This is a genomic window from Sphingomonas trueperi, assembly GCF_011927635.1.
Classification (GTDB): Bacteria; Pseudomonadota; Alphaproteobacteria; order Sphingomonadales; family Sphingomonadaceae; genus Sphingomonas; species Sphingomonas trueperi.
In genome coordinates this window covers 283,434-508,124 of sequence record NZ_JAATJB010000001.1, presented here as the reverse complement: position 1 = coordinate 508,124, position 224,691 = coordinate 283,434, and the positions used below count along the sequence as shown (strand labels likewise).

At 68.2% G+C, this 224,691-nt stretch carries 210 protein-coding genes and 2 tRNA genes (2 of these 212 running past the window's edge); 114 read left to right on the top strand and 98 right to left on the bottom strand.

Annotated features, from left to right (window positions below; translation table 11 throughout):
• Positions 1-309 carry the start of a hypothetical protein gene (locus GGR89_RS02345; RefSeq protein WP_125973146.1) on the bottom strand. It extends 876 nt beyond the left edge of the window, so the window shows 309 of its 1,185 coding nt (coding positions 1-309); it begins with the start codon at positions 307-309; its stop codon lies off the left edge, out of view.
• Positions 310-553: 244 nt separating this feature from the next.
• Between GGR89_RS02345 and GGR89_RS02340 the strand changes: the two genes are divergently transcribed.
• Together GGR89_RS02340 and GGR89_RS02335 are read left to right on the top strand one after the other, a co-directional pair.
• A complete protein-coding gene (locus tag GGR89_RS02340; protein WP_125973144.1) occupies positions 554-2,956 on the top strand; it encodes a membrane-bound PQQ-dependent dehydrogenase, glucose/quinate/shikimate family in 2,403 nt (800 codons plus the stop codon).
• 139 nt (positions 2,957-3,095) lie between these two features.
• Positions 3,096-5,006, top strand: coding sequence for a hybrid sensor histidine kinase/response regulator (locus GGR89_RS02335; RefSeq protein ID WP_245201530.1), 1,911 nt, complete (start codon positions 3,096-3,098; stop codon positions 5,004-5,006).
• Positions 5,007-5,010: 4 nt separating this feature from the next.
• On the opposite strand, the gene GGR89_RS02330 is transcribed toward GGR89_RS02335, so the two are convergent.
• The 8 genes from GGR89_RS02330 to GGR89_RS02295 form a co-directional block, all read right to left on the bottom strand.
• Entirely contained in the window at positions 5,011-5,748 is a 738-nt protein-coding gene (locus GGR89_RS02330; RefSeq protein WP_241213167.1) for a Crp/Fnr family transcriptional regulator, read from the bottom strand.
• 199 nt (positions 5,749-5,947) lie between these two features.
• On the bottom strand, positions 5,948-8,137 hold the full coding sequence (locus GGR89_RS02325) for a xanthine dehydrogenase family protein molybdopterin-binding subunit (protein WP_125973297.1): 2,190 nt from the start codon (positions 8,135-8,137) through the stop codon (positions 5,948-5,950).
• A gap of 14 nt (positions 8,138-8,151) precedes the next feature.
• Positions 8,152-9,135, bottom strand: coding sequence for an FAD binding domain-containing protein (locus tag GGR89_RS02320; protein WP_125973140.1), 984 nt, complete (start codon positions 9,133-9,135; stop codon positions 8,152-8,154).
• Positions 9,132-9,632 (bottom strand): 2Fe-2S iron-sulfur cluster-binding protein, encoded by a 501-nt coding sequence (locus GGR89_RS02315; RefSeq protein WP_125973138.1) that lies wholly within the window; start codon positions 9,630-9,632, stop codon positions 9,132-9,134. Before GGR89_RS02315 ends, GGR89_RS02320 begins: the two co-directional genes overlap by 4 nt.
• 80 nt (positions 9,633-9,712) lie before the next feature.
• Positions 9,713-10,651: a DUF808 domain-containing protein gene (locus GGR89_RS02310; protein WP_125973136.1), complete on the bottom strand. Its 939-nt coding sequence runs from the start codon at positions 10,649-10,651 to the stop codon at positions 9,713-9,715.
• A 244-nt stretch (positions 10,652-10,895) separates the two neighbouring features.
• The gene (locus tag GGR89_RS02305; RefSeq protein ID WP_125973134.1) at positions 10,896-13,541 is read right to left on the bottom strand and encodes a glycoside hydrolase family 3 C-terminal domain-containing protein; all 2,646 of its coding nucleotides are present in this window, start codon (positions 13,539-13,541) and stop codon (positions 10,896-10,898) included.
• A gap of 22 nt (positions 13,542-13,563) precedes the next feature.
• Positions 13,564-15,153, bottom strand: a complete 1,590-nt coding sequence (locus GGR89_RS02300; RefSeq protein ID WP_209092081.1) for a tryptophan halogenase family protein — start codon at positions 15,151-15,153, stop codon at positions 13,564-13,566.
• 21 nt (positions 15,154-15,174) lie between these two features.
• Positions 15,175-18,009: a TonB-dependent receptor gene (locus GGR89_RS02295; RefSeq protein ID WP_245201529.1), complete on the bottom strand. Its 2,835-nt coding sequence runs from the start codon at positions 18,007-18,009 to the stop codon at positions 15,175-15,177.
• 382 nt (positions 18,010-18,391) lie between these two features.
• Between GGR89_RS02295 and GGR89_RS02290 the strand changes: the two genes are divergently transcribed.
• Both GGR89_RS02290 and GGR89_RS02285 read left to right on the top strand, forming a co-directional pair.
• Positions 18,392-19,069, top strand: coding sequence for a SapC family protein (locus tag GGR89_RS02290; protein WP_125973132.1), 678 nt, complete (start codon positions 18,392-18,394; stop codon positions 19,067-19,069).
• Positions 19,070-19,071: 2 nt separating this feature from the next.
• Positions 19,072-20,064 (top strand): cupin-like domain-containing protein, encoded by a 993-nt coding sequence (locus tag GGR89_RS02285; protein WP_125973130.1) that lies wholly within the window; start codon positions 19,072-19,074, stop codon positions 20,062-20,064.
• A gap of 3 nt (positions 20,065-20,067) precedes the next feature.
• On the opposite strand, the gene upp is transcribed toward GGR89_RS02285, so the two are convergent.
• Together upp and GGR89_RS02275 are read right to left on the bottom strand one after the other, a co-directional pair.
• Complete coding sequence (gene upp, locus GGR89_RS02280; RefSeq protein ID WP_125973128.1) at positions 20,068-20,718, bottom strand: uracil phosphoribosyltransferase; 651 nt, start codon at positions 20,716-20,718, stop codon at positions 20,068-20,070.
• Positions 20,719-20,770: 52 nt separating this feature from the next.
• On the bottom strand, positions 20,771-22,834 hold the full coding sequence (locus tag GGR89_RS02275) for an alpha-L-arabinofuranosidase C-terminal domain-containing protein (protein WP_206434261.1): 2,064 nt from the start codon (positions 22,832-22,834) through the stop codon (positions 20,771-20,773).
• A gap of 172 nt (positions 22,835-23,006) precedes the next feature.
• On the opposite strand from GGR89_RS02275, the gene GGR89_RS02270 reads away from it, so the two are divergent.
• Positions 23,007-24,077, top strand: a complete 1,071-nt coding sequence (locus GGR89_RS02270; RefSeq protein WP_125973126.1) for an alpha/beta hydrolase — start codon at positions 23,007-23,009, stop codon at positions 24,075-24,077.
• Between the two features lie 201 nt (positions 24,078-24,278).
• On the opposite strand, the gene GGR89_RS02265 is transcribed toward GGR89_RS02270, so the two are convergent.
• The 7 genes from GGR89_RS02265 to GGR89_RS02235 form a co-directional block, all read right to left on the bottom strand.
• Positions 24,279-25,427: an FAD-binding domain-containing protein gene (locus tag GGR89_RS02265; protein WP_241217823.1), complete on the bottom strand. Its 1,149-nt coding sequence runs from the start codon at positions 25,425-25,427 to the stop codon at positions 24,279-24,281.
• A 113-nt stretch (positions 25,428-25,540) separates the two neighbouring features.
• Positions 25,541-26,437, bottom strand: a complete 897-nt coding sequence (locus GGR89_RS02260; protein ID WP_125973122.1) for a ParB/RepB/Spo0J family partition protein — start codon at positions 26,435-26,437, stop codon at positions 25,541-25,543.
• A complete protein-coding gene (locus tag GGR89_RS02255) occupies positions 26,434-27,216 on the bottom strand; it encodes a ParA family protein (protein ID WP_093296292.1) in 783 nt (260 codons plus the stop codon). Before GGR89_RS02255 ends, GGR89_RS02260 begins: the two co-directional genes overlap by 4 nt.
• On the bottom strand, positions 27,213-27,836 hold the full coding sequence (gene rsmG, locus GGR89_RS02250) for a 16S rRNA (guanine(527)-N(7))-methyltransferase RsmG (protein ID WP_125973120.1): 624 nt from the start codon (positions 27,834-27,836) through the stop codon (positions 27,213-27,215). The genes GGR89_RS02255 and rsmG overlap by 4 nt, the downstream gene beginning before the upstream one ends.
• Positions 27,833-29,668: a tRNA uridine-5-carboxymethylaminomethyl(34) synthesis enzyme MnmG gene (gene mnmG / locus GGR89_RS02245; RefSeq protein ID WP_125973118.1), complete on the bottom strand. Its 1,836-nt coding sequence runs from the start codon at positions 29,666-29,668 to the stop codon at positions 27,833-27,835. Before mnmG ends, rsmG begins: the two co-directional genes overlap by 4 nt.
• Positions 29,669-29,748: 80 nt before the next feature.
• Entirely contained in the window at positions 29,749-31,032 is a 1,284-nt protein-coding gene (mnmE, locus tag GGR89_RS02240; RefSeq protein ID WP_125973116.1) for a tRNA uridine-5-carboxymethylaminomethyl(34) synthesis GTPase MnmE, read from the bottom strand.
• A gap of 11 nt (positions 31,033-31,043) precedes the next feature.
• Positions 31,044-31,280, bottom strand: coding sequence for a DUF6489 family protein (locus tag GGR89_RS02235; RefSeq protein WP_010542707.1), 237 nt, complete (start codon positions 31,278-31,280; stop codon positions 31,044-31,046).
• Positions 31,281-31,332: 52 nt separating this feature from the next.
• Here GGR89_RS02235 and GGR89_RS02230 point away from each other — a divergent pair, with 52 nt between their 5' ends.
• Both GGR89_RS02230 and GGR89_RS02225 read left to right on the top strand, forming a co-directional pair.
• Positions 31,333-31,812: a methylated-DNA--[protein]-cysteine S-methyltransferase gene (locus GGR89_RS02230; protein ID WP_125973289.1), complete on the top strand. Its 480-nt coding sequence runs from the start codon at positions 31,333-31,335 to the stop codon at positions 31,810-31,812.
• Positions 31,809-32,504: a dienelactone hydrolase family protein gene (locus GGR89_RS02225; protein WP_125973114.1), complete on the top strand. Its 696-nt coding sequence runs from the start codon at positions 31,809-31,811 to the stop codon at positions 32,502-32,504. The genes GGR89_RS02230 and GGR89_RS02225 overlap by 4 nt, the downstream gene beginning before the upstream one ends.
• 45 nt (positions 32,505-32,549) lie before the next feature.
• Here the strand turns inward: GGR89_RS02225 and GGR89_RS02220 are convergent, their stop codons facing one another.
• The 4 genes from GGR89_RS02220 to hemE all read right to left on the bottom strand — a co-directional run bounded on the left by GGR89_RS02220 (position 32,550) and on the right by hemE (position 36,318).
• Positions 32,550-33,269 carry a TerC family protein gene (locus tag GGR89_RS02220; RefSeq protein WP_125973112.1) on the bottom strand — a complete coding sequence of 240 codons (720 nt, stop codon included), beginning with the start codon at positions 33,267-33,269 and terminating at the stop codon, positions 32,550-32,552.
• 136 nt (positions 33,270-33,405) lie between these two features.
• Entirely contained in the window at positions 33,406-34,662 is a 1,257-nt protein-coding gene (rho, locus tag GGR89_RS02215) for a transcription termination factor Rho (RefSeq protein WP_064313625.1), read from the bottom strand.
• 175 nt (positions 34,663-34,837) lie between these two features.
• Positions 34,838-35,290, bottom strand: a complete 453-nt coding sequence (locus GGR89_RS02210) for a CopD family protein (protein ID WP_125973110.1) — start codon at positions 35,288-35,290, stop codon at positions 34,838-34,840.
• Positions 35,287-36,318 carry a uroporphyrinogen decarboxylase gene (gene hemE, locus GGR89_RS02205; protein ID WP_125973287.1) on the bottom strand — a complete coding sequence of 344 codons (1,032 nt, stop codon included), beginning with the start codon at positions 36,316-36,318 and terminating at the stop codon, positions 35,287-35,289. The genes GGR89_RS02210 and hemE overlap by 4 nt, the downstream gene beginning before the upstream one ends.
• A 302-nt stretch (positions 36,319-36,620) precedes the next feature.
• Here hemE and GGR89_RS02200 point away from each other — a divergent pair, with 302 nt between their 5' ends.
• From GGR89_RS02200 to GGR89_RS02150, 11 genes are all read left to right on the top strand, one after another.
• Positions 36,621-37,436 carry a pyruvate, water dikinase regulatory protein gene (locus GGR89_RS02200; RefSeq protein ID WP_183049464.1) on the top strand — a complete coding sequence of 272 codons (816 nt, stop codon included), beginning with the start codon at positions 36,621-36,623 and terminating at the stop codon, positions 37,434-37,436.
• Positions 37,436-38,035, top strand: coding sequence for a Maf family protein (locus tag GGR89_RS02195; RefSeq protein ID WP_125973108.1), 600 nt, complete (start codon positions 37,436-37,438; stop codon positions 38,033-38,035). The genes GGR89_RS02200 and GGR89_RS02195 overlap by 1 nt, the downstream gene beginning before the upstream one ends.
• On the top strand, positions 38,032-38,841 hold the full coding sequence (gene aroE, locus GGR89_RS02190) for a shikimate dehydrogenase (RefSeq protein WP_125973106.1): 810 nt from the start codon (positions 38,032-38,034) through the stop codon (positions 38,839-38,841). Before GGR89_RS02195 ends, aroE begins: the two co-directional genes overlap by 4 nt.
• Positions 38,838-39,443 carry a dephospho-CoA kinase gene (gene coaE, locus GGR89_RS02185; protein ID WP_125973104.1) on the top strand — a complete coding sequence of 202 codons (606 nt, stop codon included), beginning with the start codon at positions 38,838-38,840 and terminating at the stop codon, positions 39,441-39,443. Before aroE ends, coaE begins: the two co-directional genes overlap by 4 nt.
• 7 nt (positions 39,444-39,450) lie before the next feature.
• Positions 39,451-40,161 carry a DNA polymerase III subunit epsilon gene (gene dnaQ, locus GGR89_RS02180; protein ID WP_125973102.1) on the top strand — a complete coding sequence of 237 codons (711 nt, stop codon included), beginning with the start codon at positions 39,451-39,453 and terminating at the stop codon, positions 40,159-40,161.
• Between the two features lie 35 nt (positions 40,162-40,196).
• Positions 40,197-40,796: a ribosome hibernation-promoting factor, HPF/YfiA family gene (gene hpf / locus GGR89_RS02175; RefSeq protein WP_125973099.1), complete on the top strand. Its 600-nt coding sequence runs from the start codon at positions 40,197-40,199 to the stop codon at positions 40,794-40,796.
• 45 nt (positions 40,797-40,841) lie between these two features.
• Positions 40,842-41,309, top strand: a complete 468-nt coding sequence (locus GGR89_RS02170; RefSeq protein WP_125973097.1) for a PTS sugar transporter subunit IIA — start codon at positions 40,842-40,844, stop codon at positions 41,307-41,309.
• Positions 41,296-41,763: a PaaI family thioesterase gene (locus GGR89_RS02165; protein ID WP_125973095.1), complete on the top strand. Its 468-nt coding sequence runs from the start codon at positions 41,296-41,298 to the stop codon at positions 41,761-41,763. Before GGR89_RS02170 ends, GGR89_RS02165 begins: the two co-directional genes overlap by 14 nt.
• Complete coding sequence (locus tag GGR89_RS02160; protein WP_125973093.1) at positions 41,760-42,101, top strand: DUF1491 family protein; 342 nt, start codon at positions 41,760-41,762, stop codon at positions 42,099-42,101. Before GGR89_RS02165 ends, GGR89_RS02160 begins: the two co-directional genes overlap by 4 nt.
• A gap of 197 nt (positions 42,102-42,298) precedes the next feature.
• A complete protein-coding gene (locus GGR89_RS02155; protein ID WP_241217822.1) occupies positions 42,299-42,916 on the top strand; it encodes a cell wall hydrolase in 618 nt (205 codons plus the stop codon).
• Positions 42,917-42,999: 83 nt separating this feature from the next.
• Positions 43,000-43,497, top strand: a complete 498-nt coding sequence (locus tag GGR89_RS02150; protein WP_125973285.1) for an MmcB family DNA repair protein — start codon at positions 43,000-43,002, stop codon at positions 43,495-43,497.
• A gap of 7 nt (positions 43,498-43,504) precedes the next feature.
• On the opposite strand, the gene GGR89_RS02145 is transcribed toward GGR89_RS02150, so the two are convergent.
• A complete protein-coding gene (locus tag GGR89_RS02145) occupies positions 43,505-44,122 on the bottom strand; it encodes an ankyrin repeat domain-containing protein (RefSeq protein WP_125973089.1) in 618 nt (205 codons plus the stop codon).
• Positions 44,123-44,193: 71 nt separating this feature from the next.
• On the opposite strand from GGR89_RS02145, the gene GGR89_RS02140 reads away from it, so the two are divergent.
• Genes GGR89_RS02140 through GGR89_RS02130 form a run of 3 tightly spaced genes read left to right on the top strand, consistent with a single transcriptional unit; the run spans position 44,194 to position 45,874 of the window.
• Positions 44,194-44,775 (top strand): SCO family protein, encoded by a 582-nt coding sequence (locus GGR89_RS02140; RefSeq protein WP_125973087.1) that lies wholly within the window; start codon positions 44,194-44,196, stop codon positions 44,773-44,775.
• Positions 44,763-45,206: a YcgN family cysteine cluster protein gene (locus GGR89_RS02135; RefSeq protein ID WP_125973085.1), complete on the top strand. Its 444-nt coding sequence runs from the start codon at positions 44,763-44,765 to the stop codon at positions 45,204-45,206. Before GGR89_RS02140 ends, GGR89_RS02135 begins: the two co-directional genes overlap by 13 nt.
• On the top strand, positions 45,203-45,874 hold the full coding sequence (locus GGR89_RS02130; RefSeq protein WP_125973082.1) for a M48 family metallopeptidase: 672 nt from the start codon (positions 45,203-45,205) through the stop codon (positions 45,872-45,874). Before GGR89_RS02135 ends, GGR89_RS02130 begins: the two co-directional genes overlap by 4 nt.
• Positions 45,875-45,936: 62 nt before the next feature.
• Here GGR89_RS02130 and GGR89_RS02125 read toward each other — a convergent pair whose 3' ends face one another.
• From GGR89_RS02125 to GGR89_RS02110, 4 genes are read right to left on the bottom strand one after another with little or no spacing between them, the layout of a single operon-like run.
• Positions 45,937-48,087, bottom strand: a complete 2,151-nt coding sequence (locus tag GGR89_RS02125) for a transglycosylase domain-containing protein (RefSeq protein WP_125973080.1) — start codon at positions 48,085-48,087, stop codon at positions 45,937-45,939.
• 44 nt (positions 48,088-48,131) lie between these two features.
• On the bottom strand, positions 48,132-48,545 hold the full coding sequence (gene msrB / locus GGR89_RS02120) for a peptide-methionine (R)-S-oxide reductase MsrB (protein WP_125973078.1): 414 nt from the start codon (positions 48,543-48,545) through the stop codon (positions 48,132-48,134).
• Between the two features lie 50 nt (positions 48,546-48,595).
• Positions 48,596-49,096 (bottom strand): sterol desaturase family protein, encoded by a 501-nt coding sequence (locus GGR89_RS02115; protein ID WP_125973076.1) that lies wholly within the window; start codon positions 49,094-49,096, stop codon positions 48,596-48,598.
• A 59-nt stretch (positions 49,097-49,155) separates the two neighbouring features.
• Entirely contained in the window at positions 49,156-50,061 is a 906-nt protein-coding gene (locus GGR89_RS02110; protein WP_125973074.1) for a LysR substrate-binding domain-containing protein, read from the bottom strand.
• 292 nt (positions 50,062-50,353) lie between these two features.
• Here GGR89_RS02110 and GGR89_RS02105 point away from each other — a divergent pair, with 292 nt between their 5' ends.
• Positions 50,354-52,639: a CDC48 family AAA ATPase gene (locus GGR89_RS02105; protein ID WP_125973072.1), complete on the top strand. Its 2,286-nt coding sequence runs from the start codon at positions 50,354-50,356 to the stop codon at positions 52,637-52,639.
• Between the two features lie 68 nt (positions 52,640-52,707).
• A complete protein-coding gene (locus tag GGR89_RS02100) occupies positions 52,708-53,397 on the top strand; it encodes a phosphatase PAP2 family protein (protein ID WP_125973070.1) in 690 nt (229 codons plus the stop codon).
• A gap of 3 nt (positions 53,398-53,400) precedes the next feature.
• On the opposite strand, the gene GGR89_RS02095 is transcribed toward GGR89_RS02100, so the two are convergent.
• Positions 53,401-54,852: an ATP-binding protein gene (locus GGR89_RS02095; RefSeq protein ID WP_125973068.1), complete on the bottom strand. Its 1,452-nt coding sequence runs from the start codon at positions 54,850-54,852 to the stop codon at positions 53,401-53,403.
• 75 nt (positions 54,853-54,927) lie between these two features.
• Positions 54,928-55,440: a GAF domain-containing protein gene (locus GGR89_RS02090; RefSeq protein WP_125973066.1), complete on the bottom strand. Its 513-nt coding sequence runs from the start codon at positions 55,438-55,440 to the stop codon at positions 54,928-54,930.
• Positions 55,441-55,549: 109 nt separating this feature from the next.
• On the opposite strand from GGR89_RS02090, the gene recQ reads away from it, so the two are divergent.
• Positions 55,550-57,319, top strand: a complete 1,770-nt coding sequence (gene recQ, locus GGR89_RS02085; protein WP_125973283.1) for a DNA helicase RecQ — start codon at positions 55,550-55,552, stop codon at positions 57,317-57,319.
• A 63-nt stretch (positions 57,320-57,382) separates the two neighbouring features.
• Positions 57,383-57,808, top strand: a complete 426-nt coding sequence (locus GGR89_RS02080; RefSeq protein WP_125973064.1) for a protein tyrosine phosphatase family protein — start codon at positions 57,383-57,385, stop codon at positions 57,806-57,808.
• Positions 57,809-57,982: 174 nt separating this feature from the next.
• Here the strand turns inward: GGR89_RS02080 and GGR89_RS02075 are convergent, their stop codons facing one another.
• The 4 genes from GGR89_RS02075 to GGR89_RS02060 form a co-directional block, all read right to left on the bottom strand.
• A complete protein-coding gene (locus GGR89_RS02075; RefSeq protein ID WP_125973062.1) occupies positions 57,983-59,407 on the bottom strand; it encodes an ammonium transporter in 1,425 nt (474 codons plus the stop codon).
• A gap of 14 nt (positions 59,408-59,421) precedes the next feature.
• On the bottom strand, positions 59,422-59,760 hold the full coding sequence (locus GGR89_RS02070) for a P-II family nitrogen regulator (protein WP_010542740.1): 339 nt from the start codon (positions 59,758-59,760) through the stop codon (positions 59,422-59,424).
• 145 nt (positions 59,761-59,905) lie between these two features.
• The gene (locus GGR89_RS02065) at positions 59,906-60,514 is read right to left on the bottom strand and encodes an LON peptidase substrate-binding domain-containing protein (RefSeq protein ID WP_125973060.1); all 609 of its coding nucleotides are present in this window, start codon (positions 60,512-60,514) and stop codon (positions 59,906-59,908) included.
• Positions 60,511-61,407 (bottom strand): tetratricopeptide repeat protein, encoded by an 897-nt coding sequence (locus GGR89_RS02060; RefSeq protein ID WP_125973281.1) that lies wholly within the window; start codon positions 61,405-61,407, stop codon positions 60,511-60,513. Before GGR89_RS02060 ends, GGR89_RS02065 begins: the two co-directional genes overlap by 4 nt.
• Before the next feature lie 219 nt (positions 61,408-61,626).
• Here GGR89_RS02060 and GGR89_RS02055 point away from each other — a divergent pair.
• Together GGR89_RS02055 and GGR89_RS02050 are read left to right on the top strand one after the other, a co-directional pair.
• A tRNA-Gly gene (locus GGR89_RS02055) sits at positions 61,627-61,701 on the top strand.
• A gap of 112 nt (positions 61,702-61,813) precedes the next feature.
• Complete coding sequence (locus GGR89_RS02050; protein ID WP_241213148.1) at positions 61,814-62,212, top strand: DUF2147 domain-containing protein; 399 nt, start codon at positions 61,814-61,816, stop codon at positions 62,210-62,212.
• Positions 62,213-62,217: 5 nt separating this feature from the next.
• Here the strand turns inward: GGR89_RS02050 and GGR89_RS02045 are convergent, their stop codons facing one another.
• Positions 62,218-62,910: a FadR/GntR family transcriptional regulator gene (locus GGR89_RS02045; protein WP_125973058.1), complete on the bottom strand. Its 693-nt coding sequence runs from the start codon at positions 62,908-62,910 to the stop codon at positions 62,218-62,220.
• Between the two features lie 63 nt (positions 62,911-62,973).
• Between GGR89_RS02045 and GGR89_RS02040 the strand changes: the two genes are divergently transcribed.
• The 5 genes from GGR89_RS02040 (at position 62,974) to nhaA (ending at position 69,157) form a co-directional block, all read left to right on the top strand.
• Positions 62,974-63,777, top strand: a complete 804-nt coding sequence (locus GGR89_RS02040; protein ID WP_125973056.1) for a DUF72 domain-containing protein — start codon at positions 62,974-62,976, stop codon at positions 63,775-63,777.
• Positions 63,778-64,063: 286 nt separating this feature from the next.
• Positions 64,064-64,342 carry a FeoA family protein gene (locus GGR89_RS02035; RefSeq protein ID WP_125973054.1) on the top strand — a complete coding sequence of 93 codons (279 nt, stop codon included), beginning with the start codon at positions 64,064-64,066 and terminating at the stop codon, positions 64,340-64,342.
• Positions 64,339-66,195, top strand: a complete 1,857-nt coding sequence (gene feoB / locus GGR89_RS02030) for a ferrous iron transporter B (protein ID WP_125973052.1) — start codon at positions 64,339-64,341, stop codon at positions 66,193-66,195. The genes GGR89_RS02035 and feoB overlap by 4 nt, the downstream gene beginning before the upstream one ends.
• Positions 66,196-66,236: 41 nt before the next feature.
• Positions 66,237-67,832, top strand: a complete 1,596-nt coding sequence (locus tag GGR89_RS02025; protein WP_125973050.1) for a lysine--tRNA ligase — start codon at positions 66,237-66,239, stop codon at positions 67,830-67,832.
• Between the two features lie 62 nt (positions 67,833-67,894).
• On the top strand, positions 67,895-69,157 hold the full coding sequence (gene nhaA / locus GGR89_RS02020) for a Na+/H+ antiporter NhaA (protein WP_125973048.1): 1,263 nt from the start codon (positions 67,895-67,897) through the stop codon (positions 69,155-69,157).
• On the opposite strand, the gene GGR89_RS02015 is transcribed toward nhaA, so the two are convergent.
• Positions 69,058-70,176 (bottom strand): MFS transporter, encoded by a 1,119-nt coding sequence (locus GGR89_RS02015; RefSeq protein ID WP_125973277.1) that lies wholly within the window; start codon positions 70,174-70,176, stop codon positions 69,058-69,060. The genes nhaA and GGR89_RS02015 overlap by 100 nt on opposite strands.
• Positions 70,177-70,311: 135 nt before the next feature.
• Positions 70,312-71,682, bottom strand: coding sequence for an APC family permease (locus tag GGR89_RS02010; protein WP_125973046.1), 1,371 nt, complete (start codon positions 71,680-71,682; stop codon positions 70,312-70,314).
• A 94-nt stretch (positions 71,683-71,776) separates the two neighbouring features.
• Here GGR89_RS02010 and GGR89_RS02005 point away from each other — a divergent pair, with 94 nt between their 5' ends.
• The 3 genes from GGR89_RS02005 to GGR89_RS01995 all read left to right on the top strand — a co-directional run bounded on the left by GGR89_RS02005 (position 71,777) and on the right by GGR89_RS01995 (position 73,689).
• A complete protein-coding gene (locus tag GGR89_RS02005) occupies positions 71,777-72,352 on the top strand; it encodes a sigma-70 family RNA polymerase sigma factor (RefSeq protein ID WP_125973044.1) in 576 nt (191 codons plus the stop codon).
• Positions 72,345-73,040, top strand: a complete 696-nt coding sequence (locus tag GGR89_RS02000) for an anti-sigma factor (RefSeq protein ID WP_125973042.1) — start codon at positions 72,345-72,347, stop codon at positions 73,038-73,040. The genes GGR89_RS02005 and GGR89_RS02000 overlap by 8 nt, the downstream gene beginning before the upstream one ends.
• An 85-nt stretch (positions 73,041-73,125) precedes the next feature.
• On the top strand, positions 73,126-73,689 hold the full coding sequence (locus tag GGR89_RS01995) for a fasciclin domain-containing protein (RefSeq protein WP_125973040.1): 564 nt from the start codon (positions 73,126-73,128) through the stop codon (positions 73,687-73,689).
• 82 nt (positions 73,690-73,771) lie between these two features.
• Here the strand turns inward: GGR89_RS01995 and GGR89_RS01990 are convergent, their stop codons facing one another.
• From GGR89_RS01990 to GGR89_RS01965, 6 genes are all read right to left on the bottom strand, one after another.
• A complete protein-coding gene (locus tag GGR89_RS01990; protein WP_125973038.1) occupies positions 73,772-74,434 on the bottom strand; it encodes a phytanoyl-CoA dioxygenase family protein in 663 nt (220 codons plus the stop codon).
• 5 nt (positions 74,435-74,439) lie between these two features.
• Complete coding sequence (locus GGR89_RS01985; protein WP_125973036.1) at positions 74,440-75,369, bottom strand: electron transfer flavoprotein subunit alpha/FixB family protein; 930 nt, start codon at positions 75,367-75,369, stop codon at positions 74,440-74,442.
• Positions 75,369-76,118 (bottom strand): electron transfer flavoprotein subunit beta/FixA family protein, encoded by a 750-nt coding sequence (locus GGR89_RS01980; RefSeq protein ID WP_125973034.1) that lies wholly within the window; start codon positions 76,116-76,118, stop codon positions 75,369-75,371. Before GGR89_RS01980 ends, GGR89_RS01985 begins: the two co-directional genes overlap by 1 nt.
• Positions 76,119-76,178: 60 nt before the next feature.
• Positions 76,179-76,652 carry a GFA family protein gene (locus GGR89_RS01975; RefSeq protein WP_125973032.1) on the bottom strand — a complete coding sequence of 158 codons (474 nt, stop codon included), beginning with the start codon at positions 76,650-76,652 and terminating at the stop codon, positions 76,179-76,181.
• A complete protein-coding gene (sucC, locus tag GGR89_RS01970; protein WP_084584214.1) occupies positions 76,649-77,848 on the bottom strand; it encodes an ADP-forming succinate--CoA ligase subunit beta in 1,200 nt (399 codons plus the stop codon). Before sucC ends, GGR89_RS01975 begins: the two co-directional genes overlap by 4 nt.
• Positions 77,849-78,250: 402 nt before the next feature.
• Positions 78,251-78,706 carry a peptidylprolyl isomerase gene (locus GGR89_RS01965; RefSeq protein ID WP_121072686.1) on the bottom strand — a complete coding sequence of 152 codons (456 nt, stop codon included), beginning with the start codon at positions 78,704-78,706 and terminating at the stop codon, positions 78,251-78,253.
• 117 nt (positions 78,707-78,823) lie between these two features.
• Between GGR89_RS01965 and mgtE the strand changes: the two genes are divergently transcribed.
• Together mgtE and GGR89_RS01955 are read left to right on the top strand one after the other, a co-directional pair.
• Entirely contained in the window at positions 78,824-80,227 is a 1,404-nt protein-coding gene (mgtE, locus tag GGR89_RS01960) for a magnesium transporter (RefSeq protein ID WP_125973030.1), read from the top strand.
• A 36-nt stretch (positions 80,228-80,263) separates the two neighbouring features.
• Positions 80,264-80,665, top strand: a complete 402-nt coding sequence (locus GGR89_RS01955; RefSeq protein WP_125973028.1) for a DUF1489 family protein — start codon at positions 80,264-80,266, stop codon at positions 80,663-80,665.
• A 22-nt stretch (positions 80,666-80,687) separates the two neighbouring features.
• Here GGR89_RS01955 and GGR89_RS01950 read toward each other — a convergent pair whose 3' ends face one another.
• Positions 80,688-81,665, bottom strand: coding sequence for an NAD(P)H-dependent glycerol-3-phosphate dehydrogenase (locus tag GGR89_RS01950; protein WP_125973026.1), 978 nt, complete (start codon positions 81,663-81,665; stop codon positions 80,688-80,690).
• Complete coding sequence (gene tsaD, locus GGR89_RS01945) at positions 81,662-82,687, bottom strand: tRNA (adenosine(37)-N6)-threonylcarbamoyltransferase complex transferase subunit TsaD (RefSeq protein ID WP_125973024.1); 1,026 nt, start codon at positions 82,685-82,687, stop codon at positions 81,662-81,664. Before tsaD ends, GGR89_RS01950 begins: the two co-directional genes overlap by 4 nt.
• A gap of 105 nt (positions 82,688-82,792) precedes the next feature.
• On the opposite strand from tsaD, the gene hemC reads away from it, so the two are divergent.
• Genes hemC through GGR89_RS01915 form a run of 6 tightly spaced genes read left to right on the top strand, consistent with a single transcriptional unit; the run spans position 82,793 to position 88,107 of the window.
• Positions 82,793-83,698, top strand: coding sequence for a hydroxymethylbilane synthase (gene hemC, locus GGR89_RS01940; protein ID WP_125973022.1), 906 nt, complete (start codon positions 82,793-82,795; stop codon positions 83,696-83,698).
• Positions 83,695-84,357 (top strand): uroporphyrinogen-III synthase, encoded by a 663-nt coding sequence (locus GGR89_RS01935; RefSeq protein WP_125973020.1) that lies wholly within the window; start codon positions 83,695-83,697, stop codon positions 84,355-84,357. The genes hemC and GGR89_RS01935 overlap by 4 nt, the downstream gene beginning before the upstream one ends.
• Positions 84,358-84,406: 49 nt before the next feature.
• A complete protein-coding gene (locus GGR89_RS01930; RefSeq protein ID WP_125973018.1) occupies positions 84,407-85,300 on the top strand; it encodes a hypothetical protein in 894 nt (297 codons plus the stop codon).
• A gap of 1 nt (position 85,301) precedes the next feature.
• Entirely contained in the window at positions 85,302-86,486 is a 1,185-nt protein-coding gene (locus GGR89_RS01925) for an acyl-CoA dehydrogenase (RefSeq protein ID WP_125973016.1), read from the top strand.
• A complete protein-coding gene (locus GGR89_RS01920; protein ID WP_125973014.1) occupies positions 86,486-87,004 on the top strand; it encodes a GNAT family N-acetyltransferase in 519 nt (172 codons plus the stop codon). The genes GGR89_RS01925 and GGR89_RS01920 overlap by 1 nt, the downstream gene beginning before the upstream one ends.
• Positions 87,001-88,107 (top strand): CaiB/BaiF CoA transferase family protein, encoded by a 1,107-nt coding sequence (locus tag GGR89_RS01915; protein ID WP_125973012.1) that lies wholly within the window; start codon positions 87,001-87,003, stop codon positions 88,105-88,107. Before GGR89_RS01920 ends, GGR89_RS01915 begins: the two co-directional genes overlap by 4 nt.
• Before the next feature lie 125 nt (positions 88,108-88,232).
• Here GGR89_RS01915 and GGR89_RS01910 read toward each other — a convergent pair whose 3' ends face one another.
• A complete protein-coding gene (locus GGR89_RS01910) occupies positions 88,233-88,889 on the bottom strand; it encodes a COQ9 family protein (RefSeq protein ID WP_125973010.1) in 657 nt (218 codons plus the stop codon).
• A 40-nt stretch (positions 88,890-88,929) separates the two neighbouring features.
• On the bottom strand, positions 88,930-89,835 hold the full coding sequence (locus GGR89_RS01905; protein ID WP_125973008.1) for a DMT family transporter: 906 nt from the start codon (positions 89,833-89,835) through the stop codon (positions 88,930-88,932).
• Positions 89,836-89,889: 54 nt separating this feature from the next.
• On the opposite strand from GGR89_RS01905, the gene GGR89_RS01900 reads away from it, so the two are divergent.
• Positions 89,890-91,005 carry an alkene reductase gene (locus tag GGR89_RS01900; RefSeq protein ID WP_125973006.1) on the top strand — a complete coding sequence of 372 codons (1,116 nt, stop codon included), beginning with the start codon at positions 89,890-89,892 and terminating at the stop codon, positions 91,003-91,005.
• Here GGR89_RS01900 and GGR89_RS01895 read toward each other — a convergent pair.
• From GGR89_RS01895 to GGR89_RS01865, 7 genes are all read right to left on the bottom strand, one after another.
• Positions 90,993-91,487 carry a hypothetical protein gene (locus GGR89_RS01895; protein ID WP_245201528.1) on the bottom strand — a complete coding sequence of 165 codons (495 nt, stop codon included), beginning with the start codon at positions 91,485-91,487 and terminating at the stop codon, positions 90,993-90,995. The two genes, GGR89_RS01900 and GGR89_RS01895, sit on opposite strands and share 13 nt — an antisense overlap.
• Before the next feature lie 10 nt (positions 91,488-91,497).
• Positions 91,498-91,917, bottom strand: a complete 420-nt coding sequence (ribH, locus tag GGR89_RS01890) for a 6,7-dimethyl-8-ribityllumazine synthase (protein ID WP_019369069.1) — start codon at positions 91,915-91,917, stop codon at positions 91,498-91,500.
• Positions 91,917-93,053, bottom strand: a complete 1,137-nt coding sequence (ribB, locus tag GGR89_RS01885) for a 3,4-dihydroxy-2-butanone-4-phosphate synthase (RefSeq protein WP_125973004.1) — start codon at positions 93,051-93,053, stop codon at positions 91,917-91,919. The genes ribH and ribB overlap by 1 nt, the downstream gene beginning before the upstream one ends.
• Positions 93,040-93,648: a riboflavin synthase gene (locus GGR89_RS01880; protein ID WP_125973002.1), complete on the bottom strand. Its 609-nt coding sequence runs from the start codon at positions 93,646-93,648 to the stop codon at positions 93,040-93,042. The genes ribB and GGR89_RS01880 overlap by 14 nt, the downstream gene beginning before the upstream one ends.
• Positions 93,648-94,595: a bifunctional diaminohydroxyphosphoribosylaminopyrimidine deaminase/5-amino-6-(5-phosphoribosylamino)uracil reductase RibD gene (gene ribD, locus GGR89_RS01875; RefSeq protein ID WP_125973273.1), complete on the bottom strand. Its 948-nt coding sequence runs from the start codon at positions 94,593-94,595 to the stop codon at positions 93,648-93,650. The genes GGR89_RS01880 and ribD overlap by 1 nt, the downstream gene beginning before the upstream one ends.
• Positions 94,596-94,609: 14 nt before the next feature.
• The gene (locus GGR89_RS01870; RefSeq protein WP_125973000.1) at positions 94,610-94,957 is read right to left on the bottom strand and encodes a hypothetical protein; all 348 of its coding nucleotides are present in this window, start codon (positions 94,955-94,957) and stop codon (positions 94,610-94,612) included.
• Positions 94,958-95,030: 73 nt separating this feature from the next.
• On the bottom strand, positions 95,031-95,702 hold the full coding sequence (locus tag GGR89_RS01865; RefSeq protein ID WP_125972998.1) for an energy transducer TonB: 672 nt from the start codon (positions 95,700-95,702) through the stop codon (positions 95,031-95,033).
• 200 nt (positions 95,703-95,902) lie between these two features.
• Between GGR89_RS01865 and GGR89_RS01860 the strand changes: the two genes are divergently transcribed.
• Positions 95,903-96,838, top strand: coding sequence for a ribose-phosphate pyrophosphokinase (locus GGR89_RS01860; protein WP_125972996.1), 936 nt, complete (start codon positions 95,903-95,905; stop codon positions 96,836-96,838).
• 118 nt (positions 96,839-96,956) lie between these two features.
• On the opposite strand, the gene GGR89_RS01855 is transcribed toward GGR89_RS01860, so the two are convergent.
• Entirely contained in the window at positions 96,957-97,718 is a 762-nt protein-coding gene (locus GGR89_RS01855) for a sulfite exporter TauE/SafE family protein (RefSeq protein ID WP_125976967.1), read from the bottom strand.
• A gap of 63 nt (positions 97,719-97,781) precedes the next feature.
• Between GGR89_RS01855 and GGR89_RS01850 the strand changes: the two genes are divergently transcribed.
• A complete protein-coding gene (locus tag GGR89_RS01850) occupies positions 97,782-98,105 on the top strand; it encodes an antibiotic biosynthesis monooxygenase family protein (protein WP_125976966.1) in 324 nt (107 codons plus the stop codon).
• Complete coding sequence (locus tag GGR89_RS01845; RefSeq protein WP_125976965.1) at positions 98,102-99,391, top strand: MFS transporter; 1,290 nt, start codon at positions 98,102-98,104, stop codon at positions 99,389-99,391. The genes GGR89_RS01850 and GGR89_RS01845 overlap by 4 nt, the downstream gene beginning before the upstream one ends.
• 79 nt (positions 99,392-99,470) lie before the next feature.
• Here GGR89_RS01845 and GGR89_RS01840 read toward each other — a convergent pair.
• Positions 99,471-99,544, bottom strand: a tRNA-Gln gene (locus tag GGR89_RS01840).
• A gap of 178 nt (positions 99,545-99,722) precedes the next feature.
• On the opposite strand from GGR89_RS01840, the gene GGR89_RS01835 reads away from it, so the two are divergent.
• The 3 genes from GGR89_RS01835 to GGR89_RS01825 all read left to right on the top strand — a co-directional run bounded on the left by GGR89_RS01835 (position 99,723) and on the right by GGR89_RS01825 (position 102,233).
• A complete protein-coding gene (locus tag GGR89_RS01835; protein WP_125976964.1) occupies positions 99,723-100,760 on the top strand; it encodes a Ppx/GppA phosphatase family protein in 1,038 nt (345 codons plus the stop codon).
• An 18-nt stretch (positions 100,761-100,778) separates the two neighbouring features.
• Positions 100,779-101,477 (top strand): RlmE family RNA methyltransferase, encoded by a 699-nt coding sequence (locus GGR89_RS01830; protein WP_125976963.1) that lies wholly within the window; start codon positions 100,779-100,781, stop codon positions 101,475-101,477.
• A 228-nt stretch (positions 101,478-101,705) separates the two neighbouring features.
• The gene (locus GGR89_RS01825) at positions 101,706-102,233 is read left to right on the top strand and encodes a DUF4269 domain-containing protein (protein ID WP_125976962.1); all 528 of its coding nucleotides are present in this window, start codon (positions 101,706-101,708) and stop codon (positions 102,231-102,233) included.
• Positions 102,234-102,291: 58 nt separating this feature from the next.
• Here the strand turns inward: GGR89_RS01825 and rpoZ are convergent, their stop codons facing one another.
• Entirely contained in the window at positions 102,292-102,636 is a 345-nt protein-coding gene (gene rpoZ / locus GGR89_RS01820; RefSeq protein ID WP_125976961.1) for a DNA-directed RNA polymerase subunit omega, read from the bottom strand.
• A gap of 210 nt (positions 102,637-102,846) precedes the next feature.
• On the opposite strand from rpoZ, the gene GGR89_RS01815 reads away from it, so the two are divergent.
• Positions 102,847-104,019, top strand: coding sequence for a phospholipase D-like domain-containing protein (locus GGR89_RS01815; protein ID WP_164542691.1), 1,173 nt, complete (start codon positions 102,847-102,849; stop codon positions 104,017-104,019).
• Positions 104,020-104,035: 16 nt separating this feature from the next.
• Here GGR89_RS01815 and GGR89_RS01810 read toward each other — a convergent pair whose 3' ends face one another.
• From GGR89_RS01810 to ku, 8 genes are all read right to left on the bottom strand, one after another.
• Positions 104,036-104,926, bottom strand: a complete 891-nt coding sequence (locus tag GGR89_RS01810) for a transglutaminase family protein (RefSeq protein WP_125976971.1) — start codon at positions 104,924-104,926, stop codon at positions 104,036-104,038.
• Positions 104,926-107,406 carry a circularly permuted type 2 ATP-grasp protein gene (locus tag GGR89_RS01805; protein WP_125976959.1) on the bottom strand — a complete coding sequence of 827 codons (2,481 nt, stop codon included), beginning with the start codon at positions 107,404-107,406 and terminating at the stop codon, positions 104,926-104,928. Before GGR89_RS01805 ends, GGR89_RS01810 begins: the two co-directional genes overlap by 1 nt.
• Before the next feature lie 76 nt (positions 107,407-107,482).
• The gene (locus GGR89_RS01800; protein WP_125976958.1) at positions 107,483-108,691 is read right to left on the bottom strand and encodes a histidine-type phosphatase; all 1,209 of its coding nucleotides are present in this window, start codon (positions 108,689-108,691) and stop codon (positions 107,483-107,485) included.
• Positions 108,692-108,705: 14 nt separating this feature from the next.
• The gene (locus tag GGR89_RS01795; protein ID WP_125976957.1) at positions 108,706-111,480 is read right to left on the bottom strand and encodes a TonB-dependent receptor; all 2,775 of its coding nucleotides are present in this window, start codon (positions 111,478-111,480) and stop codon (positions 108,706-108,708) included.
• Between the two features lie 67 nt (positions 111,481-111,547).
• Positions 111,548-112,513: a FecR family protein gene (locus GGR89_RS01790; protein WP_241218029.1), complete on the bottom strand. Its 966-nt coding sequence runs from the start codon at positions 112,511-112,513 to the stop codon at positions 111,548-111,550.
• On the bottom strand, positions 112,479-113,054 hold the full coding sequence (locus GGR89_RS01785; protein ID WP_241213143.1) for an RNA polymerase sigma factor: 576 nt from the start codon (positions 113,052-113,054) through the stop codon (positions 112,479-112,481). Before GGR89_RS01785 ends, GGR89_RS01790 begins: the two co-directional genes overlap by 35 nt.
• 60 nt (positions 113,055-113,114) lie before the next feature.
• Entirely contained in the window at positions 113,115-115,667 is a 2,553-nt protein-coding gene (gene ligD / locus GGR89_RS01780; protein ID WP_125976955.1) for a DNA ligase D, read from the bottom strand.
• Positions 115,660-116,526 carry a non-homologous end joining protein Ku gene (ku, locus tag GGR89_RS01775; protein ID WP_125976954.1) on the bottom strand — a complete coding sequence of 289 codons (867 nt, stop codon included), beginning with the start codon at positions 116,524-116,526 and terminating at the stop codon, positions 115,660-115,662. The genes ligD and ku overlap by 8 nt, the downstream gene beginning before the upstream one ends.
• Before the next feature lie 97 nt (positions 116,527-116,623).
• On the opposite strand from ku, the gene pdxH reads away from it, so the two are divergent.
• Genes pdxH through cyoD form a run of 9 tightly spaced genes read left to right on the top strand, consistent with a single transcriptional unit; the run spans position 116,624 to position 124,157 of the window.
• On the top strand, positions 116,624-117,202 hold the full coding sequence (gene pdxH / locus GGR89_RS01770) for a pyridoxamine 5'-phosphate oxidase (protein WP_125976953.1): 579 nt from the start codon (positions 116,624-116,626) through the stop codon (positions 117,200-117,202).
• A complete protein-coding gene (locus GGR89_RS01765) occupies positions 117,199-118,131 on the top strand; it encodes a cation diffusion facilitator family transporter (RefSeq protein WP_125976952.1) in 933 nt (310 codons plus the stop codon). Before pdxH ends, GGR89_RS01765 begins: the two co-directional genes overlap by 4 nt.
• A gap of 55 nt (positions 118,132-118,186) precedes the next feature.
• A complete protein-coding gene (locus tag GGR89_RS01760; RefSeq protein WP_125976951.1) occupies positions 118,187-119,356 on the top strand; it encodes an MFS transporter in 1,170 nt (389 codons plus the stop codon).
• 57 nt (positions 119,357-119,413) lie between these two features.
• Positions 119,414-119,599 (top strand): hypothetical protein, encoded by a 186-nt coding sequence (locus GGR89_RS01755; RefSeq protein ID WP_125962534.1) that lies wholly within the window; start codon positions 119,414-119,416, stop codon positions 119,597-119,599.
• A gap of 21 nt (positions 119,600-119,620) precedes the next feature.
• Entirely contained in the window at positions 119,621-120,232 is a 612-nt protein-coding gene (locus GGR89_RS01750; RefSeq protein ID WP_125976950.1) for a cysteine hydrolase family protein, read from the top strand.
• Entirely contained in the window at positions 120,225-121,115 is an 891-nt protein-coding gene (gene cyoA, locus GGR89_RS01745) for a ubiquinol oxidase subunit II (RefSeq protein ID WP_125976949.1), read from the top strand. Before GGR89_RS01750 ends, cyoA begins: the two co-directional genes overlap by 8 nt.
• 2 nt (positions 121,116-121,117) lie before the next feature.
• Entirely contained in the window at positions 121,118-123,127 is a 2,010-nt protein-coding gene (locus GGR89_RS01740; RefSeq protein ID WP_167712746.1) for a cbb3-type cytochrome c oxidase subunit I, read from the top strand.
• Entirely contained in the window at positions 123,124-123,771 is a 648-nt protein-coding gene (gene cyoC, locus GGR89_RS01735; protein ID WP_125976948.1) for a cytochrome o ubiquinol oxidase subunit III, read from the top strand. The genes GGR89_RS01740 and cyoC overlap by 4 nt, the downstream gene beginning before the upstream one ends.
• The gene (gene cyoD, locus GGR89_RS01730; protein WP_125976947.1) at positions 123,768-124,157 is read left to right on the top strand and encodes a cytochrome o ubiquinol oxidase subunit IV; all 390 of its coding nucleotides are present in this window, start codon (positions 123,768-123,770) and stop codon (positions 124,155-124,157) included. Before cyoC ends, cyoD begins: the two co-directional genes overlap by 4 nt.
• Positions 124,158-124,163: 6 nt before the next feature.
• On the opposite strand, the gene GGR89_RS01725 is transcribed toward cyoD, so the two are convergent.
• A complete protein-coding gene (locus GGR89_RS01725; RefSeq protein WP_125976946.1) occupies positions 124,164-125,237 on the bottom strand; it encodes a DUF3667 domain-containing protein in 1,074 nt (357 codons plus the stop codon).
• A gap of 48 nt (positions 125,238-125,285) precedes the next feature.
• Between GGR89_RS01725 and GGR89_RS01720 the strand changes: the two genes are divergently transcribed.
• From GGR89_RS01720 to GGR89_RS01670, 11 genes are all read left to right on the top strand, one after another.
• Positions 125,286-126,554, top strand: coding sequence for a glutamate-5-semialdehyde dehydrogenase (locus GGR89_RS01720; protein WP_125976945.1), 1,269 nt, complete (start codon positions 125,286-125,288; stop codon positions 126,552-126,554).
• Positions 126,551-126,916 (top strand): hypothetical protein, encoded by a 366-nt coding sequence (locus tag GGR89_RS01715; RefSeq protein ID WP_241218028.1) that lies wholly within the window; start codon positions 126,551-126,553, stop codon positions 126,914-126,916. Before GGR89_RS01720 ends, GGR89_RS01715 begins: the two co-directional genes overlap by 4 nt.
• Before the next feature lie 39 nt (positions 126,917-126,955).
• Entirely contained in the window at positions 126,956-127,138 is a 183-nt protein-coding gene (locus GGR89_RS01710) for a hypothetical protein (protein ID WP_125976943.1), read from the top strand.
• 28 nt (positions 127,139-127,166) lie between these two features.
• Entirely contained in the window at positions 127,167-127,826 is a 660-nt protein-coding gene (locus GGR89_RS01705) for a nicotinate-nucleotide adenylyltransferase (RefSeq protein ID WP_125976942.1), read from the top strand.
• A 26-nt stretch (positions 127,827-127,852) separates the two neighbouring features.
• Positions 127,853-128,206, top strand: coding sequence for a ribosome silencing factor (gene rsfS, locus GGR89_RS01700; RefSeq protein WP_093296138.1), 354 nt, complete (start codon positions 127,853-127,855; stop codon positions 128,204-128,206).
• 24 nt (positions 128,207-128,230) lie between these two features.
• Positions 128,231-128,653 carry a 23S rRNA (pseudouridine(1915)-N(3))-methyltransferase RlmH gene (locus GGR89_RS01695; protein ID WP_125976941.1) on the top strand — a complete coding sequence of 141 codons (423 nt, stop codon included), beginning with the start codon at positions 128,231-128,233 and terminating at the stop codon, positions 128,651-128,653.
• Positions 128,653-129,813 (top strand): murein hydrolase activator EnvC family protein, encoded by a 1,161-nt coding sequence (locus GGR89_RS01690; RefSeq protein ID WP_125976940.1) that lies wholly within the window; start codon positions 128,653-128,655, stop codon positions 129,811-129,813. Before GGR89_RS01695 ends, GGR89_RS01690 begins: the two co-directional genes overlap by 1 nt.
• A gap of 65 nt (positions 129,814-129,878) precedes the next feature.
• Positions 129,879-131,207, top strand: a complete 1,329-nt coding sequence (locus GGR89_RS01685; protein WP_125976939.1) for a S41 family peptidase — start codon at positions 129,879-129,881, stop codon at positions 131,205-131,207.
• Between the two features lie 17 nt (positions 131,208-131,224).
• Entirely contained in the window at positions 131,225-131,710 is a 486-nt protein-coding gene (locus tag GGR89_RS01680; protein ID WP_125976968.1) for a disulfide bond formation protein B, read from the top strand.
• Entirely contained in the window at positions 131,707-132,240 is a 534-nt protein-coding gene (locus GGR89_RS01675; protein ID WP_125976938.1) for a demethoxyubiquinone hydroxylase family protein, read from the top strand. The genes GGR89_RS01680 and GGR89_RS01675 overlap by 4 nt, the downstream gene beginning before the upstream one ends.
• Positions 132,241-132,296: 56 nt before the next feature.
• Positions 132,297-132,707 (top strand): hypothetical protein, encoded by a 411-nt coding sequence (locus GGR89_RS01670; protein ID WP_125976937.1) that lies wholly within the window; start codon positions 132,297-132,299, stop codon positions 132,705-132,707.
• Positions 132,708-132,713: 6 nt separating this feature from the next.
• On the opposite strand, the gene GGR89_RS01665 is transcribed toward GGR89_RS01670, so the two are convergent.
• Positions 132,714-133,919, bottom strand: a complete 1,206-nt coding sequence (locus tag GGR89_RS01665; RefSeq protein WP_125976936.1) for a DUF2029 domain-containing protein — start codon at positions 133,917-133,919, stop codon at positions 132,714-132,716.
• Positions 133,920-134,008: 89 nt separating this feature from the next.
• Between GGR89_RS01665 and GGR89_RS01660 the strand changes: the two genes are divergently transcribed.
• From GGR89_RS01660 to fabI, 6 genes are all read left to right on the top strand, one after another.
• Positions 134,009-135,256, top strand: a complete 1,248-nt coding sequence (locus GGR89_RS01660; protein WP_125976935.1) for a putative DNA modification/repair radical SAM protein — start codon at positions 134,009-134,011, stop codon at positions 135,254-135,256.
• Between the two features lie 80 nt (positions 135,257-135,336).
• Positions 135,337-135,822: a hemerythrin domain-containing protein gene (locus GGR89_RS01655; protein WP_125976934.1), complete on the top strand. Its 486-nt coding sequence runs from the start codon at positions 135,337-135,339 to the stop codon at positions 135,820-135,822.
• A 3-nt stretch (positions 135,823-135,825) separates the two neighbouring features.
• Positions 135,826-137,301 (top strand): UdgX family uracil-DNA binding protein, encoded by a 1,476-nt coding sequence (locus GGR89_RS01650; protein ID WP_125976933.1) that lies wholly within the window; start codon positions 135,826-135,828, stop codon positions 137,299-137,301.
• A 100-nt stretch (positions 137,302-137,401) separates the two neighbouring features.
• The gene (locus tag GGR89_RS01645) at positions 137,402-138,340 is read left to right on the top strand and encodes a DnaJ C-terminal domain-containing protein (RefSeq protein ID WP_125976932.1); all 939 of its coding nucleotides are present in this window, start codon (positions 137,402-137,404) and stop codon (positions 138,338-138,340) included.
• 5 nt (positions 138,341-138,345) lie between these two features.
• Entirely contained in the window at positions 138,346-139,311 is a 966-nt protein-coding gene (locus GGR89_RS01640) for a YihY/virulence factor BrkB family protein (RefSeq protein ID WP_206434317.1), read from the top strand.
• A complete protein-coding gene (gene fabI, locus GGR89_RS01635) occupies positions 139,308-140,111 on the top strand; it encodes an enoyl-ACP reductase FabI (protein WP_125976930.1) in 804 nt (267 codons plus the stop codon). Before GGR89_RS01640 ends, fabI begins: the two co-directional genes overlap by 4 nt.
• Positions 140,112-140,142: 31 nt before the next feature.
• On the opposite strand, the gene GGR89_RS01630 is transcribed toward fabI, so the two are convergent.
• The 3 genes from GGR89_RS01630 to sppA all read right to left on the bottom strand — a co-directional run bounded on the left by GGR89_RS01630 (position 140,143) and on the right by sppA (position 143,073).
• Complete coding sequence (locus GGR89_RS01630; RefSeq protein WP_125976929.1) at positions 140,143-140,541, bottom strand: hypothetical protein; 399 nt, start codon at positions 140,539-140,541, stop codon at positions 140,143-140,145.
• 70 nt (positions 140,542-140,611) lie between these two features.
• Complete coding sequence (locus GGR89_RS01625) at positions 140,612-141,175, bottom strand: GNAT family N-acetyltransferase (RefSeq protein WP_125976928.1); 564 nt, start codon at positions 141,173-141,175, stop codon at positions 140,612-140,614.
• Positions 141,172-143,073, bottom strand: a complete 1,902-nt coding sequence (gene sppA / locus GGR89_RS01620) for a signal peptide peptidase SppA (protein ID WP_125976927.1) — start codon at positions 143,071-143,073, stop codon at positions 141,172-141,174. The genes GGR89_RS01625 and sppA overlap by 4 nt, the downstream gene beginning before the upstream one ends.
• Before the next feature lie 205 nt (positions 143,074-143,278).
• Between sppA and groES the strand changes: the two genes are divergently transcribed.
• Entirely contained in the window at positions 143,279-143,566 is a 288-nt protein-coding gene (gene groES / locus GGR89_RS01615; protein ID WP_125976926.1) for a co-chaperone GroES, read from the top strand.
• Between the two features lie 58 nt (positions 143,567-143,624).
• A complete protein-coding gene (groL, locus tag GGR89_RS01610; protein ID WP_125976925.1) occupies positions 143,625-145,268 on the top strand; it encodes a chaperonin GroEL in 1,644 nt (547 codons plus the stop codon).
• Between the two features lie 141 nt (positions 145,269-145,409).
• Here groL and GGR89_RS01605 read toward each other — a convergent pair whose 3' ends face one another.
• Positions 145,410-145,952 (bottom strand): hypothetical protein, encoded by a 543-nt coding sequence (locus tag GGR89_RS01605; protein WP_125976924.1) that lies wholly within the window; start codon positions 145,950-145,952, stop codon positions 145,410-145,412.
• A 166-nt stretch (positions 145,953-146,118) separates the two neighbouring features.
• Here GGR89_RS01605 and GGR89_RS01600 point away from each other — a divergent pair, with 166 nt between their 5' ends.
• The 4 genes from GGR89_RS01600 (at position 146,119) to GGR89_RS01585 (ending at position 150,502) form a co-directional block, all read left to right on the top strand.
• Entirely contained in the window at positions 146,119-147,276 is a 1,158-nt protein-coding gene (locus tag GGR89_RS01600) for a phosphoserine transaminase (protein ID WP_125976923.1), read from the top strand.
• A gap of 104 nt (positions 147,277-147,380) precedes the next feature.
• Entirely contained in the window at positions 147,381-148,958 is a 1,578-nt protein-coding gene (gene serA / locus GGR89_RS01595; RefSeq protein ID WP_125976922.1) for a phosphoglycerate dehydrogenase, read from the top strand.
• 60 nt (positions 148,959-149,018) lie between these two features.
• Complete coding sequence (locus tag GGR89_RS01590) at positions 149,019-149,408, top strand: endonuclease domain-containing protein (protein WP_125976921.1); 390 nt, start codon at positions 149,019-149,021, stop codon at positions 149,406-149,408.
• Entirely contained in the window at positions 149,405-150,502 is a 1,098-nt protein-coding gene (locus GGR89_RS01585) for an ATP phosphoribosyltransferase regulatory subunit (protein ID WP_125976920.1), read from the top strand. Before GGR89_RS01590 ends, GGR89_RS01585 begins: the two co-directional genes overlap by 4 nt.
• 41 nt (positions 150,503-150,543) lie before the next feature.
• Here the strand turns inward: GGR89_RS01585 and GGR89_RS01580 are convergent, their stop codons facing one another.
• The 3 genes from GGR89_RS01580 to queF form a co-directional block, all read right to left on the bottom strand.
• Positions 150,544-151,830 carry a glycoside hydrolase family 130 protein gene (locus GGR89_RS01580; protein ID WP_125976919.1) on the bottom strand — a complete coding sequence of 429 codons (1,287 nt, stop codon included), beginning with the start codon at positions 151,828-151,830 and terminating at the stop codon, positions 150,544-150,546.
• Between the two features lie 50 nt (positions 151,831-151,880).
• A complete protein-coding gene (locus GGR89_RS01575; RefSeq protein WP_125976918.1) occupies positions 151,881-154,151 on the bottom strand; it encodes a glycosyltransferase family 4 protein in 2,271 nt (756 codons plus the stop codon).
• Between the two features lie 141 nt (positions 154,152-154,292).
• Positions 154,293-154,739 carry a preQ(1) synthase gene (gene queF / locus GGR89_RS01570; RefSeq protein ID WP_064310690.1) on the bottom strand — a complete coding sequence of 149 codons (447 nt, stop codon included), beginning with the start codon at positions 154,737-154,739 and terminating at the stop codon, positions 154,293-154,295.
• A 54-nt stretch (positions 154,740-154,793) separates the two neighbouring features.
• Between queF and GGR89_RS01565 the strand changes: the two genes are divergently transcribed.
• Genes GGR89_RS01565 through GGR89_RS01555 form a run of 3 tightly spaced genes read left to right on the top strand, consistent with a single transcriptional unit; the run spans position 154,794 to position 158,100 of the window.
• Positions 154,794-155,624 carry a sulfurtransferase gene (locus GGR89_RS01565; RefSeq protein WP_125974946.1) on the top strand — a complete coding sequence of 277 codons (831 nt, stop codon included), beginning with the start codon at positions 154,794-154,796 and terminating at the stop codon, positions 155,622-155,624.
• Entirely contained in the window at positions 155,621-156,820 is a 1,200-nt protein-coding gene (metC, locus tag GGR89_RS01560; RefSeq protein WP_125974948.1) for a cystathionine beta-lyase, read from the top strand. Before GGR89_RS01565 ends, metC begins: the two co-directional genes overlap by 4 nt.
• Positions 156,817-158,100 (top strand): mechanosensitive ion channel family protein, encoded by a 1,284-nt coding sequence (locus tag GGR89_RS01555; RefSeq protein WP_125974950.1) that lies wholly within the window; start codon positions 156,817-156,819, stop codon positions 158,098-158,100. Before metC ends, GGR89_RS01555 begins: the two co-directional genes overlap by 4 nt.
• Before the next feature lie 4 nt (positions 158,101-158,104).
• Here GGR89_RS01555 and GGR89_RS01550 read toward each other — a convergent pair whose 3' ends face one another.
• Positions 158,105-159,193 carry a Ca2+-dependent phosphoinositide-specific phospholipase C gene (locus GGR89_RS01550; RefSeq protein WP_125974952.1) on the bottom strand — a complete coding sequence of 363 codons (1,089 nt, stop codon included), beginning with the start codon at positions 159,191-159,193 and terminating at the stop codon, positions 158,105-158,107.
• Positions 159,194-159,327: 134 nt separating this feature from the next.
• On the bottom strand, positions 159,328-159,789 hold the full coding sequence (locus tag GGR89_RS01545) for a DUF4168 domain-containing protein (protein ID WP_125974954.1): 462 nt from the start codon (positions 159,787-159,789) through the stop codon (positions 159,328-159,330).
• Between the two features lie 212 nt (positions 159,790-160,001).
• On the opposite strand from GGR89_RS01545, the gene rlmN reads away from it, so the two are divergent.
• Positions 160,002-161,186, top strand: a complete 1,185-nt coding sequence (gene rlmN, locus GGR89_RS01540; protein WP_241213141.1) for a dual-specificity RNA methyltransferase RlmN — start codon at positions 160,002-160,004, stop codon at positions 161,184-161,186.
• Positions 161,187-161,218: 32 nt separating this feature from the next.
• A complete protein-coding gene (locus GGR89_RS01535; RefSeq protein WP_125974958.1) occupies positions 161,219-161,629 on the top strand; it encodes a lysozyme inhibitor LprI family protein in 411 nt (136 codons plus the stop codon).
• Here GGR89_RS01535 and GGR89_RS01530 read toward each other — a convergent pair.
• Entirely contained in the window at positions 161,607-162,227 is a 621-nt protein-coding gene (locus GGR89_RS01530) for a flavin reductase family protein (RefSeq protein ID WP_125974960.1), read from the bottom strand. The two genes, GGR89_RS01535 and GGR89_RS01530, sit on opposite strands and share 23 nt — an antisense overlap.
• A 92-nt stretch (positions 162,228-162,319) precedes the next feature.
• Between GGR89_RS01530 and GGR89_RS01525 the strand changes: the two genes are divergently transcribed.
• The 3 genes from GGR89_RS01525 to GGR89_RS01515 all read left to right on the top strand — a co-directional run bounded on the left by GGR89_RS01525 (position 162,320) and on the right by GGR89_RS01515 (position 165,098).
• Positions 162,320-163,042: a cytochrome b/b6 domain-containing protein gene (locus tag GGR89_RS01525; protein ID WP_125974962.1), complete on the top strand. Its 723-nt coding sequence runs from the start codon at positions 162,320-162,322 to the stop codon at positions 163,040-163,042.
• Positions 163,039-163,770 carry a molybdopterin-dependent oxidoreductase gene (locus GGR89_RS01520; RefSeq protein WP_125974964.1) on the top strand — a complete coding sequence of 244 codons (732 nt, stop codon included), beginning with the start codon at positions 163,039-163,041 and terminating at the stop codon, positions 163,768-163,770. The genes GGR89_RS01525 and GGR89_RS01520 overlap by 4 nt, the downstream gene beginning before the upstream one ends.
• A 95-nt stretch (positions 163,771-163,865) precedes the next feature.
• Entirely contained in the window at positions 163,866-165,098 is a 1,233-nt protein-coding gene (locus GGR89_RS01515) for an SAM-dependent methyltransferase (protein WP_125974966.1), read from the top strand.
• A 22-nt stretch (positions 165,099-165,120) separates the two neighbouring features.
• On the opposite strand, the gene GGR89_RS01510 is transcribed toward GGR89_RS01515, so the two are convergent.
• Positions 165,121-168,201: a TonB-dependent receptor gene (locus GGR89_RS01510; protein WP_125974968.1), complete on the bottom strand. Its 3,081-nt coding sequence runs from the start codon at positions 168,199-168,201 to the stop codon at positions 165,121-165,123.
• A gap of 309 nt (positions 168,202-168,510) precedes the next feature.
• Here GGR89_RS01510 and GGR89_RS01505 point away from each other — a divergent pair, with 309 nt between their 5' ends.
• Positions 168,511-169,728 carry an argininosuccinate synthase gene (locus tag GGR89_RS01505; protein ID WP_125974970.1) on the top strand — a complete coding sequence of 406 codons (1,218 nt, stop codon included), beginning with the start codon at positions 168,511-168,513 and terminating at the stop codon, positions 169,726-169,728.
• A gap of 34 nt (positions 169,729-169,762) precedes the next feature.
• Here GGR89_RS01505 and rarD read toward each other — a convergent pair whose 3' ends face one another.
• Genes rarD through GGR89_RS01480 form a run of 5 tightly spaced genes read right to left on the bottom strand, consistent with a single transcriptional unit; the run spans position 169,763 to position 174,618 of the window.
• Entirely contained in the window at positions 169,763-170,656 is an 894-nt protein-coding gene (gene rarD / locus GGR89_RS01500) for an EamA family transporter RarD (RefSeq protein ID WP_125974972.1), read from the bottom strand.
• 47 nt (positions 170,657-170,703) lie between these two features.
• Positions 170,704-170,976, bottom strand: coding sequence for a YciI family protein (locus GGR89_RS01495; RefSeq protein WP_125974974.1), 273 nt, complete (start codon positions 170,974-170,976; stop codon positions 170,704-170,706).
• A 29-nt stretch (positions 170,977-171,005) separates the two neighbouring features.
• The gene (locus GGR89_RS01490; protein ID WP_125974976.1) at positions 171,006-172,325 is read right to left on the bottom strand and encodes a dihydrolipoamide acetyltransferase family protein; all 1,320 of its coding nucleotides are present in this window, start codon (positions 172,323-172,325) and stop codon (positions 171,006-171,008) included.
• 5 nt (positions 172,326-172,330) lie between these two features.
• On the bottom strand, positions 172,331-173,335 hold the full coding sequence (locus GGR89_RS01485) for an alpha-ketoacid dehydrogenase subunit beta (protein WP_125975104.1): 1,005 nt from the start codon (positions 173,333-173,335) through the stop codon (positions 172,331-172,333).
• Between the two features lie 11 nt (positions 173,336-173,346).
• Positions 173,347-174,618, bottom strand: a complete 1,272-nt coding sequence (locus tag GGR89_RS01480; protein WP_125974982.1) for a 3-methyl-2-oxobutanoate dehydrogenase (2-methylpropanoyl-transferring) subunit alpha — start codon at positions 174,616-174,618, stop codon at positions 173,347-173,349.
• Positions 174,619-174,864: 246 nt separating this feature from the next.
• Between GGR89_RS01480 and GGR89_RS01475 the strand changes: the two genes are divergently transcribed.
• From GGR89_RS01475 to GGR89_RS01465, 3 genes are all read left to right on the top strand, one after another.
• A complete protein-coding gene (locus GGR89_RS01475) occupies positions 174,865-175,578 on the top strand; it encodes an ImuA family protein (RefSeq protein ID WP_125975107.1) in 714 nt (237 codons plus the stop codon).
• Between the two features lie 412 nt (positions 175,579-175,990).
• The gene (locus GGR89_RS01470; RefSeq protein ID WP_425338736.1) at positions 175,991-177,700 is read left to right on the top strand and encodes a Y-family DNA polymerase; all 1,710 of its coding nucleotides are present in this window, start codon (positions 175,991-175,993) and stop codon (positions 177,698-177,700) included.
• 8 nt (positions 177,701-177,708) lie between these two features.
• Positions 177,709-181,167, top strand: a complete 3,459-nt coding sequence (locus GGR89_RS01465; protein ID WP_125975112.1) for an error-prone DNA polymerase — start codon at positions 177,709-177,711, stop codon at positions 181,165-181,167.
• Between the two features lie 42 nt (positions 181,168-181,209).
• Here GGR89_RS01465 and GGR89_RS01460 read toward each other — a convergent pair whose 3' ends face one another.
• Complete coding sequence (locus tag GGR89_RS01460) at positions 181,210-182,217, bottom strand: fumarylacetoacetate hydrolase family protein (protein ID WP_125974984.1); 1,008 nt, start codon at positions 182,215-182,217, stop codon at positions 181,210-181,212.
• 124 nt (positions 182,218-182,341) lie between these two features.
• Between GGR89_RS01460 and GGR89_RS01455 the strand changes: the two genes are divergently transcribed.
• Together GGR89_RS01455 and GGR89_RS01450 are read left to right on the top strand one after the other, a co-directional pair.
• Positions 182,342-185,704, top strand: a complete 3,363-nt coding sequence (locus GGR89_RS01455) for a PAS domain-containing protein (protein ID WP_241213370.1) — start codon at positions 182,342-182,344, stop codon at positions 185,702-185,704.
• 142 nt (positions 185,705-185,846) lie between these two features.
• Entirely contained in the window at positions 185,847-187,136 is a 1,290-nt protein-coding gene (locus GGR89_RS01450) for an adenylosuccinate synthase (RefSeq protein WP_125974988.1), read from the top strand.
• A gap of 97 nt (positions 187,137-187,233) precedes the next feature.
• Here the strand turns inward: GGR89_RS01450 and GGR89_RS01445 are convergent, their stop codons facing one another.
• From GGR89_RS01445 to GGR89_RS01435, 3 genes are all read right to left on the bottom strand, one after another.
• On the bottom strand, positions 187,234-187,563 hold the full coding sequence (locus tag GGR89_RS01445) for a hypothetical protein (protein WP_125974990.1): 330 nt from the start codon (positions 187,561-187,563) through the stop codon (positions 187,234-187,236).
• Between the two features lie 124 nt (positions 187,564-187,687).
• Positions 187,688-188,758 (bottom strand): chorismate synthase, encoded by a 1,071-nt coding sequence (gene aroC, locus GGR89_RS01440; protein ID WP_125974992.1) that lies wholly within the window; start codon positions 188,756-188,758, stop codon positions 187,688-187,690.
• A gap of 123 nt (positions 188,759-188,881) precedes the next feature.
• Complete coding sequence (locus GGR89_RS01435; protein ID WP_125974994.1) at positions 188,882-189,658, bottom strand: crotonase/enoyl-CoA hydratase family protein; 777 nt, start codon at positions 189,656-189,658, stop codon at positions 188,882-188,884.
• A 79-nt stretch (positions 189,659-189,737) separates the two neighbouring features.
• On the opposite strand from GGR89_RS01435, the gene GGR89_RS01430 reads away from it, so the two are divergent.
• Together GGR89_RS01430 and GGR89_RS01425 are read left to right on the top strand one after the other, a co-directional pair.
• Entirely contained in the window at positions 189,738-190,190 is a 453-nt protein-coding gene (locus tag GGR89_RS01430) for a PaaI family thioesterase (protein WP_125974996.1), read from the top strand.
• Positions 190,187-190,564: a PaaI family thioesterase gene (locus GGR89_RS01425; protein ID WP_125974998.1), complete on the top strand. Its 378-nt coding sequence runs from the start codon at positions 190,187-190,189 to the stop codon at positions 190,562-190,564. The genes GGR89_RS01430 and GGR89_RS01425 overlap by 4 nt, the downstream gene beginning before the upstream one ends.
• A gap of 186 nt (positions 190,565-190,750) precedes the next feature.
• Here GGR89_RS01425 and GGR89_RS01420 read toward each other — a convergent pair whose 3' ends face one another.
• Positions 190,751-192,031, bottom strand: a complete 1,281-nt coding sequence (locus tag GGR89_RS01420) for a PQQ-dependent sugar dehydrogenase (RefSeq protein ID WP_125975000.1) — start codon at positions 192,029-192,031, stop codon at positions 190,751-190,753.
• Between the two features lie 251 nt (positions 192,032-192,282).
• Between GGR89_RS01420 and rimP the strand changes: the two genes are divergently transcribed.
• The 6 genes from rimP (at position 192,283) to GGR89_RS01390 (ending at position 199,500) form a co-directional block, all read left to right on the top strand.
• Entirely contained in the window at positions 192,283-192,804 is a 522-nt protein-coding gene (gene rimP, locus GGR89_RS01415; protein WP_209092099.1) for a ribosome maturation protein RimP, read from the top strand.
• Positions 192,805-192,810: 6 nt separating this feature from the next.
• Complete coding sequence (gene nusA, locus GGR89_RS01410; RefSeq protein WP_125975004.1) at positions 192,811-194,430, top strand: transcription termination factor NusA; 1,620 nt, start codon at positions 192,811-192,813, stop codon at positions 194,428-194,430.
• Between the two features lie 57 nt (positions 194,431-194,487).
• Positions 194,488-195,192 carry a DUF448 domain-containing protein gene (locus GGR89_RS01405; RefSeq protein ID WP_125975006.1) on the top strand — a complete coding sequence of 235 codons (705 nt, stop codon included), beginning with the start codon at positions 194,488-194,490 and terminating at the stop codon, positions 195,190-195,192.
• A gap of 4 nt (positions 195,193-195,196) precedes the next feature.
• The gene (gene infB, locus GGR89_RS01400; RefSeq protein ID WP_125975008.1) at positions 195,197-198,103 is read left to right on the top strand and encodes a translation initiation factor IF-2; all 2,907 of its coding nucleotides are present in this window, start codon (positions 195,197-195,199) and stop codon (positions 198,101-198,103) included.
• A gap of 350 nt (positions 198,104-198,453) precedes the next feature.
• Positions 198,454-198,855 carry a 30S ribosome-binding factor RbfA gene (gene rbfA / locus GGR89_RS01395; RefSeq protein ID WP_125975010.1) on the top strand — a complete coding sequence of 134 codons (402 nt, stop codon included), beginning with the start codon at positions 198,454-198,456 and terminating at the stop codon, positions 198,853-198,855.
• A 60-nt stretch (positions 198,856-198,915) separates the two neighbouring features.
• On the top strand, positions 198,916-199,500 hold the full coding sequence (locus GGR89_RS01390) for a thymidine kinase (protein ID WP_125975012.1): 585 nt from the start codon (positions 198,916-198,918) through the stop codon (positions 199,498-199,500).
• Positions 199,501-199,583: 83 nt separating this feature from the next.
• Here the strand turns inward: GGR89_RS01390 and GGR89_RS01385 are convergent, their stop codons facing one another.
• Entirely contained in the window at positions 199,584-201,854 is a 2,271-nt protein-coding gene (locus GGR89_RS01385) for a TonB-dependent receptor (protein WP_125975014.1), read from the bottom strand.
• Positions 201,855-202,063: 209 nt separating this feature from the next.
• Between GGR89_RS01385 and truB the strand changes: the two genes are divergently transcribed.
• From truB to GGR89_RS01365, 4 genes are all read left to right on the top strand, one after another.
• Entirely contained in the window at positions 202,064-203,074 is a 1,011-nt protein-coding gene (gene truB / locus GGR89_RS01380) for a tRNA pseudouridine(55) synthase TruB (protein ID WP_125975016.1), read from the top strand.
• 23 nt (positions 203,075-203,097) lie between these two features.
• Positions 203,098-203,367, top strand: coding sequence for a 30S ribosomal protein S15 (rpsO, locus tag GGR89_RS01375; RefSeq protein WP_010544825.1), 270 nt, complete (start codon positions 203,098-203,100; stop codon positions 203,365-203,367).
• A 181-nt stretch (positions 203,368-203,548) separates the two neighbouring features.
• A complete protein-coding gene (gene pnp / locus GGR89_RS01370) occupies positions 203,549-205,891 on the top strand; it encodes a polyribonucleotide nucleotidyltransferase (protein WP_125975018.1) in 2,343 nt (780 codons plus the stop codon).
• 156 nt (positions 205,892-206,047) lie between these two features.
• Positions 206,048-206,485, top strand: coding sequence for a hemerythrin domain-containing protein (locus GGR89_RS01365; protein WP_125975020.1), 438 nt, complete (start codon positions 206,048-206,050; stop codon positions 206,483-206,485).
• Between the two features lie 540 nt (positions 206,486-207,025).
• Here the strand turns inward: GGR89_RS01365 and smc are convergent.
• From smc to GGR89_RS01345, 4 genes are read right to left on the bottom strand one after another with little or no spacing between them, the layout of a single operon-like run.
• The gene (smc, locus tag GGR89_RS01360; RefSeq protein ID WP_125975022.1) at positions 207,026-210,433 is read right to left on the bottom strand and encodes a chromosome segregation protein SMC; all 3,408 of its coding nucleotides are present in this window, start codon (positions 210,431-210,433) and stop codon (positions 207,026-207,028) included.
• A 13-nt stretch (positions 210,434-210,446) separates the two neighbouring features.
• The gene (locus tag GGR89_RS01355; protein WP_167712697.1) at positions 210,447-211,208 is read right to left on the bottom strand and encodes a thioredoxin domain-containing protein; all 762 of its coding nucleotides are present in this window, start codon (positions 211,206-211,208) and stop codon (positions 210,447-210,449) included.
• 24 nt (positions 211,209-211,232) lie between these two features.
• The gene (locus tag GGR89_RS01350) at positions 211,233-211,928 is read right to left on the bottom strand and encodes a DsbA family protein (RefSeq protein ID WP_125975026.1); all 696 of its coding nucleotides are present in this window, start codon (positions 211,926-211,928) and stop codon (positions 211,233-211,235) included.
• Position 211,929: 1 nt separating this feature from the next.
• Positions 211,930-212,466 (bottom strand): DUF721 domain-containing protein, encoded by a 537-nt coding sequence (locus tag GGR89_RS01345; RefSeq protein WP_125975028.1) that lies wholly within the window; start codon positions 212,464-212,466, stop codon positions 211,930-211,932.
• 28 nt (positions 212,467-212,494) lie between these two features.
• Between GGR89_RS01345 and GGR89_RS01340 the strand changes: the two genes are divergently transcribed.
• The 3 genes from GGR89_RS01340 to nudC are packed head-to-tail and all read left to right on the top strand — an operon-like array spanning position 212,495 to position 215,672.
• Positions 212,495-213,538 (top strand): A/G-specific adenine glycosylase, encoded by a 1,044-nt coding sequence (locus GGR89_RS01340; protein WP_125975030.1) that lies wholly within the window; start codon positions 212,495-212,497, stop codon positions 213,536-213,538.
• Positions 213,535-214,806 carry a serine hydrolase domain-containing protein gene (locus GGR89_RS01335; protein WP_125975032.1) on the top strand — a complete coding sequence of 424 codons (1,272 nt, stop codon included), beginning with the start codon at positions 213,535-213,537 and terminating at the stop codon, positions 214,804-214,806. The genes GGR89_RS01340 and GGR89_RS01335 overlap by 4 nt, the downstream gene beginning before the upstream one ends.
• Entirely contained in the window at positions 214,803-215,672 is an 870-nt protein-coding gene (gene nudC / locus GGR89_RS01330; protein WP_125975034.1) for an NAD(+) diphosphatase, read from the top strand. The genes GGR89_RS01335 and nudC overlap by 4 nt, the downstream gene beginning before the upstream one ends.
• Before the next feature lie 52 nt (positions 215,673-215,724).
• Here the strand turns inward: nudC and GGR89_RS01325 are convergent, their stop codons facing one another.
• Entirely contained in the window at positions 215,725-216,615 is an 891-nt protein-coding gene (locus tag GGR89_RS01325) for a prephenate dehydratase (RefSeq protein WP_125975036.1), read from the bottom strand.
• Between the two features lie 102 nt (positions 216,616-216,717).
• Between GGR89_RS01325 and GGR89_RS01320 the strand changes: the two genes are divergently transcribed.
• Complete coding sequence (locus GGR89_RS01320; RefSeq protein WP_125975038.1) at positions 216,718-217,395, top strand: c-type cytochrome; 678 nt, start codon at positions 216,718-216,720, stop codon at positions 217,393-217,395.
• Positions 217,396-217,454: 59 nt separating this feature from the next.
• Here the strand turns inward: GGR89_RS01320 and prsR are convergent, their stop codons facing one another.
• From prsR to GGR89_RS01305, 3 genes are read right to left on the bottom strand one after another with little or no spacing between them, the layout of a single operon-like run.
• Positions 217,455-218,807, bottom strand: coding sequence for a PEP-CTERM-box response regulator transcription factor (prsR, locus tag GGR89_RS01315; protein WP_125975040.1), 1,353 nt, complete (start codon positions 218,805-218,807; stop codon positions 217,455-217,457).
• On the bottom strand, positions 218,804-220,846 hold the full coding sequence (prsK, locus tag GGR89_RS01310; protein WP_125975042.1) for an XrtA/PEP-CTERM system histidine kinase PrsK: 2,043 nt from the start codon (positions 220,844-220,846) through the stop codon (positions 218,804-218,806). Before prsK ends, prsR begins: the two co-directional genes overlap by 4 nt.
• Positions 220,846-222,234: a TIGR03013 family XrtA/PEP-CTERM system glycosyltransferase gene (locus tag GGR89_RS01305; protein ID WP_125975115.1), complete on the bottom strand. Its 1,389-nt coding sequence runs from the start codon at positions 222,232-222,234 to the stop codon at positions 220,846-220,848. Before GGR89_RS01305 ends, prsK begins: the two co-directional genes overlap by 1 nt.
• Positions 222,235-222,393: 159 nt before the next feature.
• Here GGR89_RS01305 and GGR89_RS01300 point away from each other — a divergent pair, with 159 nt between their 5' ends.
• Complete coding sequence (locus GGR89_RS01300; RefSeq protein ID WP_206431128.1) at positions 222,394-223,452, top strand: mannose-1-phosphate guanylyltransferase/mannose-6-phosphate isomerase; 1,059 nt, start codon at positions 222,394-222,396, stop codon at positions 223,450-223,452.
• A 98-nt stretch (positions 223,453-223,550) separates the two neighbouring features.
• On the opposite strand, the gene GGR89_RS01295 is transcribed toward GGR89_RS01300, so the two are convergent.
• Both GGR89_RS01295 and GGR89_RS01290 read right to left on the bottom strand, forming a co-directional pair.
• Complete coding sequence (locus GGR89_RS01295) at positions 223,551-224,054, bottom strand: PEPxxWA-CTERM sorting domain-containing protein (RefSeq protein ID WP_125975044.1); 504 nt, start codon at positions 224,052-224,054, stop codon at positions 223,551-223,553.
• Positions 224,055-224,210: 156 nt separating this feature from the next.
• Positions 224,211-224,691: the 3' portion of a trimeric intracellular cation channel family protein gene (locus GGR89_RS01290; RefSeq protein ID WP_125975046.1), read on the bottom strand. 155 nt of this gene lie beyond the right edge of the window; 481 of the gene's 636 nt are visible here — the last part of the coding sequence; its start codon lies off the right edge, out of view; it ends in the stop codon at positions 224,211-224,213.

The following is a 224,691-nucleotide window of genomic DNA, read 5'->3' as shown; positions in this document are numbered from 1 at the left end:
CGTCTCGAAATCGGCGCTGCGGCACAGCGTAAGGTCGGGCGCGAGGCCGCGGACATAGTCGATCAGCCCCTGCGGGTCGCTCGGTACCGTGCGCAGGCTGGGATGCCCGGCATCGTCGACGATCGCCCAGCGGACGTTCGCCAGATCGGCGACACGCTCGAGCTCCGGGGCACCGAGCCCGGTGTTGCACCAGGGGGCGGGCGCGAGCACGTGCACCTCGGCCACATCGGCAACGCGGCGGATCAGGGGCTCGATCACCTGCTCGAACCACCAGGGCGTCACCACCGGAAGGTAGAAGAGGACCCTCATGCCGCACTGCCTTGGCGGCGCGTCGCCGGCTGCGCTGCGCGTCGAGGATGGATGATGCCCGCCAATGCCTGCTCCGTCACGAACCGGGGGCCAACCGCCCCTTTGTGTCTCTTATAGAAACAGCCGTACCCCGGCCGGGCGCGACGCTAGGAAAAACTTGCCTAGTGCGCGACGGCGCCGGAACCGCGGTGCCGCGCACCGGTTGGGCGGACATCTCCCCTCGATCCGATTTCGGAGCGCGCCCATGGCCGACCAGCAACGATCCTCGCGCTCGCTCACCATCCTTGCCGTGATCGTGGCGCTGATCGGGCTGGCGATCGGCGGCGGCGGGCTATGGCTCGCGCTGCTCGGGGGATCGATCTACTATCTGCTCGCCGGGCTGGCGCTGCTCGCCACCGCCTGGCTGCTGCACCGGCGGCGCGCGGCGGCGCTGACGCTCTATGCAGCGCTGCTGGTCGCGACGATGGTGTGGGCGGTGGCCGAGGCCGGGTGGGACTTCTGGGCGCTCGCCCCGCGCGGCGACATCCTGGTGCCGCTCGGCATCGTGCTGGCGTTGCCCTTCGTGACGCGACGCCTGGGCTCGCCGCGCTGGCCGGGCCGCGCCTGGCCCTTGGTCGGCAGCCTCGGCATCGCAGCCCTCGTGCTGCTCGCCACCGCCTTCACCAACCCGCACGACCTTTCCGGCGCACTGCCCGGTGCCCGTGGCATCGCGCCCGCCAGCGTGCTGGGCGGTACGCCCAAGGAGGACTGGAACGCCTATGGCCGCTCGTGGCGCGGCGATCGCTGGTCGCCGATCGACCAGATCACCCCCGGAAACGTCGCCAGGCTGGAGAAGGCCTGGGAATTCCACACCGGCGATCTCAAGACCGGCGCCGATCCGGACGAATTCACCTATGAGGTAACGCCGATCAAGGTCGGCAACCTCGTCTATCTCTGTTCGCCGCACAACATCGTCTTCGCGCTCGATGCGGAGAGCGGCAAGCAGGTGTGGCGCTACGATCCACAGATCCGCGCCTCGCAGGAGATGCAGCACCTCACCTGCCGCGGCGTGTCGTACCACAGCAACGGCGCCGCGCCCGGAACCGGCGGCATATGCGATAACCGGCTGATCATGGGCACCAACGACGCTCGGCTGATCGCGCTCGACGCGGCGAGCGGCCGCCCCTGCCCCGGCTTCGGCACGGGTGGCCAGGTCGATGTCTGGCCCGGCCTGCCCGGCCAGCAGCGCGGCTGGTGGCAGATCACCTCGCCGCCGGTGATCATCGGCAACCTCGCGGTGTTCGGCGGCGCGGTCTACGACAACAAGACGACCTTCATGCCCTCGGGCGTGGTGCGCGCGTACGACGTGAACACCGGCCGTGCGGTATGGGCGTTCGATCCGGCCAACCCGAACGACACCGCGCCAAAGGCACCGGGCACCGGCCGCTACCTCCCCTCCAGCCCGAACAGCTGGACGATCGCCGCCGCCGATCCGGCGCTGGGCCTGGTCTACATCCCCACCGGCATGGCCGCGATCGACCAATGGGGCGGCCGCCGCACGCCGGAGACCGAGCGCTTCGCCACCTCGGTGATCGCGCTCGAGGCGGCGACCGGCAAGGTGCGCTGGACCTTCCAGACCGTCCACCACGACCTGTGGGACATGGACGTGCCCGCCCAGCCCGCGCTGGTCGACCTCAACCTGCCGGGCCGCGGCCGGGTGCCCGCGCTGATCCAGTCGACCAAGACCGGCAACATCTTCGTGCTCGACCGCCGCACCGGCCAGCCGGTGGTGCCGGTGCGCGAGATCCCGGTGCCGCAGAGCGCCGCGCCCGGCGACCGTACCGCCCCCACTCAGCCCGAATCCGCGCTCAGCCTGATGTCGAAGAAGCGCGTCACCGATGCGGATATGTGGGGCGCGACGATGTTCGACCAGCTCGCCTGCCGCATCAAGTTCAAGCAACTGCGCTACGAGGGGCCCTACACCCCGCCCTCGCAGCAGGGCACGCTGGTCTTCCCCGGCAATTTCGGCGTGATGGACTGGGGCGGCATGGCGATCGATCCCGTCCGCATGGTCGCCTTCGCGCACCCGAACTACATGGCGTTCGTCGACCGGCTGGTCCCGCGCAAGGAATCGGACGCGGCGCCGCGCGGGCAGCGCGGACCCGCCGGCGGCTCGGACTTCAGCGGCTCCGACATCAAGGGGTTCAATCCCAATACCGGCGCGCCGTTCGCAGTGGCGCTCAACCCGTTCCTCTCCGCGCTCGGCCTGCCCTGCCAGGCGCCGCCCTGGGGCTATGTCGCCGGCATCGATCTGGTGAGCGGCAAGACCGTGTGGCAGCACCGCAACGGCACCTCGCGCGACCAGACCCCGGTCCCGCTGCCGTTCAAGCTGGGCGTGCCCTCGCTGGGCGGGCCGATGCTGACCGCGGGCGGCGTGGCGTTCATGGGCTCGGCGCTCGATTATTATCTGCGCGCCTATGACGTGACGACCGGCAAGGTGCTGTGGCGCGGCCGGCTGCCGGCCGGCGGCCAGGCGACGCCGATGAGCTATTGGTCTGCGAAGAGCGGCCGCCAGTTCGTTGTCATCGCAGCCGGCGGCCATGGTTCGCTGGGCACCAAGCGGGGCGATTCGATCGTCGCCTATGCCCTGCCCAAGGGGGCGCAATAAGGATCCCGGATCGTTGCTCGTTATATGTTGATCCAGGATATAGGTTTGACTTTCCCCTTGAAATACATGCCTGATCCGAAACGGGCATGATCGGCCCGGAGAACGGGGACGGGTCACTTTGCGACGCTCGCTGATCCTGATGGGTCTTACCGGTCTGCTGCCGATCGTCGTCCTCGGCTCGGCCTATGGCGCAGTCACCCTGCGCGAGCAGCGCGCCGCGCTCGATCGCCAGGCGGCGCTCGCCAGCCGATCGACCGCGCGGCTCGTCGGCCGCGAGATCGCCGCGACGGTGGACGCGGTGAAGATGATCAGCCGCTCGCCGACGCTCGACGGCGGCATCGATCGCCCCCGCTTCGCCGAGCTCGCGCGCCGGCTGCTGACGGACCATCCTGGTTGGGCGACGCTGAGCGTTGCCGATTCCGAGGGCAACCGCCTGCTCGACCTGCCCGCGCCGATCGGCGGCAAGCTGGGCAAGGTGATCGATCCGGTCAGCCTCGCCCGCGCGGTGCGCACCCGCCAGCCGCAGGTCGGCCATGTCATCCGGGGTCCCCGCCTGACTGCGTTCGCGGTGCGCGCCCCCGTGCTGAACCATGGCGCGGCGCCCTATGTCGTCTCCGCCATCGTGCCGATCACCGCCATGCAGCACCTGCTGTTCGCCGAGGAGATTTCCCCCGGCTGGCGGCTGCGGATCTTCGACAAGCGCGGCGCGGTGATCGCCCAGTCCGGCGCGAGCGGAACGGAAGCGATGCAGTCCGCCGTGGCGCCGGTGCCCGAATCCGGCTGGCAGGTGGAAGTGGCGGTGCCGCGGGGCAGCTTCGCCGCGCTCACTCGCCAGGCGCGGATCGTGCTGATCGGCGGGAGCATCGTCGCGCTGGCGCTGTTCGCGGCACTGGCCTTCGCCCTCACGCGCGAACTCCGCCGCTTCCGCCAGCGCCAGGCCGCGACGCTGCAGGCGCAGCGGCTGGAAGCGCTTGGGCGGCTGACCGGCGGCGTCGCGCATGATCTCAACAACCTGCTGACCCCCATCCTGGGCGGGCTGGACCTGCTGCGCGCGCGGATCGGCGAGGATGCCAAGGCACGCCGCTATATCGACAGCGCGACGAGCAGCGCCGAGCGTGCCCGCGCCCTGGTCGCGCGGCTGCTCGCCTATGCCAAGCGCCAGGCGCTGACGCCCGAGGCGATCGACGTCGTCGCGCTGCTCGCCGACCTGCACGAGCTGCTCCAGCGCTCGGTGGGGCCGACGATCATCTGCACGATCCGCAGCGCGCCCGACCTTCCCCCCGTCCGCGCCGATCGCAACCAGCTGGAGCTGGCGGTGCTCAACCTGGTGATCAACGCGCGCGATGCGATCAAGACCGATGGCCGCGTCAGCGGCACGATCATCGTCGAGACCCGCCTGCCCCGCCGCGACGAGGTACGCGGCCTCGCCCGCGGCGACTATCTGGCGCTGGTCGTGCACGATGACGGCTGCGGCATGGACGCGGCCACGCTGCGCCGCGCGCTGGAGCCCTTCTTCACCACCAAGGCAGGCGACCGTGGCACCGGGCTGGGTCTGTCGATGGTCCATGGCTTTGCCGAGCAATCGGCCGGGCGACTGCTGCTGGAAAGCGCGCCGGGCCAGGGCACCAGCGCAACCCTGATCCTGCCCGCGACCGACTCCCCCGCCCCCGCGCTCGACACGCTGCGCGAGCGGCCGACTCGCACCGCCGAGATCCTGCTGGTCGACGACGATCCCGCCGTCCGCGAAGCGGCGGCCGAAGTGCTCCGCGCGCACGGCCACGTTGTTGCCGAGGCGGAATCGCTGAGCCAGGGCATGGCGGCCCTTTCCGGCGCGCCCCAGACCGCGCTGGTCATCACCGACTACATGATGCCGGGCGGCACCGGCGGCGAGTTCATCACCCGTGCCCGCGACGCCGGGCTGCCCCAGCCCTTCCTGCTGCTGACCGGCTATACCGACGCGGCGGAGGATCTGCCGGGCGACGTGCCCCAGCTGCGCAAGCCCTTCCGCGAGCGCGAGCTGCTCGACGCGGTGGACGCGCTGCTCGGCTGAGCGGTCACATCGCGCCGGGGGCGGGCAGCCAGGCGGGATCGAAGCGGATTCGCCGCGGCGGCACCGGCGACAGTTTCCGCAGCGCCTCGATATTGCCGAGCACGACCCTCTGGCCATGCCGGGCGATCAAGCCTTCGCGCTCAAGCAGCCGCATCGTCCGGTTGACGTGCACGGCGGTGAGCCCCAGCACGTCGCCCAGCAATTCCTGGGTCAACGGCATGTCGAAGCGGCCTTCCTCCGCCGCGCCGATCTTCGCCAGCCGGTCGTGCAGGTCGAGCAGCAGCCGCACCATCCGCTCGCGCGCCGACGACTTACCCATCGCCGCGACGCTATCCATCAGCGCCAGCCGTTCGACCTGGACCGACATCAACAGCAGCGGACCCAGTCGCGGAGAGGCGATCAACACGTCGCGGAGTCGTTCCAGCGGTACCGCCGCGACCCGACATTCGGTCACCGCCGCCAGCGTGTCGGCGGCGGTGTCCAGCACCATGCTGGGCGTGCCCATCATGTCGCCGGTGATGTGGATCTTGACGATCTGCCGCTGGCCGGCCGGCAGCCGGATCGCCGCGGTGGCCCAGCCTTCGAGCAGCAGGTAGATCGCCTGCACCGGATCGCGTTCGCGGCGGATCGTGCCGCCCCGACGCACGACGATCTCCGGATCGCCCATCCCGCGCAGGGCTTCGGCTTCCGCTTGCGTGAGCGACGCCTGTTCGTGAAATCGCGTCAACGGGTAGTTCGGCACCCCGGATGCTCCCCTGTCCTGGATGTGTCCCCTGCCGGCAGAACGACGGCGAATGGAGGGGCGGCCCGCTGTCCGGGGCCGCGCCGCTCGCGAAACAATGCCTAGCGGGCGGGGGTCCCACTGACAATTCCATCCTGGGTAGTATTCGCCTTAACCTGTTATAAGGTTTGACCTTTCATCCGTGAAGCCTTTGCTTGGCTCACACCTCCGGCAGCTGCTCGAGCAGCTTGTCCGGGGTGATCGGGAAACTCCGCACGCGCACCCCGCAGGCATGGTGGATCGCATTGGCGATCGCCCCCGCCGCGCCGCAGATTCCGAGCTCGCCGACGCCCTTGGCCTGGAGCGGGCTGCCGGCGGAATCGCGCTCGTCGACCAGCACGACGTCGAGCGCGGGCACGTCGGCATTCACCGGCACATGATATTCGGCGAGGTCGTGGTTGACGAGGTGGCCGTCGCGCGGATCGAACACGAGCTCCTCGGTCAGCGCGCTGCCGATCCCCCACACCATGCCGCCCAGGCACTGCGAGGTCGCGGTCTTCGCGTTGAGCGCGCGGCCCAGCCCGAACGCGCCGGTCATCCGCCGCACCCGCGTCTCGCCGGTATAGGCGTTGACGCCGACCTCGACGAAGAAGGCGCCGTACATCGCGATGGCGAATTTCTCGTCGATCCCGCCATTCTTGAAATGGCCCGTCTCGGCAAGGTCGGTCTTGAGCAGCTCGGTAAAGGGGATGCGGCGGTTGCCGGCGATCGCCTCGCCGTCCTTGAGCGTGAGATCGGATTCCTCGACGCCGAGCTGCTGGGCGAGTTGTTCTCGGATCGCCTCGCAGGCGACCATCACCGCCGAACCGGTCGATGCCGCCCCCCAGCTGCCGCCCGACCCCGAGCCCGGCGGGAAGCGGGTGTCGCCGAGCTGCACGAGGATCTTCTCCGGCGGCAGGCCGAGCATCTCGCCGGCGATCTGGCCGAGAATGGCATAGGTGCCGGTGCCGATATCGGTCATGTCGCTTTCGACCACGGCCGTGCCGTCGGTCGACAGCGTTACCCTGGCCTGGGCTTCGTTGAGATTGTGGACGCGGCTGGCGCTGGCCATGCCGGTGCCGATCCACCATTCGCTCTCGCGGCGCTGGAGCGGACGGCGATCGCTGCCGTCCCAGCCGAAGCGCTCGGCGCCGACCTTGAGGCATTCCGCCAGCCGCCGCGAGCTGTAGGGCAGCCCTTCGCTCGGATGCTGCTCGGGGATGTTGCGCAGCCGCAGCTCGACGGGATCGATGCCGCTGGCGAGCGCCAGCTCGTCCATCGCCGCTTCGAGGCACTGCATGCCCACCGCCTCGCCCGGCGCACGGACCGAGCCGGCGGTCATCCGGTGAATGCGGGCGAGGTCGATGCGCAGCGTGCGGTGCGCGCCGCGATAGAGGAACTCGCTCGCCTGCGTCACCGGCTCGGCGAACTTCTCGCCCGGCAGGTTGGAAACCCAGGCCTCGTGCCCGAAGCCGTCCAGCCGCCCCTCGGCATCTGCGGCGAGGCGGATGCGCTGGCGCGTCTCGGAGCGGCGCATCACGCACTGGAACACTTGCTGGCGGCTCATCACCACCCGCACCGGCCGCCCGAGCTCGATTGCCGCCACCGCCGCCGCGGTCAGCTCCGCGCTGATGCCAAGCTTGGAGCCGAAGCCGCCGCCGACATAGGGGGAGATCAGCCGCACCTGCTCGGGCTGGAGGCCCAGCGCGTCAGCCAGTTCCTTCTGGTTGTATTTGAGCATCTGCAGGCTCGAATGGGCGGTGAGCGTGTTGCCGTCCCATTCGGCGATGCTGGCATGCGGCTCCATCGCGGCGCTCGCATGGCCCTCGGTGGTGTAGGTGACGTCGACTGCGTGGGCGGCATCGCGCATCGCCGCGTCGAGATTGCCCTGCTGCACCGGCTCGCCGAACGATTCGTGGGAAGCGTGGCTATCCTCGGAATCGAGCGGCACCTTGGCGGGATCATCGGTGCGATAGGCGATCCGCAGCCGCGTGGCGGCATCGCGCGCCTGCTCGAAGGTCTCGGCGACGACAAGGGCTACCGGCTGGCCGTAATAGTCGACCTTGTGGATCTCGCGCACCGGCGACTTGCCCGCGCCGCCCTGCGCCGAGCGGGTGATCATCCGCGGATCGGCGATCACCGCCAGCACGCCGGGCATGGCGAGCACGGGGCCGGACTCGATCTCGACCACCTCGCCGCGGCTGATCGTCGCGAGGACGAGCACGCCCTCCGCGCACTCGGGAATCACATATTCCGCCGCATAGGGCGCGACGCCCGCCGTCTTGGCGCTGCCATCGGGCCTGTCGAGCGGGCGACCGATGATGCCCTGCGCCATCGCATCGAGCCGGTTGCGCTCATCCGGCTTGTCCATAGTGTACAGGCGAGTCACAGCGTACCTCCCGTCGCTTCGCGCAGCACGGCCTTGAGCGTGCGGCGGGTGAGCGGAATCTTGAAATCGTTGCTGCCCTGCTCGCGGGCCTCGTCGAGCAGCAGCGCGGCCGCCTGGTCGAACAGCGCGTCGGAGGGCGCCTCGCCTTCGAGCAGCGCCTCGACGCGCGGGTCATGCCACGGCTTGTGCGCCAGGCCGCCAAAGGCGAGCCGCGCCTTGGCGATCACGCCGTCCTCGACCTGGAGCACCGCCGCCACCGAGACGAGCGCGAAGGCATAGGAGGCGCGGTCACGGACCTTTCGGTACAGTTGAGTCCCGCCCGAGGGTGCCGGCAGCACCACGCCGGTGATCACGTCGCCGGCTTCAAGGACATTGTCGCGCTCGGGCGTGTCGCCGGGCAGGCGATGGAACTCGCGCACGGGCACCATGCGCTTCTCGCCCTTCGCGTCGTGGATCTCGACCGTGGCGTCCAGCGCGGAGAGCGCCACCGCCATGTCGCCCGGATAGGTGGCGATGCAGGCGTCGCTCGCGCCGAGGATGGCGTGGATCCGGTTGAACCCGCCGATCGCAGCGCAGCCGGTGCCGGGTTCGCGCTTGTTGCACGCCTGGCTGAGGTCGTAGAAATAATAGCAGCGCGTCCGCTGGCAGAGATTGCCGCCGGTGGTCGCCTTGTTGCGCAGCTGGAAGGTGGCCCCTGCCAGAATCGCGCGCGCCAGCACCGGATACTGGCCACGGATGCGCGGATCGGCCGCGCAGGCGCTGTTCGACACCAGCGCGCCGATATGTAGCCCCTCGCCATGCTCCACGATCCCGCCGAGCGGCAGGCGGTTGACGTCGACCAGCGCGCTGGGTGTTTCCACCTCCAGCTTCATCAGGTCGAGCAGATTGGTTCCGCCGGCGATCGGCTTGCCACCGTCGGCGACGAGCAGCTGGTGCGCCTCGCCCAGGCCATGGGCCTGCTGATATTCGAACGGTTTCATGCCTGCGCCTCCGCCACTTCCGCAATCGCCGCGACGATGTTGGAGTACGCGCCACAGCGGCAGAGATTGCCGCTCATCCGCTCGCGGATCTCCTCCTCGGAAAGCTTGGGGCTCCCGGCGACATCGTCGCTGACATAGCTGGTCCAGCCCGCCGCGATCTCGTCGAGCATCGCCTTGGCCGAGCAGATCTGGCCCGGCGTGCAGTATCCGCACTGATAGCCGTCGTGCCGCACGAACGCCGCCTGGAGCGGGTGCGGCGCATCGGGCGTGCCGAGCCCCTCGATCGTGGTGACGCTGTCGCCGTCATGCATCACCGCGAGGGTTAGGCAGCTGTTGATCCGCTGGCCGTTGAGCAGCACCGTGCACGCGCCGCATTGGCCGTGATCGCACCCCTTCTTGGTGCCGGTGAGGCCCGCGTCACCGCGGAGAAAATCGAGCAGACTGGTACGGGGGTCGACGTCGAGTTCGTGATCGACGCCGTTGATGGTGATGGGCATGCACGGCCTCCCTGGTCTGGGGGGCGAACGCGCAGGCATCGGGATCGGTCCCGATCAGGGTTAACAAGAATGGGAGCCGATCAATGCCCCTTGCGGGGGAGCAGGTGGAGCAGCCCGGCGATCGCGCCGCCCACGATCAGGCCGGCCACCGCCGATCCGAGCGCATAGACCAGCCATTCGACCACGCTGCCCAGTGCACCGGTCGCAGCACCGGCCACCTCGGAACCATGGTGCAGCGCGTGCGGGATCGCGCCCAGCCCAAACTCCTCCAGCCCGTGGAGCAGGATGCCGCCGCCGACCCAGGCCATCGCCGCCACGCCGATATGCGACAGCGCGGTGAGCAGCACCGGCATCGCCGTCACCAGCCCGCGCCCGAAGCCCGCCACCGCGCCGGTGGCCCCGCCGCGGCTGAGGTGCAGGCCGATATCGTCCATCTTCACGATCAGCGCCACGACGCCGTAGACGCCGATGGTGATCGCGAACGCCACCAGCACCAGCGCGCCCGCGCGGGTCACGAACGACATGTCGGCGGGGAGCTGCGACAGCGCGATCACCATGATCTCGGCCGAGAGGATCAGGTCGGTTCGGATCGCACCGAGCACCTGGCGCTTCTCCAGCGCCTTGGCATCGGTGATCGCCGCCACCTCGTCGGCGTGATGCTCGCCGAGCAGCGCCTCGAGGATCTTTTCCGCCGCCTCGAAGCAGAGATAGGCGCCGCCCAGCATCAGGATCGGCGTCAGCGCCCAGGGCGCGAAGGCGCTGAGCAGCAAAGCGAGCGGCAGGATCACGACCAGCTTGTTGGCGATCGAGCCGAGCGCGATCTTGCCGATGATCGGCAGCTCGCGATCGGGCGTGAGGCCGACGACATAGCGCGGCGTCACCGCGGTATCGTCGATCACCACGCCCGCGGCCTTCACCCCCGCGCGGCCGGCCGCAGCCCCCACGTCGTCGATCGACGCCGCCGCCAGTTTCGCCAGCGCCGCGATATCGTCCAGCAATGCGACCAGGCCACCCGCCATCAAATCCCCCTCATGTTTCGCTCGGGCTAGCCGAGATGAAGCGGAAATGCACGCGGATGGCCAAAGCTCCCGGCGGTGCGCTGCGCAGGCGCCACAAAACAGCCGTCATCCCCGCGCAGGCGGGGATCCATTGGCGCTGAAGCCGAGGTTCTTTCCCCCAGCGGCACGGAGAATGGATTCCCGCTTTCGCGGGAATGACGAAGGGTGGTTTGGGCAGGGTTCCAGCCCTCCTCGCATCGCCCGTTCAGTTCGGCAGGTCGATGGCCTTCTCGATCTTGAACTGCACCGACGCCCCCGCCGCGCCGCTGCCCGGCTGCCCGCCGCCGACGGTGGCGCGATAGGTACCGGCGAGCACCCGGTGCTGCCCTTCCACCGTCACCGTGCTGAGGTCGCGCGGCGACAGCGTGAACGTGACCTTCTGCACCTCGCCCGGCTTGAGCGACACGCGCTGGAAGCCACGCAACGCAAGCCTGGGCGCGCCGGGATCCTCGGGGAAGTTGAGGTAGAGCTGCGCCACCTCGTCGCCTGCCCGCGCCCCGGTGTTGCGCAGCTCGGCGGTGACGGTCAGCCCCGCCCCTTCGGCCTTTTCCACCACCGGCGCGGCGTAGGCGAAGCTGGTATAGCTAAGGCCATACCCGAACGGATAGACCGGCGTGCCGGTGAAGTAGCGATAGGTCCGCCCCTTCATGCTGTAGTCGCCGAAGGGCGGCAGGTCGTCGACGCTGCGGTAGAAGGTCAGCGGCAGGCGGCCCGAAGGGCTGGTCTTGCCCGAGAGGATATTGGCGATCGCGGTGCCGCCCACCTCGCCCGGATACCAGGCCTCGAGGATCGCCGCGGCATGGTCCTTGGCCCAGCTGAGGTTGATCGGGCTGCCGTTCATCGCGACGACGACCAGCGGCTTGCCGGTCGCCTTGGCGGCGTCGAGCAGCGCCTGCTGGTCGGGGAGCAGATCGAGGCTGGTCTTGTCGCCGCCCTTGAAGCCGGGGATCTGCACCGGCGATTCCTCGGCCTCCAAGTCCGAGGTGATCCCCACCACCGCGACCAGCACATCGGCCTTGGCGGCAGCCGCCTGCATCGCCGCCACCGGATCGGTGCTGATCCGCTTCCAGACGAGATCGATGCCCGAAAGCACATGCTCGTCGGTGCGCACCTCGATCGGGTAGCGCTTGCCCTTGACCAGCTGCACCTCCCGCAGCGTCGGCAGGCTGCCCCAGCCGGACTTGGTCAAGTCCACGAACGGCTTGCCGTCGAACATCATCGCCCCGCCAAAGCCGGTCAGGCCCAGCCGGTAGGTGCCGGACTCCGGGGGCACGAGGAAGCCGGTCCAGATCGTGCGGTGATGCTCGGAGACGGTCGGCAAACCGAGGCTGCGCGCCGAGACATCGGCCTCGACGCGGGTCACCACCGGCGTGTCGGCGAACTGCATCTTGGCGACCGCGTCGCGGAAGGTGCCGGGGGCGTACTCGGTGGGCGCCGGGGTCACCGGATTGAAGTAGCGCGCCAGCAGCCCCGGCTTGCCGCTGGGGGTGCGCAGCGCCGATCCCGGCACCCGGTCGCCATCGGTCACCGAGGCGCCGAAGGGGGCATAGCTGACGTTCGCGCGCGGGAAGGCACGGCGCAGGCCCTCGACCACCGAGATCGGCGGTCCCGAGAGCGACGAGGAGTAATTGCCGCGCAGCACCCGCGTTGCGTCGCCGAGCGGGCCGATCACGGCGATGCGGCTACCGCGCTTCAAGGGCAACAGACCATCGTTCTTGAGCAGTACCAGGCTCTTCTCGGCCGCATCGAGCGCCAGCGCGCGGTGCGCCGGGGCGCCGACATCGCTGGGCTTGCCCGTGGTGGTACGGATGCCCGGCAGGTCACCGTTGCGGAGCCGGGCGGAGAACAGCCGCACCAGCGCGGCATCGATCTCGCCTTGCGTGATCAGCCCCTTGGCGAGCGCATCGCGATAGCGATCGCCCAGCCCCGCCGTGTCGGTCAGCGTTGCGCCGTTGCATTCATTGTCGACGCCCGCGCGGATCGCCGCCGCCACCGCGCTGGGGCCGTCGGGCGCATAATGATGGTTGTCGCCGATGTCCTTCACCGCATCGCAATCGGAGACGACATAGCCCTTGAAGCCCCACGCGCCGCGTAGATGCTCCTTGAGCAGTTCGTCGCTGGCGCAGGCGGGCTGGCCGTCGATGCGGTTATAGGCGCACATCACCGACCCCGCCTTGCCCTCGACGATCGCAGCGCGGAACGCGGGCAGATAGGTGTCCTCCAGGTCGTGGCGCGAGACGAACACATTGGCTTCGTGGCGGGTCGATTCCGGGCCGCTATGGACGGCGAAATGCTTGGGCGTGGCGACCACGTTCGGCAGGTCCGGGTTGGGCCCCTGCATGCCCTGGATGAAGGCGACGCCGATCTTCGCGGTGAGGTACGGATCCTCGCCATAGGTCTCCTGCCCCCGCCCCCAGCGCGGATCGCGGAAGATGTTGATGTTGGGCGACCAGGTATCGAGCCCGGTGCCGATCCGCCCCATCCGGCCGGTCTGGCGGGCGAGCGCATGGAGCCCCTGCACCTCGCTGCTGATCGCGGCGGCGACGTCGTACACCAGCGGCGCATCGAAGGTCGCGGCGAGGCCGACCGGCTCGGGGAAATTGGTGGTCGGCAGCGTGCCGAGCGCGCCATGGAGCGACTCGGTCCACCAATTGTAGCGCGGGATGTTCAGCCGCGGGATCGCCGGCGCGACGTTGAGCAGCTGGGCGAACTTTTCCTCGGGCGTGAGCTGCGCGACGATCGCCGCCGCCTTGGCATCCGCCTCGGCGCGCGGATCGGCGGCGGTCTGGGCGAGCGCGGGCAGCGGCAATAGCGCGGCGGCCAGCAGCGCGGCGCGGACGGTGCGGTTCATCTGGTTTCCCCTTTGCGGTCGGTCAGACCGGTTGCAGCCCGTGTTCGTGAATCTTGCGGATCAGGTCGCGGTGGCGCGGCAGCCCGGCGCAGAGCCGTTCGGTCTGCGCCGCATTCTCGCGCATCGCGCGCTCGGCGAGCCGCTGGTCGCCCGACAGCGCCTCGGGCTCGACTTCGCTGCGGAAGCCCATGCCGTAGAGGACATATTGGTAGCTGGCGGGCGGGAAGACCTCCTCCACCCGGTCGAACTCGTCATGGAACCAGGGCGGCTGGTAGCGCCACAAGGTGAGCAGCTCCTGGAGCCGCTCGGGGATGGTCTCGGGCAGCAGATTGTCGCGCCAGAATTCGGTGTCGGTGCGCTTGGTCAGGACATAATGGAGCTTGAGGAAGTCGATGATCCGGCCCCAGCGATAGAGGGTGGTGGCGTTGAAGCGCTTGGCGACCACGTCCATCACCTCGCGCACCGCCGGCATCTGCTCGGCGATCAGCTTGGCGGAAAGCTCGATCAGCACAATCGCCGAGGCTTCCAGCGGCTCGAGGAAGCCGGCGGCGAGGCCGACCGCGACGACATTGTTCTTCCAGAAGATCTCGCGATGCCCCGAGCGGATCGGGATGCGGCGGACGGCCATGTCGGCACCGGCGGGGCCGAGATAGGCGCGCAGCGTCGCCTCGGCCTGGTCGTCGCTGGTGTGGGCCGTGGAATAGACATAGCCGGTGCCGCGCCGGGTCGGCAGGCCGATGTCCCAGATCCAGCCCGCTCCTTGCGCCGTGGAGAGGGTATGCGTGGCGATCGGAGCGTTCTCTTCCGGATAGGGAATCTGCGCGGCGAGCGCCGCGTCGCAGAAGAGGATGTCGCCGCAATCCTTGAACCTGACGCCCATCGTCTCGCCGAGCAGCAGCGAACGGAAGCCGGTGCAGTCGACGAACAGATCGCCTTCGATCCGCCCGGCCTGTTCGGTATCGATCGCGACGATGTCGCCATTCTCGGCCCGCTCGACCGCGCGGACATCGGCGAGGACGTGGCGGACGCCCAGCCTGGTGGTGCAGTGGCGCGTCAGGAAGGGCGCGAACTTTCCCGCATCGAGGTGATAGGCATAGTTGGCCTGCCCGTCATATTCGGGGGTGGCGATGGTCTTGGGGGCGAGGCCCGCATCGCAGATCCGGCCCTGCGGGGTGACCGTGTCGCAGAAGCTGCGGCCATTGGCGTTGGCGATCCAGTGCGGCACCAGGCTCAGCTGGTGGAAGCCCTGGGGGAGCATCAGCGGGTGGTAATAGGCGTCGTCCTCGGCGCCGGTGGTCCAGCGGGCGAACAGCGCGCCCTGCTTGAAGGCGGCGTCGCACTCGCGGAAGAACTCGGTTTCGGAGACGCCGATCTTGGCGAGCGTCGTCCGTAGCGTGGGCCAGGTCCCCTCGCCCACCCCGATGATCGGGATATTGGGGGACTCCACCAGCGTGACGGTGAAGCCGCCAGGCATCCGGCTCTGGTGCCGCGCGGCGATCACCCCCGCAGTGAGCCAACCGGCGGTGCCGCCGCCGACGATGACGATGTTCTGGACCCGTTTCACCCGCGCCGACCCGTGGAAAAAGAAGGGGATGCCGGACGATACCGACATCCCCAGTCGTGGGAAGAGACTTCAGAAGCGATAGCGCACGCCCGCGGTGAAGCGCCGGCCATAGGCCCACACGTCGAGCAGCTGGTTGGCGAAGCGGCCATGGGTGCTCTGCACTTCGTCGGTGATGTTGAGCGCTTCGCCGAAGATGTTGATCCGCTCGTTGATCTGGTAGCTCGCGCTCAGATCGATCTGCAGGCTGGAGTTGACGAAGGTCGGCTCGGCGCCGAACGAGCCCGTGTTCTGCGCCTGGCCGAAGGCGAGCAGATATTTGTCGCGCCAGTTGGCCGCCGCGCGGAATTCCACGCCATTCTTGTCGTAGAAGCCGACGAAGTTGGCCGAATTGGCGAGGCCGGTCACCGCGAAGCCGCTCTGGCTGATGTCGGTTGGGTCATAGGGCCGGTTGGTGTCGACGAAGGTGGCGTTGGCGATGAAGCCGAAGCCGCTGTTGCCGAAGGTGTTCTGCCAGGCGAGCTCGACGCCCTTCACCGTCGCCTTGGGGCCGTTGACCCGCTGCGACACCGCGAACTGCGCCGTGGTGCCGGTCGACGGATCGACCACGCCGTTGATCGACTGGCGCTGCACGCCCTGGACGATGAAGTTGCGCACGTCCTTCAGGAAGAAATTCACAGCAGCGTACGAGTTGCGCTGGTAATACCATTCGAGCGCGGCGTCGAAATTGTCCGCGAGATAGGGCTGCAGCGTGGGGTTGCCGCCGTCCGCGGTCAGTGCGCCGATGCGCTGGCCGACGCCGATGTTCAGCGCCGGCGTCAGCAGGTTGAGCGTCGGCCGGGTCAGCGTGCGCGAGGCATCGAGGCGCAGGTGCAGCGCATCGGTGAGCTCGAGCTTCAGGTCCATCGACGGCAGCAGGTAGGAATAGTTCGACTTGGTGGTGATCGCCTGCTGGTCGCCGAAATTGACCGTCAGCAGCGTCGGGTCGGTGGTGCTCGGCGTGATCGAGGTCGGCAGGCGGCCGATGCCGGTGGAGGAGACATGGGTCACTTCCTCGCGCACGCCGGCGTTGAAGAAGAACGGCATGCCGGCGATTTCACTCTTGAAGTTCGCCGAGACGTAGAGCGCCCAGGTCTGCTCGCCGATGTCGCGGGTGCTGCCGACATCGTTCGCCACCGCGAACTGGCCGTTGAAACCGGTGCAGCAGCTGGTGTTGTAGCCCGGAATCGTCTGGGTCTGGGGATTGCCGAGACCGGTGAGATAGGCCTGATAATCGGCCGCCGTGAAGTTGAGCAGCACCGGCGGCAGCGCGCCGGTATAGCCCGGCAGGAAATTGGTCGTGCTCACCGTGCCCTTGAACAGGCTCGCCGGGATCGCGACGCCGCCATTGGTGCCCGAGGCGGGGCCATAGCCCGAATAGGCCTGCCAATAGTTGTTGGCGAAGGTATTGGCGCTGCGGAACCGGAACTTGTCGTCGAGATAGGAGCCGCCGAAGCGCAGCGTCAGGTCGTCCTGCTGCCACTTCAGCCCCAGCCGGGCCTGCTTGATCTCGTCGGTATTCTTGTTGGCGATGTTGACGGTGACGTGGCTGCCGATCGCCGCAAGGTCGGCCCAGCGGCTGCCCGTGCCGTTGACGCCGTAATCGTGGAGGACCGGGATCACGTCCTTGCTGTCGCCGTTGATCGAAATGCCCAGCGACGGGCCGATGCCGAAGCCGTAGCCGACGTCCGCCCCCTTGGAGCTGATCCGGCCATCGGGATTGAGCCAGCTCTTCGACCAGCTGCCATCGGCCTCGACCTGCAGATTGTCGGTCGCATCCCATTTGACGTTGAGGCCGGTCTGGTTGGTGCGGCGCAGGTTGCTGTCGGTGCCCGCGGTAAAGTCGGTCTGCGAGTTGGCCTGGGTGAAGTCGGTGGTCGTCCCGTTCGCGTCGAGCTTGACGTTGCGCAGGCTGCCCTGGTTGAACCAGATGCCGAAGCCGAAATTATCGGTGTTGACCCGCTGGTCCGAGAAATTGTTGTCGAGCGTCAGCAGCACGCCGTCCGCCGGCTTCCACTGCAGCGCGATCCGCCCGTCGATCCGCTCGTCGCGCGTATAGTTCTGCGTCGCGCCGAACTGCTGCTCGAACCAGCCGACCACGGTCTGGCGGTTGCTGGGCGTGGCATAGGCCGCCGAAGTGGTATCGCTGGTCGGGTTGCAGCTCGTCGCGGTGCTGCCCGCCAGCTGGCACGGCGCATAGCGGCCGCCCGGCCAGCCATGGACGAACACGTTGTTGGTCTGTGTGTCGTGCCGCGTGTAGATCGCGTTGGCGAGGATGCCGAAGGTGTCGTCGGCGAAGGTCTTGCTGATCAGCAGGCCGCCCGTGGGCACCACCTTCCCCGCATCGTCCTGGATCGACCCCGATACCGACGCGGCGAGATGGAATCCCGGCCGGTCGAACGGCTTGGGATAGGCGACGTTGATCGTCGCGCCGATCGAGCTCGATGACAGCGAGACGTCGGGCGTCTTGAGCACGGTCAGCCCGCCGACAAAGTCCGAGCCGACGGTGGAGAAGTCGATCGAACGGCCGCCGGTGGCGGTCGACAGGCGCCGCCCGTCGACCAGCGTCTCGTTGAAGTCGCCGCCGAAACCACGGACGGTGACGCCGTTGGGCTCGCCGCGCGGCCCGTCGCGCTGGATCGAGATGCCCGGCAGGCGCTGCAGCGAGGCCGCGACGTTCGAATCCGGAAACTTGCCGATATCCTCGGACGAGATCTGCTCGATCACCCCGGAGGCATTACGTTTCGCATCCAGATTGCGTTGCAACGAACCGCGAATACCGGTGACGATGATCTCTTCGTCCTGCGCCTGGCTGGTCGACGGTGCCGTCGTCTGCGCCTGTGCCGGCGTGATCAGGCTGAGCGCCATCACGCTCGTGGCCCCCGCCAGTACATGCCGCGCAAGACGCGCGCGCCGCTGCGAAGAACCCATTCCGACGATGTTCGGCATGTGCTTACCCCCTCCGTGTTATTGTTGGGATCGATACAGACCCGCACGCGCTACACCGCAGTGCAACGCAACATATGCTCGGAGATTAGGCGCAAGCCTTCGCATCCGCACAAATAGCGGCACAACATCCTCCCCGATTCATTCTTCTTCTGCGAATCTGTAATGAAGTGTAGCCGTTAGCGTTAGCGCTATCAACTGGTTTTTGTCGGGGTATTCTTGTCCTTTAGTCAGGCCATTGGCGTCGGCGGCGCGAGCCGATATGCAGACCGGGGCGCACCACGCGCGGATGGAGAGGACAGGAATGGCTGAAGGCGTGACGTTGCTCGATTCGGTGGAGCATCGCGATCTGCGGATCCGTCCCGCCACCGGGCCCCTGCCCTATTTCGTCCCGGTCGTGGCGTCCGAGTTCGCCGCCGCGGCCGCCGCCTGCCCGGTGCTGCTCACCAAGGACGCCGAGACCGGGCGCTTCTATGTCGGCGCGATGCTGGGCTTCCAGCCGGGGGAATCGCTGGTCGAGCTCCGCGCCGGCGAAGGCTTCTGGCCGCTCCATGTCGAGCGCCAGGGCTTCTTCATCGCCGGCGATTCGATCGCGATCGACCCCAAGGATAGCCGCTTCGGCGGAGAAGCGGGCGAGCCGCTGTTCGGCGACGACGGCGCCCCCGCCCCGGCCTTGCGCGGCATCCAGCAGACGCTGGCCCAGCTGCACCGCGGCGTGGACGAGACCCAGGCCTTTGTTGACGCGCTGCTCGCCCACAAGCTGCTCGAGCCGATCGACGTGACACTGCGCTTCGACGACGGCACGTCGCTCGACCTGACCGGGCTCTACACGGTGAGCCTGGATTCGCTCCACGCGCTGGACGACGGCGCGGTGCTCGCGCTGTTCCGCGCCGGGCATCTCCAGCTCGCCTATGCGCTTGCCGGGTCGCTGCGGCAGATTGCGGTGCTCGCGGCGCGGCGCAACCGCCGGCTCGCGGCCTGACGATGCTCCGCGAGATCGCCGCCGACATTCCTCCCGCCGACTTCGCCGAGGCACGCCGCGCCTGCCAGCCGATCATGCTGCGGGGCGCGGCGGCGGCCCTTCCCGTCACCCGGGCGGCGGCCAGTATCGAAGGCCTGTGCCGCTATCTGTGCCACTTCGACAGCGGGCGGACGGCGCAGGCGTTCGTCGGCGATCCGGCGATCGGCGGGCGCTATGCCTATGGCGAGCAGCCCGACGGCTTCAACTTTGCGCGCGAAACGCTCGGCCTCGCCGCGGCGCTGGACCGCATCGCCCGCGCCGCCGCCGCATCCGACCAGCCCAGCGTCTATTGCGGCTCGCTCCCCGCCGAGGATCATCTGCCTGGCTTCGCCGAGGCCAATCCCCTGCCGCTGGTGCCGCAAGGCGTGCTGCCGCGCCTGTGGATCGGCAACGCCTCGACGATCGCCTGCCATTATGACCGGTTCGACAATCTCGCCTGCGTGATCGCCGGCGAGCGCCGCTTCACGCTCTATCCACCCGATGCGATCGGCGATCTCTATATCGGCCCGATCGACCATACGATGGCGGGCCAGCCGGTGAGCCTCGCCGCCACCGCAGCCCCGCAGGATCCCCGTTACCCCCGCTTCGCCGCCGCCCAGGCGCGCGCGCTGACGGTGACGCTCCACCCCGGCGATGCGCTCTACCTACCCAAGCTCTGGTGGCACCAGGTCGAAGCGACCGCGCCGTTCAACCTGCTGATGAACTATTGGTGGGACGATTTCGCCAGCGGCCCCGATTCCCCCTATACCGCGCTGCTGCTGGCAATGACGACGCTTGCCGAACGCCCTCCGCCCGAGCGCGCGGCGTGGCGCGCCTTTTTCGACCACTACGCCTTCCGCCGCGACGGCCACCCGCTCGCCCATCTGCCGCCCGAGCGGCACGGCATCCTCGCCGACAGCCGCGAGAATCGCGGGCGGATCCGCGCCTTCGTGATGCAGCTGCTGCGCGGCGGCTGACGCTCAGCTGTGCTCGGTGCCGAAGGCGCGGTCGCCCGCGTCGCCGAGGCCCGGCACGATATAGCTGTGCGCGTTGAGCTCGGCATCGAGCCCCGCCGTCCAGATCGCGACATCGGGATGCGCCGCCCGCACCGCCGCCACGCCCGGGCGTGCGGCAAGCAGGCACACGAAGCGCAGGTCGCGCGCGCCCGCCGCCTTCAGCCGATCGAGCGCCGCCACCGCGCTGTTGCCGGTCGCCAGCATCGGATCGACCATCAGCACGGGTCGCGCCGCGATGTCCGCAGGCGCCTTGAAATAATATTCGATCGCCTCGAGCGTCTGCGGATCGCGATACAGGCCGAGATGCGCCACCGCCGCCTCGGGGAGCAGATCGAGCAGGCCCTCGGCCATGGCGAGTCCCGCGCGCAGTACCGGCACGACCACCGGCGGCGCGCAGCCCAGCACCGGCGATTCCATCGCCGCCACCGGCGTCTCGATCGCCAGCGGCGCCAGCGGCAGGTCGGCCAGCGCCGCTGCGCCGACCAGGGTCGCCACCGCGCGCAATTCGGCGCGGAAGCGCTCGGGCGGCGTGGTCCGGTCGCGCAGCCGGGTGAGGCGGTGCTGGACCAGCGGGTGGGCGACGATCGTCAGCCCGGCGATATCGGGTTCGGCCATGGCCGGGTGGTGCGCGATGCACCGCCGGCATGCAAGCCGGCGGTGCACGCGATCAGCGAACGACCGGGAACTCGTACACCGCGGTCGCGATCGCCGGCACGGTGAGAGAACGGCCGAGCGCCGGCACCCGCGCCTCGCCGATCGTCACGCCGGGTGCCGCGCCGACCTTGTTCTCCGCCGCGAGCGACGCGCCGGTGAGCAACCAGCGCCGCCCCGCCCCGCGCGTGCGCACGCCCTGCAGCGCGATGGCGACGGTCTGGGGCTTCACCGTCGCGTTGACGATGGCGATCTTGAGCGTCCGCCCGTCGGCGCTGAGCGCGGCGATCATGTCGAGCGGCCAGGTCGCGCTGCCCGCCTTCACCTGCGGGTGGCTGTAGCCGACGACATATTTGGGATCCGGCTGCGGCACGTTGCCGTCGAGCGCGATCGGCACCGTGCCCGCACCGAAATGCGCGCCGTACAGCTTGAACACCATGCCGGTGGCGTTGAGCGTCGAGGCAGTGGGCGTGATGTCCATCGTCGAGGCGCCGGTGGTGAAAGCGCTCATCGTCAGGAAATCGGTGTGGCGCAGCATTTCCTGCAGCACCATCGAATAGGCGAGCGCGTTCTTGAGCGTCGGCGGGCCGAAATAGGCGTACTCGTCCATCGACAGGAAGATCTTGTCGCGGCGCAGCGCCGGGAAGCGCTGCTCGTAGATCTTCCACTCCTCGGCCTTCATCCGCACCTGGTTGGAAGGCGAACGGACATATTCGAGCAGTTCGGCATCGGCGGGGGCATCGGGGCGCTGCTCGGCGCGGTCGTACCAATGCTCGCTCACCCCGGCGAAATTGCCCCAGGCCTTGGCGAACAGCCCGCCGGTCCAATCCTCGTCGGTGCCGAACTTGTGCTGGATACTGGCCAGCGTCGGGTTCTCCTTGGTGCCCTTGGGATGCATCTGGTCGGGCATCGCGCCCGATCCGATCAGCACGATGCCCGGATCCTTGGCGCGCATCGCCCGGGCGAACTCGTTGTGCTTGATCATGAAATAATCGAGCGTCGTGCGGCCGATCTGCCACCAGCCATAGGGCTCGTTGCCGATGTTCCAGAAGCGCACGCCGTACGGCGCCGGATGACCGTTGGCGGCGCGCTTGGCGCCCCATTCGCTGGTCGCCGGGCCGTTGAGATACTCGACCTCCTCGGCTGCGGAGTTGGCATCGCCCAGCCCGGCATTGACCGTGACATAGGGCTCGACGCCGACCAGTTTCGCCAGCGTCATCCACTCGTCCATGCCCTGGTCGTTGGTCTGCATTGCGCTCCAGGCGTGGTCGAACATCGGCGGACGCTTGTCGCGCGGGCCGATCGCCTCGTGCCAGTCCCAGTCGGAGAGGAAATTGCCGCCGGGGAGCCGCCAGAAGCCCGAGTTGAGCGTCCTGGCGAGCGCGGTGGTGTCCGCCCGCCAGCCGTCGATATTGTCCTCGGGCATCAGCGATACCGCCGCCACGCGGAAGCGGCCGCTGCCCGTGCCGGTGATCGCGAAGCGGGCATCCGTGCTGTCGGCCTGGGGGGTGAAGGCGAAGGTCACCCGCTGCCAGCCCGGCGCCGGGGCCGGCAGCGCCACGGTTTCGCCATCGCCGCGCCCCTGCCCCCAGGCGAGCCGCACCTGCACGCGCGCACCGGCATCGCCGTTCAGCCACAGCGAACCGACATAGCGCTTGCCCTTGGCGATGCCGATGCCGTCTTGCGAGAGGCCGCGCGGGGTCGTCGCATCAAGGGCGACGCTGGGGCTTTGCGTACCGACATAGGGGTCGTGCGTGTCCATGGTGACGGCGTCGTCGCCGCCGACCGGGCGCCATTTGCGATAGGCGACCCCGGGCCGCCCCTCGGCATTGGGCGGCGGCGGCACGTCGCGCGCGGCGGGTACCACCGGATAGTAGAATTTGCGGTCGTCGAGCATCTCGGCCCACAGCGTCCGCGCGACCAGGCCGCCGATCGGTTCGATGAACATGCCATATTCATATCGGGTGACGGGCGCCGAGGCGCGGCCCGCATCGATCGTCGCCTGCAGGGTCTGTGCACCTGCCGGCGAAATGGTGCACGCGAACAACAAGGCAGACATGCCGGTGCGCAACCGTGCCATATTCCTCTCCCTCTTTTTATTTACTCCGAGCTGTTGTATCCGAAGGGAGATGTTAACGCTACCGTATATCGGGGTGTTGACGGCTTACTTGACAAAAAGCGCAGACTGGCGGCGGCAGAACTGCGCCGACAAGAATAGAAGGCCGAGCCGGCCGTGCATGGGAGAGAGAGCGATGGGCAAACGGACTTGGGTGACGCGCGCAGCATTGCTGGCGAGCCTCTGCGGTGCACCGGTAATGGCGCAGGTGCAGACGCAGATCCCGCCGGTGGTGGCCGGCGCGAAGCCGGTCACGGTGCAGCGGATCAAGGTCCATTCGTCCGCGATTCAGGGCAATCTCGAGGGCGAGAGCGCCAATCGCGACGTGATCGTCGTGCTGCCGCCCGACTATGCGCGGGCACGCGCCAAGCGCTACCCCGTCGTCTATGCGCTCCACGGCTATTCGATCGGCGCCGAGCAGTGGATCAAGGAGATCCATGTCCCCCAGGTCGTCGAGGGTGCCTATGCGCTCGGCGCCAGGCCGGTGATCCTGGTGCTGCCGGACAGCAAGACGCTGCACAACGGATCGATGTATTCGAGCTCGCCGACCACGGGCGATTTCGAGCGCTTCGTCGCGCACGATCTCGTCGCCTATATCGATGCGCATTACCGCACCATCGCGACGCGCGAGAGCCGCGGCCTGGTCGGCCATTCGATGGGCGGCTATGGCGCCAGCCGCATCGGGATGAAGCATGCCGATGTGTTCGGCGCGGTCTATATGATGAGCCCCTGCTGCCTCTCGGCGCGCGACGCCAGCCTGCTCGATTCCAATGGGCTCGCCCAGATCGCCGCGATCAAGACCCGCGAGGACGCGACCAAGCTCTCCTGGGGGCTGCGCGCCACCCTGGCGGCGGCCGCGGCCTGGTCGCCCGATCCCAAGGCGCCGCCGCTCTATCTCGACCTGCCGATCGAGGACGGCAAGCAGCGGCCCGAGGTGCTGGCGAAATGGGCTGCCAACGCCCCGCTGGCGTTCGTCGACCAGTATATCGGGGAACTACGCCGCTACCGGGCAATCGCGATCGATGTCGGGGACAAGGACGGTCTACGCACCGATGCGCAGGCGCTGCACGAGACGCTGGACCGCTACGGCGTGCCCAACAGCTTCACCGTCTATTCCGGCGACCACACCAGCGCGGTGGCCGACCGATTCCAGAACTACGTCCTGCCCTTCTTCAGCAAGAATCTGGTTTTCCCGAACCAGCGCTGAGGCCGTTTCGGAGGCGACGCGAGCCGATGGCGAATCGCGTCGCGGACAGCGTCATGCCAGGTCGGACGCAGCGCCTCGGAGCCGAGACCCCGCCATTGGTCGTCGTGCAGCTGCTCGATCATGCCTCACCTTCGCCCTGCACCAACGCTGCACTGCAGCAGGGTGTTCATCATTTCCTTATCATGATCCAGCGCTCCCTGGTTACGCGGGTAATGGTGCCAGCGCCGCGGTTCCGAGCAGCGCCGGAATATGCTGGGCCAAGGCGAAATAGCCCTTGCGGCAATAGGGCCATGCCTGCTCGTCCCAGGCACGGCGATGTTCGGCGATGGGGATCGCTTCGCGGTGCGCTGCCAGCGAGTCCGCGACCTGCCCAACGGGGGCATAGCCCGTCACGATCTGCGCGACCCCGTCCTCCTGCGCGACAGCCACGGCAGCATCGACATCGTCGACCCAGCGCGCGGCCACGCCCCAGTGGCCGGTAGCACGCTGCAGCCCGTCCGCCACCGCGGCAATATCCGCCGCACCGCTGCAATGCCGACGACACGCTACGACACGCCGCACGTCCAAGCCCTGCAGGCGCACCTCCGTCTCCAGCGACAGGTCCTCGGGAGTCAGCAGCAATAGGGATGGTGCCTGCAGGTCCGGCACCGCCGGCTCGCGGATGCGGCAAAGATCCGGCACCGATGTTTCACGTGGAACATCCGCCGTCTTCGTGAGGCCCTGCGCGCGAAAGCGCCCGCCGGTCTGCACCTGAATGCGCTCCGCATTCGCGAGATACACTTTCCCGGGCGTGTGCAATCCCGCCACCCAGCGCCAGGACAGCGTATTGGAGGCAGGGTCCGCATCGACCAAATGTCGGAAGGTAAATGCCGCGCCGAGTGCCCAAGGAAGTCCAAGCGTGAAGATCCAGATCGACGCGAACTGCATCCGCGCCCAATTGTGCAGATAGCCCGTCTCGAACAATTCCCGTGCCCATGCGTCGAAGGCGTCGATCCCGGTCCGCCCTTCGACCGCCGCGGCATAGCCCTCCGGCAACCCCTGTTCAGTCAGCCGCGCACATTCGGCGCGCCAATCGTGCCAGACCGACGGATGCTGCTCCAGCCAGCCCTTCCAATAGGTCCGCCAATACAGCTCAGCGATGAACTTGGCGGCCGGCGCATAGCCATGCATGCCCAGAACCAGCTCGGCAATTTCCGCTTCGCTGATCAGCCGCCGCCGTACCGCTGCGGAGAGCCGAGACACCGCATGATGCTGCCCCTGCCCCCGGTCCTCATTGCGATGCTGGGTGTACGCCGCACCCGCATGCGGCAGAAAGGCGGCCAGGCGCGCCTGAGCCGCACTGCGCGACAAGGGGAAGTCGAACGACAGGATTGGCCCACGGCCCGGAGCAGAGAGCAACATGACGATAAGTTGCCATGCCACTCGTGAAGGTCAACCCTGCCAATAAGGACAGTGCCACCAAATCAGATACGTTCCCCGCTCAGTCGCTGACAGATCATGTCGAGCTGATCAAGCGTCGAATAGCCAACGGTCAGCGTACCGCCCTTATCGCCATGGGCAATGCGCACGTTGAGACCGAGCACGTCGCCCAAATGCCGCTCCAAGGCGGAAATATCGGGGTCCCCTTCGCTGCGGCTGTCGCTTGCCTTGCGCTTCGGCGCCGGCTTGGCGGTGCGCGCCAGCTTCTCGGTGTCGCGCACCGACAGCCCCTTGGCGACGACTTCGCGCGCCAGCTTCTCGGGATCGGGCGCGCCGATCAGCGCACGGGCATGGCCCATCTCCAGCGAGCGATCGACCACCATCTCGCGCACCGGCACCGGCAGGTCGAGCAGGCGCAGCAGATTGGCGATGTGGCTGCGCGACTTGTGGACGATCTTGCCCAGCGCTTCCTGGGTATGGCCGAACTCTCGGATCAGCCGGGCATAGCCCTCGGCTTCTTCGATCGCGTTGAGGTCTTGGCGCTGGATATTCTCGATCAGCGCAATCTCGAGCGTCTCGGCGTCGCTCAGCTCGCGGACAATCACCGGCACCTCGTGGAGCCGCGCCCGCTGTGCCGCCCGCCAGCGGCGCTCGCCGGCGACGATCTGGAAACTCTGTCCGTGTGGACGCACGAAGATCGGCTGGATCAGCCCGCGGGTGCGGATCGACTCGGCCAGCGTATCCAGCGCCTCCTCGTCGAAATGGCGACGCGGCTGGTTGGGATCGGCGACCAGCGAGCTGGTCGGCAGCATCCGCACGCCCGAGCTGCTCGTCGGATTGCCCTTGATCGGCTCTTCGGGGATGCTGTCCCCCAGCAACGCGGAAAGCCCGCGGCCGAGGCCAGGGCGGGGCTTGCGGGCGGCGGCGGGAGAATCGGTCATGCGGCTTTCTGCAATTTGGGAAGGCGGTCGATCACTTCGCGGGCGAGCGCGATATAGGCTTCGGAGCCGGCGCAGCGATGATCGTAGATCAGCGCGGGCACCCCGTGGCTCGGCGCTTCGGACAGGCGGACGTTGCGTGGGATGACGGTATCGAACACCACCCTGCCCAGCACCGCACGGACATCGTCCGAGACCTGGTCGGTCAGCCGGTTGCGGCGATCATACATGGTCAGCGCGACGCCGAGGATCGACAGGCCCGGGTTGAACCGGCTGCGGATCCGCTCGACGGTATTGAGCAGCTGGCTGAGCCCTTCCAGCGCGAAGAACTCGCATTGGAGCGGGACCAGCAACGCATGCGCCGCCACCATCGCATTGACCGTCAGCAGCCCCAGCGAGGGCGGGCAGTCGACCAGGATCACATCCCAGCGCTCGGCCCGATGGCGCTTGATCGCCGCGTCCAGCCGGTGGGTGCGCGCATCGAACTCGATCAGCTCGATCTCGGCGCCCGACAGGTCCTGCGTCGCCGGCACCACGTCGAGTCCGGGCACGGTGGTCGGCACCGCCACGTCTTCGAGATCGGCATCGGAAACGAGCAGGTCATAGCTCGAATGCTCACGATCCCCGCGGCCGATGCCGAGCCCGGTCGAGGCATTGCCCTGGGGATCGAAATCGATCAGAAGCACACGCTTGCCGGTGGCGGCGAGGGCAGTACCGACATTGATGGCGGTCGTGGTCTTGCCCACCCCGCCCTTCTGATTGGCGATCGTGATGGTGATCATCTGGCGCCTATCTGTGTTGCGACCACGATGCCCGAGTCCGGCTGCGTGATGCTGGGTTCCACGTGAAACCGACCTTGCCATTTCGCGCGCGCGGCATCCACCTCCGATTGCGCACTCCGCCCCTTGGGCAGCAACCAGACTGTGGACGAATCGGTGCAATGGACTGTGGATAACATCAGCGCGGACAATTCGGCGACGGCACGGGCGGACACCACGGCCACGGGCTGGTCCGGACGAAAGGATTCAACCTTGCTACCAATCACCGTCACGCGATCGCCGATGCCGAGCCGGTCGGCGGCGTCGCGGAGAAACTGGACGCGCTTGGTGCGCGGCTCGACCAGCACCACCGGGCGATCGGTAAGCAGCGCCACCACGATACCGGGCAGTCCCGCGCCGCTACCGACATCGAGCCATGCCCCCTCCCCGGCCTTTTCAGCAAGCGGCACCAGCTGGGCCGAATCGGTAAGGTGACGGCCCCAGAGGCTGTCCAGGGTCGAGCGAGCAATCAGGTTCTGATGCGCCGCTTCGGCGACGAGGATGTCGCCGAACTTGGCGACCAGTGTTTCACGTGAAACACCGAAGCGGTTCCGCATCCAGGCTTTGGCTTCGTCTTCGTTCATGCCACGGCCTTTCGCGCGTGCAACAAAATGGCGGAAAGGGCCGCGGGGGTGATGCCGCGAATACGCGCTGCCGCACCCAGCGTTTCGGGCGCAGCGACGGTCAGGCGCTCGACCATCTCGTTCGACAGGCCGGGGATGGCGGCATAGTCCATGTCGCCCCGTAGCCGCACCGCATCGTTGGCGCGCAGCTGGGCGACTTCGGCATCCTGCCGTTCGAGATAGGGTGCGTAGCGCGCGTCCTCGACATATTCGGCGAGCAGGGCAGCATCCGTTTCGGGGACCGAATCCAGCACATGCTCAAGCGCGACGCCGGGAAAGCGCAGCCACTCCCGCGCCGGCCGCTTCGCGCCGTCCTGCGCCACGGGCGCGCCGCGGGTGGCGAGCTGGTGCGCGGTACGCTCGACCGCGAAGATCGCGTCGAGCTTCTCTCTGCCTTCCCGGCTACGGTCGAGCCGCACCTGGCGTTCCGCACCGAGCAGCCCCAGCGCCTCGCCGATCGGACCCAGCCGTGTCTCGGCATTGTCGGCCCGCAGGCGAAGCCGGAACTCGGCGCGGGCGGTGAGCATGCGGTAGGGCTCGGTCACCCCCTGCAGCACCAGGTCGTCGATCATCACGCCGAGATAGGAGGTGGCACGATCGAGCACCAAGGGCGCAATGCCGAGCGCCAGTGCCGCCGCATTGGCGCCCGCGGCGAGCCCCTGCCCGCCTGCTTCCTCATAGCCGGTCGTGCCGTTGATCTGACCGGCGAAAAACAGGCCGGGGATCTGCGGCAGCGCCAGCGTGGATTCCAGCGCGCGCGGATCGATATAATCATATTCGACCGCATAGCCGGGCACGGTGATGACCGCCTGCTCCAGCCCCGGGATCGAGGCAATCATTGCTGCCTGCACATCAACCGGCAACGACGTCGAAAGCCCGTTGGGGTAGACCCAGTGATGGTCGAGCGCCTCGGGCTCGAGGAACACTTGGTGCCCGTCGCGATCGCCGAAGCGATGGACCTTGTCCTCGATCGACGGGCAGTAGCGCGGGCCCTGCGCCTCGATCGCGCCGGTGAACAGCGGCGAGCGATCGAGCCCGCTGCGGATGGCATCGTGCGTCGCTTGGGTAGTGCGGGTGACGGCGCAGTGGAGCTGCGGCAGCGGCCGCGTCGCATTCATGGGCGACATCGTCCACGGCTCGACATCGGAGGCCTGCTCTTCGGTGCGCGCCCAATCGATCGTCCGACCGTCGAGCCGCGGGGGCGTGCCGGTCTTGAGCCGCCCCATCGGCAGCGCCAGCTCGCGCAGCTGCGCCGCGAGGCGAAGCGCGGAGGCCTCCCCTACCCGCCCGCCTTCGAACCGCTCCTCGCCGCGGAACAGCCGGCCGCCGAGGAAGGTGCCGGTTGCGAGCACGACGGCTGGCGCGGCCAGGCGACTGCCATCGCGGAGCTGCACGCCAGCGACCTTGCTGCCTTCCAGGACCAGCGCTTCCGCCTCGCCCTCGACGAGCGTCAGATGGTCCTGCGCACGCAGCATCGCCTGGACCGCTGCGGCGTAACGCATGCGGTCCGCCTGTACCCTTGGTCCCTGCACGGCAGTGCCCTTGGAGCGGTTGAGCATACGGTAGTGAATGCCCGCCGCGTCCGCCGCGCGCGCCATCAGCCCGTCGAGCGCGTCGATCTCGCGGACGAGATGGCCCTTGCCGAGGCCGCCGATCGCCGGGTTGCACGACATCGCGCCGAGCTTTTCCAGATCGAAGCTGAGCAGCGCGGTACGGGCGCCGCGGCGCGCGGCCGCAGCCGCTGCCTCGGTACCGGCATGGCCGCCGCCGATCACGATCACGTCGAATTGCATGGCACCGCTAAACGCCTTCGGCGCGCGCTTGTCCAGAGGGGTGCGGCGGAACGCCTCATCCGTGTTCCACGTGGAACACATTATTTACCGATGCAGAACTTTCCGAATAGCGCATCGAGTACATCTTCGACGCCAGCGCGTCCGGTAATCGCATCGAGCGCACGGCGGGCGGCGCGGAGCTCCTCGGCGAACAGCAGCGGGTCGTCGAGCAGCGACGCTCGCGCCAGCGCATCGGCTGCCGCGTTGCACCAGCTGCGCTGGCGAGCATTGAGCGCGACGAGATCGGGCGGTGGCAGCAGCTCGGACGCGGCGTCCGCCATGCGTCGCCAGAGCGTGTCGAGGCCCCTGCCCTCGCGCACCGACACGACCAGCTGGTCGGCCTGCGCCGGCGCGCGACCTTCGACATCGGCACGGGCATGCACCCACAGGGCGCAGGGATGTAACGGCGGCGCATCGTCGCCCAGCCACAGCAACAGATCGGCTTCGGCCAGCGCATCGCGGGCGCGTGCCACACCGATGGCTTCGATCGGATCGTCGGTTTCCTCTGCGAGCCCTGCGGTGTCGATCAGCAGCCAGGCGATGCCTTCGCGGACCACGGGTATTTCGATGCGGTCGCGCGTCGTGCCGGCGATGGGCGACACGATCGCGGCGTCGCGCTCGGCCAGCGCGTTGAACAGGGTCGACTTGCCGGCATTGGGCGGGCCGCCCAGCGCGACGCATAACCCGTCCCGCAGCCGCTCCACCGGCGGCCGCGCTGCGACGGCGGCGATGTCGCTGCCCAGCGCGGCGGCGGCGGTCCGCAGCGCCGGCAGCGGGTCGGCACCGGCGACGTCATCCTCGTCGCCATGATCGAGTTCGGCTTCGATGCGGGCGGCGAGCCCGAGCAACCGGTTCGTCCAGTCCTCGGCATGCCGCCGCACCGCGCCGCCCGCACTGCGGATCGCCGCGCGGCGCTGCGCCTCGGTCTCGGCCATCAGCAGGTCGCCCAGCCCCTCGGCCTCGCTCAGGTCCAGCCGGCCGTGGAGCAGCGCCCGCCGCGTGAACTCCCCTGCCTCCGCTGCGCGAAGTTCGGGAAGTTCGGCGAGCGCCGCCTCCACCGCGCGCACCACGGCGCGGCCGCCATGCAGGTGCAACTCGGCAAGATCCTCACCGGTCGCCGATCGCGGCCCCGGGAAGCATAGCACCAATGCCTGGTCGAGCGGCTCGCCGGCCGCATCACGCAAGGTGCGCAGCACAGCATGCCGCGGTGCGGGGACGTTGCCCGCAAGCTGCTGCACCGCAGCAAAGGCTCGGGCGCCGCTGATGCGCAGCACTGCGATCGCCGCGGGCGGCGCGCCACTCGAGACCGCGAAGATCGTGTCCATACGGGCCGTGGTCAGCTCCCGGGCTTCTTGGTCGCGGCGTCAAACATGCCGCGCCAGAAGTTCATCCCCGCCTCGCCCATCGGCGCCCAGCTGCGCATCATCTGCTCGAAGCCTTCGGGGGTGCCGTGATTCTCGATCGCCTTCACCATTAGCTGCACATAGCGATCATGGACCGGGGTCAGGTCGGGCAGTCCCATGGCGCGGCGCGCTTCTTCCGGCGTGCACTCGACTTCGACGTTGATCTTCATGTGAACCCTTCCGCGCTTGAGCGCATCCCCGGCCGCCTGCTAGGCCATGGCCATGTATGCGCGCGACCATGCCCTGATCGCAACGCCCATCGGCCCGATCCGGATCGAAGGCAAGGAGGGGTATCTGGAGCGCATCACCATCGGCGTCGAAGGCCCCGCCAGCCACGGCAGTGCGGCAGCCGTGCGGGCGGCCGCGGAGCAGCTCGAACAATGGTTCGCCGGTGAACGGCGCGACTTCGACGTGGCGCTGGCGCCAGCGTCCACACCGCGCGGCGCGTTTCTGCGCGACGGCCTGATCGCTGTGCCGTTCGGAAAGGTTATCAGCTATGGCGAACTTTCACGCGCGCTGGGCTCAAGCGCCCGCGCAATCGGTCAGCTATGTGCCCGAAATCCCTTCCCGCTCGTTGTGCCCTGCCACCGCGTGGTGAATCAGGGCGGCGGGCTCGGCGCCTATTCGGCCGGGCAAGGACCGATCACCAAATCCTGGCTGCTCGAGCATGAGCGGCGCCTAACCGGAGACTATCTGCTATGAGCACTCTGACGATCGACGCCCTGGACGAGACCGGCAGCTTCTCCGCCTATGTCGCGCGTCCCGAGGGCACCCCACGCGCGGCGATCATCGTGATCCAGGAAATCTTCGGCGTGAACGACGGCATCCGCCAGAAGTGCGAGGACTTCGCGCAAGAGGGCTATCTGGCTATCGCGCCCGACCTGTTCTGGCGCCTCGAGCCCGGTATCGAGCTCGACGCCGATGTGCCGGAGCAATTCCAGCAGGCGCTGGACCTGTTCGGCAAGTTCGACCAGGACAAGGGCATCGCCGACATCGAATCGACCATCCAGGTCGCGCGTGCCGAACTCGGCGGCGGCAAGGTCGGTGCCGTCGGCTTTTGCCTTGGCGGCCGCCTCGCCTATATGACCGCGGCACGAACCGACATCGATGCGAGCGTCGCCTATTATGCGGTGGGGATCGACGGGCTGCTCGACGAGAAGCACGCCATCGCCAAGCCACTGATGCTACATATCCCGGTCGCCGACCATTTCGTTCCGCCTGAGGTACAAGCGAAGATGCACGAGGGTCTGGACGGTCACCCCAAGGTCACGCTGTTCGACTATCCGGGCGAGGACCATGGCTTCGCCGCCGAGCTCGGCAAACGCCGGTCGGAAGAGGCCGCGCAGCTCGCCGACAAGCGCACTGCGGAGTTCTTCGCCGCCAACCTGGGCTGAGGCCTTGCTCACCCCTCCCTGCCGAGCAGGGAGGGGTCCTGGGCATCAGAATAAGCTGGTGATGCCCGCGGTGCCAGGCGTGCCCACCCAGCCTTCGTAGATCATCTTGCACGCGACGAAGACGATCACCGCCAGGCCGAAATAGGCGATCCAGCGGTGGCGATCGATCAGCTTGGCGATCAGGTTCGCCGCGAGCCCCATCAGCGCCACCGACAGCAGCAGCCCGACCACCAGAATCCCCGGATGCTCGCGCGCGGCGCCCGCAACGGCCAAGACATTGTCGAGGCTCATCGAGACGTCCGCGACCGCAACCGCCCAGGCGGCCCCGGCAAAGCTGCGCGCCGAACGCACGCCCGAATGCTCGTCGCCTTCGATCTCCTCCGAGCCGGCGCTTTCACCGCCATGGCGGATCTCACGCCAGAACTTCCAGCTGACCCAGAGCAGCAGCAGCCCGCCCGCGAAGATCAGCCCGACGATGCCCATGAGCCAGCTGACGATCAGCGCGAAGGCGATGCGCAGCACCAGCGCCGCGCCGATGCCGATCAGGATCACCTTCTTGCGCTGGTCCGCCGGCAGCCCCGCCGCCAGCGCGCCGACGACAATGGCATTGTCGCCCGCCAGCACCAGGTCGATCATCAGAACCGAGCCAAAGGCGGCGAGTGCCGCCGGATCGCCGAGGTTGGAGAAATCGGCGACGATGTGCTGCCAGATGTCGAGCGGGGAGCCGATACCGCCCGCGGCGGCGCTGAGAAGAAGATCGATCATGCCAAAAACCCTAGCGCCCTGATCGGCGTACGCAACGCCTACGCATGCCCGAGCCGAGACGTTCCATTACCCCTAACGCAAAAAGGCCGGGCAGCACGGCCCGGCCCCTCCAAAATAGCGGTCGGAAACCCGTGCGTTACTGATTCATGCTGTCGAAGAAGTCCTCGTTGGTCTTCGAGTCCTTCATCTTGTCGAGCAGGAATTCCATCGCGTCGATGGTGCCCATCTGCATCAGGATGCGGCGCAGCACCCACATCTTGGTGAGCTTGGCCTTTTCGACCAGCAACTCTTCCTTGCGGGTGCCCGACTTGCCGACGTCGAGCGCCGGGAAGATGCGCTTGTCCGCCACCTTGCGGTCGAGGACGATTTCCGAGTTGCCGGTGCCCTTGAACTCTTCGAAGATCACTTCGTCCATGCGGCTGCCGGTATCGATCAGCGCGGTGGCGATGATCGAAAGCGAGCCGCCTTCCTCGATGTTGCGGGCAGCACCGAAGAAGCGCTTCGGACGCTGCAGTGCGTTGGCGTCGACACCGCCGGTCAGCACCTTGCCCGAGCTCGGCACCACGGTGTTGTAGGCGCGGCCGAGGCGGGTGATCGAGTCAAGCAGGATCACCACGTCCTTCTTGTGCTCGACCAGGCGCTTGGCCTTTTCGATCACCATTTCGGCGACCTGCACGTGGCGCGTGGCCGGCTCGTCGAAGGTCGAGCTGATCACTTCGCCCTTCACCGAACGCTGCATGTCGGTGACTTCTTCCGGGCGCTCGTCAATGAGCAGCACGATGAGGAAGACTTCGGGATGGTTGTCGGTGATCGCCTTGGCGATGTTCTGCAGCAGCACGGTCTTACCGACGCGCGGCGGCGCGACGATCAGCGCGCGCTGGCCCTTGCCCTGCGGTGCGACGATGTCGATCACGCGGGCCGACTTGTCCTTGACCGTGGGGTCGAGCGTGTCGAGGCGCAGCTTCTGCTCTGGATAGAGCGGGGTCAGGTTGTCGAAGTTGACGCGGTGGCGCACCGCATCGGGATCGTCGAAATTGACCTTCACCAGCTTGGTGAGCGCGAAATAGCGTTCGCCGTCCTTCGGCCCGCGGATCTCGCCTTCCACCGTGTCGCCGGTGCGCAGGCCGAACTTCCGGACCTGGTTGGGGCTGACATAGATGTCGTCGGGGCCGGCGAGATAGTTCGCTTCGGGCGAGCGGAGGAAACCGAAGCCGTCGGGCAGCACTTCGATCGTGCCTTCGCCCATGATCTGGTCACCCTGCTCGGCCTGGGCCTTGAGGATGGCGAAGAGCAGGTCCTGCTTGCGCAGCGTCGACGCGCTCTCGACGCCCAGTGCCTCGGCCATGGTGACCAGCTCGGCGGGGGCGGTTTTCTTGAGGTCCTTGAGATGCATGGAAGGTCCGGAAATTCTAAGGGGGGAGAGCGTCGATCGGCGATGTGTACGCGCAGGAGTCGATGCTTGAAGGAAGGATGCACCGGGCTCGGCACACGCCAACAAAATTAGGTAGCGGGTTGCCCCAAGTCAACTGCGATTCGGCGCAGATTACCTCGCCGAATCGCAGTACTTCTCAGAACGGCTTCACCTCGGCGAGGATGACGATGAAGACGAGCGCCAGCGCCGGTACTTCGTTGAGGAAACGCAGCGTGCGCGTCGCGATCGGCGCCTCCCCCCGGCCCAGCTTCCGCGCATAGCCCACCGCCCAGCCATGATAGCCGCTGAGCAGCACGACGAGCAGCAGCTTGGCATGGAGCCAGCCGATTCCCGCCTGGCCGTCGAACAGCCCGATATTGGCCGAGAGCGCCAGCCCGAGCACCCAGACGATCAGCATCGAAGGCGTGAGGATCATCCGCTTGAGCAGCGCCTCGCGCTTCGCCCAGGCCGCCGCCTCGGGCGTGCCGAGCGCCTCCTGGTGGTGGATCAGGTAGCGCGGGAACAGGAACAGCCCCGCCATCCAGAATATCACGAAGATGACGTGGAACGCCTTCACCCAGAGATAGGCACTGCCCAGCCAGCCGATCATGCTGCGGTTCCTCGTACGCGGCCCAGCAGCTGCTCGACATGCGCGATCGGCGTGTCGGGCAGGATACCGTGGCCCAGATTGAACACATGGGGCCGCTCCGGAAAGGCCGCGAGGATCCGATCGATCGCATGATCGAGCACCGTGCCGCCGGTGATCAGCGCCAGCGGATCGAGGTTGCCCTGTACCGGCAGTCCTTCCGGCAACACTGCGTTCGCCCATGCAGGGTCGACCGTCTCATCGAGTCCGATCGCATCGACTCCGGTTTCGCGAGCATAGGCGGCGAGCTTGCCCCCTGCCCCCTTCGGGAATCCAATCACGGGCACCAGATCCCGAACGGCGGCCACGATCCGCGCGTTGGGGGCGATCACCCAGCGTTCGAACTGGGCGGGGCTGAGACTGCCGGCCCAGCTGTCGAACAGCTGCACCGCCTCGACCCCGGCTTCGGCCTGGGCCCGCAGATAGGCGATGGTCTGGTCGGCGATGCGATCGACTAGCGCCTGCATCAGGCCCTCGTCGCGATAGGCAAGGCGGCGGGCCTCGGCCTGCTCGCGGCTGCCTTGGCCGGCAATCATGTACGTCGCCACGGTCCAGGGGGAGCCCGCAAAGCCCAGGAGGGTGGTCGAGGGGTCCAGGGAGGCCTTCACGCGTCGAATCGTGCCGTAGATGGGCTCCAGGACGCTGGAATCTGCATCGAAGCTGTCGAGCACGTCCCTCGCGGTCACCGTCGGGGCGAGTCTGGGGCCTTCGCCGGTCTCGAACCACAGCTTCTGGCCCAGCGCCATCGGCACCACGAGGATGTCGGAAAACAAGATCGCGCCGTCCATGCCGAAGCGGCGGATCGGCTGCAGCGTGATTTCGGCCGCCGCGTCGGAATCCATCGCGAGCGCGAGGAATCCCCCCTTCTCGGCACGGAGCGCACGATATTCGGGCAGGTATCGGCCGGCCTGGCGCATGAGCCAGACGGGCGGAATGGGCTGGCGAGTCCCTCGAAGGGTCGCGAGCAGCGGCTTGGATGCGCGAAGAGTCAGAGCCGGGATCCCACTACTAGAAGATTCGATTCTCAGGATGTTGGAGTCTGTTGGCCGGTGAAAGCCGGGGCTTATGGCGATGTGAGTCAGTTGCCAACAATTTGACTCCTGCTGCCATGCGGAATCGCACGGATTCGGAAAAACTGTCCACAAGACTCACAGGCTGTGCATGGAAAGCACAAGCTGGGGATGCGGCTGTGGACGAATCACCAGCTGAATCGCGGAATCGGGCGGGTTGGCCGGATGCCGCGGTTACGCTACCGCTTGTTCGCCATGTTATGCACAGATCGGTCCCCAGCCTGATGCGGCTGCACCTGCACCTGCTCTCGGACTCCACCGGCGAGACCCTGGAAAACATCGCCAAGGCGGCGCTGGCGCAGTTCGACGATGTCGAGCCGCTGCGCCATTTCTGGCCGATGGTGCGCAGCGAGGCGCATCTGGAACGCATCCTGCAGGAGATCGCGCAGAACCCCGGGCTGGTGATCTACACATTGGTCAATCGCGACATCCGCCGCATGCTCGAGACGCGCTGCCGCGCGCTGGGGCTCCCGGCGATCGCGCCGCTCGACCAGGTGAGCCATGCGCTGTCCAATCTCCTCGGCCAGGAAGCCAAGGCGCGGCCGGGCCGCCAGCACATGCTCGATGCCGCCTATTTCGCTCGCGTCGACGCGATCCAGTTCACCATCGCGCATGACGACGGCATCGGCTGGGAGGATTGGGAGGAAAGCGACATTTTGCTCGCCGGCGTGTCGCGTTCGTCGAAGACGCCGACCTCGATCTATCTCGCCAATCGCGGTTACAAGGTGTCGAACATCCCGATCGTGGTCGAGTCCCCGCCCCCGGCCAAGCTGTTCCAGCTCCAGCGGCCGCTGATCGTCGGGCTCACCACCAGCGCCGACCGGCTGGTGCAGATCCGCCGCAACCGGCTGCTCTCGCTCAACCAGGCGCCCGAGACCGACTATGTCGACCAGGAAGCGGTGCAGCGCGAGATCGCCTTTGCCCGCCGGATGTTCGCCGACAACGGCTGGCCGGTGATCGACGTCACCCGCCGCTCGATCGAGGAGACCGCGGCCGCGATCATCCAGCTGTGCAACGACCGTGAAATGGACCGCCGATAATGCCGACTCTAGTCCTTGCCTCCCAGAGCGCCTCGCGCCGGGCAATGCTCGATGCCGCAGGCGTGGCGCACGAGGCGCTGCCGGCGCTGGTCGATGAGGCCAGCGCGAAGCAATCGCTGCTCGCCGAGGGTACGTCCCCGCGCGACCTCGCCGATGCGCTCGCCGAGCTGAAGGCGCTCAAGGTTTCGCGCATGGCCCCGCAGGCCCTGGTGCTGGGGGGCGACTCGCTCGTCGCGCTCGACGATGGCAGCCTGCTCGACAAGCCCGAGACCCGCGAACAGGCGCGCGACCATCTCCAGCGCATGTCGGGCAAGACCCACGACATCTACAGCGCGGCGGTGATCGCCGAGGGCGGCCGACCGGTGTGGCGGCATGTCGATCGCGCCCGGCTCCACGTCCGCCCGCTGAGCGAGGCGTTCATCGAATCCTACCTCGATGTCGAATGGCCGGCGATCGCCGGTTGCGTCGGCTGCTTCCGGATCGAGGGGCCCGGCGTGCAGCTCTTCAGCCGGACCGACGGCAGCCATTTCACCATCCTCGGCATGCCGCTGCTGCCGATTCTCGACTATCTGCGCACCCGGGGAGTGATGCCCAAGTGACTCGCTATGCCGAGGTGATCGGCGATCCGATCTCCCATTCCAAATCGCCGATCATCCACAAGTTCTGGCTCGATGCGCTGGGGATCGAGGGCGATTATCGCCGCACCCATGTGCTGGGCGACGACCTCGCCGGCTATTTCGCCCGCGCCAGGGACGACGCCGACTGGCGCGGTTGCAACGTCACGATTCCGCACAAGCTGGCGGTGATGGACCTGGTCGGCGATCCCGGGGGCGTGCGCAGCACGATCGGCGCGATGAATACGGTGATTCGCGGTGAGGACGGCGCGCTGATCGGCACCAACACCGATGCCGGCGGCTTCTTCTCGCCGATCGCCGGGCTGGAACTCGAAGGCCGCCACGCGGTGGTGGTCGGCGCGGGCGGCGGCGCGCGTGCGGTGCTGTTCGCATTGTCTCGCGTTGGCATCGGCCGGGTGACGGTCCTCAACCGCAATGTCCTCAAGGCGGCGGCGCTGCTCTCCAGTTTCGGGGTGAAGGGCGACGCGCTTCCGATCGGCGCGCCCCTGCCCGCGGCCGATCTGCTGGTGAACGCCAGCCCGCTCGGTATGGGCGGCCAGCCGCCGCTCGACCTCGATCTCGATCCGCTGCCCGAACATGCCGTGGTCTACGACATCGTCTACGCCCCGCTCGAGACGCCGCTGCTCGCCCAGGCGCGCGACCGCGAGCTGGACACGGTGGACGGCCTCGAGATGCTGGTCGGCCAGGCCGCGCTCGCCTTCGAGCTCTTCTTCGGCGCCGAACCCCCGCGCGATCGCGACGAGGAACTGCGCGCGCTGCTCACTGCATGAGCAGGCGGCCGATCGTGCTCGGGCTCACCGGCTCGATCGGCATGGGCAAGTCGACCGTCGCGGCGATGTTCGCCGCCGACGGCGTGCCGGTGTTCGACGCCGATGCGACCGTCCACCACCTCCAGGGCCCGAGCGGCGCGGCGGTCGCGGCGATCGAAGCCGAGTTTCCGGACACGACCACAGAACTCGGGGTGAATCGCACGCTGCTGCGCGAGGCGGTGATGGCCGACCCCACCGCCTTCGCCCGACTCGAAGCGATCCTGCACCCCGCCGTCGCCGAGGCGCGCGAGTCGTTCCTGGCGGCCCACGCCGATGCGCCGCTGGTCGTTCTTGACGTACCATTGCTGTTCGAGGCCGGCGGCTGGCGGCATGTCGACAAGATCGCCGTCGTCTCCGCTCCGCCTGAGGTGCAGCGTAACCGCGTCCTCGCCCGCCCCGGCATGACCGCGGAACGCTTCGACGCCATCCTCGCGCGGCAAATGCCCGACGCCGAGAAACGCGCCCGCGCCGATTTCGTCATCCCCACCGGCGAAGGCCTGCAGGTTACGGAAGATTGCGTACGGAACGTCATCGCTTGCCTCGCGCCGCCTGCGGGTGGATAAGCGCTCCATGCGGGAAATCGTGTTTGACACCGAAACGACGGGACTCAGCTTCTCAGGCGGCGACCGCCTCGTCGAAATCGGCTGTGTCGAGCTGGTGAACCGGGTTGCCACCGGCAACCACTTCCACGCCTATATCAATCCGCAGCGCGCCATGCCGGTGGAGGCGTTCAACGTCCACGGCCTGTCCGAGCGATTTCTTTCCGACAAGCCGGTGTTCGAGGATGTCGTCGAGGATCTGCTGGCGTTTATCGGCGACTCGCCGATGGTCGCGCACAATGCAGGGTTCGACTTCAGCTTCCTCAACGGGGAACTCGGCCGCTGCAGCCGTCCGATCGTCGACCTCAGCCGCATGGTCGACACGCTGGTGCTCGCGCGCACCCGGCATCCCGGTGCCAAGCACACGCTCGACGCGCTGTGCAGCCGCTACGGCATCGATCTCAGCGCGCGTACCCTGCACGGCGCGCTGCTCGACGCGCAGCTGCTGGCCCAGGTCTATGTCGAGCTGACTGGCGGCCGCCAGATCACGCTGGGCCTGGCGGAAGAAGTCCCGGTGGTGCCCGAGACCGCCGCCGAGGCGCCGAGCAGGGTACATATCCGGCCGGCGCGACGGTTTACCGCGAGTGCGGTGGAACTTGAACGGCACGCAGCGTTTCTGAAGTCCCTGGACGAGCCGCTATGGGGTGTTCCCACAATCGACGCGGTTCCGGCGCAGCCCTAGGTCGCTCGTCCCTAATTGCGAAGTGGAGGTACATTATGGATATCCGGATCTCGGGGCATCAGGTCGATACGGGCGCAGCGCTCAAGACGCAGGTGACGGATCGGGTCCAGGGTATCGCCGACAAATATTTCTCCCGCGCCATCTCCTCGCAGATCACCTTCGGCAAGGGCCCGCACGACAACGGCTTCACCTGCGACATCGTGATGCACGTGACGCAAGGCCTGGTGCTCAAGGCGACCAACAGCGGCATGGAAGCGCATGGCGCGTTCGATGGCGCGGCCGACCGGATCGACAAGCAGCTGCGACGCTATGTCCGACGGCTCAAGGATCGACGTCCGACCGAAGTGATCGCGCTGGCCGAGGGCGGCGCCTATGACAATGGTTTCGACAATGCCGGCTATACCTTGTTCCAGGAACCGGCTGCCGAGGAAGAAGTCGCCGATGCACCGCTGGTGATCGCGGAGACGCGCGTCGACGTACCGGACGCCACGGTTTCGGACGCAGTGATGATGCTCGACTTGCGCAATACCAACGCATTGCTGTTCCGCAACAGCGGTACAGGCGCCTATAATATGGTCTATCGCCGCGGCGACGGAACGATTGGCTGGGTTGAGCCCAACCGCGCACCGGCGTAAGGCCGGCCTGCCCGATGGGCAGCACCGCTTCTTTGGAACGATTTCATGACTGATCTGAGCGATTTGCTCGTGCCGGAGGCGGTGCTCGCCGGCGTTACGGCGGGTAACAAGAAGGCGCTGTTCCAGCAGCTTGGTGCCAGTGCGACGGCGACCTACGGGGTCGACGCCAAGCTGGTGGCCGAGCGGCTGGCCGAGCGCGAGCGGCTGGGCTCGACCGGCTTCGGCGGCGGCATCGCGATCCCGCACGCCCGGCTCGACGACTTGCCGCACGTGTGCGGCGTGTTCGCCCGGCTGGAGCAGCCGCTCGATTTCGGCGCGGTCGACGAGCTGCCGGTGGATCTGGTGTTCATGCTGCTCTCGCCGACCAATGCCGGCACCGAGCATCTGAAGGCGCTCGCCTCGGTATCGCGGCGGCTGCGCGAGCGGCCCTTTGCCGAGAAGCTGCGCGGCGCGGGCTCGAAGGACGCGCTCTACGTGCTGCTCACCGGAGTCGAGGCGCGTGACGCCGCCTGAATCGGCGCCGACCGGGGCCGAGGCGCATTACCGGGCGCTCGAATCGCTCTACGCCGCCGCCCCGATCAACCAGCTGTTTCCCTCGGTGCTCGAGATTCCGGAGGCGGGAATCGCGCGGATCCGCTTCGACGTGGACTCGCGCTATTTCCACGCCGCCGGGGCGACGCACGGCACCAGCTACTTCAAGATGCTCGACGATGCCGCCTTCTATGCGGCGAACAGCCTGGTCACCGATCGCTTCCTGCTCACCACCGCCTTCAACCTGCTGCTGACCAGGCCGCTGCCCGAAGGGCCGGTGATCGCCGAGGGCCGCTGGGTGAGCGGCCAGCGGCGGGTGTTCGTCGCCGAGGCGCGGCTGATCGACGCGCAGGGCGAGGAAGCCGCGCGGGGCACGGGCACCTTCATGCGCTCGCGGATCGCGCTCGCCACCCTGCCCGGCTATCGCACCACATGACCCCGCGGCTGACCAGCGCGATGCTGGTGAGCGCGCTCGTGCGGCGGGCAGATGCCGCGGGCGGATCGGCGATGGTGCTGGCCAGGGGCGACGCGACGTCGGGTGCGATCCTGCTGCTGCTGCTCGAACGCGGCGCCAACCCGCGCTTTGTGGAGGGGGGGATCGGCCCCGACGGCGAGCGCGCGCTGCTCCCCTCCGGCCCCAAGGAACTGGCGGACGAGGCGGAGGCCGGCGCCTATTGGCGACGGCGGCGGGAGCGCGACGGCGATCTATGGGTCGTCGAACTGGATATCGCAGGCGGCGAACGGTTCGCCGCTGAAACGATGAACCTTTGTTGACAGTCCGGCCCTCGCCCGCGAAAGGGTTCACCACGTCAATTCGCGTTGTGCCGTTCGGGGTGTGAAGTCGATCGGTTACGCAGTCGGGGGGTAAGTCCGACGGTCCAGTCTCCTCGGGAGCAGCGGCCGATCGCACGCCAACCGCACAATACAGATATGAAATGAAGTTTCTGCCACGGGCTGCAACTTTCGCAGCTGTGACTTTTTGCGCTGGCGCACTTGCGAATGCCGCCACGCTCAACCTGAGCCCGCTCCCCCAGCAGGAAGCGAAGACTCAGGCGACGGTGCAGCTGGCACCGGCACAGATTCAGAACGTCCTTGCTTCCCAGCAGGTTCCCGCGCCCCAGGCTGCGGTCGAGCAGCACGGGACCGACGCCGAGGACGATGCCACCCCGGAATACGCCACCCTTTCCGACGCGGTCGCCGCGCAGGAAGACATCGCCGCGCTCGAAGAGGATCGCGAACTCCGCTGCCTCGCCACCGGCGTCTATTTCGAAGCGCGCAGCGAGCCGCTGTCGGGCCAGCTCGCGGTTGCCGACGTGATCCTCAACCGCAGCACCTCGGGCCGCTTCCCCGGTTCGGTCTGCTCGGTGGTGACCCAGAAGGGCCAGTTCTCGTTCGTCCGCGGCGGCAAGCTGCCGACGCCGCCGGCGAATGCGCATTGGCGCCGCGCGCTTGCCGTCGCCCAGGTCGCCCGCAAGAATCTGTGGGAAAGCCCCGCCGGCGACGCGCTCTATTTCCATGCGCGCTACGTCAACGGCGCGCAGGGCCGCGCCACCGTCGCGACCGTGGGGAACCACATCTTCTATCGCTGATCGGACCTCGTCCATTCGCTTGAAAAGCCGCCGAAGCGATTCGGCGGCTTTTCTGTGTTCGCTGAATGTTCTATGTTCTGGCGATGAATGCGCACACCCCCCTGCCCGCTAGCCTCACCCCCGAAGCCGAGGCGCTGGTCGCTGCGGACGTGGTCCGCGGCGTGTGCAGGATGCTGCTGCGCCACGATTGCGTGGCGATCAGCGAGGTGCCGCTGGAGGGCGGCCGGCGGGTCGACCTGATGGCGCTGGATGCGCGCGGCAACATCGTCATCGTCGAGATCAAGGTGTCGCGCGCCGACCTGCTCGGCGATGCGAAATGGCCGGAATATCTAGGCCATTGCGACCGTTTCTTCTGGGCGGTGCCGCAGGGATTCGACCTGCGTCCGCTCGACCAGCCCCATTTCCTGCCCGAACGCACCGGGCTGATCGTCGCCGATCGCTATGACGCGGCGGTGGCGCGCGAGGCGGCAACGGTGCCGCTGGCCGCGCCCGCCCGCCGCAAGGCCACGCTCGCCTTCGCCCGCCGGGCGGGACGAAGGCTGCTGGGGATGCTCGATCCCGACGTCGCCGACGGGTTCTGATCCTAGGTTAGAGCTTGGGGCCCGCCGCCGTCGCAGCACGACCGACCTTGGGCGCATCGGCGAGCAGCTTGGCGATCGACGGATAGCGGGTCTCGCGCTTGGCATATTCGCGGGCCGAGAGGCCGCCGCCGAAATCGCTGCGATCGGGGTCCGCCCCGGCATCGAGCAGCTTCTTGACCACCTCGGCGTCGTGCGAAAGCACCGCGCGGATCAGCGGGGTGACGCCGCCATTGTTCGCCAGGTTGACGTTGGCCTTCTTGGCGAGCAGCGCATCGACCCCCGGTGCCCAGCCGAGACCGGCAGCGAAGATCAGCGGCGTGTTGCCGTCGCGATCCTGGATGTTCACGTTGATGCCGGGCTGGTTGATCAGCACGGTCAGGTAGGTCGGATCCTGGCGCTTGACGACGATGTGCAGCGCGGCTTCCCCGGTGCCATAGGGATCCTTGACGTTGATCATCGAGGCTGCCTTGTCGCGCAGGAACTCGTTGACCTTGTTCCCATCCGCCTTACGGATCGCGTCGAGGAACTGGATGCTCTCGCGCGGCTGGCCCATGCCCTGGGCGAGCGCCGGAAGCGGCAGGAGGAGAAGCGCCGCGGCGGCGGCAGAGGCGAGACGGAACGTCATTGCTGGATCGGTACCTTCGATACTGGCGACGGATGCAGCGGCGTTCCTAGCAAAGACTGGCGGTGGATACCATGAACTGGATGTTTCGCGCATTGATAGCTTCCGCAATATTGGCGCTGGCGGCCTGCGGAGGCGGCAGCCCCGGCGAACCCCCGCTGGCCGGGGCGCGGATCGGCGGGCCGTTCACCCTCACCGACCAGAACGGCAAGACCGTCACCGATGCCGATTTCGCGGGCAAATACCGCATCGTCTATTTCGGCTACACCTATTGTCCCGATGTTTGCCCGACCGACCTGACCAAGATCGGCGCAGCGTTGCGTGTGCTCGACAAGCAGGCGCCGCGCACCGCGCAGAAGATCGTACCGCTGTTCATCACGGTCGACCCAGAGCGCGATACGCCGGCGCAGCTCAAGCAATATGTCGCGAACTTTCATCCGCGCCTCGTCGGCCTCACCGGATCGCCGCAAGCGATCGCGCAGGTGGCGAAGGCATATGCGGTCGCCTATATGAAGCAGCCGACGCCGTCGGGCTATCTGATGGGCCACACCCAAGTGGCCTATCTGATGGGGCCGGACAGCAAGCCGATCACCAGCCTGCCGCTGGAGAAGGATCCCCCGGCGATCGTCGCCGAGCTTGAGCATTGGGTGCGTTGACCATCAAATTCTGGGAAGATCTGCCGCTGGAGGCCCTGGACCGCGCGCAATGGGAAGCCCTGTGCGACGGCTGCGGCAAGTGCTGCCTGCACAAGCTCGAGGACGAGGAGACCGGTGAGCTGTTCGCGACCAACGTCGCCTGCAAGCTGCTCGATCGGCGGATGGGACTGTGCAAGGATTACAAGCACCGCCGCGCCTATGTGCCCGAATGCGTGCGGCTGACGACGCGCAACGTGGCCGACATCGAATGGCTGCCCACCACCTGCGCCTATCGCCTGCGCGCCAATGGCGAGAAGCTGCCCGACTGGCACTATCTCGTCTCGGGCGACCGCGAGGCGGTGCACCAGGCCGGCGAATCGACCCGGGGCTGGACCATCTCCGAGGAGGATGCCGGCGATCTCGAACACCACATGACGGACCGCCGCCTTTGATCGAGGGGCTCGAAGTGATCCGCCATCCCCGCGCGCGGCGGATGCGGCTCGCGATCGATCCCCGCGACGGCAAAATTCGGCTGACCATCCCGCCGCGCGCGAGTCTCGCCAAGGCGATGCAATGGGTGGGCGAGCAGCAGGGCTGGATCGACGCGCAGCGTGAGCGGCTGCCGGGTGGCCGCCCGTTCGTGCCGGGAGCGCGTGTGCCGTTTGGCGACGGCGAACTGGCGATCGTCTGGCCGGTCGCCGGTGTCCGCGGCGTACGGCGCGAGGGGGACCAGCTGCTCTGCGGCGGGACGGCGGAAGGCCTCGGCCGCCGCGTCGAGCGCTGGCTGCAAGCCGAGGCGCTGCGGGTGCTGAGCGAGGAGACTGCGCACTATGCAGCGCTTGCCGGGGTGCGGGTCACCAAGGTGGCGATCGGCGATGCGCGCAGCCGCTGGGGAAGCTGCGCCTCGACGGGGGTGATCCGCTACAGCTGGCGGCTGATCCTGGCGCCCAGCGAGGTCCGCCGGGCGACGGTGGCGCATGAAGTCGCGCACCGGGTCCATATGAACCACGGCCCCGATTTCCACGCGTTGGTCGAGCAGCTCTACGGCGCCGACCCTTCGCCGCATCGGCACTGGCTGCGCAAACATGGCGCCGGCCTGCACTGGATCGGGCGCGAATAGCCTCCCGCCTGCCAGTCCCCCTCCCGCCTGCGGGCGGGGCGATTAGAGCAGTGCCCTCGTCCTCAATATTCGTCGTTGGGCCGCTGGCGATCCTGCGGAGCGGGCTGGCGCTGCGGCTGGCGGGGTTGCTGCTGCTGCTGCGCCGGCGGGCGGCCGGTCATGCGGTTGATCCAGTCGCGGTCGAGCCGCTCGCCCTGCTGCTGGACGGGCGCCGGGCGTCCCCCCTGCTGGACCGGATCGGTGCCGTCCATGCCCTCGTCGTCCTGCGGCTCGATCGGCACCTGCGGCGGCGGAGCGATCGGATTGCCGTCCGGATCGACCATCATGCCGTTGTCGGGTGCGCCATAGGCGTCCTCGTCGGGCTCGAGCATGTTGTCCGGTGGCGTCAGCTGGGTCTCGAACTGCTCGACCGGCCGGTTGGCAACCGCCTGGATCATGAAGTCGTGGAACGCCCGCGCAGGCGCACGGCCGCCCTGCAGGCCCGGCACCACCTTGGCATCGTCGCGGCCCATCCACACGCCGGTGGTGAGGCCGCTGGAGAAGCCGATGAACCAGCCGTCCTTGTTCGAGCTGGTCGTGCCGGTCTTGCCCGCGACAGGACGTCCGATCTGCGCGGCGCGGCCGGTGCCGGTGGCGACGGCGGTCTGCATCAGGTCGATCATCTGCGCCGCGACGTAATTGGCGACCAGCACGTGGCTGGTATCCACCTCATGCTGGTAGATCACGCGGTTGTTGGCGGTCACACGGGTGATGCCATAGGGCGTTACCGCCACGCCGTTATTGCCCACCGAGGCGAAGGCGCGCGTCATGTCGATCAGGCGAACGTTGGAGGTGCCGAGCACCATCGCCGGCTGGGTGTTGATCGGGGTGGTGATGCCGAAGCGCTTCGCCATGTCGGCCACGGTGGTGAAGCCCACCTCCTGGCCGAGCTTCGCCGCGATCGTGTTGACCGAATAGGCGAAGGCGGTGCGGATCGTGATCGGGCCGCTGTTTCGGCGCGAATCGTTGCGCGGGGTCCAGCCGTCGATCGTCACCGGTTCGTCGACCACCACGTCGTCGGGCTTGTGCCCGGCTTCGAGCGCCGCGAGATAGACGAACAGCTTGAACGACGAGCCCGGCTGGCGCTGGGCCTGGGTCGCGCGGTTGTAGATCGAGGACACATAGTCCTTGCCGCCGACCATTGCCCGCACCGCGCCGTCCCGGTCGATCGAGACCAGCGCGCCCTGCGCCCCGTCGGGTGCGTTGACGCGGATCGCCTGGTCGGCGCTGCGCTGCATGTTGAGGTCGAGCGTCGTCCACACGTCGAGCGGCGCGTCGGTCTCGTCGATCAGCGTCTCCAGCTGGGGCAGTGCCCAGTCGGTGAAGTAGCGGACGCTGTTCTGCTTGGGCTCGGGCGCCAGCTGCACGGCGTGCGGGTCGGTGCTGTTGGCCTGGGCCTCGCTGATCTTGCCGGCTTCGGCCATCAGCTTGAGCACCACCGTCGCGCGGTCGACCGCGGCCTCGGCGTCGGCGGTCGGCGAATAATGCGACGGCGCCTTTACCAGGCCGGCGATGATCGCGGATTCGCCGAGCGACAGGTTGGTCGCGGGATGGCCGAAGAACTTGCGGCTCGCCGCGTCGATGCCATAGGCGCCGCCGCCGAAATAGACCTTGTTCAGGTAAAGCTCGAGGATCTCCTGCTTGGAGAATTTGCGTTCGAGCGCCAGTGCCAGGATCGCCTCGCGAATCTTGCGGGTGACGCTGTACTTGTTTGACAGGAAGATGGTGCGCGCCACCTGCTGGGTGATGGTCGAGCCGCCCTGCAGGCGCCGCCCTTCGTCATGCAGCCGCTTGGCGACCCAGAAGATGCGCGCCACGCCGACCGGATCGACACCCCAGTGCGATTCGAAGCGGCGATCCTCAGTCGCGATGATCGCGTCCTTCATCGCCTGCGGGATCTGGTCGTATTTGATCCATTCGCCATAGCTCGGCCCGAGCGAGACCAGCACGGTGCCGTCGACCGCGTGGACGCGGATCATCTGGCCGTTGGGCGAGGACTTCATCTGGTCGAAGCTCGGCAGCGTCGAGCGCGCCGAATAGACCGCGATCACCAGCGCGATGCAGGCGATCAGCGCCAACGCCACGCCGCTGATCAGCGACCAGAGGAAGAACTTCTTCCAGAAGGAGCCCCGGCGCCACCAGGGCGCAGCTGCGGTTTTCGATTTCACGGCCATGTACGGCGTGGTCGATTACAGGCTTGCGGGGCTTCCCACAAGGATCAGGCGGCGGAAGCCCCAGCAGCGCGCGGCCGGAACTCGAGGCTGACCGAATTCATGCAGTAGCGCAGTCCGGTTGGCGGCGGGCCGTCGGGGAAGACATGGCCGAGATGGCCGTCGCAGCGGGCGCAGCGCGCCTCGATGCGGCGCATGCCGTGGCTGGTATCGGCATGCTCGCTGACATGGTCGGGCGCCACCGGCTGGGTGAAGCTGGGCCAGCCCGAGCCGGAGTCATATTTGTCGATGCTGTCGAACAGCTCGAGCTGGCAGCCGGCGCAGCGATAGATGCCGTCGGCCTTGTTGTCGTTGTAGCGGCCCGAAAAGGCGCGCTCGGTGCCCGCCTCGCGCAGCACGTGGAACTGCTCGGGGGTGAGGCGCTTGCGCCATTCGGATTCGGAGAGATTCAGCTGTTCCATAGGCCCGAAATGTGGGTTCGGCGGGCCGTGCCGTCAATCCGCCGAAGCGCTCAGTCCGGGATGGTGATCCGCTGCACCACCGCGCCGCTCTCGCGCAGCTGCGCCTTCAGCACTTCGGGCTTGGGGGCGTAAAGGAAGCCGAAGCTCACCGTGCCCTTGCGGGTGCGCACGGCGTGGTGGAGCCGGTGCGCCTGGACGATCCGCTTCATGTAGCTGGAGCGCGGAATGTAGCGGTGGCGGATCCGCTTGTGGACGATCAGGTCGTGGAAGCCGAAATAGATCGCGCCATACGCCGCGATTCCCGCGCCGATCCAGGTGAAGCCCGGCCACCAGCCGAGCTGCACGCCGCCGAGCAGCAGCACGAAGGAGGGCACCGCGAAGATCACGGCATAGAGGTCGTTGAGCTCCCAATTGCCGGTGCGCGGGCGGTGGTGGCTCTTATGGAGGAACCAGCCCGGCCCGTGCATGATCCAGCGATGCGCGGCATAGGCGAACAGCTCCATGCCGAGCACGGTGGCGAGGAAGATCAGGACGGCGTTGAGCGGCGACATGGTCCCCATGTAGGCGATCCCGCCGCGCCATTCCATTGACTTTGCCCAAAGAGGCAGGGTCAGTCCGGTGCTACGTCTAGGAGGTCCGCGCCCATCGCCGAGATCAGCCAGTCGTGGAAGATCTGCACCGGCCGCAGCGTCAGCGCGCGGGGGCGGCAGACGAACCAGTAGCTGTAATGGCTCTCCACCGTCAGGTCGAACAGCTGCACCAGCCGCTCGTCGCGGGCGGACTGGTAGTGCGATTCGAGCATGAAGGCGACGCCGAGACCCTGCGCGGCGGCCTCCAGCATCAGGTTGCCCGAATCGAACAGGTCGATCGCCGCCGGTTCGAGGTCGGGATAACCCGCCGCCATGCGCCAGGCGGTGAAGGTCTCGGGCATTTCGCGGTGGACCAATGCGGTGAGCCGCGACAGGTCCATCGGGTCGCGCACCGGATTGGGGCCCTCCACCAGGCTGCGCGCGCCGATCACGTGGACCCGGTTGCGGTCCAGCCGACGCGAATAATAGCCGGGGTCGATGTCCCGGGCGATGACGATCGCCGCATCTAGCCCGTCGCCGAGCCGCGCCATGCCGTGGCTGCCGGTATCGACGTCGAGATGCAGCTCGGGGTGCCGCTTCTTCAGCTCGGGCAGGCGCGGCAGCAGCTGTTGCGTCGCATAGAGCGGCAGCACGCCGAGCCGGAGCCGCAGCAACTCGCTGCCGCTGGTCATCGTCTCGATCGCATCGGTCATCGTGTCGAGCGCCGGCGCGATCAGGCTGAGCAGCCGGTCGCCATCGTCGTTGAGCCGTAGCGACTGGTGGCGTCGCTCGAACAAGGGCTTGCCGATGAAGCGCTCGAGCGCCTGCACCCGCCGGCTGAGCGCGGGCGAGGACAGCGCCAGTTCCTCGGCGGCGGCCTTGATCGAGCCCAGGCGGGCGACCTGGACAAAGGCCTCGATCGCGGTGAGCGGCGGGAGGCGTCGCATCGATCCGTCTCTCTTCTTTGGTGCGGTGCAGCAATGGGTTTGTGCGAACGATACCCGCCCGCACAACTTTTTCCCGCTGGAGCGAATATCGCTCCGGACAATCGCGATTGCAAGCCGTGCATGTACGCGGTGTAATTTTCGCACTTGCACAAAAACGTGCCGCACTGCACATAGGGGGTGCCTTTCAGGCATCCTCTCCTAAAACTTTCCAAGGCCGCCCTTTTTGAGGCGGCCCTTTTTTTTGCGTCCGCCGTTCTTAGCTTTCGGGCCTACCGCCACGAAGGAACCCAGAATGGCCGATGACGAATCCCGCACCCGCCGCCTGCAGGTCGCCAATGCGCGGCCCGAGGACAGCGGCCGCGGACTGGCCCATATCCCGCGCAGCCTGATGGCCGCGCTCGGCATCACCGAGGGTGATGTGATCGAGATCGTCGGCAAGCGCAGCACCCCGGCGCGTGCCGTGCTCCCCTATTCCGAAGACGAAGGCCTGGAGCTGCTCCGCATAGACGGGCTCCAGCGCGCCAATGCCGGCGTCGGCTCGGGCGACTTCGTCGAGGTGCGCCGCGCCGATTCGAAGCCGGCGACGCGCGTGGTGTTCGGCCCGGCCCAGGCGAATCTGCGGCTGCGCGGCACCGGCGAGGCGCTGAAGCGCACTTTCTTCACGCGGCCCCTCACCTCCGGCGACACGATCGCCACCGTGGGGCACCAGCGCGCCGACGTGCCGCCCAACGTCCAGCAGTTCGTGCGGGCGCCCGCCTATGCGCTGCAGGAGATTCGCCTGACGGTGCTCTCCACCGTGCCCCGCGGCGTGGTGCATATCGACGAGAATACCGAGGTCGAGCTCCGCACCGAGTATGAGGAGGCCAAGGAAAGCCGCCGGGCCGACGTCACCTATGACGATATCGGCGGCATGGCCGGCACGATCGACCAGCTGCGCGAGATGGTCGAGCTGCCGCTGCGCTATCCCGAGCTATTCCAGCGCCTGGGCGTCGATCCGCCCAAGGGCGTGATTCTGCACGGGCCTCCCGGCACCGGCAAGACGCGCCTCGCCCGTGCGGTCGCCAATGAGAGCGACGCCAGCTTCCATCTGATCAACGGGCCGGAGATCATGGGCTCGGCCTATGGCGAATCCGAGCAGCGGCTGCGCCAGGTGTTCGAGGAAGCGTCCAAGAACGCGCCCTCGATCGTGTTCATCGACGAGATCGATTCGATCGCGCCGAAGCGCGGCCAGGTGACCGGCGAGGCGGAGAAGCGCCTCGTCGCCCAGTTGCTCACGCTGATGGACGGGCTGGAGGCCCGCGCCAACATCGTCGTGATCGCCGCGACCAATCGCCCCGAGGCGATCGACGAGGCGCTGCGCCGTCCCGGCCGGTTCGATCGCGAGATCGTCGTCGGCGTGCCGGACGATCGCGGCCGCCGCGAGATCCTGGGCATCCACACCCGCGGCATGCCGCTGGCCGACGATGTCGACCTGCCCGAGCTGGCGCGTACCACCTATGGGTTCGTCGGCGCCGATCTCGCCGCGCTCACCCGCGAGGCGGCGATCGAAGCCGTCCGCCGGATCATGCCACGGCTCAATCTCGAGGAAGGCACCATTCCGCCCGAGGTGCTCGACACGCTGTCGGTCACCCGCGACGATTTCCTGGAGGCCCTCAAGCGCGTCCAGCCTTCGGCGATGCGCGAAGTGATGGTGCAGGCACCCACCGTCCGCTGGGAAGATGTCGGCGGGCTCGACGACGCGCAGATGCGGCTCAAGGAAGGCGTCGAACTGCCGCTCAAGGATCCCGACGCGTTCCGGCGCCTGGGCATCCGGCCGGCCAAGGGCTTCCTGCTCTATGGCCCGCCCGGCACCGGCAAGACGCTGCTCGCCAAGGCGGTGGCGCGCGAGGCGGAGGCGAACTTCATCGCCACCAAGTCGAGCGACCTGCTCTCGAAGTGGTATGGCGAGAGCGAGCAGCAGATCGCCCGGCTGTTCGCCCGCGCCCGCCAGGTAGCACCCTGCGTGATCTTCATCGACGAGCTCGACTCGCTGGTGCCGGCCCGGGGCGGTTCGATGGGCGAGCCGCAGGTGACCGAGCGCGTGGTCAACACCATCCTCGCCGAGATGGACGGGCTCGAGGAGCTCCAGTCGGTGGTGGTGATCGGCGCGACCAACCGGCCGAACCTGATCGACCCCGCCCTGCTCCGCCCGGGCCGGTTCGACGAGCTGGTCTATGTCGGCGTGCCCGACAAGGCCGGGCGCGAGCGCATCCTGCGCATCCAGACCGAGAAGATGCCCCTCGCGGCGGATGTCGATCTGGGGTCGATTGCCGAGCAGACCCAGCGCTACACCGGCGCCGATCTGGAAGACGTGGTCCGTCGCGCCGGCCTGGTCGCGCTGCGCCAGTCGCTGGCGACCCGCGAAGTGACGATGGCGCATTTCGAGGCAGCGCTGAAGGACTCGCGGGCGACGGTTACGCCGGAGATGGAGAACGAGTATGAGGCGATGCAGGGCAGGCTGAAGCAGCAGGCCTCGTCGATCCAGCCGATCGGCTTCATCGCGCCCGGCATGCTGGAAGGTCGCGGGCCGAAGGGCTAAGCTGCCGCATCCAGGGCCGCCGGCGACCAAGGCGTTGTCGGCGGCCTTTTCTTTTTTCAGCGAGCAGCATGACCGATTCCAACCCGCTTCAATATTCCAACCGCCAGTGGCTCTGGCCGGCGCTCGCCCTGCTGGGCCTGTCGCTGGCGGGACTTGCCGCATTCCTCTGCCTGCGCTTCGCCAGCGGGTTCGCCTTCGATCCCGCGCTGCTGCTGGCCTTCCGCACGCCCGGCGACCTCGCGACGCCGATCGGCCCACCCTGGCTGCTCCAGTCGGCGATCGATATCAGTGCGCTAGCCGGCTATACGGTGCTGTGGCTGGCGGGTGCGGCGACGCTGATCTTCCTGTTCGCCTTCGGCAGGCGCGCCGAGGCGCTGCTGCTTGGCGGATCACTGATCGGTGCATCGATGATCAACGCGCTGCTCAAGCTCTTCCTGCACCGCCCTCGCCCCGATGTGGTGCCGCATCTCGCGGAGGTGTCGAGCGCCAGCTTCCCCAGCGGCCATGCGATGATCTCGGCGGCCGTCTATCTTACCCTCGGCATCATGGTCGCGCAGACCCAGGCGAGCCGCTGGGCCCGGGCCTATATCCTGAGCTTTGCGGTGCTGCTGGTGCTGCTGATCGGCTGCAGCCGGGTGTTTCTGGGCGTGCACTGGCCGTCGGACGTGCTGGCCGGCTGGTGCTTCGGCGCGATCTGGGCGTTGTGCATGTTCGCGCTCAACGCGCGGCTGCACCGGCGCCAGGATTTCGGGCGCTAAGGCTCAGCCGTCCGAGGCCTGGGTCGTCCAGCCGAGCCGGGGAATCGTGATCGAGCGCTTGCCCGACAGGTCGACGCGGGTGACGAACAGCCCCTTGCTCTCGATATACTGCATCAGCCGCCGCACGCGGCCGAGCGAGCTGGTGCCGTAGCTGGTCGCGATATCGGTATCGCTCGGGCACGGCAGTCCCTCGCGCGCCGCCCTGGCGACGAGCAGGAACGGCCCGAGCATGTCGTCGGGCAGCGCGCGTGCCGCTTCCAGCGCCTGCGCCCAGTCATCGTCGGGATCGCCGTGAATGCCCGCGCGCGCCGCCGATAACCGGCGGACGAATCCCGACAGATCCAGCGGTGGCCGGTTCAGCCCCACCATCCGGCAGCGCACCTGGAAATCCTGGTAGAGCACCGCGGGCGAGCGCAGCGTCGACTGTTCGTCCTCGACGATCGCGCGCAGCACGTCGGCGACCAGGCCGGCGACTTCCTCGGGATCGCGATCGGGTTCGATCTCCATCGGCGATGGCGCCGAACGGGCAAGCTGCTCGAGCACCGTTTCCGGCTGGGAATAGGCATGCGCGGGCGGTGGGGCCGGCGGCACCCATTCGGGCTCGGCGGGGGCGAGCAGCAGGTCCTTGATGTCCTCGGTCGGCGCCTGGGGCAGCGGGGTCAGCTTCGGCGACGAGCTGCGCGCGCTGGTCTCCACCGCGCCGATGCGGATCGCGACCGGCCGCCGGGTGATCGCTGGGCCGAGGCCCAGGAAATGCCCGCGGGCCAAGTCGCGGATCGCCTCGGCCTGGCGCCGCTCCATGCCGAGCAGGTCGGCGGCGCGCTGCATGTCGATGTCGAGAAAGGTGCGGCCCATCAGGAAGTTGGACGCTTCCGCCGCCACGTTCTTGGCGAGCTTGGCCAGCCGCTGCGTCGCGATCACGCCGGCGAGCCCGCGCTTGCGGCCGCGGCACATCAGGTTGGTCATCGCCGACAGCGAGGCGCGGCGGACTTCCTCCGCCACTTCACCGCCGCCGGCAGGTGCGAACAGCTGCGCCTCGTCGACGACGACGAGCGCCGGATACCAATGATCGCGCGGCGCATCGAACAGGCCGTTGAGGAAGGTGGCGGCGCAGCGCATCTGCCCTTCCGCCTCCAGCCCTTCGAGGCTGAGCACCACCGAAGCCCGATGCTCGCGGATGCGCGCGGCGAAGCGGGCGACGTCGCGCTCGCTATGGTCGACCGCCTCGATCGCGAGATGGCCGTAGCGATCCGAGAGGGTGACGAAGTCGCCCTCGGGATCGATCACCACCTGCTGCACATGGCCTGCGGACTGTTCGAGCAGGCGGCGGAGCAGGTGCGACTTGCCCGAACCCGAATTGCCCTGGACCAGCAATCGGGTTGCAAGCAACTCCTCCAGATCGACCGGCACGGGGCTGCCCGTGCCGTCGACGCCCATGTCCACGCTGACGGTCATCCCGGCCGCTTTGCCGGATCATGGGGGGCAGCGGCAAGGGCTGGCGCCATGAAAACTGTGGGTCTTCGTTTCGCTTCAGGCCGCGTCGGCGGCATTCAGGCGCTGGCGGCGGCGTTCGAGCGCCTGCATCGTCTTCTCGGCGAGGAGCGTGAGGCGCGCGGTATCCTGCTCGGTGAGCTGCGCGCGCGCGGTTCTGTCGATCACGCAGAGCGTGCCGATCCGCTTGCCGCTGGTGGTACGCAAGGGGGCGCCGGCATAGAAGCGGATATTGGGATCGCCGGTGACCAGCGGGTTCTCCGAGAAGCGCGGATCGGCCTTGGCGTCGTTGACCACGAACACGTCCGGACCGCGGATCGCGTGGGTGCAGAAGGAGATCGAGCGCGGCGTCTCCTGCGGCGCGAGCCCGACGCGCGCCTTGAACCATTGCCGGTTCTCGTCGATCAGCGAAATCAGCGCGATCGGCACGCCCAGCGCGGTCGCGGCTTCGCGCACGATGGCATCGAATTCGGCCTCGTTGGGGGTGTCGAGCACGCCATAGCCCTTGAGCTCGGCGAGGCGGGCGGGTTCATCCGAGGGATCAAGCGGCATCGTTCGTCTTCCTGCGTTTGCGCCCCCCAGCACATTCGGTCTACTACCGAGCCACAAGTTAACATTTGCTCGACAGCGCAAGCACCTGCCGGGCAGTCTGATGGCAGCCATGCGTCCCGATCCCATTGAACATCTCCGCCGGGTTTTCGGCTATGACGCCTTTCGCGGCGTGCAGGGCGCGGTGGTCGACCGCGTCATGGCGGGGCAGCGCACGCTCGCGGTGATGCCCACCGGCGCGGGCAAGTCGCTGACCTATCAGCTGCCCTCGGTGATGCTGGAGGGGACCTGCGTCGTCGTCAGCCCGCTGATCGCGCTGATGCACGACCAGCTGCGCGCTGCCGAGGCGGTGGGCATCCGTGCCGCCACCCTTACCTCGGTCGACGACAATCGCGCCGAGACGATCGAGCGTTTCCGCGCCGGCCAGCTCGACCTGCTCTACATCGCGCCGGAGCGTGCCTCGGGCGAGGGCTTCCGCAACCTGCTGACCCAGGCGCCGCTCAGCCTGTTCGCGATCGACGAAGCGCATTGCGTTTCCGAATGGGGGCATGATTTCCGCCCCGATTACCGGCTGCTGCGCCCGTTGCTCGATCGCTTCCCGGAGGTGCCGCGCCTCGCGCTGACCGCCACGGCGGACGCGCATACCCGCGCGGACATCCTCGAACAGCTGGGGATTCCGGAAGACGGGCTGATCGTCGCCGGCTTCGATCGGCCGAACATCCGCTACCATATCGCCCCGCGCGAGAACACGACGCGGCAGATCATCGACGTGGTTTCGGAGAATCCCGGTCCCGGCATCGTCTATGCCCAGACCCGCAAGGGCGTGGAGCAGCTCGCCGAGAAGCTGGCGGCCGAGACCGGGCGGCCGGTGCTCCCCTATCATGCCGGGCTCGATCCCGAGGTGCGCCGCCGCAACCAGGCGCAGTTCGTCGCCAGCGAGGACATGGTGGTGGTCGCCACCGTCGCGTTCGGCATGGGCATCGACAAGCCCGACGTCCGCTTCGTCGCCCATGCCGGACTGCCCAAGTCGATCGAGGCCTATTACCAGGAAACCGGCCGCGCCGGCCGCGACGGCGATCCCTCGGTCGCGCATCTCTTCTGGGGCGCCGACGATTTCGCTCGCGCCCGCCAGCGGATCGGCGAGGTCGAGCCCTCGCGCCAAGCGGGCGAGCGCACCCGGCTGACCGCGCTCGGCGCGCTGGTCGAGACGGCGGGCTGCCGCCGCCGGATCCTGCTCAAGCATTTCGGCGAGGACGCGCCCGAGACCTGCGGCAATTGCGACAATTGCCTGAATCCGCCCGCCGCGATCGACGTCAGCGTGACCGCGCAGAAATTCCTCTCGGCGGTATTCCGCACCGGCATGCTGTACGGCATCGGCTATATCGAGGGCATCCTCACCGGCGTCTCGACCGAGCGCAGCCTGATGAACGGGCACGAGAAGCTGTCGGTGTTCGGCATCGTCGATGGCGACGAAGTGGCGATGCTGAAGCCCGTGTCGCGCGCGCTGCTGCTGCGCGACGCGCTGCGCACCAACGAGCATGGTGGGTTGGAATTCGGCCCCGAAGCGCGGGCGATCCTCAAGGGCGAGGCGAAGCTGGAGCTGGTGCTGCCGCCCAAGCGCGAGCGGCGGCGTCGCGGCGCTAAGGGTTCGGTGCCCAACCCGGTCGGCAACCCGCTGTTCGAGGCGCTGCGGGCGAAGCGCCGTGAGATCGCGCAGGAGACGGGCCTTCCGCCTTATGTGATCTTCCACGATTCGGTGCTGCGCGACATGGCGATGGTGCGGCCGTCTTCGCTGGCGGAGATGGGGCAGCTCTTGGGCGTCGGCGCGCGCAAGCTCGATGCCTATGGGCAGGACTTTCTGAACGTCCTTCGCCAGTTCTGATCGACTTTCTTGGGAGGACGCCCCGCGCTACAGCCTCGCGCTGGAATCAAAGGAGGACCTGCCATGCCGAACAAGATCGACGACAGCATCTCGGTGGCCCCGCAGATCCGGCCGGAGGACGTGCCGGCGCTCGCCGCCGCCGGGTTCGTGCACATCATCAACAACCGCCCCGAAGGCGAGGAATTCGGCCAGCCGACCGGCGCGCAGATTGCCGAGGCCGCCGAGGCGGCAGGGCTCGGCTATACCGAGATTCCGGTGACCCCGGGCGGCTTCTCGATGGCGCAGGTCGAGGCGATGGCCGAGGCGCTGGGCTCGGTGGACGGGCCGGTGCTGGCCTATTGCCGCTCCGGCACCCGCTCCTGCAACCTCTGGGCGCTCGCCACTGCCTACAAGGGCGGCGCGCCCGACGCGCTGGTCGCGAAGGGCGCGGGGGCGGGCTACGACCTGTCCGGCATCCGTCCGGCGCTGGAGCAGCTGGCGGCGCGCTGAGCCATCCATTCTAGCGCTCCCCTCCCGCTTGCGGGAGGGGTACGCCTGCTTCACGCGCGGCGCTTTCCCCACGAACAAAAAATGGGCCGGTGGTTGCCCACCAGCCCAGTTGTCCGCAGGAGGAACCTCGGTGGGGCGCCGCGGCAGGAGAGGATCCCGCGGCGCCCGAACTTGTCAGTAGTTGTAGGCGCGCTCGCCATGCTCGTTGATGTCGAGCCCTTCGACTTCGACTTCCTTCGAGGGGCGGATGCCTATGGTGAGCTTCAGGCCGTAGAAGAGGATCGCCGAGACCACGCCCGACCAGACCAGCGTGATGCCGACGGCCTTCGCCTGCACCAGCAGCTGGGTGGCGATGTTGTAGCTGGACGCGGCGACTGCCGGGAACTGGGTGTAGTCGATCACGCCCTGGCCGCCGAGCGCGGGGTCCGCGACGATCGCGGTGCCGAGCGCGCCGATGATGCCGCCGACGCAGTGGACGCCGAACACGTCGAGCGAGTCGTCATACTTGAGCTTGTTCTTCACCGTGGTGACGAAGAAGAAGCAGATCGGCGAGACGATCAGACCGAGCAGGATCGAGGTCATCGGCGCGGCGAAGCCCGAGGCCGGGGTGATCGCGACCAGACCGGCGACCGCACCGGTCACCCCGCCCAGCAGCGACGGCTTCTTGTGCACCACCTGCTCGATCACCGCCCAGCTCACCGCGGCAGCGGCGGTGGCGACGAAGGTGTTGATGAAGGCAACCGCGGTGACGCCGTTCGATTCGAGGTTGGAACCAGCGTTGAAGCCGAACCAGCCCACCCACAGCAGCGAGGCGCCGATCATGGTCATGGTCAGCGAGTGCGGCGGCATCGGCTCGCTCTTGAAACCCACGCGCTTGCCGATCACGAGGCAGCCGACCAGGCCGGCGATGCCCGCATTGATGTGGACGACGGTGCCCCCCGCAAAATCGAGCGCGCCCAGGCCCCACAGATAGCCATAGTCGGTCGGTGCATCGACGAGGAAGTCCGGGCCCGCCCAGTACCAGACCATGTGCGCGATCGGGAAATAGGCCAGCGTCATCCACAGCACGGTGAAGATGATCAGCGGGGTGAACTTCACCCGCTCGGCGAAGGCACCGACGATCAGCGCCGGCGTGATGCAGGCGAAGGTCATCTGGAAGCAGACGAAGGCGAATTCAGGGATATAGACGTTGTTCGAGAAGGTCGCGGCATAGGTGCTCGCGCTCACGCCGACCAGGAACGCCTTGGAGAGGCCGCCGAAGAAGTGGTTGTCGCCGCCGCTGGTGAAGGCGATCGAATAGCCCCAGGTGCACCACACAAGGGCGGCGACCGAGACGATCATGAACACCTGCATCAGCACCGAGAGCATGTTCTTGGTGCGCACCAGGCCGCCATAGAACAGCGCCAGCGCCGGCACCGACATCATCAGCACCAGCGCCGAGGAGATCAGCATCCAGGCGGTGTCACCCTTGTTGACCATCGTCGCCTGCTGCGCGGCATCGGGTGCCTTGATCAGTGCGGTCTGCGCCCAGGCGGGCATCGCCGCGACCAGCGCGGCCGCGCCGAGCGCGAGCCCGGCGGTCTTCCATCCTTGCTTCATTGCTACCCCCTTGCTCACAGCGCCGTCTCGTCGGTCTCGCCGGTGCGGATGCGCACGGCCTGGCCCATGTCGAGGACGAAGATCTTGCCGTCACCGATCGCCCCGGTGCTCGCCGCCGCCTGGATCGCCTCCACGGCGCGGTCGGCAAGATCGCTGCCCACGGCGACCTCGATCTTGATCTTCGGCACCATGTTCGTGCTGTACTCGGCGCCGCGATAGATCTCGGTCTGGCCCTTCTGGCGGCCGAACCCCTTCACTTCGGTGACGGTCATGCCCGTCACCCCGACGGTGGTGAGCGCCTCGCGCACCTCATCGAGTTTGAAGGGTTTGATGATGGCGATGATGAGCTTCATGTCGCCCCCTCTGGCGGTTGTCCCGGGGAGCAACGTCGCAAGGGGCGTGCCAAATGGAACGCACAGAGAGGATGCGCGTTTCGAGACGCCAAATATTACGAACTGGTGAATTTTGCGACGCGCGGCTGCCCGAAAAACGGGCAGATCATTGCAGCGTCGCGCTGTCCTCGCCGTGACGGCCGAAGAATTGCATCAGCTGCACGATCAGCTCGGCGCGTTCTTCCAGGCGGGGTGCTTCGAGCAGCGCCTGCTTCGACGCGGCATCGAACGGCGCGATCTGGGCGATGCCATTGACCAGCGATTCGTCGTCGAGCCGGGTAACCGCCTCCCAATCGACCATATAGCCCAGGCCATCGGCGAAGCGGCGCGATTCCATCTCGATCGAGGCGCGGCCGGCCAGCGACAGCGATTCCGATTCGCCCGCAGCCTCCAGCGCCGCCTCGACCTGGCGGAACGGCGTGGTCACCTCGAGCTCGCGGACGATGGTGAAGCGGCTCAGCCCTTCGAGCACGATGTTGAAGCGCCCGTCGTCGAGCGCCTCGACATCGGCGATCCGGCCGACACAGCCGACGTCGAACAGCGTCGGCGGATCACGCTCGTCGCGCGGCTGGACCATGCCGATCCGCCGGTCGCGCGCGAGCGCCTCGGAGACCATTGCGCGGTAGCGCGGCTCGAAGATGTGGAGCGGCAGGTGCATGCGCGGAAACAGCAGCGCACCCGCCAGCGGAAACACCGAGAGCCGCGTCGTCTTCATCCGAACAGGATCTGCGACAGCTTGCGACGCTGGCCGGCGACCCAAGGGTCCTCCAGCCCGACGACCTCGAACAGCTTGAGCAGCCGCTGGCGAGCGGCGCCCTCGTTCCAGGCGCGATCGTCACGGACCATGGCGAGCAGCGTCTCGGCCGCACCCTCGCGGTCGCCCGCCGCCATCTGGCCGCCGGCGAGCTCGTAGCGCGCGTCCATGTCCTCGGGGTTCGCGGCCGCACGCGCGGCAAGCCCGGCGAGGTCGCCGACCGGCTGGGCTTCGCGGGCGAGGCTCAGCGCGGCGCGGGCACGCTCGACTTCGGGCGCCTTGGCGGCGTCGCCCTGGATCGCGTCGAGCGCGCCCTGCGCCTCGTCGTGGCGACCCAGCGTGGTCAGCGCACGGACGCGGCCGGCGGCGACTACGGCGTGATCGGGTGCCATTTCGGCGATCTGGTCGAAGATCGCGAGCGCGCGCTCGGCATCGCCATCGGCCAGCACCTGCTCGCCCATCGCGATCAGCGGTTCGAGCTCGGCTTCGGCATCTGCCGCTTCGCCCGAGATCGGCAGCTGGCGGAGAATCTGGTCGAGCATCGCGCGCAGCTGCGATTCGGTGCGCGCGCTGGTCAGGTCGGCAACCAGCTGGCCCTGGAACATCGCATAGACGGTCGGGATCGAGCGGACCTGGAATTGGCTGGCGATGAAGTTGTTCTTGTCGACGTCGATCTTGGCCAGCAGCACGCCCTTGGGGGCATAGTCGTCGGTGACCTTCTCGATCACCGGGCCCAGCGCCTTGCACGGGCCGCACCATTCGGCCCAGAAATCGATGACGACGAGCTTCGACATCGACGGCTCGACGACGTCCTTGCGGAAGGCGTCGACGGCCTGTTTGTCGGCGGGGCTCATACCAAGCGTGGCCAAAATGCGCTCCTTCAGCAATCTGCGGGTGCCGGCGCCTCGGATGGGCGCGCGGGCGGGTCGGCTCCTATTTGGGCGTTCGGGGCCGAACCGCCAAGTCTTTTCCAAAAAGTGCAAAAGGGGGGTTGCGCAGTCTGAAACCCGCTGTTAGTTGGCCCGCCTCACCCGCCGAGAGCGCTTCGAAACGCTCCCGGCCACGACGCCAGAGCGGGCGTAGCTCAGGGGTAGAGCACAACCTTGCCAAGGTTGGGGTCGAGGGTTCGAATCCCTTCGCCCGCTCCAGCGTTTCCGGCGATCACGCCGTTCCGCTGCCGACACGATATCGTTTGCCTCCCGACATGGATCGGCGGGCATTCCCTGCTACTGGCAGCCTCCGGCTATTCGGAGACCTCGCATGCATTCCCTGCCTATCGCGCTGATACTCGCCACCCTGGTGACCGGCGCCGACGAGCGGCCGCAGCCCTCGGTGTGGCGCAACCCCAGCAACAGCGTCCATGTCCGCGCCGAGCCCTGTGGCGCCGACAGCATGTGTGCAACGGTGATCTGGGCAAGCGACAAGGCCAAGACCGATGCCCAGCGGGGCGGCACCAAGCAGCTGATCGGCACGCAATTGTTCCAGAATTTCAAGATCGTGCGCGCAGGCCTGTGGAAGGGCACGGTGTTCGTCCCCGATATCAACCAGCGTTTCAGCAGTACCGTGACGGTGGTCGACGAGAACACCATTGTCGGCAAGGGCTGCGCGCTGCTTGGGGCGGTGTGCAAGGCCCAGACCTGGACGCGCGTGCGGCCCTGACCGGCTCAGGGCATCAGCCGCTTTCGCCCCTCCGACAGATGCCAGCGCATCGCCAGCGCCGCGCCGTCCGCATCCTGTGCGCGGATCGCCTCGACGATGGTCGCATGCTCGCGGACCATCGCCGCGATCGGCTCGGCTTCGCGGAGGCGAGCGATGTCGACGCCGGCGCGCATGATTCGCATCGTCTCCTCGTGGAGATGCTCGAACGCCTTTTCGAAGGCAGGATTGGAGGTCGCGCGGAAGATCGCGCGGTGCAGTCGCCAATCCTCGTCATGCGCCGGGTCGCTCGAGAGCAGCGCCTTGCGCAGATCGGCCATCGCCGATTCGATCTCGGCCAGCTGCTCGGGCGAGCGCCGGCGCGCGGCCAGCCGCGCGGCGTCCGATTCGAGCGCGAATCGCACTTCATAGGTGCCGAGCGTCGCGGAAAGCTCGTCGAACGCCATGTGCGCGCCGAGCCGCAGCGACGGGCGGCGCATCACATAGGAGCCCGCCCCGCGCCGCGCTTCGGTGATGCCGTCGGCCGCCAGCCGCACCAGCGCTTCGCGCACCACGGTGCGTGACATGCCGAAGCTCTCCGCCAGCCGCGATTCGGAGGGAAGCCGATCGCCGACGTTCAGCCCGCCCAGGATGATCTCGACGATTCGCGAATAGGCCTGGTCGGCGAGGCGCTGGTCGGAGGGTGCGTGGTTTCGCAGCATGATGCGCCACGATACTAAGCCGTTTGGAAATGGCGAGTCGTGCCATGGTCTTAGGAGAAGCCGATGCCCGCCACCCCCGCCCCCATCCGCGTCGGCATCGGTGGCTGGACCTTCGAGCCCTGGCGCGGCACCTTCTATCCGGACAAGCTGCCGCAGAAGCGCGAGCTGGAATATGCCGCCGCCGCGCTCACCGCGATCGAGATCAACGGCACTTATTATTCCACCTTCAAGCCGGCGAGCTTCGCCGGCTGGGCGGCCGCGGCGCCCGAGGGCTTCGTCTATACGGTGAAGGGGTCGCGTTTCGTCACCAACCGCAAGGTGCTGGCGGAGGCAGGCGAATCGATCGCGCGCTTCTGCGGGCAGGGGCTGACCGAACTGGGCGACAAGCTCGGCCCGATCTTCTGGCAGTTCATGGCGACCAAGAAGTTCGACGCGGAGGATTTCGGCGCCTTCCTCAAGCTGCTGCCTGCCGCGCAGGACGGCGTGAAGCTCCGCCACGCCGTGCAGGTGCGGCACGACAGCTTCCAGACGCCCGAGTTCGTGGCGCTGTGCCGCGCGGCGGGCGTGGGAATCGTCTTTGCCGATTCGCCGCAATATCCGGCGATCGCCGACGTGAGCGGCGATTTCGTCTATGCGCGGCTGGAAGCGGGCGAGGACGACAACCCCTTCTGCTATCCCGAGGCCGATCTGCCGCATTGGGTGGAGGCGGCCAGGACCTGGGCGGCGGGCGGCCAGCCCGAGGGGCTGCCGACCTTCGCGGCCGAGCCCGCGCCGGTGCAGCCCCGCGAGACCTTCGTGTTCTTCATCCATGGCGGGAAGGTGCGCGCACCCGCGGGTGCCCAGGCGTTCCTCCGCCGGCTGGGCTGAGCGGCGAACCCTTTGCGGCGGCGCTTCGTTTAGTCCCGGCAACCCCAGGAGGCCCATCATGATTCACGATCCCGAACAGCAGAAGCCGCAGGACGACGAAGCCGAAGCGATGGAAGAGGCGCAGAAGGACGCCGCCGAGGAACGCGAGGAAGAAGGCGGCTATCAATGAGGCGTGGGGCGTGGCGGCGGGACACCGTACGCTGCGCCCTGCCCCCGAATGTCGTGCGTTTCCAAACGTCGTTCAAGGCCTAGCCAAACCCCCGGGTAATTGATAATCACTCGCAGCATGAACGCCCCCGCTGCGATCCCCGTGCCTGTACGCCTCGCCCAGTTGCATCGCCATGCCCCCGGCACCGTGGCCGGAGTCGAGTGGGATCGCCTTGCCGAGCCCGAGGCGCGCCGCCTGCGCGAACTGGGCCTGGACGAGGGCGTGGAAGTCGAGCTGCTCCACCGCTCGGGCCTGTTCGGCGGCCCCCTCGCCTGCCGCATCGGCCGGATGACCGTGGCGCTCCGCCGCCATGTCGCCGCCGCGATTCATGTGACGCCGCTGGCCCAGCACGCATGAACGCCACGCCATTGGTTGCGCTGGTCGGCAATCCCAATGCCGGCAAGAGCGCGTTGTTCAATGCGCTGACCGGCGCGCGGCAGAAGGTCGGCAATTATCCTGGCGTCACCGTCGAGCGCCATTCGGGTCGCATGGCGCTGCCCGATGGCCGCCCGATCGAGCTGGTCGACCTGCCTGGCGCCTATAGCCTCGATCCCGGCAGCCCCGACGAGCAGGTGACGCGCGACGTGCTGCTCGGCCGCCGGCAGGGCGAGCGCCTGCCCGACGCGATCCTCACCGTGGTCGACGCCTCCAATCTCGACAACCATCTCCGCTTCACCCTCCAGCTGATCGCGCTGGGCCTGCCGATCGTGGTGGCGCTCAACATGGTCGACCTCGCCGAGCGCGACGGGCTGAAGCTCGACGCGGAAGCGCTGGAGCGCGAGCTCGGCGTTCCCGTCGTCGCCACCGTCGCGGTCCGCCGCCGCGGGCTCGATGCGCTCAAGGAACGGATGGGCGAGATGGTGAAGGGCGTGACCAAGATCCGTCCCTCTGCGGGCGTGCAGCACGACATCGTCCTGCTCCAGCGTCGCGCCCGCCAGATCGCCACCGCCGTCACCGTTTCCGAAACCGCCGCGCGGCGCTGGACGCATCGGCTGGATGCGCTGTTCCTCCATCCGGTTGCGGGACCGCTGATCCTGCTCGGGACGATGTTCGTCATGTTCCAGGCGGTATTCGCCTGGTCGGAGGTCCCGATCGGCTGGATCGAGGACGGGATGAAGTGGCTCGGCGCCGAGGTCGGCAGCGCGCTGCCCGACGGGGTGTTCCGCTCGCTGATCGTCGACGGGGTGATCGCGGGCGTCGGCGCGGTCGTGGTGTTCCTGCCGCAGATTTTGATCCTGTTCGCCTTCATCCTGGTGCTGGAGGCGACCGGCTACATGGTCCGCGCCGCCTTCCTGATGGACCGGGTGATGGCGAGCGTCGGGCTTTCGGGCCGTGCCTTCATCCCGCTGCTCTCCAGCTTCGCCTGCGCGGTGCCCGGGATCATGGCGACGCGTACCATCTCCGACGAGAAGGATAGGCTGACAACTATCCTGATCGCGCCGCTGATGACCTGCTCGGCGCGGCTGCCGGTCTACGCGATCATCATCGGCGCGCTGATCCCCGATCGCGCGGTGCTGCCCGGCGTGGGGTTGCAGGGGCTGGTGCTGTTCGCGCTCTATATTCTCGGCATCCTCGGCGCGTTCGTTGTCGCGCTGGTGCTGCGGCGGACGGTCACCAAGGGCGCGACCTCGGGCTTCATGATGGAGATGCCCAAATATCAGTGGCCCAGCGCGCGCGACGTGCTGCTCGGGCTCTGGCAGCGCGCGCTGATCTTCCTCAAGCGCGCCGGCACGATCATCCTCTACACCACGGTGATCCTGTGGGCGCTCTTGAGCTTCCCCAAGCCGCCCGAGGGCAGCGGTATCTCCAAGGTCGATTACTCGATCGCGGGCCGCATCGGCAGCGGGCTGGAGAAGATCGTGGCGCCGATCGGCTTCAACCGCGACATGGCGCTGGCGGTGATCCCGGCGATGGCGGCGCGCGAGGTGGCGGTCGCGGCGATCGGCACCGTCTATGCGGTCGACAATCCCGATGATGCGTCGGGCGAAGAGTCGATCCGCGAGCAGCTCCAGAAGCATTGGAGCCTGCCGAGCGCGCTTGCCTTCCTGATGTGGTTCGTCTTCGCGCCGCAATGCATCTCGACGATCGCGGTGACGCGGCGCGAGACGAACGGGTGGAAATGGCCGGCCTTCATGATCGGCTATCTGTTCGCGCTCGCCTATGTTGCGGCCGGCATCACCTATTGGAGCGCGGTGGGCCTCGGCCTCTAGCAATTGCATCGCGTGCGCGAAAACGGCAGAGGCAGGGGACTATGAGCACTGTACCCCCCGAACTCCGCGCAGCCGCGCTCGTCTCCAAGGCCTGGCCCTATGAAGAGGCGCGCAAGCTGCTCAAACGCTATCCGCAGATCGCTACGGGTGGCGCGCCGGAGAAAGGCCATGTGCTGTTCGAGACCGGCTATGGCCCCTCGGGGCTGCCGCATATCGGCACGTTCAACGAAGTGCTGCGCACCACCATGGTCCGCCGCGCCTTCGAGAGCCTGTGCGACGTGCCCACCCGGCTGATCGCGTTCAGCGACGACATGGACGGCCTGCGCAAGGTGCCGGACAATGTGCCGAACCAGGAGATGCTGCGCGAGCATCTCGGCAAGCCGCTGACCCAGGTGCCCGATCCGTTCGGGAAATATGAAAGCTTCGCCCACCACAACAATGCGCGGCTGCGCGAATTCCTCGACCAGTTCGGCTTTGAGTACGAGTTCGCCTCCTCGACCGACTATTACACCGGCGGCCGTTTCGACGACGCGCTGCGGAAGGTGCTGCGCCACTATCAGGGCATCATGGACGTGATGCTGCCGACGCTGCGCGCCGAGCGCCAGGCGACCTATTCGCCGGTCCTGCCGATCAGCCCCAAGTCGGGCATCGTGCTGCAGGTGCCGGTCGAGGTGGTCGATGCCGAGGCAGGCCTGATCGCCTTCGAGGATGAGGGCGAGCGGATCGTCCAGAGCGTGCTGGGCGGCAAGGCCAAGCTCCAGTGGAAGGTCGACTGGGCGATGCGCTGGGTCGCGCTCGACGTCGACTACGAGATGGCCGGCAAGGATCTGATCGACTCGGTCACCCAGTCGGGCAAGATCGCGCGCGTGCTCGGCGGCCGCCCGCCCGAGGGCTTCAACTACGAGATGTTCCTCGACGAGAAGGGCGAGAAGATCTCCAAGTCCAAGGGTAACGGGCTCAGCCTCGAACAGTGGCTGACCTATGGCCCCGAGGAGAGCATCGCCTTCTACGCCTATCGCGAGCCCAAAAAGGCCAAGCAGCTGCATCTGGGCGTGATCCCGCGCGCGATCGACGAATATTGGCAGTTCCGCGGCAACTATGCCGGTCAGCCGATCGAGCAGAAGCTGGGCAACCCGGTCCACCATATCCACAATGGCGAGCCGCCGGCGGAGACGCTGCCGGTCACTTTCGGGCTGCTGCTCAACCTGGTCGGCGTGATGGGCGAGGCGACCAAGGAACAGGTCTGGGGCTATCTTACGAATTATGTCCCGGACGCGAACCCGGCAACCTATCCGGCGCTCGACCGTCTGATCGGCTATGCGCTCGCCTATGCCCGCGATTTCGTCGCCCCGACGCTCAAGAAGCGTGCGCCGGTGGGCGTGGAGATCGAGGCGCTCCGGCGGCTCGACGCCGAACTCGCTGTCCTGCCCGCCGACGCGACCGCCGAGGCGATCCAGGACCAGGTCTATGAGATCGGCAAGACCGGCGGCTTCGAGAATCTGCGCGACTGGTTCAAGGCGCTGTACGAGACGCTGCTCGGCTCCGAACAGGGGCCCCGCATGGGCAGCTTCATCGCGCTGTACGGCATCGCGAACAGCCGCAAGCTGATCGCGGAAGCGCTGGCGAAGCTGGCGTAGGTAGCTCTAGCGTATCCTCCCCCGCCCGGGGGAGGATACGGCTACTGACAAGGGAGAAGACCATGCAACGCCGTATCCGCACTGTTCGTTCGGCTGCGCGTGCCTTCCTCCATGGCGAGGCGGCCGGTGGCATCTTCCTGATCGCCGCGGCCGCGCTGGCGATGCTCGCGGCGAACCTGCCGGGCATTTCCGAGACCTATTTCCACACGCTGCACCAAGAGACCGGCCCGGTGATTTCGCCGCTCTATGGCCCGATGACGGTGCATCTCTGGATCAACGACGGGCTGATGGCGGTGTTCTTCCTGCTCGTCGGGCTCGAGATCAAGCGCGAGTTCGTCGACGGGCGGCTGGCGAGCTGGGACCGGCGCCGCCTGCCGGTGATCGCCGCCGCTGCCGGCATGGTGGTGCCTGCCGCCGTCTATCTGCTGATCGCCGGCCGCACGCCGGGCGTCACCAGCGGCTGGGCGATCCCCGCCGCCACCGACATCGCCTTCGCGATCGGCGTGCTGGCGATTCTCGGCAGCCGCGCGCCCGCCGCGCTCAAGCTGTTCCTGACCACGGTGGCGATCGTCGACGACATGGGCGCGGTGGCGATCATCGCGGTGGCGTACACCGCGCATATCGACCTGATAGCGCTCGTCGGCGCGGCGGTGGTGCTTGGCGTGATGATCGCCTGCAACCGCCTCGGCGTGCGCCACCTCGCCGTGTACCTCGCGCTGGCAGTGGTGCTGTGGGTGCTGGTGTTCCAGTCGGGCGTGCATGCGACCATCGCGGGCGTCGCCGCGGCGATGACGATCCCGCTGGTCAAGTCCCCGGCCGCGCCCGATGCCGTGGACTCGCCGCTCCACCGGCTGGAGCATGCGCTGCATCCCTGGTCTGCGTTCCTGATCGTGCCGCTGTTCGGCTTCGCCAATGCCGGCGTCTCGTTCGAGGGGCTGTCGCCGGCGATCCTGCTCGAGCCGCTGCCGCTGGGCATCGCTGCGGGCCTGTTCCTCGGCAAGCAGCTCGGCATCTTCGGCAGCATCTGGCTGGCGGTGAAGACCGGCATCGCCAAGCGCCCCGGCAATGCCGGCTGGCGGCAGATCTACGGCGTGTCGCTGCTCGCGGGCATCGGCTTCACGATGAGCCTGTTCATCGGCGGCCTCGCCTTCCCGGGCAACGCGCTGTTCGTCGACGAGGTGAAGATCGGCGTGCTGCTCGGCTCGATCCTGTCGGCGGTGGCGGGTTACGCGGTCCTGCGGTCCGCCAGCACCGCCACGCCCAAAATCGCCAACCCGCCCAGCGCCAGCAGCGCGCCGACCCAGCCGGTCGACGTCCAGCCGTAACCGGCGGCGATCGCCAGCCCGCCCAGCCAGGGGCCGAGCGCGTTGGCGGTGTTGAACGCCGAGTGGTTGAGCGCGGCGGCCAGCGCCTGCGCGTCGCCGGCCACGTCCATCAGCCGGGTCTGGAGCACCGGGCCGAGCGCCCCGGCAAAGCCGATCGCGAACACATCGATCGCCACCAGCGGCAGCGAATGCGCCGCCAGCGGATAGAGCGACAGCGCAACGGCGCTCGCGATCAGCAGCGCCGCACCGGTCGGCATCAGCGCACGATCGGCGAAGCGCGGCACGACGATGTTGCCCGCGATCATCCCGAGCCCAAAGATCGCCAGCACCAGCGGCACGCCCCAGGGCGGGGTGCCGGTGACGTGCATCAGCGTCGAGGCGACATAGGTGTAGACGCAGAATAGCCCGCCAAAGCCGATTGCACTGACACCGAGCGTCAGCCACACCTGTCCGTTCGCCAGGGCACTGAGCTCCCGCAACGGGCTCGCGCCTTGCTCCGGACGGTCTTTCGGCGCCAGCCACACGACCAGCGCTACCGTGAGCATCGCCAGCGCCGCGACCACCGCAAAGCCCCAGCGCCAGCCCACTGCCTGCCCCAGCCAGTTGGCTGCCGGCACGCCCAGCACGGTGGCGACGGACAGCCCGAGCATGATGCGACCAACCGCCTGCGAGCGCTGGTCATACGGCACCAGCGATGCCGCCACGAGTGCGGCGATCCCGAAATAGGCGCCGTGCGGCAGCCCGCTGAGGAAGCGGAACAGCAGCATCCAGTGATAGGTCGGCGCCAGCGCGCTCAGCGCGTTGAACAGCGCGAAGCTCGCCATCAGCGCGATCAGCAGCGTCCGCCGCGACCATTTCGCCGCCGCCACCGCGAGCAGCGGCGCCCCCACCACCACCCCCAGCGCATAGGCGCTGATCACATGGCCCGCGGTCGGCTCGTCGATGCCGAGGCCCTTGGAGAAATAGGGCACGAGGCTCATCGTCGCGAATTCGGTGGTGCCGATCGCGAATCCGCCCATGGCGAGCGCGAAGTGGACCAGGCCCGGCGAGCGGGCGGCGGAGCGTTGAACGGGGGCGTGCACGGCTCGCAAATGGATTTGCTGCAGTGCAGCGTCAATTCAAAAACCGTGCAACCGCAACTGCTTTGCGCGCAATCAAGGACAGGCGGGCAACGCGGCGTTCCAGCCGCGCCGCCGCAGCACCAGCCGGTAATAGAGCGCGGACGCGAGCAACTGCGCCAAGGTAGCGAGCAGCGCCGGCCTTCCCTCCGCCGGGTCGAGCCAGTTGAGCCCGGCGATCGCCGCCAGCACCAGCAGCGTCACCACCGCGGCCAAGGGGTGGAGCGGCATGCGATAGGGTCCATGCGCGGTGCTGCCCCGATGCCGTCCGACGATCGCCGCCAGTGCGAGTCCGGCATAGATGGCGATCAGCCCCGTGCCGCTCAGCACCAGCAGCAGCCGCAGCGGCAGGAAGCAGGCGGCGATGCCGATCGCCCCCGAGGCGAGCGTCGCCCGCGCGGGCGATCCGAAGCGCGGGTGAATCGCCTCGAGCCAGGCATCCAGCGGTCTGCCCCAGCTTTCGTCGCGCGCGGTGGCGTAGAAGAACCGTCCATTGGCAAGGATGCAGGCAATCACCGCATTGACGATCGCGACGACGATGCCCGCCGCGACCCACAGGGCGAGCGCCGATCCCCCGCGCATCCGCACAAAGGCGCCGAACGGGTCTTCGGCGGACAGGAACGCCGCAAGATCGGGCGTGGCGACCAACGCCGCGACGACCGGCACCGCCTCCAGCAGCAGGGCGCCAGCAAGGGCCAGCAGGATCGCGCGGGCGATGCGATGGGAGGCGCCATGCATCTCTTCGCCGAAATAGACGGCTGCGCCATAGCCGTTGAGCGCGAAGATCGCGACCGAGGTCGCCAGCCCGATATTCGCGGCGCTCGCCGGCACCAGCCCGTCGGTACCGGGCGCCACCGGGTGCAGCAGCAGCGGCAGCACGTCCCGCACCGGCGCCGCCAGGCCCAGCGCCAGAATCACCAGCACCGCCGCCACTTCCGCGGCGAGGAAGGCGCCGGTCAACAGCGCGTTGAAGCGGATGTTGAGGATGCCGACCAGGGTCGAGGCCAGCAGCACGCCGACGGCAACCGGCACCGGCGGCAGTCCCGGCACGACCGTCGACCCCACGGATGCGATCCCCAGCGCCGCTACCGGCGGGAAGAGCAGGTTGTTGCAGGCATTGACGCCCAGCATCATGAACCCGGCCGCCGGCCCCAGTGTCTGCCCTACCATCACATATTCGCCCCCGGCCACCGGGAAGGCGGACGAGAGCTCGGCATAGATCAGCGCCGTGGCGAGGCACACCACGCCGGCGATCGCCAGCGCCAGCAGCGTGCCGGTGCCGGCGATCTGCAGGCTGCCCGGCACGATCACGAACAGCGACGATGCCGGGGTGGTGATCGACAGGGTGAGGAGCAGCACGCCCGCGGTGCCCAGGCTGCGGTCCAGTCGTGCGTTCGTTTGCGGCATCGGCCCCCCGAGATGCGGGGCAGCGTGGCGACCGCGTGCAGGCACGTCAATCACCCCGGCTTGCCCTGCCCGTGCTATTCGCTAGGTTGCGCGCGTGGCTTCTCCCACCCCTTCGGCCGGCGACGGCGCCCGCGCCCGGCTCGTCCATGCGCTCGGCGAAGTCGCGGGCGGTGACCGCAAGGCGCTCAAAACCGTCTATGATCTGACGGCGGCGAAGCTGATGGGCGTCTGCCTGCGTATCTGCCAGGACCGCGAGGCCGCAGAGGATGTGATGCAGGACGTGTATCTGAAGGTGTGGGACAAGGCAGGGCGCTTCGATGCGTCGCGTGCCAGCCCGATCACCTGGCTGTGCACGATCGCCCGCAACACCGCGATCGACTGGCGCCGCGCACGCGGGCTGGGCGAGACCGCCCCGGTCGAAGCCGCGCTGGAACTGCCCGATGGCCGCCCTTCGGCCGAGGCGATGCTCGAAGCAGGAGAGACGCAGGCGCGCATCTTCGATTGCCTGGAGGCGCTGGAGGAAAAGCCGCGCGGGGCGATCCGAGCTGCCTTCTTCCACGGCCGCACCTATCCCGAACTCGCCGCCGCCGCCGCGGTGCCGCTCGGCACGATGAAGAGCTGGATCCGGCGCGGGCTGCTGCAATTGCGGGGGTGTCTCGGCGATGGCTGAGCCGCTGCGGCCCGAAGACGAAGACATTGCGCTCGCCGCCGAACTGGCGCTGGGGCTGCTGGAAGGCGACGACCTCGCCGCCGCGCGCCGCCGGCAGTTGGCCGACCCCGGCTTCGCCGCGGCGGTGGAGCGCTGGGTGCTCGATTTCGCCCCGCTGGCGCTCGGCGGTGTCGACGTGGCCGTCTCGGCCGGGCTGTGGCAGCGGATCGAGGCGCGGCTTCCCGGCGCGGAACCTGGCACCGTGGTCGCGCTGCGCCGCTGGCGGGCGATCGCGATCGCGACCAGCGCGGCCGCCGCGGTGCTGCTCGCCATCCTGCTGCTGCGTCCGGTGCCGCAACCGGTGGTGCTGCCGCCGCCGCCGGTCGTCGTCGCGCAGATCACCGGTACCGCAGGTGCTGCATTTGCGGCGCGCTACGATGCCGAGCAGGGCATGCTCCACGTCCGCACCGAGGCGATGCCCGCCAGCCGCCGAGCGCCCGAGCTGTGGGTGATCCCGGCGGGCGGCAAGCCGGTGTCGCTCGGCCTGGTCGCCGCACAGGGCGACCGTGACATGGCGGTGGCTCCCGCCCATCGCACGCTGCTCGCCGAGGGCGCGACGCTGGCGGTGACGATGGAAGACGCCGCCACCGCGCCGCACGCCGGCCCCAGCGGCCCGCCGGTCGCGGCAGGAAAAATCACGATTCTTTAATGATCGCTGCATCCGGGGCGTCGGCCGCCCCGTAGCTGCCGCGCATCTCCGCAAAGAGGGGTGCGTAGCAAGAGGAAGCTAGAAGATGCGCAAGATCCGTCTCGCCTCGCTCACCGGAATCGTCGGTGCCGCGCTGCTCGCTACCGGCGCCGTCGCCGCCGTGCAGAATTTCCCGATGGTCGGCGGTGCCGCGATGTACCCGACCAAGAACATCGTCGAGAATGCGGTGAACTCGAAGGATCACACCACGCTGGTCGCCGCCGTGAAGGCCGCCGGGCTGGTCGATACGCTGTCGGGCCCGGGCCCGTTCACCGTCTTCGCGCCGACCAACGCCGCCTTCGCCAAGCTCCCCGCCGGCACCGTCGACACGCTGGTGAAGCCCGAGAACAAGGCGACGCTCACCAAGATCCTCACCTACCATGTCGTCGCCGGCAAGCTGAACGCTGCCGACATCGCGGCCAATGCCAAGGCGCATGGCGGCAAGGCGACGCTCACCACGGTCGAGGGTGCGCCGATCACCGTCATGAAGGGCCCGAGCGGCGGCTGGTGGATCGAGGATGCCAAGGGCGGCAAGGCCAAGATCACCATCGCCGACGTCAACCAGTCGAACGGCGTGATCCACGTGATCGACAGCGTCCTCATGCCCTGAGGCTGTCGAGGGCCTCGCGCGCTCCCCCCTTTGGGCGAGGCCCGGCCCGCCGGCGAACCTCCTTGCCGGCGGGCTTACGCCTTCAGACGCCGAGCCATTGCAGCGGCGCGGGCAGGCCGAAGGTCGTGTAGTCCACTTGCAGCACGCGGCGATGACCGGTTGCGGTGCTCGCCGCCGAGGCATGGAGGATAGGTGTGCGATAGGCCCAGACGTCGCCAGCTTCGGCGAGGCACATCGCGGTGCCGCATGCCGCCACCGCCGCGGCGATTTCACCCTCCGGAATCCTTCCCAGTCGGTGCGAACCGGGCGCGATGAGCAGTGGCGCGTTATCCTCCGGCACCGGATCGAGATGGATGCGCAACGTCACCATGGCTTCGATGACATCAAAAGGCGGCTCGACATGGAGCAGGCCCTGCTTGGTCGACCAGGGGCCGTAGCCCGGAACATCGGCCCGCCGGCGAACGGCGATTGTGCGATCCTGATGCCAGCCGAGCGCCCAGTTGTTCGCCGCGCTCTTGTCGAAGCAGATCGCGCGCACGGGCCGGGCAGTCGGTCCCAGATAGTCGGCTGCCGTTGCGCCCAACGCATCCGGTGCGAGTAGCTCGGCCAGACCATCCACGCCGTGCAGCCGCAGCCCGGCCCTGTCGGCCGGCAATATCCCTGCCAGTGCGCGCAACCTTGTGAGAAAAGGGGCGGCTGCACCGGCAAGGTGCGCCGCCCCATCGCGTTCGAAATCGAGCGGCACGTGGTTCAGAGCTTCTCGGTCAGCTCCGGCACCAGCGTGAACAGGTCGCCGACCAGGCCGATGTCCGCCACCTGGAAGATCGGCGCGTCCTCGTCCTTGTTGATCGCGACGATCGTCTTCGAATCCTTCATGCCGGCGAGGTGCTGGATCGCCCCCGAGATGCCGACGGCGACATAGACCATCGGCGCGACGATCTTGCCGGTCTGGCCGACCTGATAGTCGTTGGGCGCATAGCCTGCGTCCACCGCCGCGCGGCTGGCGCCGACCGCGGCACCCAGCTTGTCGGCGAGCGGATCGATCAGCGCGTGGAACTGCTCCTGCGAGCCCAGCGCGCGGCCGCCCGAGACGATCACCTTGGCGCTGGTCAGCTCCGGACGCTCCGAGGCGGCAATCTCGGCGCCGACGAAGGCCGAGAGACCCTTGTCGCCCGCCGCCGCGACGGCTTCCACCGTGCCGCTGCCGCCGGTCGCCGCCGCCTTGTCGAACGCGGTGCCGCGCACGGTGATCACCAGCTTCTTATCGCTGGTCTGCACGGTGGCGATCGCGTTGCCGGCATAGATCGGCCGGGTGAAGGTGTCCGGCCCCTCGACCGAGAGGATGTCCGACAGCTGCATCACGTCGAGCGCGGCGGCGACGCGCGGCGCCACGTTCTTGCCCGTGGTGGTCGCCGGGAACAGCACCGCGTCATGGCTATCCATCAGCTGGACCACCAGCGGCGCGACATTCTCGGCAAGGAAATGCTCATAGGCCGCGTCGTCGGCGACATGGACCTTGCCCACGCCGGCGATCTGCGCGGCCGCCTCGGCCACCGCCGAGACGCCTTTGCCGGCGACGAGCAGATGCACCTCACCCAGCTTTGCCGCCGCGGTGACGGTGGAGAGCGTCGCGTCCTTGACGCTCTGATTGTCGTGTTCGACCCAAACCAGCGTCTTCATCACGCGACTCCCATGCCCTTGAGCTTCTCGACCAGTTCGTCGACCGAACCCACCTTGATGCCCGCCTGGCGCTTGGCCGGCTCGACGACCTTCAGCGTCTTGAGGCGCGGGGTGACGTCGACGCCGTAGTCGGCGACGGTCTTCTTCGCGACCGGCTTGGTCTTCGCCTTCATGATGTTCGGCAGCGTGGCGTAGCGCGGCTCGTTGAGGCGGAGATCGGTGGTGACGATCGCCGGCAGCTTGAGGTCCACGGTCTCGAGGCCGCCGTCGATCTCGCGGGTCACGTGCACACGGTCACCGGCGATCTCGACCTTGGAGGCGAAGGTGCCCTGCGCCCAGCCGAGCAGCGCGGCGAGCATCTGGCCGGTCTGGTTCGAATCGTCGTCGATCGCCTGCTTGCCGAGGATGATCAGCCCGGGCTGCTCCTCTTCGGCGACCTTGGCGAGCAGCTTGGCGACGGCCAGCGGCTCGATCTCGTCATCGGTCTGGATCAGGATGCCGCGATCGGCACCCATGGCGCGCGCGGTGAGCAGCACATCGGTCTCCGCCTTGGCGACGCCGATGGTGACGACGACGATCTCGGTCGCGGCGCCCTTCTCCTTCAGCCGTACCGCTTCCTCGATCGCGATCTCGTCGAAGGGGTTCATGCTCATCTTGACGTTCGCCAGATCGACGCCCGTCCCGTCCGCTTTCACGCGGGGCTTCACGTTATAGTCAAGCACACGCTTGACTGGTACCAGGACCTTCATCGCATCCTTCCTGTCTGCCGGGGCTCTCCCCCTGACAATTGGGTTACGTTTACGCGAACGTCAACCGCTCGCAAGCGATTCGGCGTACGCCTGCATCAGCGTGCCGAAGGATTCCGGGGGCGGAAATTTTGGATAGCTGTACGAAGCGCCCGTCGCGGCCCAGGGCAGCGCCTCCTCGGTCCAGGTCTCGAAGAAGGGCGGGGTGGACATCGGCGCATCGAGCATCGTCGTGCGGATGTTCACGAAGGCGTCGAGACCCTCGGGCCGCGTGAACAGCCAGCTCTTGCAATGCTCGCAGTGGAAATGCCGAGTGGCGCCGTGAAGGCCGCCGATCACCGGCACGCCTTCGATCACTGCGAAGCGTTCCGCCGGGTAGAGGCCGCTCAGCGAATAGGCGCTGGCGGTCATGCGCTGGCAGCCGGTGCAGTGGCAGGCCATGGTGACGAGCGCATCGCCCGTCACCCGGAACCGCACGCGGCCGCAGCGGCAGCCGCCCTCGACCGACTTGCCAGTCGGGGCGGCCGTATCGCTCACGCGACCTTCTTGACCTCCGCCACGATCTTCTGGGCGGCGTCGCCCAGGTCGTTGGCGGGAACGATGGCGAGGCCCGAATTGGCCAGGATGTCCTTGCCCTGCTGCACGTTGGTGCCTTCGAGGCGGACGACCAGCGGCACCGCGAGGTTCACTTCCTTGGCGGCCGCGACGATGCCTTCCGCGATGATGTCGCAGCGCATGATGCCGCCGAAGATATTGACCAGGATGCCCTTCACCGCCGGATCGCTCAGGATGATCTTGAACGCCGCGGTGACCTTCTCCTTGTTCGCGCCGCCGCCGACGTCGAGGAAGTTGGCCGGGAACATGCCGTTCAGCTTGATGATGTCCATCGTGGCCATCGCCAGGCCGGCGCCGTTGACCATGCAGCCGATGTCGCCGTCGAGCTTGATATAGGCGAGGTCGTACTTCGACGCCTCGAGCTCCATCGGATCCTCTTCGGTCTCGTCGCGCAGTTCCATCAGGTCCTTGTGACGGAACATCGAGTTCGAATCGAAGCCGACCTTGGCGTCGAGCACCATCAGCTTGTTGTCCTCGGTGACGGCGAGCGGGTTGATCTCGATCTGCGAGGCGTCGGTGCCGAGGAAGGCGTTGTACACCTTGCCGGCCAGGCTCTGCGCCTGCTTGGCGAGATCGCCCTCGAGGCCGAGCGCCTTGGCGACGGCGCGGCCGTGGTGCGGCATGAAGCCGGTCGCGGGATCGACGTCGAAGGTGTGGATCTTCTCGGGCGTGTCGTGCGCGACGGTTTCGATGTCCATGCCGCCTTCGGTCGAGACGACGAACGCGACTCGGCCGGTGGCGCGATCGACCAGCAGCGCGAGGTAGAATTCCTTGGCGATGTCGACGCCGTCGGTGACGTACAGGCGGTTGACCTGCTTGCCGGCAGCGCCGGTCTGGATCGTCACCAGCGTGTTGCCGAGCATCTCGGTCGCGGCGTGGCGGACTTCGTCCTCGGTCTTGGCGAGGCGGACGCCGCCCTTGGCTTCGGCCGGCAGTTCCTTGAACTTGCCCTTGCCGCGGCCGCCGGCATGGATCTGCGCCTTCACGACATAGAGCGGCCCGGGCAGCTTCTTGGAGGCTTCGACGGCCTCTTCGACGCTCATCGCGGCAAAGCCGGCCGGCACGGGCACGCCGAACTTCGCGAGCAGTTCCTTGGCCTGATATTCGTGGATGTTCATGGGAGCAGTCCGCCTTTTCAAGGGAACGGGGAAAGGATCGCGCCCGCCTAAGCACAGCGCGCGCGTGAAATCCACCCTTTTAGGGATTATTGCGATTGCGAATTGCTTGCAACATGGCGCATCATCCGGATGGAGCTCGGATTCATAGAACCAGCCCGATTACCATCTCGTGAAGCGGGAAGGGGGGCATTCGCCCTCCTCACACCATCGTCATTCCCGCGAAGGCGAGAATCCATTCGCAAGGACGCTGGGGGACAGAACCGGGGCATCCGCGCCAATGGATCCCAGCCTTCGCGGCGATGACGGTGGGTAGTGAGAATGGCGGTGCAACCCCGCCCGGGCATCTTCGCCTCGTGCTCAAACGCCCCTCCCGCCTCAGCGAAGCGGGAGGGGGAGCACGCATCACGCCTCGGTGCGGGCCTTGACGATCTTGCCCGGGTTCGCGGGCGGCTCGCCCTTGGGCAGCGCGTCGACATGGTCCATGCCGTCGATCACTTCGCCCCAGACGGTATACTGGCCGTCGAGGAAGGTCGCGTCGTCGAGGCAGATGAAGAACTGCGAGTTGGCGCTGTTCGGATTGTTGGTGCGCGCCATCGAGCAGACCCCGCGGACATGCGGCTCCTTCGAGAATTCCTGCGCCAGGTCCGGCTTGTCCGAACCGCCCATGCCGGTGCCCGAGGGATCGCCGCCCTGCGCCATGAAGCCGTTGATCACGCGGTGGAAGATCACGCCGTCGTAGAAGCCTTCGTCGGCCAGGCCGGCGATGCGCGCGACATGGTTCGGCGCGAGATCGGGGCGCAGGCGGATGCGGACGTCGCCGGTGTCGAGCGTGAGTACGAGCGTAGTGGGTTCGGCCATGGGGCACCTCTTCTCTAAAACTGGAACGAAGCCCTAAGCGGTGCGCTGCCGACTTGCAAATCCCCGCCGGGGATGGCAGCGCCCCTCGAACGGGGCCGCAGCACGGGAGGTCGGACGGTGAGCGAGACCGAACTGCACGAAGAGGCCGCCGCGCCCGAGAGCCAGCTCGACGAGGACGATCGGCTCAAGCCCGAATTCGTCAGCGCGGTGCTCGATGCGGTGGACGAGGGCGACGACGAGGCCGCGCATGTGCTGGTCGCGCCGCTCCATCCCGCCGACATCGCCGACCTGATCGAGCTGGTGCCGTCGGAGCGGCGCGCCGACGTCGTCACCGCCATCTCCGACCTGATCGACGGCGACGTGCTCGCCGAGATGAACGACTGGGTGCGCGAGGCGCTGGTCGACGCGCTCGAACCGCACCAGGTGGCGAACCTCGCCGCCGAGCTCGATACCGACGATGCGGTCGCGATCATCGAGGACATGGACGTCGAAGACCAGCGCGAGGTGCTCCGCGCGCTCGACCCCGATGACCGCGCCGCGATCGAGGAGGCGCTGTCCTACCCCGAGGAATCCGCCGGCCGCCTGATGCAGCGCGAGCTGATCGCGGTGCCCGAGCATTGGACCGTCGGCGACGTGCTCGACTATCTGCGCGGCAATGACGAGCTGACCACCGATTTCTGGGAAATCTTCGTCGTCGATCCCTCGCACAAGCCGATCGGCACCTGCGAGCTCTCCTGGATCCTGCGCACCCCGCGCGCGATCGCGATCAGCGACGTGATGAAGCGCGAGCAGACGCTGATCCCGATCGACATGGACCAGGAGGAAGTGGCGCTGCGCTTCCAGAAATACGCGCTGATCTCGGCCGCCGTGGTCGATCTCAGCGGGCGGTTGGTCGGGATGATCACGGTGGACGACATCGTCCACATCATCTCGCAGGAAGCGGGCGAGGACATTCTCCGCCTGTCGGGCGCGGGCGAAGGCGACATCAACGAGCCGGTGCTGCTGACGGTGCGCACCCGGCTGACCTGGCTGTTCGTCAATCTCGGCACGGCGATGCTGGCCGCCTCGGTGGTCGGGCTGTTCCAGGGCGAGATCGCCAAGTTCGCGCTGCTCGCGGTGCTGATGCCGATCGTCTCGGGCATGGGCGGCAATGCCGGCACCCAGACGCTGGCGGTGGTGGTCCGCGCGATTGCCACCAACCAGCTCACCGAATCGAACACCTTGCGGATGATCTGGCGCGAACTGCGCATCGCCGCGGCCAATGGTGCGACGCTGGGGCTGGCGATCGGGGCGGGGACGATGCTGGTCTATGGCATTCCGTGGCTGGCGGTCGTGATCGCGGCGGCGATGGTGATCAACAACGTGATCGCGGGGCTTTCGGGGGTGCTGATCCCGGTGACGCTGGACCGGCTGCGCGTCGACCCCGCGGTATCCTCGGCGGTGTTCGTCACGATGATGACCGACGTGATGGGATTCTTCTCGTTCCTCGGTCTCGCGACATTGGTGGGGCTGGGCGGCTGACTTGATCGCGGGGCGGGGATTGCCCAAATCGGCGGCGTGCCACTCCATCTCACCAAGGTCGCCTTTGCCTGCGACAGCGTCGATTTCCTGCGGTCCCGGCTCGAGGCGCGCGCGGCCGCAGGCGGCGTCGCGCTGACCACGCGTTATCTGCCCAAGCGGCACGCGGAGATCGACGGCGGCTCGCTGTTCTGGATCCTCAAGCACCAGCTGGTCGGCCGCTCGCCGATCCTCGGCTTCGGCGAGGCCGAGGGCGGGCGCACCGCGATCCTGCTGGAGCCCAAGCTGGTGCTGGTCCAGGCGCGGCCCAAGCGCGCGCATCAGGGGTGGCGCTATCTGGAAGATGCCGATGCGCCGCGCGATCTGGGCGATCTGGACGGCGGGGCGGACGAGCTGCCGCCGTCGCTGATGGGCGAGCTTGCCGGGCTGGGGCTGCTTTAAGCCTCTCCCCTTTAAGCGACGCTCAAACCGCCTCCGCCCGCAGCGGGCGGCTGAGCAGTGCGTCGATCACTTCGGCCACCGGCGCGCCTTCGAGCAGGGCGTTGACTGCCAGCGTGACCGGCATCTCCACCCCAGCTTCCGCCGCCGCCTCGCGCAGCACCGGGGCGGTGAAGGCACCTTCGGCCACCGTCTTGCGATCCGACAGCAGCTCGGCGGCGCTGCGACCCTGGCCAAGGCCCACGCCCAGCGAGAAGTTGCGCGAATTGGTCGACGAGCAGGTCAGCACCAGATCGCCTAGCCCCGAAAGCCCGGTCAGCGTCTCCGCCTGCGCGCCGCGCGCCAGCCCGAAGCGGGTCATCTCGGCAAAGCCCCGCGCGATCAGCGCCGCGCGCGCGTTGAGGCCCAGCCCGGCGCCCTCCACCACCCCGCAGGCGATGGCCAGCACGTTCTTCACCGCCCCGCCGATCTCCGCGCCGATCACGTCGGCCGAGGCATAGGGGCGGAAGGCGGGCGCGCCGAGCCGATCGCTCAGCCGCGTGCGCAGGTCGGCATCCTCGCACGCCAGCGTCACCGCCGTCGGCTTTCCCGCCGCGACCTCGTGCGCGAAGGTGGGGCCGGAGAGCACCGCGATCGGCGCATCCGGCGCGACGCTGCGCGCCACTTCGCCGACCAGCAGCCGGGTGCCCGCCTCGATGCCCTTGGCGCACAGCACCAGCGGCGTCGTGCCCACGGTCATCTCGGCCAGCACCGCGCGGACATGCTGCGCCGGCGCCACCACCAGCAGTGCGTCGCAGCCGGCAAGATCGCCCAGGCTGCCGGTTGCGCGGATGCTGGGCGAAAGCGGCACCCCGGCGAGGAACTGGCGGTTCTCGTGGTCCGCGTTGATGCTCGCCACCACCTCGGCCTCCCGCGCCCAAAGCAGCACCGGCGCATCGCCGCGCGCCGCCACCTGCGCGAGCGCGGTGCCCCAGGCGCCGCCGCCGATCACCCCGATCTTCATGCCTTCACTCCCGCGCCGCGCACCTTTTCCGCATCCGGATCGAGCGGCCAGCGGGGCCGCGCGGGTACGTCGAGCGGATCGGTAAGGCCCTGCGCGAAACGTTCGGCGCCGGCCCAGGCGATCATCGCGGCATTGTCGGTGCACAGCCACAAGGGCGGCGCGACGAAGGGCAGGGCATGCTCGGCTGCCAGCGCCTCCAGCGCCGTCCGCACCGCGGTATTGGCCGCGACACCGCCTGCCACGACCAGCGCGGTGGGCCGGGTCACCGCCAGCGCCAGCCGGGTGCGATCGACCAGGCAGTCGACCACCGCCTGCTGGAACGACGCGGCGAGGTCCTCGGCGCTATAGTCGTTGACCGCGCGCGCGACCGCGCTCTTGAGGCCCGCAAAGGAGAAATGCGGCTCGCCCGACCCGACCAGCGGGCGCGGCAGCGGCACCGCCTTGGGGTTGCCGCGCTCGGCGGCCTTCTCCACTGCCGGACCGCCGGGAAAGCCGAGGCCGAGCAGCTTGGCGGTCTTGTCGAAGGCTTCGCCCGCCGCATCGTCGATCGTGGTGGCGAGCCGTCGGTAGCGGCTCACGCCCTCGACCAGCAGCAGCTGGCAATGCCCGCCCGAGACGAGCAGCAGCAGGTACGGGAATTCCAGGCTCCGGTCGCCGAGGCGTGGGGAGAGCGCATGGCCCTCGAGATGATTCACCGCGACCAGCGGCTTGCCCGCGGCGAGCGCCAGCGCCTTGCCGGTGACCAGGCCCACCATCACCCCACCGATCAGCCCCGGCCCCGCCGTGGCGGCGATCGCGTCGACATCGGCCAGCGTCACGCCTGCCTCTTCCAGCGCCGCCTCGATCAGCGGCCCCAGCATCTCGACATGCGCGCGCGCGGCGATCTCGGGCACCACGCCGCCATAGGGCCGGTGCGCCTCTTCCTGGCGCGCCAGCTTGTGCGCGCGGATCGTGCCGTCGCTGGTCACCAGAGCCGCCGCGGTTTCGTCGCAGCTCGATTCAAGTCCGAGGATGAGTGCCATGCATCCCATCTAAGCCGCTTGGCGGCAGGGTCCAGAGGCCGGGGGCGTTTGGCTCCGCGATTACCCCCATTGCCGTCCTCTCCGCACGACCCTAGCACCACGCCCATGACTGCACTTCGCATCGGCACGCGCGGCTCGCCGCTCGCCCTTACCCAGGCCCATATGGTGCGCGACGCGCTCAAGGCCGCGCACGGCATCGAGGGCGAGATCGTTATCGTCCGCACCACCGGCGACAAGGTGCAGGACCGCCCGCTCGCCGAGATCGGCGGCAAGGCGCTGTGGACCAAGGAGCTGGATCGCGCGCTGCTGGCGGGCGAGATCGACTGCGCGGTGCATTCGATGAAGGACGTCGAGACCGTCCGCCCCGAGACGATCGCGATCGCCGCGATGCTGCCCCGCGCCGATGTGCGCGACCGGCTGGTCGGCGCCGAATCGCTCGCCGCGCTCAAGCCCGGTGCGGTGATCGGCACCGCCTCGCCGCGCCGCGCCGCGCAGGTGAAGCGCCACCGACCGGACGTGACCACCGTGCTGTTCCGCGGCAATGTCGATACGCGGCTCGCCAAGCTCGCGGCGGGCGAGGCGGATGCGACCTTGCTCGCGTCGGCGGGGCTGGAGCGGCTGGGGCGCTTCGATGTCGGCCATGTGCTGCCCACCAACGTGATGCTGCCGGCCCCGGCGCAGGGGGCGGTGGGGATCGAGGCGCGTGCCGACGATTCGCGGATGCTCGGGCTGCTTGCCGCGATCGACCACCCGAAGACCCGCGGCTGCGTGCTGGCCGAGCGGGCGCTGCTCGCCGCGCTGATGGCCGACTGCCATTCGCCGGTCGCCGCGCTGGCGACGATCGAAGGCGCGATCCTCACCATCGAGGCCGAACTCTATGCGGCCGACGGCAGCGCGCATGTCCACGGCATGATCGAAGGCGCGCCCGAGGATGCGATGCTGCCCGCGACGCTCGCCCGCGACCTGCTCGACCGCGCGCCCGAGGCGGTACGCGCGCTGTTCGCCGGATGAGCCGGCCGATCGCGGTGCTGCGGCCCGAGCCTGGCAACCGCATCACCGCCGCTGCCGTGGAGGGACGCGGTCGCACCGCGATCCGCCTGCCGCTGTTCGCCACGCGGCCGCTGGCATGGGAGGTCGCCGATCCGAGCGGCTTCGATGCGCTGATCCTGACCAGCGCGAACGCCGTCCGGCTAGCAGGGGAGGGCATGTCGAGGCTGCGGGGCCTGCCCGTCCACGCCGTGGGCGAAGCAACCGCGTCCGCCGCCCGGCGCGCGCATTTCGATGTCGTCGCGGTGGGCGGTGCGGGGGCGGCGGCGCTGGTCGCGGAGGCCGAGGCGGCGGGGGTGCGGCGTGCCCTGCACCTCGCGGGTCAGGAGCGGACGTTGCACGTCGGCGGCATCGTCGCGGCGGTTGTCCCGGTCTATGCCAGCGAGATCCTGCCGATTGCCGCCACGGACGCCGCAGCGCTGACGGGCTGCGTGGCCTTGGTCCAGTCCGCGCGCGCCGGCGCGCGGTTGGCGGAGATCGTGCCCGACCGCGGCACCGTACGGCTCGCGGCCGTCAGCGAAGCGGCCGCCGCCGGGGCGGGGCCGGGCTGGGCGGTGACCGCCGTCGCGGCCCGCCCCGAGACCGAAACGCTGCTCGACCTTGCCGTTGCGCTCGCGGATTGACCCGCGGGGCTGGTTGACCCGGGAAGCCCGCGCGGCGAAAAGGGCGGCCATGAGCGACGAGCCCCTGGCGCCCGAGCCGGTCCGAACCCTGAGTCCGCGCCGTAATCGAATGATCCCCGTTGGGCTGGGCTTCCTTGCCGGCGTCGCGCTCACCGCGGGTGCGATCGAGCTGGCCGGCCCGCATCTCAAGACCACGACGGACGATCCGAACAAGCCGGCAGCCTCGGCATCGCCCGCGGTCCCGCCGCTCAAGGTGCCGCCGCCGGTGCTGGCGCCTGCTACCGACGTGGCGACGCTCGACGCGCGCGAAAGCCAGCTCGCCGCGCGGCTCGATGCGCTGGAGCTGGAGCTGCGCCAGGCCGATGAGAGCGCGCGCAACGCGGCGCAATATTCCACCCAGGCCGAGCGGCTGATGGTCGCCGCCGCAGTGCGCCGTGCGGTCGAGCGCGGCCAGCCGCTGGGCAGCCTGGAGCAACAGCTCCGCGCCCGCTTCGGCGAGCGGCATCCGCAGGCGGTGGCGGCGATCGTGGCCGCTGCCGGTGATCCGCTGACGATCGAGGATCTCCGCATCGCGCTGGATACGATCGCGCCGCGGCTGGGCACCGGGCCGGACGACAGCCTGTGGGTGCGCTTCCGCAGCTTCGTGGGCGACCTGTTCGTGTTGCACCAGGCCGGCATGCCGAGCCCGCGCCCGGCCGAGCGCCTGCGCCGCGCCCGCAGCGCGCTGGCCGCCGGCAATGTCGAAACCGCGATCGCCGAAGTGGCGCACATGCCCGGCGCGTCGGTGGCGGAGGGCTGGACCAGCGCCGCCTCGCGCTATGTGAATGCCCGCAAGGCACTGGACGAAATAGAGAAGGCGGCAGCTGCAACGCCGCCCAAACCCCCGGTCGTGGCGCCGGCAGCCGCCCCCGCCCCGGCACCGGAGACACCGAGGAACGACTGAAATGGCAGACATGGGCCGGTTCGACTGGCAGGATCCGTTCGGGCTCGACGGCGAGCTTACCGACGAAGAGCGGATGGTGCGCGACGCCGCACGCGACTATGCGCAGGGCGAGCTGCTCCCGCGCGTCACCTCCGCCTATCTGGAGGAACGCTTCGACCGCGAGATCATGGCCGAGATGGGCACGCTGGGCCTGCTCGGGCCGACGATTCCCGAAACCTATGGCGGGGCAGGGCTCGGCTATGTCGCCTATGGCCTGGTGGCGCGCGAGGTGGAGCGAGTCGATTCAGGCTATCGCTCGGCGATGAGCGTGCAGAGCTCGCTCGTCATGCACCCGATCCATGCCTATGGCAGCGAGGAGCAGCGGCGGAAATACCTGCCCAAGCTGGCGAGCGGCGAGTGGGTCGGCTGCTTCGGCCTTACCGAGCCGGATGCGGGCTCCGATCCCGCCGGCATGCGCACCCGCGCCGAGAAGATAGACGGCGGCTACCGGATCACCGGCGCCAAGATGTGGATCACCAACTCGCCCATCGCCGACGTCTTCGTAGTCTGGGCGAAGAGCGATGCGCATGATGGCGCGATCCGCGGCTTCGTGCTGGAGCGGGGCATGAAGGGGCTCACCAGCCCCAAGATCGAGGGCAAGCTGTCCTTACGCGCCTCGGTGACCGGCGAGATCGTGATGGACGGCGTGGAAGTCGGCGAAGACGCGCTGCTTCCGAACGTCCAGGGGCTGAAGGGCCCGTTCGGCTGCCTCAACCGCGCGCGCTACGGCATCGCCTGGGGCACGATGGGTGCGGCCGAGGCCTGCTTCCATGCCGCGCGGCAGTACACGCTCGATCGCCACCAGTTCGGCCGGCCGCTCGCTGCGACCCAGCTGGTCCAGCTCAAGCTCGCCAATATGGAGACCGAGATCGCGCTCGGGCTGCAGGCGGCGCTGCGCTGCGGGCGGATGTTCGACGCCGGCACGCTGAGCCCCGAGGCGATCAGCATCATCAAGCGCAACAATTGCGGCAAGGCGCTGGAGATTGCGCGGGTCGCGCGCGACATGCACGGCGGCAACGGCATCTCGGCCGAATTCCACGTGATCCGCCACGCGATCAACCTCGAGACGGTGAACACCTATGAGGGCACGCACGACGTGCACGGGCTGATCCTCGGCCGGGCGATCACCGGCATCGCGGCGTTCTGATGGCGCCCGATCGGCAGCCGGTGCTGGAGGGCGACCTTGTCCGCATCCGGCCGCTGCTCGCAGAGGATTGGGAGGCGCTCTATGCGGTCGCCTCCGATCCGCTGATCTGGGAAGTCCATCCCCGGCCTGACCGCTGGCAGGAGCCGGTATTCCGGCAGTTCTTCGCCGAGGCGCTGGCCTGCGGCGGCGGGCTGGCGATCGAGGACAAGGCGACCGGCGCGATCATCGGCTCCAGCCGCTACGACTATCACGTGCCCGAAGAAGACGAGATCGAGATCGGCTGGACCTTCCTCGCCCGTGCCTATTGGGGCGGCACCTACAATCGCGAGGTCAAGCGGCTGATGCTCGACCATATCCATCGCACTGTGGGCACGGTCGTGTTTCTGGTCGGCAAGGACAATCTCCGCTCGCGCGGCGCCATGGCGAAGATCGGCGGGGAACTGGTTCCCGGGCGCCATCATCGCGGCGGCGGGCAGGTCTTCTCCGACCACGTCGTCTACGCGATCCGGCGCCCGTGAAGCCGCTCGCCGGCATCAAGGTGGTCGAGCTCGCCCGCATCCTGGCGGGGCCCTGGTGCGGGCAGCTGCTCGCCGATCTGGGCGCCGAGGTGGTGAAGGTCGAGCGGCCGGGGGCGGGGGACGATACCCGCCACTGGGGCCCGCCCTTCCTCCACGATGCCGAGGGCGTGCACCGCGATGCCGCCTATTTCCACGCCTGCAACCGCGGCAAGACCAGCATCGGCATCGACATCGCCACCCCGGAGGGCCAGGCGTCCGTAAAGGCGCTGATCGCCGATGCCGATGTGGTGATCGAGAACTACAAGGTCGGCGGGCTGGTGAAATATGGGCTCGATGCCGCCACCCTGCGCGCCGCCCATCCGCGGCTGATCGTCTGCTCGATTACCGGCTTCGGCCAGACCGGGCCCTATGCGACCCGCGCCGGCTATGACTTCATCATCCAGGGCATGGGTGGGGCGATGAGCCTCACCGGCGAGCCCGATGGCGCGCCGCAAAAGGCGGGCGTCGCTTATGCCGACATCTTCACCGGGGTCTATTCGGCGGTCGCGATCCTCGCCGCGCTGCGTCGGCGGGATGTCGAGGGGACGGGCGCGCATATCGACATGGCGCTGCTCGACACCCAGGTGGCGGTGCTGGCCAACCAGGCGCTCAACTGGATGGCGAGCGGCACGGTGCCGCACCGCATGGGCAACGGGCATGCGAATCTGGTGCCCTACCAGGCCTTTGCCTGCCGCGACGGCGAGCTGATCGTGGCGGTGGGCAATGATTCGCAGTTCGCCAGGCTCTGCGCCATCCTCGGGCTCGATCTGGCGCGCGATCCGCGGTTTGCGACCAATCCGGCGCGGGTGACGAATCGCGATGCGCTGATCCCGCGGCTCGCCCGCGCGATCCTCGATTGGGCCAAGGCGGACCTGTACGAAGCGCTGGAGGCGCAGGGCGTGCCGGCGGGACCGATCAACCGCATCGACGAGGTGTTCGCCGACCCGCAGGTGATCGCGCGCGGCATGGCGATCGTCCGCGAGGGGCTGCCGGGCCTGGCCAGCCCGATCACGATCGATGGCGAGCGTATGGTCGCCGAGCGCGCGAGCCCCGCCCGGCCCTGAGCAATCGCGTCCCACAATCCGTCATCCCGGCGGAAGCCGGGATCCATTCGCCACTCGCTGGAAGCAGGAGCCGGTACGGATACCCCAATGGACCCCGGCTTTCGCCGGGGTGACGGCGGGGGGAGTCAGATCGCCGGGTAGCGCAAGCGGCCTATGAAGCGGGAGAGGCTCGGCCGGTTGGTCGTGCGGTTGACGAACCCCGCCTTGGCCTTCTCGAACCGCATGATTCCCTCGATCCGGCGAGCGAGGAAGGCGCGGGTATCGGCCCACTCCTCGCTCTCGTCCTGCACGAATACCGCGATGGTTGCGGCATAGACGCTGCCGAGCGTCATCCGCTTGGTATAATGGTTGTAATCGGTCGCGGTATCGCCCGCCGCGCGCCACATCGCATCCGCCGCGCGCCAGCCGAGCTTGCTTGCCCGCGCGAGGTTATGCGGCATGGCGAGGATCGCCAGCGCCCGGCGCAGCGCGTCGCGATAGGGTGCGAGCAGCGCTAGTCGCGCCTCGACCAGCGCGGTGACACGCGCGCGGATCTTCATCCCCGCCAGCGTCTCGGGCGAGAGTTCGTCGAGCATTGCGCGGTCGATATGCGCGAACCAGGCGTCGATCATCGCCAGCGGGCCGTCCGAGAAGGCGAGTCGCGCCACGTCGCGGTCGACGCCCATGCCGTCGGCGGTGGCGTCCAGCGCCCGCTGGTTCCAGCCGTCAAAGGCGGCATTGGCGGCAAGCGACGGCGCGAGCGCCGCGCGCAGTTCATCGAGGGTGGCGTCGGCGAGATCCATGACTGCTGATCTAGGCCCGAAGCCGCCGCCCGGCAACCGCCTACCCCTTGGGCCGTACCGCGCCTTGCCGCACCAGCACCAGCGCCGCCGCGACCAGCACCGCGCCGAACAGGTCGGCGGTGGCGAGCCGCTCGTCGAAGATGATCCAGCCCAGCGCCGCGCCCACTGCCGGCTGCACCAGCAGCGCGATGCCGATCACCAGCGGCGAGAGATGGCCGAGCGCATAGATCATGCAGCCCTGCCCGATCAGCTGGCTGACGATGGCGAGCGCGAGCAGCGGCCACCAGAGGTGCGGCACGATCTGCTCGCCCATCGCCAGCGCGATCACCAGCAGCGGCGGGATGGTGGCGAGCGAGGACAGGGCCAGCGCCGGCACCGGGCCGAGCGACACCCGCACCCGCGCCATCAGCGCGAAATAGACGGCGTAGAACACGCCGGCGGCGAGGCAGAACAGGTCGCCCGCCAGATGCCGCGAGGAGAGTTCGGCCGAGCGCCCGAGCAGCAGCGCGCCGCCGATCGCCGCCAGCAGCAGCGCCGCGCCCTGCATCCTGCTCGGCCAGGCACGCGCGACGACGAAGCCGTAGATCGGGAAGATCAGCGACGCCGAGTTGCCGAACAGGGTGGAGTTGGCCAGCGTGGTGCGGACGATGCCGATATGCCAGCTCGCCAGGTCCAGCGCGAACACCACCCCGGCGATGGCGAGGATCCACCAGCGCCCGCGGCCCGCGGCGATCGGCTTTTCGCCCATCGCGGCAGCGGCGGAGAACAGGATCGGCGTGGCGATGATCAGCCGCCAGAACGCCGCCGAAACCGGCCCCACATCCGCCATCCGCACGAACAGCGGCCCCGTGGCCAGCGCGGTATTTGCGATCAACGCCGCGACGAGCGCGGTCGCAACATGGCTTCGTGCCGGGGAAGTTTTTGTTGTCGGTGCGTTGCCCTGCATGGCGCCCTCTAACGCCCTATCTGTGCGAAGTCACAAGCTTCCAAAGGAATTTCGATGCCCAGCCTGTTCGATCCGATTCAGCTCGGCGCGATCCATGCCGCCAATCGCGTGTGGATGTCGCCGCTCACCCGCGGCCGCTCCACGCGCGGCCATGTGCCGACGCCGGTCATGGTCGACTATTACCGCCAGCGCGCCAGCGCCGGGCTGATCATCACCGAGGCGACCGGGATCAGCCAGCAGGGGCTCGGCTGGGCCTATGCGCCCGGCATCTGGAGCGACGAGCAGGTCGAGGCGTGGAAGCCGATCACCGCCGCCGTCCATGAAGCCGGCGGCAAGATCGTCTCGCAGCTCTGGCACATGGGCCGACTGGTCCATTCGGACTTTCTCGGCGGCGAGCCGCCGGTCTCGGCCTCGGCGACCACGGCACCCGGGGAGGTCCGCACCTATCCGGCCGAGGACGCCGGCGAGATCAAGCGCCCCTACAGCCAGGCCCGCCCGCTGCGCACCGACGAGATCCCCGGCATCCTCGACGATTATGCCCGCGCGGCGGAAAACGCGATCCGCGCCGGCTTCGACGGGGTGCAGATCCACGCCGCCAATGGCTATCTGATCGACCAGTTCCTCCGCGACAATGCCAACTTCCGCGAGGACGACTATGGCGGGTCTATCGATAACCGCATTCGCCTCCTGCGCGAGGTGAGCCAGCGCGTCGTCGACACGATCGGTGCCGACCGCACCGGCGTGCGCCTGTCGCCCAACGGCGAGGTGCAGGGCGTCAACGACAGCAACCCGGTGCCGCTGTTCGAAGCTGCCGCCGCGGCGCTCGACGATATCGGCGTGGCGTTCCTCGAGATGCGTGAGCCGCGGGCCGGCGGAACCCGGGGCGAGCCCGACCAGCCGCCGGTCCATCCGGCGATGCGCAAAGTGTATCGCGGCGTGCTCGCGCTCAACTCGGACTATGATGCGGCCAGCGCCCAGGCGGCGCTCGATGCAGGCGAGGCTGATGCGATCGCCTTCGGCCGGACCTTCCTCGCCAATCCGGATCTGCCGCGTCGCCTGCGCGAGGGGCTGCCGCTCAATCCGCAGCGCGAGGAACTGTTCTACGTCGGCGGGGCCGAGGGCTATACCGACTACCCGACCGCCGACGAGCTCGCGCTTCAGTCGGCCTGATCGAAGCCGTCGATCCAGCGGGTGCTGGCCGCGCGGAAATGCGCACGCATTTTTGGTGGGGCCAGCACCATGCCGATCAGGAAGGGAAACCAGGGCCAGAACAGGAAGCTGCCCGTCACCAGCAGCGCGATCAGGATCGCGCCGCCGAAGCGCAGCGCCGCCAGCCGCGAATGCGCGGTATAGTTGAGCTTGATCGTGCGCGGCGCCTTGGCGTCGAACCAGCTGCGCGTAACGAAACTATCGGGTGTGGTTCTCGGCCGTTGGATCCCGAACCGCCAGCCTTGCGCACCCCTTCCGCTTGCGGGAGGGGCAGGGGGAGGATCTCCCCCGACACGCCGTCGGCCGGTACGGCCACCCCCTCCCCCGACCCCTCCCGCAAGCGGAAGGGGAGATTTGCTTTGGGACACTTCGCGCCCGGTGGTGCGATCCACCACGACCAGCCGCCGCCCCCGCTCTTCTACTCGGTAGCGGGAGGGCGGCATGTCCATGGGATCAGCCGAACTTGGCCTTGAGCGCCAGCATCGCCAGCGCCGCCTTGGCCGCCTCGCCGCCCTTGTCCTTCTGCTTCGGATCGGCGCGGACCAGCGCCTGCGCCTCATTCTCCACCGTCAGGATGCCGTTGCCGATCGCGACGCCGTCCATCGACAGCGCCATCAGCCCGCGTGCGCTCTCGCCCGCGACGATCTCGAAATGATAGGTCTCGCCGCGGATCACCACGCCGATCGCGACGAAGGCGTCGTAACGGCCGCTGTCCGCCGCCAGCGCGACCGCGCCCGGGATCTCCAGCGCGCCCGGCACGGTGATCACCTCGGCCTTGTGGCCCGCCGCCTCGATCGCGGCCTTGGCGCCGGCGATCAGCAGGTCGTTGAGATGCTCGTAGAAGCGCGCTTCGACGATGAGGACGTTGGCCATTATTGCTCCGAATCGATGGGGCGCGTGCCGGCGATCGACAGGCCGTAGCCGTCGAGCCCGATCAGCGTGTGATGGGTGTTGGAGAGCAGGATCATCTCCTGCACGCCGAGCTCGGTAAGGATGGTCGCGCCGACGCCGTAGTCGCGCAGCTCGTCCATGTCCTTGGGCGGAATCGCGCCGCTGCGGGTCTGCAGCGCCACGGTATAGCCGTCGGGGCGGGGGCGGTTGATCACCACGATCACGCCCGCACCTTCCTTGCCGATGATCTCCATCGACTTGCGCAGCAGCCCGCCGCGCGGGCCCCCCTCGCCGAACACATCGGCAAAGGGCGACAGTGCGTGCATCCGCACCAAGGTAGGCTTGTCGGGATCGATCCGGCCCTTGACCAGCGCGACCTGCTCGCTGCCCGTCGCCTTGTTCCAGAAGGTGAGGGCGCGCCACTCGCCGCCCCATTCGCTGGTGAAGCTCGCCTCGGCGCGCTGCTCGACGAGATGGTCGTAGCGACGGCGATAGGCGATCAGGTCGCGGATCGTGCCGATCTTGAGATTGTGGAGCTGGGCGAAGCCGACGAGATCGTCGAGCCGCGCCATCGTGCCGTCGTCCTTCATGATCTCGCAGATCACGCCGGCGGGGTTGAGCCCGGCGAGGCGGGCAACGTCGACCGCCGCCTCGGTATGCCCGGCGCGGACCAGCACGCCGCCGTCGCGCGCGACCAGCGGGAAGACATGGCCCGGGGTGACGATGTCCGCCCGGTCCTTGCTCGCGTCGATCGCGACCGAGATGGTGCGGGCCCGGTCGGCGGCGGAGATGCCGGTGGTCACGCCTTCCTTGGCCTCGATCGAGACGGTGAAGGCGGTTTCGTGGCGGGTACCGTTGGCACGGCTCATCAGCTCGAGCCCGAGCTGGTCGACCCGCGTCTTGGTCATGGCGAGGCAGATCAGCCCGCGGCCGTACTTGGCCATGAAGTTGATCGCGTCGGGCGTCGCCATCTGCGCCGGGATGACCAGATCGCCTTCATTCTCGCGATCCTCGTCATCGACCAGGATGAACATCCGGCCGTTGCGGGCCTCGTCGATCAGTTCCTCGGGCGAGGAGAGGAAGCCGTGCTTGAGCGCGGCGAGTTCAGCCTTTGGCACGCAATGCCTCCATGCGCTGAAGATAGCGCGCCAGCACGTCGATCTCCAGATTGACCGCCTGGCCGGGCTTCAGCGCACCGAAGGTGGTGACGGCGGCGGTGTGCGGAATGATGTTGAGGTGGAATTCGACGCCCTCGGGCGTATCGTCCACCGCGTTGACCGTCAGCGACACGCCGTCGACGGTGATCGAGCCCTTGGGCGCAACGTACGGCGCGATCTCCGGCCCCGCCGCGATCACGACATGGTGCGAGCCATCGATCGCCTCGATCAGCTTCACCCGCCCGATGCCGTCGACATGGCCGGTGACGATATGTCCGCCCAACTCGTCGCCGAGGCGCAGTGCACGCTCGAGGTTGAGCTTGCGGCCGGCGGTCCACTGGTCGTCGGCGGTGCGCGAGACGGTCTCGCCCGACACGTCGAAGTCGAGCCAGCCGGGTCCCTTGTCGACCACCGTCAGGCACACGCCCGAGCAGGCGACCGAGGCGCCGAGATCGATCTCATGGGTGGGATAGGCCGTCGCCACGCGCACGCGCAGGTCGCCCTGGCGCGCTACCGCGTCGATCGTGCCGACATCGCTTACGATTCCGGTGAACATCAGTTGCGCTCGTAGACCTCGAACCGATCGCTGCCAAGCAGTCGAGAGTCCAGCAGGCGCCAGCGATCATGCGCCTCGGACAATGCGGCGAGGCCGAATGCCTCGACCGCGGGTTTGCCGCCGCCGAGCAGGATCGGCGCGCGGTAGAGGAGGAGCCGGTCGACCATGTCGGCGCGCAGGAACGCGGTAGCCGCCTTGGCGCCGCCTTCCACCATCAGCGTGTCGATGCCCGCCAGGTGGCGAATATCGGCGATGTCGGCGATCCGCTCCCAGTCAGGCGGGGTGGGGCCGGTGGCGGAGAGCAGGATGCGGCGCGGCGCGCGATCGGCAAGGCCGGGCAGCCGCACGTCCAGCTTCGGGACATCGGCGAGGAAGGTGCCGCGGCCGACCAGGATGCCGTCGTGCCGGGCGCGTTCGAGATGGGCGTGGGCGCGGGCCTGGGGGCCGGTGATCCACTTGCTCTCGCCGGTCGAGAGCGCGATGCGGCCGTCGAGCGAGGTGGCGAGCTTGAGCGTGACGTGCGGGCGGCGCTTGGCGAGACGGGTGAGGAAGCCGGCCATGCTGCGGCGTGCCTCGGCCGCCATCAGGCCCGATTCGACCGCGATGCCAGCCTCTTCCAGCCGGGCGAAGCCGGTGCCGTCGGTGCGGGGATCGGGATCGCGCAGCGCGGCGACGACGCGGGCGACACCAGCCGCGACCAGCAGGTCGCTGCAGGCCGGGCCGCGCGGCGAGACATGCGCGCAGGGCTCCAGCGTGACATAGGCGGTGGCACCACGCGCAGCCTCGCCGGCTTCCGCCAGCGCCATCGCCTCGGCATGGGGACGCCCGCCCGGCTGGGTCCAGCCGCGGCCGACGATCCGGCCATCGCGCACCAGCACGCAGCCGACATTGGGATTGGGCGCCGTCCGCCCCTTGCCCCGCTCGGCCAGGCCGAGCGCCACCGCCATCCAGCGCGCGTCGTTCAAATCCCGTGCTTCTTCAGCCAGTCGTCATATTTCTTGAACTCGGCCTGGCGCTTTTTCTGCCGCTCGAGGAAGGCCGCTTCCTCTTCCTTGCGCTTCGCCTCGTCGACGCGCTGCTTGGCGCGGATCTCTTCCTCGGTGCGGGTGATCGGCCAGCTGTCGACGTAGATGATGTTCTTCTTGTACGGCACCGGCACGTGCGAATCCTTCACGAACATCACGATGATGCCGAAGGTGATCGCCAGTGCGAGCATCATGAACCAGAGCTCGTGCTTCTTGCGCGTCGCCAGATAGCCGCGAAGGTCGCGCAGTGCCTTGAGCGGCGAGATGTACTTGAGGAAGGTCATCGGTGGCCGAAGATAGGGACGCGGGGGCTCCAGGGCCAGCCCCCGCGTCCACGCCGCTGGGATCGGAGGGCGATCAGCGGGCGTCTTCGATCCGGAAACGGACGGTCATGGTCTTCCAGCTTTCCTCAGGCACACCGCCGCGGGTGGCGGCACGGAAGCGCCATTTGCCGAGCGCCTGGCGTCTGGTGACGGCGAAGAAGGCGTCGCTGGTGGCGCTGACCGGCTCCACCGCCTTCACCCGCCCGTCGGCGCCGATCAGCACGCGCAGGGTGACCAGCCCGTCGCGCTGGGCGCGCATCTCCTGCGCCGGATATTCGGGCTGGAAATCCTGCGCATAGCGCGGATCGGCGGTCGCGCCGATCAGTGCGGGGACGGGCTTGGGCGGATCGATCGTCGTCGTGGGGCCGGGATCGGCCGGCTTCCCGATCGGCGGAAGCGCATCGGGGATCTTCGTCGTGGTTTCGATGCTTGTCGTGCTGTCCGTGTCCACCAGCGGCTTCGGCGCGACCGGCGGCGCGGACGTGCGCGGCTGCACGTTTTCAACCGGCTTCGTCTCGTCCTCCGGCGGGGGCGGCGGACGGTCGCGCACGTCCACCGGGTCCATCACCACCGGCGGGTCCTCGAGCACCACGATATTCGGCGCGGCGAAGATCACCCCCGCGAGGATCGCCCCATTGATGGCGAGCGCGGCCCCGAAGCTGACCGAACGCGGTGCACTGGCATGATAGCGGGTATCGGCATGCATCACCTTGCACTCCTTCTCCAACACCGGTCTCTGAACGCCGGGTGAAAGAGATGGTATAACGTCGTATCGTCCTCGTAAAGCATCCGCGGTGCAGCGCTGGCACAGGCGGGGCGTCGATGCCCTCTTTGCGTCACGGAAACGTCGCACTAAAGGGCGCGAGCATCGGGACATCGCGACGCGGCACGGGAGGCCACGCACCAATGAAACTCATGGCCGGCAATTCGAACCTGCCGCTGGCGAGCGCCATCGCCGATTATCTGGAAATTCCGCTCACCCAGGCGAACGTCCGCCGCTTCGCGGATGAAGAGATCTTCGTCGAGATCCTCGAGAATGTCCGCGGCGAGGACGTGTTCGTGCTCCAGTCGACCAGCTATCCGGCGAACGACAACCTCATGGAGCTGCTGATCATGATCGACGCGCTCCGCCGCGCGTCGGCCAAGCGGATCACCGCGGTGCTCCCCTATTTCGGCTATGCCCGCCAGGACCGGAAGCCGGGCCCCCGCACGCCGATCTCGGCCAAGCTGGTCGCCAACCTGATCACCACCGCGGGCGCCAACCGCGTGCTCTCGGTCGACCTCCACGCCGGTCAGATCCAGGGCTTCTTCGACATCCCGACCGACAATCTGTTCGCGGCGCCGGTGATGTCGGCCGACATCCAGACGCGCTTCATCGACAAGCAGTGGATGGTCGTCTCGCCCGACGTCGGCGGCGTGGTGCGCGCGCGCCAGCTCGCCAAGCGGCTCGACAACGCCCCGCTGGCGATCGTCGACAAGCGGCGCGAGCGTCCCGGTGAGTCGGAAGTGATGAACATCATCGGCGAGGTGAAGGGCCGTTTCTGCATCCTGATCGACGACATCGTCGATTCGGCCGGCACGCTGTGCAACGCCGCCGCGGCGCTCAAGGCGGCGGGGGCCGAGGACGTGGTGGCCTATTGTACGCACGGCGTGCTCTCCGGCGCGGCGATGGCGCGCGTCGCCAAGTCCGAGCTGCGCGAGCTGGTGATCACCGATTCGATCGGCAACCACGAGATCGTCGCGGCCGGCGAGAAGGTCCGCCACCTCACCATCGCGCCGCTGATCGCCGAGGCGATCCGCCGCATCGCCGACGAAAGCTCGGTGTCGAGCCTGTTCGACTAATTCTCTCCTAAGCCCCTCCCCTTCAGGGGAGGGGTTGGGGTGGGGCGGTGTCTCACCGAGAGCAACGGAGGTTCTGGAATCCCTCCACCCCCAAACCCCTCCTCCAAGGAGGAGGCGTTTAAGAAGCTGCCTTCCCCACTGCCTCCCAGATCAGCGCCCCGCCCACCGCGATCATCAGCACATAGATCGCGGTGTAGAATCGCTCGGGCGACACCCGCCGCACCAGCCACACCCCCGCCAGCGTCGACACCAGCGCCAGCGGGAACAGCGCCGCCGAGGTCAGCAGGTTCGCGGGTGTGAACTGCCCCAGCGCCCAATAGGCCGGCACCTTGATCCAGTTGGTGGCGGCGAAGAAGATCGCCGTCGTCCCCACCAGCCGGTCGCGCGGCAGCCTGCGCGGCAGCACCCAGAGCTGGAAGGGCGGCTGGCCGGCATGGGCGATCTGGCTGGTGAACCCCGACGCGACCCCGAACAGGCTGCCCACCCATTCGGGCCAGCGCGCGGCCATCGCCGGCGTCGACCGGCCGCTCGCCCACAGCCGGTAGATCCCGAACAGGATCGAGATCGCCCCCACCGCCGCCAGCACCAGCACCGGCGAGACGCTCGCGGCGAAGCCATAGCCGAGCGCGATCCCCGCCATCGATCCGGGCAGCATCCAGCCCAGCAGCCGCCAGTCGACGGTGCGGCGGAACGCCCAGACGCTCACCACGTCCTGCAGGATCAGGATCGGCAGCGTGATCGCGGCGGCGCGCACCGGATCGATCGCGAGCGCCAGCAGCGGCAGCGACAGCGCGCCCATGCCGGCGAACCCGCCCTTGGAGAGGCCGAGCAGCAGCACGGCGGGCACGGCGAGCGCATAGAAATGCCAGTCGGTGATCATGCGGCATGCTCTCGCAGGGCGCGTACGGATTGCAAAGCGTCGAGTCCCCTCTACGATTTCCGCATGGGAGAGGATCGTACCGGCCAAACCGCGGTGCTGTTCGTATCGAAGCGCACCGCCGACGACGATGCAGGCTATGCCGAGGCAGCGATGGCGATGGACGTGCTCGCGGCGCAGCAGCCAGGCTATCGCGGCGTCGAATCGCAGCGCGGGCCTGCGGGCGTGGGGATCACGATCAGCTATTGGGCCGATGATGCCAGCGCCGCCGCGTGGCGCGACCATCCCGAACACGCCGCCATTCGCGCCAAGGGCCGCGCGCGCTGGTACGAATGGTATGAGGTGATCGTCACGCGGGTCGAGCGCGGCTATCGGTGGCATCGCGCATGAGCCGAGCGATCGATCGCGATTTCGCGCTGCTGTTCGGCGTGATGCTGATGATCGCCGCCGGCAATACCGCGCTCCAATCGATCCTGCCGGCGCTCGGCCGCTCGCTGCACGCCGCCGACAGCGCGGTGGCGGCGGTGTTCTCGGTCTCGGCGCTGCTGTGGATGCTCACCGCGCCCTTCTGGGCGAACCGGTCCGAGCGCGCGGGGCGGCGTGCCATGGTGCTGCTCGGCATCCTCGGCTTCACCGCCTCGCTGGGGCTGTGCGGGCTGTGCCTCGCGCTCGGCATCAACGGTGTGCTGAGCCCGTTCGCCACCTTCGCCGCCTTCGTCGTCGGCCGCATGCTCTATGGCGGCTTCGGATCGGCGGCGCCGCCGGCGGTGCAGGCGATCGTCGCCGCGCGCACCAGCCGCGAGGAGCGGACCAAGGCGCTGACCCTGCTCGCCTCGGCCTTCGGGCTGGGGACGATCCTGGGGCCCGCGGTCGCGCCCTATCTGGTGATGGGGCATCTCTGGCCCGGCGGCCCGCTGATCGGCCTGTCCGGCCCGGCCTTCGCCGCCAGCGCGGTGGGGCTGGTGCTGCTGGTCGCGGTGTTGCGGCTGCTGCCCGCCGATTCGGGTGCGATCGAGCATGGCGCCGCGCCCAGCTATCCCTCGATCGGCGGCCAGGGGACCGGCGCCAATGTGACGGCCGCGATGGGCGAGCATGTCGAGCACATCCGCACCTTCGACGCGCGCGTGCGCCCCTGGATGATCGCCGGGCTGGTCACCGGCCATGCCCAGGCGATGACCGGCCAGGCGATCGGCTTCCTGATCATCGACCGGCTGGCGCTCGCGCCTGCCGCCGCGCTGGAGCCGACCGGGCTGGTGCTGATGATCGGCGCGGGCGCCTCGCTGCTCGTCCAATGGGGGCTCATCCCGCTGCTCGAGCTCAAGCCGCGCGCGCTGATCCTGGCCGGGGCTGCGCTCGGCGCGCTGGGCTGCGGCATGACCGCGATGGCGGGATCGCTGTACGGCATCGCGCTCGGCTATGCGACGATCGCGCTCGGCATGGGCTTCGCGCGGCCCGGCTTCACCGCCGGCGCCTCGCTCGCGGTGGGGCCGCATGCGCAAGGGTCCGTGGCGGGGCGGGTCACCTCGATCAACGGCGCGGCCTTCGTGCTGGGCCCGTCGATCGGCGTGGCGATGTACGAGCTCTGGGGCGCGCTGCCCTATCTCGTCGCCGCGGGCGCGCTGGTGCTGCTGTTCGGCTATGGCTGGATCGCGACGCGCCGGCGCGACCGAGGCTGATTCGCGCGTCGCAGGGACGCCCGTTCGGCACGAGGCGAACTGCCCCGATTGCCGCATGTCACGATGTGGGAAGGCTGTTTGGATGCCCCGTGAGGATTCGAACCTCAATTGACGGAGTCAGAGTCCGTAGTCTTACCTTTAGACGACGGGGCACCAGACAGGTCGCGCCAGATAGGGGGATGCGGCGGCCCTGTCAACGCGCAATCGCGCGCTCGCCTTGCGCTGTCATCCTTGCTCGTCTAGCCTCGCATCCAAGCACCGGCCGAGCCGTTCTGGTTCGGTGACGGAAGAAGATAAGTGAGTTGATGATATGGGGGATGGCTCCGCCAGAATGCCCCGCGGGAGGCGCGTTTCCGCCGCCCGCCCTGCGCCGCCGCCGGCCGCGAAAGGGCCGGCACCGCGTTGGCCCGAAGCGCGCCATTATGCCGCGCTGGATCTGGGTACCAATAATTGCCGGCTGCTGATCGCGCGTCCGCAAGGATCGGGCTTCGCGGTGATCGATGCGTTTTCGCGAATCGTCCGCCTGGGCGAGGGGCTGGCGACGACCGGCCGCCTGTCCGACGCCGCGATCGAGCGCACGCTGGCCGCGCTGCGCATCTGCGCGGACAAGCTCAAGCGCCGCAACGTGGCCCTCGCCCGATCGGTGGCGACCCAGGCCTGCCGCCAGGCCGAGAACGGCGCCGAGTTCATCGAGCGCGCCTATCGCGAGACCGGAATCGCGCTCGACATCATCACCGCCGAGGAAGAGGCGCGGCTGGCGGTGCTCGGCTGCCATGCGCTGCTCGAGCCCGGGGACGGGCCGGCCTTGGTGTTCGACATCGGCGGCGGCTCGACCGAGCTGGTGCTGGTCGATTCGCACGCGCCGGTCCCGCGTATCCTCGACTGGCACAGCGCGCCCTGGGGCGTGGTATCGCTCAGCGAGGCGACCGGACAGAGCAAGGCAGTGGACGCCGATGCCCGCGCCGCGGCCTATGCCGACATGCGCGCGCGGGTGCGGGAGAGCTTCGCGCCTTTCGTCGCCCGGCTGCGCCCGCCCAAGGGTACGCCGCGGCTGCTCGGCACCAGCGGCACGGTGACGACGCTGGCCAGCGTGCATCTGGGGCTGGCCTCGTACGATCGCTCGGCGGTCGACGGGCTGATCGTGCCGAGCGCGGCGATGCGCGCGGTGAGCGCGCGAATCGCCGCGATGAGCGTCAAGGAGCGCGCCCAGGTGCCGTGCATCGGCAACGAACGCGCCGATCTCGTCTCGGCCGGCTGCGCGATCCTGGAGACGATCCTCGACATCTGGCCTGCCGAGCGGCTAGGCATCGCCGATCGCGGCATTCGCGAAGGCATCTTGCGGCGGCTGATCGGCGGCGCGCCCCTATAAGGTTGTGAGGAAGTAGCGATGAGCAGGGGCGGTGGCCGCGGCCATGTTCGCGTGCGCACGGCGCGCGGCCGGACGGCGCAATCGACGCGCTGGCTGGAGCGCCAGCTGAACGACCCCTATGTCCGGCGCGCCAAGGCCGAGGGCTATCGCAGCCGCGCGGCGTACAAGCTGACCGAGCTGGACGAGAAGTTCGGGTTCCTGAAGGGGGCCAGGCGGGTGGTCGATCTCGGTGTCGCGCCGGGCGGCTGGACCCAGGTGGTGCGGCGCGTGCTGCCCAAGGCGGCGGTGGTCGGCATCGACCTGCTGCCGGTCGACCCGATCGAGGGCGCGACGCTGCTCCAGATGGACTTCATGGACGATGCCGCGCCCGACCGGCTGATCGAGGCGCTGGGCGGCGCGCCCGACCTGATCCTGTCGGACATGGCGGCAAACACCGTCGGCCATCCGCAGACCGATGCGCTGCGCACCATGGCGCTGGTCGAGACCGCGTTCGATTTCGCGCTCAAGACGCTGGCCCCGGGCGGTGATTTCGTCGCCAAGGTGTTCGCGGGCGGGGCCGATTCGGCGCTGATCGCCGAAATGAAGCGCGCCTTCGCGACGGTGAAGCACGCCAAGCCGCCGGCCAGCCGCAAGGGCTCGGTGGAATGGTATGTCGTGGCGCAGGGGTTCAAGGGACGGGCGGAACCGGCCGGCGAGCCCGAGCAGGAACAGCAATAGCCTATCCTCCCCCTCGAGGGGGAGGGCAATCGCATATGGCCAAGGACTCCCGTCATCCCGGCGGAAGCCGGGATCCATTGGCGCTGATGCCACGGTTCTTTCCCCCAGCGCACAGGGCAATGGATCCCGGCTTCCGCCGGGATGACGATGGTTTTCGATGCACCGATATCCTTCGGGTTCAAATGCGAGAGCCCTGCCCGCCAGGGGGAGGATACGGTAGCGACGCCCATGCGCCATTCCCACAGCCGTCCGTCCTATGCCGAAGCGCTCGCGCAAAGCGGTGTTCTAACGCGTCTCGCCGCCTTCGACCCGCATGTCGCAGGCACGCCGCCGCTCGGCCTCGACCTGCCTGATAGCGACATCGACATCCTCTGCCATGCCCCCGATCCCCAGGCCTTCGCCGTGGCGCTATGGGAATCCTATCGCGACCGCCCCGGCTTCGCGATGTGGCAGTGGCAGGGCAGCGATCGCCCCGTGGTCGCGCGCTTCCATTGCGCCGGCTGGCTGTTCGAGCTGTTCGGCCAGGCCCGTCCCGTTGCCGAGCAGCTCGGCTGGCGGCATTTCGCGATCGAGCGTCGGCTGCTCGCATTGGGCGGCGAACCGCTCCGCACCGTCGTGATGGCGCGCCGGCACGCAGGCGCCAAGACCGAACCCGCCTTCGCGCAGGTGCTGGGGCTCGCGGGCGATCCCTATGCCGCGCTGCTCACGCTCGAGGGGCTCGACGACGACACGCTGCGCGCCCGGATCGGTGCCTGAAACAAAAAGGGCCGGCGTTTCCGCCAGCCCCTTTGTCGGTCGTTCGATTCGAAGGCGATCAGCCCTCGTAGTCGCCGCCCAGATTCTGGTTGCGCGGCGGGGCTGCGGCGGTGAGGCGGAGCGCCTCGGCCTGGGCCTGGATCGAGCCGATCTCGTCGGGCGCATCCTCGTCGTCGACGCGGACGCGCTGCAGGCTCGCCACCACCGCTTCCTGCAGATGGTCCGGGCGCACGGTCTCTTCGGCGATTTCGCGGAGCGCGACAACCGGGTTCTTGTCGCGATCGCGATCGAGGGTCAGGTCGGCACCGCCGGAGATCTGCCGCGCGCGCTGCGCAGCGAACAGCACCAGGTCGAACCGGTTCGGAATCTTGTCGACGCAATCTTCGACAGTGACGCGCGCCATCCTGTTCTTCCTTAGATGTCAGGGCCGGGAAAGACCGGCCAGTTAGGGGCCGAGCCCGCAAATGTCAAGAAAAGCCGCCATGCCTGCGCGAGGGAGCGCGATGCGGCTTCGATCGTTACGCAGGTTCACCTACCGGAGGCTTCCCGCTCGATGGCACCCTATGCCGATCCCGAACCGCTTGCCGAGGGCATGGCCGCCGGGCATGCCCCGATGATGCCGCCGCTCGCCCAGCCCAGCTTTACCGTCGACGGCAACCGGCTGACGCTGCTGCCCGAGGGGCCCGAGCGGATGCGCGCGCTGCTGGCACTGATCGCGAGTGCCGAGCGGACGCTGCGGGTGCTCTATTACATCTATCTCGACGACGCGGCCGGCGCCGCGGTGCGCCAGGCGCTGATCGATGCGGCGGCGCGCGGGGTTCGGGTCTATCTGATCGTCGACGGGCTCGGCAGCGAGCATGCCGAGAGCAACGATTTCTTCGATCCGCTCCACGCCGCGGGCGTCGAGGTATGCCGATTCGTGCCGCGCTGGGGGCGGCGCTATCTGTTGCGCAACCACCAGAAGCTGGCGCTGGCCGACGAGGCGCGGGTGATCGTCGGCGGATTCAATATCGAATCGAGCTATTTCGGCACCGCCGCCGACCATGCCTGGCGCGACATGGGGTTGCTGGTCGAGGGCCCGGCGGCCGAGCGGCTGACCGGCTATTTCGATTCGCTCGCCGCCTGGGCCAAGCGGCCGCGCGCGACGCTGCGCTCGCTCGGGCGTATGCTGAAGGCGTGGAGCGAGCCCGAGGGCGAGACCCGCTGGCTGCTCGGCGGGCCGATGCGGCGGCTGTCGCCCTGGGCGCGGGTGGTGAAGCACGACATGGAGCGGGCGAATCGGCTCGACCTGATCGCGGCCTATTTCGCGCCGAGCCCGGCGATGCTGCGGCGGCTCGACAAGGCCGGGCGGCGCGGGCAGGTGCGGCTGGTGCTGCCGTCGAAGCTCGACCATACCGCCGCGATCTGGGCGGCGCGCTTCACCTATGCCGGGCTGCTGCGCAAGCAGGTGGAGATCTACGAATATCAGCCGACCAAGCTGCATACGAAGCTCTATGTGATCGACGACGTCGTCCATATCGGCTCGGCCAATTTCGACATCCGCAGCATGTTCCTGAACCTCGAGCTGATGCTGCGGGTGCAGGACCGGGCCTTCGCCGCGCATGTCCGCGGCTATGTCGATGGCGAGATCGCGCAGTCCGAGCGGATCACGCCCGCGCTCTACAAGGCGCGGACCGGCTGGTGGACGCGGGTGAAGCAGTTTGCCGCCTATTTCGTGATGGCGGTGCTCGACTATAACGTCACGCGGCGGCTGAACTTCGGCGACAAGGGCCCGATGGAGCATTGATCGCGGGGATAGCGGTCTACCCCGCCGTCACTTCCAGCGGCTCGACATCGACCGAGACGTGCATCGCCTGCGCGCCCGAGCCGAGCACGATGCCGTCGATCGGCGCGATGTCGGCATAATCGCGGCCGATCGCCATGACGATGTGGTCCTCGGCCATCCAGATGCCGTTGGTGGGATCGACGCCCACCCAGCCGAGATCCGGCCCGCACCACAAAAGCACCCAGGCATGGGTCGCGTCGGCGCCGACCAGCCGCGGCTGGCCCGGCGGCGGCAGCGTGCGCAGATAGCCCGAGACATAGGCGGCGGGCAGCCCCGCGGCGCGCAGGCCGGAGAGCATGATCTGGGCGAAATCCTGGCACACGCCGCCGCGCTTCGCGAACGCCTCGTGCGGCGGCGTGTCGACCAAAGTGGCGGTGGGATCGAACGCGAAGTCGCGCTGGATGCGCCGGGCGAGTGCGATTCCCGCTTCGAGGATGCCGCGCTCCGGCTGCAGTTCCTCGGCGCACCAGGCGGCGATGTCGCGGTCGAGCGGGATCAGCGGCGAGGGGAAGAGATAGGCGGCGGGTCCCGCGGGCGTGGGATCGCGGCTTGCGCGTGCCCAGGCGGAGACCTGTGCGATGGTCGCGTCGCCGGGCATGGGAAACGGGATCTGGCGGTCGACGCGGACGCGCGCGCTGCTCTCGATCGTCAGGCTGCTGGCCGCATGCTCCACCACCAGCCGCACGACATTGGCGAGCCCGGCCTCGGCGCGCGCCGGATAGGTGCGGCCGCCGGGCTGCACGCTCAGCGCATATTCCTCGATACTCTGGCCGGACCAGAGAATCGGCTTCAGCCGCAGGTTGCAGCGCGCGAAGGCGACCGGCTGGTCGTAATCGAACCGCGTCACATGGCGGATGCCGTAGAGCATCATGCGAGGACGAGCCCCGCCGCGCGCAGCGGCTCGGCGCCGTGGAGGAAATAGCGACGGGCGATCGCCTCGGAGAGGCTCCACAGCCGCGCCTGGAGATCGGCGAGCCAGGCATCGTCGATCGCGGTGGCGCGGGCGGTGACCAGGGTCGCGGCGATGCTGCGCGCCTGTTCCTGCTGCGGCTCGGCCAAACCGTCGTCCGACAGTACCGGCAGCGCATTGAGGTGCGTCGAGAGCGCCGCCGCCTGGAAGGCCAGCCCACGCGGATTGCCGGGATCGAGCGCAAGCAGGTCGAGCACCGGCACCCGGGCGATGCCGGTCAGATAGCGCTGGCGATAGCTGATCTGGCTGTCGGCGAGGTCGAGCAGGGTCGAAAGATCGTCCGCCGTTGCTTGCGGGCCGCCGAGTGCACGGAGAAAGCCGATCGTCGCCAGCGCGCGCTCGATGCGGCGGCCGAGATCGTGGAAGCGCCACGCATCGGTGCGGCCCATATGCTCGCCCGCCTGCCCCGCCAGCGCCGAATAGCGGCGCTGCAGCGATCCGGCGCGGTCGAGCAGCACGCCGCGCTCGGGGAAGGGCGCGTCGAGCAGGCGGATCATGTCGGCCGAGAGCCGGTCGCGCGAGACCGCGCCGATCGCGCGCGCCTGGCAATTGATCGCGCGGACGCTGGTCCAGCCCTCGGTCGATTCGAGCGCGGTGCGGGCGAGCTGAGTGAGGTCCTGCCGCTTGAGGCCGCGCGGGGCGGGGGCGGCACCCGCGCCCACCACCAGCTGGGCGAGGCGATCCACCGTCTCCGCCGAGAGCGCCGCGCCGGTATCCGCGCTGATCGAATGGCCGAGCAGCACGCGCAGCACCGACAGCAACGCCTCGCCGCGTTCCAGATAGCGGCCGAGCCAGAACATGTTGTCCGCCACCCGGCTGGGCAGCGTGCCGGGGTTGCGGCGCAGCTGGGTCGAATCGCCCGAGGGGAGCAGCGACACCGGCGCCACCGGATCGGGCCCGTGGATGCACACGTCGGCCGACCAGCTCCCCTCGCCCATCACGGCGGCGCGGGCATCGGCATGTTCGCCGATTCGCGCGAAGCCGCCGGGCAGCACCGTCCAGTTGCCCGCCGCATCGCGCGCGGCGAAGACGCGCAGCGTGAAGGGGCGGGGCGCCAGCCGGTCCTCGGCGACGAAGGGCATGGTCGAGAGGCAGACGACTTCCTGCCCGACATAATCCTGCGGCCGGCGGGTCATATCGTCGCGGAGCGCCGCGCGGGCGGCCTCGTTCAGATGCGCGCCGAGCACCGCCTTGCCCTCCGGCAGGCCGAGCGGCGGGGTGCCGAAGGCGGGGGCGACGACCATCTGGTCGAGATTGGCCGCGACATGCGCCGCCTCGGCCGATTGCCCGCACCACCAGGTGGCGATGTTGGGCAGGCGCAGCGGTTCGCCGAGCAGGAGCTCGCTGAGCCGCGGCAGGAAGGCGGCGAAGGCGGGCGCCTCGAGCAGGCCGGCGCCCGGCGCATTGGCGATCACCACATTGCCCGCCACCGTCGCGTCGATCAGCCCGGCGACGCCGATCTTCGAATGCGAATCGAGCGCGAGCGGATCAAGATAGCGGGGATCGAACCGGTGCCACAGCGCATCCACCCGCTTCAGCCCGGCAATCGTGCGGACATAGACGCGGTCGTCGAGCACCGCGAGATCGGCGCCCTCGACCAGCAGGAAGCCGAGATAGCGGGCGAGATGCGCCTGCTCGGCATAGCTGGCGGTGAAGCGGCCGGGGGTGAGCAGCGCCATGCGCGGCTCGGCGCGGCGGCAGGCGGCGGCGATGCCGTCGCGGAAGGCGGCGAAGAAGGGGGCGTGGCGCTCGATGTTGAGCCGGCCCTGCAGGCCCCCCAGCGTCCGCGCCATCGCCAGCCGGTTCTCCAGCGCATAGCCGGCGCCGGCGGGGGCGCGGAGATGGTCGGCGAGCACCCGCCAATGCCCGTCCGGGCTGCGGCACAGGTCGAACGCGACGAAGTGCAGATGATGCCCGCCGGGCGGAGTCAGGTGGGTCAGCGGGCGGAGGAAGAAGGGGCTGCCGGTGAGCAGCGCGGCGGGCAGGTGGCCATCGGCGATCAGCTGGTTCGGGCCGTACAGGTCCTGGAGCAGCCGCTCCATCAGCTCGGCGCGCTGGGCGACGCCGGCCGCGATGCCGCGCCATGCCTGCTGGTCGATCAGCAGCGGCACGGGGGAGAGCGGCCAGGGGCGCTCGTCGCCCTCGTCGCCGATCCGGTAGCCGGTGCCGATATCCTCGGCATGGCGATGCGCGCGTTCGCGGGCGATCGTCAGCCCGTCGCCGGAAAGCCCCGCCAGTTCTTCGAACAGCGCGCTCCAGGGCGCGCCGGATTCCGCGCACAGCACGTCGCCGGCGGGTGCATGGCCGCAATAGTCGGCGATCCAACGATCGGCGATCGTGCCCGCATCGAACAATCCCGCCTCGGCAAGGCTGGCCACAGCTGCTTCCCTTTCTCGGCCGCGGTGATGGGCGAAACGATGGTGCCATGCAACACGGGAGATATGCGGGACTGTCTCAGCCGAGCTTGGCGAGCGCCTCGTCCAGGGTACACAACCCGGCAATGCCGCGTGCGTTGCACCCGGGCACGCGAAGAATCCGATCGTGCGGGCCTTTGAGACCGAGCGGTGCCGCGGTGCGGAGCTGTTCCAGCGTCTGCGCGCGGTAGCGGAGGCGGACATAGCGCTTGCCGGCGCGGTCGTGCAGCCGCTCCAGCACCAGCGCGCCGCCGGGCACGGGATCGTCGGCGGCGAAGCCGGGGACCTGCCAGTGCACGTCGAACAGCCCGCCGAGATTGGCGATGTTGGTGTCGTGGCCGGAGATCATCGTCACCCGCGGACCGCTGTCGGCGAGCCCTGCGCGGACGATCGCCGCCAACCCGGCGAAATTCGCCGCCGCGATCGGCCTCGGCCGGGCGAGGATGCGGAATTCGAGCGCGTGGAATGCGCCCAATGCGGTCACGTCCGCCAGCGTCGCGCGGCCCCAGCCGATCTGTGCCAGCTTCATGCCCTCTGCCGCCTCGAGCAGCAGGATCTGCGCGGCGGTGGAGGCGCGGTCGATCGCGCCGGTCAGCTTGGGGCGCTTGTCGGCGCGGGCGGGGGCGAGGCCGGTGGGCGTGCCGGAGACGCCGCAACCGGGACGCGGCGTGCCGCACAGGATGATGTCGATCCGCGCCAGCAGCGGCCGGTAGCGCGCATCGAGCGCGGCGAACCCGCCGGGACCGACTTCGGCCGCCACCGCCGCATCGGCCTTGGCGGGATCGAGCGGTGCCTTGCCCGATTCGATCGCATTGAAGCGCGGGTCCGGCACGTCCTGCGCATAGTGGTCGATGGCGAGGGCGCAGCCGGGCGCGAGCGTCGCCGCCCAGGCCTTGGCGGTTTCGATCGTCCGCTGGTCGCTATCGGCGACGATGCGGATCGCGGCCGGAGCCGGGCAGCCCCTGGCCGGGAGCAGGCTGCGGGCGCGCAAGCCGGTACCGTCCGCCGCGCCGAGCCGCGCCACTGCCGCCGCGCCGTGCGGCGTGAGCCAGCCCGGCTTGGTCGGCCAGTCGGGCCAGCGCTCGGGCGTCACTTCGGGCGGCATCGCCGGGACCTTGGTGGGCGGACGCACGCCGTGCCGCATCAGCAGCACGACGCGGTCCACCACCAACGGATCGGCAGGGCGGGTGCCGGCGACGGCCGGGGCACCGAGGGCGAGGGCGAGCCCCAATCCGATCCGCAGTTTCATCGTCCGGTCTTCCCTTAGAAGTGGATCTGCACGCCGCCGCGCAGCTGCGTGCCGTAGCGCTCGCGCTCCACCAGCAGGTTCTTGGTGCCGATGTAGCGCCGCCACGGCGCATCGGTGAGGTTGATCGCATCGCCGAACAGCGTGAACTGCGGCGTCACCTGATAGCCCAAATGCACATCGAGCTGGCCGTTGCCGTCGGTGTACTGGTCGGCGGCCGCGGTGCTCGCGATCGTGTCGAGATAGGAGGAGCGGTAGTTGAACGCGACGCGCGCATTCAGCCCGTATTTCTCGAAGAAGATCTGCGCATTGCCGACATTCTTCGATTGATAGGCCAGCGGCACGTCGCCCGCGCGGATCGCGCCGGCATTGGCATGGCCCCACACATGGGTGAAGTTGGCCGAAACGCCGAAGCCACTCAGCACGCCCGGCAGGAAGGTGAACTGTACCTGCACGTTACCCTCGACACCGGTCACCTGCTCCGAGTCCGCATTGAGCAGGCTGGTGACGTTCGCTGTCGCATAGGTGACGTTGGCGGCGGTGACGTTGGTCTGGCGGCTGGTGTTGCTGTAGATCGGGTTGTCGATCTGCTTGTGGAAGAAGCCGGCCGACAGGATCGACCCCGGGGCCGGATAATATTCCAGCGCCGCGTCGTAGTTCACCGCGCGATAGGGCTTGAGGCCGGGGTTGCCGAGCGAGAGCGCCGCCACCGCCGGGTCGCTGGTGTCGACCAGTACATAGGGCGCCAGATTGGCATAGTTGGGCCGACCGATCGAGGTGGTCACCGCCCCGCGCAGCAGCAGGTTGCGGGCAAGCGCATACTTGGCGTTCACGCCGGGGAACACGTCCGTGTAGCTGGTATGGCCGAAGCTGTTGTAGCCGTCGGTCCGCGTCGAGGCGGCGTTGACCAGCTTGGCCTTCACGTCGTCCTCGGTATGCTCGACCCGCACGCCCGGCACCACCGTGATCCCGCCGAAGGTGAGCGTCGCCATCACATAGCCCGCGGCGATCTTTTCCTTCACCGCGAAATCGTTGGCGAGCGTGTCGCTGATCGTGCCGCTCTTGTCGATCGCCGCCGCATTCGGGTTGGCGTCGAGATACGCCTTGGCCGCGTCATAGTTGATCCGCGTGCCGAAGCCGAACATGCTGTCGTAGAAATCGTTCTCGCCCGGATAGCCGACCGGGTTGGCCAGCGTCCATTTCGCGCTGCCGGCCTTGTAATTCGTCTTGTTCTGATCGTTGACCTTCTCGCGGCTGAGATATTTGCCGCCGAGCTTGAAGGTCGAGCCATCGCCAATTTCGAGGTCGTGGGTATAGTCGAACCGGCCCTGCCACAGCGCCTCGTACGTGCTGCGCTGATCGAAATTGACCTTGCTGTAGGTGAACAGCGAGGGATTCGCGAACGCCGCCGTGGTCGGTGCCAGCGTGTAGGGGTAGGTCGACGGATCATAGTTGAGCGTCAGCGCGCCCTTGGCGGTGGTGAAGGTGAACTCGCTGCGCAGCGGGTCCTTCTTCTCGGCGCGGGTCCAGTTGCCCGAGGCTTCCAGCGTGCCGCCGGCGACTTCGCCGAATTCGCCGCCCAGCGTCACCGACTTGGTATTGTCGTCCTCGTTGCGGCGGCGGACCAGGATGGTGCCGGTGCCCTTGAGCGTCGTGCCGAAACTGGTGATCGCGATCCGGTTCTGGTCGCGGGTCTCGTGGTCCTGGAACTTCGAATAGCTGGAGCGCAGGTACAGCTTCACCGTGTCGCTGGCATGCCAGTCGAAATTGCCGACCACGCCCAGCCGCTTGCGGGTGAGGTTGTATTCGCGCAGGCCGTTGCCGTCGGGCACGCCGGCGGCGTTGAAGGCGGTCGAGCCCTGATAGTTCTCGCTCTGGATCGGCCGCTCCGAATAGTTGACCGAGACCACCGCGCCGAACTGCTGCTGCGCGCCGAAGCGGCCGCCCACGGTTGCGTCGAGCTCGTACGGCACCTTGTGGTTGAGCGAATACCAGCCCTGCGCGGCGCGTGCGTCGAGGAAGAAGGGTCTCACGCTGTCGAAGCCGGTGCGGGTGCGGATCGCGACTTCGCCGGCGATGGCATTGGCGTCCTGGCTGGCGAGCAGCGACTTGGTGACCGCGATCGACTGGATCATCGCCGAGGGCAGGTCGTCCAGCTTCACCTGGCGGCCGGCGGGCTCGGGCGCGGGCAGCGTCTGGCCGTTGAGCGTGACGTTGAGCAGGCTGGGATCGATGCCGCGGACGATCGCATAGCGGCCCTCGCCCTGGTCGTTGGCGACCGACAGGCCGGGCAGGCGCTTGATCGCCTCGGCGACATTCTGGTCGGGCAGCTTGCCCACGTCATTGGCGTGGAGCGTCTCGATCACATTGTCGGCGGCGCGCTTCTCGGCGACGGCTTCGCGCTGCGAGGCGCGGAAGCCGGTGACGACGATGTCCGCCGGCACCTCGACCGTGTCCGGCTCGGCCTGGCTAACCTTCGCGCGGTACTCGCCGGGAACGATGACGTAGCGATTCGCGCCGGTGCTGATCGCGATCAGGCCGGTCTTGGCCAGCATGCGCTCCAGCGCGTCGCTAACAGGCAGCTTGCCGGTCACGGCGTTGGTGCGGTGGCCTGCGCCCACATTGTTGGCCACGATGATCTGCACGCCGCTTTGGCGGGCGAACTGCTGCACCGCGCGGGTCACCTCCTGCGCGGGAATGTTGAAGCTCCGCTCCTGCGCCAGCGCCGGCTGGGCGAGCGTGCTCACCGCCACGACTGCCGTCGCGCCGAGCCAGCGATTCTTCGAGATCATGTCTTCCACCCCAAGGCGCCGGAATGGCGCGGTTCTCATGGGCCCGACGGTGGGGGCGGCGATTTCCTTATCGCGGAGCCGGTTTTTTTTGGGGCGTGCCGATCAGGATCGCATCCGGGCCGATGCGGGCGCGGGTGCCGAGACCGAGGGCGGCGGTCTGGGCGAAGCCGGCGGGATCGTCGATGCGGAAGGCGCCGTACAGCTTCTCGCGGGCGAGCGCCGGGTTGGCGAGCGCGATCTGCAGCTGGTTGTGACGGTTGAGCTCGGCGATGGCCTCGCCCAATGTCTCGCCGTCGAGATCGAGCCGCCCGCTGGTCCAGCCGAGCGCGCGCTCGATGCGGGGGGCGTCGACATGCTCGACCTTTGCAGGCGTGCCGCCGTCGATCGCGAAGCGCCCACGCTGGCCCGCGGCGAGGCGCAGCGTGCGTCCGGCGGCGGCGACCTCGACCACGCCCTCGCTCACCAGTACCTCCACGGTGCCGCCGTCGCGGTCGGCTTCGACCTGGAAGATCGTGCCGATATCGGTGATCGTCACGTCGCCGACGGTGACGCGGAACGGCGCGGCGGCGTCGTGGCGGACGCGGAACAGCGCCTTGCCGTCGTTGAGCGCGACGGTGCGGGCGGTGCTGCCGATGCGGGTGACGAGGTCGCTGCGCGCATCGACCGCGAGCGAGGAGCCGTCGTGCAGCGCCACCGATCGCACCTCGCCGATGCCGGTGCGGATCGCCTCGCCGCGCGCGGGCAACAGCAGCGCGGCGGCGGCGAGCGCGGCGGCGAGGGTGGCACTCGCCCCGCCCAGCCACCAGAATCGGCGGGAGCGTCCTGGATCTTCCGCGACCAGGGTTTCCGGCACCGCGCCCCCCAGCATCACCAGCGTGGCCTGCGCGCGGAGCAGGGCGCCGGCATGCGCGGGATCCGCGGCCAGCCAGCGATCGAGGCCGGCGGGTGCTATGTCGGGCGATGCGTCGATACGGGCCGCCCAGCGGGCAGCCTCGTCTTCAAGCCGGGATGCGGTGTCGCCGCGATTCGCCAACGCCCAATGCTTCCTTCTCGAACCCTTCGGTCCGTACCGCGCGCTGGATGCTCCGCAGCGCCTTCTGCACATCGTTCTCGACGATGCTTTCACTCACCCCAAGCCGCCGCGCAATCTCTCTTTGCGGGAGCCCCTCGATCCGCTTGAGCGTGAAGATGGTGCGGCACCTCTCGGGGAGGTCGGCGAGCAATCGCTCCACCATCCGCACCTGCTCGCGCGCCGCCACCGCCGCTTCCACGCCCAGTTCCTCTGCCTCGACGAGCCACTGAGCGATTTCCGTAACTTCCTCGAATCGCACTACGCGCGCGCGGCGCAGCTGGTCGCGCCAGAGGTTCTTCACCACCTGCATGAAATAGGCGCCCGGCCGATCAACATGGGCGATGCTGTTCATCGCGGCGAAGCGGCAATAGGCTTCCTGGATCAGATCGTCGATATCCGCCTCGGCGACGCCGGCACGGCGCAGCGCACCGCGCACCTGCGGCTCCTGCGGCACCACGTGCAGCGCCACCCAGCGAATGATCTCGGACGAAGCTGTGCGCACGAACCCGCCTTCCCGCAGGCCCTGCTAGGCCGGTCGTGCGAAAGTCTCGTGACGAAGCGGTTACAGATCGGGGAGCGTCTGGTCGGCCGTGCCCCAGCCCCGCAGCGCCCGGCTGCCCGCGCGCTCGATCAGCGTCGCGGCGTCCTGGATGGTGAAGGCATGGGCGCTGTCGATGGATCTGAGCTCGGTCCAAGTGACGGGGGTGGCGACGGGTGCGTTGGCCCGGGCGCGGGCGACATAGGGGAGCACCGCGGTCGATCCGCGCTGGTTGCGCAGATAGTCGATGAAGATGCGCCCCGTCCGGCTCGCCTTTTTCAGATTGGCGGTGAAGCGCTCGGGCTCGGCCTGGGCGAGCGCGCGGGCGAAGCGCTCGCAGAAGCTCTTGGCGGCCGGCCACTCGGCCTGCGGCACCAGCGGCACCACCACGTGCACGCCCTTGCCGCCGGACAGCATCGGCCAGCTGGTCAGCCCGATCTCGGCGAGCTGCTCCTTCAGATAGTCCGCCGCCTTCTTCACCACCTCGAAATCGAGGCCCTCGTCGGGATCGAGGTCGAACACCAGCCGGTCGGGTTTCTCGACATCGGCGATGCGCGAGCCCCAGCCATGGAACTCGATCGTCCCCATCTGCACGCAGGCGAGCATGCCGTCGGCATCGGAGACGTAGAGATAGGGTTCGGTCGAGCCGTCCTTCTCGCGGATCTCGACATGATGAACCTGCTCGCCGAAGCTGCCGGCATCATGCTTCTGGAAGAAGCATTGCTTGGCGCGGCCCTGGGGGCAGCGGACCAGGCTGATCGGGCGATCGGCGAGCCAGGGCAGCGCGATCGGCGCGACCGCGGCGTAATAGTCGGCGAGGTCGCCCTTGGTGAGCTTCGATTCGGGGAAGATCACGCGGTCGCGGCTGCTGATCTTGATCGAGGAGGGCGCGGTGTCGGGGAGCGCGGCCGGCTCTTCCGCGACGACCGTGTCGGCGGCCTTGTCCTCGCGCAGGCCGAGAAAGCTCGCGTGGCGGACGACCTTATCGGCGGTGAACCCGGCGAAGGCGATTTCGGCGACCAGCTCGGGCTTCACCCAATGCGCGCCGCGCGCTTCAGGGCGGGGGACCTTCGCTGCGGGCTTATCGGTGGCGAGCGCGTCGAGGCGTTCGCGCACCGAGAGTAGCGTCTCGGTGTTGAACCCCGTGCCCACCTTGCCGGCATAGACCAACCCCTCCGGTCCGTTCAGCCCGAGCAGCAGCGACTTGAAGCCACGACCCTTCGCGCTGGAGGCGCTCCAGCCGAGGATCACGAATTCCTGGCGGTGCGTGCACTTGATCTTGAGCCACGCCTTGCTGCGGGTGCCGCGATAGGGCGCATCGGCGCGCTTCGAGACCACGCCTTCGAAGCCTTCGCGGCACATGCTCTCGAACAGCTTTTCGCCCTGGCCGATAATGTGTTCGGAGAAGCGGATGCGATCGTCGGCGCCGTCGAGCAGTGCGCGCAGCCGTTCCTTGCGGTCGATCTGGGGGAGGGCGGTCAGGTCCTCGCCGCCCTCGGCGAGCAGATCGAAGGCGAAGCAGAGCAGCCCCTCGCCGCCTGTGGAGATCGCCTCCTGCAGCGTGGAGAAATCGGGCTTGTCGCCTTTCATCGCGACGATCTCGCCGTCGATCAGCGCGCCGGGCGGCAGGGTCGCGGCGGCTTCGGCGATGCCGGGGAATTTTTCGGTCCAATCGAGGCCCGAGCGGGTGTAGATCTTGGGCCCGCCGCTGCCCGTCGCGATCAGCGCGCGGTAGCCGTCATATTTGATCTCGTGGAGCCACTGGTTGCCGGTGGGCACGGTATCGACCAGCGTGGCGAGCTGGGGTTGCTGGAACGGTGGGGCCTTCGATCCTTTACGGGAAGTGCGTTTCGCTTTCGCTCCCCTCCCGCTTGCGGGAGGGGCTGGGTTAGGGGCTGATGTGGAAGAAGCGCTGCTAGATTTCAGCCCCTCCCCCGACCCCTCCCGTAAGCGGGAGGGGAGCGCGCGGGGAGAGCGCTTCCCCTTGCTAGAGGGAGGCTTCTTCCCCTCGGCGATCTCCTGCATCGTCCGCCCGGTGGTGACGCTGGTCAGCCCCGTCTCGACCAACTCGTCCGTGGCCCCGGCAAACTCGTCATCGATCTTGCGGAGCAGCCAGTTCTCGGCCTTCTCCTTGCCGCGCGGCTTGAGGCGGATCAGCAGCCATTCGCCCTGCATCCGCTCCCCGTGGAGGACGAAGTGGAGATGGCCTTTCGCAAGATCCTTGGCGCTCTTGCCCGGAATCGGCTCCCAGGTGCCGCTGTCCCACAGCATCACCGTGCCGCCGCCATATTCGCCCTTGGGAATGGTCCCCTCGAAATCGGCATAGGAGAGCGGATGGTCCTCGGTGCGCACCGCGAGCCGCTTCTCGTCGGGGTCGAGGCTGGGCCCGCGCGTCACCGCCCAGCTCTTGAGCACCCCGTCCACCTCCAGCCGGAAGTCCCAGTGAAGTCGGGTCGCATCGTGCTTCTGGACGATGAAGCGGTTGCCGCCGGTCTTCGCCACCGTGCCGGCGGGCTCCGCCGTCTTGGCGAAGTCGCGCTTGGCGTTGTAGCGGGCGAGGCTGTCGGCGTCAGGCACGCTTCTTCGCCGCCGGCTTCTTGGGCGCTGCCTTCTTCGCCGGTGCTTTGGCCTTGGGTGCCGCCTTGGCGTCGCCGGTGTTCAGCGATTTCTTCAGCGCCGCCATCAGGTCGACGACGTTCGATCCGCGGCTCTCCGGCTTGTCCGGATCCTCCAGGATCTTGGCGCCCTTGGCCTTTTTCTTCTTCTCGATCAGCTCCCGCAGCGCGTCGACATAGCGGTCGTGGAAACCCTTCGGATCGAATTTGCGCGCCTTCTTCTCGATCAGCGTCTGGGCGAGGTCGAGCAACTCGGGGTCCGGCTCGCTATCCGGGATTTCGCGGAAATAGCCCTGCGCCTTCTGCACCTCGTCGGCGTAGCGCAGCGTCTCGAGGATCATGCCGCGCCCGCAGGGCTTGAGGCTCACGACATATTCGCGGCCGCGCATCGCCAGCTGGCCCAGGCCCACCTTGCGCGCCCGCCGCAGTGCTTCGCGCAGCACGATGAACGCCTCCTCGGCGAGGTCGTCGGCGGGCACGACGAAATAGGGCCGTTCGTAATAGAGCACGTCGATCTCGTCGGCATCGACGAACTGGGTCAGCTCCAGCGTCTTGCGCGATTCGAGCTTCACCGCGTCGATCTCGTCCTGCTCGAGCAGGACATATTCGCCCTTCTCGATCTCATAGCCCTTGACGATCTCGTCGGGCTCGACCGCGCCGACGCCGGGCGCGACCTTCTCATACTTGATCCGCTGGCCGCTCGGCTCATGGATCTGGTGGAACGCGATCTGCGCGCCGGATTTGGTGGCAGTGTAGATCTCGACGGGAATCGAAACGAGGGCCAGCCGTATCTGTCCCTGCCAATAGGCGCGCGCGGCCATGCGGAAGTCTCCTCGTTGCAGGCCCGATTCAATTCCCCAAAGTCCGTCATGTTCCGCCCATCGCAACGGCGGCGTTTAGGCTGTAGAGGCAGACCCCATGAGCACCGACCCCTTCGCGCTTTTCCACACCTGGTACACCGAGGCGCGTACCACCGAGATCAACGATTCCAACGCGATGGCGCTGGCCACGGCGGATGCCGAGGGGCGCCCCTCGGTCCGGATGGTGCTGCTCAAGGGCTATGACGAGCGCGGCTTCGTCTTCTACACCAACCGCGAGAGCCGCAAGGCCGGCGACCTTGCCGCCAACGGCCATGTCGCGCTGCTCTTCCACTGGAAGTCGCTGCGCCGCCAGATCCGCATCGAGGGGCCGATCGCCTTCGCCAGCGACGCGGAGTCCGACGCCTATTTCGCCAGCCGCAGCCGCGATTCGCAGCTCGGCGCCTGGGCCTCGGACCAGTCGCGCCCGCTCGATAGCCGCGCCACCTTCGAGGATCGCTTCGCCGAGGTGCAGGCGCGCTTCGAGGGGCAGCCGGTGCCGCGCCCGCCGCACTGGGGCGGCTATCGCGTCACGCCCGAGCGAATCGAATTCTGGCTCGACCGCGAACATCGCCTGCACGAGCGCCGCGTGTTCACGCGTACCGGCGACGGCTGGAGCGAGGGCATGCTCTACCCATGAGCAACCTCGCCCGCCGCGCGGCGATCGCCAGCGTGTGCAGCGCGCTCTTCCTCGGCGCGCTCAAATCCTATGCGGCGGTGAAGACGGGGTCGGTGGCGGTGCTGGCCAGCCTCGCCGATTCGGGGCTTGATCTCGTCGCCTCGCTGGTGACGCTGGGCGGGGTGCATTGGGCGTCGCAGCCGGCGGACGACGAGCACCGCTTCGGCCATGGCAAGGCGGAGGCGCTGGCGGCGCTGTTCCAGGTGGTCATCATCGCCATCTCGGGCTTCGCCATCCTGCTGCGCGCCGTGCAGCGGCTGCTCCAGAACCAGGTCAGCGCCGATCCCGAGGCGGGCATCGTCGTGTCCGTGATCGCGATCCTGGTGACGCTCGCGCTCACCCAATATCAGCGCTGGGTCGTCCGGCAGACCGGCTCGATCGCGATCACCACCGACAGCATCCATTACAGTTCGGACCTGTTCCTCAACGCCGCCGTGATCGGCGCGCTCGTGCTGGAAAGCTATGCCGGGATTGCCGGCGCCGATCCGGTGTTCGGCATCGCCATCGCGCTGTGGCTGCTCTGGGGCGCGTGGCGTGCCTCGGTCGCGGCGATCGACCAGCTGATGGACCGCGAATGGCCCGAGGAGAAGCGCCGTCGTTTCGTCGAGATCGCGGCCACGCATCCCGAGCTCAAGAGCCTCCACGACCTGCGCACCCGTACCAGCGGCAACCGCGATTTCGTCCAGTTCCACGTCGCGATGCGCGCCTGCATGACGATCGCCGAAGCGCATGATGTGGTGGAGCGGCTGGAAGCTGCGCTGGGCGAGGCGTTTCCGGATACCGAAATCCTGATCCATGTCGATCCGGACGGTCATGTCGACGAGCCCGACAACGCGATGGCGGAGACGAACCTGCTCGATGACAACGGCGCCCAAACCATCGGACAGTAACAACCGGCCCCCGGGCTTCCTATCTGTGCGGCCCAATGCCCAAGGAGTCGCCGTCTTGCATGCCCCCCAACCCACCGCCCGGCTCGGCCGCGGCCTGACCTTCGCCATGGCGGCGGCGGCGGGCATTGCGGTTGCCAATATCTATTACAACCAGCCGCTGCTGGGCATCATCGAGCGCGACCTGCCGGGCCAACCTGCGGGGCTCGTGCCGACGGCGACGCAGCTCGGCTACGCGGCCGGCCTGTTCCTGCTCGTGCCACTGGGCGACCTGCACGAGCGCAAGCGGCTGATCATACTCCAGTTCCTGGTGCTGGCGGCGGCGCTGGTCGCAGCGGCGCTGGCGCCCAATGCCTGGATGCTGATCGGCGCCTCGCTGCTGGTGGGTGCCGCGGCGAGCGTGGCGCAGCAGATCGTGCCCTTTGCCGCGCATCTCGCCGATCCGGCACGGCGCGGGCAGACGGTGGGCACGGTGATGGCCGGGCTGCTCTGCGGCATCCTGCTCAGCCGGACGCTGTCGGGCTTCGTCGGCACGCATTGGGGCTGGCGCGAGATGTTCTGGCTCGGCGTGCCGCTGGCGCTGGGTACCGCGGCCGTGATGGCGTGGCGGCTACCGCGCAGCGAGCCCGAAGCGACGCTCGGCTATGGCGCGCTGCTCGGGTCGCTTGGAAGCCTGTGGCGCGAGTTTCCCGCGCTGCGGCTGGCGGCGATCACCCAGGCGCTGCTGTTCGCCGGCTTTACCGCCTTCTGGACGATTCTGGCGGTCTACCTGCAGACGCCGCGCTTCAGCCTCGGCGCAGACGTTGCGGGGCTGTTCGGCGTCGTCGGTGCGGCGGGAATCCTGGGCGCGCCGCTCGCCGGCCGGATCGCCGACAAGCGCGGTCCGCACCTTGTGGTGCTGATCGGCGCGCTGCTCGCGGTGGCAAGCTGGCTGCTGTTCGGGCTGTGGGCCGGCATCGCCGCGCTGGTGATCGGCGTCGTCGTGCTCGATTTCGCGGTGCAGAGTGCGCTCGTTTCCAACCAGCACATCATCTTCGCGCTGCGGCCCGAGGCGCGGGCGCGGCTCAACACCGTGCTGATGGGGTCGATGTTCCTCGGCGCGTCCGCGGGCTCGGCGACGGCGACGTTCGCCTGGGAAACGGGCGGCTGGACCGGGGTCGCGCTGCTCGGCGGCGGACTGTCGCTTGCTGCTGCACTGCTCCAGGTCATGAATCGTCAAAAGCGCTGAGCCCGCGGGGAACAGCGGCCGCTGCGTGTCGTTAGCCTGAGCATCAGGAGAAGCGTCATGCCCGATCCGGACGACCATACCCGCACCCAGCCGCGCACCAATCTCTCGACCGAACCCGGCGAGAAGGGCGATACCGGCGGCACCGGCACCCAGCCACGGCCCAACATCTCGACCGAGCATCAGCAGGAAGGCGATGCACGTCATCCCGGCGACACGCTTGACCGCGGCCAGACCGACCGCTGAGGCGTACCGAAGGGGAAGACCGTGGAAGAACCCGAAACGGGCGCCACCGCACCTGCGCGCGACCAGGGCGGGGCCGCTGCGGCGCTGCTGATCATCGACATGATCAACAACTTTGACTTCGAGGGCGGCGAGGAACTGCGCGCGCGTGCCGAGGCAATCGCTGGCCCGATCCTCCAGCTGCGCGACGCGTTCGATGCTGCCGATCTGCCGACGGTCTACGTCAACGACAATTTCGGCGAATGGCATTCGGAAAAGTCGCGGCTGATCGAACAGGCGTTCGACGGCGCGCCCGACAGGCTGGCGAAGCTCAAGCCGCGCGACTGCGACTATTTCGTGCTCAAGCCCCAATTCTCCGGCTTCTACGCGACCAACCTGCCGGTGCTGCTGCCCAAGCTGGGCGCGCGGCGGCTGGTGCTGACCGGGGTTGCGACCGACATCTGCGTGCTGTTCACCGCGGGCGACGCGCACATGCGCGACTATGCGCTGTGGGTGCCCGAGGACGCGGTAGCGACGCAGGATGACGATCGTGGCCGCTGGGCGCTGGAGATCATCGCCCAGAGCATGGGCGCCGACATTGCTGCCACCCACGCCCGGTCGCCCGACGAATGGCTCGCCGAGGCGGAGCATGCCTGAACGCGGCGCGCGTCTTCTCCCGCTGCTGCTGTTGCTCAGCGGCTGCAGCGGCGCGAGCATCCTCCGTCCGGGCGGACCGATCGGGGCGAACAATCGAACGATCCTGCTCGATTCGCTGGTGATCATGCTGGCGATCGTCATCCCCACGATGATCGCCACGCTGGTCTTCGCCTGGTGGTTCCGCGCCGGCAACGGCAAGGCGAAGTATCGGCCGGAGTTCGTCTATTCGGGGCGCATCGAGCTGATCGTCTGGTCGATCCCGCTGCTGACCATCCTGTTTCTCAGCGGGCTGATCTGGATCGGCAGCCACGAACTCGATCCCGCCAAGCCTCTCGCGGAGAAGACGCCGCCGCTCGAGGTGCAGGTGGTGTCGCTCGATTGGAAATGGCTGTTCGTCTATCCCGCGCAAGGCGTCGCCACGCTGAACGGCGCGGTGGTGCCCGCGGGCGTGCCGATCCGCTTCCGGCTCACCTCGGCGAGCGTGATGAACAGCTTCTTCGTGCCGCGACTGGGCAGCCAGATCTACACGATGAACGGCATGGCGACGACGCTGCACCTGCAGGCGGACCAGCCAGGCAGCTATTACGGCCAGAGCGCCCATTATAGCGGCGACGGCTTTTCGGACATGAACTTCCGGCTGCAGGCGGTGCCCGCGGCAGACTTCACCCGCTGGGTGGCGGGCGTGCAGGCGGCCGGCGGCCTGCTCGACGGGCGCGCCTATCGCGTGCTCGCCCGCCAGAGTCAGCACGAGCCGCCCAAGCACTGGGGCGCGGTGCAGCCGGGGCTGTTCGACATGGTGGTGGCGCAGCATTTGCCGCCGGCCCCCGGGCCCGAACAGGGCCGCGGCGGCGAGCCTCAAGTTTCCCCCGGAACGGCGGAGTGACGATGCTCGGTAAGCTCTCCTGGTCCGCGATCCCCTTCAGCCAGCCGATCCCGCTGATCGCCGCGGGGGGCGTCGGGCTCGCGCTGCTGGCGGTGCTCGGCTGGATCACGGTGAAGGGGCATTGGCCCTATCTGTGGAAGGAATGGATCACCTCGGTCGATCACAAGCGGATCGGGGTGATGTACGTGCTGCTCGGCCTCGTCATGCTGCTGCGCGGCTTTGTCGACGCGATCATGATGCGGACCCAGCAGGCGAGCGCGATCGGCCATGCCCAGGGCTATCTGCCGCCCGAGCATTACGACCAGATCTTCTCGGCGCACGGCACGATCATGATCTTCTTCGGCGCGATGCCGGTGGTGATCGGGCTGATGAACTTCGTCGTGCCGCTCCAGCTCGGCGTGCGCGACGTCGCCTTCCCGACGCTCAACTCGACCAGCTTCTGGCTCACCGCCTCAGGCGCGCTGCTCGTCAACATGAGCCTGGTGATCGGCGAGTTCGCCCGCACCGGCTGGCTGCCCTATGCGCCGCTCAGCGAGACGACCTACTCGCCCGGCGTCGGCGTCGACTATTATGTCTGGGCGATCCAGATCTCGGGCGTCGGCACGTTGATGTCCGGCATCAACCTGGTGACGACGATCCTCAAGCTGCGCGCGCCCGGCATGGGCTATCTGCGGATGCCGATGTTCTGCTGGACGGCGCTCGGCGCCAACATGCTGATCGTCGCCGCCTTCCCGATCCTCACCGCCACGCTCGCGATGCTGACGCTCGACCGGTATCTCGGCTTTCACTTCTTCACCAACGAAGCCGGCGGCAACATGATGATGTTCGTCAACCTCATCTGGGCCTGGGGGCATCCGGAGGTCTATATCCTCATCCTGCCCGCCTTCGGCATCTTCTCCGAAATCTTCTCCACCTTCTCGTCCAAGCCGCTGTTCGGCTATCGCTCGATGGTGGCGGCGACGTTGTTCATCGTCGTCGTGTCGTTCACGGTGTGGCTGCACCATTTCTTCACGATGGGGGCGGGCGCGGACGTCAACGCCGCCTTCGGCATCGCCACCAGCATCATCGCGGTCGGCACGGGGGTGAAGATCTATAACTGGCTGTTCACCATGTATGGCGGGCGTCTGCGCTTCCCCACGCCGATGCTGTGGTCACTCGCCTTCATGACCACCTTCGTCATCGGCGGGATGACCGGGGTGCTGCTGGCGGTGCCGCCGGCCGACTTCATGCTGCACAATTCGATGTTCCTGGTCGCGCACTTCCACAATGTGATCAACTCGGGGGTGATCTTCGGCGCGTTCGCCGGCATCACCTACTGGTTCCCCAAGGCGTTCGGCTTCCGGCTCGACGAATTCTGGGGGAAGATGGCCTTCTGGCTGACGCTAGCCGGGTTCCTGATCGTGTTCGGCGCGCTCTACGTGCTCGGACTGGAGGGCATGACCCGGCGGCTGCAGCATATCGACTTCACCGAATGGGCGCCCTGGCTCTACGTCTCGGTGGCGGGCGTTGGCGTGATGATCCTCGGCGTCGCCTCGCAGATTATCCAGATCGTGGTCAGCATCCGCAACCGCGACCAATTGCGCGACGATACCGGCGATCCCTGGGACGGCCGCTCGCTCGAATGGGCGACGAGCTCGCCGCCGCCGGCGTTCAACTTCGCGGTGCTGCCACGCGTGCACGGCGAGGAGCCCTATTGGACGATCAAGCGCCAGGCGATCGAGAGTCAGGGCCTTGCCGACGAGCCCGAGTACGAGGCGATCGAGATGCCGCGTGACAGTGCGACCGGCGTCGTCACCGCCTTCTTCGCCACGCTGATCGGCTTCGCGATGATCTGGAGCATCTGGTGGCTGGCAGCGCTCGGCTTTGTCGGCGCGTACGCCACCTTCGTGGTCTTCGCCTGGCGGGACGAGGAGGAGAAGGAGATCCCTGCCGAAGAGGTCGCGCGGATCGATCGTGCCCGCCGCGCCGCGCGCCGCAAGTGGCTCGAGGAGAACCGGGAGCAGCCGGCATGACCGCAAAGGCGCAGGATCCCTATCGCATGGGTCGCGGCGGTGGCGGGGACCACAATACCGGCCGCGGCGAGGGCGGCCCGGCGAGCAAGCGCACGACGGTGGGCTATGGTTTCTGGATCTACCTGCTCAGCGACATCATCCTCTTCTCGGGCTTCTTCGCCGCCTATGCGGTGCTCGCCAAGCAGACCGCGGGCGGGCCTTCCCCGCACGAACTGTTCGGCCAGGGGCGCGTCGCGCTGGAGACGGCGGCACTGCTCCTTTCCAGCTTCACCTGCGGGCTGGCGGGCGTCGCCGCGGAGAAGCGGAAGCTGGTGCCCGCGCAGTTCTGGCTGCTGGCCACCGGCCTGCTCGGCGCGGTGTTCCTGGGGCTGGAGTTGAGCGAGTTCGCCGAGATGATCGGCAAGGGCGCCGGGCCCCAGCGCAGCGCCTTCCTCTCGGCCTTCTATGGGCTGGTGGGCTTGCACGGGCTGCACATCGCGGTGGGGCTGCTGTGGCTCGGCACGATGATGGCGCAGCTTTGGGTGAAGGGCTTCCGGCCGCAGGTGCTGCGGCGGCTGATGTGCTTCAACCTGTTCTGGCATGCGCTCGACATCGTCTGGGTTGGCATCTTCACCATGGTCTATCTGATGGGAGTGGCGCCATGAGCGAGCGCGAAACCGACAGCGGCGATACCGCGCCCGGCGATGAAGCCGCCGAGGGCGAGGAATTCGCCGGCGGCACCAGCGGCTATGTGGTCGGGCTGGGCCTCGCCGCGCTGCTGACCGCGGCGGCCTTCGCGATGGTCAACCTGCCGCTCGTCTGGCGGCCCGCCATCCCGATGGCGCTGGTGGTGCTCGCCATCGCGCAGATGGGCATCCACCTCGTCTTCTTCCTCCACGTGACTACCGGGCCGGACAATACCAACAATGTGCTGGCGCTTGCCTTCGGCACGCTCGTCGTGCTGCTGCTGATCGGCGGGTCGGTGTGGATCCTCGCCCATCTCGACCACAACATGATGCCGATGGGCCGGCAGATGCACGGATTCCCCTGACGCCGCTCAGCCCATGATGCCGAGCAGCGCGAGGATCAGCAGGAACAGCGTGGCGATGATGGCAATGAACCACAGCAGCACGACCGTGCGGAGGATGGCCGAGCGCCAGCGCAGCTGATAGGCCTGCTTGAGCTGGCGGCACATGTGCACCGGCGGCACCACGAAGGCCAGGGTGCCGAGGACGTTGCCCGGCACATGTACGGCGCTGCCCAGCGTGACGACGATGAACAGCAACGACATCGCCGCGATCGAATAGGTCACGAACACCGCGTGATCGTAGAGCTTGTACTGCCGCTTCCAGAAGAACAGCAGCCACACGAACGGCAGCGACAACGGGATCAGCAGCCACGAGAATTTGTAGATGCTCGACTGCAGCTTGTAGAGCATCAGCGACGGGTTCTTCCGCCACTTCTCGATGCCGTGGTCGAGCGTGTGCCAGCCGGTATGGACCTCCGCCTCCTCGGCTTCGGCGTCGGCGGATCCATGGCCGATCTGGGCGGCGGCGGATTTGAGGGAAGCGATCTCGCGATCCGCCTTGGCGATGTCGTCCTGCAATTCGGCGCGATCGCTGTCGCCCGCATCCAGCTTGGCCAGCTTCGCCGCCTTGCTGGCGCGCTTGTCTTCCTGCTTCTTGATCGATTGCTGGATCGCGGCGGCGGGCTTCATCATCGCCGTATCCAGATCGGTCGGCGTCGAGATGCCGAGGATCTGGAAGATCGCGAACATCGTGAAGATCGAGAAGAGGAACATCGCCATGGGCGAGACGAAGCGCGCGCGCTCGCCGGCGATGTAGCGGCGGGTCAGGTCGCCCGGCCGCCAGGCGAGCAGCGGCAGCGTGCGCCACATCTTGCCTTCGAAATGCGCGACCCCGTGCAGCAGTTCATGCCCGATCGCACCCAGCGAGCGGTGAACGTGCCCCGATTGCCCGCATTCATGGCAATGTGGACCGACCAGTGCGGTCCCGCAATTGAGGCAGATCGTGCCATGCCCATGCCCATGGCGTTCCCCGGCATGCGGCTCCACCGCACGGCCGAGCATGCCCCCCATCACCAGTTCGCCGGCTGCGTCGATTTCCCCCATGGCGCCCGAGGCTATCAGCTTCGCGAAGCGCATGCTAGCATCTGCAGCATGGCCGATATCGACACGCCCGACACCCAGATGCTGATCGCCGACATGGGCAGCCGCGCCCGCGCCGCCGCCACGGTGCTGGCGGCGTTGCCAAGCGCGGCCAAGGCCGCTGCGCTGCGGTCCGCCGCCGCCGCGATCCGCGACTCGCAGGAAGCGATCCTCGCCGCCAATGCCGAGGACATGGTGGCGGGCAAGGCCAACGGGTTGTCCGATGCAATGCTTGATCGGCTGCTGCTCGATGCCAAGCGGATCGAGGGCATGGCCTCGGGCATCGAGGCGGTGGCCGGGCTGGAGGATCCCGTCGGCAGCGCGCTCGACGAGCGGACCCGGCCCAACGGCCTGGTGCTCCGCCGCGTGCGCGTGCCGATCGGCGTGATCGGCATCATCTACGAAAGCCGTCCCAACGTGACCGCCGATGCTGGGGCGTTGTGCCTGATGTCGGGCAATGCGGCTGTCCTGCGCGGCGGCTCCGAGGCGATCCGCAGTAACCGCGCGATCCATGCCGCGCTGGTGCAGGGGCTCACCCAGGCAGACCTGCCCGCCGATTCGATTCAGCTGGTGCCGGTGACCGATCGCGCCGCCGTGGGCGCGATGCTCACCGCCGAGGGGTTGATCGACATGGTGGTGCCGCGCGGCGGCAAGAGCCTGGTCGCGCGGGTGCAGGCCGAGGCGCGCGTGCCGGTGCTCGCGCATCTCGACGGGATCAACCACAGCTATGTCGATCGCGCCGCCGATCCGGCGATGGCGCAGGCGCTGGTGGTCAACGCCAAGATGCGCCGCACCGGCATCTGCGGCGCGACCGAGACGCTGCTGATCGACCGCGGCTTCACCGATCCCAAGCCGATTCTCGCCGCGCTGGCCGACGCCGGCTGCGAACTGCGCGGCGATGCCGAGGTGCAGGCGCTCGACCCGCGCGTACAGCCGGCGACGGAGGAAGACTGGGACACCGAATATCTCGAGGCGATTCTGTCGGTGAAGCTGGTCGACGGCGTCGAGGCCGCCATGGCGCATATCGCCGCGCACAGCTCGCACCACACCGACGCCATCATTACCGAGGATGCGGAAACGGCGACGCGGTTCCTGAACGGCGTCGACAGCGCGATCGTGATGTGGAACGCCTCGACCCAGTTCGCCGATGGCGGCGAGTTCGGGCTGGGCGCCGAGATCGGCATCTCTACCGGCCGACTGCACGCGCGCGGCCCGGTGGCGCTTGAGGGGCTCACCACCTACAAATGGCTGGTGCTCGGCACCGGTCAGGCGCGGCCTTGAGCGATACGGTTATCCTCTGGCGCCCCGTCGGGCCTGCCGAACTGGCCTTGATCCAAGACAGTGGCATGTCTGCTTTCCCGCCACGGCTCCCGGAGCAACCCAGTTTCTATCCGGTTACGACGGAAGAATATGCGGTGAAGATCGCACGGGATTGGAACGTGCCCGAAAGCGGCGCTGGCTTCGTAACCCGCTTTGCCGTCGACGCTGCTTTCCTGGCGAGATACCGGGTGGAGGAAGCGGGTGGTCGTGCGCATCGCGAGTACTGGATTCCCGCGGAGGATCTGGAGGCGTTCAACGCGGCGATCCTGGGGCCCATTGAAGTGGTGCGCAGCTTCCCTGAGCAAAACGCTCCGACTTCCTAGCAGCTTGATGCAATTTCCCGGTCCGCATAGAGTCCCGCGATGACCGAGCCACGGAAGATCACCGCCGATGCGATGCCCCGCGTCGTGGAAACGGAGGCCGCGTTTCGTGCCTTTTTACAGGAAGGGCTCGACGCGGTAGAGCGTGGGGATGTTGTTCCTCATGCGCAAGTGATGGCCGAGTTGGATGCCATGATTGCCCGGCATCGGGCTCGCTGCCGTTGACGGCCGGGGCATACTGGCTCGTCATCCGTTGAAACGCATCGGACTTCTCGGGGGCTCGTTCAATCCGGCACATCGCGGGCATCGGCGGCTCTCGCTGCATGCCCTTCGCGCGCTCGATCTCGACGAGGTGTGGTGGATGGTCTCACCGGGCAATCCGCTCAAGGACAAGGCCGGCATGGCGCCGTTCCAGGCGCGTATGGCCTCGGCACGGGCGATGGCGCGGCATGCGCCGATCCGCCCTACCGCGATCGAGAAGCGGATGAAGACCCGCTACACCGCCGATACGCTCACCAAGCTGCCCCGGCTCTATCCGAATCATCGCTTCATCTGGCTGATGGGCGCGGACAATCTGGCGCAGTTCCATCGCTGGGAACGGTGGCGGCACATCGCCCGTCAGGTTCCGATTGCGGTTATCGCGCGTCCGGGGTATGACAGGGGCGCCCATGCAAGTCCTGCAATGGGTTGGCTGCGGCGCGCTGTGCGGCCCGCAGGCCAGGCGAAACATTGGACGCGATGGAGATTGCCGGCACTTGTGCTGTTGCGCTTCCGCCCCGATCCGACGTCGGCAACACGCCTTCGGGCTGCCGATCCTGCCTGGCACCGGCGATTCCTCGGGTCTTCTCCGCAGTTGGAACAGGAGAGCCCGGCGCCGTCTCCACCCACTCTGCACAAACCGTCGCTAGACTAGGAGCAACCTTGGCCACTTCCCCCAATATGCAGCGTTCGAACGACGCCGACAGCGTCGAAGCGCTGCATAGGCTCGTGCTCACCTCGCTGGAGGACGATCAGGCGGTGGAAACCGTCTCGATCCCGCTCGCCGGCAAGAGCAGCATCGCCGATTACATGGTGATCGCATCGGGTCGCTCGACCCGGCAGGTCGCCTCGATGGCGATGAAGCTGGCCGACAAGATCAAGGCCGAGCAGGGCCGAACGCCCCGCGTCGAAGGCCTGCCCGCCGCCGACTGGGTGCTGATCGACGCGGGCGACGTGATCGTCCACCTGTTCCGCCCGGAAGTGCGCAGCTTCTACAATCTCGAGCGGATGTGGTCGTTCGAGGGCCAGGCCTGATCTGATCCCGAAGGTCCGCGCGCAATGCTGCTGCACATCGTCGCGCGCGGCCGGATCGGGCGCAGCCCCGAGGCCGAACTGGTCGACCGCTATCTGAAGCGGGTGACCTGGGGCACCCGCGTCACCGAACTGCCCGATACCGGCGGCAAGATGCCGGTGCTTAGCCCCGGCACGCGCGTGGTGATGCTCGACGAACTGGGCGAGAACCTGCCCTCCAAGACGCTGGCGACCCGGCTCGGCGCGTGGCGGGACGACGGGGTGCGCGAGACGCGTTTCCTGATCGGCGCTGCCGACGGATTCGACGATGCCGATCGCCAGGCGGCGGACATGCTGCTCAGTTTCGGCAAGGCGACCTGGCCGCACATGATGGCCCGCGCGATGCTCGCCGAGCAGCTCTGGCGCGCGGTCTCGATCCTCGCCAACCATCCCTATCACCGCGAAGGCTGATGACGCCGGCGCGCGGCCTTGGCATCGCGGCGGCGCTGGTCGCGATCGGCGCGACCGGCGTGCTCGCCCAACCGCAGTCTGATCCCACCCAACAGACCGCGCGTGTGGTGACGGAAGCCTCCCAGGCGGCGCGGGCGGCCGAGCGGCGGGCCGCCGAACTCGACCGCGCCGCGGCCGGCGAACGCGATAGCGAAGCCCGCGCCCGCGCCGAACAGGCGGCGGCGGCGCAGCGGATCAAGGCGGCCGAAGCCGAGCAGGCCGCGGCCGAGGCGCGCGTGGCGCTGCTCGACCGGCTGCTCGCCCGCCAGCGCACGGCCCTCGCCGAACGCCAGCGGCCGGCACTCGAGCTCGTCGCCGCGCTGCAGGCGATGGCGCGGCGCCCGGCGGTGCTGGCGCTCGCCCAGCCGGGATCGGCGCAGGACCTGGTCCATGTCCGCGCGACGCTCGCCAGCCTGCTCCCTGCGATCGAGGCGCGGAGTGCCGGTGTGCGGGCGGACCTGGCCCGCTCCCGCGCACTGCGTGTTGCTGCCGGCAAGGCAGTCGCCGACGTGCGGATCCGCCGCGCCGCGCTCGAATCCCGCCGCCTTGCCGCGCTCCAGCTCGAATCCGAGCACCGATTGCGCGCGATGACGCTCGGCCGTGACGCGCTGGTGGAATCGGACCGTGCGCTCGCGCTGGGCGAGAAGGCGCGCGACCTTGCCTCCGAGCAGGATCGCAGCCAGAGCGCCGCACAGGTGCAATCGGACCTGCTCGTCCTGAATGGTCCGCTGCCCCGCCCAGGCACCTCGGCGGAACGTGTGACCGGCCCCGCACCCTATCGCCTCCCCGTCACCGGCCAGCTCGTCACCGGCTTCGGCGAGATTTCCCCCGCCGGCGTCCGCGCTCGCGGCCCGAGCTTCGCAGTGCAGCCGGGGTCTGCCGTCGTCGCACCCGCCGCGGGCACCATCGCCTATGCCGCCCCCTTTGCTGGCTATGGCAAGGTCGTGATCGTCGATCACGGCAAGGGCTGGACCAGCCTGATTTCCGGCATTTCCACGCTCGCGGTGCGCCCCGGCGCGGAGGTGGCGCCGGGTGCAACCCTCGGCACCGCCGGCCCGCGCATTACGGTCGAACTACGCCGCCGGGGCCAGCCGCTGGACCTGACCCAATTGCTCGACTGACACCGCGTGCAAATCCCGTTATCCTCGCCTACATTACCAGGGTCGCCCTTCCGGAAAGTCTCTTGATGCTGCGTTCGTTTCTACAGGTTTCCGCCGCTGTCGGCGCACTTGCGATCATTCCCATCACATCCGGTGCCATGGCGGGAGTCGATACCAGCAGCTATCGCGAGCTCGACACCTTCATGGAAGTCTACAACACCGTGAAGGCGAATTACGTCGAGAAGGTCGACGACAAGACGCTGGTCAAGGGCGCGATCGAAGGCATGCTCGCGGCGCTCGATCCGCACAGCAGCTATGCCGACGGGCTCGATTTCGACAATCTCAAGATCCAGACCGAAGGCAATTACGGCGGCCTCGGCCTCACCGTCACCCAGCAGGACGGCGCGGTGAAGGTGATCGCGCCCAATGACGACGGCCCCGCCGCGCGCGCCGGCATCAAGGCGGGCGATTACATCACCCATCTCGACGGCAAGTTCATCGTCGGCGGCAGCCTCGACGAGGCGATCACCCAGATGCGCGGCAAGCCCGGCACCAAGATCGCGCTCACCATCGTGCGCCCGGGCGCCGACAAGCCGCTGCAATTCACCCTGACGCGCGAGATCATCACCCAGAAATCGGTGAAGGCGGACGTCAAGGACGGCATCGGCGTCATCCGCATCAGCACCTTCACCGCGCACACGGGCGGCGACACGGCGCTCGCGATCCAGGAGATCGAGAAGAAGCTCGGCCACAAGCCGCTCGGCTACATCCTCGATCTGCGCAACAATGGCGGCGGTCTGCTGACCGAGGCGATCGGCGTCTCCGACGTGTTTCTCAACCATGGCGAGATCGTCTCGCAGCGCGGCCGCGAGAAGACCGATATCGAGCGCTATTATGCCGAGAGCGTGTTCCCGGGCGACCTCGCCAAGGGGCTGCCGGTGATCGTGCTGACCGATGCCGGCACCGCCTCCGCCTCCGAGATCGTCGCCGGCGCGCTGCAGGACCATCACCGCGCGCTGGTGCTGGGCGTGCGCAGCTTTGGCAAGGGATCGGTGCAGACGATCCTGCCGATGGGCCCGCATGCCGCGCTGCGCCTCACCACCGCGCGCTATTTCACCCCCTCAGGCCATTCGGTGCAGGAAGGCGGCATCAAGCCCGACATCGCCGTGCCGCAGCTGAGCGACCCCGACTACAAGTCGCGCCCCGAGCTGCGTGAGGCGGATCTGCGCCGCCACCTGATCAACATGGAGAAGGTGGACGACAGCGTGCTGGAATCGGACGACACCCCCGATCCGCGCTTCACCGCCACCGCCGACGAGCTGAAGAAGAAGGGCATCACCGACTTCCAGCTGAACTATGCGGTGCAGACGCTAGCCCGGCTGGGCAAGGCGCCGGCTGCGAGCGCCGCCAAGTGAGCCGCAACCTGAGCCGCATGCCGCGCAACGTACCGGTGCTCGCGCGCTGGCTGGCGCTGCTGCTGCCGCTGGCGCTGCTCGGCGGCGCGCTGGGATCGCAGTTCATCGGCGGCCTGGTGCCGTGCGAGATGTGCGTGTGGCAGCGCTGGCCGCATCTGGCGGCGATCATCGTCGCAGCGCTCGCCTTCTTCGTGCGCGGGCGGCGGCAGGTGGCAGCGCTGGTGCTGCTCGCCGCGCTGCTGATCGCGGTGAGCGGGGCGATCGGCGTCTATCATGCCGGTGCCGAATATCATTGGTGGCAGGGCATCACCGAATGCACGGCCGCGCCGCGGCAGGGCTCACCGATGGAGATGCTGACCCAGGCGCTCCGTGCGCCGATCGTCCGCTGCGACGTGGCCCAATGGACGATGTTCGGAATCAGCCTGGCCGGCTATAACGCGATCTTCTCGCTAGGCGGCGCGGTGCTGATCGCGCTGCTCGCAACGCGAAAGGCAGTGCGATGAGCTGGAAGCCGGGGGATCGTCGGGAAGCGCATGACGCCATGGTCCGGGTGGACCAGGCCGGCGAATATGGCGCGACGCGGATCTATGCGGGGCAGCTCGCGGTGATGGGCGATCGCACGCCCACCGCGCGCACCATCGCCGGCATGGCCAACCAGGAAGAGCATCACCGTGCCTTTTTCGACGCGCTGATCGCGCGGCGCGGCGTGCGCCCGACGGCGCTCCAGCCGTTCTGGGACGTGGCGGGCTTCGGGCTCGGCGTCGTCACTGCCGCGCTCGGCCCGCAGGCGGCGATGGCGTGCACCGCCGCGATCGAGACCGAGATCGACCTCCATTATCAGCAGCAGCTCGCGCAGTTGGGCGACGAGGATCCGGAACTGCGCGACGCCGTCGCGCGATTCCGGGAGGAGGAGATCGAGCACCGCGACACCGCGATCGCCTCGGGCGCGGAAAGCACCCCCGGCTATCCGGTGCTTTCGGCGCTGATCCGTGCCGGATGCCGGTTCGCGATCGGCGTATCGAAGCGGATCTGACAGCGGCTATTCAGGCGCGCCGCGGCAGGGTGGCGCGCACAACAGGAGGAACGCAGGTGCTCAAGAGGATCGCCATCATCACCGCGGCCGCGGCGGCGCCGCTGCTCGCCGCCGCGCCGGCGCATGCGCAGAATGCCGTCCAGAACGGCGTGCTGATCATCTACGGCAACGACAAGTGCCCGACCAACAAGAATGGCGAGGAGATCGTCGTCTGCCAGCGGCTGGACGAGGGCGAGCGCTTCCGTATCCCCAAGAACATCCGCGAGACCACGCCGACCGACCCCCAGAAGGGCCAGTCCTGGGCGGTGCGATCGCAGGATGCGCTGACCACCGGCAATTTCGGTACCGGCAGCTGCTCGACCGTCGGCGCCAACGGCGGCACCGGCTGCTTCGTCCAGCGCGCGACCGCCGCGCGCGCCGAGCGCCGGGCGCAGAAGAAGGCCGAGACCGACCTGCCGCTGCCCTGATCGGGTTCAGACCGGCGCGCGGGTGATCCACGCGGGCGCCGGCAGCCGCACGGCATCGGCGATCAGCCACAGCATCGCCACGCCGCGCAGGCTCGTGGCCAGGAATATGTCGTGCTGGGTGGCATAGGGCCATGCATTGGCAAGTCCCGCCAGCCACCAGAACTCCGTCACATAGGCCGCGATGTCGCCGATCACGAACAGTGCGATCGGCGCCAGCCGCGGACTCGTCATCACCAGCAGCGGGTACAGCCACAGATCGAACTGCGGCGACCAGACCTTGTTGGTGAGCAGGAACCAGGCGAGCACCGGGGTGAACAATACCCAAGGCCGTTCGCGATGCTTGCGCCAGCCGATCACGACGATCGCCGCTGCGCCGAGCAGGAAGGCGATCGACGCTGCCAGGTTGCGCTGTGCGGTGTCGCTCACCCACACGCCCTGATCCGACAGGACCGACCAGGTGGAGGCGACCGTGCCGGCGCGCGCTTCGGAGAAGCGGTAGAATTCGGACCAGTTCTCCGGCGCGGCGAGTGCTACCGGCAGGTTCACCGCCGCCCAGGCGCCGATTGCGGCCAGCACGCACCGCACGGCCGTCGTCATCCGCGTGCGCCAGGCCTGCCCCGGCGCGGTGAGCGCCGCCAGTTCGATCAGCGGCAACAGCAGCACCGGGAACAGCTTCGCCGCCGCCCCCAGCGCGGCGAAGGCGGCTGCCAGCACCAGCCGCTGCCGCCGCGCAGCGAGCATCGCCGCCACCGCCAGCGTCACCGCGCCCAGGTCCCAGTTATGCCCGAGATAGAGGATCAGCGGTGGCGCGCAGGCCCAGAGCCACAGCCGCACCCGATCCATGCCGCCGCGGACGAACATCGCCAGGATCAGCCCGGCGAGCAGCGCATTGCCGAGCGACACCATGGCGAGGAAGGTCGCGCCGTCTGCGCCCGCACCGAACAGCCCGCGGGCGAGCACGCCTTCGATCCATATCTGCAGCCCAGTGAGCACCGGATATTCCATCGGCGTCTGGAAATAGGGGATCCGCCCCTCGCCGACATGGCGCTCGACCCAGAAGGGCGGGGCGTCGCTGTAGCAGCCGCTGATATACTGGATCGCGCCGCTCCAGCCGTGCGGCATGCAATGCGCCTTGAACACCCAGCCGAGCAGGCAGGTGAGCGCCATGCCGAGTGCCAGCGCCCGCGCGCGCCCGTCGATCCGCTGAATCATGCCCGAAACCCTCCGGTCGGCGCTGGTACAGGGCCGATAGCCGAGCGTCCATCTGGACAGCAGGTGTTTGAGAACATAGAAGGAACGCGATGGCGCAACTCGACACCCGTGCAAAGCTGGCGATCCTCGCCGATGCCGCGAAATACGACGCGTCCTGCGCGTCGTCGGGGACGGCCAAGCGCACGTCGAGGGACGGCAAGGGGCTCGGGTCCACCACCGGCAACGGCATCTGCCATGCCTATGCGCCCGACGGCCGCTGCATCAGCCTGCTCAAGATTCTGCTGACCAACAGCTGCATTTTCGACTGCCATTACTGCATCAACCGCAAGAGCTCGAACGTGCGCCGCGCGCGGTTCACGCCGGCCGAGGTGGTCGAGCTCACGCTGAACTTCTACCGGCGCAACTATATCGAGGGGCTGTTTCTCTCCTCGGGCATCATCCGCTCGTCCGACTATACGATGGAGCAGATGGTGGAGGTGGCGCGGAGCCTGCGCCAAGACCATCATTTCCGCGGCTATATTCATCTCAAGACAATTCCCGACGCTGACCCCGAGCTGATCCACCAAGCCGGCCTGTACGCCGATCGCGTATCGATCAACGTTGAGCTGCCGACCGTGGTGGGGCTTAAGCGCCTGGCGCCTGAAAAATCCGCGCCGCGGATCGAAGGCGCGATGCTGGGGATGCGCAGCGCGATTCTGGATGGGGCGGATGCGCGGAAACGCTATCGCTCGGCGCCCAAGTTCGCGCCCGCCGGCCAGTCGACCCAGATGATCATCGGCGCCGATGCCGCGACCGATGGCGACATCATCGATCGCGCGGCCGGGCTGTACGGCCGCTTCGGGCTGCGGCGCGTCTATTATTCGGCGTTCAGCCCGATTCCCGATGCGAGCACGGTGCTGCCGCTCCAGCGCCCGCCGCTGATGCGCGAGCATCGGCTGTATCAGTCGGACTGGCTGATGCGCTTCTACGAGTATCGGCCCGACGAAGTGGCGCAGGCGGTGGACCCGGCGACGGGCATGCTGCCGCTCGACATCGATCCCAAGCTCGCTTGGGCGCTGCGCTTCCGCGATCGCTTCCCCGTTGACCTCAACCGTGCTCCGCGCGAGGCGCTGCTGCGCGTGCCGGGGCTGGGGACCAAGGCGGTTGCCTCGATCCTCGCCGCGCGCAAATGGCGGCGGCTGCGGCTGGAGGACGTCGCGCGGCTCACCGTCTCGCTGGCCAAGATCCGCCCGTTCATCGTCACCGCCGACTGGCGCCCGGTGGCGCTGACCGACAAGGCCGATCTGCGCGCCTGGATCGCGCCCAAGAAGGAGCAGCTGGAGCTGTTTGCGGCGTGAGCGAAACCTTGCGAACGACTCGCGGGAGCAACCTAGCGCAAGGCCGCCGGTTGGGGCTGGGAAACCAGGGAGACACCTACATGGCCGACCAGCCCCGCATCTTCGCCGACCTCATCGCCGATCACGACCGCCAGCGCGAGCTGATCGCGCAGATCGACGCCACGTCGGGCGACAGCCCCGAGCGTCGCGACCTTTTCGAGCAGCTCCGCCTCGAGCTCCAGTCGCACGCCGCGGCCGAGGAAGAGTCGCTCTACGCGACGATGCTCGCCAATCCGGAGCTGCGCGAGGATGCGCGCCATTCGGTGTCCGAGCACAAGGAAGTCGACGATCTGCTCGGCGAGCTGATGGACATCGAAATGTCCTCCTCCGCCTGGCTGTCCAAGTTCCGCGCTATGAAGGACCGCTACCTCCACCATATCGACGAGGAGGAGGAAGAGATGTTCCCGACCGCCGAGAAGGAACTCTCGGCGGAAGAGGAAGAGCGGCTCGGCAAGATCTTCGAGAAGCGCAAGCCCAAGGAACTGGAGCGCGCCGAAGCCCATCCGCCGGGCGACGAGCGCGAGTAAGCGTTGCGCGCCGTAACGCTTGCCGCCGAGGATGATTTCGAGGGCTGGCGCGATGCGGCGCGGGCGCTGGCCCAGGCGCATGTCGCGCCGCCCGAGGTTGTGTGGCGGGTTGGGGACGCGCCGGGGGACCTTTTCGCCCTCGATCACCCTCACCCTTTCGCGGCTTCGCCGCTCCCTCCCTTTCCCGAGGGGAGAGGGAGCTTAGAGCCCTCTCCCCTCGGGAAAGGGAGGGGACCCGCCGCCGAAGGCGGTGGGGAGGGTGAGGGTGACCGCCGCCTGCGGGTCCCGAAAGCCTTCCTCGACCTCGCCCAAGCCGTCATCCTCCACGCCGACCCGCAGCGCTTCTCGCTGCTCTATACGCTGCTCGCCACCGATCCGCACCGCATCGAGGATCGCGCCGATCCGCTGGTCCGCCGCTTGGAGCTGATGGCCAAGGCGGTGCGCCGCGACATCCACAAGATGCGCGCCTTCGTCCGCTTCCGCGAACTGGTGGACGAGAGCGGCCCGCGCTTCATCGCCTGGTTCGAACCCGAGCATCACATCGTCCGGGCCAATGCCCGCTTCTTCGTCGAACGGTTCGCGAGCATGCGCTGGTCGATCCTCACCCCCGAAGTCTCGCTCCACTGGGACGGCACCACGCTCAGCGAAGGCCCCGCCGCGACCCGCGGCGACGCGCTGGCCGACGATCCGGTCGAGGCGGTGTGGAAGACCTATTATGCCTCCATCTTCAATCCCGCCCGCTTGAAGACCGGCGCGATGCTGAAGGAAATGCCGCGAAAATACTGGAAAAACATGCCTGAAACCGCGTTGGTCAAGGAGCTCGTGGCCGGTGCCCGGGCGCGGGAGACGGCGATGGTGGAAACGGCGCGCAGCTCGGTCGGCGGCAATGTCGAAGGCGCCTGGGAAGCGCTGCGCGACGAGGCGGCGGCGTGCACCCGCTGCCCGCTCTACAAGCCCGCCACGCAGACCGTGTTCGGCGAAGGACCGCTCGACGCCGACATGATGCTGGTCGGCGAGCAGCCGGGCGACCAGGAGGACCTCGCCGGCCGCGCCTTTGTCGGCCCTGCCGGACAGATGCTCGACCGCGCGCTCGAAGAGGCGGGGATCGACCGCGCCCGCGTCTACGTCACCAATGCGGTCAAGCACTTCAAGTTCGAGCCGCGCGGCAAGCGGCGCATCCACGCCAAGCCCGATGCCGGCGAGATCACTGCCTGCCGCTGGTGGTACGAGCAGGAGCTGGCGCTGGTCCGCCCCAAGCTCGTCGTGGCGCTCGGCGCCACCGCCGCCCGCCAGATTACCGGCAAGGCGGCGACCATCTCCAGGCTGCGTGGCCAGAAGCTCGCGCTGCCCGAAGGCGGCACCGGCTGGGTGACGGTGCACCCGAGCTACCTGCTCCGCCTCCCCGATGCCGACGCGGCGGCGCAGGCCTATACGGACTTTGTCGCCGACCTGCGCGGCGCCCAGGCGCTGCTCGGCTGATCGCACCCCTTGCGCGAAACGATCCGCACGCCGATGTTTGGGCTTTAACACCTGTCCTGTAAGGGGCGGGCGATCGGCATTGGACGCATTGGGGATTTTGGTGGCAGATCCATACGTAACGCTCGGGGTGGCGCGAAGCGCGAGCGAGGACGAGATCAAGAAGGCCTATCGCAAGCTCGCCAAGGAGCTGCACCCCGATCGCAACAAGGACAATCCCAAGGCGTCGGAGAAGTTCAGCCAGGTCACCCAAGCCTATGACCTGCTGACCGACAAGGACAAGCGCGCCCGCTTCGATCGCGGCGAAATCGACGGCGACGGCAACCCGATCGCGCCGTTCGGCTTCGGCGCAGGCGCGGGCGGCGGCGGGGGCGGCTTCCGTCCCGGCGGCGGCCAGTTCGATTTCGGCGGCGGCGAGGCTGACATCGGCGACATTTTCGAAGGGCTGTTCGGCGGCGGCAAGCGCGGCGGCGGGGGGGGCTTCAGCGGCGGGTTCGGCGGCTTCGGCCGGCGTCCCCAGCCCAAGGGCGCCAACATCGCCTATCGCCTGGCGGTGTCATTCGAGGACGCCGCCAGGCTCGCGCCGCAGCGGATCACGCTCAAGGACGGCAAGACGATCGACCTCAAGCTCCCCCCCGGCGTCGAGGAAGGCACCCAGATGCGCCTGGCCGGCAAGGGCGAGGAAGGCCCGGGCGGCGCCGGCGACGCGATCGTCACGATCGAGATCCAGCCGCATCGTTTCTATGTGCGCGACGGTGACGACATCAAGCTCGACCTGCCGGTGACGCTGGCCGAGGCGGTGCTTGGCGCACAGGTGCGCGTGCCCACCCCCGACGGCCCGGTGATGCTGACGGTGCCCAAGGGCTCGAGCTCGGGCAAGGTCCTCCGCCTCAAGGGCCGCGGCTTCCACAAGCGGGGCGGCGCGCGCGGCGATCTGTTCGTCACGCTGATGGTCGAGCTGCCGGTCGACGACGACGCCCTCATCGAATTCGCCCAAGGATGGAAGAACAAGGGGAACCCGCGGGGACGCATGGGCGTCTGAAGCTGGTGGACGATCCGACGCGCGCCTCGATCTCGCCCCAGTCGCCCGAAGGACGGCGGCTGCAGGTCGGCGGAAAGGTGCCGCGGCGGCTGGCCGAGCTCGGCGTCACCGAACGCATGTTCGAGATCGTCAAGCGCGTCGCGATCGGCACCTTCAACGACGGCTTCACCTATGCGGGCAACCTCGCCTATCTGTCGCTGGTAACGCTGTTCCCCTTCTTCATCGTCGCTACGGCACTCGCGAGCCTGGTCGGCCGCACCGGCACCGGCGTCCATGCGCTGGAGGCCTTCCTGCAGACCGTACCGCCGGACGTGGCGGAGCTGCTGCGCGGCCCGGTGGTGGAGGTGCTCAACGGCCGCACCGGCGGCTTGCTGTGGCTGGGCGCGGCGGTGGGCCTGTGGACCACCACCGGCTTCATCGAAACGATCCGCGGCATCCTGCGCCAGGCCTATGGCGTCAGCTCCAGCACACCCTTCTGGCGCTACCGCATCGCATCGATCGGGATGATCGTCGGCGCGGTCGTGCTGGTGATGCTGGCCTTCACCTTCCAGGTGATCCTCACCGGCATCGAGCAGTTTCTCTACCGCATCCTGCCCTGGGCGACCGAAGCGCAGCGCTTCGCCTCGGCGAGCAAGGCGGTGCCGGCCTTCGCCCTGTTCGGGGCACTGTTCGTGCTGTTCTACTCGCTCACCCCGTCGCAGTATCGCGCCCGCTGCTATCCCAAATGGCCCGGTGCGCTGTTCACCACCGCCTGGTGGCTGGCGGTCACCGGCGTGCTGCCCTGGGTGCTGGCGACGATGGGCGGCTATGGCGCCACCTATGGCAGCCTGGCGGGGGTGATGGTCGCGCTGATCTTCTTTTTCCTGGTGGGACTCGGCCTCGTCGTCGGGGCGGAGCTCAACGCCGCTCTGGCGGAAGTGCCCGATCCCGGTCTAGAGGGGGATCAAGCACAGGAGATTCAGAAGACGTGACCGGATTGATGCAAGGGAAGCGCGGGCTCATCATGGGCCTCGCCAACGACAAATCGCTGGCATGGGGAATCGCCAAGGCACTGCACGCCCAGGGTGCGGAGCTGGCCTTTTCCTATCAGGGCGAAGCGCTGCTCAAGCGGGTGAAGCCGCTGGCCGAGCAGGTGGGCTCCGATTTCCTGATCGATTGCGACGTGGCGGACATGGCCGCGCTCGACACCACCTTCGAGACGCTGGCGGCGCGCTGGCCGACGATCGACTTCGTCGTCCACGCGATCGGGTTCTCGGACAAGAACCAGCTGCGCGGCCATTATTACGACACCACGCTCGACAACTTCCTGATGACGATGAACATCTCGGTGTACAGCTTCACTGCGGTGGCGCAGCGCGCGCAGCGGATGATGCCGAACGGCGGCAGCCTGCTGACGCTGAGCTATTACGGCGCCGAGAAGGTGGTACCGCACTATAACGTGATGGGTGTCGCCAAGTCGGCGCTGGAAACCTCGGTCAAGTATCTGGCGATGGACCTCGGGCCGGAGAATATCCGCGTCAACGCCATCTCGGCGGGCCCGATCCAGACGCTGGCGGCACGCGGCATTGGCGACTTCAACTATATCCTCAAATGGAACCAGCTGAACTCGCCGCTCCGCCGCAACGTGACGATCGAGGATGTCGGCGGCGCCGGCCTGTATCTGCTGTCGGACCTGGCATCGGGCGTCACCGGCGAGACCCACCATGTCGACGCCGGCTACAACGTGATCGGCATGAAGGCCGAGGACGCGCCGGACATCGCGCTGGCCTGACACGAACCGGGGCGGCCGCGCGCCGCCCCGCTCAGCCGCTGCCCAGCAACCAGGCGCGGGCAGCCTCGACATCGTCGAACAGCATCGCGCCCGGCCGCACCTCCACGATCCGGCGGACCTGCAGCCGCGTCAGCATCGTCGAGGCGACGAAAGCGAGCCGATGCGCCCACTGCGTCCCCTCGATATCGGTGAAATTCTTGAGCACGAAATCGGCGGTCGCCTGCGGCAGCACATGGACGCCGCGCGCGTCATAGAGCGTGCGGTGCCGGCCCGCGTCGGCGCCGAGCGTGAGGATCGCCGCGCGCACCTCTTCGGCGATCCAGCCGACATCCTCCGGCGAGGGCACGCCGGTGACGCGGACGGCGATCAGGCGGGTCTCACGCTCGACATCGATCGTGAAATCGACCGCATACGGCGAAGTCGGATCCATTGCGATGAACCTCGGCCAATCGCCGTTGCGGGTCAACTGTCTGGTGGGGAAGCCTTTTGAGTGCCCCCGCTCAGACGCGGACGACGCCGAGTTCGTGGAAGGGCTTGGGCTCTTCCGGCGGGCGGGCGGGCTCGTTGAGCTCGCACTGCCAGATGCCGACGTCGATCCACTGGCCGTGCTTGTACCCCGCCTCGCGAAACACGCCGGTGCGGCGGAAGCCCACCGCCTCGTGCAGCGCGATCGAGCTGTCGTTGGGCAGGGTGATCATCCCGAAGGCGTGGACGAAGCCCTGCGCGCGGAGCGTATCGACCAGCGCCTCGTAGAGCAGCCGCCCGGCGCCGCGACGCTGCGCGGTGTCGGCCATGTAGATCGAGCTTTCGACGACGTAGCGATAGGCCGGCCGGTCGCGGAACTTGCTGGCATAGGCATAGCCGATCACCCCGCCATCGGCGCCGTCGCCATTGGTGGCGACGATCCACGGGTAATAGCCCTCGCTCGATGCCATCCGCGCTGCCATCGTGGCGGCGTCGGGCGGCTCGATTTCGAACGAGGCGGTACCGGTCAGAACGTTCGGCGCATAGATGGCGGCGATCGCGGCGGCGTCATCCGGCGTGGCGGCGCGAATGCCGATCATTTCAGGGCTCCCATGGCGAATTGGAGAAGGGCAAGGTCGCTCGGCTGCGCGCTCGGCACGCCCAGCGCCATGCATTCGAGGCAGCGCGCCTGCACCGAGCCGCTCGCGGTCAGCCGCTTGGCGTCGCCCAGCGCCTGGGCGAGCAGCATGCGGCGCTCCTCGCCGATCCGGGCATAGGCGTCGCTGCCGGCGGGGGCATCGGCCCAGTTGCCGTCATCCTCGTCATCCCCGCCCAGCGTGCCGAGGAAGCCGGCCAGCGCGGCAGTCAGCGCGTTGGGCTTCTTGGCGAGATAGACCGGCCGCACCTTGGCGGGATCGAGCTTGGCGCGCTTGGCGGCCTCGGCGATGGCGTCGTTCAGCCCGCCGAAGCGATCGACCAGGCCGATCTGCCGGGCGATGCCGCCGATCCACACCCGGCCCTGGCCGATCTCGTCCACCCGCTGCGGGGTGAGCTTGCGCGAGGCCGCGACCAACCCGACGAAGCGGCCATAGCCCGCTTCGATCGCCGATTGCAGGATCGTGTCGACCGTGGCGTTGGTGCCGCCATAGATGCTCGGCTGGCCGGTGAGCGGCGTGCTCTCCACCCCGTCGGTGGTCACGCCGATCTTGGCGAGGCTGTTCTCGAAGGTGGGGATGATGCCGAAGATGCCGATCGATCCGGTGATGGTGTTGGGCTCGGCGAAGATCACGTCGCCCGCGGTCGACACCCAATAGCCGCCGCTCGCCGCGAGGCCGCCCATCGAGACGACGACCGGCAGCTTCTTCGCCTTGGCCTGGAGGATCGCCTGGCGCATCTGCTCCGAGGCCATCGCCGAGCCGCCCGGCGAATCGACGCGGACGACCAGCGCCTTGAGCTTGCCGTCCTTCAGCCCGTCGAGCACCAGCTTGGCTATCGTGTCGCCGCCCGCGGTCCCCGCGCCGCCCTTGCCGTCGACGATCTCGCCCGCGACGGTGATCACGCCGATCGCGTCGCCGCTGGTCGGCACCGGGTTGGCCTGAAGCCAGTCGGCGAGCTTGATCGCGTTGAAATTGCCCGCGCGGGCGCCGTTCGGTGCCCCCACCAGCTTCGCGACATGCTGGCCGAAGGCGATGCGGTCGCCGAGCTCGTCGACCAGGCCATAGGCCTTGTTGGCGGCGGCGATGTCGCCCTTGGCGGCGGTGATCGCCACGTCGGGCTTCGTCAGGAACTCGGCGATGCGGGCCTTGGGCCGCGCCTTCAGGACGCCCTCGCGCCACTGGTCGAGCAGTCCGCCATAGAGCGCGGTGTTCGCCTCGCGCGCCTCGGGCGACATGTCGGCGCGGATATAGGGCTCCACCGCCGACTTGAACTTGCCGACCTTGTAGACATGGACGTTGATGCCGAGCTTCTCGGTCAGCCCCTTGTAATAGAGCTGGCGGCCGCCCGGCCCCATGAACAGCGAACCGCCCATCGGGTGGACCCAGATTTCGCTGGCATTGGCCGCGATCTGATAGCCGCTGTCGGTATAGGCGGTGGCATAGGCGAGCACCGGCTTGCCGGCGGCGCGGACGCGGCCGACCGCGGCGGCGACTTCGCTCACCGTCGCGGGATAACCGCCGAGGAAGCTGTCGAGATCGAGCACCACCGCCTTGACGCGGGAGTCGGTCCTGGCGGCATCGAGCGCGCGGATCACGTCGCGCGCGCCCACCTGGCCGACGGCGCGCGCACCGCTGACGCTGGACAGCGGATCGGCCTCGCTCGGATGCTCGACCAGCGCGCCGTTGAACGCGACGATCAGCGCACCGTCGCGAATCGTCGCGGGGGTCGGGCGGTGCGAAAGCGCCGCGAATAGCGCGGAAAAGAACAGGAGGAGCAGAACCAGGACGAGCAGGTCCTTGATTCCGACGAGTATCTTCCAGGCGGTACGAACCAGCTTCACCGGCGGCTCCTCAAAGGGTATTCCACCAGCGGTGCTACCGGATGCGGGCAGGCGAGGCAACGACCCGTCTTATCGATCCAACACGCCGAAAAAAGTTCCCGGCGCACCCGTTGACGAAGCAAATTCCCGTTCACATATCCCGTTTGTTAGCACTTTGGGGGACCGAGTGCTAAACACCGAAATCCACCTGAAAGAGGATCAGGCAATGAACTTCCGTCCGTTGCACGACCGCGTGCTCGTCCGCCGCGTCGAAGCCGAGGAAAAGACCGCCGGCGGGATCATCATCCCCGATACCGCCAAGGAAAAGCCGCAGGAAGGCGAAGTCGTCGCCGTCGGCACCGGCACCAAGGCCGAAGATGGCAAGGTGACCGCGCTGGACGTCAAGGCCGGTGACCGCATCCTGTTCGGCAAGTGGTCCGGCACCGAAGTGAAGGTGAACGGCGAAGACCTGCTGATCATGAAGGAAAGCGACATCCTCGGCATCGTCGGCTGAGCGACCTCGCTTTCTCCTGAACTTCCTGAAACTTAGCGAAATTTGAAAGGGCAGTCCCATGGCAGCCAAGGACGTAAAGTTTTCGCGCGACGCTCGTGAGCGCATCCTGCGCGGCGTCGACATCCTCGCCGACGCGGTGAAGGTCACGCTGGGCCCGAAGGGCCGCAACGTCGTGATCGAGAAGAGCTTCGGCGCGCCCCGCATCACCAAGGACGGTGTGTCGGTCGCCAAGGAAATCGAGCTCAAGGACAAGTTCGAGAACATGGGCGCGCAGATGGTGCGCGAAGTGGCCTCGAAGACCAACGACATCGCCGGCGACGGCACGACCACCGCGACCGTTCTGGCGCAGGCGATCGTCCGTGAAGGCATGAAGTCGGTGGCCGCCGGCATGAACCCGATGGACCTGAAGCGCGGCATCGATCTCGCCGTCGCCAAGGTCGTCGAGGACGTCAAGGCCCGCTCGAAGCCGGTTTCGGGTTCGCAGGAAGTCGCCCAGGTCGGCATCATCTCGGCGAACGGCGACCGTGAAGTCGGCGAGAAGATCGCCGAGGCGATGGAGAAGGTCGGCAAGGAAGGCGTGATCACCGTCGAAGAGGCGAAGGGTCTCGAATTCGAGCTCGACGTCGTCGAGGGCATGCAGTTCGACCGCGGCTACCTCTCGCCCTACTTCATCACCAACCCGGAAAAGATGGCGGTCGAGCTCGCGGACCCGTACATCCTGATCCACGAGAAGAAGCTGTCGAACCTGCAGTCGATGCTGCCGATCCTCGAAGCGGTCGTGCAGTCGGGTCGTCCGCTGCTGATCATCGCCGAGGACATCGAAGGCGAAGCGCTGGCGACCCTGGTCGTCAACAAGCTGCGCGGCGGCCTGAAGGTCGCGGCGGTCAAGGCACCGGGCTTCGGCGATCGTCGCAAGGCGATGCTGGAAGACATCGCCGTCCTCACCAAGGGTGAAGTGATCAGCGAAGACCTCGGCATCAAGCTCGAGACCGTCACGCTCGGCATGCTCGGCACCGCCAAGCGCGTCACCATCGACAAGGACAACACCACCATCGTCGATGGCGCCGGTGAAGCCGAGTCGATCAAGGCCCGCACCGAGCAGATCCGCCAGCAGATCGAAGTCACCACCAGCGACTATGACCGTGAGAAGCTCCAGGAGCGTCTCGCCAAGCTCGCCGGCGGCGTGGCCGTGATCAAGGTCGGCGGTGCGACCGAAGTCGAGGTGAAGGAGCGCAAGGACCGCGTCGACGACGCGCTGCACGCGACCCGCGCAGCCGTCGAAGAAGGCATCGTTCCCGGCGGCGGCACGGCCCTGCTGTACGCGACCAAGGCCCTGGAAGGCCTGTCGGGTGCGAACGAGGACCAGACCCGCGGCATCGACATCGTCCGCAAGTCGCTGACCGCGCTGGTTCGCCAGATCGCCAGCAACGCGGGCCAGGACGGCGCCGTCGTCTCGGGCAAGCTGCTCGACCAGACCGACACCTCGTTCGGCTTCAACGCCGCGACCGACACCTACGAGAACCTCGTGGCTGCCGGCGTGATCGACCCGACCAAGGTGGTGCGCACCGCGCTGCAGAACGCGGCTTCGGTCGCCGGCCTGCTGATCACCACCGAGGCGACCATTGCCGAGCTGCCGGAAGACAAGGCTGCTGCTCCGGCGATGCCGGGTGGCATGGGCGGCATGGGCGGCATGGACTTCTAAGTCCGCGCTCGACGCAAAAAGAGGGGCCGGCGGAGCGATCCGCCGGCCCTTTTTCGTGTTGGTCCTGGAACCTGTCGCTCGCGGCTCCCGCGCCCGCCCGCCCTCCCGCTAACGGGAGGGGATTTGGCGCGCCGCCCGCGATCAATCCTTCTTGTCGTCCTTTTCGTCCTTATCGACCGGCAGTGACGGCACCGCGGCGCGCGCGGTTGCGGTCGGTGCCGCAGGCGGACGGCAGCCCTTCGACTGGCCGAGGCCCTTCAGATAGGCGCGGCGGATGGTGCCGCCGTACAGCGCTGCGGTGACCCGCTTCTCCTGCTTGTCGGCACCGGTGATCATCCGCACCAGCCCGAAGCCGGGGATCAGCGCGCCGACGATCGCGCGGCTGCCGGCTGCCGCGATCGCGCCGCCATTGCCCCCTTTGGCCGCGGGCGCATCGGCGTCGGTGCCGAGCACCGCGTTGAGATCGGCGATGCTCGCGCGAATCTGCGCGCAGTTCCTGGTCCCCTGCGACGAATAGGGGGCGGAGGCGGCGAGCAGCAGCACGTCCGGGATCTTCTTTTCGTTGATCCGCAGGTCGCGCAGCGGCGCCTGCGCGCCGTCGCCGACGCTCTGCTTCTGCTGCTGCGCGACCGCCGGGGCCGCAATCAGCATCCCGGCCAGCCCGGCCGCCAGAATCGTCCGCATGTCGTATCTCCCAGATATTTTGCAAAGCTGTCGGGAAAAGTCGCAGGGGCACAACATTGTTCCACCGAAACGATGTCGATGATTGACTTTCGGTCACCTGCCGCTAGGGCCGTCGACGGGCCACGCGGTCCCAACGCCGCGCGTGCTCTCTGTGAGGAGAGTCTACATGACTGATTTGACTGCCGCCGACGCCACCCTTGCGCCTGCGAAGCCCACCACCAAACCGGCGCGTCCCTATTTTTCTTCTGGCCCCTGCGCCAAGCCTCCGGGCTGGTCGCCCGAGAAGCTCGCTGTCGAGTCGCTCGGCCGCTCGCACCGCTCGAAGCTGGGCAAGACCCGTCTCCAATATTGCATCGACCTGATGCGCGAGCTGCTCCGCCTGCCGGACACGCACCGCATCGGCATCGTGCCGGGCTCGGATACCGGCGCCTTCGAAATGGCGATGTGGACGATGCTGGGTGCCCGCCCCGTCACCACGCTCGCCTGGGAAAGCTTCGGTGAGGGTTGGGTCACCGATGCGGTCAAGCAGCTCAAGCTCGAGCCGACCGTGCTGCGCGCCGACTATGGCCAGCTGCCCGATCTGGGCGCCGTCGACTGGTCGAACGACGTGCTGTTCACCTGGAACGGTACCACCTCGGGCGTGCGCGTGCCGAACGGCGACTGGATCGCCGACGATCGCGAAGGGCTGAGCTTCGCCGACGCGACCTCGGCGGTGTTCGCCTATGATCTGCCTTGGGACAAGATCGACGTCGCCACCTTCTCCTGGCAGAAGGTGCTGGGCGGCGAGGGCGCGCATGGCGTGCTGATCCTCGGACCCCGCGCGGTCGAGCGTCTCGAAACCTACACCCCCGCCTGGCCGCTGCCCAAGGTGTTCCGCCTCGTCTCTAAGGGCAAGCTTGCCGAGGGCGTGTTCAAGGGCGAGACGATCAACACGCCGTCGATGCTCGCGGTGGAAGATGCGATCTTCGCGCTCGAATGGGGCAAGGGCCTGGGCGGTGCCGAGGGGCTGATCGCCCGTTCGGACGCCAATGCCGCGGCGCTCGATAAGATCGTCGCGCAGCGCGACTGGCTCGGCCATCTCGCCGAGGATCCGGCGATCCGCTCGCGCACCAGCGTGTGCCTGACGGTCGAGGGCGCCGATGCCGACTTCATCAAGAAGTTCGCCGGCCTGCTCGAAAAGGAAGGCGCGGCCTTTGACGTCGCCGGCTATCGCGATGCCCCGGCGGGCCTGCGCATCTGGTGCGGCGCCACCGTCGACACTGCCGATATCGAGGCGCTCGGCCCCTGGCTCGACTGGGCCTACGCCACCGCCAAGGCGGGCTGATCTCGGTGCTCCTGCGAAAGCAGGAGCCCAGGGCCACGCGCGATTCCCTAAGAAACTCTGGGCTCCTGCTTTCGCAGGAGCACCGACGTGCACAGGAGCATTCCATGCCCAAGGTACTGATTTCCGACAAGATGGACCCCAAGGCCGCGCAGATCTTCCGCGAGCGCGGCGTCGAGGTCGACGAGATCACCGGCAAGACCCCGGACGAATTGAAGGCGATCATCGGCCAGTATGACGGCCTCGCCATCCGCAGCTCGACCAAGGTCACCAAGGACATTCTCGAGCACGCGACCAACCTCAAGGTGATCGGCCGCGCCGGCATCGGCGTCGACAATGTCGACATCCCCGCCGCCTCGGCCAAGGGCGTGGTGGTGATGAACACGCCGTTCGGCAACTCGATCACCACCGCCGAGCACGCGATCGCGCTGATGTTCGCGCTCGCCCGTCAGCTGCCCGAGGCCGATGTCTCGACCCAGGCCGGCAAGTGGGAGAAGAACCGCTTCATGGGCGTCGAGCTGACCGGCAAGACGCTGGGCCTGATCGGCGCGGGCAATATCGGCTCGATCGTGGCGGACCGCGCCATTGGTCTCCGCATGCGCGTGATCGCGTACGATCCGTTCCTCACGCCCGAGCGTGCGCTGGAAATGGGTGTCGAGAAGATGACGCTCGACGATCTGCTGCTGCGCGCCGACTTCATCACGCTGCATACGCCGCTGACCGACCAGACCCGCAACATCCTCAGCCGCGAGAATCTCGCCAAGACCAAGAAGGGCGTGCGGATCATCAACTGCGCGCGCGGCGGGCTGATCGACGAGGCAGCCCTGAAGGACGGTCTCGATTCGGGCCATATCGGCGGCGCGGCGCTCGACGTGTTCGTGCAGGAGCCGGCCAAGGAACACCCGCTGTTCGGCACGCCCAACTTCGTCGCGACGCCGCACCTCGGCGCGTCGACCACCGAAGCGCAGGTCAATGTCGCGATCCAGGTCGCCGAGCAGCTCGCCGACTATCTGGTCACCGGCGGCGTCACCAATGCGCTCAACGTGCCGAGCCTCTCGGCCGAAGAAGCGCCGCGGCTGAAGCCGTACATGGCGCTGGCCGAGAAGTTGGGCGGCCTGGTCGGCCAGCTCGCGCATGGCGAGCTCACCAGCATCGCGATCGAGGTCGAGGGTGCGGCGGCCGAGCTCAACCAGAAGCCGATCACCAGCGCGGTGCTCGCCGGGCTGATGCGCGTCCATTCGGACACGGTGAACATGGTCAACGCGCCGTTTCTCGCCAAGGAGCGCGGTCTCGATGTGCGCGAGGTTCGTCATGATCGCGAGGGCGACTATCACACGCTGGTGCGCGTGACCGTCGGCACCCAGGCGGGCGACCGTTCGGTGGCCGGCACGCTGTTCGGCAACGCCGCGCCGCGGCTGGTCGAGCTGTTCGGCATCAAGGTCGAGGCCGATCTCGCCGGGCACATGCTCTACATCGTCAACGAGGACGCGCCGGGCTTCATCGGACGCCTCGGCACCACGCTGGGCGAGGCGGGCGTCAACATCGGCACCTTCCATCTCGGCCGTCGTTCGGCCGGCGGCGAGGCGATCCTGCTGCTCTCGGTCGATGAAGCGGTGGACGACGCGCTGCTCGGCAAGGTCCGCGCGCTCCCAGGCGTGAAGACCGCCATGGCGCTCGGCTTTTAAGCTGTTACTCTAAAGCCCTCTCCCCTCCGGGGAGAGGGTTGAGAGAGGGGCGGTGCGGATATGCCGAGGACCGACGAGCAACTACTCGCACGCGCCAAGCAGATGCGCGCCAACCTCACCCCTACCGAAACCGCGATGTGGTCCATCCTCCGCGCCAAGCGCTTTGAACACGTCAAATTCGCTCGCCAAGTCGTGATCGCACCCTATATCGCCGATTTCGTCGCGCGTTCGCGCAAGCTGGTCGTCGAGATCGACGGCGATACGCATGCGCTCTGCGAAGCTAAGGATGCGCGCCGCACGGCGTGGTTGGAACATCAGGGGTATCGGGTGATTCGGTTCACGAACTACGAGGTCGGGAGTAATTTGGGCGGCGTGGCGCAAATGATTGCGCTTACGCTCGCGGACATGCCCCTCTCCCAACCCTCTCCCCAGAGGGGAGAGGGCTTTTGACTGGTCTCCTCCCCGAAGGGTTTCACGATCGACTGCCGCCTGCCGCCGATGCGGCGGCCCGGCTCGAGACGCGCGTGCTGGGGCTCGCGCGGCTCTATGGCTATGAACAGGTGGATCCGCCGCTCGCCGAGTTTGCCGACGAGCTGGCGACGCGGCTGAAGACCGGCGCGGTGCACAATGCGGTGCGCTTCGTCGATCCGGTGTCGCAGCGCAGCCTCGCCATTCGCCCCGATCTGACCGCGCAGGTCGGCCGCATCGCCGCGACCCGCATGGGGCATCATCCGCGCCCGGTGCGGCTCTGCTACGCGGGGCAGGTGCTCAAGCTCAAGGCGCCTGCGCTCGATCCGCGCCGGGCGATGCGTCAGATTGGCTGCGAGCTGATCGGGCGCGACAGCGTGGGCGCCGCGATGGAGATCGTCCGCGTCGCGATCGAGGCGCTGCAATCGGCGGGCGTCGAGGGGCTGGCGATCGATTTCACCTTGCCCGATCTGGTCGACATGCTGGCCGGCGCTACGCTGCCCCCGGAGAAGCTCACGGCGCTGCGCGAACGGTTGGATGCCAAGGATGCGGGCGGCGTCGCTGCGATCGATCCGAAATATCTGCCGCTGATCGAAGCGGCCGGCCCGTTCGATGGCGCGATGGCGAAGCTGCGCGCGACCGATGCCGGCACCGCGCTGGCGAGCCGGATCGACGGCCTCGCGGCCATCGCGGCGAGCATTCCCGAGGGCGTCGCGCTGACGCTCGATCCTACCGAGCGGCACGGCTTCGAATACCAGACCTGGCTCGGCTTCTCGATCTTCGCCCGCGGGGTGCGCGGTGAGATCGGCCGCGGCGGCACCTATACGGTGGTGCATGACGGCGGCCGCGAAGAGCCCGCGGTCGGCTTCTCGCTCTATGCGGATTCGATCCTTGATGCCGGTATCGGCTGCGACGCGCGCCGCCGGCTGTTCCTGCCGTTCGGCACCGATGCGGCGATCGGCGCCGCGCTGCGAGTCGAGGGCTGGGTGACGGTCACGGCACTGGATGCGGAGGATACGCCCGAGGCGCAGCTGTGCAGCCACGAGCTGCGCGGCGGGGTGCCGACCGCGCTCTAGGCCATCGCCGTCGCCCCCGCGAAGGGGCGACGGCATGCGCCTCATTCCATCTGGTCGATCAGCGCCTGGATCGGCGCGAAGGCGAACGCCACCGAGCTGTCCGCCACCCCGTAGGGGATGAACAGGCTGTCGCCGTGGCGGATCGCGCCGCAGGTATAGACGACGTTGGGCACATAGCCCTCGCGGTCCTGGTCGGCGGCCGCGAGCAGCGGCGCGCGCGAGCGGGCGAGCACCTTCGAGGGATCGTCCTTGTCGAGCAGCGCCGCGCCGATCGAATATTTGCGCATCGCGCCGACGCCGTGGGTGAGCACCAGCCAGCCCTGATCGGTCTCGATCGGCGGGCCGCAATTGCCCATCTGTACCAGCTCCCAGGGGAAGCGCGGCTTGATGATCAGATCGCCGCCTTCCCAATGGGTGATGTCGTCCGAGCTATGCAGGAAGATGTTCTCGCCGTCCTGGCGCCCCAGCATCATGTATTTGCCGCCCACCTTGCGCGGGAACAGCGCCATACCCTTGTTGCGCGCGGCGCTGCCGGTCATCGGCACCAGGTCCAGCCCGCGCCAGTCGCGGGTGCGCAGCAGTTCGGACTGGATCACCGAGCCGTTATAGGCGGTGTAGGTGCCGATCCATTCGGGCGTGCCGTCGTCATGGGTGAAGTGGCAGATTCGCAGATCCTCCAGCCCGTTCGACTGGGCGCGGGTGATCGGGAAGATCACCGTGCCCGACAGGGTCGAATCGCGGTGGCGGTAGATGCGGACCGGGCCTTCCATCGCCCGCTCGTCGGGCTCGCGCGCATCGGCCGCGGTGGCGAAAGGCGGCTCGGGGGCCAGCACCAGCTCGTTGCCGTCGGTGATGATGCCCTCGCGGAAGGCGACCGAGGAGATATGGCCTTCGCCCACCGCACGCAGCGACATCAGGATGCGCATGCTGCCCGGTGGCATGCCGCTCTGGTCGTAGTGCGGGACCGCGCTGGGGTTCATCAGCGCGGCGGCGGCATAGCTGTATTCGTGGCAGAAATAGGCGCCGAGCAGCTGGCGCTTCTCGTCGCCGATCGCCGCGCCGTCGAGCCCGAGCATCGCCTCGATCTCGTCATAGCGCGTCATGAACACGCGTCGCGTCTGCCAGTGGCGGGCCTCGAAGTCCTTGAGGACCAGTTCGAGTTCGGCGCGCGCCTGGCCCGGCGAAAGCGCCAGTACCTCGCTGACGATCCGTTCGGTCCGGCTGGGCGCGCCGCCATTGGTCGACGCCCAGGCGATGTGGAACGGGCGCACGACGACGCGCGACGGATCGGCGCGAAGCCGCAAGGGATGGTGAAACAGTTCCGGCATTGGCAACCCCCGGGGAACGCGCTCGTTACGGCGCCGTCCCCGGTATCGCTTCAGGCGACGGCGAGTTCCGGTCCTGCCACGCTTTTATTGCGCTTTGAAAGAGCCGAGATCGCGCAATTCGCCAGTTGGAGTGCGAGAATCGACTCGGCACCTTGATTACGGTTAAGTCCGGTGGGCATCAGCCCGTCGAAGCAGCCGCCATCGGCCACGCTGGCGAGCGGCGTGTCGAGATCGTTGGCACCCAGATACCAGCGATAGGCCCGCATCGCCTCTTCCGCCCAGCGCCCTTCGCCGGTTGCCTCATGCGCGGCCAGGCAGGCATCGATCGTCGCCTGGGCTTCCAGCGGCTGCTGGTCGAAAGGCAGCGGCTCGGCATATTCGCGGCCGAAGCTCTCGGTGCCGACGGCGCGGAAACGGCCCTCGGGCGAGGTCTGGCGCTCGGCGATCCAGGCGAGCGTTTCCAGCCCGGTATCGAGGAAGTCCTGGCGGCCGAGTACCTTGCCGGCGCGCAGCAGCGCCTCGGGCAGGCGGGCATTGTCGTACGCCAGCACGATCTCGAACCAGCTCCATGCCGGGCGGCGGGTGCGCTCGAGCAGCGCGACCAGCTCATCGCCGAAGCGGGTGAGGATCTCGCGCGACAAGGCGTGGCCCGGATGCGCCTCCGCCATCGCCGCGGCGCCGAGCATGGCAAAGGCGTGCGCGCGGGGGCTGCCGAGGTCGAAGGCGATCGACGCGGTCTCGTCGAACAGCACCGACGCCCAGTCGCGGTGCTTCTGCGCGCGGGCGTCGCGGGCGGTGACGCCCAGCGCCCAGATCGCGCGGCCGTTCGAATCTTCCGAGCCTTCGTCCTCGCACCAGGTGCGGTCGAAGTTCATAAAGTTACGAAACTTGCGCTTATCGGGATTCCAGGCGTGCTGGACGAAGCCGCCATAAATGGCGGTCCAGCGATCGCGCTCGGTCTCGTCGACGTCGTCGATCTTGCTCATCAGGATCAGCGCGCGGGCATTGTCGTCGATGCAATAGCCGTGGCGGCGATCGGGCACCGAATAGATCGAGTGCTGGAGCATGCCGGTGGCGTCGCTCATCCGCTCGACCGCGGTCAGTACCGGCGAGAGCGTCGGCAGCTCGTTCGCCGCGGTGCGGATGCGGTGCGGCTTCTCGTCGAGAATCGCGTCGAACGCATCGATCGCGCGCTCGGCGAGACGGGTCCAGAGCATCGTGCGGCCGCGATCATAGGCGCGCCTGGCCAGCGCCAGTCGCGCCTCCTTGTCGCCCAGCAGCCGGTTGATCTCGCGCGAGAACGCCGCACTGTCGCTGAAATCGACGAGCACGCCGTGATCCTGGTCGAGGATCTCGGTCGCGTGGACGTACGGCGTGGAGACCACCGGCTTGCCCATGCTCACCGCATAGGAGAGCGTGCCCGAGGTGATCTGCGCCGGGTTCGGATAGGGGGTCGCATAGATGTCGGCCGCCTGAAGATAGTCGAGCAGGTCGCTCTGCTCGACGAAGCGATTGACGAAGGCGACATTGTCCTGGAGGCCGAGTGCGACGATCTGCGCCTTCAGCCGGTCGCGATAGGCCTCGCCCTCGTGCGCGACGAGATGCGGGTGTGTCGCGCCCAGGATCACGTACAGCGCATTAGGGTGGGCGGCGGCGACCGCCGGCATCGCCTCGATCATCGTCTCGATGCCCTTGCTCGGGGCGAGCAGGCCGAAGGTGAGGATGACGTCGCGGCCTTCCCAGCCATATTGCGGCTTGAACGCGGCGGTATCGGCAAAGGCGCGATCGGGCACGCCGTGCGGGATGACCTCGATCTTGCCGTCCTCGACGCCGTGGACGCGCTTGAGGATCTCGCGGCCCTTCTCGGCCATCACGATCAGCGTCGAGGCGCGGCGGATCAGCGCCTCCATCACCCGGCGCTCGTCGGCGCTCGGCCGCTCGAGCACGGTATGGAGCGTGACGATCACCGGCACCGAGACGCGATCGGTCAGCGCGAGCAGCAGCTCGCCCGCCGCGCCGCCGAAGATGCCATATTCGTGCTGGATCCACAGCGCCTCGGCGCCGCTCGCCTCGATCTTGCGGGCGGTTTCCAGATAGGCGCTGCGATCGTTCTGCGCGATCGAACCCGTCACCTGCGGCGGATAGGCGTAATGCCCGGGCAGGTCGTCCATCGCATAGACGTCGACCTGAATCCCCGGATAGCGCTCTGCCAGTGCCGTGAAGGTGTCGGTAGTAAAGGTGGCGATGCCGCACTTTCGCGGCAGGAAGTTGCCGATCAGGGCAAGATGCCGGATCCTGGGACCCATAGGAGACCGTGCCATGGCGGACCTTTCGCTACTGCATGATGGACTCGGCCCAAATTTGGGCCTTATGTCCTGCTAAACTCCCGTTTTTCGAATAAGTTGCAGTTCTGCTGCAACGCACAACCCTATACCTGATGAACCGTGCCGTAAACCTGCCGTTCAGCCGCGGCCACGGTATCCGGGAACCCCCTGATCGGGGATCCAGACGTCCTCGGGCGGCTTGCCCGACTGCCAGAACACGTCGATCGGAATACCACCGCGCGGGTACCAATAGCCACCGATTCGCAGCCAGAGCGGCTGCATCTCGCGGAACAGCCGCTCGCCGATGCCGACGGTGCAATCCTCGTGGAAGGCGCCGTGGTTGCGGAAGCTGCCGAGGAACAGCTTGAGCGATTTGGATTCGACGATCTTCTCGCCCGGCACGTAGTCGATCACGAGGTGTGCGAAATCGGGCGCGCCGGTGATCGGGCACAGCGAGGTGAATTCGGGTGCCGCAAAGCGCACCAGATAGCGCGTGCCCGCGCGCGGATTGGGTACATAATCGAGTTCCGCTTCCTCCGGGGTGGCGGGCAGGGCGGATTGCTTACCGAGATGCTTGGCGTCCATGGCCGCCATGTAGGCGTTTGCCGTGCGGTTTCCATAGGGCTAGGACCTACCCGCATGGACGGATTGATCACCACCGAAGCGCTGGCCGGCATGCTCGGCGCCCCCGACCTGCTGGTCCTCGACGCGACCTATACCTCCACCATTCCCGGCGCGGCGAAGCAGGATCCGCGCGCGGAGTTCGAGGCGGGGCATATCCCCGGCGCGCGGCTGCTCGATCTCGACACGCTGGTCGATGCCGAGAACCCGCTGCCCTCGATGCTGCCCAGGCGCAGCGTGTTCGAGGACCGCATGGCGCAGCTGGGGGTGATGGGGACCACGCGCATCGTCCTCTATGACAACAGCCCGCACCATACCGCCTGTCGCGCCTGGTGGGTGCTGCGGATGTTCGGCGTGCATGCCGAGATCCTAGACGGGAATATGGGCCATTGGCGCGCCGAGGGGCGGCCGGTGGAAACCGGGCCGCACGCGACCGCGTCGTCCAGCTTCACCGCCGGCGCACCCGTCGCGCAGATTCGTACGCTGGACGACATGCGTATGACGACCGAGCAGATCGTCGATGCCCGTTCCGCCGCGCGCTTCACCGGTGCCGAGCCCGATGCGCGTCCCGAATGCGCCGCGGGCCATATCCCGGGATCGAAGAACATCCCTTCGGGCCGCTTCTTCCAGCCGGACGGGCATTGGCTGCGCCCGGATGCGCTCCGTGTGCTGTTCGACGAGGCGGGAGTCGATCTCACCAAGCCGCTGGTCGCCACCTGCGGATCGGGTATCACCGCCGCGATCATCGTCTTCGCTGCGCACCTGCTCGGGCATGAGATCGCGCTTTACGACGGCAGCTGGACCGAATGGGGCGCGCAGCCCGACACCGCGAAGGCGCTCGGCGCATGAGCGGCGAGGACAAGCAGAACGATCGGGACGCGACCAAGGTCGTTCATGCCGGCCGCCGGCCCGAATGGACGCAGGGCATCGTCAACCCGCCGGTGTGGCGCGCTTCCACGATCCTCTACGACGATATCGCCGAGATGCGCGAACGCGGCAGCGCCGACACGCACCACAAGCTCTATTATGGCCGCCGCGGCACGCCGACCCAGTGGTCGCTTGCGGACGCACTGACCGAGCTGGAGCCCGGCGCGCAGGCGACGCTTCTCTATCCCTCGGGCGTGTCGGCGATCACCACCGCGCTGCTGGCGGTGCTGTCGCCCGGCGACGAGGTGCTGCTGCCCGACAGCAGCTACGAGCCGACGCGGGCGTTCGGCAATGGCATGCTCAAGCGGCTGGGGATCACCGCCACCTATTACGACCCGCTGATCGGCGCGGGCATCGCCGCGCTGTGCAGCGCGCGGACCAAGGCGATCCTGATGGAGAGCCCCGGCAGCCTCAGCTTCGAAGTGCAGGACGTGCCGGCGATCGTCGCGGTCGCCAAGGCGCGCGGGATCGTGACATTGCTCGACAATACCTGGGCGGGGCCGCTCTACTTCCCGGCGATCGAGAAGGGCATCGACTATACGATCCTGTCCTGCTCCAAATATGTCGTCGGCCATTCGGACGTGATGCTGGGCTCGGTCACCGCCGCGCCGGGACACTATGAGAAGCTGCGCGCGACCACCTACCAGCTCGGCCTCTGCGCCAGCCCCGACGATGCCTATCTCGGATCGCGCGGGCTGCGGACGATGGACGTCCGGCTGCGCCAGTCGGGCGCGAGCGGGCTCAGGATCGCCGCGTGGCTGAAGACCCGGCCCGAAGTGGCGCGGGTGCTCCACCCGGCGCTGCCGGACTGCCCGGGGCACGACGTGTTCGTGCGCGATTTCCGTGGGAGCGCCGGTCTGTTCTCCTTCGTGCTGAACGGCGGCAACGATGGCGCGCGCACCGCGCTGATCGACGGGCTCCGCCATTTCGGCATCGGCTTCAGCTGGGGCGGCTATGAAAGCCTCGCCATCCCCGCCGATCCGCAGCGCATCCGCACCGCATCGCGCTGGGAAGCCGAGGGGCCGATGATCCGGCTCTATGTCGGGCTGGAGGATACCGACGACCTGATCGCCGATCTCGAGGCAGGGCTCGCCCGCTTCGCCGCCGCGCGCGGATGATCCGCGACCTGCTAGACCGGTTCGCCGGCATGGGGATGCGGTTCCCGTCGCCGGCCGAGCTGGGCGAGCTGGCGGTGGCGCTGGCCCTGTCTGCGCTGGCGCTGGCGCTCGGCATCCTGATCGGCCGGCGCATCGGTGCGCAGGTCGCCGCGCTGTGGCACCGCATCGCCGGCGAGCATATCAACGGCATCCAGCCGCGGCTGTGCCGGATCACCCGCTACTTTACCGTCGCGCTGCTGCTCTCGCCGGTGGCGAACGGCTATGGCTGGCATCCCCCGGCGACCTTGCTGCTCGGCATCGCGCTCGGACTGGCGATGGCACTGGCCGTGATCGAGGTGCTGCGCGGGCTGGGCCTGCCGCGGCTCGCCACCTGGCCGATGGGGGCGATCGCCTTCACCTCGCTGCTCAGCAAGACGATGGGCGGGCTGGGGGTGATCGAGGCGCTGCTGGCCCGGATCGGCTTCGACATCGGCACACGGCGACTGTCGCTGTTGTCGCTGCTCACCTTCCTCGTCACCGTCACAATCATCTATGCGCTGGTGCGGATCGCCAACCGGCTGCTCGCGCAGTGGATCGGGCGGGCCAAGGGGCTCGACCCCACCCAGCAGCTGCTCGGGCAGAAGCTGGCGAGCATCGCCATCGTCACCGCCGCCTTCTTCGTCGGCATCGACCTGCTCGGCATCGACCTGACGACCTTCGCGGTGTTCTCGGGCGCGTTCGGTCTCGCCATTGGTTTCGGCATGCAGAAGACGGTCGGCAATCTGATCGCCGGGATCATCCTGCTGATGGACCGCTCGATCAAGCCGGGCGACGTGATCGTGGTGGGGGACAGCTTCGGCTGGGTGAACAAGATCGGCGTGCGCGCCGTCTCCGTGATCACGCGCGACGGCAAGGAGCATCTGATTCCGAACGAGAATCTGATGACCCAGGAAGTCGAGAACTGGTCCTATACCGATCGCAACGTGCGCGTGCGGATCGCGGTGACGGTCGCTTATGGCTGCGACCTCGACCTTGCGCAGGACCTGATGCTGCGCGCCGCCACCGAAAGCCCGCGCGTCCTCGACACGCCGCCGCCCAATGTCTGGCTGACCGCGCTGGGCGAGAATGGCGCGGCGCACGACATTCTGGTCTGGATCAGCGATCCCGAAAGCGGGGTCGGCAATGTGAAGAGCGACGTGCTCAACCGGCTGTGGAAGCTGTTCGGCGAGCACGGCATTACCGTGCCCGCGCCGCGGCGCGACGTGCTGTTGCGCGGCGGCCCGGAGCCGGACCGCCGCTGACGCTTCAGCGCTTCGGGCAGGCTGCCGTCACGCTGTTGCAGATCACCGTGCTCTTCCCCAGCGACACCGACCAGTTGAGCCCGCGCGGATCGGGCGCGCCTTCGTAATAATCGGTGCTGATCAGCTGCGCGCCCGAGGCGATCGCGGTGTCGAGCCGGCGGCGATCGTGCTTGCGCGCCTCCAGCGTCTCGGCATCGGCGCGGGTGCGGACCATGAAGCCGGCCTTCACGCGGCGGGTGATCGTCGCGGTGTCGGCGGTGGGGCTCTGGGTGTTGAAGAAGGCGGCTTCGGGCGCGTCCTCGGGGTACCAGCCGAACATCATCCGGCCCTTCAGGCTGGCATGGCCGGTGCGGTAGCGTTCCTCGTTCGCGTCCGAGGTATCGAGCACGAACAGGAACTTGCCGCGCGACGCGCCGATGGTAGGCCAGCGATGCGCGGTCACCGCGTCGCGCAGCGTGGGGAGGGTGCCGCGGACGTCGTCCGGCGCGATCACCCGCTCGCGGCCGATCGTCGCGGCGATGTCGGCATCGAGCGCATCGAGCGTGGCGGCGTCGAAGCCGATATCGGTGGTGCGTACGCCGGGGATCGGGCGCACGTCGCTGGCATTGACCAGGATCATCACCGGCAGATGGCCCGGATGGGCATCCGACCAGCGACGGAACAGCGCCATGCAGCCGCGGAAGGTGCGGCAATGCGTCTGCCAGTCGATGCCGGGGATGTGGATCGTCTTGGCGCCGGGCGCGGCCATCTCGGCCTTTATCTCCTCGGTGCCGTTCGCATAGGGCGCGGCATAGGCGCCGCCCTGGGGATCGGGGGCGACGTCGATCTCGAGCTGGCGCAGGCCGAGCGCGAGCTGGCTCTCCAGCGGCGGGTGGCCATAGGCGAGGCCTTCCCAGCTGCTCGGCAGCAGCGTGCGGAGGCGCGCTTCCACCTCGGGCAGCGGATAGGGGCGGTAGCTGTTGTGCGAGCCGAGCATGCGGACCTGGTCGAGCCGCAGCGAATCGAGGCTCGTGTCGGCGTCCGGCGGCGTCGTCCCGCCCGGTGCCATCGCCATCAGCAGCGCCGCCGCGGCGACCATCATCCCTTTGCGCATCCCGTCATTTCCTTTTGCGAAGCGAACCCAAGGCGGTGCCATTGGCGGGCTTTCGTTCCGGATCGATGACAGTGGCGCGCACAAAAACGGCGGCGGTCCGCTGGGGACCGCCGCCGCCGGAGGGAGCTATCCGCTTAATTGCCGGTCGGGCTGGCCGGTGCACTCGCCTGGGCCGACTGGCCGCTGGTCTGCGCCTGGGCTGCCGCCGCCTGGATGCGCTGGTTAAGTGCGGTATCCGAGGCCATCGCCTGGCTGATCTCGTTGAAGCGCTGCGGCTGCAGGCCCGACGCGGTGATCGCGGCGACGAACTTGGGGTTCTTTTCTGCCGCCGGGATGCTGGCGTCCGCGTTGATCTTGTTCACCGCGAGCGCCGCCTTGGCATACTGCTGGACCTCGGTGTCGGTAAAGGTCGACGCGCCGGCGGTTGCCGTCGCGGCGGTGCCTGCACCCGCGGTGCCCTGGTCGGGCGTGGCCGGCGTGGTCTGTGCCGGGGCGGCGTCGGCCGGGGTCGTCTGGGCCGGGGTCGTGGTCTGGGCGAAGGCGGTCGACGCCATCAGCGTGCCGGCAATTGCCAAGCTCGAAAACATCATCTTCATCCTCAACTCCTCGCAATCGTGAAACTCTTTTGCACCCCTGTAACGTATCAGTGGGGCTCGGGTTTTCCGCTGCACACCCGATTCACGATGGGCTGTGGCCATGGCGGGATGGCACGACCCATGCAGGGACGGTCGCGCGCGGAATCACACCGCTGGAAAAGCCGGGGATTTTCGCCTATATGCGGCGGATGCAGACAGTGTCGGCCGCTCCCATGCCCATCCCCGGGCACATCGATCCCGTGCCCGTGCCGCGTGCCCCCGCCGCGCGCGAGGACGGGCGTACCGACCTGATCGGTCTCTCCCGCGACGGTATCCGCGAGGCGCTGGCCGCCGCGGGTCTGGAGCCCAAGCAGGCCAAGCTGCGCGCCAAGCAGCTGTGGCACTGGATCTACAATCGCGGCGCCACCGACTTCTCGGCGATGACCGACATCGCCAAGGCCCAGCACCCGTGGCTGGCCGAACGCTTCGTGATCGGCCGCCCGGAGGTGGTCGAAGCGCAGGTCTCGAACGACGGCACCCGCAAGTGGCTGCTCCGCTCGCCCGACGGGCAGGATTACGAGATGGTGTTCATCCCCGATGCCGATCGGGGCACGCTGTGCGTCTCGAGCCAGGTGGGCTGCACGCTCAACTGCCGCTTCTGCCACACCGGCACGATGCGGCTGGTGCGCAACCTCACCGCCGGCGAGATTGTCGGCCAGGTGATGCTCGCGCGCGATTCGCTCGGCGAATGGCCGAGCCAGCCCGAGGGGCGCTTGCTCACCAACATCGTGATGATGGGCATGGGCGAGCCGTTGTACAATTTCGACGAAGTGAAGGCCGGCCTGCAGATCGTGATGGACGGCGACGGCCTCGCGCTGTCCAAGCGCCGCATCACCTTGTCGACCTCGGGCGTGGTGCCGATCATGGCGCGCGCGGGCGAGGAGATCGGCGTGAACCTGGCGGTGTCGCTCCACGCGGTCACCAAGGAGGTGCGCGACGAGATCGTGCCGCTCAACAAGAAATACGGCATCGAGGAGCTGCTCCAGGCCTGTGCCGATTATCCGGGCGCCAACAATGCCCGCCGCATCACGTTCGAATATGTGATGCTCAAGGACAAGAACGACAGCGACGCCGATGCGCACGAGCTCGTCCGCCTGCTGCGCAAGTACAAGCTGCCCGCCAAGGTGAACCTGATCCCGTTCAACCCCTGGCCCGGCGCGCCCTATGAATGCTCGACCCCCGAGCGGATCCGGTCCTTCTCGAACATCGTGTTCGAGGGCGGTATCTCGGCGCCGGTGCGCACCCCGCGCGGGCGTGACATCGATGCGGCGTGCGGCCAGCTCAAGACCGCGTCGGAGAAGAAGAGCCGGGCGCAGCTCGATCGCGAGGCCGAAGAGAAGTTCGCCGCACTCGGTTGAGCCCTGCCTACTTCTGCGCGTAGGATGCGGCCATGCCGCTGCTGCTGCTCGCCCTGGCGCTTGCCGCCCCCGCCGACCCTTGCGCCGACGCGAAGACGACGGTGGAGATGAACCTGTGCCTCGCGCGCGCCAGCAACGCCGCCGAGGTGGAGATGAACCGCTACCTGGTCGCCGCCCGCAAGCGCGCCGCGACCGATGGGGTGACGGTGGTCAAGGCGTTCGACGAGGCGCAGGGCCGCTGGATCGCCTGGCGCAAGGGCGAGTGCGACGCGGTCTATGCGCATTGGCAGGGCGGCACGATCCGGGGTGCCGCGCTGCTCACCTGCCGGATCGCGCTGACCGAGGCGCGCATCCACCAGCTGTGGAAGACCTGGCTGACCTACCCGGATTCGACTCCACCGATCCTGCCCGAGCCGGGGGTCAGCGCGGACGGAACATCCTGAACAGCGCGTCCTCGCCGATCTCGAAATAATCGGCCGGGCCGCCGCCGCGCAGGATCGGGCGGGCGCGGGCGGTCTGGTAGACGCCGTCCTCCAGCATCGCGCGATCGATATGGATGCCGGTCGCCTCGCCGAGCACCAGCCAGGTGTCGACTTCCGCGCCTTCCTTGGTCTCCAGCCGGATCAGCTGGGTGAGCCGGCATTCGAACTGCGCCGGGCTGCCCGCGACGCGATCGGGGCGCACGGTGCGCGAAGGGAGGGTGTCGATGCCGGCAAGGGTGAACTCGTCCACCTCGGCGTCGACCATTGCCGCGCTGGCATTCATCACTTCCGCCAGCGGCCGCGTCGCGAGGTTCCAGACGAACTCCCTGGTCTCGGCGATATTGGCGACGCTGTCCTTCCACCCGGTCGAGGCGAAGCCGAGGATCGGCGGGCGATAGTTGAACAGGTTGAAGAAGCTGTAGGGCGCGAGGTTGCGCACGCCGCCGGTCGACATGGTGCTGACCCAGCCGATCGGGCGCGGGCCAACGATGGCGTTGAGCGGATCATGCGGAAGGCCGTGGCCCGAGGCGGGTTCGTAGAAGTGGAAGTCGGTCGGCAATGCACGCTCCGGATTTTTGTGGCGGCGGTGAAACCGATTCCGCCTGCCGTCCGAATCTCCTACACTCGCCCCGTACAGCGAAGGAAGTGCAGATGCCCGAAGGTCTACCGGACAGGCCCCGCCTGATCTACCGCCACCGGCTGATCACCCGGCTATGGCACTGGATCAACGCGATCGCGCTGCTGATCATGGTCGGCAGCGGGCTGATGATCTTCAACGCGCATCCCCGGCTCTATTGGGGGCAATATGGCGCGAATTTCGACCATGCCTGGCTGGAGCTGCCGCGCTTCCCCGGCTGGGTGACGATTCCGTCCTATTACAGCCTTGCCGGCGCGCGGCACTGGCACTTCTTTTTCGCGCTGGTGCTGGCTTTCGGGCTGCTGGTCTATCTGCTGTGGAGCCTGGCGAACGGCCATATCCTGCGCGACCTGCGGATCCGGGTGCGGGAGCTGGCGCCCGGCCATCTGTGGAAGGATTTCAAGGACCATCTCGCCTTGCGCTTCCACGATCCAAGGGATCCGCGCGCCTACAATATCTTCCAGAAGCTCGCTTATGTCGGCACGCTGTTCGTGCTGCTGCCGGCGGTGATCTTCTCGGGCCTCGCGCTCTCGCCGGGGATGGACGCAGCCTGGCCGTGGCTGACCGCGATGTTCGGCGGGCGGCAGTCGGCGCGCTCGGTGCACTTTATCGCGATGGGAGCGATCCTCGTCTTCCTGCTGGTCCACCTGACGCTGGTGCTGCTCGCCGGCCCGATCAACGAACTGCGCGCGATGATCACCGGCTGGTGGCGCGTGCCCGCGGAGAAGCAGCCATGATCCTTGCGCGCCGCAATCTGCTGATCGGCGGTGCCGCCGGGCTGCTCGCCGGCTGTGACCGCTTCACCGACAGCCCGGTGCTGGCGAGCGCCGAGGAAGCGCATCGCTTCCTCCAGCGCGCGATCGGCCGCGGAGCGCTCGCCACCGAGTTCCGGCCGGAGCAGCGCAGCCCGATCTTCCGCGTCAACGGCACCTACAATCCCAATACGCCCGAATATAATATCTGGGCGGGTACCGGCTTCGCCGACTGGCGGCTGAAGGTGGGCGGAATGGTCGCCCGGCCGATGCAACTGACGCTCGCCCAACTCCAGCACCTGCCGCAGCGCGCGCAGATCACCCGCCACGATTGCGTCGAGGGCTGGAGCGCGATCGGCAAGTGGCAGGGGCCGCAGCTTGCGACCATCCTCAACGCCGCCGGGCTGAGCGCGCAGGCGCGCTACATCGTCTTCCACTGCGCCGACCGCTACGGCGACGGCGGCTATTATGAATCGATCGACCTGATCGACGCCTTCCACCCCCAGACGATCCTCGCCTGGGCGCTCAACGACCGGCGCCTCGATGTCGGCCACGGCGCGCCGCTGCGGCTGCGGGTGGAGCGGCAGCTCGGCTACAAGCAGGCCAAATATCTGGTGGGGATCGAGGCGGTCGCCTCGCTCGCCGGGATCGGCAAGGGCAAGGGCGGCACCTGGGAAGATTCGAGCGGCTACCAATGGTATGCGGGAATATGAACGGTAGCGGGAAACCTACGCCGAGATAGGTTGTTTGGCGCACCCCGAAACGTAATACGCGTATTCCCGACACAATCTCTGCCTAGTGGAGCGCCATGGCCCTGATTGACCGCTTCTTCGACCGCGCCGTGAAGCGCGGCGAACTCACCTTGATCCGACCCGACGGCAGCACCCGCAGCTTCGGCAGCCCCGATGCGGTCCTCAAGCCCGTCACGATCCGGCTGTCCAAGGGCGCCGAGGGGCGCATCGTCCGCGATCCCGCGCTGGGCGCGGCCGAAACCTATATGGACGGCAGCCTCACTATCGAGCAGGGCGACATTCTCGACCTGCTCGATCTGGTGACGTCCAACAACGCCTGGGAAAAGAGCAACGCCGCGCTCAATCCGAGCGCGCTCAGCCTCGCCGCGGGGAAGGTGGCGCACTGGCTCGGCCGCAAGAACATGGCGCGCAAGTCCAAGCAGAACGTCGCGCATCACTATGATCTGTCGGCACGGCTCTACGACCTCTTTCTCGACGCCGACCGGCAATATAGCTGCGCCTATTATACCGATCCGGCGAACAGCCTGGAGCAGGCCCAGGCCGACAAGAAGGCGCATATTGTCGCCAAGCTGGCGATTCAGCCCGGCATGCGCGTGCTCGACATCGGCTGCGGCTGGGGCGGCATGGCGCTCTACATCCACGCCAAGACCGGCGCCGAGGTGCTGGGCATCACCCTGTCCGAAGAACAGCTGAAGATCGCGCGGGAGCGCGCTGAGGCGGCGGGCGTGGCGGGCAAGGTGAAGTTCGAGCTGATCGACTATCGCGCGCTCACCGGCCAGTTCGATCGGATCGTCTCGGTCGGCATGTTCGAGCATGTCGGCACGCCGCAATACCGCACCTTCTTCACCAAGTGCCGCGAGCTGATGACGCCCGAGGGCGTGATGCTGCTCCACACGATCGGCCGTGCCGGCGGGCCGGGCTATACCGACGCGTTCACGCTCAAATATATCTTCCCCGGCGGCTATATCCCGGCGCTGTCGGAGATCGCGCAAGGCTATGAGGGCCTGCGCTACTTCCTCACCGACGTGGAAGTGCTGCGGATGCATTACGGCCACACGCTCAAGGCCTGGTACGACCGCACCGTCGCGGCGCACGACGCGATCGTCGACCTCTATGACGAGCGCTTCTACCGGATGTGGACCTTCTATCTGGCCGGCTGCTACGTCAGCTTCATGAACGGCGGGCTGGTCAACTATCAGCTGCAATTCTCGCGCTCGCGCACCGCGCTGCCGCTGACCCGCGACTATATGGCCGAAGCCGAAGCGAAGCTGACCGCCGGCAGCCAGTGATCCTGGCTGCCGGCGGCGGGCCTCAGAAGGAGAAGCGGGCCTGCAGGCGGGCCGAGCGCGCCGTCTGATAGCCGGTCACCTGCCGGTAATAGGGGCTCGCGACGCCGTTGCCGTCGGTGCCATATTCGTTGAAGTCGGTCTTGGCGTGCAGGTTGAGCACGTTGAACACGGTGAGGTTGAGGTTGACCTTCGACTTGCCGATCTCGGTTTCCCAGGCGAGCGACAGGTCGTTGCCGAACACCCAGTCGCTGGTGAACACCGATCCGCGCGGGATCAGCTTCACCGGCGCATCGGCGGCCGGGGTCGTCGGGTCGGTCGCGATCTGGCCGTTCGCCAGCACGCGGCAGTAGAGCCCCGCCGCACCATAGGCGCGGGCATAGGGATCGACCGACGCCGGCACCTGGCCGATACAGCCATAATGGCGCGGCGAGGTAGCCGAGGTGCTGAAGCCGATCGTCAGGTGCTCGAGGGGGGCATAGGAACCCCACAGCTTGAACACGTGGCGGCGATCGTTGGGCGAATAGCCATAGGTGCCGTTGGTCAGGCCGGGCTGGTCGAAGTCCGTCGTCAGGCCGGTGTCGCTCTGGCCGTTGTCGGTCTTCACCCCGCCCTCGTAATTGCCCTTGGTCCAGGACAGGACATAGGAGCCGTTGAGCTCGAAGCGGCCGTCGAACTCGTGGCCGACCTCGAAGGCGATCGCCTTGTAGGTGCGCTTGGCCTCGGGATAGCCTAGGTCCTTCGCCGAGAAGGTGACGGTGCGTACCTTGGATTCGCCGTTGATCGGCGCGGCGAGCTGGACGGTAATCGGGCGACCGGGATTGAGCAGCACGTACTGCGTGAAGCCGGTCCAGGTCTTGTCGCAGCCCTTGATGCCGTTCTGGGTGCAATAATTGTTCACCGCGCGGTCGATCGCGGCGTCTTCCAGCACTTCGTTGAGCTTGGTGTACATGCCGTAGACGTTGAACCGCCAGCGGCCGATCCGCTTCTCATAGCCCAGGATGAACTCGTCCTGCGACTGGGGCTTGAGCGACTGCGACACCGCCGCGCCGACCGCGACCGGCTGGCCCGATCCGGTGACGTCGCAATTGGCCACCTTGTCGTCGGGGCAGGCCGCCGCGCCGGCATAGGATACCGGCGCGCCGAGCTGCGGGATGCCGTCGGCGCCGATGCCGGCGAGCAGGTTGGTGCGGGTGTAATAGGTTTCGCCGCCGGTCAGGCGGATGTTGGTGTTCGATGCGACCGGCAGGTACATGCGCGAGAAGCTGCCATAGACCTTGTCGGTCCGCGCCCCGAACGGATCGAGGGTGAAGCCGAGCCGCGGCCCGAACTGCGTACCCGACTCATAGAAACGCGCGCCCGCCGAATTGTTGTTGGTGAAGCGGTCGCCGCGCACGCCGAGGTTGAAGTTCAGCCGGCCGTCGATCAGCGACCAGGCATCCTGGATGTAGAAGGCCTCGTTGCGCGAGGTGAAGCTGCCGATGTTGGAATAATAGGTCTGGCGGACATAGTCGGTGCCGATCGGCAGGCCGAACTGGTCGCCCTGCTTGGCACGGTAGATGGTGTAGCTATAGCCCAGGCCGGCGCCCACCGCGCGGTTCTCGGAGGCGAGATCCTCGCGGTCATAGCCGAACTTGAAATGATGGTCGCCGAACAGGTGCACCGTCACGTCGACATCGGCGCGGTAGAATTTGCGGACGTCGTTGTTGATGCCCACCCCGCCGCCGGCGATGGTGAGCGCCTTGCTCGGATCGGTGCGCGCGTCGGTCACCCCGGGGACGATCTTCGAATCGGCGTTGACGCTGCGATAGCTGCTGTTGTTCTCGCCGCGGCCATAGGCGGCCGAGACGGTCAGCCACTTGGTGAGGATGCTGGTGTAGCGGGCGACATAGTTGCTGCCGCCGGCCTTGCCGAACGAGGCCCCCGCGAACGGCCCGTCGATTCCGCGCACTCGATCGAACCGCACCGTCGAGGTGCTGCCATAGGTCTGGGTGGTGCTGTCGGACTTGGTGTTGAAATAAGTGAATTCGAGGTGGTTCTGGTCGTTGATATAGCCGTCGATCTTGGCGCCGTAGAAGGGCGAGCCGGTATGGTAGAAGGAGCGGGAGGTGCCCTGCTTGGTCTTGGTCTTCAGGTCATATTCGGTGCCGGCGCCGACGCTGTTGTTGTCGCGCGCCTGGTAGAGGCCGAAGAAGAACAGATGATCCTTCCAGATCGGCCCGGACAGCGTGGCGGTGAGCGACTTGGAATCGGCCGAGCCGTTGCCGTTGTCGGTATAGATGGTGTCGCGCGTCTTCGAACGCAGCGCATTGGGGTTCCAGTTGTACAGCAGCATGCCGTGGAATTCGTTGCTGCCGGACTGGGTGGTGGCGTTGACGAAGCCGCCCGTCGACCGGCCGAATTCCGCGGAATAGCCGCCCGTCTTGGTCTCCACCGTCTTGTAGAAGTCGTAGGGAACTTCGACCGGCGACAGCCCCTTGCGGAAATCGGTGATGTTCAGGCCGTTGATGAAGAACGCGTTTTCCGAGACGGCGCCGCCGTTGAACGAGGTCTGGCCCGAAAAGGCGCTCGACCCCGCGCTGGCGCCCGGCGCCAGCTGGATCGCGGCCTGCAGGCTGCGCGCGAGCGGCAGGCGCTGGCTGACATCGGCAAGGTCGAGGACGAGACCGGTGGTGGTGCGATCGAAATCGGCGGTGGCGACGCGCGAGCTCTTCACCACGATCTCGTTGTTGCTGCCCTCGGGTGCGAGCGCAAAGATGTTGCCGGTGTTGTTGGCCGAGATCCGGACGCCCGATTCCTCGTACCCGGGATAGCCGACCGCGGTGATGGTAAAGCTGTACGCGCCCGTCTGCATCTCGGGCAGGCTGAAATTGCCTTCCTTGTCGGTCGTCGCGGTGCGGGTGAAGCCCTGGTCCTCGGACTTGGCCGATACCGTTGCCCCGACGATCGGCTTGCCGTCCGGATCGACCACGCGGCCGGTGGCGCGGACGGTCGAATAGCCCTGCGCATGGGCCAGTGACGGTACGAGTGGAAGGACTATCAGCGTCGCACCTGCGACGGACGCACGAAGGAGGCCGCGGCAGAGCCGCAGGCGAGCGTTGTTCATAATGGACTACCCCTTTTTTCGCCCGACCCCCGGGCAAGATCCGCGTTCGAAATATCATGCGGATATGGTATACAATATAATATGTCTGACCTTTGTCAATCGGGGTCAATCGGGAAGTATATAGCTATATCAACTAGTTGTCGGTGTATTGTTGCACTGCACCACGTGAATCGTTACGCTTGGTGTCGATTGCATGCCGTTTCGGTGTGCACCGTCCTCGCCCGGCGTGGCCAAATCGCCGCTGGAGTTGCACCCCGGGCGCGCGGGCCGTACAGGGCGCGCGTTTCCCCATTTCGGAGTCCCTGCCCCATGTCGGATAAGATCCATCGCGTCGTCCTCGCCTATTCGGGCGGCCTGGACACGAGCGTGATCCTGAAATGGCTGCAGCAGACCTATAACTGCGAGGTCGTGACCTTCACCGCCGACCTCGGCCAGGGCGAGGAGCTGGAGCCCGCGCGCAAGAAGGCCGAGATGGCCGGCGTGAAGCCCGAGCACATCTTCATCGAGGACGTGCGCGAGGAATTTGTGAAGGACTATGTGTTCCCGATGATGCGCGCCAACGCGCTGTACGAAGGACTGTACCTGCTCGGCACCTCGATCGCGCGGCCGCTGATCGCCAAGCGCCAGATCGAGATCGCCAAGCTGGTGGGCGCCGATGCGGTGAGCCACGGCGCCACCGGCAAGGGCAACGACCAGGTCCGCTTCGAACTCGGCTATTATGCGCTGAACCCCGACATCAAGGTGATCGCGCCGTGGCGCGAATGGGACCTGACCAGCCGCACCAAGCTGATCGAGTTCGCGGAATCGCACCAGATCCCGGTGACCAAGGACAAGCGCGGCGAGTCGCCCTTCTCCACCGACGCGAACCTCCTCCACACCTCGTCCGAGGGCAAGGTGCTCGAGGATCCGTGGGAGGAAGTGCCCGATTACGTCTATTCGCGCACGGTGAACCCCGAGGACGCGCCCGACACGCCCGAAACGATCACGATCGATTTCGAGCGCGGCGACGGCGTGGCGCTCAACGGCCAGGCGATGTCGCCCGCCACGCTGCTCACTGCGCTCAACGAACTGGGCCGCAAGCACGGCATCGGCCGGCTCGACCTGGTCGAGAACCGCTTCGTCGGCATGAAATCGCGCGGCATGTACGAGACGCCGGGCGGCACCATCTATCACCTCGCGCATCGCGGCATCGAGCAGATCACGCTCGATCGCGGCGCCGCGCACCTCAAGGACGAGCTCGCCCCGCGCTATGCCGAGCTGATCTACAACGGCTTCTGGTTCTCGCCCGAGCGCGAGATGCTGCAGGCGGCGGTCGACTATAGCCAGGAGAAGGTCACCGGTACCGTGCGGCTGAAGCTGTACAAGGGCAGCGTGATCGTCACCGGCCGCAAGTCGCCGTACACGCTGTACAGCGAGAAGGTTGTGACCTTCGAGGACGACCAGGGCGCGTACGACCAGCGCGACGCGGCGGGCTTCATCAAGCTCAACGCACTCCGCCTGCGCCTGCTCGGCCGCCGCGAGGGCTGAACCGAATTCCCCCTCCCGCAAGCGGGAGGGGGAGTTATCGCCGAACCGCCGTTCGGTATGCCCGCAGGCTGTCCCACGCATACAGCGCGCAGCCGGACCAGATCAGCGCAAATGTCGCGAGGTGCACCGTCAGCACCGGCTCGCCGAACAGCCACACCGCCTCCAGGAATTGCAGCGTCGGCGCGATGTACTGGAGCAGCCCCATGGTCGCATAGGGTAGCCTTTTGGCGGCGGCGGCGAACAGCAGCAGCGGTGTGGCGGTGACGACACCGGCCGCGATCAGTAGCAGGTCGATCCGCGTCGATCCGCCGAACGCCGCCGTGCCGGTGTGGTTCGCCCAGAGCAGCACCGCCAGCGCGGGCGGCCCCAGCAGCAGCGTCTCCACCGTCAGCCCGCCCAATGCGTCGATCGCGGCCACCTTACGGAGCAGGCCATAGCCGCCGAAGCTCAGCGCCAGCGCGAGCGGGATCCACAGCCCGCCCCCGCCATGCAGTGTCAGCAGCAGCACGCCCAGCGCCGCCAGTCCGATCGCCACGCCCTGCCAGCGCCGCAGCCGTTCGCCCAGCACCAGCATGCCGAGCGCGACATTGACCAACGGGTTGATGAAATAGCCCAGGCTCGCGTCGAGCACATGTTCGTGCTGGACCGCCCAGATATAGACCAGCCAGTTGACCCCGATCAGCGCCGCGCTGCCGACGAGGAACAGCAGGGTGCGCCCCTTGGCAGCGTCGGCGATGCTCCGCACCCGGCGCAGTGCCACGACGATCATCGCCAGCAAAAGCAGCGACCAGAGCACGCGGTGCGAGAGCACCTGCAGCGCGGGCACCGATTGCAGCAGGTGGAGATAGAGCGGCAGCACCCCCCACAGGCTGTAAGCGGCGATGCCGAGGAAAAGGCCGGCGCGATCGGCGCCTTGAGCGTTGGACATGTCGCGTTGTTGCGCCGTGTTGCGGTGCAACGCAACCCGAGGCGAGGTCAGGCAGGGCGGATCGGGGTCGCTGCCTCGGCGCCGACGACGGTGATCCAGGGAACGACATCCCAGTGCGTGACGATACCCGCCGTCACATAGGGATCCTGCTCGGCAAAGGCCCGCGCCGCATCCGTATCGCCGAACAGCAGCAGCGCGCGCTCCGGCGGATCGCCGACCGCACCGCCGAGCAGCAGCGTGCCGGCATCCGCCGCCGCCCAGGCCAGCGCCAAATGCGCGTCCCGCAGCGTTCCCCGGCGCGCGAGATAGTCGGGCGCCAGGGTTTAGCGGAGCAGGACATGCGCCATGCTCAGTCGGCGAACAGCAGGACCGGCGTTTCCAGCAGCTTCTTCACCGCCTGGACGAAGCTCGCCGCATCCCAGCCGTCGACGACGCGGTGGTCGCAGCTGATCGACAGGTTCATCAGCTTGGCGCGAACGATGTCGTCGCCGTGGAAGACGGGGCGCTCGACGATCTTGTTCGGGCCGATGATCGCCACTTCGGGCCGGTTGATCACCGGCGTCGTCGCGATGCCGCCGAGGGGCCCAAGCGAGGTGACGGTGAGGGTGGAGCCGCTCAGTTCCTCCGACTTCGCCTTGCCGGTGCGCGCCGCCTCGGCGAGGCGGGTGATCTCGCTCGCCAGCTGCCAGACATTCCTGTCCTGCGCATCGCGGATCACCGGCACCATCAGCCCCGCATCGGTCTGCGTCGCCATGCCGAGATGGACGCGGCCATGGCGGGTGACCACGCCGGCCTCGTCGTCATAGCGCGCGTTGAGCATCGGGAAGTCGGGCAGCGTGCGGCACAGCGCGACGATCAGGAACGGCAGCATGGTCAGCTTGGGGCGCTGGCCGCGATTGTCGTTGAGGTCGGCGCGCATCGCTTCCAGCGCGGTGACGTCGATCTCGTCGACATAGGTGAAGTGGGGGATGGCGCGCTTCGACGCGGCCATGTTCTCGGCGATGCGGCGGCGCATACCGATCACCTTCACCGGCTGATCCTCGCGGGCACGGCTGGCGTGCGGCGCGTGATAGCCCTGCGCGCTGCCATAGCGGAGGAAGGCATCGAGATCGGCGTGGCGGATGCGGTCGCCCTCGGCGGGCTTCACGCTCGCCAGGTCGATGCCGAGATCCGCCGCGCGGGCACGCACGGCCGGGGAGGCGAGGACTTTCGTCTCCTGCGCTCCCCCTCCCGCGTGCGGGAGGGGGCTGGGGGGTGGGCCCCCGGCATCCGCAGGCGCATCGCTGGTGGTGAGCGAGGGCCCACCCCCGGCCCCTCCCGCAAGCGGGAGGGGAGCGTTGGAGACAGCGTCCGCTACTTCCTCCACGCCCGGATTCTCGGCCTCGACCTGCTCCTTGACCGGCGTCTCCGTCTCGGCCGCAGCCTCACCCTCAACCTCGATCACCATCAGCGCCGCGCCGATCGGCACCTGGTCGCCGACCGCGCCGGCGAGCTCGACCACCACGCCGGAGACGGGCGATTCCATCTCCACGGTGGCCTTGTCGGTCATCATGTCGGCGACAGCCATGTCTTCCTCGACGCGGTCGCCGATCTTCACGTGCCAGGCGACGATCTCGGCCTCGGCAATGCCTTCGCCGATGTCCGGCAGACGAAAGGTAAAACGAGCCATGGGCGTCAGTCCTTGAGGAGTTTGTTGAGCGCCTCGCGGATCCGCACCGGACCCGGGAAATAGGCCCATTCGAGGCTGTGGGGATAAGGCGTGTCGAAGCCGGTGACGCGGGCGATCGGCGCTTCGAGATGGTAGAAGCAGCGCTCCTGCACCAAGGCCGAAAGCTCGGCGCCGAAGCCGGAGGTGCGCGTCGCCTCATGGACGATCATGCAGCGGCCGGTCTTCTTGACCGAGGCTTCGATCGCTTCGATGTCGAGCGGCACCAGCGTGCGCAGGTCGAGGATCTCGGCATCGACGCCCAGCTCCTCGATCGTCGCGGCGACCACATGCACCATCGTGCCGTAGCAGAGGATGGTCACCGCCTCGCCAGCGCGGACGGTCGCGGCCTTGCCGAGTTCGACGCGGTAATAGCCCTCGGGCACCTCGCTCGCGGGGTGGGCGGTCCAGTTCCTGGCCGGGCGATCATAATGGCCGTCGAACGGGCCATTATAGATGCGCTTGGGCTCGAGGAAGAGGACGGGGTCGTTGTCCTCGATCGCGGCGATCAGCAGGCCCTTGGCGTCATAGGGGGTCGACGGGATCACCGTCTTGATGCCCGAGACATGGGTGAAGATGCCCTCGGGCGACTGGCTGTGCGTCTGCCCGCCGAAGATCCCGCCGCCATAGGGCGAGCGCACCGTGATCGGCGCGGTGAAGTCGCCGTTCGAGCGATAGCGCAGCCGCGCCGCCTCGGAGACGAGCTGGTCGAGCGCCGGGTAGATGTAATCGGCGAACTGGATCTCGGGCACGGGGCGCAGGCCATAGGCACCCATCCCGATCGCCACGCCGATGATGCCGATCTCGGTGATCGGCGTGTCGAACGCGCGGGTCTTGCCGTATTTGGCCTGGAGCCCGGCGGTCGCGCGGAACACGCCGCCGAAATAGCCGACATCCTCGCCCATCACGACGACCTGGGCGTCGCGTTCCATCATCACGTCCATGGCGGAGTTGATCGCCTGGATCATGTTCATGCGGGGGGCGGTCAAATCCCGGCCGCCTTGCGCTCGGCGATCATCTGGTCGCTCTGTTCCTTCAAGTGCCAGGGCATGTCTTCGAACACGCCCTCGAACATCGTCTCGAACGGCTGGTGCATGCCGTGGCCGAGGATACCGTTCTTCTCGGCTTCCTTCTGCGCGCGCTTCACCGTCTCGGCGAGCTCGAGGTCCATCGCCGCATGGCGTTCCTCGTCCCATTCGCCGAGGCCGATCAGATGGTCCTTGAGCCGCCGGATCGGGTCGCCGAGCGGCCAGGCATTGGACTCGCCGGCCGAGCGATAGGCGCTGGGATCGTCCGAGGTCGAATGGCCCTCGGCGCGGTAGGTGAAATGCTCGATAAGCGTCGGGCCCTGGTTGGTCCGCGCGCGCTCGGCCGCCCACTCCGTCGCCGCATAGACCGCCAGCGCGTCGTTGCCGTCGACGCGCAAGCCCGCGATGCCATAGCCGATCGCGCGTGCCGCGAAGGTGGTCGCCTCGGCACCCGCGAAGCCGGAGAAGCTCGAGATCGCCCACTGGTTGTTGACGACGTTGAAGATCACCGGGGCGCGGTAGACGGTGGCGAAGGTCAGCGCCGAGTGGAAGTCGCCTTCCGCGGTCGAGCCTTCGCCGCACCAGGTGGCGGCGATGCGCGTGTCGCCGCGCGCCGCGCTCGCCATCGCCCAGCCCACCGCCTGCGGATATTGGGTGGCGAGGTTGCCGGAGATCGAGAAGAACCCGGTCTCCTTCGACGAATACATGATCGGCAGCTGCCGGCCCTGCAGCGGATCGCCCTTGTTCGAGTAGATCTGGTTCATCATCTCGACCAGCGGATAGCCGCGGGTGATGAGGATGCCCTGCTGGCGATAGCTGGGGAAGCACATGTCGTCGCCGGCCATGGCCAGTGCGGCGGAAACCGACACCGCCTCCTCGCCGGTCGACTTCATGTAGAAGCTGGTCTTGCCTTGGCGCTGGGCGCGGAACATGCGTTCGTCGAAGGCGCGGGTGAGCGCCATGCTGCGCAGCATTTTCCGCTTCGCCTCTGCATCGAGCCGCGGATCCCAGGGGCCGACGGCGTTGCCTTCGTCGTCGAGGACGCGGATCAGGCCATAGGCGAGTTCGTGGAATCGATCGGCCGGCTCGGCGGTGTCCGGGCGGCGTGCTGCGCCGGCGGGCGGGATCGCAAGATCGCTGAAGTCGGCCTCGTCGCCGGGGCGAAAGCGCGGCTCGGGCACGTGCAGCGATAAGGGCGGCAGGTTGGCGCGCGGGGCGTCCACCGTCATGGTCTCTCCATAAATTCGGCCGTGTCGCCACGGACAACGCACGGAACTCGATTTCACGAGCTTGTTATAAAATTTCAATCGGCCTGTCGAGATGGGGCAGCAGGGCTGGCCTAAAAATTTGAGGTCCGGAGTCCGATTGACTCGCGGTAGAATTGGAACAAAATAGGAACGAACGAGTCGGACCTGTCATCAACCCCCGAGCGAGTCGCCGTGCCCGATCCTGCCACTCTCGACCAGTTGCGCGCAATGCTCAGCGCCATCGACGGCACCGGATTCCGTCGGCGCCCGGTGCTGCCCTTCGGGCTGGAGCGGCTCGATGCGAAGCTGGCGGACGGGGGTCTGCGGCTCGATGCGCTGCACGAGATTGCCGGCGCCACGCCCGATCTGACCGACGATTGCGCCGCCACCACCTTCCTGGGCGGAATCGCCGCGCGCTGCTGGGGGCCGGTGCTGTGGGTGGTGCGACGGCGCGACCTGTTCGCCCCGGGGCTGGCGCAGGTCGGGCTCGATCCCAAGCGCGTGATCTATGCCGAGGCGCGCGACGACGACGAACTGCTCGCGATCATGGAAGAGGGGCTGCGCCATCGCGGCCTCGGCGCGGTGATCGGCGAAGTGAAGCGGCTGGCCATGCCGGCGACGCGGCGGCTGCAACTGGTGGCCGAGGGGGGGCGCACGATCGCCTTGCTGCTCAAGCGCCATGCGCGCGAAGGGAGCGATCCCTTGGGTGCGCCGTCCGCCGCGGTGACGCGGTGGCGGATCGGCTGCGCGCCGTCGGCACCGCTGCCGGTGGAGGGGGTCGGGCGGCCGCGCTGGGAGCTGTCGCTGGCGCGGCAACGTGGGGGGGAATCGTTCCAACTCTTGGTGGAGGCCTGCGATGCAACGGGTCGCTGCGCTCTTCCTGCCCCACTGGTCGCTCGACCGCGCGCGGCGGGCCGAGCGGCGCGCGCTGCCGCCGCCTGAGCGGGCGCACCAAGACGCAACTATTCAGGATCGCCCGGCTTCCGTTCCTGCCCCGCATGCGAGACAGGCTGACGCCACGCATGCGCATGCCATTGCCACCTGCGCTCCCCTTCCGCTTGCGGGGGGGGGCGGGGGAGGGGCTGATCTCAGCATAGTCCACCCCCTCCACGTCAGTCCCTCCCGCAAGCGGGAGGGGAGCGAAAGTGGCGAGCATCTCGCTTCCGTTCAGGCGCTCGCCTCAGCCGAGCAGGAGGCCGCCTGCTCCGTCCAGCGCGGCGGCGGCTGGCGGCCGGGCGCGCGCTGGGCACGGGCCGCGCGCGATGCTGCCATCGCTGCGCTGCCGCCGCACCAGCGACCGCCGCTGCGCGAGCTCGGTCGGCGGAGCGAGGCGGCGGACCACGCCTTCAAGCGGATGCGGCCCGACGAGGGCGGGGCGATGCCGGGTGAGGTGGGGTTGGCGCTGACATCACGTGGGGTTGTTTCGGTCGCTGCTCCACCTGTGCCGCCCCCCCAATCGTCATCCCGGCGAAAGCCGGGATCCATTGCCTTCTCCGTCGAAGAAGAAGCCGAGACCGCCAGGCGAATGGATCCCGGCTTTCGCCGGGATGACGAAGGAGGTGTGGAGACTCCCCGCGTCCTCTCCCGCCGCACCGGCAGCCGCAGCGAAGTCGCCGCCGCCTGCCCCGCAGCAATGACCGCGGGCATCCGCATCGGCATGGCGCTCACCCAGGCCCGCGCGCTGGTGCCCGCGCTCCGCGTCGACCCTGCCGACCCGCACGGTGACCGCGCCGATCTCGAACGGCTGGCGCACAGCCTCGCGCGGCGCTGGTCGCCCAGCGTCACCCTCGCCGGCGAGGACCTGCTGTTCCTCGACCTGACCGGCGTCGCCCATCTCCATGGCGGCGAAGCCAGGATGCTGCGCCGGTTGCACGCGCTGCTCGCTCGGCTGGGCTTTGCCGCCAGGATCGCCGTCGCCGACACGCCCGGCGCCGCCTGGGCCTTTGCGCGCTTCCGTCCCGAGACGCTCCTCCTTTGCCCGCCCGGCGAGCATGGCGCGTGGCTGGCCCCGCTGCCGGTCGAGGCGCTGCGGCTGGAGGGCGATGCGCTGGACCTGCTCCACCGCCTTGGCGTCGACAGCATCGGCCAGCTCGCGGCGCTCCCCCGCGCGCCGCTGGTCCGCCGCTTCGGTACCACAATCGCCGCGCGGCTCGACCAGGCGCTGGGCCGTATTCCCGAACCGGTCGCCCCGGTCACCCCGCCCGAGCCGATCGCCGTCACCCAGCGCTTCGCCGAGCCGATCGCCACCCCCGAGGCGATCGCGCACTGGCTGGGCGACCTCGTCCGCCGCCTCGCCGAAGCGCTGGCGGAAGCCGGGCAGGGCGCGCGCCGAATCGGGCTGGTCGCCGACCGGGTCGACGGCGTGCCGCAGCGGATCGGCATCGGCCTCGCCCGCGCCAGCCGCGATCCCGCGCATCTTCTCCGCCTGCTCGCCCGCCGCATCGACAGCATCGAACCCGGCTATGGCCTCGATGCGATGACGCTGCATTTGCTGCGCAGCGAACCGCTGGGCGCGCTGCCGGTCGACGAGCGGCTGGATGCCGAGACGGTGCCCGATCTCGCGCCGCTGATCGACACGCTGGCGACGCGGATCGGCATGGCGCGGCTGTGGCGGATGCGGCCGGTGGAAAGCGATGTGCCCGAACGCTCGGCCGCCGCCCTCCCGCCGCTCGATCCGCCCGAGCGCGAAGCCCCGCCGCTCAAGGCCGACGATGTCCGCCAGCTGGATCGGCACGCTCCGCTGCCGCCCTGGCACCCCGAATGGCCGCGCCCGATCCGCCTGCTCCGCCGGCCCGAGCGGCTCGACCATGTCGTCGCAGCGCTGCCCGACCAGCCGCCGCGCCGCTTCACCTGGCGCGGCGAGCGGCACGAGGTGGTCCGCGCCGACGGGCCCGAGCGTATCCATGGCGAATGGTGGAAGCGCGCGGTGGAGACCCATGCCACGCGCGACTATTTCCGCGTCGAAGACGAGCGCGGCCGCCGCTACTGGCTGTTCCGCCAGGGCGATGGCGAGCGCGCGGTGACTGGCGATCTCAGCTGGTATCTCCACGGCCTGTTCGGGTGAGCACGGCCATGTATTCCGAACTCCAGGCCACCAGCCATTATTCCTTCCTGCGCGGCGCCTCCGCGCCTTCGGAGCTGTTCGAGGCGGCGGCGGCGTTCGGCATGCCCGCGCTGGGCATTACCGATCACAACAGCGTCGGCGGCATCGTCCGCGGGCTGGTCGCGGCGGAGGCAACCGGCGTGCGGCTGGTCACCGGCTGCCGGCTGGACCTGACCGACGGCAGCGGGGTGCTGGTCTGGCCCGAGGATCTCGCCGCCTGGTCGCGGCTCACCCGGCTGCTCAGCATCGGCAAGGCGCGGGCGGATGCGCAGCATGGCGAGAAGGGGCAGTGCTTCCTCCATTGGGAGGATGTCGCGGGGCATGCCGACGGACTTGTCGCCGCGCTGGTGCCCGGCATGGCGGATAGCGGCGACCCGGCGGCGCTGCGCTGGATGGCGGATGTGTTCGGGGAGCGCGGCCATGTCACGCTCACCCGCCATCGCCGGCCGCAGGAGGCGATGCGGCTGCATGGCCTGGCAGAGGCCGCCGCCGCGCATGGCCTTACCCCGCTCGCCACCGGCGACGTGCTCTATCATCATCCGGACCGGCGGATGCTGCACGACGTGATGACCGCGATCCGCCACACCAGCACGGTCGACGATCTCGGCTTCCGCCGCGCCCGCAGTGCGGATCGGCACCTCAAGCCCCCGCACGAAATGGCACGCCGCTTCGCCGCCTGGCCCGAGGCGCTGCAGGCGGTGGAGGCGATAGTCGAACGCTGCGCCTTCAATCCCCGCGAGCTCGGCAAGCTCTATCGCTACCCGGACGAAGTGGTGATGTCCGGCCGCAGCCCGCAGGCGGCGCTGGCCAAGCTCGCCCGCGATGCGCTCGCCGCGAAGTTCCCGGAAGGGCCACCGGTCGAATATGCCGAACTGCTGGAGAAGGAACTGCGGCTGGTCGAGAAATGCGGCTACGCGCCCTATTTCCTCACCGTCCACTCGATCGTCCGCTTCGCCCGCGCGCAGGAGATTCTGTGCCAGGGGCGCGGGAGCGCGGCCAATTCGCTGATCTGCTTCCTGCTCGGCGTCACCTCGATCGATCCGGTGATGCACAAATTGCTGTTCGAGCGATTCATCTCCGAGGACCGCGACGAGCCCCCCGATATCGACGTCGATTTCGAGCATGAGCGGCGCGAGGAAGTGATCCAGTGGATCTACGAGACCTATGGCGAACGCCATGCCGCGCTCACCGCCGTGGTCAGCCGCTATCGTACGAGGGGGGCGGTGCGCGAGGTCGGCAAGGCGCTGGGGTTGCCCGAGGACGTCACCGCCGGGCTGGCGGGGCAGGTCTGGGGCTGGTCGAACGAAGGCGTGAGCGAGGCCGATGCCGCCGCGCTCAACCTCGACGCCAGCGAACCGCGCCTCGCGCTGACGCTCGACCTTGCCCGCCAGCTGATCGGTACGCCGCGCCACCGTTCGCAGCATCCGGGCGGCTTCGTGCTGGCCCAGGCCAATCTCGACGAGATCGTGCCAATCGAACCGGCGGCGATGGTCGACCGGCGGGTGATCGAATGGGAGAAGGACGATATCGAGGAGCTCGGCCTGATGAAGGTCGACATTCTTGGGCTCGGCATGCTCGGCTGCATGCGGCGCGCGTTCGATCTGCTCGAGCAGCACAAGGGCGTTAAGCTGACGCTCGCTTCGGATGCGATGCAGGAGGACGATCCCGCGACCTTCGCGATGATCCAGAAGGCCGACACGCTCGGCACCTTCCAGATCGAGAGCCGCGCGCAGATGTCGATGCTGCCGCGGTTGAAGCCCAAGGAGTTCTATGACCTCGTCATCCAGGTCGCGATCGTGCGGCCGGGGCCGATTCAGGGCGACATGGTGCATCCCTATCTGCGCCGGCGCGAGGGCAAGGAAGCGGTCGAGTATCCGAGCGAGGAACTGCGCGACGTGTTGGAGAAGACCTTCGGCGTGCCGCTGTTCCAGGAACAGGCGATGAAGGTCGCCATCGTCGGCGCGGGCTTCAAGCCGGCCGAGGCCGATGCCCTGCGCCGCGCGATGGCGACGTTCAAGTCAACCGGCGGCGTCACGCATTTCAAGGAGAAGATGATCAGCGGGATGCTGGAGAAGGGCTATACCCAGGACTTCGCCGAGCGCACCTTCAAGCAGATCGAGGGCTTTGGCAGCTACGGCTTTCCCGAGAGCCATGCGGCGAGCTTCGCCAAGATCGCCTATGCGTCGAGCTGGATGAAGTGCCACCATCCCGACATCTTCTGCGCGGCGCTGCTCAACGCGCAGCCGATGGGCTTCTATGCCCCGGCGCAGATCGTCCGCGATGCGCGGGAGCATGGCGTCGAGGTGCGCGCGGTATGCGTCAACGACAGCGACTGGGATACGCGGGTGTTGGGGGCCACCATTCCTCCCCGGGCGAAGCTCGGGGAGGGGGACCATGTGCGCCAGCACATGGTGGAGGGGCCGCCGCGCCAGCGGCGGTGGGACGACGAGGTCGGCGAGACCCGCGCCTTCGGCGCGGCCCCTCCACCCCTCGGCTCCGCCGAGCGGTCCCCCTCCCCCAGCAAGCTGGGGGAGGATCTTGGGTTGCTCCCCCTTCGCCTCGGCATGCGGGTGGTGCAGGGCCTCTCCGCCCGCGATGCCGAGGCGATCCTCGTCGCGCGCGCCGAGCGGCCCTTCACCTCGATCGAGGATGTGTGGCGCCGCGCCCGCGTCTCCCCCGCCGCGCTGGAGAAGCTCGCGCGCGCCGATGGCTTCCGCTGCTTCGGCCAGGATCGCCGCCAGGCGCTCTGGGCGATCAAGGCCCTCGACCAGACGCCGCTGCCGCTGTTCGCCGGGATCGAAGGCCCGATCCAGGCGGCCGAGCCCGCGGTGACGCTGACCCCGCTCACTGCCGGGCGCGAGGTGGTGGAGGACTATCGCGCTACCCAGCTGAGTCTCCGCGCGCACCCGCTGCACTTCCTCCGAGGGACGCTCGCCGCGCGGCGGATCCGGCCGTGCGGCGACCTCAGGACGCTCAAGGACGGTGCGCGCGTGGAAGTTGCAGGTATCGTCCTCGTCCGCCAGAAGCCGGGCAGCGCCAAGAGCATCTTCCTGACGCTGGAGGACGAGAGCGGAATCGCCAATGCGATCGTCTGGCCGGCGCGCTTCGCGCTCTACCGCCCGATCATCCTCGCCGCGCCGATGATTGCGGTGCGCGGCCGGCTCCAGCGTGAGGGCGAGGTGCTGCACCTGATCGCCGAGACGATCACCGACCTGACCGACCTGCTGCGCAGCGTCGGTGCGCTCGACCTGCCGCGGATGACGATGCCGGGCGACGGCGCGACGCATGGCGGCACGATCGACTCGCGTGATCGGAAGGTCATCCGCGCCACCGATCCCGCCCATGCCTATCCCAAGCAGCGGACCCCAGAGAGCTGGCCATCGCGGCGCGAGGACCTCATTCCCATCAAGTCGCACGATTTCCACTGATGGCGGGAGCGGCTTTCCCGCTGGAGACCGCTCCCGCGCAGATCAGTCCGCCACCACCGTCTGCTCGATCGTGCCGAAGATCGGGTGGTGCTTGTCGTCCTCTGCCCAGATGCGGATCGTGTCGCCCGCCTTGAGGAACGGCGTCTCGGCCGCGCCGCGCAGGATCGTCTCGACGGTGCGCACCTCGGCGAGGCAGCAATAGCCCTTGCCGCCCTCGCCGATCGGTTTGCCCGGGCCGCCATCGGCGTCGCGGTTGGAGACGGTGCCCGATCCTATGATCGTGCCTGCGCCCAGTGCGCGCGTCTTGGCGGCATGGGCGATCAGCGTGCCGAAATCGAAGGTCATGTCCTCGCCCGCCGCGACACGGCCGAAGGGCTTGCCGTTGAGGTCGACCATCAGCGTGCGGTGGAGCTTGCCGTCCTGCCACCAGTCGCCCAGTGCGTCGGGCGTCACGAACACCGGCGAGAAGGCGCTGGCCGGCTTGGACTGGAAGAAGCCGAAGCCCTTGGCGAGTTCGCCGGGGATGAGGTTGCGCAGGGACACGTCGTTGGTGAGGCCGATCAGCCGCACCCCCGCCAGCGCCTCTTCACGGCTGGCCCCCAGCGGCACGTCGCCGGTCACGACCACCACTTCGGCTTCGAGGTCGCAGCCCCAGCTCTCGTCCTTCAGAGGAATCGAATCGCGCGGGCCCAGGAAGCCGTCCGATCCGCCCTGGTACATCAGCGGATCCTGCCAGAAGCTCTCGGGCAGCTCGGCACCGCGCGCCTGCCGCACCAGCGCGACATGGTTCACATAAGCCGAGCCGTCCGCCCATTGATAGGCGCGGGGCAGGGGTGCCGATGCCTGGCGCTCGTGGAAGCGCATCATCGGGATGGTCTCATGCTCGAGATCGGTGGCGAGATTGCGCAGATCGCCTTCCACCCGCGCCCAATCGTCGAGCGCGGCCTGCAGCGTCGGGGCGATGTGGCTGGCGTCGGCGCACCAGGCGAGATCGTTCGAGACGACGACGAGCTTGCCGTCGCGGCCCTGCTTGAGGCTGGCTAGTTTCATTTGACACCATCTCCTTCGGCGGTCGCCATAGGGCAACTTCGCTCGCCACGGAACCGTACCCCGTTGCTACGTATTTTGCCCAGTCGCATTGACTTAGGGGCGGGCCATGATCAACGAATTGCACATGGCCGCCCCGCTTCGCTTTTTGGATCATAGCGGCGAGATGGCCGAACGCCTCCGCACGTTCGACTGGTCGCGCCATCCGTTCGGTGCGCCCGACACCTGGTGCGAGCCGCTGCGCATCACCGTCGACATGATGCTCGCCTCGCGTTTCCCCAAAGCGCTCTATTGGGGGCCCGAGTTCCGCCTGCTCTACAACGATGCCTGGGCGCCGATCGCGGCGGATCGCCATCCCTGGGCGTTGGGGCGTGCGGGAGGCGAGGTCTGGGCGGAGATCTGGGACGTGGTCGGCCCGCAGATGGAGGACGTGGTCGCCACCGGTCGCGGTTTCGCAGTCTACGACCAGCTGCTGCGGATGGCACGCGACGGCGTGCCGTGCGATACGTGGTGGAACTACAGCTTCACGCCGATCCGCGACGCCGAGGGCCGCGTGCTCGGCATTCTCAACCAGGGCAACGAGACAACGCGGGTGGTGCTCGCCGAGCGCGCCCAGCAGGCCGAGATCGAGCGGCTGCGCGACTATTTCGCGCAGGCGCCCGGCGCGGTGGCGCTGCTCGACGGGCCGGAGCATCGCTTCGTCCTCGCCAATCCCGCATATCTGGACCTGATCGGCCGCGAGGCGGTGGTGGGGCAATCGGTTGCCGAGGCCCTGCCCGAGGTGGTCGAGCAGGGCTATGTCGCGATCCTCGACCAGGTCTATCGCAGTGGCGAGCCCTATCGCGCGCTCGGCCGCGAGATTTTGCTCCAGCGCCGGCAAGGCAGCCCGCCCGAGCGCCGCGTACTCGATTTCGCCTATCAGCCGATCAAGGATTCGCTCGGCGCCTGCACCGGCATCTTCGTCGCCGCCGCCGACATCACCGAGCGCGCCGCCGCCGAAGAAGCGTTGCGGCGGAGCGAGGAGCGGCTGCAGCTCGCGCTCAACGCATCGACGGGGATCGGTACCTGGGACTGGACGGCGGAAAGTGGCCGGGTGACCGGCGACGAGCGTTTCGCCGCGCTGTTCGGCATCGACCCGGAGCGCGTCGCCCGTGGCGGCGCGTTCGATGCGGTGCTCAACTTCATCCATCCCGACGATCGCGCGCGCATCGCGATGGAGGTACGCCAGTCGATCGCCGACCGCGCACCGCTCAAGCTCGAATTCCGCGTATTGCGGGCCGATGGCGAGGTGCGCTGGCTGCTCACCCAGGGGCGCTGCACCTTCGATGCCGAGGGGCATCCGGTCCGCTTCCCCGGCGTCAGCTTCGACATTACCGACCGCAAGCTTGCCGAGGAAGCCGCGCAGGACGCCGCAGACGATCTGCGCTCCGCAACCGAGTCGCAGTCCTTCCTGCACGGCCTGGCCGAGCGTCAGCGCGCGCTCGACATGCCCGACGCGATCATGGAACTCACCGCGGCCGAACTGGGGGCCAGGCTGGGCCTCGCGCGTGTCGGATTCTACCGGGTGGCGGGCGAAGTGATCCACCTGGGCCCGTGCTGGACCGACGGCAGCCTGCCCAAGCTCGCGGGCCAGTGGCGGCTGGATGCGGTGGCGCCGCTGGTCGAGCGCTATCGGCAGGGCCGCACCATCACCTTCGACGACAGCAGCACCGAATTCCCGCATACCGAGCTGAGCAAGCTTTCGCCCTCGGCGATCGGCGTGCCGTTGCTGCGCGGCGGGCAGTGGGTGGCGACCTTCTACGCCAATGGCGCGGGGCCGCGGGCTTGGCGGCCGGAGGAGATCGCCTTCGTCGAGACAGTGGTCGAGACCACCTGGGATTCGGTCGAGCGCGCCGGTGCGGTGCTGGCGCTGCGCGAGAGCGAGGCGAAGTTCCGCGCGATCACCAATTCGATCGATCACATGGTCTGGTCGGCCGATGCCGAAGGCGCGGTCGATTTCTACAATGATCGCTGGTACGATTATACCGGCGTCGAGCGCGGCAGCACCGATGGCGATGCATGGGGGACGGTGCTTCACCCCGGCGACCAGCGCCGCGCGGCGGCGGCGTGGCAGCATTGCGTTCAAACCGGCGACCTCTATCGCATCGAATATCGCATGCGGCACCATAGCGGCATCTATCGCTGGGCGCTGGGCCGCGCGCAGCCGCTGCGCGACGAGACCGGCCGCATCGTGCGCTGGTTCGGCACCAGCACCGACATCCAGGACATCGTCGACGCGCGCGAAGTGCTCGCCCGCTCGCGCGAGGAACTGGAGGCCGCCGTGCGCGAGCGGACCGAGCGGCTGATGGCCGCCGAGGCGCAGCTTCGCCAGGCGCAGAAGATGGAGGCGGTGGGGCAGCTGACCGGCGGCATCGCGCATGATTTCAACAATATGCTCGCGGTGGTGATCGGCGCGCTCGACCTGATGGAGCGCCGCGTCGCGCAGGGGCGGACCGATATCGACCGCTATCTCGTCGCGGCGCGCGACGGGGCGAGCCGCGCGGCGGCGCTGACCCAGCGGCTGCTCGCCTTTTCGCGCCGCCAGCCGCTGGCGCCGACCGCGCTTGACGTCAACGACATGCTCGGCGGGATGATCGAGCTGCTGGTGCGCACGCTGGGCGAAGGCGTGGTGATCGAGACGCAGTTCGCCCGTCGGCTCGATCCTGTGGTGGCAGACCGCAACCAGCTGGAAAATGTCGTGCTCAACCTTGCGGTCAACGGCCGCGATGCGATGCCCGAGGGCGGCACGCTGACGATCGAGACCGAGCAAGTGGCGATCGGGGCCGACGAGGCTGGCCGCTACGAGATCGCCGCGGGCGATTTCGTCGAGATCCGCATTCGGGACACGGGCGTGGGCATGCCGCCCGAGGTGGCGGCGCGCGCCTTCGATCCGTTCTTCACCACCAAGGGCGTCGGCAAGGGCACCGGGCTGGGGCTCAGCCAGGTGTTCGGCTTCGTCCGCCAGTCGGGCGGGCATGTGACGATCGAGAGCGAACCCGGTAAGGGTACCTGCGTGCGGGTGCTGCTGCCGGCGCAGCCCGAGGCGGTGCCTACGCCCGCCGCAAGCGGCGTCACGCGCGAACTTCCGCGCGGGCAGTCCAGCGAAGTGATCCTCGTCGTCGAGGACGAGGACCGCGTGCGCACCTATTCGGTCGAGGCGCTGCGCGAGCTCGGCTACGGCGTGGTCTTCGCGCGCGACGGGATCGAGGCGCTGCGGCTCCTCGAGCGCGGGCAGAAGGTCTCGCTGCTGTTCAGCGACGTGGTGATGCCCGAGATGAGCGGCCGCGAGCTGGCGACGCGCGTGCGCGAGCGCATGCCCGAGTTGAAGGTGCTGCTCACCAGCGGCTATGCCCCCGATTCGCCCGATCCGGGTGCCGACGAGAACATCCTGCCCAAGCCGTTCGACATCGCCGCGCTGGCCACCGCGATCCGCGCCGCACTGGACGGCTGACGGCAGGAAAGGCTTGACCTTCGGGCGTGCGTTCGCCATTCGCGCCGCGGCTTCGGGCGACGCGTCCGGTTGACCAGTCCCTGCCGCCGAGTCCTGTCGAAGGGCGGCCAGGGTCCGCCCGGCAGGCGGAGGACGTGTATCCATGGCAAATGTGGCAGTGATCGGCGCCCAATGGGGTGACGAAGGCAAGGGCAAGATCGTCGACTGGCTCGCCGAGCGCGCCGACGTGGTCGTCCGCTTCCAGGGCGGGCACAATGCCGGCCATACGCTGGTGATCGGCGAAAAGGTCTACAAGCTCTCGTTGCTCCCCTCGGGCATCGTCCGCGGCACGCCGAGCGTGATCGGCAACGGCGTGGTGCTCGATCCCTGGGCGCTCAAGGCCGAGGTGGAGAAGCTGCGCGAGCAAGGGGTCGACGTGACCCCGGACACGCTCAAGATCGCGGATACCTGCCCGCTGATCCTGCCCTTCCACCGCGATCTCGATGCGCTGCGCGAAGATGCCAGCGGCGCCGGCAAGATCGGCACCACCCGCCGCGGCATCGGCCCCGCCTATGAGGACAAGGTCGGCCGCCGCGCGATTCGGGTGTGCGATCTCGCCAATCTCGACTTGATCGGGCCGCAGGTCGATCGCCTCGCCGCGCACCATGATGCGCTGCGCGCCGGCTTCGGCCAGCCGCCGATCGATCGCGAGGGCTTGCTGAACGAGCTGCGCGCGATCGCCGGCTTCGTGCTGCCCTTCGTCCAGCCGGTGTGGAAGATGCTCAACGAGGCGCGCTCGCGCGGCCGCCGCATTCTGTTCGAAGGCGCGCAGGGTGTGCTGCTCGACATCGACCATGGCACCTATCCGTTCGTCACCTCGTCCAACACCGTGTCGGGGACCGCGGCGAGCGGCAGCGGCATGGGGCCGGGTGCCGTCGGCTTCGTGCTCGGCATCGCCAAGGCCTATACCACCCGCGTCGGATCGGGCCCGTTCCCGAGCGAGCAGGAGAATGAGATCGGCGAGCGTCTCGGCACGCGCGGCCACGAGTTCGGCACCGTCACCGGCCGCAAGCGCCGTTGCGGCTGGCTCGATGCGGTGCTGCTGCGCCAGTCGGTCGCGGTCTCCGGCATCACCGGGATCGCGCTGACCAAGCTCGACGTGCTCGACGGCTTCGAGGAGATCCAGGTCTGCACCGGCTATCGTCTCAATGGCGAGGTGCTGGATTACTACCCCGCCAGTGCGCCCGACCAGGCGGCGGTGGAGCCGATCTACGAGACGATGGAAGGCTGGTCCGAATCGACCTTCGGCGCGCGCAGCTGGGCCGATCTGCCGGCGCAGGCGATCAAGTACATCCGCCGGGTGGAAGAGCTGATCCAGTGCCCGGTCGCGCTGGTCTCGACCAGCCCCGAGCGCGAGGATACCATCCTCGTCCGCGATCCCTTCGCCGATTGACGCGAAAACGCCCGGCCCTTGGGGGGAGGGCCGGGCGCTTCGGCGCTCGAGGCGCGGGGCTGAAAGGGGGAAAGGCCCCGCGCCGAACTACCCTGCGTTAGCGCGGGCGCTTGCGCTTCGGCTTGTCGCCGGTCTGGTCACCCATGGTCGAGTCCGTGGTGCTCGCGCTCGGGTCGGTGGGCGAGGTGGTCGTCGTCGACGACGAATCCGGTGTACCCATCGTGCCCGAACCTGTCGTGCCGCCCGGCGTCGTGGTGGTCGACGGGTTCATCGACGGATCGGTGGGCGAGGTCGACGGCTGGCCCGGCGTGGTGCTCTGGTCCATGGTCGAGCCGCCCGGCGTCGTCTGGCCCGGCGTGGTCTGCTGCGCGAAGGCGGCCGGTGCGGCGATCAGCGTGGCAGCGGCAAGAATGGTCTTGATGTACATTACACGGCATCCTTCTGTTGATTATGCCAACGGAAGGTTAACCATCAAATGCCCAAGAAGTCTCATCGGTTGATTTCGATTAGCCGATAAAAGCGAACGTGTCAGGGCCGAGTCGAGCGCAAGATCAGCCGACCTGCGCCCGATGCAGCAATTTCTGGTCTGCCAGCACAAGCGCGACCATTGCTTCGACCACGGGTACGCCGCGAATGCCGACGCACGGGTCGTGGCGACCCTTGGTGCGGATCTCGCTGGCCTCGCCCTCGCGGGTGACGGTCTCGACCGGGATCAGGATCGAGCTGGTCGGCTTGAACGCGACGCGCATCCGCACCGGCTGGCCGGTGGCGATGCCGCCTGCGATGCCGCCTGCATGGTTGGCGAGGAAGTCGACGCCGCCATCGCCGCGCGGCCGCATCGCATCGGCATTCTCCTCGCCGCGCAAGCCTGCCGCCGCGAAGCCGTCGCCGATCTCGAAGCCCTTCACGGCGTTGATCGACATGCATGCCGCTGCCAGCTCGCTGTCGAGCTTGGCGTAGAGCGGCGCGCCCCAGCCGGCGGGCACGCCGGTGGCCTCGCAAGTGACGACGGCGCCGAGCGAGGAGCCGTCCTTGCGCGCGGCATCGACCAGCGCTTCCCAGCGGGCGGCCGCCTCCGGATCGGGGCAGAAGAAGGGGTTGTTGGCGATCTCGGCCGCGTCGAACTTCGCATAGTCGATCGCGTCACCGCCGATCGCTTCGACCCAGGCGGTGATCGTCACCTCCGGGATCACCAGCCGCGCGACCGCGCCCGCTGCTACCCGCGCCGCGGTCTCGCGCGCCGAGGAACGGCCGCCGCCGCGATAGTCGCGGAAGCCGTATTTCTGGTCATAGGCAAAGTCGGCATGGCCGGGGCGATAGGCCCTGGCGACCTCCGAATAGTCCTTGGAGCGCTGGTCGACATTGTCGATGTGCAGCGCGATCGGGGTACCGGTGGTGCGCCCCCCGAACACGCCGGAGAGGATGCGGACCTGGTCCGGCTCCTGCCGCTGCGTGGTGAAGCGCGACTGGCCGGGGCGGCGGCGATCGAGAAAGGGCTGGATGTCGCCCTCGCTCAAGCTCAGCCCCGGGGGGCAGCCATCGACCACCGCGCCGAGCGCGGGGCCATGGCTCTCGCCCCAGGTGGTGAAGCGGAATACGCGACCGAAGCTGTTGAACGACATCGGCGCACGCCCTCCGTCTGGGTTGAAACCGCGGGCCGTTTCGCAGGTGTCGCGTGCGGCTGCAACCCGTTCGGCGGGGGCGGGGCGAGCAGCGCGAGCTTTTGAAGTTGCGGTATGGGCGTGTTAGTCGCGGAACTGGGGGCTGCGCTTCTGCAGGTTGGCTGTCACCGCCTCGATCTGGTTCGGCGTGCGGAGCAGCGCCGCCTGCTCGACGCTCTCGGCCAGCAATACCGCGGCTGCGTCGCCTTCGTGATTGGCGAGGCGCTTGGCGGCGCGGATCGCGTCCGGATTGCGAGCGGCGATCGCATGGGCAAGCGTCATTGCTTCGGCATGCGGACCCTCCGCCAACCGGGTGACGAAGCCGAACGTATGCGCGTCCGCCGCATCGAACTCGCGGGCGGTATAGGTGAGCTCGCGCAGCACGTCGTCGCGTACGGTGCCGCGCCAGAGCACGAAGCCCGCCATGTCCGGCACGATGCCCCATTTCAGCTCCATCACCGACAGCCGAGTCTCGGGTGCGGCGACCCGGATGTCCGCACCGCTCGCAATCTGAAGCCCGCCGCCGAATGCGACGCCGTGCACCGCCGCGATCACGGGCACTGGCAGCGTCCGCCAGCCCCAGGCGACCTGTTGGAAGCTGTTGGCCAGTCCGTGCGTCCGCGCCGCGATGTCGACGTCCGCGCCGACATTGGCCATGCTCGCCATGTCCAGCCCCGCGCAGAAGGCGCGGCCTTCGCCGGAAAGGACCACCGCGCGCAGGCCGGCGGTCTGGCCGAGCGTGTCGATCGCCGTCAGCAGTCCTTCGATCATGGCGGGATCGAGCGCGTTCATCTTTTCCGGCCGGTTCAGCCGCACATCGGCGACGCCGCCCTCGATGGTCCAGGTCACGCGCTCGCTCATTCCGGCATCCTCTCTTGTTGCCCGCCAATGTGCGGCGAAGCATTTGCGCGGGCAAGATGGTGGCGCTAGAAAAACGGGTATGTCCCAGTCCAGCGATCCCCCGGCGCCGCCCCGGTTCGATCCGCGCGCCTTCTTCGCGCTCCGCTTTCCCAACCATGGCAGCCGCCTGGGTGTCGCGCACCGCGATCATGGCGACGACTGGTCCGAGCTGGAGCTGCCCTGGCGCGCCGACCTGGTGGGGCAGGAGGAGACCGGCGTGCTCGCCTCGGGGCCGATCCTGGCGCTGATGGACATGGCGAGCAGCGTCGCCGTGTGGCTCAAGGTCGGCAAGTTCCTGCCGCATGCGACGCTCGACCTCCGGATCGACTATCTGCGGCCGGCGCGGACGGGCCAGACGGTGATCGGGCGCTGCGAATGCTATCGGCTGACGCGTTCGATCGCGTTCGTCCGCGGGCAGGCGCATGACGGCGATCCGGCCGATCCGCTCGCGCATGTCGCCGGCACCTTCATGGCGGCGGAGGGATACTGGTGAAGCTGCCTCCTTATGCCGAGCTGCTGGGGCTTACCGTCGAGCCGGGCGCGGATGCGCCGGTATTGGTCATGCCCTTTTCCGGCGATGTCGTCGGGCGACCGGGGTTCCTGCACGGCGGTGCGATCGGCGGGTTGCTCGAGATGGCCGCGGTCGGCGCGCTGCTCCAGGCGCTGGAGGCGGAATGCGGGGCGAAGGTGAAGCCGGTCAACGTCACCGTCGATTACATGCGCGGCGGGCGCGAGAAGGAGACGCGGGCCAGGGGCACGGTGACGCGGCTGGGCAACAGGGTGGCGAATGTCAGCGCGGTGGCGTGGCAGGACGAGGAAGACCGCCCGATCGCCGCCGCGCGGATGAACTTTTTGATCGTGCGGTAATGCAAATCCTCCCCCGACGGGGGAGGGGGACCGCGCTGCGCAGCAGCGTGGTGGAGGGGCCGCGCCGCCAGGCGCGCTTCGCCTTGGCATTGAGCGGAAACCGCCGCTTGCGCGGCGGCCCCTCCACCACCGCCTGCGGCGGCGGTCCCCCTCCCCGAGCTGCGCCCGGGGAGGAATGTCACGGCTTCACTTCTTCGGAGTCACCCGCATCAGCCAGCCGCCATCGCCCTTGGCGCCGTCCTGCAGCAGCCAGAGCGAGCCGTCCGGCCCCTGCGCCACGTCGCGGATGCGCATGTCGAGGTTCCACTGGTCGGCCTTGCGGGCATTGGTGCCGTCGAGCGCGATGCGGATCAGCGCTTGGCCGGACATCGCGCCCATCAGCAGCGAACCCTTCCACTGCGGGAACTCGTTGCCGGTGTAGTAGATCAGACCCGCGGGCGAGATCGACGGCACCCAGTGCAGCTTGGGCAGCTCATAGCCGTCGCCCGCCTTGGGCTTGGGAATGGGCTTGTTGTTGTAATTCTCGCCGAACGAGACGTTGGGCCAGCCATAGTTGCGGCCCTTGACGATCAGGTTGAGCTCGTCGCCGCCCTGCGGGCCCATCTCGTGCTCCCACAGATTGCCGGCCGCATCGAAGACGAGGCCGTACGGGTTGCGGTGTCCGCTGCTCCAGATCGAGGCCGGGGCCGGGTTGGGTCCGTCGAAGGCGAAGGGGCGGCCCTTTGCGGTCTTGGCGGCTTCGGTGTCCTCGGGCGGGTCGATGACCTGCACGCTGGTCGCGCCGACCTTGCCGGCGTCCGGATTGTCCGAGGCGGGCTTGCCGTCGAGCGTCAGGTGCAGGATCTTGCCGATCGCCTGGTTGGGATCCTGCGCGGGGGTGAAGCGCTGGCGCTCGCCCGAGGAGAGGAACAGCGACTTGCCGTCGGGTGCGAAGGCGATCACCGCGCCGAACTGGCCGCCGTCGCCGTCCGCGCCCGAGCGGAACAGCACCTCCACATTGTCGAGTCGCGGCGCCATCGCCTTGCCGCGGGTAAGCTTGGCGCGGGCGAGCGCGAGCGCGCTGCCGTTGGCGCGCGGCTCCGAATAGGTGAAGTAGATGGTGTTGCTGCTGGCGAAGTCCGGTGCGGGCGCCACGTCGAGCAGGCCGCCCTGGCCGCCGGCGGCGACCTTGGGCACCCCGGTCACCGCCTGCGCCTTCTGGTTGACCTCCCAAACTTGCAGCTGCCCGGCCTTCTCGGTCACGAGTGCGGCGCCGTCGGGCAGGAAGGCGAGCGCGAAGGGCGAATCGAAATCGGCGACGCGGATCGCGGTGAACGGCACGCCCTCCGGCAGCGGGGCGGGCGTGCCGCTCGGCACCGGCAACGGTGTCGGCGTGTCGGCCGTCCCGGTCGGCTGCTGGGCATTGGAGCCGGGCGACGAGCAGGCGGTGGCGAACAATATCGGTATCAGCAACAGCGAACGGGGCATGGGGAATCCTCTCCGGCGATGGTTCGGTCGCGAACGCAGCCGGTTTTACAGCGCGTTGCAACGACTTTCGTTCGCGAAAAGATGCAAGGTGCGAGGCGCCCCCTTGCTCCGGCGCACGTGATTGCGTATATCGCGGATGCTTTCTCGGACATCGTCAAACATGATCGAGGTCGGCGCCGCCAGGCACCGGCACCGAAGCTGCTTGATTTCAACCGGAGACGTGTGTGGCGAATCTCGCCGAACTGGCCAAGATGATCGAAACCGAAGCGCAGGCGCTGGGCTTTGCCCTGGTGCGCGTGAAGATGTTCGGCGGCCAGAGCGATCCCACGCTGCAGATCATGGCCGAGCGTCCGGATACGCGCCAGCTGACGATCGACGATTGCGCCGATCTGTCGCGCCGCATCTCGGACCTGCTCGACCGGCTGGAAGCCGAGGGTCGCGATCCGATCGACCATGCCTATCGGCTGGAAGTCAGCTCGCCGGGCATCGACCGGCCGCTCACCCGGCTGCAGGATTTCGAGGACTGGAAGGGCCATGAGGCCCGCATCACGCTCGCCGAGAAGCTTGACGGGCGCAAGCAGTTCAAGGGCGATCTCGCCGGCATCGACAAGGACGCGGGCACCATCACGATCGTGACGCAGGACGAGACGCACCATGTGCTCCCGTTCGCGGCGATCGAGGATGCCAAGCTGACGATGACCGATCGCCTGATCGCCGCCACCGCGCCGCTCTCTGCCGAGGGCGCCGACAAGATTATCGAAGTAGAAGGATAAGCCCGGATGGCCACCGCCATTTCTGCCAACAAGGCCGAGCTGCTCGCGATCGCCGATTCGGTCGCGAAGGAAAAGCTGATCGACAAGGCCATCGTCATCGAGGCGATGGAAGACGCGATCCAGCGCGCCGCGAAGAACCGCTACGGCGTCGAGAACGACATTCGCGCGAAGCTCGATCCGGTTTCGGGCGATCTGCGCCTGTGGCGCGTCGTCGAAGTGGTCGAGCAGGTCGACGATTATTTCAAGCAGGTCGACCTCAAGGGTGCCGAGAAGCTCCAGAAGGGCGCGAAGGTCGGCGACTTCATCGTCGATCCGCTGCCCCCGATCGAGTTCGGCCGCATCCAGGCGCAGGCCTCGAAGCAGATCATCTTCCAGAAGGTTCGCGACGCCGAGCGCGAGCGCCAGTATGACGAGTTCAAGGACCGGGTGAACGAGATCATCACCGGTGTGGTGAAGCGCGTCGAGTTCGGCCATGTCGTCGTCGACCTGGGCCGCGCCGAAGGCGTGATCCGCCGCGACCAGCAGATCCCGCGCGAAGTGGTGCGCGTCGGCGATCGCGTCCGCTCGGTGGTGCTCAACGTCCGCCGCGAGAATCGCGGGCCGCAGATCTTCCTGAGCCGGGCGCACCCCGAGTTCATGAAGAAGCTGTTCGCGCAGGAAGTGCCTGAAATCTACGACGGCATCATCGAGATCAAGGCCGCCGCCCGCGACCCGGGCAGCCGCGCCAAGATCGGCGTGATCAGCCATGACGGCTCGATCGATCCGGTCGGCGCCTGCGTCGGCATGAAGGGCAGCCGCGTGCAGGCCGTCGTGCAGGAGATGCAGGGCGAGAAGATCGACATCATCCCCTGGTCGCCGGACACCGCCACCTTCGTCGTCAACGCGCTGCAGCCGGCGAACGTCAGCCGCGTCGTGATCGACGAGGAAGAGGACCGCATCGAAGTGGTCGTCCCCGACGATCAGCTGAGCCTGGCGATCGGCCGTCGCGGCCAGAATGTGCGCCTGGCGTCGCAGCTGACCGGCAAGGCGATCGACATCCTCACCGAGGCGGATGCGAGCGAGAAGCGCCAGAAGGAATTCGTCGAGCGTTCGGAGATGTTCCAGAACGAGCTCGACGTCGACGAGACGCTGGCCCAGCTGCTGGTCGCCGAAGGCTTCGGTGCGCTGGAAGAAGTCGCCTATGTCGAGATCGAGGAACTGGCCACGATCGAGGGCTTCGACGAGGACCTCGCGCAGGAACTCCAGAACCGCGCCCAGGAAGCGCTGGAGCGCCGCGAGGAAGCCAATCGCGAGGCACGCCGCGCGCTCGGTGTCGAGGACGACCTCACCACCATGCCGTACCTCACCGAAGCGATGCTGGTCACGCTCGGCAAGGCGGGCATCAAGACGCTCGACGACCTCGCCGACCTGGCGACCGACGAGTTGGTCGAGAAGAAGCGCGCCGAGCCGCGTCGCCGCGGCGACGACACCCCCCGCAAGGAGCCCAAGGGCGGCATCCTGGCGGAGTACGGCCTGAGCGACGAACAGGGCAACGAGATCATCATGGCGGCCCGCGCCCATTGGTTCGCCGATGAAGAACCTGCGGAAGCAGGCGAGGAGGACGCAATTGCGGACTCCGAACAATGATACGCGCCGACTGACATTGGCACTGGACATCCCCCCTCTCGGCCACGGGAGGGGACGATGACCGACGCGGTACGCACCTGCATCCTGTCGCGCGAGGAATCGCCGCGGGAAGGGCTGATCCGACTCGTGCTTTCGCCCGAGGGCGAGGTGCTGCCCGACATCCGTGCCAAGGCCCCCGGCCGCGGCGCCTGGATCTCCGTCGACAAGGCGGGGCTGGCGGCGTCGCGCGACAAGGGCAGGCTGAAGGGCGCGCTCTCGCGCAGCTTCCGCACCGGCGAGATTCGCATTCCGGACGATCTGGAAGACCGGATCGCCGCCCAGCTGCAGCGCGCCGCGCTCGACCGGCTGGGGCTGGAGGCGAAGGCTGGCTATGTGGTGATCGGCGCCGAGCGGATCGAAAAGGCCGCGCGCAGCGGCCGACTCCATCTGCTGCTCCACGCATCCGACGCCCGCGACGACGGCAGCCGAAAGCTGGCCCAGGCGTGGCGGGTTGGCTCGGATCGGGAAGGTTCTGCCCTCAAGGGCTTAACATTGCCGGTCTCGCGCACCATATTGTCCTTGGCGTTAGGCCGCGAAAATGTGGTACACGCCGGACTCATCGACGCCCGGGCGGCGCAACGGACGAGCGAAGCGCTCGATCGCTGGCTGCACTTTATCGGACCCGAACCTGATCCCGTGTCTTGCGATTCCGAATCGCAAGGCGCATCGGCTTTGCCGTCCGCCGTGCCATTGACGACGAACATTATCGAGGAACTTGAGTAGCCGCATGAGCGACACCGAAAACGACAAGCCGAAACTGGGCATGCGCGCACCGCTGGGTCTGAAGCGCACGGTGGAAACCGGCAAGGTGAAGCAGAGCTTCAGCCATGGCCGTTCCAACACCGTGGTCGTGGAGGTCAAGCGTCGCCGTGTTCTCGGCCCGCAGGGTGCGCCGATCGACGAGTCGACGCCGGCCCCTGCCGCTGCGCCCGAGGCTCCGGCTGCTCAGGCTCCCCGTCCCGCTGCCCCGCAGCAGCAGGCGCCGCGCGCCGCTGTCCAGCCGCCGCGCAAGCCGATGGACAATCTCTCGCCCCAGGAGCGTCAGGCCAAGCTGCTCCGCGAGGCCGAGGAACAGCGCATGCAGGCGCTGGAGGAAGCGCGTCGTCGCGACGAGCGCCTCCGTGCCGAGGCGCAGGAAGAGGAACGTCGCCGCGCCGAAGAGCGTGCGCGTGCCCAGGCCGAGGCGGCAGCCGCCCCGGCCGAAGCCGCCGCACCCGAGCCGACGCCGGCTCCTGCGCCCGCCCCGGAACCGAAGCCGGACGTGGTAGCGGAGGCTCCGGCCCCCGCGCCCGCTCCGACGCCGGAGCCGACTCCCGCGGCCGCGCCTGCTCCGGCGGCACCCCCGGCCGCTGCCCCGCAGCAGCCGGCGGCGCCCAAGCCGGCCCAGCCGCAGGCCGCAGCGCCCAAGCCGGCCGCGCCCGCGCAGCCGCCGCGCCGTCCGATCCCGCAGGGGCCGATCACGCTGCAGCTCGATGCGTCGCTGCCCGCGCCGCGCCGCTTCACGCCGGTCGTGCGTCCGGAAATCCCCAAGCCGCAGCCCAAGCCCGAGCCGCAGCAGGCAGCCCCTGCCGCGACCCAGCAGACGCAGCAGGCACCGCAGCAGAACCAGAACCAGCAGCGTCCCGCCGCTGGCGCCGGTGCCGCGCGTCCGGCCCCTTCGGGTCCCGGCGCCGCGCCGCGCCGCCCGGGTGCCGATCCGGCCAAGCCGTCGCGCGACCGCAAGGGCGACGATCGCCGCCAGTCGGGCAAGCTCACCGTTACGCGTGCGCTCGGTGGCGACGATGGTGCGCGTGCGCGCAGCCTCGCGGCGCTGAAGCGCGCCCGTGAGAAGGAGCATCGCCGCTCCTATGGCGGCCCGCGCGAGCCGCAGGTCAAGCAGGTCCGCGACGTGGTGGTGCCCGAGGCGATCACCGTGCAGGAACTCGCCAACCGCATGGCCGAAAAGGGTGCGGACCTGGTGAAGGCCCTGTTCAAGATGGGCATGATGGTCACGGTCAATCAGTCGATCGACCAGGATACCGCCGAACTGCTGGTCACCGATTTCGGTCACAACGTGCAGCGCGTCAGCGAGAGCGACGTTGATCTCCAGATCGATACCGAGCTCGATCCCGAGGACAAGCTGCAGCCGCGCCCGCCGGTCGTCACGATCATGGGGCACGTCGACCACGGCAAGACCTCGCTGCTCGACGCGCTGCGCGGCACCGATGTGGTCCGCGGCGAAGCCGGTGGCATCACCCAGCATATCGGCGCCTATCAGGTCACCCTGAAGGACAAGTCAAAGATCACCTTCCTCGACACGCCGGGCCACGAAGCCTTCTCGGAGATGCGCGCACGCGGTGCCAACGTCACCGACATTGTGGTGCTGGTGGTGGCCGCGAACGACGGGCTGATGCCGCAGACGATCGAGGCGATCAATCACACCAAGGCGGCCGGCGTGCCGATGATCGTGGCGATCAACAAGGTCGACCTCGACAGCGCCAACCCGCAAAAGGTGCGCGAGCGCCTGCTCGAGCACGAGGTGATCGTCGAGGAGATGGGCGGCGACGTCCAGAACGTCGAAGTCTCGGCGCTGAAGAAGATCGGCCTCGACGCGCTGATCGAGAAGATCCAGCTCCAGGCCGAACTGCTCGAACTGCGCGCCAACCCCGATCGCGAGGCCGAGGGCACCGTGATCGAGGCGAAGCTCGACAAGGGCCGCGGCCCGGTCGCGACGATCCTCGTCAACCGCGGCACGCTGCGCGTGGGCGACGTGTTCGTCGTCGGCGCGGAGAGCGGCAAGGTCCGTGCGATGATCGACGACAAGGGGCGCCAGATCAAGGAAGCGGGCCCGGCGATGCCGGTCGAGGTGCTCGGCATCTCGGGCGTGCCGTCGGCCGGCGATCCGATGCAGGTGGTCGAGAGCGAAGCGCGTGCCCGCGAGGTTGCGGAATATCGCCAGGGCGTGCTGCTCCAGAAGCGCACGACGCAGGCACCGGCGAGCCTGGAGAGCATGTTCTCCGCGCTCAAGGACAAGCAGGCGATCGAGTATCCGGTAGTGGTCAAGGCCGACACGCAAGGGTCGACCGAGGCGATCGTGGGTGCGCTGAGCAAGCTGGGCAACGACGACATCCGGGTGCGCATCCTGCACTCGGGCGTGGGCGGCATCACCGAGAGCGACGTTTCGCTGGCAGCGGCCAGCGGTGCGCCGATCATCGGCTTCAACGTCCGTGCCAACGCCAAGGCGCGCGAGATCGCCGAGCGGAACAAGGTGGCGTTGAAGTACTACGACGTCATCTACGACCTGACCGACGAGATCCGCGCCGGCATGGCGGGCGAGCTGGGTCCGGAAGCGTTCGAGACCGTGGTGGGCCGTGCCGAGATCAAGGAAGTCTTCTCGGCGGGCAAGCACGGCAAGGCAGCCGGTCTGCTGGTCGTCGACGGCTTCATCCGCAAGGCGCTCAAGGCACGCATCACGCGCAACGACGTCATCATCTACACCGGCGAGATCGCTTCGCTGCGTAGGTTCAAGGACGACGTCGCCGAAGTACGCGCAGGTCTCGAGTGCGGCGTGACGTTCACGCAGAACTTCGTGGACATCAAGGCCGGCGATTACCTCGAAACCTACGAAGTCGAGCTGCGCGAACGTACGCTGTAATCGGGCAGGCCGTCGATGGACACCTTTTGTTCCTCGACAGCTTTGCCTGTGATACGCTTCCTTTTCGGCTGCACCTGCGGCCGAAAAGGAGGTGGTTCATGTGCCAATAGAAGCAGTTGCAGGTCTGGTTCTGGGTTTCGCGACGTTCACCGTCGCGTTGCTCGGATTGGTGGCGAAGCTCATTGAGCTAAGCCGCAAGTAACCCAGTGCGGGCTCTCGGTGCTGGAACGCCGGGAGCCCAAAATGCTTTGAGCCCGGGCGCTGGAACACCCGGGCTCAGGAGGTGACGTTGTACCAACGGTCACAGTTGCAGTGCTCTTTAGATAGCGAAAACCGGTCAGAATCACAAGATGCGCCAGAACGACACCGATGAAACCCGCTCCGTCCGCGTGCTGCGCGTGGGCGAACAGGTGCGTCATATCCTCAGCGAGATCCTCCAGCGCGGTGACGTGCATGACGAGGTGCTGGCCAAGCACATGGTCTCGGTGACCGAGGTTCGGATGTCCCCGGACCTGCGCCATGCGACGGTGTTCGTGAAACCGCTGCTCGGCAAGGACGAGGAAGCGGTGCTCAAGGCGCTGCGTACCAACACCGCGTTCCTCCAGCGCGAAGTCGCGCACCGGGTGAAGATGAAGTACGCGGCAAAGCTCAAGTTCCTGGCGGACGAGAGCTTCGACGAGGGCAGCCATATCGATCAGCTGCTGCGCGCGCCCAACGTGGCACGCGACCTGGGCGACAGCGAGCAGGACTGATCCGGCCGCCCGCACCCGCGACGCACTGGACATCGGCGGCACTTTCGGTGTGATGCCGCCATGGCCAAGCTCTATTTCTACTATGCCTCGATGAATGCGGGGAAATCGACCACGCTGCTGCAGGCCGATTTCAACTATCGCGAGCGCGGCATGCGCACCTTGCTGTTAACCGCCGGCGTGCACGATCGCGGCGGGCATGGCGTGATCGACTCGCGGCTCGGCATCCACGCCGATGCCATTCCGTTCGAAGCCGCGACGGACCTCCGCACCATCGTCCAGGACGCGCATTTCGCGGCGCCGCTCGCCTGCGTGCTGGTCGATGAAGCCCAGTTCCTCTCCGCTGCGCAAGTGCGGCAACTGGCCGCCGTGTGCGACGAGGACGAGGTGCCCGTGCTCTGCTACGGCCTGCGCACCGATTTTCGAGGGCTGCTGTTCGAAGGCGCGGCGGCGCTACTGGCGATCGCTGACTCGCTCGTGGAGATCAAGTCGGTCTGCGAATGCGGGCGCAAGGCGACGATGAACCTGCGCGTCGATGCCGAGGGCCGCGCCGTGCGCGAGGGCGCGCAGCGCGAGATCGGCGGCAACGATCGCTATGTCGCGCTCTGCCGCCGCCATTTCGTCGAGCGACGCGGCGCGATCGGCTGACATAGCAAAAGGGCGCCGCGAGGATCCCTCGCGACGCCCCTGGAACCGAATGCGCGGCCGGGAGCCAACCACCGCGCCTCCGATCAGAAATGGAACCGGATCTCGCCGCCGATGATGCGCGGCTCGTTGATCATGCCGGTCAGGTTGTTGAAGTCGATCGCGCTTTGCGCGCGGATCTGGTTGAGGATGTTGCGGGCGAACGCCGCCACCTCATAGCCTTCCGGCGCGCGATAGCCGATGCGCAGCCCGCCCTCGACCAGTGAACGCCCGCGGAACTCCTTGGCCTCGTAGAGGAAGTAGTTGATCTCGCTGCGATACGCCCAGTCAGTATAGGCATAGACCTCGCCGCCGTTCGCCAGCGGCACGCCGTAGCGGGCGGTGGCGTTGAGCACGAAGCGCGGCGCCTGGGGCAGGCGGTTGCCGTCGATCCGCGCGAAGGTGCTGGTGCCGACGGTGAAGGTCGGATCGGTCATCGTGCACAGCGAACCGCACGCCGCCACGACCAGCTTGGGATCGCGGATCTGGGTGAAGTTGTAGCTGCCGCTGGCGGTGAGATCGAGACCGCGCACAGGACGGTAGCTGAACTCCGCCTCGACGCCATAGCCGTTGACGTGATCGGCCGAGAGCAGCTGGTTGGCGTTGCTCGCGCCGCCCACCGCAGTCAGCTGCAGGTCGTCGGTGCGGAACCAGTAGCCCGTCAGCGCATAGTTGAGCCCCTTGGCCGGCAGCGCGCCCTTGACGCCGGCTTCGGCCGACTTGGTGAACTGCTTGCCCGCGGTGGTCGGCACCGAGCCGAAGGTCACGCGGTCCTGGATCGCCGGGCCGAGATAGCCCGTGGCGAAGCGCGCATAGACGTTGACATCGGGGGTCAGCGCGTAGGTGGCGCTGGCATCCCAGGTCACCGCCTCGCCCTGCACCTTGGTCTGCAGCGGCAGGGTGAGGCCGCCGGTCAGCGGGCCGAAGCCGAAGATCACGTCGTTCTTGCGATCGTGCGAGTAGCGCACGCCGGCGCGCAGCGTCAGTGCGTCGGTCGCCTTGAATTCGCCCGAGGCGAACACGCCGAGATTCTCGTTGATGTTGCGGTGGCCGATATTCTGGGTCTGCGCGCCGCCGCCCAGGTCATAGCCATATTCGCTATAGTCGAGATTCTGGTCGAAATAATAGACGCCCGCCTGCCCGCGGAACGCGCCGAACTGGTCGGTCGCGAAGCGCAGTTCCTGGCTGAACTCCTTCGGGCTGGTGATGCCGCCGGTGTTCGACGGGAACAGCGCCTTGTTCAGCCCGAGCGCCGGGAAGCCATAGCTGTCGCCGCCGTCGACGTCGCCGGTGCTCTGCACCTTGGCACGCTCATAGGCAGTCACCGAGTAAAGCGTGCCGAGGCCCTCGAAGTGATAGTCGAGCTGGAGGCTGCCGCCCCACTGTTCCAGCCACTGGCTGGTGTAGCCGTCGAGCTTGACGTGCTTGGGGTCGAAACCGGGCGAGAAGTCGTTCGAGCCCTGCTGGAACAGGCCGGCGCGGAACACGCGCGGCGTGCCTTCGAGGTCGCGGCCGTGAACGTTGATCAGCGCGTTGAAGTCGCCGCTGGTGTAGCTGAGCTGCACGCGGCCGGCGCGATCGGTATAGCCTTCGAGCTTGCGGTTCGCGACGCTGAGCAGGCTGGTGCTGTCGTTCACCACCCAGTTGTCGCGGTGCTGCACCAGGCCCGAGACGCGCAGCGCGAAGCCGTTGCCGAGCGGCGCATTGAGCGCGAGATCGGCGTTGATCGTGTTGTAGGTCGCCCAGCTGACGCTGCCCTGTGCTTCATACGTGTCGGTCGGACGCTGCGATTCGAGCTTCACCACGCCGGCCGGCGTGTTGCGGCCGAACAGCGTGCCCTGCGGCCCGCGCAGCACTTCGACGCGCGCGAGATCGAACGCCGGGAACGCCTTCAGCATCGGGTTTTCGAGCGCGACGTTATCGTACACCACCGACACCGGCTGCGCGGCGTTGGGGTCGAAATCGGTGTTGCCGAGGCCGCGGATGTAGAAGCGCGGGAAGGTGCGGCCGAACGAGCTTTCGATCTGCAGGCTGGGCGTGCGCGCCGAGAGGAAGCGGATGTCGAGGCCCGAGGAATTGAGCACGTCGAGCTTCTCGCCGCTGATCGCGGTGACCGCGACGGGCACGTCCTTGGCGGCTTCGGTGCGGCGCTGCGCGGTGACGACGATCTCGCCGGTCTGCTGCGGCGCGGCGTCTTCGGGCTGCGCGCCCTGGACGGGTGCGGGTGTCTCGTTGCTGTGGGCGGCGGCGAGCGCGGAAGGCGTGGTGAGCGCGGCGCTGGCGAGCAGCAGGCCGCGGAGAAGGGCGGAAGTGGTCATGGCTGAGTCGAGTCCCCGTGAAAAGATGGCTCGTCCTCTCCAGCGAGGTGTCGCGATTGATTCTTATCAATGTCGCTGATTTTTCGCGCGCCTGTAGCGGAACCGTCATCCCGGGCAAGCGTTTCGGGCCACGCCCGAACGGATTGCTGCGGTGTGTTGCAATTATGTCGTGATTTGCGCGGGCCGCGAAGCCCACCTATGGCGCGGCGATGCATGGCTGGATCCTTCTCGACAAACCTTTGGGCCTCGGCTCCACCCAGGGCGTGAGCGCGGTCAAGCGCGCGCTGCGCGATGGCGGCTATGCCAAGGTGAAGGTGGGCCATGGCGGTACGCTCGATCCGCTGGCGAGCGGCGTACTGCCGATCGCACTGGGCGAGGCGACCAAGCTGGCGGGCCGCATGCTCGACAGCGATAAGGTGTATGACTTCACGCTCCGGTTCGGCGTGGAGACGGATACGCTCGATGCCGAGGGAAAGGGCATCGCGGAGTCCGCGGTGCGGCCGACGCTGGCGGAGCTGGAGGCAGTATTGCCGCGCTTCACCGGGCCGATCGAGCAGGTGCCGCCGGCCTATTCGGCGCTCAAGGTGGACGGCGAGCGGGCGTACGACCTGGCGCGTGCCGGCGAGACGGTTGTGCTCAAGAGCCGGGCGGTGACGATCTTTGCTCTCGAAATCCTCCCCCAGCTTGCTGGGGGAGGGGGACCATCGGCGCAGCCGATGGTGGAGGGGCTCGGCGGGCAACCGCCGCGTGCCGCGGCGGCCCCTCCACGGTCGCTGCGCGGCGGTCCCCCTCCCCGAGCGGAGCTCGGGGAGGGTCTGGAAGAAATCACCCTCCGCGCCCATGTCTCCAAGGGCACGTACATCCGCAGCCTCGCCCGCGACATCGCGCATGCCCTTGGCACCGTCGGCCACGTCACCTATCTCCGTAGGATCAAGGCGGGGCCCTTCACCCTGGATCAGGCGATTTCGCTGGACTCTTTGGCGGATGCCGCTAAGGAGCGGCGCCTTGAAGACATTTGCCTGCCGCTGAGGGCGGGGCTGGACGACATCCCGGCTCTACCCCTCACCCCCGATCAGGCAGGGCTGCTCCGCCAGGGGCGGGTCTTGGTCGGGATTGCCAAAGACGATGGCCTGTATTTCGCGTTGCTCGGGGACACCCCTGTCGCGCTGGTAGAGGCGGAAACCGGAAGCATCCGGGTCGTACGCGGCTTCAACCTGTAGCCTTAGATGTCGAAGGAAACGCCATGTCGATCACGCAGGAGCGCAAGGAAGCGCTCGTCAAGGAACACGCTCGCAACGAGGGTGACACCGGCAGCCCCGAAGTGCAGGTCGCGATCCTCTCGGAGCGCATCGCCAACCTCACCGAGCACTTCAAGACCCACGCGAAGGACAACCACTCGCGCCGCGGTCTGCTGATGCTGGTCAACAAGCGCCGCAGCCTGCTGGACTATCTGAAGAAGAAGGACCAGGCGCGCTACGCAGATCTCATCGCGAAGCTCGGTCTTCGCAAGTAACACGGAAAGGCGACCTTCGGGTCGCCTTTTTGTCATTCCGGTGCGATAACGCACCGGCGGTCCCGGGCGAATGGCGCCGGGGACGAACGGGGGATCCGGCAATACGGTCGGTCCCACGAGCCACATACGGCTCACGCATAGGCCCCCCGCGTGATTGGCACCGGGGAGTGAAGGAAACGACATGTTCGACAAGAAGACTGTATCGATCGAGTGGGGCGGCAAGACGCTGACTCTCGAAACGGGCAAGGTTGCCCGCCAGGCCGACGGCGCGGTGATCGCGACCCTCGGCGAAACCGTGGTGCTGTGCGCGGTCACCGCCGCCAAGTCGGTGAAGGAAGGCCAGGACTTCTTCCCGCTGACCGTCCACTACCAGGAAAAATTCTCGGCCGCCGGTCGCATTCCGGGTGGCTTCTTCAAGCGCGAGCGCGGCGCCACCGAGAAGGAGACGCTCGTCTCCCGCCTCATCGACCGCCCGATCCGCCCGCTGTTCCCGGAAGGCTTCTACAACGAGATCAACGCCATCGCTCAGGTGCTGAGCTATGACGGCGAGAACGAGCCCGACATCCTCTCGATGATCGCCGCCTCGGCCGCGCTCACCCTGTCGGGCGTACCCTTCATGGGCCCGATCGGCGCCGCCCGCGTCGGCTACGTCAACGGCGAGTACATCCTCAACCCGACTGACGCGCAGGTTGCCGAGGGCGAGCTCGATCTCGTCGTCGCCGCCACCTATGACGCGGTGATGATGGTCGAATCCGAGGCCAAGGAGCTTTCGGAAGAGGTCATGCTCGGTGCCGTGCTGTTCGCGCACGATGCCTGCCGCGAAATCGTCAAGGCGATCATCAAGCTCGCCGAGCAGGCCGCCAAGGATCCGTGGGAAATCGCGTCGTCTAACGACAATGCGAAGCTCAAGGACAAGATCAAGAAGCTGATCGGCAAGGACATCGCCGCCGCCTACAAGCTGACCGACAAGTCGGCCCGCTCGAACGCGCTCAACGAGGCGCGTGCCAAGGCCAAGGCGCAGTTCGTTGAGGACGGCCTCGACCCGCAGCAGGTGATGGCCGGCATCAAGCTGACCAAGAAGCTGGAAGCCGAGATCGTCCGCACCGCCATCCTCAAGGAGGGCAAGCGCATCGACGGCCGCACCACCACGCAGATCCGCCCGATCGAGGCGGAGACGCACTTCCTGCCGCGTGCGCACGGTTCGGCGCTGTTCACGCGCGGCGAGACCCAGACCATCGCCACCTGCACCCTCGGCACCAAGGACGCCGAGCAGATGATCGATGGCCTGAACGGCCTCAGCTACCAGAGCTTCATGCTGCACTATAACTTCCCGCCCTATTCGGTCGGCGAAGTGGGCCGCTTCGGCGCGCCGGGCCGTCGTGAAGTCGGCCATGGCAAGCTGGCATGGCGCGCGCTGCACCCGGTGCTGCCGTCGAAGGAAGACTTCCCCTACACGATCCGCCTGACCAGCGACATCACCGAGTCGAACGGCTCGTCGTCGATGGCGTCGGTGTGCGGCGGCAGCCTCGCGATGATGGACGCCGGCGTGCCGATCAAGCGTCCGGTCTCGGGCATCGCCATGGGCCTGATCCTCGAGGGCAAGGAGTATGCGATCCTGTCCGACATCCTGGGCGATGAGGATCACCTGGGCGACATGGACTTTAAGGTCGCCGGCACGTCCGAGGGCATCACCACGATGCAGATGGACATCAAGATCGCCGGCATCACCAAGGAGATCTTCGAGGCGGCGCTCAACCAGGCGAAGGCCGGCCGCGCGCACATCCTGGGCGAGATGAACAAGGCGCTGGGCGAAGTCCGTGCCGAGCTCTCGGCGCACGCCCCGCGCATCGAGACCTTCACGATCGACAAGTCGAAGATCCGCGAAGTGATCGGCACCGGCGGCAAGGTGATCCGCGAGATCGTCGCCACCACCGGCGCCAAGGTCGACATCGACGACGAGGGCGTTATCAAGGTCAGCTCGTCGGATCCGGCGCAGATCGAAGCCGCGATCAAGTGGATCAAGGGCCTCGTCGAGGAAGCTGAAGTCGGCAAGATCTACACCGGCAAGGTCGTCAACCTCGTCGATTTCGGCGCGTTCGTGAACTTCATGGGCGGCAAGGACGGCCTCGTCCACGTCTCGGAGATCAAGAACGAGCGCGTCGAGAAGGTCTCGGACGTCCTGAGCGAAGGCCAGGAAGTCAAGGTCAAGGTCCTCGAGATCGATCCGCGCGGCAAGGTGCGCCTGTCGATGCGCGTCGTCGACCAGGAGACCGGTGCCGAGCTGGAAGACTCGCGTCCGGCCCGCGAACCGCGCGAGCCGCGCGGCGACCGTGGCGACCGTGGTGACCGCGGTGACCGCGGCGGCGACCGCCGTCGCGAGGGCGGCCGTGGCGGCGAGCGCGGTGGCGAGCGTGGCCCCCGCCGCGACCGTGGCGACAAGCCGCGCGGCGAGCGCAGCGAAGGCGGCAAGGACGACGGCGGCGATATCGGCCTGCCCGCGTTCCTGACCGGCGATCGCGACTGATCACCGGCGTTTCGCACAAGAAATGAAGGGGGCTCCGGCACTGCCGGGCCCCTTTTTCATTAACCCATTCCCGCATTCCACTTTGCGAAAAATCGCGCTATGCAGTCGCCGGGGGATCGAACGGAGCAGACGACGCTAAAGGGTGAGGGCCGACCGATGATGGCAACGACGACGATCGCCGAATTACGGCACGATCACGAGATGATCGACATTCTCGCACGGCGCCTGTCGGGTCTTCTCGAAAGCGACGCGACCCCCGTCGAGCTTTCCACCGCGCTCGATCATCTGCTCAACTGCGTCGCGGAGCATCTCGCCCGTGAAGACACCACCATCTACACGCTGGCCATGTCCGCCCAGCCGGGCATCTCGCGCACCAAGGTCGACCAGGTCCGCGAGGATTTCGAGCGGCTCAAGGCCAACTGGCAGGACTATCTCCAGTTCTGGACCCCCGAACAGATCGCCGCCGACCGCAAGGGCTTCGCCGACGCCAGCCGCGCAATGCTGCCGCGCCTGCGCAACCGGGTGAAGCTGGAGGAAAGCCTGCTGGTCGCCGCCGCGCTGCAGGGCGAGCCGAGTTTTCAGACCAGGCACTAGGATAGGCGGCTTGCGCTAGGTCCGCTGTCGCCCCAGTTTAAGACATTCTTTCTCTCTTCGCTCGATCCTCATTGCGGACGCTCCGCCAGCGGCGCATTCAGGCGCAGTTGCCCCTGTCGAAGCAAATCTCAAAATGCCTAATCGCCTCTTTGCTGCTCTCGCTACACTCTGGATCTTTTACGCCGTGCCAGTGCTACTGCTCGCCGCGATGACCGCTCAGGATGAGGAGCAGTTCCGCTTTCCACCGATCAGGGGGGCTGTCGACGCCATATTCTACGTTCTACTAATTCTGCCCCCACTTCTGTGTGTCTTCATTTGGTTCCGCCAGGCAGGTAGCAGGCGAACAGTCGCGAGCGTTGCAAGCTTGACGATGGGCTGGGGTCTGGTTTTGATACTGGCGCTACCGGTAGTTGGACTGATGCTTCTCGCAGCAGGCGGCTTGTTTCTGAGCTAAGCGATAAGCTGTAGGTCCGCTTTCCACCAAACTCCGCCATCCGCGAATCTGTTTGAACAGGGTCGGCCTCCCGTGGGGGGGCTCCGCTACTCCGCCGCCAGCAAACTCGTCGCGCCGCCCAGATCCACTGACACCAGCCGGCTGACCCCGCGCTCGACCATCGTCACCCCGAACAGCCGGTGCATCCGCGCCATCGTCGCGGCATTGTGGGTGACGATCAGGTAGCGGGTCGCGGTTTCGCGGGTCATTGCCTCCAGCAGATCGCAAAACCGATCCACATTGGCGTCGTCGAGCGGCGCGTCGACTTCGTCGAGGACGCAGATCGGCGACGGCTTGGTGAGGAACAGCGCGAAGATCAGCGCGACCGCGGTCAGCGCCTGCTCGCCGCCCGAGAGCAGGGTAAGCGACTGCAGTTTCTTGCCCGGCGGCTGGGCCAGGATTTCCAGCCCGGCCTCCAGCGGGTCGTCCGAATCGATCAGCGCGAGATGCGCCTGGCCGCCGTTGAACAGCGTGGTGAACAGCCGCCGGAAATGCTGGTCGACCGCCTCGAACGCAGCGAGCAGCCGCTGCCGCCCCTCGCGGTTGAGCGTGCCGATCGAGCCGCGCAGCCGGTTGACCGCCTGGAGCAGCTCGTCGCGCTCCTTGGCATTGGTGCCGAACGCGGCTTCTATCTCGGCCAGCTCGGTCTCGGCGACGAGGTTGACGGGTCCTAGCCGCTCGCGATCGGTGGTGAGCTTTTCCAGCGCGGCGGATTCGTCTTGCGGGCTTCGCACGCTGTCGGCGTCGAAGTTGAGCCGCGCAGGGAGCAAGGGCGGCGGGCATTCGAACCGTTCGCCCGAGAGGCGCCCCATCTCCACCCGGCGCACGTCCTGGTTCTCGGCGCGTGCGGCGGCGCCGGCACGGCGCTCGCGGGCTTCGGAGAGCGACTCGCTTGCCGCGCGCAGTGCCGCCTCGCTGGCGCGCAGCCGGGCGTCGGCCTCGCGCTCGGCGACCTGGGCAGCAGCGGATTCCTGCTGCATCCAGGTGTCGGCGGCCTCGGCATCGGCGAGCTGGGCGGCGATCTGGGCGGGACGGGCGGCGATCGCCTCGCGCTCCTGCGCCAGCGTGGCGGCGCGCTCGTCCATCTCGGCGGAGCGGCGGGTGGCATCGGCGGCGCGGGCCGACCAGCTCCTGGCCTCGGCCCCGGCGGCGGCGAGCCGCTCGCGGGCCTGGGCGAGGTCGCGGTCGAGGCTGGCGCGTTCGGCACGGGCGCTGGCCACGGCGGCGCGGGCATGGTCGGCTTCGCGGGACAGTGCCGCGACCTTGGCGCGGGTTTCTGCCCCGTCGGGCAGCGCGGCCTTGGCCGCCTCGGCGCGGGCGAACTCGGCGGCGGCTTCCTCCGCCTCGGCGGCGATGCGGGCGCGGCGGGTATCGAGATCGGCGCGCTGCGCCTCCAGCCGTTCAAGCTGGTTGGCGACGCGATCCTCGGCACGGGTCGCCTCGCGCGCGGCGAGATCGGCCTGATCGAGCCGCTTGCGGTTCTCGGCGGCGCTGCGGCGCGCTTCGGCGATGCTCGCCTCGATCCGGCTGAGTTCCGCCGCGGCGGCTTCCAGCGCCGCCTGCGCCGCGGGGCGGGCCCGTTCCAGCGCGGCGAGCCGGTTGACCCGCTCCAGTCGCTCCGCCGCCGCCGCGCCGCCCGAGCGCGCGCGATAGCCGTCCCAGCGGCGCAGCACGCCCTGCAGCGTCACCAGCCGCTGGCCGACCGCGAGCGGCGCACCGTCATCCGCCTCGCACACCAGCACCTGCGCCAGCCGCCGGGCGAGTTCGGGCGGCGCGGTGACGTGCTGTGCCAGCCGAGTCGTGCCGGGCGGCGGCGCGGGGTCGGTCGGCAGCGTATCGGCCCCGCCCCAATGCCGCTCGGCGCTCGCATCGAGCCCCGCTTCGAGATCGTCCCCCAGCGCGGCGGCGAGCGCGCGCTCATAGCCCGCGGCGACGGTTACCCGGTCGAGCAGCCGGTCCTTGCCCGAGGGCCTGGTCGCCTTGGCGAGCGCCGTTGCCTCGCTGTCGATCTGGGCGAGCTCGGCATGCGCCGCCGCGCGCGCGGCCTGGGCGCCGTTGCGGGCCTCGATCGCGGCGCGCTCCTCGGCATCGGCGCGGGTGAGCGCGTCGCGGGCGGCTTCGGCCTGGCGCTGCGCCTCCGCACGCGCTTCGCTAGCGCGTTGGCGCTCGGCATGGAGCGGTGCGGCATCGCCGAGCGCGCGGGCCTCGGCCTCGATCCGCGCCTGGTCGCGCTGGCTGCGTTCCACCCGCCCACGCGCAGCGGACAGCGCGGCATCGGCGACGCGCACCTCGGCGGCTTCGCTGGCCTGCTGCGCCAGCGCCTGCGACAGCGCGACGTCGGCATCGCGCGCGGCGCGTTCGGTATCGGCCAGTGCTGTGTCGAGCAGGGGCACGCGCGCGGCGGTCTCGGCGATCCGTGCCTCCAGCGTCGCCTGTTCGTCGGTCAGCCGCGCGATTGCCTCTGCGGCGTCGCGCGCGAGGGAGGCTTCGCGCGCACGGTCGGCCTCCAGACGACGGCTCGCCTCGGCCAGCTCGGCGATCCGCCGCTCGACGCCGTGGCGGGCGCTGCGCAGTGTCTGCAGCCGGTGCTGGGCGTCGCTGGCGGCATCGCGCAACCGCAGCGACTCGGCGCGGAGCGTGCCGACCGCCTCGGCCGCCGCCATCTGCGCGGCCTCCGCCTCGGCCTGCGCGGCGGTGCGCTCGGCGACCAGCGACTCGGCCTCGGCGGCCTCCTTGCGCGCGATATCGGCGGCCAGCGCCGCGTCGCGCCAGCGGGCGAAGATCATCCGTGCCTCGGCGACCCGGATGCGGTCGGAAAGCTCGCGATAGCGCTCGGCCTGCCGCGCCTGGCGCTTGAGCGCGGCGGCGCGCTGCTCCTGCTCGCCGATCAGTTCGTCGAGCCGGGTGAGGTTGGTCTCGGTCGCGCGCAGCTTTTGCTCGGCGTCGCGGCGGCGGACATGGAGACCGGCGATCCCGGCGGCTTCCTCCAGCATCGCGCGGCGCTCGCCCGGCTTGGCGGCGATGATCGCGCCGATCCGCCCCTGGCTGACCAGCGCGGGCGAATGCGCCCCGGTCGCGGCGTCTGCGAAGGCGAGCGCCACGTCCTTGGCGCGCACGTCGCGGCCGTTGATGCGATAGGCGGAGCCGGCGCCGCGCTCGATGCGGCGGATGATCTCCAGCTCGTCCTGCTGGTCGTCGAGGTCCGCGACCACCGCCACTTCGGCGAAGTCGCGCTGGGGACGAGTCGCGGTGCCGGCGAAGATCACGTCTTCCATGCCGGCGCCGCGCATCGACTTGGCGCTGGTTTCGCCCATCACCCAGCGCAGCGCTTCGAGCAGGTTGGACTTGCCGCAGCCATTGGGGCCGACGATTCCCGTCAGCCCCGGTTCGATCCGCAGATCGGCCGGGTCGACGAAGCTCTTGAAGCCCGTCAGCCGCAGCCGCTTTATCTGCATGGGGTGTCGTCGATCAGCGTGCGCCGGCCTTCTGGAGCAGCGGCTCCAGATCGGCCCAGGTGTTCACGTCGGTCTTCTGGCCGTTGATGAAGAAGGTCGGGGTCGAGTTGACGCCGTAGACGTTGGCGCCATCGGCATTGACCTTGGCGATCGTCTCGATCTGCTTCTGGTCGGCGAGGCACGCCTTGGCCTGGGCCTCGGGCAGGCCGCGCTGCTTCATATAGTCGACCATGCCCAGCGCCTGGGCGAAGCCGGCCGCGGCCTGGGGCGGCGGCATCTGCTGAATCTGGTCGAGCACCTGCGGGTTGGTCTGCTGGAGCGCCATGATCTTCTGGTTGAACGCGTCCGTGCCGGCATAGATCTGGTCCAGCATCGGGAAGAAGGCGTCGGTGGGCACGCACTGGTTCAGCAGCGCGAGTGCGAGGTCGGGGGCGCCGTGGATCAGGAAGTCGCGATATTCATAGCTGACCTTGCCGGTCGCGATGTACTTTTCGCGCAAGGGGCCGACGCCGGTCGTGCCGAACTGCGCGCAGAACGGGCACATGCGCGAGCCATATTCGACCAGCTTGATCGGCGCGTTGGGGTTGCCCTGGCGGAAGCCGTTGTCCTTGGTCTTCTCGACTACATCGGCCCATTGCTTGCCGGCGGGGGCGGGGACGCCCGCGACGGGCGCCGCGGCCTGGACCGGCGCGCTGCCGTTGCCGCCGGCGGCCTTGTCACCGCCGTTGCAGGCGGCGAGCGCCAGGATGGGAAGAAGCGCGAGGGCGAAACGCATGGAAGTCTCCGGGTTACGAAAGGGTCAGGCGCCGGCGGCGCGCAGTTCGGGCTCGAGATAGGGCCAGCTATAGGCCCGCACCTTGCGGCCGTTGACGAAGAAGCTGGGCGTGCCATCCACCTTGTAGAGATTGGCGCCGTCCGCCTGGGTCTTGGCGATGCGGGCGATCGCCTTGGGATCGGCGAGGCACTGGCGGGCCTTGGCCTCGGGCAGGCCCTGCGTCTTGAGGAAGGCGATCATGCCCATATTCTCGGCGAAGCGTGTCGCCATCTGCGCCGGCGGCAGCTTCTGCCACGCCTCCAGCGTGGCGGGCGTCTTCTCCAGCGCGATCAGCTTTTCCTCGAACTGGGGCTGGTTGGCGTAGATCGCGTCGAGCACGGGGAAGAAGCGCTGGGTGCCGACGCACTGGTTGAGCAGCGCCAGCGCCAGATCGGGCGCGCCGTGCACGAGGAAGTCGCGATACTCGTAGCTGACCTTGCCGGTGGCGATATACTGGTCGCGCAGCGGCTTCATGCCCTCTTCGGCGAAGCGACCGCAGGTCGGGCAGGTGCGCGAGCCATATTCGACCAGCTTCACGGCCGCGTTAGGGTTGCCCTGGCGATAGCCGCCCTCGGGCGTCTCCACCACGGTGGTGAGCCAGTTGGCCTGCGGGGCGGGGGCGGCGCCGAGCGCGAAGAGCGGCACCAGCGCGAGCATCAGGGTAAGGAGTCGCTGCATCATCTCAATCGATCCGGCCGAATACCGGGGTTTCGTCCTGCGCCGCGACGCCTGCCGCGAGCGATTCGAGCACCGCGCGCAGCTCCGGATCGGCGATGCCGCGCAGGCTGTCGCCCATCGCTTCCGGGATCGGCTTGAGGCTGGGCGGCGGCGCGGGCTTGGCCTTGGGCGCGCGCAGGTCGCCGTGGCGGATCGCCAGCTTGGCGACGGCGGGATAGCCGAAGAAGCGGTTCACCCGCTCGATGATCTCGGGTGAGATATGCTGCATCATCGGCGCGAACGCACCCGAGACGGTGAGCGCCAGCACGCCTTCCTCGCGCTTGCCGCGCGGGAAGCGAATCGATTCGGGTGCGGAGACGCGGGCATAGCGCTCGCCTACGATCTCGCCCCAGCGGCTGACCACGGCGGACTGGACGAAGCCGAACTTGCGGAAAGCCGCGCCGCCCACGTCCGGCAGCAGCTCGGACACCGCACGGACGCGGTTCGAGCGCTGCGGCTCGGGGCGCGGCTGGCGGGTGGTGGCACGGGGGGGCTTCGTCATACTGGGTCCCCCATGCCATAGGCGGGGCGTGCCCGACAACGCTCCTGAATCGATCGCCCCCGCGCTTCTCGCTTGGTACGACGCCAATGCCCGCCGCCTGCCCTGGCGCGCGCCGCCCGGTACCGATGCGACGGAGCCGTACCGGGTGTGGCTTTCCGAGGTGATGCTGCAGCAGACGCAGGTCGCGACGGTCATCCCGTACTTCGAGAAATTCACGTCGCGCTGGCCGAGCTTCGCAGCGATGGCGGCGGCCGAGGATGCCGATGTGATGGCCGCCTGGGCGGGGCTCGGCTATTATGCCCGGGCCCGCAACATGCTCGCCTGCGCCCGCGAAGTCGCGCGATTGGGCGAGTTGCCGGACACCGAGGCGGGGCTGCGCGCGCTTCCCGGTATCGGCGACTATACCGCCGCCGCGATCGCCGCGATCGCCTTTGGCCGGCGGGCGGTGGTGGTCGACGCCAATGTCGAGCGCGTGGTGACGCGGCTGTTCGCGCTCGCCGATCCCCTGCCGGGATCGCGCCCGGCGATCCGGCGGCTGACCGACACGATCACGCCCGATGCCCGCGCCGGGGACTTCGCCCAGGCGATGATGGACCTCGGCAGCGGCATCTGCACGGCGCGTGCGCCGAAATGCCTGCTCTGCCCGATCGCCTTCGGCTGCACCGCGCGGACACAGGGCGATCCCGAGACCTATCCGGTCAAGGCAAAGAAGGCGCCCAAGCCGCAGCGCCACGGCACGATGTTCTGGCTGGAGCGCGACAATGCCGTGCTGCTGGTCCGCCGCCCGGACAAGGGGCTGCTCGGCGGCATGCGGGCGCTGCCCACCGGGCCCTGGGGCGAGTCGCCGCCGGGCGCCGTCGACGCACCCGCCGCCGCCCACTGGCGGATGTTGAACGAAACCGTCCGCCACGGCTTCACCCATTTCGATCTCGAGGTGGCGCTTGCGACTGCAACAATCCCTCGCCATGCAAGCGCACCCCCCGGCGAGTGGTGGCCGATCGCCGACATCGAGTCGGCCGGTCTGCCCACCGTCTTCGCCAAGGCGGCAAGAGCGATACGGAGACTGCGATGACGGCCAAGCGAGTGTTCGGACTTTTCGGGGCGGCACTGCTGCTCCAGGCGCCTGTGGTGCAGGCCCAGACGGCCCCCAGCCAGGTCCAGAGCTTCGCGCGCCAGACCGTCGCCTCGGGCAAGGTGCCCGGCATCGTCGTCGCCTATGCCAAGGGCCAGGCGCCGACGACGATCGTCGTCGATGGCCGCATGTCCGACGAGCCGACGTCGCCCAAGGTCAATGGCGACACGCTGTGGCGGGTCTATTCGATGACCAAGCCGATCACCGGCATCGCGGCGATGATCCTGATCGAGGAAGGCAAGCTCAAGCTCGACCAGCCGATCAGCGACTTCATCCCGGCGTTCAAGGACATGAAGGTGCTGGTCGATCCGAACAAGGACCTGACCAGCCGCCCCGCGACCAGGCCGATCACGGTGCGCAACCTGCTGACGCACACGGCGGGGCTCGGCTACAACATCATCACCAAGGGGCCGCTGCTCAACGAATATAACCGCCTCGGCATCAACCCGGCGCAAGTGAGCGATTCGTTCGAGGCGACAGCGCGGCCGGCGCGCCCCGCGACGCTGGAGGAGTTCGCCAACCGCACCGCGACGCTGCCGCTGATCGCCGAGCCGGGCGCCAAGTTCAGCTATTCGATCGGTCTCGACGTGCTCGGCCGCGTGATCGAGGTGGCGAGCGGCATGCCGTTCGACAGCTTCGTCAACACCCGCATCCTTGCCCCTCTCAAGATGACCTCCAGCTACTGGACGGTGCCGGCCGGCGAGGCGGGGCGGCTTGCGACCGAATATGCGATCGCGGGGGGCAATCGCCTGCCGATCGATCCGGGCGCGACCTCGGTCTATCTCAAGAAGCCGAGCTTCCCCTATGGCGGCGCGGGCCTCGCGATGTCGGCGCGCGACTATGATCGCTTCCTCCACATGCTGCAGAATGGCGGCACGCTGGACGGCGTGCGCATCCTCAAGCCCGAGACGGCGGCGCTCGCCATGTCCGACCTGCTGCCGGCGGGCGTCGACAAGACGATGCTCGCGGTGATGGCGCGCGACACCGGCGTGCCGATGGGCTTCGGCGCGGGCGGATCGGTGTTCCTCGCCGACCAGCCGGGCGGCGCGGGGAAGGGCACGTTCGGCTGGTCGGGCGCTGCCGGCACCTTCGCCTGGGTGGACCCCAAGAACCAGGTCCGCGCGACGATGATGGTCAACATCCTGCTCGCCGAACTCGGCCTCAAGGTGCCGGTGCGCACCGCCGTCTACGCCGATCTGAACAAGTGATCGCGCCCGGTTTCACCGGCGGCACGCTGGACCGCGACGACCGCGTCCGCCACGAGCCCGAACTGCTGGCGGCGGCGCTCGCCGATCCGCGGGCGCGGCTGCTGGTGATGGACGGGCTGGTGCCGACGCTGGATGGCGACGGGCGGCTGGTCTGGACCGGGCTCGACGCCGCGACCCAGCCCTTGCTGTTCCTCGGCTTCCTCGACGGCGAGCCGCGCTACGTCGAGACGCTGGCGCCCGGCACGCCGCTGCCGCCGGGCCGCCCGCCCGAGCTGTCGGCGATCCTCGACGCCTTCCGGCCCGAGGATGCCGCCAACTATGCCGCGGCGCGCAGCCTGATCGACTGGCATGCCCGGCACGGCTTCTGCGCGCGCTGCGGCACGCCGAGCGACATCTTCCGCGCGGGCTGGGGCCGGCTCTGCCCGAACTGCGGGACCGAGCATTATCCGCGCGTCGATCCCGTGGTGATCATGCTCGCCGAGCATGGCGACCGGGTGCTGCTCGGCCGCCAGCCGAGCTGGCCGCCGGGGCGCTATTCGGCGCTCGCCGGCTTCTTGGAGGTGGGCGAGAGCATCGAGGATGCGGTGCGCCGCGAGACGCTGGAGGAATCGGGCGTACATGTCGGCGCGGTCCGCTATGTCGCCAGCCAGCCCTGGCCGTTCCCGTCGCAGCTGATGATCGCGTGCATCGGCGAGGCGCTCGACGAGGAGATCGCGATCGACGCGCACGAGCTGGAACATGCCGCCTGGTTCGATCGCGCGCAGGTGCAGCAGGCGTTGGCGCGCGATCCGAACGCGCCATTCCTGGCGCCGCCGGGCTATGCGATCGCGTATACGCTGCTCAAGGCCTGGGCGGAGGGGGTGTAGCCTTCTATCCCCCCTCCCGCCTTCGGGAGGGGAGCAAGAATGCGGGAAGATTTTACGGCCGCGGCCGTGCCTGCGGGTAGGTCCCCAGCAGCCGCACCCATTTGGAATGGAAGCCCAGTTCCTCCAGCGCGCGGATCACGCCCGCGTCCTCGGGGCTGCCGACGATGTCGGCATAGAATTCGGTCGCCGAGAAGCTCGCCTCGCGCTGGTAGCTCTCCAGCTTGGTCATGTTGACGCCGTTGGTCGCAAACCCGCCCAGCGCCTTGTAGAGCGCGGCGGGGATGTTCTTCACCTCGAAGATCAGCGAGGTCATGAACGGCCCTTCGCCGGTGACCCCCGGCGCGTCGCGCGACAGCACCACGAAGCGCGTCATGTTGTGCGCGGCGTCCGCGATGTCGCTGGCCAGCACGTTGAGCCCGTACAGCTCGGCCGCATGCGCCGGGGCGAGTGCGGCCACCTTGGGATCGGCCAGCTCGGCCACCATCGCTGCGGCACCCGCAGTGTCGGGGTAGGCGACCTGGGCGATGCCGTGCGCCTTCAGCCAGTGGCGGCACTGGCCGAGCGCCTGGGGATGGCTCATCGCCTCGCGCACGCCGTCGATGGGGCCGGTGCCCATCAGCGTGTGGCGGATCGCGAGGAAATGCTCGCCGATGATCGACAGGCCGGATTCGGGCAGCAGGAAATGGATGTCCGCCACGCGGCCGTGGAGCGAATTCTCGATCGGGATCATCGCGCGGTCGGCGCGGCCTTCCTTTACGGCGTCGATCGCGTCGTCGAACGAGAAGCAGGGCAGCGGCAGCGCGTCGGGGAAGGCTTCGCGCACCGCGACATGCGAATTGGCGCCGGGTGCGCCCTGGAACGCCACCGCCCGCGCCGGTGCCGCATCGGCCTCGGCGAGCATGCGGGCGACGATCGGGCGGGCGGGGGCGGCGAAATTCTCCATGGGCGGCGGCGCTAGCCTCCGTAGAACTCCGCCGCAAGTGTGCTTGCCTTCGGAGCCGGGCGCGCTCTAAAGATGAACCAAAGCACAGGTGGGAGCGGATGAATGCAAGATCGCTTCAATACGATCGCAGGTTGGGCGCTGGCGGGTGGTATCGCCGCCCTGGGACTTTCGATCGCGAGCGCGAAGTATTTCCACTCCGAAAAGCCTGAACGCCCCGGCTATGTCGTCGAGGCGGTTGAAGATGCGGCCGGCGGTGCCGCGGCGGCCGAGCCGCTGCCGGTGCGCCTGGCCAAGGGCGACGTCGCCAAGGGCGAGAGCGGCTTCAAGCAGTGCGCCTCGTGCCACACCATCACCCAGGGCGGCGCCAACGGCATCGGCCCCAACCTCTACGCCACGCTGGGCGAGGGCATCGCGCAGGGCAAGGGCGGCTTCGCCTTTTCCGACGCGCTGAAGGGCGTCGGCGGCAGCTGGGACCTCGACAAGATGGACGCCTGGCTGGCCAATCCGCGCAAGTTCGCGCCCGGCACCAAGATGACCTTCGCCGGCATCTCGGACCCGCAGCTGCGCGCCGACGTGATCCTGTACCTCAACAAGCAGGGCTCGAACCTGCCGCTGCCGGCGGCGCCCGCCGCGGGGTCCGAGCCCGACAATGCCGGGGTGCAGAGCAATAGCGCCGTCGAAGGCGCCGACGTGTCGGTGAACGTGCAGCAGGCGACGCCGGGCGAGGGCACGCCGGCGAAGGACCCGCAGGCGGCGGTGCAGGCCGAGAAGAAGAAGTAAGCTTCGTTTCCTACTCTCCCGCCGCTCCAAATCCCCCTTCCCGCAAGCGGGAGGGGGGCTCAGGCTTGCAGATCATAGGCCTTCAGCAAGTCATACAGCGTCGGCCGGCTGATCCCGAGAAGTCGCGCGGCCGCTGACACATTGCCATCGCTCCGCGCCAGTGCATGGCGGATCGCCTGCCGGTCGGCCGCCTCGCGCACCGCGCGCAGGTTGATCGCCGCGGCGTCGCCCGGCGCCAGATCGAGGTCTTCGGCGTGCACCGTCTTGCCCTCGGCCATGATCACCGCGCGCTTGATCCGGTTCTCCAGCTCGCGGACATTGCCGGGCCAGCCCCAGGCGTCGATCGCGGCGAGCGCATCGGGGGCGAAGCTCTTCGGCCCGGTTTTCATCTGCTCGGCATAACGGGTGAGGAAGTGCCGCGCGAGCAGCCCCGCATCGCCCGGCCGCTCGGCGAGCGAGGGGATGCGCACCACGATCTCGGCCAGGCGGTAATAGAGATCCTCGCGGAAGCGGCCCTCCGACACCATCGCGTCGAGGTCGCGGTGGGTGGCGCAGACGATACGCGTGTCCACGGCAATCGGTTTCCGCCCGCCGATCCGCTCGATCACCCGCTCCTGCAGGAAGCGCAGCAGCTTGACCTGGAGCGGCAGCGGGATGTCGCCGACTTCGTCGAGGAACAAGGTGCCGCCCTGAGCGAGCTCGATCTTGCCCTCGGTGGTCTTCACCGCGCCGGTGAACGCGCCCTTCTCATGGCCGAACAGCTCCGATTCGAGCAGCGTCTCGGGAATCGCCGCGCAGTTGATCGCGACGAAGGTACCGGTGTGGCGCGGGCTCGCCTCGTGCAGCCCCCGCGCCAGCAGTTCCTTGCCGGTGCCGCTCGCCCCCAGCAGCATCACCGAGACATCAGCACCCGCCACCCGCTCGATCGTGCGGGTGACCTTGAGCATCTCCGGCGCCCCGGTGAGCATGCCGCCCAGTACCGCCTTGGTTTCGGCCTTTTCGGCGAGGCGGCGATTCTCGGCCTCCAGCGCATGGACGTGGAAGGCGCGGGCGACGATCAGCCCCAGCGCGTCGATGTCGATCGGCTTCTGGTAGAAGTCCCAGGCGCCGAGTTCGATCGCGCGGCGCATCGACTCGCGCTCGAAATGCCCCGAGGCGACGATCACCTTGGTGGCGGGCGCGAGCTTGAGGATCGCCTCCAGCGTCGCGAAGCCTTCGCTGGTGCCGTCGGGATCGGGCGGCAGGCCCAGGTCGAGCGTCACCACCGGCGGCTCCTCGGCGCGGAGTATCGTGATCGCCTCGTCGCGGGTGGTGGCGGCGAGGATCGTATAGCCCTCATAGGCCCAGCGCAGCTGGCGCTGGAGCCCGGCATCGTCCTCGACGATCAACAGCTTGGGCAGCGCCTCGCTCATGCCGCCGCCTCCACCGCGGGCGCCGCGCGCAGCACGACGCGGAAGCGCGTGCCCTGGCCCTCGCGCGAGCTGACCTCGATCCGCCCGCCCATGCCCTGCACCAGCTGCTGCGCCTCGAAGGTGCCGAGCCCGAAGCCGCCCGGCTTGGAGGAGGTGAACGGCTTGAACAGGCGGTTGCGGACGAAGCCGGGCGACATGCCGCAGCCGCGATCGATCACGTCGATGATGGCGTTTTCCTCGTCGGTGGCGAGCGCGAGCGTCACCGGCGCGTCGGCCGGGCTCGCCTCGATGGCGTTCTGGATCAGATGGACGAGCAGCTGCTCGAGCGCGGCGGGCTCGGCGAGCGCGATGGCCGGCTCGGCGCCCGACACCAGCCGCACCTGCCTGGGCTGGCGCGCGACGAGTCGTTCGAGCAGCGGCAGCAGCGGGGTGGGACGCGGCGGCTCGCTGCGCCCGCGATGGTGCTGGCCCAGCCGGGCGAGCAGCGCGTTAAGCCGGTCGGACGAATCGCGCAGCGTCGCGATCATGTCGGCGCGGAAGGCGGGGTTGTCGGCATGGCGCTCGGCGTTGCGCGCGGTGAGCGCCAGCTGGCTGACCAGGTTCTTGATGTCGTGGAGCAGGAAAGCGAAGCGGCGGTTGAACTCGTCGAAGCGCTGCGCCTCGGCCAGCGCTTCCTGCGCCCGCGCCTCGGCGAGATAGCTCGCCACCTGCCGCCCGGCGGCCTTGAGCAGGTCGAAATCCTCCCAATCGAGCCGCCGTGCCAGCGCCGGGCGGCCGAGCAGGATCGCGCCGACCAGCGCGCCGCGGTGGAGCAGCGGCACCACCACCCAGGCAGCGTCGACCTCGCGCATCCAGTCGGGGGTCGCATCGGCATCGGCGGCATCGGCCTGGGCGAGGCGCACCGCATCCACCTCGATGATCCGGCCGGTCGTCTCCAGATGCGTCGCGAGCGGCTGGTCCGCGGACAGCGGCAGCGTCGCCCGGTCCCAGTGCCAGCCGGCACCCGCCACCAGCCCGCCCTCCTCGGCGACGAGCAGCAGGCCGGAGGGCGAGGCGGTGAGGTCGGCGAGGGCGCGGACGATGCGCTGGTCGAGCGGCGCGGCGCCCGGCGCGCCCAGCGTCTCGGTGAAGCGCAGCCATTCGGCGCGATAGTCATAGCGGTGGCGGAACAAATGCTTGGCCAGCTTCACCTTCACCCAGCCGCGCAGTCTGGAATTGGAGACCAGCGCCAGGATCGCGGCGGTGGCGCCGAACACGAAGGCGGTCTGGAGCAGCCGGGCATGCGCCCCGCCCAGCGTCGCCAAGGCACTCGTCGCCAGCGCGAGCAGCACGAAATAGGCGCCGACCGCGACCAGCGTCAGCGACTGATAGGCCACGGTGCGCGACATCCGCACCCGCCAGTCGCCGCGCCGCTGCAGCCCGAGCCCCATCGCGGCGGCGACGCAGACCAAAGCCGCACCCCGCGCGACGAGCAGCAGGCCGTTCATCGGCACGCCGAGATAGGCGAGCGTCAGCACCGCGAAGTCGATCAGCCAGAAGCCGCCGAGCGCCGCCACCGTCCAGCGCAAGCCCCCGCCCGCGGTGTGGGCGAGCGCCGAATGGAGCGCCTGCACCATCACCAGCACGCCCACCGCGACCAGCAGGTGCAGCAGCAGCGCCACCGATGCGGCATCGGCGGTGATCGGCGACGGGCTGGTCACAACCATGTCGAGCGCCATGGCGGCCACGGTGACCAGCGCGACCACGCCATAGACGGTGCCGAGCGCCAGCGGCGGGCGCGGCTCGCCCGCGCGGCGGTGGAGCAACAGCAGGAAGGCGAGCCAGGCGAGCGTGCGCAGCGTCTCGACGAAGCGGGTGGCGATCTCCTCCGCGCCGATCCCGGCGGTGGCGAGCGCGGCGAGCGCGGTCAGTCCGAGCGCCGCCGCCAATGCCTGACGCGGCAGCGGGTCGCCGCCAGTGCGCGATGCCGCGAAGGGCAGCAGCGCGAACAGCAGCGCCGCCAGAGCGTGCAGCCACAGGCTCAGCGCGGCGGTGAGCATCAGCGCGCCCCGCTGGGGAATAGGATGACGCGGGCGGTCTGCAGCAGGATCAGCAGGTCGAGAAAGGGCGAATAGTTCTTGGCGTAGAACAGGTCATATTCGAGCTTCTGGCGGGCGTCGTCGATCGAGGCGCCGTAGGGATAGTTGATCTGCGCCCAGCCGGTGATGCCCGGCTTCACCATGTGTCGCTCGGCATAATAGGGCAGCGCCTGCTCCAGATCCTCGACGAACTTCGGCCGCTCGGGCCGGGGGCCGACGAAGCTCATCTCGCCCTTGAGTACGCTCCAGCATTGCGGCAGCTCGTCGATGCGGATCTTGCGGATGATCCGGCCGATGCGGGTGATGCGCGGGTCGTTCTCCTCCGCCCACACCGCCTCGCCGGGCGCCTCGGCATCCTGGCGCATCGAGCGGAGCTTGAGCACGTCGAACGCCTGGCCATAGAGGCCGACGCGCTGCTGGCGATAGAGCGCGGGCCCGCGGCTCTCCAGCTTGATCAGCACTGCGGTGACGATCACCAGCGGGAAGGCGATCACCAGCAGGATCAGGCTGGCGGTCACGTCGAACAGCCGCTTGAACAGCCCCGACATCATCCGCCCCGACGAGAAGCCGTCGGAGAAGATCAGCCAGCTCGGGTTGACGCTGTCGAGATCGACGCGGCCGGTGACGCGCTCGAGGAAGGTCGAGAATTCGTTGACATGGACGCCGGTGGTCTTGATCCGCAGCAGGTCCTTCAGCGGCAGCGCGTTGCGGCGCTCCTCGAGCGCCAGCACCACTTCGCTGGCGTTGAGCAGCACGACATGATCGGCGAGGTTGTAGATCGCGTCGCGGGCGATCGCCTCGGGGATCACGCGGTTGGCGTCGCTCATCGCGACATAGCCGACGATGGCGAAGCTGGCGCCGGGCGCCTTGGACAGCTGCTTGAGCCGCGCCGCACGCGGGCCGGCGCCGAGCACGACGATGCGCCGCTTGAACGCCGCGCCGCCCAGCGTCTTGCCGAGCAGCACCCGCATCAGCAGCAAGAGCACGAACGCGCTGACCGCCGCATAGAGCAGGTTGGAGCGCCAGAAGCCGATCGGCGGGACCAGGAAATAGAGGAAACCGAGACCCAGCACGCCCAGTGCGATCGACACGAGCAGCCGTACCAGCGCGTGGCGGAGCGACTGCAGCGCCTCCGCGCCGTACGCGCCGAGCGCCACCAGCGCGGTTTCGAGCACCAGCGCGAAGCTCGCCAGCTGGGGCACGCGCTCGCCGATCGGGCCGACGTCGATGCCGGCTTGGTGCGCGCGCAGCTGCCAGCCCAGCTCGCCTGCCGTCACCAGCAGAAGCACGTCCAGCAGGCCGAGCAGCAGCACGGTGTTCGGGACATAATGCTTGAACAGGCGGATCATGGCGGCGCCGGGTGTAGCGCAGAAGGGTAAACGAACGGCCAAGCCCGCGCCGTCGCATCAAATTTGCTTCGTATCGCAACCGTTTCGGCGCATCCTTGTTTCAGAGGGCAAGACCGCCCAGCTATTCTCCACAGCACCGAACCAGGGAGCCTTTTCCGCATGCCGGATTCGAAGCCGATCACGCCTGTCATTCTCTCGGGCGGCTCGGGCACGCGCCTCTGGCCGATGTCGCGGCCCGAGCGCCCGAAGCAGTTGCTCTCGTTGACTGCCGAGGAGACCATGCTCCAGCTCACCGCGCGGCGCGCTTCGGGACCGCGGTTCACTGCGCCGATCGTCGTCGCCAACGCCTTCCATGCCGATCTCGTCGAGGAGCAGCTTGCCCAAGTCGACCTGTCGGTACGCGCGCTGATCCTCGAACCGATCGGCCGCAACACCGCGCCGGCGATCGCCCTGGCGGCGGTGGCGGCGGGCAGCGGCAGCGAGCCGATGCTCGTCATGCCGTCCGACCACGTGATCTCGGATGTCGACGCCTTCCACGCCGCGATCGATTCGGCGCTGCCGCTGGTCAACGAGGGCTGGCTGGTCACCTTCGGCATCACGCCGGACTCGCCCGAGACCGGCTATGGCTGGATCAAGATCGGCGAGGAGGAACTCGCCCCTGGCGTCCACCGCGTCGATCGCTTCGTCGAGAAGCCGCCGCGCGACCGCGCCGAAGCCATGCTCGCCTCGGGCGATCATGCCTGGAACGGTGGCATCTTCCTGTTCCGTGCGGACATGTATCTCGGCGCGCTCAGCGTATTCGCGCCCGAGATGCTGGTCGCGGCGCAGCAGGCCATGGACAAGGCGCGGCGCGAAGGCGTGCGGATCTTCCCCGATGCGGAAAGCTTCGCCGCCTGCCCGTCCGACTCGATCGACTATGCGGTGATGGAAAAGGCGCCGCGCGTCGCGGTGGTGCCGGTGGCGATGGGGTGGAGCGACGTCGGCAGCTGGGATGCGCTGCACGCGATCAGCAACCCCGATGCCGGCGGCAACGTCGTGCGCGGCGATGTGGTGGCGATCGAGGCGACCAACTGCCTGGTGCAGAGCGAGCCCGGCAAGCGCGTCGCGCTGGTCGGGGTTCAGGACCTGATCGTCGTGGTCTCGGGCGCCGATGTGCTGGTGCTGCCGCGCGGGCGCAGCCAGGATGTGAAGAAGCTCATCGATGCGATGAAGGACTGAGGCTGCCAGGCCCGCAGGCCGCAGGACGCTTTCGGATGCCGTTGACCGCAACGCAGCCGATCGTGCGGAGCGGCTGCGTTGCGATCGGATCCGGACGGTCAGCCGCCGAAGCGCACTCGCACGGTCACGTCGCGGCGCCGGCGGACCATCGTACCGAGCGCGCCGAAGCCCGCGAGCAGCATCGCCCAGCTCGCGGGTTCGGGAACCGCCGAGATGGTGAGGCTGTAGGCCGGACCGGGCGTGTTCGGCGTGAGGGTGAACGTCCCCAGCTTGAAGGTCGGCGCGGCCTCGGTACCCGTGTAGAGGCTGAGACCCGTCGAGACGAAACCGGTGGGGGTGTTGATCAGGCCGAAATTGAAGAAATAGCTCGGGCTGCCGAAGCCCAGGTCGAACGTCGCGGCGACGTTGTCGATGGTGCCGCTGACTCCGGCGAGCACGAAGAAATTCCCTGGATCGACGACCGGCGGAGTCGGCGAGGCATCGAGAACGAACTTGATCGTCTGGCTGCCGGTGATCGAGAATCTGTACTGCGCCGCATTGGCGGGTGAAGTAGCTGCAATTGCTGCAGCACAGCAAGCGCTCAAGAAGAGCGTGCGTTTCATGCAAACCTCCACTAAGTATCTGTTTCCGCGAGATCGTACGCAGTACAAGCGTAAAAGCGCTGTAGTTGTAGCAGATATGCTCGGCAATTTGCAACAAGTGCGCTGGTATTTGTAACCGTTGTGGTGCTGTTGCCGACCGGTCCGGTGTGGGCGGCGTCAGTTCTTGCTGCCGCGATAGGCGGGCAGTCCCCATTTCCAGAGCATCGCCGCGCCGCGCAGCGCGAAGCCCGCAGTGGCGGAGGCGAGTCCTGCCGCATAGGGCGGCAGCCCGAGCAGGCTGAGCAGCACGTACAGCGATGCGGTGAGCGCGGCCGCCGTCACATAGAGTTCGGGGCGCATCAGGATTGACGGCTCGCCGGCCAGCACGTCGCGGATGATGCCGCCGACGCAGGCGGTCACCACCCCCATCACCGCCGCCGGCACCGGCGGGATGCCATAGCCGAGCGACTTGGCGGCGCCGAACGCGGCATAGGCGGCCAGCCCCAGTGCATCGAGCCAGGCGAAGGTACGATCGCTCCACCAATACTGCGGCGTGATCCACACGATCGCCGACATGCCCAGGCACAGCGAGGCGACGGTGGCGTCGTGTACCCAGAAGACCGGCGCGCCGATCAGCAGGTCGCGCACCGTGCCGCCG

Coding starts and splice junctions, on each gene's coding strand:
- ribH (WP_019369069.1), bottom strand. CDS start 91,917: ATGGCCAACGTCCTCATCGTCGAAGCGCGCTTCTACGAGCATCTCAAC.
- GGR89_RS01565 (WP_125974946.1), top strand. CDS start 154,794: ATGGACGGATTGATCACCACCGAAGCGCTGGCCGGCATGCTCGGCGCC.
- GGR89_RS01605 (WP_125976924.1), bottom strand. CDS start 145,952: ATGCGGACGATTCTGGCGGCCGGGCTGGCCGGGATGCTGATTGCGGCC.
- GGR89_RS02210 (WP_125973110.1), bottom strand. CDS start 35,290: ATGATCGGCTGGCTGGGCAGTGCCTATCTCTGGGTGAAGGCGTTCCAC.
- GGR89_RS02070 (WP_010542740.1), bottom strand. CDS start 59,760: ATGAAGCTCATCATCGCCATCATCAAACCCTTCAAACTCGATGAGGTG.
- feoB (WP_125973052.1), top strand. CDS start 64,339: ATGAACGCCACGCCATTGGTTGCGCTGGTCGGCAATCCCAATGCCGGC.
- GGR89_RS01345 (WP_125975028.1), bottom strand. CDS start 212,466: ATGACGAAGCCCCCCCGTGCCACCACCCGCCAGCCGCGCCCCGAGCCG.
- GGR89_RS01665 (WP_125976936.1), bottom strand. CDS start 133,919: ATGATTCAGCGGATCGACGGGCGCGCGCGGGCGCTGGCACTCGGCATG.
- infB (WP_125975008.1), top strand. CDS start 195,197: ATGAGCGACACCGAAAACGACAAGCCGAAACTGGGCATGCGCGCACCG.
- GGR89_RS02035 (WP_125973054.1), top strand. CDS start 64,064: ATGAACGCCCCCGCTGCGATCCCCGTGCCTGTACGCCTCGCCCAGTTG.
- GGR89_RS02230 (WP_125973289.1), top strand. CDS start 31,333: ATGTATGCGCGCGACCATGCCCTGATCGCAACGCCCATCGGCCCGATC.
- GGR89_RS01355 (WP_167712697.1), bottom strand. CDS start 211,208: ATGCGTTTCGCCCTCGCGCTTCTTCCCATCCTGGCGCTCGCCGCCTGC.
- GGR89_RS02200 (WP_183049464.1), top strand. CDS start 36,621: ATGCGGCTGCACCTGCACCTGCTCTCGGACTCCACCGGCGAGACCCTG.
- prsK (WP_125975042.1), bottom strand. CDS start 220,846: ATGCTCACCGCCGCGCTGAGCCTGTGGCTGCACGCTCTGGCGGCGCTG.
- GGR89_RS01755 (WP_125962534.1), top strand. CDS start 119,414: ATGCCCGATCCGGACGACCATACCCGCACCCAGCCGCGCACCAATCTC.
- GGR89_RS02075 (WP_125973062.1), bottom strand. CDS start 59,407: ATGAAGCAAGGATGGAAGACCGCCGGGCTCGCGCTCGGCGCGGCCGCG.
- GGR89_RS01880 (WP_125973002.1), bottom strand. CDS start 93,648: ATGTTCACCGGAATCGTAAGCGATGTCGGCACGATCGACGCGGTAGCG.
- GGR89_RS02095 (WP_125973068.1), bottom strand. CDS start 54,852: ATGACCGTCAGCGTGGACATGGGCGTCGACGGCACGGGCAGCCCCGTG.
- GGR89_RS02300 (WP_209092081.1), bottom strand. CDS start 15,153: ATGTCGGTATCGTCCGGCATCCCCTTCTTTTTCCACGGGTCGGCGCGG.
- rimP (WP_209092099.1), top strand. CDS start 192,283: ATGATCGAAACCGAAGCGCAGGCGCTGGGCTTTGCCCTGGTGCGCGTG.
- GGR89_RS01900 (WP_125973006.1), top strand. CDS start 89,890: ATGCCCAGCCTGTTCGATCCGATTCAGCTCGGCGCGATCCATGCCGCC.
- GGR89_RS01390 (WP_125975012.1), top strand. CDS start 198,916: ATGGCCAAGCTCTATTTCTACTATGCCTCGATGAATGCGGGGAAATCG.
- GGR89_RS01720 (WP_125976945.1), top strand. CDS start 125,286: ATGGCCGATATCGACACGCCCGACACCCAGATGCTGATCGCCGACATG.
- GGR89_RS02150 (WP_125973285.1), top strand. CDS start 43,000: ATGAATGCGCACACCCCCCTGCCCGCTAGCCTCACCCCCGAAGCCGAG.
- GGR89_RS01600 (WP_125976923.1), top strand. CDS start 146,119: ATGACTGATTTGACTGCCGCCGACGCCACCCTTGCGCCTGCGAAGCCC.
- GGR89_RS01795 (WP_125976957.1), bottom strand. CDS start 111,480: ATGATCTCGAAGAATCGCTGGCTCGGCGCGACGGCAGTCGTGGCGGTG.
- GGR89_RS01980 (WP_125973034.1), bottom strand. CDS start 76,118: ATGAAGGTCCTGGTACCAGTCAAGCGTGTGCTTGACTATAACGTGAAG.
- GGR89_RS01320 (WP_125975038.1), top strand. CDS start 216,718: ATGCAAGATCGCTTCAATACGATCGCAGGTTGGGCGCTGGCGGGTGGT.
- rpoZ (WP_125976961.1), bottom strand. CDS start 102,636: ATGGCGCGCGTCACTGTCGAAGATTGCGTCGACAAGATTCCGAACCGG.
- GGR89_RS02115 (WP_125973076.1), bottom strand. CDS start 49,096: ATGTCGCCGCTCAACGCCGTCCTGATCTTCCTCGCCACCGTGCTCGGC.
- rbfA (WP_125975010.1), top strand. CDS start 198,454: ATGCGCCAGAACGACACCGATGAAACCCGCTCCGTCCGCGTGCTGCGC.
- GGR89_RS01910 (WP_125973010.1), bottom strand. CDS start 88,889: ATGGATCTCGCCGACGCCACCCTCGATGAACTGCGCGCGGCGCTCGCG.
- GGR89_RS01365 (WP_125975020.1), top strand. CDS start 206,048: ATGATGGCAACGACGACGATCGCCGAATTACGGCACGATCACGAGATG.
- mnmE (WP_125973116.1), bottom strand. CDS start 31,032: ATGGACACGATCTTCGCGGTCTCGAGTGGCGCGCCGCCCGCGGCGATC.
- GGR89_RS01295 (WP_125975044.1), bottom strand. CDS start 224,054: ATGAAACGCACGCTCTTCTTGAGCGCTTGCTGTGCTGCAGCAATTGCA.
- GGR89_RS01995 (WP_125973040.1), top strand. CDS start 73,126: ATGCGCAAGATCCGTCTCGCCTCGCTCACCGGAATCGTCGGTGCCGCG.
- queF (WP_064310690.1), bottom strand. CDS start 154,739: ATGGACGCCAAGCATCTCGGTAAGCAATCCGCCCTGCCCGCCACCCCG.
- GGR89_RS01685 (WP_125976939.1), top strand. CDS start 129,879: ATGCTGCGTTCGTTTCTACAGGTTTCCGCCGCTGTCGGCGCACTTGCG.
- GGR89_RS02140 (WP_125973087.1), top strand. CDS start 44,194: ATGAACTGGATGTTTCGCGCATTGATAGCTTCCGCAATATTGGCGCTG.
- GGR89_RS01920 (WP_125973014.1), top strand. CDS start 86,486: ATGGCGCCCGATCGGCAGCCGGTGCTGGAGGGCGACCTTGTCCGCATC.
- GGR89_RS01470 (WP_425338736.1), top strand. CDS start 175,991: ATGCGGCCCGACGAGGGCGGGGCGATGCCGGGTGAGGTGGGGTTGGCG.
- GGR89_RS01450 (WP_125974988.1), top strand. CDS start 185,847: ATGGCAAATGTGGCAGTGATCGGCGCCCAATGGGGTGACGAAGGCAAG.
- GGR89_RS02315 (WP_125973138.1), bottom strand. CDS start 9,632: ATGCCCATCACCATCAACGGCGTCGATCACGAACTCGACGTCGACCCC.
- GGR89_RS01590 (WP_125976921.1), top strand. CDS start 149,019: ATGCCGAGGACCGACGAGCAACTACTCGCACGCGCCAAGCAGATGCGC.
- rho (WP_064313625.1), bottom strand. CDS start 34,662: ATGCATCTCAAGGACCTCAAGAAAACCGCCCCCGCCGAGCTGGTCACC.
- GGR89_RS02275 (WP_206434261.1), bottom strand. CDS start 22,834: ATGGCACGGTTGCGCACCGGCATGTCTGCCTTGTTGTTCGCGTGCACC.
- GGR89_RS01965 (WP_121072686.1), bottom strand. CDS start 78,706: ATGGCCGAACCCACTACGCTCGTACTCACGCTCGACACCGGCGACGTC.
- groL (WP_125976925.1), top strand. CDS start 143,625: ATGGCAGCCAAGGACGTAAAGTTTTCGCGCGACGCTCGTGAGCGCATC.
- GGR89_RS02090 (WP_125973066.1), bottom strand. CDS start 55,440: ATGCCGCTTGATCCCTCGGATGAACCCGCCCGCCTCGCCGAGCTCAAG.
- nhaA (WP_125973048.1), top strand. CDS start 67,895: ATGCAACGCCGTATCCGCACTGTTCGTTCGGCTGCGCGTGCCTTCCTC.
- GGR89_RS01895 (WP_245201528.1), bottom strand. CDS start 91,487: ATGCCGCCCTCCCGCTACCGAGTAGAAGAGCGGGGGCGGCGGCTGGTC.
- GGR89_RS01815 (WP_164542691.1), top strand. CDS start 102,847: ATGATGCCGCCGCTCGCCCAGCCCAGCTTTACCGTCGACGGCAACCGG.
- GGR89_RS02260 (WP_125973122.1), bottom strand. CDS start 26,437: ATGACCGATTCTCCCGCCGCCGCCCGCAAGCCCCGCCCTGGCCTCGGC.
- GGR89_RS01385 (WP_125975014.1), bottom strand. CDS start 201,854: ATGACCACTTCCGCCCTTCTCCGCGGCCTGCTGCTCGCCAGCGCCGCG.
- coaE (WP_125973104.1), top strand. CDS start 38,838: ATGAGCAGGCGGCCGATCGTGCTCGGGCTCACCGGCTCGATCGGCATG.
- GGR89_RS01535 (WP_125974958.1), top strand. CDS start 161,219: ATGCCGCTGCTGCTGCTCGCCCTGGCGCTTGCCGCCCCCGCCGACCCT.
- GGR89_RS02255 (WP_093296292.1), bottom strand. CDS start 27,216: ATGATCACCATCACGATCGCCAATCAGAAGGGCGGGGTGGGCAAGACC.
- GGR89_RS01870 (WP_125973000.1), bottom strand. CDS start 94,957: ATGACCTTCCTCAAGTACATCTCGCCGCTCAAGGCACTGCGCGACCTT.
- rpsO (WP_010544825.1), top strand. CDS start 203,098: ATGTCGATCACGCAGGAGCGCAAGGAAGCGCTCGTCAAGGAACACGCT.
- smc (WP_125975022.1), bottom strand. CDS start 210,433: ATGCAGATAAAGCGGCTGCGGCTGACGGGCTTCAAGAGCTTCGTCGAC.
- GGR89_RS02335 (WP_245201530.1), top strand. CDS start 3,096: ATGGGTCTTACCGGTCTGCTGCCGATCGTCGTCCTCGGCTCGGCCTAT.
- GGR89_RS01930 (WP_125973018.1), top strand. CDS start 84,407: ATGAGCGACGAGCCCCTGGCGCCCGAGCCGGTCCGAACCCTGAGTCCG.
- GGR89_RS02290 (WP_125973132.1), top strand. CDS start 18,392: ATGGCTGAAGGCGTGACGTTGCTCGATTCGGTGGAGCATCGCGATCTG.
- tsaD (WP_125973024.1), bottom strand. CDS start 82,687: ATGGCACTCATCCTCGGACTTGAATCGAGCTGCGACGAAACCGCGGCG.
- GGR89_RS01855 (WP_125976967.1), bottom strand. CDS start 97,718: ATGATCACCGACTGGCATTTCTATGCGCTCGCCGTGCCCGCCGTGCTG.
- GGR89_RS01445 (WP_125974990.1), bottom strand. CDS start 187,563: ATGTACATCAAGACCATTCTTGCCGCTGCCACGCTGATCGCCGCACCG.
- GGR89_RS02225 (WP_125973114.1), top strand. CDS start 31,809: ATGAGCACTCTGACGATCGACGCCCTGGACGAGACCGGCAGCTTCTCC.
- GGR89_RS02310 (WP_125973136.1), bottom strand. CDS start 10,651: ATGGCGGGTGGCCTGGTCGCATTGCTGGACGATATCGCGGCGCTGGCG.
- rarD (WP_125974972.1), bottom strand. CDS start 170,656: ATGTCCAACGCTCAAGGCGCCGATCGCGCCGGCCTTTTCCTCGGCATC.
- GGR89_RS02305 (WP_125973134.1), bottom strand. CDS start 13,541: ATGAACCGCACCGTCCGCGCCGCGCTGCTGGCCGCCGCGCTATTGCCG.
- GGR89_RS01935 (WP_125973020.1), top strand. CDS start 83,695: ATGAGCCGGCCGATCGCGGTGCTGCGGCCCGAGCCTGGCAACCGCATC.
- GGR89_RS01430 (WP_125974996.1), top strand. CDS start 189,738: ATGTCCCAGTCCAGCGATCCCCCGGCGCCGCCCCGGTTCGATCCGCGC.
- GGR89_RS01455 (WP_241213370.1), top strand. CDS start 182,342: ATGGCCGCCCCGCTTCGCTTTTTGGATCATAGCGGCGAGATGGCCGAA.
- GGR89_RS01465 (WP_125975112.1), top strand. CDS start 177,709: ATGTATTCCGAACTCCAGGCCACCAGCCATTATTCCTTCCTGCGCGGC.
- GGR89_RS01655 (WP_125976934.1), top strand. CDS start 135,337: ATGGCCGACCAGCCCCGCATCTTCGCCGACCTCATCGCCGATCACGAC.
- ribD (WP_125973273.1), bottom strand. CDS start 94,595: ATGGCGGTGGCGCTCGGCCTGGCCGAGCGGGGCAAGGGGCGGACGGCG.
- GGR89_RS01460 (WP_125974984.1), bottom strand. CDS start 182,217: ATGAAACTAGCCAGCCTCAAGCAGGGCCGCGACGGCAAGCTCGTCGTC.
- GGR89_RS01625 (WP_125976928.1), bottom strand. CDS start 141,175: ATGATCGGCATTCGCGCCGCCACGCCGGATGACGCCGCCGCGATCGCC.
- pnp (WP_125975018.1), top strand. CDS start 203,549: ATGTTCGACAAGAAGACTGTATCGATCGAGTGGGGCGGCAAGACGCTG.
- GGR89_RS02040 (WP_125973056.1), top strand. CDS start 62,974: ATGCCCGCCACCCCCGCCCCCATCCGCGTCGGCATCGGTGGCTGGACC.
- GGR89_RS02025 (WP_125973050.1), top strand. CDS start 66,237: ATGAGCACTGTACCCCCCGAACTCCGCGCAGCCGCGCTCGTCTCCAAG.
- GGR89_RS02170 (WP_125973097.1), top strand. CDS start 40,842: ATGACTGATCTGAGCGATTTGCTCGTGCCGGAGGCGGTGCTCGCCGGC.
- hemC (WP_125973022.1), top strand. CDS start 82,793: ATGACTGCACTTCGCATCGGCACGCGCGGCTCGCCGCTCGCCCTTACC.
- GGR89_RS01835 (WP_125976964.1), top strand. CDS start 99,723: ATGCCCCGCGGGAGGCGCGTTTCCGCCGCCCGCCCTGCGCCGCCGCCG.
- GGR89_RS02015 (WP_125973277.1), bottom strand. CDS start 70,176: ATGGGCGGATTCGCGATCGGCACCACCGAATTCGCGACGATGAGCCTC.
- GGR89_RS01865 (WP_125972998.1), bottom strand. CDS start 95,702: ATGCATGCCGATACCCGCTATCATGCCAGTGCACCGCGTTCGGTCAGC.
- GGR89_RS01725 (WP_125976946.1), bottom strand. CDS start 125,237: ATGGGGGAAATCGACGCAGCCGGCGAACTGGTGATGGGGGGCATGCTC.
- GGR89_RS01520 (WP_125974964.1), top strand. CDS start 163,039: ATGATCCTTGCGCGCCGCAATCTGCTGATCGGCGGTGCCGCCGGGCTG.
- sucC (WP_084584214.1), bottom strand. CDS start 77,848: ATGAACATCCACGAATATCAGGCCAAGGAACTGCTCGCGAAGTTCGGC.
- GGR89_RS01695 (WP_125976941.1), top strand. CDS start 128,231: ATGCTGCTGCACATCGTCGCGCGCGGCCGGATCGGGCGCAGCCCCGAG.
- nusA (WP_125975004.1), top strand. CDS start 192,811: ATGGCCACCGCCATTTCTGCCAACAAGGCCGAGCTGCTCGCGATCGCC.
- GGR89_RS02105 (WP_125973072.1), top strand. CDS start 50,354: ATGGCCGATGACGAATCCCGCACCCGCCGCCTGCAGGTCGCCAATGCG.
- hpf (WP_125973099.1), top strand. CDS start 40,197: ATGGATATCCGGATCTCGGGGCATCAGGTCGATACGGGCGCAGCGCTC.
- prsR (WP_125975040.1), bottom strand. CDS start 218,807: ATGAGCGAGGCGCTGCCCAAGCTGTTGATCGTCGAGGACGATGCCGGG.
- GGR89_RS01515 (WP_125974966.1), top strand. CDS start 163,866: ATGGCCCTGATTGACCGCTTCTTCGACCGCGCCGTGAAGCGCGGCGAA.
- GGR89_RS02100 (WP_125973070.1), top strand. CDS start 52,708: ATGACCGATTCCAACCCGCTTCAATATTCCAACCGCCAGTGGCTCTGG.
- GGR89_RS01765 (WP_125976952.1), top strand. CDS start 117,199: ATGAGCAACCTCGCCCGCCGCGCGGCGATCGCCAGCGTGTGCAGCGCG.
- GGR89_RS01925 (WP_125973016.1), top strand. CDS start 85,302: ATGGCAGACATGGGCCGGTTCGACTGGCAGGATCCGTTCGGGCTCGAC.
- GGR89_RS01550 (WP_125974952.1), bottom strand. CDS start 159,193: ATGCGCAAAGGGATGATGGTCGCCGCGGCGGCGCTGCTGATGGCGATG.
- rsmG (WP_125973120.1), bottom strand. CDS start 27,836: ATGAACGAAGACGAAGCCAAAGCCTGGATGCGGAACCGCTTCGGTGTT.
- msrB (WP_125973078.1), bottom strand. CDS start 48,545: ATGGAACAGCTGAATCTCTCCGAATCCGAATGGCGCAAGCGCCTCACC.
- GGR89_RS01525 (WP_125974962.1), top strand. CDS start 162,320: ATGCCCGAAGGTCTACCGGACAGGCCCCGCCTGATCTACCGCCACCGG.
- GGR89_RS01420 (WP_125975000.1), bottom strand. CDS start 192,031: ATGCCCCGTTCGCTGTTGCTGATACCGATATTGTTCGCCACCGCCTGC.
- GGR89_RS01405 (WP_125975006.1), top strand. CDS start 194,488: ATGACCGACGCGGTACGCACCTGCATCCTGTCGCGCGAGGAATCGCCG.
- GGR89_RS01860 (WP_125972996.1), top strand. CDS start 95,903: ATGAAACTCATGGCCGGCAATTCGAACCTGCCGCTGGCGAGCGCCATC.
- GGR89_RS01575 (WP_125976918.1), bottom strand. CDS start 154,151: ATGGCACGGTCTCCTATGGGTCCCAGGATCCGGCATCTTGCCCTGATC.
- pdxH (WP_125976953.1), top strand. CDS start 116,624: ATGAGCACCGACCCCTTCGCGCTTTTCCACACCTGGTACACCGAGGCG.
- GGR89_RS01800 (WP_125976958.1), bottom strand. CDS start 108,691: ATGAAACTGCGGATCGGATTGGGGCTCGCCCTCGCCCTCGGTGCCCCG.
- GGR89_RS01580 (WP_125976919.1), bottom strand. CDS start 151,830: ATGCCGGAACTGTTTCACCATCCCTTGCGGCTTCGCGCCGATCCGTCG.
- upp (WP_125973128.1), bottom strand. CDS start 20,718: ATGGCCGAACCCGATATCGCCGGGCTGACGATCGTCGCCCACCCGCTG.
- groES (WP_125976926.1), top strand. CDS start 143,279: ATGAACTTCCGTCCGTTGCACGACCGCGTGCTCGTCCGCCGCGTCGAA.
- GGR89_RS01335 (WP_125975032.1), top strand. CDS start 213,535: ATGACGGCCAAGCGAGTGTTCGGACTTTTCGGGGCGGCACTGCTGCTC.
- GGR89_RS01660 (WP_125976935.1), top strand. CDS start 134,009: ATGGCGCAACTCGACACCCGTGCAAAGCTGGCGATCCTCGCCGATGCC.
- cyoD (WP_125976947.1), top strand. CDS start 123,768: ATGAGCGAGCGCGAAACCGACAGCGGCGATACCGCGCCCGGCGATGAA.
- GGR89_RS01740 (WP_167712746.1), top strand. CDS start 121,118: ATGCTCGGTAAGCTCTCCTGGTCCGCGATCCCCTTCAGCCAGCCGATC.
- GGR89_RS01630 (WP_125976929.1), bottom strand. CDS start 140,541: ATGGATCCGACTTCGCCGTATGCGGTCGATTTCACGATCGATGTCGAG.
- GGR89_RS01555 (WP_125974950.1), top strand. CDS start 156,817: ATGATCCGCGACCTGCTAGACCGGTTCGCCGGCATGGGGATGCGGTTC.
- GGR89_RS02045 (WP_125973058.1), bottom strand. CDS start 62,910: ATGCTGCGAAACCACGCACCCTCCGACCAGCGCCTCGCCGACCAGGCC.
- GGR89_RS02010 (WP_125973046.1), bottom strand. CDS start 71,682: ATGCCGCAAACGAACGCACGACTGGACCGCAGCCTGGGCACCGCGGGC.
- ku (WP_125976954.1), bottom strand. CDS start 116,526: ATGGCCGCGCGCGCCTATTGGCAGGGACAGATACGGCTGGCCCTCGTT.
- recQ (WP_125973283.1), top strand. CDS start 55,550: ATGCGTCCCGATCCCATTGAACATCTCCGCCGGGTTTTCGGCTATGAC.
- GGR89_RS01810 (WP_125976971.1), bottom strand. CDS start 104,926: ATGCTCTACGGCATCCGCCATGTGACGCGGTTCGATTACGACCAGCCG.
- GGR89_RS02110 (WP_125973074.1), bottom strand. CDS start 50,061: ATGCGACGCCTCCCGCCGCTCACCGCGATCGAGGCCTTTGTCCAGGTC.
- mnmG (WP_125973118.1), bottom strand. CDS start 29,668: ATGCAATTCGACGTGATCGTGATCGGCGGCGGCCATGCCGGTACCGAG.
- GGR89_RS02080 (WP_125973064.1), top strand. CDS start 57,383: ATGCCGAACAAGATCGACGACAGCATCTCGGTGGCCCCGCAGATCCGG.
- GGR89_RS02145 (WP_125973089.1), bottom strand. CDS start 44,122: ATGACGTTCCGTCTCGCCTCTGCCGCCGCCGCGGCGCTTCTCCTCCTG.
- GGR89_RS02220 (WP_125973112.1), bottom strand. CDS start 33,269: ATGATCGATCTTCTTCTCAGCGCCGCCGCGGGCGGTATCGGCTCCCCG.
- GGR89_RS01325 (WP_125975036.1), bottom strand. CDS start 216,615: ATGGAGAATTTCGCCGCCCCCGCCCGCCCGATCGTCGCCCGCATGCTC.
- serA (WP_125976922.1), top strand. CDS start 147,381: ATGCCCAAGGTACTGATTTCCGACAAGATGGACCCCAAGGCCGCGCAG.
- GGR89_RS02235 (WP_010542707.1), bottom strand. CDS start 31,280: ATGAAGATCAACGTCGAAGTCGAGTGCACGCCGGAAGAAGCGCGCCGC.
- GGR89_RS02340 (WP_125973144.1), top strand. CDS start 554: ATGGCCGACCAGCAACGATCCTCGCGCTCGCTCACCATCCTTGCCGTG.
- GGR89_RS01905 (WP_125973008.1), bottom strand. CDS start 89,835: ATGCAGGGCAACGCACCGACAACAAAAACTTCCCCGGCACGAAGCCAT.
- GGR89_RS01505 (WP_125974970.1), top strand. CDS start 168,511: ATGTCGGATAAGATCCATCGCGTCGTCCTCGCCTATTCGGGCGGCCTG.
- GGR89_RS02065 (WP_125973060.1), bottom strand. CDS start 60,514: ATGAAGACGACGCGGCTCTCGGTGTTTCCGCTGGCGGGTGCGCTGCTG.
- GGR89_RS02320 (WP_125973140.1), bottom strand. CDS start 9,135: ATGAAACCGTTCGAATATCAGCAGGCCCATGGCCTGGGCGAGGCGCAC.
- GGR89_RS01825 (WP_125976962.1), top strand. CDS start 101,706: ATGCGCCATTCCCACAGCCGTCCGTCCTATGCCGAAGCGCTCGCGCAA.
- GGR89_RS02160 (WP_125973093.1), top strand. CDS start 41,760: ATGACCCCGCGGCTGACCAGCGCGATGCTGGTGAGCGCGCTCGTGCGG.
- GGR89_RS02285 (WP_125973130.1), top strand. CDS start 19,072: ATGCTCCGCGAGATCGCCGCCGACATTCCTCCCGCCGACTTCGCCGAG.
- rlmN (WP_241213141.1), top strand. CDS start 160,002: ATGCCCATCCCCGGGCACATCGATCCCGTGCCCGTGCCGCGTGCCCCC.
- GGR89_RS02295 (WP_245201529.1), bottom strand. CDS start 18,009: ATGGCGCTCAGCCTGATCACGCCGGCACAGGCGCAGACGACGGCACCG.
- GGR89_RS01545 (WP_125974954.1), bottom strand. CDS start 159,789: ATGAAGATGATGTTTTCGAGCTTGGCAATTGCCGGCACGCTGATGGCG.
- GGR89_RS02270 (WP_125973126.1), top strand. CDS start 23,007: ATGGGCAAACGGACTTGGGTGACGCGCGCAGCATTGCTGGCGAGCCTC.
- GGR89_RS01850 (WP_125976966.1), top strand. CDS start 97,782: ATGGGAGAGGATCGTACCGGCCAAACCGCGGTGCTGTTCGTATCGAAG.
- GGR89_RS02195 (WP_125973108.1), top strand. CDS start 37,436: ATGCCGACTCTAGTCCTTGCCTCCCAGAGCGCCTCGCGCCGGGCAATG.
- GGR89_RS01845 (WP_125976965.1), top strand. CDS start 98,102: ATGAGCCGAGCGATCGATCGCGATTTCGCGCTGCTGTTCGGCGTGATG.
- cyoC (WP_125976948.1), top strand. CDS start 123,124: ATGACCGCAAAGGCGCAGGATCCCTATCGCATGGGTCGCGGCGGTGGC.
- rsfS (WP_093296138.1), top strand. CDS start 127,853: ATGCAGCGTTCGAACGACGCCGACAGCGTCGAAGCGCTGCATAGGCTC.
- GGR89_RS01680 (WP_125976968.1), top strand. CDS start 131,225: ATGCCGCGCAACGTACCGGTGCTCGCGCGCTGGCTGGCGCTGCTGCTG.
- GGR89_RS01490 (WP_125974976.1), bottom strand. CDS start 172,325: ATGGCTCGTTTTACCTTTCGTCTGCCGGACATCGGCGAAGGCATTGCC.
- GGR89_RS01985 (WP_125973036.1), bottom strand. CDS start 75,369: ATGAAGACGCTGGTTTGGGTCGAACACGACAATCAGAGCGTCAAGGAC.
- GGR89_RS01350 (WP_125975026.1), bottom strand. CDS start 211,928: ATGATGCAGCGACTCCTTACCCTGATGCTCGCGCTGGTGCCGCTCTTC.
- GGR89_RS02060 (WP_125973281.1), bottom strand. CDS start 61,407: ATGAGCCCCGCCGACAAACAGGCCGTCGACGCCTTCCGCAAGGACGTC.
- GGR89_RS01300 (WP_206431128.1), top strand. CDS start 222,394: ATGCCGGATTCGAAGCCGATCACGCCTGTCATTCTCTCGGGCGGCTCG.
- truB (WP_125975016.1), top strand. CDS start 202,064: ATGCATGGCTGGATCCTTCTCGACAAACCTTTGGGCCTCGGCTCCACC.
- GGR89_RS01305 (WP_125975115.1), bottom strand. CDS start 222,234: ATGATCCGCCTGTTCAAGCATTATGTCCCGAACACCGTGCTGCTGCTC.
- metC (WP_125974948.1), top strand. CDS start 155,621: ATGAGCGGCGAGGACAAGCAGAACGATCGGGACGCGACCAAGGTCGTT.
- GGR89_RS01710 (WP_125976943.1), top strand. CDS start 126,956: ATGACCGAGCCACGGAAGATCACCGCCGATGCGATGCCCCGCGTCGTG.
- GGR89_RS01475 (WP_125975107.1), top strand. CDS start 174,865: ATGCTCAGCGCCATCGACGGCACCGGATTCCGTCGGCGCCCGGTGCTG.
- GGR89_RS01690 (WP_125976940.1), top strand. CDS start 128,653: ATGACGCCGGCGCGCGGCCTTGGCATCGCGGCGGCGCTGGTCGCGATC.
- GGR89_RS01830 (WP_125976963.1), top strand. CDS start 100,779: ATGAGCAGGGGCGGTGGCCGCGGCCATGTTCGCGTGCGCACGGCGCGC.
- GGR89_RS01510 (WP_125974968.1), bottom strand. CDS start 168,201: ATGAACAACGCTCGCCTGCGGCTCTGCCGCGGCCTCCTTCGTGCGTCC.
- cyoA (WP_125976949.1), top strand. CDS start 120,225: ATGCCTGAACGCGGCGCGCGTCTTCTCCCGCTGCTGCTGTTGCTCAGC.
- aroC (WP_125974992.1), bottom strand. CDS start 188,758: ATGTCGTTCAACAGCTTCGGTCGCGTATTCCGCTTCACCACCTGGGGC.
- GGR89_RS01485 (WP_125975104.1), bottom strand. CDS start 173,335: ATGAACATGATCCAGGCGATCAACTCCGCCATGGACGTGATGATGGAA.
- GGR89_RS01950 (WP_125973026.1), bottom strand. CDS start 81,665: ATGAAGATCGGGGTGATCGGCGGCGGCGCCTGGGGCACCGCGCTCGCG.
- GGR89_RS02000 (WP_125973042.1), top strand. CDS start 72,345: ATGGCTGAGCCGCTGCGGCCCGAAGACGAAGACATTGCGCTCGCCGCC.
- GGR89_RS02325 (WP_125973297.1), bottom strand. CDS start 8,137: ATGGACAAGCCGGATGAGCGCAACCGGCTCGATGCGATGGCGCAGGGC.
- dnaQ (WP_125973102.1), top strand. CDS start 39,451: ATGCGGGAAATCGTGTTTGACACCGAAACGACGGGACTCAGCTTCTCA.
- GGR89_RS02125 (WP_125973080.1), bottom strand. CDS start 48,087: ATGGCCGTGAAATCGAAAACCGCAGCTGCGCCCTGGTGGCGCCGGGGC.
- GGR89_RS02050 (WP_241213148.1), top strand. CDS start 61,814: ATGCATTCCCTGCCTATCGCGCTGATACTCGCCACCCTGGTGACCGGC.
- GGR89_RS01675 (WP_125976938.1), top strand. CDS start 131,707: ATGAGCTGGAAGCCGGGGGATCGTCGGGAAGCGCATGACGCCATGGTC.
- GGR89_RS01435 (WP_125974994.1), bottom strand. CDS start 189,658: ATGAGCGAGCGCGTGACCTGGACCATCGAGGGCGGCGTCGCCGATGTG.
- GGR89_RS01480 (WP_125974982.1), bottom strand. CDS start 174,618: ATGACGGTGGACGCCCCGCGCGCCAACCTGCCGCCCTTATCGCTGCAC.